Below are 226,872 nucleotides of genomic sequence, written 5' to 3' on the forward strand. Positions count from 1 at the left end.
CGACCGATTCCGGATCAAGGGCCAGTGGCTGGAAATGCCCGTCATGGGCGTGTTCGAATTGCAGGATGGGCGGATCACGCATTGGCGCGATTATTTCGACTCGGTCCAGTTTCAGACGGCGATGGCGGCCATAAGCTGAGCTTTCTTTCGCTCAGGACCGCCGGGGTAATCTCGGCCATTGCAAAATAGCTCTAATGCATATAGTACGCATACTGATTAGATGATAGTTGACCATTTGGGGAGCCGGGATGACGATTGGTGTAGGCATCATAGGCGTGGCGCCGGGGCGCAGTTGGGCAGCGTTGGCGCACATCCCTGCGCTTCATGCCCTGCCCGCCTATGACATCGTGGCATTGAGCACCACGCGGCAGGAAACCGCTTCCGCCGCCGCAGCCGAATTCGGCGTGGCTGCCGCCTATGACAATCATCATGCCTTGGTGAACGATCCCGCCGTCGATCTGGTCGTCGTCACAGTGAAGGTTCCCCATCATCTCGAACTGGTGACGGCGGCATTGAACGCGGGCAAACATGTCTATTGTGAATGGCCGCTCGGCAACGGCCTGGCCGAAGCCGATCAAATGGCGAGGCTGGCGCACGAGAAGAAAGTGATCGGCGCCGTCGGCCTGCAGGCACGCTCCGCACCCAGCTTCAACTATGTCCGCGACCTGATAGCCGACGGTTATGTCGGTACTGTGCTTTCCACCACGCTGGTGGGTTCCGGCATGAACTGGGGCGCCTTCATCGACCAGCCCAATGCCTATACCGCCGACAATGCGAATGGCGCGACTTTGCTCACCATTCCCTTCGGCCACACCGTCGATGCCGTGACCATGTGCCTGGGTGAATTTTCCAGCGTGAACGCCTTGCTCGCCAATCGCCGCAAGAGCTTCACGCTTGTCCCCGACGGCATCGAACGGCCGATGACGGCGCATGATCAGGTGATCGTCACAGGCGAACTCGAAAATGGTGCGACGGCAGCGGTGCATTATCGCGGCGGCGTATCGCGGGGAACCAATTTCCGTTGGGAAATCAACGGGACCGAAGGCGACATCGTCGCGACGGCGGACGCCGGCCATGCCCAGATGTTCCCGCTGACATTGTTCGGCGCGCGGGGAGAGGCGCAGTCGCTGGCCCCCTTGCCGGTTCCCGAAAAATATCGGTGGGTGTCCGACGCGCCGCCCTTCGCGGAAAATGTCGCCCAGGCCTATGCCCGGCTGGCCGACGATCTGCGCGACGGCACGTCGACCTGCCCGACATTCGACGATGCGGTGCGGCGGCACCGGCTGATCGACGCGATCGAGCGGTCGGCGGCCTCCGGCACGCGCATCATTCTTTAATTGGATCGACTATTTGTAAAAGTGAGGGACAATCATGAGTTTGCTTGAAGGGAGGGTGGCGATCGTCACCGGCGGGGGACGCGGCGTCGGCCGTACCTATGCGCTGAAACTGGCTGAACATGGCGCCAGGGTGGTGGTCAACGATCTGGGCGGCGACGCTGCGGGCGGCGGGGCCGACACGACCCCGGCGCAGGACGTCGTCAACGAGATCAAGGCGCTGGGCGGCGAAGCCATCGTCAACGGCGGCGACGTGTCCGACTTCAACAATGCGAAGGACATGGTGCAACAAGCCATCGACACCTTCGGCCGACTCGACATCCTCGTCAACAATGCGGGCATTTTGCGCGACCGCATGCTGGTCAATATGACCGAGGAAGAATGGGACATCGTCGTCAGGGTTCACCTTAAAGGTACTTTCGCGCCGACCCATCACGCCGCCAATTACTGGCGCATGGAAAGCAAGGCGGGACGTCAGCCGGACGCGCGCGTGATCAACACTACCTCGCACTCGGCGCTGTTCGCCAATATCGGCCAGGCCAATTATGCGGCGGCCAAGGGCGGCATCGCCAGCTTCAGCCAGGTGGCCGCGCGTGAGCTGCAGCGCATCGGCGTCACCGTCAACGCCCTCGCCCCGCGCGCCGAAACGCGCATGACCGCGGGTTTGCGCGAATGGACGCCCGAACAGCTGGAACGCCGTGATCCCGAATGGATCGCGGGCTTCGTTGCCTGGCTCGCCAGCCCGGAATCGAGCCATGTCAGCGGCCGCGTGTTCGAAGTGTGGGGCTATGGCATCACGGTCGCGGAAAGCTGGCAGCACGGGCCGAGCTGCGAAGCGTCCAAGGATCCCACCGTTCTGGGCGAGCGCGTTTCGAAGATCCTGAAGTTCGCGCGGCACAATGCCGGGATCAACCCCGGCGAATGGCTCGATCCCTGATCGATCCGTGAGAGGGGGTGGATGTGCGTCCACCCCTTCTGCCATTCATATCCCTCAATTCCTGTCAGAGGTTCCGATGTCCGTCGACGCCCTGTTCCGGCCGCTGCGGGTCGGCACGCTCGATCTTCCCAACCGTGTCATCATGGCGCCGCTCACCCGCGCCCGCGCGACGGAGCAGCATGTCCCGACCCCGGTTCAAGCGCTCTATTATGCGCAGCGGGCGGATGCCGGACTGATCATATCGGAAGCGACGGCGGTTCACCCCATGGGCATGGGCTGGTATCGCGCGCCGGGCATATGGAATGCGGACATGGTGACGGGATGGCGCGCCGTGACCGATGCGGTTCATGCGGCGGGCGGGCGCATTTATTCGCAGCTTTGGCATATGGGGCGACTTGTCCTGCCCGACTATATTGACGGTCAGCAGCCGATCGGCCCCTCCCCGATCGCGGGCGAAGGCGAAACATTCGCGCCGCGTCCCGACGGCGACACCAGCCATTTCCTGCCGATGAAGCCCTATGTGGTGCCGCGCGAGATGACCCAAGCGGACATAGACGAGGTCGTCAGCGCTTACGGTCTGGGCGCTCGCAACGCCATGGCCGCCGGTTTCGACGGCGTCGAGATCCACGGCGCGAACGGCTATATCATCGACCAGTTCCTGCAATCGAAGACTAACCGCCGCATCGACGGCTATGGCGGCAGCGTCGGCAATCGGGTCCGGCTGCTCAGCGAAATCATCGAAGCGGTCGCCCGCGAGGTCGATCCCGGCCGCATCGGCCTGCGCGTCAGCCCCACCAGCGAGCGCAAGGGCATGGGTGACGATAATCCTGCCGCCCTCACCGAAGCGATCGGCGCCTTGGCACAGGATCATGGGCTTGCCTATATCCATCTGATCGAACCGATCGCATCGGGTTTCATGGAAAAGCCCGACTATCCGGTCATGGACCATCTGCGCGCCGTGTTTGGCGGCACCATCATCCAGAATGGCAGCTTCGACGCGGAGACAGCAGCGGAATATATCGCGTCCGGCAAGGCCGATGCGATTTCCTTCGGTCGGCCCTATATCGCCAATCCGGATCTGGTGAGCCGCCTGCGTCATGGCTGGCCGCTGGCGCAGGCCGATTTCGACTATGCCTATGTGGGGGAAGACAAGGGCTATACCGACTATCCCCGCTACGCCTGACGCGGATCAGGACAGCGCCAGTTCCGACGGGAAACCGGCATAGACCCCTTTCCCCAGTGCAAGGCGCGCACACGCCTCGGCCAATCGTCCCTCGGCAGAGGGGTTGCGGACTTCCTCCGCAGTCAGGCGCGGTATCAAGGGAGAATAGCAGGCGACCCGCGCCACATGATCGCCGGGACAAGGCGGCGCGTTCCCCCATGCGGCGAGCGTCGCTTGCCGATCCTGCGTACGATAGAGGCCGATAAAGCCGCTATCCTCATGCGGCTGGAGCATCTGATGATCGGCCGCCGCGCAGAAGGTGCCAGCAACCACGCCGGGCAGCGCCATGAGCGCGGGCATCCGCTCCCGATCATACCAGGCGGACAATCCGTCACCCGCCGCGCCGGCTATCCGTTCGATGACATAATCGCCCGCGTGCAGCAGCACGCCCTTCTTTTGGCGGTGGACATGGGGCCGGTAATAGGCTTCCCGCATCACGAAATCGAAACTGTCGCTGATCAGCATCATAGGCGAGAAGACCGCCCCATGCCCGGCACTCACCTGCTCGATATCATAGCATTCATAAACGGCGAGATAGTCGAACTGCCGGTCAGCCATCACCCCCAGCCCCGGTGCGATGCTTTCCGGCGTCAACCGCAACCGTTGTACCGCGGACGACCCGGGCAGCCGCATCACATCGCGAATATGGACGTTCGTGTACCAATCGTTGAACGCGTCATGCCGCCCGTCTCGCGGGTTCGACATGACGATCAGCAGGTCGTCCATATATCCTCGCTTATTTGCGGAACAGGTCGCGCCCGATAATCTGCTTCATCACCTCGGCCGCGCCGCCCGCGATCCGCACGATGCGCGCATCGACATAAGCGCGCGCGATCGGATATTCGGTCATATAACCATAGCCGCCGAAGAATTGGAGGCACTGGTCCACCACCTTCACATGCAGGTTGGTGACGACCAGCTTCACCTTGGCCGCTTCCACGCCGGTCAGTTCCCCGGCCATGAAGCGCTTGATGCACCAGTCGGTAAAGACACGGGCCGACAGCACCTCTGCCGACAATTCAGCCAACACGAACTGGGTATTCTGAAAATCCGCCAGCGTCTGACCGAACATCTTGCGTTCGGCCGTATAGTCGACCGTCCACTGGATCGCAGCTTCCGCCACGCAGATGCTACGCACCGCCTGGGTCAGCCGTTCTTGCGCCAGCTTGCCCATCATGATGCCGAAGCCGCCGCCTTCCTCGCCCAACAGGCGATAGGCGGGCGCACGGACATCCTCCAGGAAGATTTCCGACGTATCCTGCGCCTTGAGGCCGATCTTCTCCAGATTCCGGCCGCGCTTGAAGCCGGGCTGATGCGTGTCCACAGCGATCAGGCTGACGCCTTTGGCGCCGGCTGCCGGATCGGTCTTGCAGGCGCAGACCATGATGTCGGCCAACTGTCCGTTGGAAATATAGACTTTCTGCCCGTTGAGGACATAGTCGTCGCCCTCCCGCACCGCGCGGGTGCGGATTTCCTTGACGTCCGATCCCGCGCCCGGCTCCGTCAGGCCAAGGGCGCCGATATACTCGCCCGACACCATCTTGGGCAGGACTTCGCGCTTCAGCTCCTCGGTGCCGGCAGCCAAAATATAGGGCGCGACCATTTCGGAATGCACCATGAAGCCGGGTCCGGTAATGCCTTTCTTCGCCAGCTCCTCGATGATGACCACATTGTACAGCCAGTCGGCGCCAAAGCCGCCATAGGCTTCGGGAATATTGGGGCATAATATGCCGACCTCGCCCGCCCGCTTCCAAATTTCGCGGGGAACGACCTCATCCTTCTCCCACTGACCATGGTTGGGCACCAGCTCGTCATCGACGAAGCGCTCCACCGTCTCGCGGAACTGTTCATGCTCGGCGGAGAAAATCCCCCGGCCGCCATCATTATCAGCCATTGCGCGCCTCATGCATCGCCAGCGTCTTTTGCGCCTGTTTGAGATGGGGAATGTCGAGCATCTTGCCGTCCAGCCCCAGGGTTCCGGAATCCGGATTGGCGGCGAACAACTCCACCACCCTGCGGGCGAATGCCACTTCCTCTTCCGACGGAGAAAAGCATTCGTTGATGATATCGACCTGAGCCGGATGGATCGCAACGCGGCCGGAAAAGCCCTCTGCGCGCGACGTCTTGCACGATGCGCGCAACCCTTCGGGATCGCGGAAATCGACGAACAGCGTATCGACCGCCTCGCCACCTGCGGCATGGGCGCCCAGCAGGCAGAGGGAGCGCACCATCTTGTAGGTGTGCGTCCATTCGCCCGAGGCATCGGTATTGCCGCTGGCGCCGATCGCGGAACTCAAATCCTCCGCGCCCCAGGTCAGGCCGTACAGCCGGTTCAGACCTGCCCCAGCATAATCGCCCAGCCGGAACGGCGAAATCGCCGTCTCGGTCGCGACCGGAAGAATCTTGATCGACCCCTCCTCGATACCGGATGCGACTTCCAGCGCGCTCAGATAATGGCTGACCTGCGCCACATCCTGCGGCCCATTCACCTTGGGCAGCATGATGCCGTCGGGCGCCGCCGGCACGATGGCGGCCAGATCCTCCAGTGTGTAAGGCGTGTCGAGCGGATTGACGCGCACCCAAAATTGGGATTTGCGCCTGTCGCGGGGCCGATCCTTGAGGAAGGCCGGCACCATCTCGCGGGCGATCGGCTTGCGCGCGACCGCCACCGCATCTTCCAGATCGAAGATGAAGGCATCGGCATGGACCCCATCCACCTTGCCCAGCTTCTTTTCACTGTCCCCCGGAATGAACAGGAAGGATCGCAGCGGCAATGTCATGCCTCAGGCCTCTTGAGCTGAAGTCCTGAACGCTTGCAGGACGCGACCAGTTCATCCTTCTGATTATACGCTTTGTGCAGAAAGGTGACGATGCCCGCTTCGGGCCGCGATTTGGACTCGCGCAGCTCAAGAACCTCGGTCACGACATGGATGGTGTCGCCGGCGAACAGGGGATTGGGGAAGCGCACCTCATCCCAGCCGAGATTGGCGACCGCCGTACCCAGCGTCGTGTCGCCGACCGAGATGCCCACCATCAGGCCGAGGGTGAACGCCGAATTCATGAGCGGACGGCCAAAGGGCGTATTCTTCATATATTCGGCGTCGATGTGAAGCTGCGCCGGATTGTGCGTCAGCGTGGACATCAGCAGATTGTCGGTTTCGGTGAGGGTCCGGCGGATCGGGTGATGGAAGATCTGCCCGACTTCCAGTTCGTCAAACCATACTCCAGCCATTATGCGAGCCCCAGAACAGAGATGGCCGCGATGCCCTGATAGGGAACGCCGCCCAGATTGTGCGTCAAGCCGATGGACGGATTGGACAACTGACGCTCCCCGGCCCGGCCCAACAACTGGTTGTAGACTTCATAGGCCATGCGCAGGCCCGAAGCGCCGATGGGATGGCCGAAGCATTTAAGGCCGCCGTCGATCTGGCAGGGCATGGCGCCGTCACGGTCGTAACGGCCGTCCAATATGTCGAACACCGCCCGACCATCGTCGGAAAAGCCCAGATCCTCCATCGTCACCAGTTCGGTGATGGAGAAGCAGTCATGCACTTCGCTCAAATCGACCTGCGTCTTGGGATCGGTGATCCCCGCTTCCTTATAGGCCCGCGCCGCGGCATTGCGGGTGGTGGCGACATAGCTGCCGTCCCATTCGTTGGTCTGCGTCTCACGGCCCGAACTGGTGGACAGCTGCAACGCCTTGACGGTGACCAGATCCTTCTTGCCCAGCGCCCGCGCGATTTCCGGCGTGGTGACGATGGCGCAGGCCGAACCGTCGGACACGCCCGAACAGTCGAACAGGCCGAGCGGATCGGATATCATCGGCGCGTTCATGATGGTTTCCATCGGCACCGCCTTCTGGAAATGCGCCTTGGGGCTATGCACGCCATTCTGGTGGCTCTTCCACGAGACATGACTGATGGCGCGCTTCAAATCATCCTTGGAGGTGCCATATTTGGCGCGATAATAAGGCGCGAGTTGGGCGAAGCCGGCAGGGGCCGAACCCATCGGCATCCAGAGGTCGTTGAACGTACCCTTGAACGGCGGCGGCAGGCCGCCGAAGCCGGTATCCTTCAGCTTTTCAGCACCGATCGCCAAGGCAATATCGACCGCGCCGGACGCGACCGCATAAACCGCTCCGCGCAGCGCTTCCGTGCCGGTGGCGCACATATTCTCGACCCGGCTGACCGGAATCCCCTCCAGCCGCAGCGCCATCGCCGCCGGGATCGATGAATTGCCGACATTGATGCCGTCACCCCAACAGCCGAACCATGCCGCCTCGATCTGCCCGCGCTCGATGCCTGCATCGGCCAGCGCCTCCTCGAACGCCTCCTTCATCAGGTCGGGCGAACCGGCGTCCCAGCGCTCCCCGAATTTGGAGCAGCCCATGCCGAGAATGGCGACCTTGTCCTTGATACCTGTTGCCATGTTGCGCCCTCCTCAAGCCGCGCCGAGCGGCGTTGCTTTCCAGAAATATCGGTTGTAGCCGCGCTGCCGGTCCTTTTCCTTGATGCGATAGACCATGCGCAGCTTCGCCCCCGTATCGATGCCGTCCTTGCCGATGTCGACCATCTCCATCAGCACGCGGGCGCCGGAATCGAACCGCACGAACCCGACCCAGAGCGGCGGGGAGGGATGGTAGGACAGCCAGTCCGCGGTCGACGTCAGCACTTCGGCCTGCTCGTCGCGCAAGGGGACGTTGATGAACCCTTCACCGGGCGCATGACAGGTCACGCAATATTGCAACTGCGGAAACTGCACAGTGCCGCAACTGCCGCATTTGCCGGCGTTGAACCCCTCCATCTGGTTGGCGGAGCGATATTGCTCGGTCAGCGGTGTCTTGCCGCTCTTTTCCGAGCGCATGCCCCATTCCGCCTCGATGCCGTTATAGAAGGACAGCATCCGCAAATAGCTGTCGGTCGGCAAGGCGTCGGCAATGGCGCCCGCCACGCCGCGAACCGGTTGCGCCGCCTTGATGGCATCGGTCGCCTGGAAGATTAGCACGTCCGCGCCCTGACCGAAGCCGACAAGCATGATGCGCTCGCCCGGCTGCGCCTTCTCCAAAGTCGCCGCCAGCATGAGCAGAGCTTGAGCAGCGCCCGCATAGCCAACGCCATCTTCCAGTCCCGAAGCGACCGTGCCAGCGAATTTGAGCTTCCTGGCGACCGCGTCGGCCGCGCCCTTGAGATAGGAGGGCATGACGAAATGCTGGACATCGCCAATGGAAATCTGCGCGTCGGCCAGAGCGGCGTTTACCGCAGCGGGAACAATCTTCGCATAGCCCTCGTCCCGGACCCAGCGTTCCTCCCAGTTATAGTCGCTATCCGCAGCGGAAAAGCGGAAATGGTCGACGAACACATCCACCACCGTTGCCGATCCGATGAGCCGGGCAGCGATATTTTCATCCGACACCAGAAAGGCCGCCGCACCCGCGCCAAAGCCCAGTTCCTGGACGCTGGCGGGTTTGGCGAAGGGATTGTCCGAACCGATGACCAGACTCACCTCTCCACCCTTGAGCGCCTGAAGCAGCGCGGACGTCCCCGCACGCTGGGAACCGGTGACATCCGACGTCGCAACCGTACCGGCTACGCCGATCGCGCGCGCCACGATGGCGGCATTTTGAAGGTCCGCATAAGGCAAATGAGTCGAAGCGAGACGTACCGCCTGAACCCCGGCCGCGTCACCCTGCCCCAGCGCGTCGCGGGCCGCTTCGACGCCCATGGTGATGGCGTCCTCATCCCAGCTGGTGAACGCTCGGCTACCCTTCGCCTGCCCCTTGAGACCCGGCGCCATCCACGCATGAGCCGCGGCGATGACCGAACGGTCGAGCCGAAGCCGTGGAACATATGCGCCGAACCGTGAAATACCCAATTCCGTCATGCACATCACCTGCTGAAGGCAAGAAGCCTCGTAATGTATCGAATGCCAACGACTGCTGCCGCTGATCGGCGCGACGGACTGGCCGTCGCATGGGGTTTGTTCAAAGGCCGTTGATCAAGCCCCGAAGCTGATGTAGTACGCTTTCGTACGTTACGCAAGTTGCTTAATTGGCAGCACGCGGCCATCAGATATGAGAGGATCTTCGCTTGGCCAGAATCCCCCTTTCCGACCTGCCGGAAACCGGCTCCCGGATTGTCGAACTGGACGGCCAACGAATCCTGATATGCCGTAGCGCCGTGGGCATCCGTGCCATGAACGAGATATGCCCGCATCAGCATCTGTCGCTGGAGGGCGGCCGCGTGCGCAGCAATTTCATCATGTGTCCGCATCACGGCGCCCGTTTCAGCCTGGAGGATGGCAAATCGCTGTCGCCCCTGACGCCCAACAGCCTGACGCTCTACGAAACGCGTGAAGTCGATGATGAACTGGAAATCGACCTCTGACCGACCGTGCGCACTCGCACCCTATCATAATCTATAAGATGGAGTGGATTTCATGACCAAGAAACTCTTGTCGCCACAGTTTCAGATCGACCTGACCGGACAGGTCGCCGTCGTACTGGGCGCATCCGCTGAGGGCGGGACTGGATGGGACATAGCGGAAAAACTCGCCGCCAACGGCGCGAAGGTCGTTGTCGCCGCGCGGACCATGGCCCCACTCGAAAGGCTGGCCGCCAAGATCGAGGGCAAGGCTGTCCGCTGCGACGCGGGCAGCGAAGAGGACATCAAGGCGCTCGCCAAAGCCGCCATCGATACATTCGGCCGACTCGACATCGCGGTCAATTCCGCCGGCCAGCCCGTCATGAGCCTGATATCGGACATGAGTCAGGACTTGCTCGAAACAGCCGCGCGCGTGAATTTCTTCGGCACGACTTTCTTCATCAAATATATGGCAGAGGCGATCGGCAACGACGGTTCGATCATCTTCATTTCATCGATGTCGACCACGCACCCGGTTTTTCCGCACGCTGCCTATGCCGCCGCCAAGTCGGCCGCCGATTGCATGATCCGCTATGCCGCGCTGGAATATGCGGCGCGCAATATCCGCATCAACTCGATCCTGCCCGGCGCCATCAATTCGGATATGGCGAAGGAAGCGTTTGCCGATCCCGCCTTCGCCGCTACGTTCGAGAGGGAAATCCCGTTAGGGCGCGTAGGCGTGCCCGCCGATTTCGCCAATGCGGTGCTATGGCTCGCCGGGCCGTCCTATGTCACCGGGCTCAACCTTCAGGTTAATGGCGGCAATCAACTGACCCGCATGCCGCGGCTCGACGAGATGCCGGGCGGCGCTGCATCCTTCGGTTCTGGGAAGCCGTTGGGGGACCGCTAACAGCGCATGCCCCAGGCGATCAGGCGCCGGATGAGGCCGATATAGGCCTCATCCGCCCAAGGGCCGGGTTGTTCGGGCACCTCGTCAATGAAAGGGCGCAGATCATAGCGGCCACAGGCATGGCCGGGGGCCAAATACATGACTTCGCCCGCGCCATGACGATGATGAACGAGCTGCGGCCGCGGCTCGTCATCCAGCCATGGTCCCGCGACATAGCCGGGCGCTTCCCCAGTATAGCGTGACTCCAGCAGCACATCGCCCTCGCCTCGGAGTTCCAATATATAGGGCTCATCCACAATCTCGAAGGGCATCAGACCTTCCGTGACCGGATGGGCGGCCGGGCCGCGCCGCACCACGATAGGCTGTTGCGTCAGATGCGACACGAAACGCACGCCCAAAAGCGCCATATATTCGGGCGCGAGATCAGGCGTGTCGGTCAGTCCCGGTAGCGATATGCCGCCAATATCGACGGGCGGTGGCTGGAAGCAGGTCAAGGCGGCGGCGCCATGGATCGCCAGCCAGCGGCCGCCACGGTCGAGGAAGCCCTCCAATGCCTTCAACGCTGCGCCTTCGGGAATGACATTGTTCGTATAGGTTATGAGAAAGTCGGCATCGGCAAGCGCAGAGCCGTTTCCAAAGTCAGAATGGCATCCGACCCGCGCCAGTTCATACTCATCGAGCAATGTCAGCAAGTGCAGCCGCACCGCGTTCATATCGTGATGCAGGCCGCCAACGATCAGTTCTACCTGCGGACGTTCATTGATCATCTATTCCGCCGCAAAAGCAATGCTAACCCTTTCGCCCCTCAAGGTAGAGGTCCAGTTCAGCGAGAAACTGCTGGATGCGGCGCTCCTGCTCGGAATAGACGATCCTCTCATTGAGACCGTGCGAATGCATGCCACGTTGAAGCGTGATCATATTGGCGATGTCCTGCTCCACGACTTCACCGCCCTGCGGATTGTCATGGGTGGTCCGGCGAATGGCCGGGCGCACCTTGCCCGAAACATCGACATCGTCCTCGACCCCCATATAGGCCGGAGGACGCCTCCCCTCTGCCAGTTTTGCCGAAAGCACGAACACATCCTGATAGCCACGCTCCGGGTCGGTGGGATGCGGCCGGAAACGCTGCATCAATACGCCCTCGGGATGCATGTTCAGCGTCACGTTGGGGAAGAGCGACGGGTTCCAGTCGTCGGTGAGCTGATTGTCGGTGAATTCGGAATAATCGAGACCAAATGGATTGGATTCATGCCGCTTGGCATCCTGCAAGGCGCGCCGGACATGACGGGCATCGCCCTTGAAACCGGCCGGACGAACACCCGCCTCCTGAAGGAAATAGGCCAGACCGACATTGACGAAGCGCCCATCGGGCCAGCGCGGGCTCACCGTTCCAACCGCGAACAGGTTTCGATTATGGCCATTGGGATAGAAATCATATTGGACGAAATGATCATCCACATAGGGCTTGATCTGGGGATGGGTCGCGTGCGCGTGATAGGTTTCGTTGAAAACCGAATACATGGTTTTCCAATTGGCCGGCACGTCGATCGTCAGATGTTTGACGACGAACATATCCTCCATGCGGTAGGAAGCCAGCATGGGCAGAAGTTCGCCATAATATTCCTCGAACGGCATGGGATCTTCGGCCATGCTGACGAAGACGAGACCGGCAAAGACCTTCACATGAACCGGCGTCAGGTCGAGATTATGGCACAGCGCCTCTGGCTGGAAGGTGTCGCGATCGGTGACGCGCACATTCTTGCCCTTCAGACTGAACCGCCAACTATGCACGATGCAGGTGAAGGAGGAAGCGCCATGGCCAAAATCGTCCTGCACCAGCTCATTACCGCGATGCTTGCAGGCATTGTAGAAGGCGTTGATTTCGTCTTCCTTGGACCGCACGACGATGATCGATTGCGTCCCGATATCGAAACGGAACCAATCGCCCGGCGTGGCGATATCGCTGGCGACACCGGCGAGCAGCCACACCTTGCTCCACATCTTCTCTTCCTCGATCGCCTTGTCGGCGGCATCGATGAAGCGGCGCGTGGATACGGCCCGATAATCGGCAATATTGGGATAGAGCTCGTCAAGGCGATAGGACGACCTGGCTTCATAGTCCGCCGTCTTCGCGCCCGGTTCGAGCGTGAAGGTTTCGGGGTCAGCCAACTGATCCTTGATGGGCCGGTCGTTGAACCGGATTTCAGCATAGCGGGTGGGCGTCGCCATATCGCTTTCCTCTATAACGATTACCAGGCGATCCGATTTGATCGCCGCTCAGGAAATCGCGGCAAAATAAGCAGCTCGATCAGAACTGGACGCGCTTGGTGAAGCCGCCATCGATGACAAGATTCGCGCCGGTGACGTAGGACGCCGCGGGGCTGGCGAGGAACACTATCGATTTGGCCACCTCTTCCGGTGTCCCCATGCGCCCAGCCGGAATCTGGCCGACAATGCCGGTGTAAAGATCGGGCATCAACGCCTTGACCCCTTCCCAATTGCCGCCGGAATAGCTGACCGGGCCGGGGGAAACCATATTGACCCGAATGTTCTTGGCCGCCCAGGCCTGGCTCAACTGCTTGCCATAAGTGATGACCGCGGCCTTGATCGCGTTGAAAGCCTGCGGAACCAGGAATGTCTCGAATGCGGCCGTGCTCGACATCAGGATGACAGAGCCGGTGCCGGATTTTTCAAGATGCGGCTCCAATGTCTCACAGGCATCGACCGCGCCCAGCATGTCGAGCTGATAGCTGGCGTCCCAATCCTGCGAACCCTGCGCGCCGGATGAACTGATCGAATGAATGAAAATATCGCAGCCGCCCAGTTCTTCGGCCAGGCTCGACAGCATGGCCTTGTAATCGTCGCGGTTTTCCCAGACGAATTCGCGCGTGACGACCTTGCCGCCCAGCTCTTCCTTCAGATCGTCGAGCGCGTCGCCATTGCGTGAAAACAGACCCAGTTTCGCTCCTTCGGCAGCGAACAGCTTTGCCGTGGCGCGGCTGATGCCCCGCGTCGCGCCGCCGATGATGACCTTCTTGCCCGTCAGTTCCAGATCCATGATATCTCTCCGCATTCAAAGCGTAATGATTGAAGACCCTCAGGCCGCCGGCCAGTAGACGTCACCCATGCTATCTCCCGCGTCGAAGCGGGCCTGGATGGTCTTCATGTTAGCCAGGCTATCGGGATGCGCGAACAGCGTCTGGCTGATCGCCTGATCGTTGGCGATGCCGTCAGTCTGGTTGAGATCCTCGGCTTCCCCCAGCATCTTCTTCATTCCCGCGACCGATTGCGGCGGCAGTGCAGCGATCTCTCGCGCCATAGCCAGCGCTTCCTCGACCGCCCTGCCCTTCGGCACGACCCGGTTGACGCCGCCAAGCTCATAAAGACGCCGCGCAGTCAGAGGCCGTCCCGTCAGCACGACCTCTGCCGTCATCGTGCGGCCGATCAGCCGCATCAATCGAGAGGTGCCGCCAATGCCCGTTCCCGCGCCGATAATGACTTCGGGCTGGCTGAAGCGCGCCTGCTCCTCTGCCACGCGCAGATCGCAGGCCCAGCCCAACTCGCATCCCCCGCCCGACGTATCGCCGTTGATCGCCGCGATGGTAACCGCCTTGCCGCGATTGAGCGCCTGGAGGCTGCGAAACCATCCCATCGGATCGCCACTCGCCGGCTGACCGGCCATCAGCTTGACAAGGTCGTCAAGCGAGGCATGTTCGAGCCAGTGGCCATCAACCGAAGAGGCCAGCACAATGATGCGAGCACCCTCTTCGACCGCCTGATCCAGAACGTCCGCCAGCGCGGAAACGGTGGCGCAGGTCGTCACATGATTCGACGCCTCGCCGTCCCCCACGGTGACAAGAGCCACCCCTTCACGATCCCATGCGAGTGATACATTGCCAGCCATGCGTTGCTCTCCTGCCGGCGCCGGCTTTTTCATCCCGCCATGCGCTTCGTTTCGCCACGCAGCCTAGCAAATGCCGGGCGCGAGTCAATATCGTATGTTAGCACATTATTTGGTCGCATCCTGATCCATGGCAAGTAGGTTCGCGCGGATTTCGGCCAGCACGGCTTGCGCTACAGCCAATTCATGGTCCGTCGCACCCCTCATTGCCTGGCGGTTGAAAGCCTGCGTCAGCGCCGTCGAATGATGCAGCGCGTTATAGCCCTCGTCAGTCAGGCGCACTTTATTCTGGCGCCGATCCGTAGCACTGCGGACACGTATCACATAGCCCTGCGCTTCCAGCAGGCTGAGCTTCTCGCCAAGCGACACCACGCCAGCCTGCATCGCCCGCGCCAGTTCCGTCTGGCTCACCCCCTCCTCTCCGAACTGTGACAATTGAATGAGCATCCAGCGCTGCGCACGCGTCAGGCCGGTCGGCCGCAGCGCCTCATCCAGCAGCTTGCGCCGCAGGCGCGCGACGTCGTGGATCAGCGCACTAAGGCTGGGCCGCATCGGATAGGGGGATCGGTCGGCAGGCAGGGCGAACATACAACCTCTTTTCAGCATGAGATCGACTCAACGGATTTGACATTTAATAATGTACCGTATTAAATGCCAACATACCATCATCGGAGGAACCAATGTCGAACCTGTTCGACCTGAGCGGCAAGGTTGCGCTTGTGACGGGCGGCAGCCGCGGTCTTGGCAGGGCGATTGCCATCGGCCTTGCGGATCATGGCGCCGATGTGATCATCGTCAGCCGGAATCTCGGCAATTGCGAAGCCGTCGCGCGCGAGGTCGAAGCAAAAGGCAGGAAGGCGCTGGCTCTTTCAGGCCATATGGGCCGATGGGAGGAGATCGAGGCAGTCGTGGACCGCGCCTATGCCCATTTCGGCCGCATCGACATATTGGTGAACAATGCGGGCATGTCTCCCGCCGCACCGTCCTCGGTTGAAACCTCCGAAAAGCTGTTGGACGCCGTACTCGCCCTCAATTTCAAGGGGCCTTTCCGGATGAGCGCGCTGGTCGGAACCCGGATGACCGGCATGGGCGGCGGCTGCATCATCAATATCGGCAGCATCGGCGCAGTCCGGCCTACGCCGGAAATCATTCCCTATGCGGGCGCCAAGGCGGCCCTGAACGCCATGACGATCGCCCATGCACAGGAATTTGCGCCGACCGTGCGCGTCAACGCCGTCCTTCCGGGATCATTTCGAACCGATGTCGCGCAGCATTGGCCCGCCGACAAGGAGGCTTCGACTCCGGCCATACTCAAGCGTTTCGGCGAGCCGGAAGAAATCGTCACCACCATCCTGTACCTCGCCAGCGACCATAGCCGCTTCACTACCGGCACATTGATCCGCGTTGATGGCGGGCGCCCCTGACAGCGGAGAAAGCTGCATGATACCCGATCAGAGCGAAAAATCCCGGACCATGGCCCTCCGGGTCCAGGCCTTCATGGATGACCATATCTATCCCAATGAAGCGCTTTACGAACGCCAGTTGCAGGAGGGCGAAACGCTGTTCACTCTCCCTCCGATACTAGAGGAACTGAAGGCAAAGGCGCGGCAGGCTGGATTGTGGAATCTCTTCCTGCCGGATTCGGACCATGGCGCAGGCCTTACCAATCTCGACTATGCACCCATCGCGGAGATTATGGGGCGGGTTCATTATGCGTCGGAAGTCTTCAACTGTTCGGCGCCCGACACTGGCAATATGGAAGTTCTCGACCGCTACGGTTCCCACACGCAGAAGCAAAAATGGCTGAAGCCGCTGCTGGAGGGAAGCATGCGTTCTTCTTACTGCATGACCGAACCCGATGTCGCCTCGTCCGACGCCACCAATGTACAGACCCGGATCGAACGCGACGGCGACCATTATATCATCAACGGCCGGAAATGGTGGATCACCAACGCCTATCATCCCTTGTGCCGCATTTACATCGTGATGGGCAAAACCAATCCCGACGCGCCATCCCATCTGCAACAGTCGCAGATACTGGTCCCCGCCGACACGCCGGGCATCACCCTCGTCAGGCATCTGTCCGTCCTTGGCTATGCCGACCAGCCCAAGGGCCATGCTGAAATCATCTTCGACAATGTACGGGTTCCCGCCGAAAATCTGATCCTGGGCGAAGGACGCGGGTTCGAAATCTCGCAGGGGCGGCTGGGTCCGGGACGCATCCATCATTGCATGCGCATCATCGGCCAGTGCGAAAGACTGTTGGAGCAGACATGCCGTCGGCTGCTGGACCGTGTCGCCTTCGGCAAGCCGCTCGCCCAGCAATCCATCTGGCAGGAACGCATTGCCGAAGCGCGGATACAGATCAACATGGCCCGCCTTCTCACCCAAAGGGCGGCGCATCTGATGGACACGGTCGGCAACAAGGTTGCACGCAGCGAAATCTCCCAGATCAAGGTCGCGGCGACCCGCATCGGCCGGATGGTCGTCGAACTGGCGGTACAGGCGCATGGCGCGGCGGGTCTGTGCGATGATTTCGGCCTCGGTTTCTCCTATGCCCGTATGCAGATGCTGCGCATGGGCGATGGCCCGGATGAGGTGCATAATCGGGTCATCGCCCGGATGGAGCTGGACAAATATCGCCCCGCCCGCACCCCGGAGCAAAAGGCATGACCAGCCGGCAGGAGCAGTTCGGCGGCGAGGAAGCGCCACCCGCGCATCTCCAGTTGGACCTGGACAAGCTCGCCCTATGGCTCGGCCCACGCCTGTCGGGGATGGGCGGCAATCTTAGCGCAACCAAGTTCAAGGGCGGGCAATCCAATCCGACCTACAGGTTGACCGGGCCTGCCGGTTCCTATGTGCTGCGGCGCAAGCCGCCCGGAAAGCTCGTCGCCTCGGCGCATCGCATCGACCGGGAATATCGCATCCTCTCAGGCCTCGCGACCTCCGACATCCCGGTGCCGACGCCGCGGCTTTATTGCGATGATAGGGAGGTCATCGGTTCGGAATTCTATATTGTCGACCATGTTCCCGGCCGCATATTCTGGGAAGCCGACATGCAGGGCGTGCCGCCTGCCGATCGTGCCGCGATCTACGACGATATGAACCGCATTCTCGCCCGTCTGCACGATCTTGATCCAGCAGCGATCGGTCTTGGCGATCTTGCGCGGGAGGGCGGATATGCAGCGCGCAATCTCAGGCAATGGTCGACCCTCTATGCCGAAGCGGAAATCGCCCCCATTGCCGACATGCGCTGGCTGATGGAGATGCTGTCCCGGCACATCCCGCAAGGCGCAGGAGAGCGTTTCATTCACGGCGACTACGGCCTCTACAACCTCATCATCCATCCCGTCGAACCGCGGGTCGTTGCCGTGCTGGACTGGGAAATGGCGACGGTCGGAGATCCACTGGTCGATCTTGCCCACCACCTGCGGGCCTGGTGGGATCTGCCGGATTCGGGACTGGCCGCGACAAGCCTTGTCGGCCTTGATCTGCCGTCGCTGGGCATTCCTGCCATGGACGACTATGTGCAGCGTTACTGCGCTCGACGCAGGATCGCTGTTCCAGACATGGGCTGGTATCTCGCCTATGCGCAGTTCCGTTATGCCGCGATGGTGCAGGGCATTTTGAAGCGCGCCCAGGACGGCAGTGCCTCTTCCCGGGTGATGGTGCATAGTCAGGACCGCGTCATCCGCATCGCCGCCATGGCGCGGCGCTCACTCGAAACGCTGATCCATTGAAAAGTGCGGGGGCGATCCTCGCAAGAATCGCCCCCCAATCGTCAAGCGCCCGGAGCGCCCGGAAGGAACGGCGTGTACACGCCCACCGTCATGCCGCCGTCGACGGCAAGCTCTGCGCCGCAGATATAGGAGGCGTCATCGCTCGCCAGGAACAGGCTGGTGCGCGCAACCTCTTCGGGTTCGCCAATGCGCTGGATCGGCTGGCCGACATAATATTTCGCCAGTTCCGACACTTCTTCATTGGTGACATTGCCCATGGACGTGTTGATCCCGCCGGGGAAGACCGCGTTCACCCGCACGCCCTTAGGCCCCAATTCCATGGCCGCCGTCTTCGTGATACCACGCAGCGCCCATTTGCTAGACGAATAGGCGGCAAGGCCGTTCATTCCCCAAAGACCGGACGACGACACGATATTGACGATCGAGCCCTTGCCCTTGGCGATCATACCCGGAGCCAGCGCCTTGATGCCCAGCCACGCGCCGATCAGGTTGATCCGCAACACCCGTTCGAAATCCGCCTTGGTGAGGTCAAGGATCGAAGCGGGATGCACGACGCCGGCATTATTCACCAATATGTCCGCAGCCTCGCCCCACCGCGCCTTCACGGCCGCATCCAGTGCCGACCATTGATCCTCGTCCGAAACGTCCAGCTTCGCGAACATACCGGCCTCGCCAAGACTATCCGCGACCGCCTGCCCTTCCTTCTCCAGCATGTCGGCAATAACAACCCGAGCACCTTCGGAAGCGAACAGACGCGCCGTCGCTTCGCCCTGCCCGCGTGAGCCACCCGTCACCACCGCAATGCGGCCGGTCAATTTTCCCGCCATTTTCCCACTCTCCTTAAGTTCGATTTAAAAGGCGTCGAGCGCGCCATAGTCGTCGATCGCGGCACCCATCCGCCGCAGGAATTCGAACGTCGTATGCTCGGGCTGCATGGCCGGCATGTCTTCGGTCGGCCGCATGGTGATGGTCCAGAAAGCGAAGGCCGTGAACATCTGCTGACGGATATTGCGCAATGCTTCATCGAAGCTGATGACCGGCACGCCCTTCGCCGCCATGAGGTCCAAATAGAGGCGCAGCAGATCCTCCAGCCACTCCCGGCGCTGCTCGACGGTCAGCGCGGTCATGGTGGAGAAGATGAAGTCACGGCTCCAATGACCGATGGTGGTCAATTGCCAGTCCGCCAGGCCCATGCGGTCGTCCGGCGTGATGTACCAGTTCTTGAAATGCACGTCGCTATGGATCAGCGTCCGGGGCAGCTCCAGATGGCGCGCAACGGACTTTTCCGTCGCTTCCCAAATCTCGCTCCGGCGGCGCAGCAGCCCGTCCGGCAGGACCGAGGATGCTGCCTCGAACCCCTTGTCGCAGCAATCGGGAAAGTCCGGCGCGCCGGTCATCATGTCGCGCCACCAGCGTGGCCAATGCTTGAACGGCAGCGTCTCCGTTCCCAGTTCCGGGCTGTCGTAAAAGCGCGAATGCAGGTTCGACAATGTCGTCACCAACCCCTCTGCCTGCTGGCGCGTCAGGGTGGTCCGCTCATCGGGGAAATGCACCTTGCCCGCCATATCATCCATCATGATGAAATAAGCGTAGCTGCTCGGATCGAAGCGAGCGAAGCGCGGATTGGGCGCTTCGAAATTTATGCGCGGCCGGACGAGATTGTAGAAGTCCGCTTCCGCCTGCGCCGTGTCGGACACGCCCAGCACGATCCGGTTTTCCAGCGTCTCGGCCGCCTTGCAGAACACCGTCGCCGGCATACCCGCCGCCTGCGCCGCGTCATTATAGCTCAGGAAGATGCGGCGGCGATTGGACGACCCGTCATCGCGTTCATCGAAACGGAAATCCGTAACTGTGCCCCCCGGCACGTCCTTGCACAACACGGCCGTCAGCCATTCGCCCGTGATGGCCTTGTAGGATGTCGGCACTTCATGGGCAACGGTCACTGGCCGGTCATGATCCCTCTCCGCTTCAAAGGCGGTTCTAATGGCTTCGATGGACGCGCCCATATGATCCTCTCTTTTGGTAATATGGCATATCATATCTAAGCATATCAGATGGAGCAAGCGCCATCTGGATGCTAGAGGCCCAGCAGACCGTAGGAATCATGGTCCAACGCCGCCGTCGCCGCGCGCACGGCATTGGCGGTGTTGATCGCTTCCGGCTGCCAGACGGCGCTGTTGTTGAGCCAGGTCATCACAGGATAGAAAGCGGCACAACGATAGAAGAACCAGGCTTCCTCGAAGGCGGGAACGCCATTCGCGCCATAATGACGCAGCCGCGTGAGATAGTGGGACAGCAAAGCCCGCTCCCAATTGCGCCGATCCGCAATATCGAGCGCGCAGAGCATGAAATAGGACAGGCCGATCGGCCAATGTTCGGGCCGGGCCACCCAATCGATCAGGCCCGGCTCGCCTTTCCCGGTGACATAGAGATTGCCCAGATGTTCGTCGCCATGGATCACGACCATGGCGCTTTGCGGCATCAGCGCCCACATCCGGTCCCACGCATCCTTTGCCCGGTCGAGATCCTGAAAACGGCTTGGCAAAGCCCTGCCGCGCGGCAGTTCGACATAGGATCGCCAGTTTTCCGGCGTGAAGAAGGTCGGGAAATAGACATCATTGACCAGCCGCCGATTTTCATGGGCCAACGTACCCGGCCCCATCGCGCCGCCGGGCGCAAAGATGGGACTGTCCCATGCGCTGGCATGCATCCGCGCAAAGGCATCCATAAACGCCATCGCCTGTCCCAGATTCAGCGTGTGAAACGCATGGAAGAAGGTGGCGCCCGTGGGCGTCAGATCCTCCATGATGATGGCGGAGGCCTCCTCCGTCACCGCGATATGATGCCATTGCGGGCCTGCGGGCGCGGCGACCAGCGGCGCCACATCGCGGATCGACCGCAATTCATTGGCCATGGCCCAGGCCGATCCTGTCGAGGGATCATTCTCGCCTGGGAAGTTGCCCTTGACGATGAAGGTGCGCGGCCTGCTGTCCCCACCCTTGGCATAATCGACGCTTATGCGAAACTTGTTCTGCTTATAGCCGAAGACTGGGCCACGCTCGACGCGCGACACGGTCACATCGGGCCAGGCATCGCGCAAGGCCGACGTGACCCAAGCGGCATTCACATCCGCATAGCTGAGGGGTACGCGATGAGCTTCGGACACGCTTCTCTCCTTGTCAGCCGCCTATAGGCAGCGTAGCATATTGTACGTTACCATACTTTATGACGGCAAGAGGATTCGGGAAAGGATGAAAAGCGCAATTTTTGTCGGCGCGGGCCTGCCCCTGTCAATCAAGGACCGCCCCATCCCGCAGCCCGGACCCCATCGGGCGCTCATCCGGGTGCATCGGTGCGGCATCTGCGGGTCGGATCTGCACATGACCAGCGGCAGCGCCTTCGACGTGCCTTGCGGCACGGCGCTAGGCCATGAATATGCGGGTGAAGTCGTCGAAATCGGCCCCGGCGTGAGCGAAGTGAAGGTCGGTGACCGGGTAACGGCCCTGCCCATGGCCGGATGCGGCGAATGCGCGGCCTGCCTGGCCGACATCCCGCTCCATTGCGTTGCGCTGGAATCACTCGCGGGCGGCTATGGCGAATATACGTTGATTGACACCCGGAAAGCTATCCGATTGCCCGATGCGCTCAGCTTCGAGGATGGCGCGCTGGTGGAACCCCTGGCGTCCGCCCTGCGCGGCGTACGGCGTCTTCCCGGCCTTGGCGCCGACCTGCGCGTCGCCATATTGGGGGCGGGTGCGATCGGGGCATCCGCCGCTTATTGGGCAAGGCGGCTGGGCGCGGGACCAATCGCCATGATCGCCCGCACGCGCCGCAATGAAGGCCTGGCCGCGGCTATGGGTGCGGATGCGTTTCTGACCGTGGGCGACGACCTGCCCGATCAATTGAACCGCGCCCTGGGCGGCTTGCCCGACGTGGTGATCGAGGGCGCCGGATCAAGCGGCGCGATCCAGCAGTCGATCATGCTCGTCCGCAATGGCGGCACGGTGCTAACGCTGGGCGGTTGCATCCGCCCCGACACCATCATGCCGGCCGTGGCGATGTTCAAGGACATCACGCTGCGTTTCAGCGTCGCCTATGGCTATGCGGACTTCCTGCAATGCGTGCAAACGCTGGATGCCGGAGCCGTCGAACCGCGCGCGCTGGTGGGTGAGACCATCCCGCTGTCCGCGCTGCCCGAACGGTTCGAAGCCCTGCGCAGCGGCTCCCATGCGGCAAAGATCATGGTCGATCCCTGGCGGGACTGAATTATTCAGCCCGCCATCATGTCGCGGATCGGCCGCAGAAAGCCGGCCATCATCGAATGCCCAACATGGCCAAGCTTCAATTCGGTCAACCGGCCCGTCTCGAAACAGTTGGTGGTAAGCTGGCTGGCGGTCAGGTTGCGGACATGCCCCCAGATCTGGAAGAACCGCACCCGCTCCTCATCCAGATCCGGGCCGCCCGCCGCGCAATAGGCAGCCATGAATGCGCTCCAGTCCAGCGACGCGCCAGCCGTGTTGCGCACATAGCCCACATCGTCAGCTGGATCGCCGATATGGGAGAATTCCCAGTCGACCACGGCGCTGAGCCGACCGTCATCGACGATGAAATTGTGAAAACCGATGTCGCCGTGCAGCAGCACCGGACGGCCAGGCGCATCCGGCACATTGTCGAGCAACCATCCGTAGAGCGCCAATACCGCAGGCGACGGCATCGCCATTTCGCTGAGGTAGAGATCACGGATCGACTCGATATAGCGCCGCGTCACTTCGCCAATCGGCAAATCCCACAAATCCGTTGCTATCCCATTGGTGAGATCGCCCAATTCCCGCATGGGCGGCAGTTGATGCAGCCGCGCGACGCTGCCCGCGAGCAATGTGACAAGCGCCTGATCGACCGTGCCGCTCGCGCCATGAACATTGCCGCCGCTCGTCCCCGGCGCGCGCGTCATCACCAGAAAATCACCGCCCGGCAGCAGCTTGTGATCCGTGTCGACCCACAAAGCTTCGGGCGCGGGAAAGCCATGGTCATAGGCGGTACGAATGACCGGATATTCCTTCACCACGCGATGGCAGTCATTGTCCATGGTCGGCTCGTCCCGGTCCCGCCGCATGACAAATGCGCCGGAAAGCGCATCGCCCTCCACCGCGAACAGGATCGTCTCCTTGCCATAGCCGCCCGGCAGCGGCCGGAAATCGACCACGCGCAGGTTGTCATCGGTGAACCGATCCACCAGATAGCGTTGCAACCGTTCGGGCGTGACGGCCGTGTCCTCCTGCTGCGCATCAGGCAGCAGCCCGCCGCATAGCTCATCGATGCGCGTCAGTTCCGCATCCGCCGTTTCGAACACGATCTTCACACGCTCCCCGGCGGGAATGCGCGCGTCGGACGTCAGCGCTTCCACCAGCCGAGACCAGTCGCGCATGACCGCCTGCTGCAACGCCTCCCGCCGACCCGGATCGTCCGGTACGGAGGAGAGGCTGGCCCTGACCGCTTCCAGCCGCGCGAACAGCTCGGGCGCTGAGGCAGCCAGATTCAGCCGCTCCGCCAACCCCGCCAACTGGCCAAGCAGCCGATCGCGCCAACCGCCAAAGAGATGGTCGGCATGGACCTCCCGCACCTCCAATATCTTCAGGGACGCGAGCATCGCCTCCTCATCGGATGCATAGGCGACATCCGGGCCATAAATATTGGCCGCCGTCTGATTCAGGGATCGCAGCAACCGCGCCGAAATCGACATTCTTCCTCTCCATCCTATTGTCCGGGCGATCCGGCCTATATTCTCAAGCGTTTGCGCGAACGGCCTTTGCCGCTTCCTCGCCCGCCAGCCGTCCGAAGGTCAGCGCGTTGCCGACCCCCATGCCGCCGCCCGAATAGCGCTTGCCCTGAACGCAGCCCAATATTTCTCCAGCCGCGAACAGGCCCGGTATCGCCACGCCATTGCAGTCGCGCACCCGCCCATGAACATCAATATCAAGGCCCGCGCTGGTCTGGCCGATCACCGACGCACGTACTTCCACGGCGAAGAAGGGCGCTTCGTCGATAGGGAAATATTTGGGGGCTTTCTTGTCCCATTCGCTATCGACGCCAGCATGGGCGTCCGCATTATAACGCGCAGCGGTTGCGCCAAGCGCCAGACGATTAATGCCCAGCCGGTCGGCCAGATCGGTCAGCGTCCCGGCCGTGCGAATCCGGCCGTTCCGCACATGTTTGCGGATCAGATCCTCATCCCAGGTCTGGGACACTTCGCCGGTGTGGTAGGGGTCGGAAAAGCGCTTGTCGGCACTGCCTTCCACCAATGTCTTTTCATCGAAGATCGCCCAGGCATGGGCGCCCGTCTGTTCGTTGATGAGATAGCCGGAAACGGCATAGGGCGCATTTTCCGGCATGAAGCGACAGCCTTCGTCATTGACCAGCATGCACCAGGGCGGAAGGAAGGCCTCCACGCTATTGGGCACCAGTCCCGCCGACGGCAGGACCAGTCCGGTATCCTGACCCGTGATCCGGGCGCCTATCAATTCGCCCAGTTTGATGCCGTCGCCCAGGATGAAGGGCGCATCGCTATGCACCGAATAGACGATGTCGCCATGCTGCGCCGCCGAAGGGAAATATTTGGCGCGCATGCCGGGGCTGTTGCCAAAGCCGCCGGTGGTGATGATCACCGCCCTGGCGCGCAGGTCCATGCCCGATGCATGGACGCCTACGACGCGACCGTCCTCCATCAACAACCGTTCGACCCGCGTCTTGAGCGCGGTTTCGATGCCTCTCGCGCCGACTTCATTGACCAGCAAGCGGCCGATCGTGTCCCCGGCGCCCACTGTGCAATGCCCGCGCGGCACGGTATCCACGCCAGACTTCACCACCCATTGATATTCCGCGCCCAGACTGACCAGCCATTCGACCGTGGCAGCGCTGCGTTCCGCGAACAGGCGGATAATATCGGGTCGTGTCTGCCAGCCGTTCAGCGTCATGATGTAATCGAACATCGCCTGCGCGCTGTCCTCGATCCCCATCGCCTTCTGCACGCTGGTCCCGGCGGCATAGACGACGCCGCCCGACAGGCGGGTCGCCCCGCCCAGCTTGTCGTCCGCTTCCAGGATTATCACCGATGCACCCGCGGCCTGAGCGAACAGCGCCGCCGTCATTCCAGCGCCGCCGCCGCCCACCACGATGATATCATAGTCTATCGTCATATAAGTTTCCCTGGCCGGTTCGGCTTATCGTTGCTTGCGGGTGATTTTCACCGGAAGATTGCTGAGCGCATGGAAGCCGAAAATCGGATCATACCGCACCTGATCCGCCGGAACGGCCAACGACACGCCCTCAAATTCCTCCGTCCACCGCTTGATCGCAGCGATCAGTTCGGCACGCGCCAGGAAGCTGCCAATGCAATGATGCACGCCCATGCCGAAGGTGATGTGCGCCCGCTTGTTCTTGCGATCCATGTCAAAGGTCATCGGCGCATCGAATGTGCTTTCGTCCTGCCCGCCCGACGCCCACATCAGGAAGATGGTCGATCCTTTCGGCAATTCGACGCCATGAAGAACCGTGTCCTTCATCACCGTGCGCGGCGTCGTCACGGCGGGAGCGTGGATGCGCAGCACTTCCTCGACGAAATCGGCTATCCTGTCCGGCTCCGTCTGAATCGTCGCCCAGATGTCGGGCCGGGTCGCCAGCACGAACATGGCCGACGACAGTGCATTGCGCGTGGTTTCATTGCCCGCGATGATGAGGACATGGACCATGGAGAGCCGTTCCTCCATGGTCAGCGGCTTTCCATCCACTTCCGCATTGGCGATGGCGCTGGTCAGATTGTCTTCGGGCATGCGTTGCAGCCGCTCGATCATTTCGGCGAAATAGCGATAGCCCTTGACGATGGTCCGCGTCGCCTCGATCGCGCGGGGCAGCGGATGGACCGGATCCACCAGATGGGTGAATTCGTCCGAATAATATTTGAGGAACGCGGCATCCTTGTACGGCATTCCCAGGATCAGGCAGATCACTTCCAGCGGCAGCGGCACGGAAAAGGCATCGACGAAATTGACCGGCTCGTTATCGGGGATGGCCGCCATCAGCCGGTCGATGATCCGGTCGATCTCCGGCGCCAGATCCGTCACCTTCTTGCGGTTGAGCGCCTGTTCCGCAATCTTGCGATAGACGAGCGACTGGGGCGGATCGGACGCCTGCAAGGTTTGCACGACCTTATAGCCCGACTCCGCGAAAATCTCGGCAATCTCGGGATCGAATTCGCCCCAGCGCCACACGGATGGGACCGGATTGCTGGAAAATGTTTCGGTATCGCGCGCAATCGCTTCGATATCGGCCTTGCGCGTGGCGATGAAGACGGGCGCCGGGCTGGGAAGGTCGAGGCGGAAGAGCGGCGCGTCCCGCCGCATCAGCGCATAGCCTTCCGCCGGAGCGGAAAGATGTTCAGGATCGAACGGATTGAAACGGCTGATGTCATCCATCCGCATGCGGCTCTCCCAATGAATCGTTATTAGAATGCTATGATATGATATGCTTAATTACGATATAGGGCAAGCCCTCTCCGCCGATGCAAAAGAGGCATTCGCACCTTGACTGTTCCGGTCGCATTCCGCTTATTAGGATGGTAGCATACGATATATATGAGAATCACATCCATGGCGGAGAGGAAGCGACGATGAGGCTGAAAGACAAGGTTGCATTGGTCCTGGGCGCCGCCGGCAAGGACAATATGGCGCAGGTGATCGCCCGCCGCCTGGCGGCGGAAGGATGCAAGGTCGTCGTCGCCGGGCGCCATGAAGAGGTGCTGAAGCAATTGGCGGAGGAGCTTGGCGGCGCCTATGCGCTCGCTGACATCACATCCAAGGCGGATGTGGATGCCGCCGCCGATCTCGCCGTTGCACGCTTCGGAAAACTCGACATCGGCGTCAACGCCACCGGGTGGGGCCTGCTCAAGCCGACCCATGACACTACCGAGGCCGATCTCGACCGGATGCTCGGCATCCAGTTCAAGGGGCCGTTCTTCTTCATCCAGGCGATGCTGCGCGCGATGAAGAACGGCGGTTCGATCATCCAGATTTCTTCCGCAACCGCCACGATCATGCTCGACCAGCATGCCGCCTATATGGGCAGTAAGGCGGGCATCGATCATGTCATCCGGACCGTCGCCAATGAATATGGTGCGCAGGGAATCCGCGCCAATTCCATTTCACCCGGCCTGACGGAAACCCCGATGGCGGGCAGCACCTTCGAGATACCCGAACTGCTGCACGCCTTCGAACGCGAATATCCCCTCGGCCGGGTCGGGACGAAGGAGGATATCGCCGCCGCGGTCGTCTGGCTGGCGTCGGATGAGTGCTTCATGACCGGTCAGAATTTGCAGGTGAATGGCGGCCTGACCCTGCGCCGCAACCCCAGCCTTTCCGAACTGGGCGAAATAGCGGCAAAGGCCACGGCCCATTTGCGGAGTTGAAGGCGGCTGAGGGCTGGTATTTGGCGGGGGCAACCGCTACTCTTTTTGCGTAATTGAATGCATGTAACAGATGGGGCTTGATCAGTGGGCGTTTCAAAATCGGATCTTCGTGCGGAGACCATCTCATCGACGACCGAAGAGGAAGCGCCTTTTCCTCTGTTCAAGGAAAGCCTTGCCTATCAGGCTCAATTGTTCGCTCGCCTCGCCCAGAATGACTATATGGCGCGGATCAGCGGCACCGGCATAGCCCCGGCTCAGGCCTATGTGCTGGGCGAACTCTGGTTCAACGAACCGCTGTCCCAGGTCGATCTCGCCCGCCGTCTCGACATCGGCAAGGCGACGGTCGGACAGACGCTTGCACGGCTGGAGCGCGCAGGCGTTGTGGAGCGCCGACGGATCAAGTCGGACCGGCGCGTCGTCATGGTCCATTTGACGGAAAAAGGCCGGGCGCTGCGCGAACCATTGCGGCTGGCCACGATCGAGCAGGCTGACATGCTGGAAGACCGGCTCGGCAAGGAGCGGGTCGCCCAACTGACCGAATTGTTGCGGCACGCGAATGAAATGCTCGTCAATGCCTTCCCGCAAGCCGTCGAAGACTGACGGGAGCGGGCCTCAGGTCACCGTGAAATGGCGTATCGGATCGGCGCCGTCGAAATCCCTGGCTGAAGAACGGACGATGTCATAGACCGCCAATAGCGGGGGCGTGGGCTCGTACAGCTCCACGAAATGACCCAGCGTGTCGACGCAATCCATCATGGCAAAGCCGACCCCCGGCGCGACTTCGGCGTAGAGCGCCATCTCATGCCCTGCTTCCTCGAAGCGCTGCACGGCGGCCTTGATATCGTCCACGATCAGGGCGACATGGTGCATGCCCTGCCTGCCTTCCGGATAGAGATCCCGGAACACCGACGGGCCATCGTTATTCTGTTGGACGAATTCCACCATCACCTCGCCCCATTGGCCATAGGCGGAGCTGTGGTCCAGCTCGGCCGGCTGCCCGCGATGCAGGCTGAGCGTGAGCGGAATATGGTCGGCAATGTAAAAGGGGCCGGAACCGAAGGCGGCCATGTGCGCCTTGGCGGCCGCAACGATGTCGGGAACGAAATAGGCGATCTGGCGGACAGGCCTTTGTTCCAGCAAAGCGCTCAACATTCTCTCCTATTGTTGCACAGACTATCATATGTATGCATACTATCATGAAAGGATGGCCGTCAACCGGCACCGCAACATAGGCAGCAGAGAGGATCGACATGGCAACAACCACGCCATTTGCCGGCTGGCGCATGGTGGCAATATGCTTCCTGATCATGAATTGCACGCTGGGCGTCAATTTCTCCGCTTATGGTGCCATGGTCGAAACGATCCAGCATGAATTCGGAACCAGCCGGGCACTCGCCGCCATGGGCATCAGCATGTCCACGCTCACGCTCGGCCTGATCGGCCCTCTGGTCGGCGGCCTGCTCCGCAGAATGTCCATCCGAACGTTGATCATGATCGGCCTCACGCTCAATGCGAGCGGCTATTTCCTGCTCAGCCAGGTGCATGACATCCGGCTGTTCCTTGCCATCTTTGCGCTGATGGTGGGGCCGGGCCTCGCGCTGGCCGGCGTCGTGCCATGCACGGCGATCATCTCCAACTGGTTCGTCGTCGGACGCGGCAGGGCGATAGGCATCATCAACATACCGCTGGGCAACGCCCTGCTGCCGCTGATGAGCGCCGGGTTGCTGATCGGCTTCGGGTTGAAGGGCGCGCTGTGGGGCAATGGCATCGTGCTTGCCGCTCTGCTGCCGCTGGCCTGGTTTCTTGTCGACCGCCCCGCACAGATCGGCCAGCAGCCCGCGGGTGGCATCGCGCAAGACAGAGTCGCGGCGGAGCCCGCCCTGTCCGCGGCGCAGATCGTCCGGTTGCCGCGCTTCCTGATCCTCACGCTCGGCGTCGGTCTGCTCAGCGCCGCGGGACTCGCTATGGTCACGCATCTGGTGGCGCTGGCCTCCGATCGCGGCGTCCCGCTGGGTTCGGCCTCGCTGCTCCTGTCGGTTTTCGGGCTTGCGGGGCTAGTCGGCGCGCCCCTTTTCGGCTGGCTTTCGGACCGGATCGGTGGCGGCACCAGCTTTGCCCTTCTGTCCCTGATCCAGATAGCGCCATGGCTCGGCCTGATCGTGGCAGGTGCGAACCTGCCCCTTCTGCTGGTGCTGGCCTTCACGATCGGGCTGTTCAGCAACGGCATCATCACCTTGTTCGGCGTGACCATGGGCGAATGGCTGGGCCAGGCCAATATCGGCCTGGGCATGGGGCTATGTTATCTGTTCAAGATTCCGTTCCTGTTCGCCGCCGGGCCGTTGGCGGGCGCGATGTTCGACCGTTTCGGCAATTACACGCCGACCATATTGATGCATGTCGCGACCTTCGTCGCCGTCGGCCTGACCTTCCTGCTTTACCGTCCGAAACAGCCCCGCGACCTTGTCAGCTCAACTCGACCATCAACCGTGTGATCCGCAGGTCCGCAATATGCCATCGACCGTCGATCCGGCTGTAGCGTTCATGATAATGGCCGTGGCCCCGGAACAGAGTGAAGGGGCCGCCCGTCGGCGGACGCAATATGTCGTCAAGCGCCCAGATGCCCGTCGCACTATCCTCCGAAATGATCTCGATCTCGGGCATATGGCCATAATGGGCGCTGGTTAGGACCGAAATGCCGCTGCGGACATAATCGACGATCGCCGCCCTGCCCCGGATCGGGTCGCCCAATGTGGACAGGTCCGGATTTTCCTCCAGCGCGCCTCGGACGTCGAAAACCGCATCCTGCGTGAAAAGACTGGCGAAACCCTCCCAGTCGCCGGTATCCATGAACCGGAAATAGCGTGCCTTCAGCCGCTTGATGTCCTCAATCGCCAGCAAGATTGCCACGGGGTCTTTCATCTTCATCCTCCCGGATTGCATAGTATGCTAGCTTGCGATATGCCTGCATCCTTCATCAACACATCATATTATCGTGAGACTGGCAATGACGAAGCAGCAAGAGTTGGGTAGCCTCGCATCGGCGGAGGTGCAGGTCTGTCCTTTCCCCTTCCTGGATCGCCTGCTCGCCGAAGCGCCCGTCTACAAGGATCCGCTGACGGGCATGTATGTCGTCACGCGTTATGAAGATATCGGCCATGTTTCGGCACATCCGGAAATCTATTCCAACAAGACCACGGTGGTCGTCGGCCGCCATGATTCGCCGGTCGCCGAAGAAGTCGCGCGACGCTTTGCCGAGCGCGGTTTCCCGGAAATGCATACGCTAGTCACCAATGACCCGCCGGAGCACACATCCTACCGGGCCTTGGTCGAAAAGGCCTTCACCCCCAGCTATGTCAAATCGCTGGAACCCTATATCGAGGCGCTGGTCGACGAACTGATCGACGGCATACTGCCCAATGGCAGAGCCAATCTGCTGCCCGAATTCGCCATCAAAGTGCCGATGTACATCATCGCCGACCAGTTGGGCGTCGATCGCGCCGACTATGCCCGCTTCAAGCTCTGGTCGGACGTTACAGTCGAGCGCAACAATCCACTGCTCGACCCTAAGCGCGAACTGGAGATCACCGATCATCTGATCGACATGCAAAATTATCTCCATGAGCGGGCGCTTCGTTACCGCGCCGAGCCGACCGACAATCTGCTCAGCCGTCTGGTCCATGCCGAAATCGATGGCGAGAAGCTGAGCGATCCCGCCCTGATCGCGGTAGCGCACCAGCTTCTGGTCGCGGGCAATGAAACCACGACCACGGGCATCGTCACCGCCCTTTGGCTGCTGCTGACCAAGCCCGAACTGCGCAGCGCCATAGAGGAAGATCATAGTCGCATCCCTGGTTTCGTGGAGGAAGTGCTGCGTTCCCATTCGCCCGTGCCGCATATGTGGCGCCTCGCGACCCAGGATAGCCGGATTGGAGATGTCGACGTCCCCAAGGGCGCAGTGTTGATGCTGAGCTATCTCGCAGGCAATCGCGATCCCGCTCAATGGAGCTGCCCGCAAGAGGTCCAGCTCGGGCGCCAGGGTGTCCGCAATCACCTCGCATTCGGGCGCGGCATTCACTTCTGCATCGGCAACCAGTTGGCACGCGGCGAAATGCGGATCGCCATCCGCCGCATATTGGAACGGCTCCCCACCCTGCGCCTGTCGTCCGATCATCCCGAGCCGCAATTCATTCCGCATTTTGCGATTCACGCACTCGATCATCTTCACGTAGAGTATTAAGCTGCCAGCCTATCGTTGTGGGAAAGCCATCATGAACTTCGATCATTATAAATTGCTCGACTTTTCCCGCGACGGCCGGGTGCTGACCATCATCATGAACCGGCCCGAACTGTTGAACGCGGTCAATCATGAACTGCATGACGAAATGGCGCGCGTCTTCTTCGACGCGGCCGATGATCGCGAAAGCGACATCATCATCCTGACGGGCGCTGGCCGCGCCTTTTCGGCAGGCGGCGACTTTGAATGGCTGGACAAACAGGTGAAGGGTGACCGCATCCCCTTCGTGCACGAAGCCAAGACCATGCGCCGCATCGTCATGGGCCTGCTCGACTGCCCCAAGCCCGTCATCGCCAAAGTGAATGGCGACGCCATGGGTTTTGGCGCTTCGGTCGCGCTGCTGTGCGACGTGGTGATCGCCGCAAACGAGGCGCGCTTTGCCGATCCGCATGTTAAGCTGGGGCTGGTCGCGGGCGACGGCGGCGCGATGATCTGGCCGCAGCTCATCGGTTTTGCCAAGGCCAAACATTATCTGCTGACCGGCGACGCCATTAATGCCGTCGATGCCGAGCGGTGCAATCTCATCAGCTTCGCGGTCGCCGCCGAGGAACTGGACGGCTTCGTCGCCCAATATGCCGCGAAGCTGGCCCGCGGCGCGCAATCCGCCATCCGCTACACCAAATCGGTGACGAACATCGCCCTGCGACAGTTGTTCAGTTCGGTGTTCGAGGCGGGCGTGGCCTATGAAGGCCTGACCACCTACACCGCCGATTTCGGTGAAGCCGTTCATGCCGTGCAGGAAAAGCGCCGACCGCAATTTACGGGCAAATAAGCGCTTCGATGCGTTGACTTGCCCCGCCTCTCCGGCCAATATAGTATTCTTACATACCATAAGCCATAATAATCATCGAGTCGGTCGGAGAGGACCACAATGGACGACACTCTGGAAGCCCGTCTGCGCCTGGCCCTCGACCGGCAGGAAATCGAGCATGTCCTCAAACTCTATTGCCGCGCGATCGATCGCTGCGACATCGAATTGCTGCGCACCATCTATCATCCCGACGGAACGGACGATCACGGTTCCTTCTCGGGCAATGCGATGGAATTTGCCGAAACCATCATCCCCGCCCTACGCGAGGGGATATTGGACGGCATGCACACCGTCACCCATTGTACCATCGACGTGGACGGCGATTTCGCGACCTCCGAGTCCTATTATTGGGCCTATCAGCGCGCGCCGGGCGGCGAGGAAGCCGTGACCGGCTTTTTCGGTTCCGACTATGCCGCCCGCGCCAGAGCCGACGGCACGATCGACCAGTGCCATGATTATTATTGCGGCGGCCGCTACATTGACCTCTTCGAGCGCCGGAACGGCCAGTGGAAAATCCTGCGCCGCAAGATCACCAACGAATGGAACGACATTCGTCCCAGCACACGGATCACCGATCAGGGTCATGTCGCCCACTATAATCTGCCGGGCAGGCGCGACCGGCAGGATCCGGTCTATCTGAACCGCATCCCGGTTCCGGCCTGATCGAACCGTTTCAACGGAGCAAAAATCCATGTCCACTGATTATGACGTCATCGTGATCGGATCGGGTGCCGCAGGCATGTCCGCGGCGATCGAAGCGCGGCTGGCCGGCGCCAGTGTCATGGTGTTGGAGGCCGACGATCATCTGGGCGGCGCCACGCGCAATTCCACCGGCGTCGTCTATGCCTGCAACAGCAGCACCCAGAAGGAAAAGGGGATCGAGGACAGCGCCGACGCCGTCTACGACTATATCATGACGCTGAATCAGCATGCGGTCCGGCCCGACCTGATCCGCACTTATGCCGATGAATGCGGACCGATGCTGGAATGGCTGAAGGAAAAGGGCGTCGAGTTTCCGGCCAATATGCTCGTCCATTCGGATGTGACCGACGTCCAGCGCGGGCATACGTCCAAGACCTTCGGCCTCGGCATCGCCGATGCGCTGATCAACCGCGCCGGTGCGCTGGGCGTGGAAACGGCGCTTGGAACGCGGGTGGACGGGCTCCTCGTCGAGCAGGGCAAGGTCGTCGGCATCACCGCCGATGGCACCGACCTGCGCGCGCCGAGTGTCATCATCGCGACCGGCGGCTTCGGCAACAGCCCGGAGATGCTCGCCAAATATTATCCGACCGCCGCCTATCATGGCGATCGAACCTGGGCGGTGCATCGCGATGCACCCTTCATCCTGGGCGACGGCATCACGCTCGGCCAATCGGTCGGCGCGGAGATCACCGGCTATGACACCGGCCTGCTGAACCCCAGCCCCTGTTTCGACAGCCGCTATGTCGAAGCCTTCCTGCCGCCCTGGCTGATCGCCGTGAACAAGCATGGCAAACGCTTCATGGCGGAGTGGGAGAGCTATGCCGTGTGCGGCTATCTCATCAGCGAGCAGCCGGACAAGAGATGCTGGGCGATTTTCGACCATCCCACCATGGTGGAAAATGGCGACGATCTGTCCTACGCCGATCCCTATAATAGCGGTCTGGCCATTTCGAGCTGGGAAGAAATCACCATCACCCGAGAGGTGGAGAAGGGCGTCGCCCATCGGGCCGACAGCATCGCGGAAGTGGCCCGCATGGCAGGTCTCGACCCGGAAGCGGTGGAAGAAACCGTCCGCCGCTATAATGAGGATGTCGAGGTCCATGGCGAGGATCGCCAGTTCCGCAAGGACGGCAACGGCCACAAGCTGACCCCGATCAAGACCGCACCCTTCTATGCGGTGGAGGTCCGCGCCGCGATCATCGGCTTCACCGCCGCCGGGCTGGACATCACCGCCGATTGCGAAGTGCGCGACACGCGGAGCAAGGTGATCGAGGGGCTCTATGCCGCTGGCGAAGTGCTCGGCTGTTTCCATGGCAAGCGCTATGCTGGTGGCGGAACCAGCATCGGCAGCGGCGTCGTCTTCGGCCGCCGGGCCGGCACGGTCGCGGCGCACCACGCCCTGGCCGCCCCGGTTCCGGCCTGATCGCGGCCATGCCGGATGACGCCGCCCTCGACGCACTGATCGCAAAAGAGGCGCTGCGCGATCTCGCCACCCGCTATGCCCGCGCCATCGACCGGCGCGATCAGGATCTGCTCCGTTCCGTCTATCATGACGATGCGATCGACGATCATGGCGTGGTCTTTTGCGACAGCGCCGCGCTGTTCATCGCCCAGCAGCCGGAGATCATGGCGCCCTTTGCCATCACCGCCCATTATCTCTGCAACCAATCCTATCGGATCGACGGCGACAAAGCGGACGGGGAGCTTTATTTCATCGCCTATCACCGGACGGACGCGCCCGGCAGCAGCCACAGCATCGTGTCGGGGCGCTATCTGGACAATTATGAAAAGCGCGAGGGCAATTGGAAAATCACGCATCGCCGTCTGGTCTGGGACAGCTTCATCACCCTCCCCGCCGCGCCGGAGGACATGGCGCAGCTTGCGGCGCTCGGCGTCATGGGCAGCGCCGCCGATGATCGATCCTATGACGCCTTGCCGCTGATGAGGCGCGGACAATGACGCGCGTCTAGGACATCACGCTTCTTCAACCGAATATTGCAACGCTTCTTGCGCGAGAGAGGCGACCAGTTCCCCTGCCCGGTTATAGACCAGCCCCCGCGCCATATTGACCCCATTCTCCGCATTGGAGCCTTCGGTCTCGAACAACAGCCAGTCGTCGCACCGCATGTCGCGATGGAACCAGATGCAATGGTCAAGGCTGGCGACGAACAGATGCGGCCCCGGCAAGGCGACCGTATGCCGGGAAAGCGGCGCACCGGCGAACATGAAGTCGGATAGAAAGGCGAAAATCTGCCGATGTATCGCCGGATCATCGACACGCTCCGCACCGGGCGCGCGCAGCCAATAATGCCGTTTCGCTTCCGCCACCGGGTCGAGATAGCCCGATCGCCCCGGCAAACGCACCTCGATCGGGTATCGCCCCTTGAACAGCGCGGCATAGCGTTGATTGGCGGCCCCGAGCAATTGATCGAAGGCCCGCTCATCCAGTCCCTTTTCCGGTTCGAACGGCACGGACATCGGCCGATAATGGCTGAACCCGGCAATGGCTGTGCGATAGGAACATTCCATCGTGAAGATGACCTGCCCCGCCTGCCGGGCGACGACCCGGCGCGTGGAAAAACGGCCTCCGTCCCGCGTCCGCTCCACCGCATAGTCGATGGAACTGCTGGCGACACCAGCGCGCAGGAAATAGCAGTGAAGCGAATGGACGATGCGCCCCTCCGCAGTGCGATCGGCCGCCCGCAATGCCTGCGCCACGATCTGCCCGCCGAACAGGGCGCGATAGGCATTGGGCTGATTATCGCGATTGCGGAACAGGTCGGGCGCGATTTCGTCCATCTCCAGCAGGGTGACGATATCCTTCGTCCATTTCTGGTCCAGCATCCCCTCGTCGAAGCTGCGCATCCTTCTGTCCCTTCCTGTTCGCTTCTCCTATAGAAAATATCATTATGATATGCTAGCGAACTAGAAAATATTGTATCGAGAGACGAGATGGACCCAGCATATAGCGCGCAGGATGAGGCATTCCGTCAGGAAATCCGGGCGTTCGCGCAGGCCAGCCTGCCCGATGAGCTGAAGCGGCGCGGCCGTTACGACTATCATCCCCGCCGCGACGATCAGCTGCAATGGACGCGCATATTGGCGGACAAGGGATGGTCGGTTCCCCATTGGCCCGTCGCCTATGGCGGCACCGGCTGGAACGGCCTGCAACGCTTCATTTTCGAGGAGGAAATGCGGCTGGCCCATGCGCCGACGATCGATCGCATCGGCACCGAACTGGTCGCCCCCGTCCTCTACACCTTCGGATCGGAAGAACAGCGCCAGACCTGGCTGCCCGGCATCCGTACCGGCGAAACCTATTGGTCGCAGGGTTTTTCCGAACCGGGCGCCGGGTCCGACCTGTCATCGCTACGCACGCGCGCCGTTCGCGACGGCGATGACTATATCGTCACTGGCCAGAAGACCTGGACGACCGAGGGACATCATGCCGACATGATGTTTTTGCTGGCCCGCACCGACGCCGATGTGAAGCCGCAGGCGGGCCTTTCCGCCATCCTGGTAGACCTGAAGTCTCCCGGCATCACCCGCCGCCCGATCTGGACGATCGAGGAAGGGCTGACCGTCAACGAATTCTTCTTCGACGAGGTACGGGTTCCCGCCGCCAATCTGGTGGGCGAGGAAGGCGCCGGATGGTCCTATGCCAAATTCCTGCTCGCCAATGAACGGACGAACAGCGCCGAAGTGCCGCATACGAAACGCGATATCGCCCAACTCCGCTACATCGCCCGGATCGAGCGGAAAAATGGCCGCCCGCTGATTGAAGACCCGCCTTTTCGCGCCCGGCTCGCCCGGATCGAGATCGACACCATGGCGCTTGAAACCGCAGTCCTCCGCGCCCTGAGCGCAGGCGATCATGGCGGCGGCGCCATCGCCTCGCTTGTGAAGGTGCGCGGATCGGAGCTGCGGCAGCGCATTGCCGATCTGGCGGTGGACGCGCTGGGCGACCGGGGCGTTGCCCTGTGCCTCAACCCGGAAGGCGAGGATCGCATGTTCGAGGACGGTCTGACCTTCCCCACGCCCGATCACGGCATCGGCATCACGGCCAAGGCGCTGTTTCGGCGCGCGACGACCATTTACGGCGGCGCCAACGAGATCCAGCGCACGCTGATCGCCAAGACCGTTCTGGAGCTTTGACATCATGGATTTCGATTACTCCTCCGAACAGGAAGCGTTGCGCGACAGCGTCAGGCGCTTTGTCGAGCGCGAATATGACTGGGAACGGCGCTTTGCCCTGATCCGTTCACCCGTGGGCGTCGATCCCGCCCATTGGGCAGTCTTCGCCGAACTGGGCTGGCTGGGCGCGGGCCTGTCCGAAGAGGCGGGCGGCTTTGGCGGCGGCGCGACGGAGAACGCCCTGATCGCAGAAGAATTGGGGCGCGGCCTGGTCACGGAGCCGTTCATCGCGCATGTGATCGCAGCCCAGCTATTGGCAGCCGTGCAAAGCGATACCGTGACCGATCTGGTGATGGGCGAAAAGCGGATCGTTCCCGCCTTGCAGGAAGCGGTGGGGCGCGGCGATTGGCGGATCGTTGAAAGCGAGGCTTCCGGGGCTTTCAGCATTACGGGCGTCAAGACACTGGTGGAAGGCGCCGCCACCGCGGACCGGCTGATCGTGTCGGCACGGTCAACGCAGGGCATCGGTCTCTATCTGGTCGATGCGCAAGGACCGGGCGTCACCCAAAAAGCCTATCGGACGGTCGACAACCGGCGCGTCGCTGACATTGATTTCAACACCGCGCCCGCCATCCAACTGGCTGTTGGCGCCGCCGCGGAAACGGCCATGGATCAGGCCGTTGACCACGGCATCGTCGCGCTTTGTGGCGAAGCCCTGGGGCTGATGGACGCCGCCTTGTGGGCCACCCGCGATTATCTCAAGGTCCGCAAGCAGTTCGGCACCGCCATCGGCAATTTCCAGGCGCTCCAGCATCGCATGGCCGACATGCTGATCGAAACGGAGATGGTCCGGTCCCTGCTCTACCATGCGCTGGGCGCCATCAACGGCAACGATTCCGCTGCACGCGCCGCCGCCATTTCAGCCGTCAAGGCAACGGTCTCGACAGCGGGTCTGTTCGTCGGCGGGCAGGCGATCCAGCTCCACGGCGGCATCGGCGTGACCGAAGAACTCAACATCAGCCATTATTACCGGCGCCTGTTCGTCATCGCCCGTCAGTTCGGCGATGACGATCTGCACCTGGACCGCTTTGCCGCAGCCGTGGACAGCGCGGCATGACAAGCCGGATTGAACGCATCAGGGCACGCTTTCTGGAGGATCAGCGCAATGACCCACCTGCGATCCAGCCCGGCGACATTCCCTGGCGCTACGAGGCGATCACGCCCGAATGGATGAGCCACATCCTGTGCCGCGACCATCCCGATGCGAGGGTGGTCGGCGTGACGCTCGACACGGAGGATAGCGGCACATCCAATCGCCGCCGCATTTTCATCGACTATAATGATGCGGGGAAAGCGCTCGGCCTTCCGCCTTCCGTTTTCTGCAAGGCGACGGCGGATCTTCTCAACCGCATCCTACTCTCGACCTCGGCGCTGATGAGCGAGACGAGCTTCTATAACCAGATCCGGCCCCAGCTCGCCATCGAGGCGCCGGAAGCCTATCTGGCAACCTATGATGCTGAATCCTTCGCCTCGATCGTGATGCTGAAGGATCTGGGCGACAGCGCGACCTTCTGCAATCACCATATGCGGATGATGAAGGAGCAGGTCGAGGATCAGCTAACCCTGCTCGCAACGCTGCACGGCCATTTCTATCGCTCGCCCCAGCTGGACGCGGAACTGGGGCATCTGTTCCGCTATGATGACCGCTTTGCCGCGCTCGACCGCGACCATGATTTCAAGGGCATGTGCGAGGCGGGTTTCCGCGCCGCCGCCGCCGTCCTGCCCAAGCGGCTGGCAAAGCGGGAAGCGGAGATATGGCCCGCCACGCTGCGCGCATCCGCCCGTCATGGCGCACTGCCGCTGACGATCATCCACGGCGATGTGCATCTGAAAAACTGGTACATCACCCGCGAAGGCCGCATGGGCCTTGGCGACTGGCAGGTGACGTCGAAGGGGCATTGGTCGCGCGATGTCGTTTACACCATCACGACCGCCCTCACCGTCGAGCAGCGCCGGGCCTGGGAAAAGGATCTGCTCGCCTTTTATCTGCGCGCTTTCGCGGCGGCGGGCGGCGAGAGCGTCCCGTTCGAGGAGGCATGGCTCAACTATCGCCAGCAATTGCTGACGACGCTCGCCTGGTGGACCATGACGCTGACGCCGGCGCGGGATGTGCCGGACATGTAGCCCCGCGACATCACGCTGGAATTCATCCAGCGGATCGCGACGGCCATGGACGACATCGATACTTTGGACAGCCTGTCCTGAGCGGTTTTTCATTGTCCCACCGCCGCGATAATATTAGTATGCTACCATATTAAATTCCCGCAACCAGAAGCGACGGACGATTCGGAGAAGATGAATGGCAAGTGCGACCAAGGTGAGAGGCTATGGTTCGACCGAGCGCCCGCTGGCCACCGAAATGTGGAAGCGCGAAGCGCACCGTCCCGATCATCCCGCTCTGTCCGCCCATGGCAATTTCGAGCCGGACAATCACCATGTCGACCATGCACGCTATTTCGATCCGGCGCGGGCGCAGGATGAAGTTGATCATGTGTGGACCAGGAACTGGCTGCTCGCCTGCCGGGAAGAGGATATCCCCGAAATTGGCGACCGCGTGCCGCTGCAAGTGGGTTCCCACAGCTATTTCATCATCCGTTCCGGCGAAGATCACTTCAAAGCCTTCCACAACAGTTGCCTGCATCGCGGAACCTTGCTTTGTTCGAAGAAGGAATCGGCCGAAACGATCCGTTGCCCCTATCATGCCTGGGAATGGAACGCGGATGGTCGGCTGAAGAAGATCCCAAGCCATTGGGATTTCCCCGAAATTACGCGAAACAACGGTTCCTTGCCGGAAATCAGGCTGGAACGTTGGGGCGGTTTCATCTTCGTCAATGCCGACAAGGACGCAGCACCGCTCAGCGAGGCTCTGCATGTCGTGCCGGAACATTTCAGGGAATTCGCGCCCGAACGACGCTATACGGCGGCGCGCTTCCGCAAGCTGGTCCGCGCCAACTGGAAAATCACGCAGGAGGCGTTTCAGGAAGCCTATCACCTCTACGCCACCCACCCGGAAGCCGTCCCCTTCACCGGCGATGCGCAGGGCCAATATGAGATATGGAGCGGCGACCATGGCCATGTCGGCCGCAACCTGACCTGTTCGGCCATCCCCAGCATGCACGCGCCCAACGAGGATACGGCGCTGAAAGCAGGCATGATGTTCGCGCAGGGCATGTGCGACTGGCACTACCCGCAGGAAAAGCCCCCCGTGCTGGACGAAAGCGGCGACATTCGCGCGCAACTGGGCGCCTGGCACCGGGAGGTCGCATCGCGCGTCTATGGCCGCGCCATCGACCTGCCCGATGCGGTGATGCTCGATAGCCCGCTCTATTTCGTCTATCCGCACGCCTGCTTCTGGCTGTCCGAAGCGGTCCCCTTCGTCTATCAATTCCTGCCGCATGAGAGCGACCCGGAAATGAGCTATTTCGACGTGCGCGTGCTCTTGCCCGGCCCCGACGAAGGACCATTACCGCCAGCCGCGCCAGCCATCGAACTGGATGCCGATCAGAGCGTCTTCGCCCATTGTCCGGACTTCGGGTTCCTGGGCTATATTTTCGATCAGGACATGTCGAACATGCCGCTGATCCAGAAGGGTGCGCATTCCGCTGACCCGGAAAAGCCCCATACACGCCTCAGCGCCTATCAGGAGATGATCATCCAGCACTGGAACAAGGTGATGGACGAACAGATCGCCAAGGGCAAAACCGCCAAGACTTGAGTTCCAGCGAGCCGAAAGGACAGAAATGGAAAACTGGTTCGACGGAAAAGCCGTGCTGGTGACCGGCGCCGGGGATGGGATTGGGCGCGCCAGTGCGCTGCTGTTCGCCCGGCGCGGCGCGCGGCTGGTCGTAACCGATGTCCGTCGCACGGCGGCTGAGGAAACGGCCGGGATGATCCGGGCCGAGGGTGGCGAGGCGATCAGCCTTGACGGCGACGTCACCGATGAGGCGCATGTGATCGCCTTCGTGAAGGGCACGGTCGATCATTATGGGCGGATCGATTGCGCGTTCAACAATGCCGGCGTCACGCTGCCGGGCGACGGCGAATGGGATGCCGCCGTCGCCAGGCGAACCTTCGATGTGAACCTGTTCGGCGTGATGGCGTGCATGCGGCATGAAATCCCGGCGATGATCGCGGGCGGCGGCGGCACGATCGTGAACACCGCCTCACTGGCGGGCTTCGTATCCTCTCGCACGGTCACGCAGCCCGCCTATACTGCGAGCAAACATGCCGTGATCGGGCTGACCAAGGCCGCCGCCCTGCAATATGCCCGGCAGAATATTCGCGTGAATACACTCTGTCCCGGCGTCACCATGACCGCCATGGTCCGTCAGGTGATGGAGGCAGGCCCGGAGGCGAAGGCAACGCTTGAAAATCTCTCCCCTCTCGGCCGCATCGCGCTGCCGGAGGAGATGGCCGAAGCCGCTGTCTGGCTCGCTTCAAGCAAGTCGAGTTTCGTCAACGCCCACGCACTGGTCGTGGATGGAGGAAGCCTGGCCGAATAGGTGTGGTGGGCTGGAGCGTCCGCTCCGCCCACCGCCTGCGGTTTAAGGCAGGCGTTCGACCTCTTTCTTGGTCAGGCTCGTCTTGACGATCTCACCGTCCAGCGACAGCTTGTCGGCGCCGACCGTAACGGACCGGCTGCCGATGATGACGCGGATGCCGGTGACATCCTCGCCACTCGTCAGGACACGGTTGACGAGGCCGATTTCCCGGCCATCCGCGGAAACGACCTTCGCATTGCGCGGAATATTGAGCGCTGCGGCCTGCCCGGCGGTAGCTCCCGCCAGTGCGAAAAGCCCAAGTGCCAGCGTCAATATTTTCATCCCACATCTCCCTGTAGCGATGCCGAGTCAGCATCTTGCAAATTTGATATGTTAACACACCATTTTTCGCAGCGCAGCGCAAGCCCTCTCAGGGGAGAAATCGATCTTGCATTATGGGAGGTGCGAAACTTCGTTGAAGCTCCTTAATTGCCAGCTTCCATCCGCCCGGACGATCAGCCGTGACAGGGACGCATTTTCCACCCCCATGAAGGCAAAGGCGCGGCTGCCCGTCGCCTGCCGGCAGATTTCCGCGATGGTCCCGGCATGGCTGAAGAGGACGGCCGTCTCCCCGCCCCCACAGGCGTCCAGCACCTGCCGGATGCCGCGTTGGACGCGGTCCGCGAAATGGGTCGCGGATTCGGCATTGGGGATCACTTCCCATGTCTCTTCCACGAACATCCGGTCGATGATCGGATGTCGCGCTGCTGCATGTTCGTAGAAGCTGTGCTCGAAATCGCCCATATGCACCTCGCGCAGGTCATCGACCACTATGGGCGCTATGCCGACCGCTTGTACCAGGGGATCGGCCGTCTGCCGGGTGCGCTGCAAAGGCGTCACGAAAATCGCCGCAATGTCCGTATCGGCCAAAGCCCGGCCGACCGCTTCCGCCTGCGCATGTCCATCCTCCGCCAGCGGCGGGTTGGTGATGGTCAGCGTCCCCAACTCGACCGTTTCCAACGTGGGACCGACGCTGGAGCCGTGACGCACCAATATGATCTGCCGCGCGCCCTGGGGGAGCGCAAAACGCTTTTGCGCGTTCGCCACCTGCCGATGGCCATGGGTATCGCTCTCCACTGTCATGGCTCCTGCCCTTCCTGTTTTTAATACGCAAACATATTATATTGCAGCAGACTATCGTCAAGGTTAAGCTGCCCCCCTGTACGCCGAGTCCTCAGAGGCGAACGGCGAAACGCAGGAGAGACAATGATGGAAGTTGCGGGCGCGCACCCCTTCTATGGGCGGGACAATCTCGCCAATCCCTTTCCGCTGATGGCGCGGTTGCGGGCCGAAGAGCCGGTCGCCCGCACCGTCGATCCGGTCGGCCGGGAAATTTACGTCGTCACCGACATCCGCCTGATCGAGGAAGCGGCCAAGCGCACGGCCGACTTCTCCAACCGCTTTGGCCATTTGCTGATGGCGGGCGGCGGCGCCGATCCGGAGGTCGCGGCCATTCTCGCGTCCGAACCGCTGGAAGCGACGCTGTTGCTGACCACCGACGATCCCGAGCATCAGCGCTATCGCGCACTGGTGAACGCCGCCTTCGCCACCGGGCGCGTCGCGCATATGGAAGACCGGATCGGCGCGTTGATCGATGAACTGATCGACGATTTCGTCGAGGCTGGCTCGGTCGATTTCGTCAACCGCTTCGCCGTCCTGCTGCCCACTTACATCATTGCCGATATATTGGGGCTTCCCCGCGATAAATATGACAAGGTCAAGCTCTGGTCGGATGCCGTCATCACCGTCGTCGGCCGGATGGGCACGCGGGAACAGGAACTGGACGCGGCCCGGCTGATGGTCGAATTCCGCCGCTATGTGAAGGACACGGTCAAGGCGCGCCGCGCGGAACCGCGCGATGACCTGATCTCCAACCTTGTGAGCGCGAGTGTGGACGGCGTGTCCCCACTGACCGACGACGAGGCTGCTGCCCTCGCCTTCGAAACCGGCGTCGCGGGAAATGAGACGACCCGCAACACGCTGATGAGCGGCATGGTGCAGTTGCTGCGCCACCCCGACCAGATGCAGGCGCTCATCGACGATCCGAGCCTCATCAACAACGCGGTCGAGGAAATATTGCGCTACGAAACGCCCGCATCGTCCATGTGGCGGATCGCCCGGCACGACACGATGCTGGGCGATGTGGCGATCCCGGCCGGGGCCACGCTGCTGCTGCGTTATGATGGCGGCAACCGCGATCCGCAACGCTTTGAGGAGCCGGACCGGTTCGACATCAGGCGAAAAAATGCCCGGACGCACATCGCCTTCGGCGCACCCAGCATGCATCGCTGCCTGGGCCAGATGCTGGCGCGCAAAGAACTGAGCATGGCTTTCCCGCGCCTGCTGGAGCGGTTGCGCAACATCCGCATCGGCGCGGGCAGCGACACCGATTATCTGCCCAGCCTGCTGTTCCACTGCATCGGCAGCCTCAAGCTGGATTTCGATCCCGGTCCGCGCATTGGTGAGCCCGCTACAGCCACCGAGCCTGCATAACAGAGATAATAAGGAAGGGTACGCCATGGCGCAAAGCTATGACTATATCATCGTCGGCGCGGGATCGGCGGGATGCGTCCTTGCCAACCGGCTGTCGCAAAATCCGGCGTATCGCGTGCTGCTGCTGGAGGCGGGGGGCGAGAATAAGGCGTTTCTGGTCGACATGCCCAAGGGCATCGGCAAGCTGGTGACCGACCCCACCCATGCCTGGTCCTACCCGGTCGGCCCCGCCGATCAACCCACGGAGACCTGGCAGCGCGGGCGAGGTCTGGGCGGATCGTCGGCGATCAACGGCATGATCTATGTTCGTGGCCAACCGCAGGATTTCGACATCTGGGAACAGGAAGCCGGGTCCGACTGGTCCTGGGCGCAGATGAAGCAGGCCTATCGCTCGATCGAGGATCATGAGCTGGGCGACGACGGCGTGCGGGGGGTCGGCGGGCCGGTTCATATTTGCACCAACAAATTCCGCTATCCGCTGGCCGAACGCGCGATCGAGGCGGGCGTGCAGATGGGCCTGCCGCGCCATTATGAGGATCTCAATCGCGAGGATCAGGAAGGCGTCGGCTATTTTTGCTACAATATCAAAAATGGCCGCCGCCAAAGTTCGGCGCTCGCCTTTCTGGAACCGGTGCGCCACCGGCCCAACCTCGACGTCGTCACTCAGGTCTATGCCGACCGCATCCGATTCGAGGGCAAGCGCGCCGTCGGCGTCGATTGCCGGGTAAACGGACGCCCGACCAGCTTCGCCTGCCATGGTGAGATCATCATCAGCGCGGGGACGATCGCCTCGCCCAAGCTGCTCCAACTGTCCGGCATCGGTCCGGCCGAACTGCTGAAACGGCAGGGTATCGACGTCATCCATGACAGCCCCGATGTCGGCCGCCGCATCCTGGAACATCTGGGCATGATCGCCAGCTATCGGCTGAAGGGCGGTGAAAAGGGCGTGAACCATCGCCTGCGGGGGCTGGGCCTCGCCGCCAGCGTCGCCCAATATATGCTGCTCAAATCCGGCCCGCTGGCGAACGGCGCCATGGAGGTCGGAGCGTTCATCAAGACCAATCCGGCGCAGCCGCGCCCCAATGCGCAACTTTACATCAGCGGCTGGACGCTGGACATCCCCAAGGAGCGCGACAAGGATACGGTCGCACCGATGCAGTCGGTGGAACGGGAACCGGGCGTGAGTTTCACCGCGCAGTTGATCGGGCTGGACAGCGAAGGCGCACTGGAAATCACCTCCGCCGACCCGGACGCGCGGCTCGCCATCACGCCCAACTGGTTGGCGACCGAGCATGATCGCCGCGCGGCGATCGAAGTGGTGCGCTATATTCGCGAATATGTGCGGCAACCGGCGCTGGCTCCCTATATCGGGGCGGAGGTCTCACCGGGCGCAAACCATGTCAGTGATGAGGAGATATTGGCGATCGTGCGCGAAATCGCCCTGTGCGGCACGCACGCCGTACGCAGCTGCCGCATGGGCCGCGATCCCGGATCGGTGGTCGATGAACGGGCGCGCGTACGCGGGGTGCATGGGCTGCGGGTGGTCGATTGCTCGATCATGCCGGGCCTCATCTCCGGCAACACCAACGGCCCGGCCATGGCGACCGGCTGGCGCGCGGCGGACCTGATCATGGAGGATGCGCGCCTTCGCAATGCGGCCTGAAAGTTGATGGCCAGCGCTCTCGCGCGCCAGTTCGCTGGAGAAGCGGTTCAGGCGGAAAACTGCCTGACCGCCTCTCCAATGTTCTTGCGGCGCCATTCCGACAGGAAGACATTGAGCAATTGCAACTGCGCGCGCGGCAGGAACAGGACGCGCAGGCGTGGATCGGTGCGGTCGGTGAGGTTGCCATAATCGGGCAGTTCCGCCTCCAGCAGCGCAGGCGCATCCAGCATCCAGGCGGTGCCGATAACGGCAATGGCCAGCTTCAGATCCGCGTCGAACTCCGCCGCATTCAACTGCGGCCCGCCCAGGCGCGCATATTCGGACAGCAGCAGCGCCTGAAGATCCGCATCATGCCGGGCCAGAAAGTCCGCCTCCCCCGCGCAGACCATGCCATAATAGGATTGGGCCAGATTGGCCTGCGCAACACCGCCCCAATCGAGCTGTCCCGACTGCATCACCCCCTGCTCATCACGCCAGAACCAGCCATTATCGGGGTTCATGTTCCAGTGAACCAACGCAATCGCATCGCGGCGGCCATGCAGGTGCCGCCAGATCGCCCGCTCCTTGGCCAGCACCTGCATCACCCCTTGGGCAAAATCCTCCAGAAAGGCGGGATCGGCAAGTCCGCCCGGCAGCAATTGCGGCGCGCGCGCCGCAAAATCCCTGAGCTTGACGAGCTTGGCTTGCAACTCGTCCAGATCAAAGGGAATAAGCTTTAACAAGGCTTCGTCATCGGGATTAAAGGGGAATTCCCGCTCTATCTCACCCCCGAAATGCCCGGCACGATGATAGGCGGCGAGTGCCGCAATGGCCCGCGTCTGCGCCTCATAATAAGGCAGCGGGTCGGCCAGTTCATAATCGACGCATTTTTCCAGTGGAGGCTCGATCCCCTCCGATCCATAGGGGATGCGTTCCGTGATCAGCAGGCCGGTCTTATATTCGGCATTATAGTCGCCGAACATGCAGCGCGGCACCTTCAGCGGAAAGCCCGTCCGCCGGGACAGTAGGGCAAAGCGCACCTCCGGGTCCATGACCGGCGAAAACAGCTCGCGCAACGGATCGCCAAATTCCCGCGTGAACTTGGCGAACAGACGGGTCGGCGCGCCTTCGTCCCGCCCATAGGCCACGTCGATCGCAATCTTGCGCCCCATGCCGCCGCCGAAAAACTCCTTCCAGTGGAGAATCTCGCTGACCGCATTATCGGGGCCGATCACCCCCATCTGCCGAAAGAGAGCTGTCAGCCCCGAAGTGCCGCCCGCCTCCAGCACGCCATAGCTGACAGGAAATGCAATGCCGGTGTGATCTCCGGTCACATGCGTTGGATGCCTCATCCACTTCGCTCTCCCAGGCGCGAAAACGCGCCACCTTTTCGTTCGCAGGCTTACCTTTAAGACTTTCAGCACCGCGATCAAGCGGCAACAGGCTATGCAGGCCGTATCTCAGCGATACGGCCTGCATCACTCTTGCGTTTTATTTTCCGCCGAATTTGTAGCTGAGGCGGATCATCAATTCGCGGCCGCGACCAACCGAGGCGGCCGTGTCACCCAACACACCGTTCAGCGATGCACCCGGCGAAGTGCCGGTGAAGGGCGTATCGCTGCTGCGCACGAAAAAATATTCGTTGGTCAGATTGCGCCCGATCAGCGCCACTTCCCAACCCTGCTGCTCCTGCCCGAAACGAAGCGATGCATCGACCAGTTCATAGCCCTTCTGCACGCCTCCGGGAGTGTTGGTCGTGTCCGTATAATAGGAATCGCTGTGGCTGATATTGCCCGACAGGCCAAGATGATAGCCGTTACCGACCGTCCGTTCATAGGTAAAGCCGGCATTGCCGGTCCAGCGCGGCGCGCGGACCAGCGGTTGACCGCTCAGATCCTGAAGAAGCGCGACCTTGTGCGTCACCCGACTGACCTGATTGAAGCAGGTCGCGGATGACTGACCCCGATAGCAACTCGCCTGATAATCGATGTAGAAGCCGTCATTATAGTTGACCGCGCCGTTCAGTGTCAGACCCTCGACCGGCGGACGATAGGTGAAGTCGAAATCCACGCCCCGCGTGCGGACGCTCCCCGCATTGCGCAGTTCCTGCTGCACGCCCTGGGTCGTCACGCCGACCTGAAGCCCCGCCGTCTTGTAATCATAGACGGCAAGGTTCACGCGCAGGCTGCGATGAAACAGGGAAGCCTTGATCCCGCCTTCAAAACCCGTCGTGATCTGCTGGTCATAATTGACCTGCTGGGTTCCGGCGATCACGCCCGCCGTCGGCGCCAATGCGCTGAATCCTCCGGACAGAAAGCCTTCCTTGCGCGAGACGTAAAAATTGAAATCCTGCGTGGGACGGTAGGACAGGGTCACTTCGGGAGACAGATTGTTGAAGCTGATGTCGCGGGTCAGTCCTGATGCAGTAATCGGCACCAGCGTTCTGGGCGCGGCCGCTGTCGCCGTAAGCAGGCCCGGCAGCGATTTATTTTCAAACGATGCCCGTGCTCCGCCTGAAAGCTGTAATTGCCGGGTGAAGTCTACCGTTACCTGACCGAATACCGAATAAGCGTTTCCTTCCTGCGCATAGATATATTTATTCACGAATATCGGCGCGATGGAATAGCGCGCGGTCGTCGATCCATTTCTACCCCGCGTGTCCTGATACAGACCGCCAAGCATGAAATTGACCGGCCCCTCGAAATCGCTGGCCAGCCGCAATTCCGTGGAAATTTCACGCAGATTCAGCCTGTTGCGACTGATAAGAAGTTGCGCTGGCAGGGTCGGGGAGTCATAATAATTTTGCGTGAAATTTCCAAGATTGCTCAGATTCATTTTATACAGACCCGTCACGGACGTCAGGGTCAGATGGTCGGACGGACGATAGGTAAATTCGGCAGACGCCAGCCACTGCGACTGTTTGAGATTACCATGGCCGTCGGCGGGATATTCGTCCGGATCCAATGCAGCCAGATTGGGACTGAAATCGCCATGCCCGACAAGATTGTCGGCTCGACAATCGTCCCGCGGCAAGCCGGTGGACAAGGGCGGCGAGCCTTGCGGATAGCCAAGCGGACAGGAAACGAACTGGGTATTGGCGGATGAACCGGTCCCCGATACGCGCGCATAGGCAAGCTTCAGCCGCGCCGTGAACGGGCCGCCATCGTCGAATTTCAGCGTGCCGCGCAGCGCCCAGTCCTGCTTGTGCGGCGCCCGGTCATGGCTGGGCGGGAAAACCCCCGTCGTTGCGGTGTTGACGAAATTGGTCGGGACATAGGATTTCGCCCATCCCTGCATATCGGAATAAATACCCGCGATGCGGAAACCAAGGCTGTCACTGATCGGCCCGGAGGCATAGGCTTCCGTCCGCCATTCACGAGCGTTTATTTCATAGGCCTGCGATATCTTCGCTTCCATATTGGGGGTGGGGTCTGCGGTTCGAACGGAAATGATCCCGCCAGGACTGTTCTTGCCGAAATACAGTGCCTGGGGACCTTTGAGAACTTCGACCTGTTCAATATCCATATCGGACATGCGTCGTACCGATGCACGCCCCACGCTCACGCCATCGATGTTGAACGAAACCGCCTGATCGTTGAGCGGATTATTGTCCGCGCCGGAAATGCCGCGGATCGCGATGATGCCGCCCTGCACCGTACCGCCGCCTTCGCCGGTGATCATCGATGGCACCAGCCGGGCAACGGCATCGATCGAATTGATCCCCCTGTTCTGAAGATCCTGTCCCCCGATCGCGGCAATGGTTACGGGAACTTGCAGCGATGTTTCACTGCGCTTGCGTGCCGTGACGATGATGTCCTGAAGTTGATTTTGAACGGGATCAGGAAGCACATTTGTTTGCGCCATTGCTGAAGACAGCATGATCTCCGTTATGGCTGCCGTCGCAAGAAAGCCGAAATGTATCGCGCGTCGAAACCGCATTGTACCTCTCCCCATATACGCCGATTTTTTCGGCTATATTGATATTACGCATCAAAGGTGGAGACGACGGGACTGGATTTGCTGTTCAAACGGGCCTCGAGAATGAGATGGCCCTATCTTAGAAACGCATCCACTTCTATACGAGCGCCCCCACTATCAAATCAGCCTTGGCCATTGTCCTATGACTGCAAAGCATGAGGAGCCTAAGAAATAGGAAGCTTGTATACTATTACCCAAACACCACAAAGCGATACAATTCGTCCAGCCCGCCCAAGGCACATCGAATCCCGGATCGACCATGAAATCGACCGGTCCTGGCCATCGGTGACGGGACGGCGTTTCGGCATAATATCGAAGACGCTCGGCATGATTCCGCACCTTGGCGAGCCCGGACTGTCATGGATATGATTTCCAGCACGGCACATATGCCTCTTTAAAGACAATCAAAGGACAGGATGATGGCGAGCGAGTTCGACCAGCAATATCTTTTCGACCGTGCCGGTGCGCGCATGCGGACGCTGATCGCCCAGGATCCCGAGATTGGCGCGCGGATGCCGGATGAAAAGGTGACGCGCGCGATCAACGCGCCGGGCGTCAGCTATCGCGAGATCATCGGCACCGTCCTGACCGGCTATGCCGATCGCCCGGCGTTGGGAACGCGTCATCATGAAGTTGTGACCGACGCCGACGGCCGAACAGCACGCAAATATGAAGCCCATTTCGACACGATCAGCTATGACGAACTACGCCACCGGATCGAGGCGCTATCCAATTTCTGGAAACATCATCCCGAACATCACGCCGCGCCGGGCAGTCATATTGCCTTCATTTCCTTTACCGGCGCTGAAATGGCGACGCTCGATCTGGCCTGCAACTATGCGCTGACTGTATCCATTCCGCTCCAGGCCAATCTTCCTGCACCCGACATGCAAGGGATATTGACCGATACGGCGCCCGTCACAATGGCGGCGACAGTTGATAATCTGGACCTTGCCGTCGGCTATGCGCTGGAAACGGACAGTATCCGCAGCCTGATCATACTCGACCTTGACGAACGCATATCCGAAGAAAGCGAGGCCGTTGCCACGGCCCGCCAACGCCTTTCCGCCAGCGGCGGCAGGATAGCCCTCATATCGTTCGCCGAAGCGATCGAATATGGCCGGGGCTTTGCCTATGAACCGCTGCCCGAACCGGCGGCCGGCCCCGATCATGTCTCCATGATCATGTACACGTCCGGCAGCACGGGAACGCCCAAGGGCGCCATCATCCATGACGCCATCAGCGCGCAATTCTGGACCGAAACGATCAGCACCTATCTACCGGCGGTGGCGGTAGCCTATGCGCCGATGAACCATTTCATGGGGCGCAACATGGTGCATGGGGCGCTGGCGCAGGGCGGCACCGCCTATTTCACGCTGAAGAGCGACATGTCGACGCTGTTCGACGATTTCCGCATCGTGCGGCCGACGTCGATCCTCTTCATCCCGCGCGTCTGCGAAATCGTCTATCAGCATTATCAGTCGGAGCTGCAACGCCGCATCGCGACGGGCGAACAGCCCGAAACCGCCGATGCCGCCGTCCGCGCGGAAATGCGCGCGGGTTATCTGGGCGATCGCCTGTGCGGCGGTGGCGTCGGCAGCTCACCGACCGCGCCGGAAGTGCGCCGCTTCATCGCCGAATGCTGGGACATGCCGCTGATCGAAGGCTATGGCTGCACGGAGGCAGGCGCGGCGGCGATGACCTTCGCCAACCGGCTGACCCCGCATATGATCACCGAGTTCAAGCTGCTCGACGTGCCGGAACTGGGCTATTACACCACCGACAAGCCGTTCCCGCGCGGCGAACTGCTCGTCAAGACGACCAAGATGTTTCAGGGCTATTATAAGCGCCCGGAGGCGACCGCATCGGTCTTCACCGAGGACGGCTTCCTGAAAACCGGCGATATCATGGAACAGCGCGGCCCGGATCATCTGGTCTGGGTCGACCGGCGCGGCAATGTCATCAAGCTGAGCCAGGCCGAGTTCGTGGCCGTCGGCCCGCTCGAAACCGCCTATCTCGGCAATAGCGCCCTGATCGACCAGATCTTCGTCTATGGCAGTAGCTATCGCTCCTATCTGCTGGCCGTGGTCGTTCCCGACACGGGCGTCGCGCAGACCCAACTGGGCCGCCCTGCGACCGAGGCGGAACTGCGCACCCTCATCCTCAACGAGTTCAAGGAAGTCGCCCGCAAGGCGCAGCTCAAGAATTTCGAGATCCCGCGCGACGTGATCGTGGAGACCGAACCCTTCTCCCTGGAAAACGGCCTCCTCTCCAGCGCACGCAAGCCGCTGCGCCCCAATCTCAAGCGGCGCTACATGGACCAGCTGGAGGCCATGTATGAGGATATGGACAAGCAGCAGCAGACGGAGCTGGCCCGGCTGCGCGAAAGCGCGACCGGCACATTGGCCGAGCGCATCGCCGGCGCCTTCAAGGCGAACCTCGGCCTGCCGGAAATCGATCCGGCCGATCCCCGCAGCTATGGCGACCTGGGCGGGGACTCGCTGGGCGCCGTCGGCCTGTCGCTGCTGTTCGAGGAGATGTTCCAGATCTCGGTCGCGGTCAGCGCGATCCTGCATCCGGCGGCGAGCGTGCTATGGCTGGCCGACCATATAGAGGGGCTGCAATCCGGTCAGGGCGTGCAATTTGCCGATGTTCATCCGGATGACGGCGTCCTGCACGCGTCCGACCTCAAGCTGTACAAATTCCTCGATGAAGACGTGCTGACCGCGGCGTCCTATGCCAAGCCGCCAGTCGACCAGGCACGCAATATCCTGCTGACCGGCGCCAATGGCTTTCTGGGCCGCTTCCTCTGCCTCGAATGGCTGGAATATGCCGCGCGCACCGACGGCAAACTCTATTGCCTGGGGCGCGGCAAGGATAGCAAGGCAGCCTATGCGCGGCTCGAAGCGGTGTTCGACACGGGCGACGCCGCCCTGCTCGACCGCTTCCGGACTCTCGCTTCCAAACATATGGAAATGATCTGCGGCGATCTGGCGCTGCCGCAGCTCGGCCTTGGCAAGGTGCAGTTCGACCGTCTTGCGGAGCAGATCGACCAGATCGTCCACCCCGCCGCGCTGGTGAACCACCGGCTGTCCTATCAGAATCTGTTCGAACCCAATGTCGCCGGGACCGCCGAGCTGATCCGTCTGGCCTTGACCGGCCGCCTCAAGCGGTTTGACTATGTGTCGACCGTCGCCGTACCCTATATGCTGCCGGAACTGACCAGCGCGCCCGAAGCGACGGATGTGCGCACGGTGTCCGATACGATCCCCCTCACGGACATCTACGCGTCGGGCTATGGCGCCAGCAAATGGGCGGGCGAGGTTCTGCTGCGGGAGGCTCATGCCCTGTTCGGCTTACCCGTCAATGTCTTCCGCCCGAACATGATCATGCCGCATGCACGTTATGTGGGGCAATATAATGATACCGACATGATGACGCGGCTGCTCTACAGCATCGTGCAGACCGGGCTGGCTCCCCAGTCCTTCTACACGCTGACGCCCGATGGCCAGCCGCCCCGCACCCATTATGACGGCCTTCCGGTCGATTTCCTGGCGGCGGTCATGGCTGAGATCGGCGCGCAGCCCTATGACGGGTTCAGCAGCTTCAACATGGTCAACCCCCATGATGACGGCGTGTCGCTGGACAGTTTCGCCGACTGGATCGCATCGAAAGGCTATCAGGTCGCACGGATCAGTCCGCATGCCGAATGGACGCGGCGGTTCGAGGACAAGCTGCGCAACCTGCCCGATGAGGAGCGCCACCATAGCTCCATCAACATCCTCGGCCATTTTGCGGAGCCGCATTCCCCGGCGGCCAGTCCCTTGACCAGCACGGACTTTGCCGCGCGCGTCCGCACGCTCAAGGTGGGGCCGGATATCCCGCACCTTAGCGAAGCCTATATCCACAAATATCTGGACGACCTGCACGCCCGCGGCCTGATCGCCCTCCCCAAGATGGTGGCTGCCTGATCGATGCAGGATGGGAGGAGGCTGCGGTTTAGCGCCCCGTCGCCCCCTCCCCTTTTTCCGCGCTCTCCCCTTCCGCCCCATCCCCTTCCACCTTGTCGGAGAAGCTGCGGGGCGGAACGCCCCAATGTCTTTTGAACGCGCGCGCGAAGCTGCTCTCGATCGGATAACCCACCCGTTGCGCAATCTCATACATGCTGAGGGAATCGGTGCGCAGCAAGGTCGCGGCCCGCTCCATCCGGCTGCGGGTCAGAAAGGCGATGGGCGATTCTCCGATCACCTCATGAAAGGCGGCCGCAAAGGCCGAACGGGACAGGCCGACATGCCGCGCAAGGTGCGCCACGGTCCACGGCCGGTCGGGATGCGCGCGAATCTCTCGAACGACCGTCGCCACCCGCCGCATATTGGGGCAGCGAACATCGTGCACATTTTCGCCCCACAGCCGGGCCGACCATTGTTTGAGCGCATAGCATAGCTGCATATTGGCAAAGACGCTCACCAGAGCCAGAGAACCGGGGCCGTCCATATCCCGCGCAAGCTGCCGCCCCGAATAGGGAAAGGATTTAAACGGTATCTCCGCATCCCCGTCCTTCGGCGCGCGCAATATGAGCAGGTCGGGCGCAGCACGGCTGACATGCGCATTCTTGCGAACATAGGTCAGCTCCAGCAATGATTGCAGAACCACCGCCTGGGTAGTGCCACGACCGACCTGCCGCCGCTCGATCAATTCGGGCATCTGCGTCTGAACGACCGGGGCAATCCCATTTTCCACGGCCGCCCCGCGTCCCAATTGGTGGGCGTCGCCGTAAAAGAGGAGCGCATTGTCCCCCGGTCCAAGGTCCACTGGATCCTCACCCGGCATGTGCAGCCTGATCGTGCCTTCCAATATGCTGTAAAGGATCGGCAAGTGGATCGCCGGCATCCGCCATTGCACATCCTGTCCGATGGTCAGTATCTGCGCATGTGTCCGTTCGACGCGCAAATCCTGCAACAGCACTTCGGACAGCGAGACAGGCCCGGCGATCTGGGCAGCGCTTCCCGGTACAATCGCGATCTGATCCGAAACCTGTCGATCCGAATTTATGCCTTCCTCGAACCGCGCCATCTGATCCATCCTCTCTATTGTCGGTGCCATCGAAAACCACTCAATAGGATTTCGGCAGATCCAATACTTTCTCTGCGATGAAGTTGAGGATCATCTGCTCCGTAATGGGCGTGAACCGCGGAAGGATGGATTCGCGAAACAGCCGCTCGACCTGATATTCCTTGGCATAGCCCATGCCGCCATGCGTCATCACCGCTTGCGTGCAGGCATCGAAACAGGCCTTGGCGCCCAGATATTTGGCCGCGTTCGCCTCCGCGCCGCAGGGCTTGCCGGCGTCATAAAGATGGGCGGCGCGCATTCCCATCCAGAAGGCGCTTTCCAGTTCGATCCAGTTCTTCGCCAGGGGATGCTGTATACCCTGATTTTGACCGATGGGCCGCCCGAACACCTGGCGCTCGCGGGCATATTGCGCCGCGCGGGATAGCGCATTCTGCCCGAAGCCGACCGCTTCCATCCCGACGAGGATGCGCTCGGGATTGAGGCTGTGCAGGATATAGTGGAAGCCCTTACCCTCCTCCCCGATGCGATCTTCTTCAGGAACGAAATAATCGTCGATGAAGGTGGCGTTGGAATCGACGGCGTTGCGGCCCATTTTCGGGATGCGCCGTACCTCGATCTGCGATTTGTCGAGATCGGTGTAGAACAGCGTCATGCCGTCGGTCGGCTTCTTGCACTGGTCCTTGGGCGTGGTGCGGGTGAGCAGCAGGATCTTGTTGGCGACCTGTCCCGAAGACGTCCAGATCTTGCGGCCAGTGACGCGATAGCCGCCATCCACCTTGGTCGCGAAGGTCTTGATGCTCGTGGTATCTAGTCCCGCATCGGGTTCGGTGACGCCGAAGCAGGCGCGGTCCGTGCCAGCGATCAGGGGCTTCAGCATTCTCTCCTTCTGCTCCGGCGTGCCGTGGACCACCACCGCATGCGGGCCGAAGATATTGAGATGCAATGTACTGGCCGAATTATAACCACCACAGCCCGACGTCACGGTATGCATCATGATGGCGGCTTCGGTAACGCCCAGATTGGCGCCGCCCAACTCCTCCGGCATGGTGATGCCCAGCCAGCCCCCGTCCGCCATCGCCTTGTGAAATTCGAAGGGAAATTTCTTCTCCTCTTCGCAGGCCGACCAATATTCGTCGTCGAACCGATCGACGATCTTCTTCACGCCTTCGCGGATCGCCAGATGTTCGGGCGAAAGATCCATTTCCATCCTCCCTCTTATTCTTATGTCTCGATGTCGACGATCAGGCGCGTCAGCCGAAGCCGCGCGATCTTCCATTCACCATCGACCCGCCGATAATGTTCATGATAATGGCCGTAACCGCGCACCGTCCGAAACGGCGCGCCTTCACCCGCACGCAGCACATCGGTCATCGCCCAGATGCCGGTTGCGCTATCGTTGCCCGTCAGGACGATTTCCGGCATGAAGCCCTGATGCGCGCTCACCAGATGCTCAAGGCCGCTGCGGATGAAGTCGACCGCTGCATCCGCCCCTATGATCGGCGGCTCGGCATAGTCGGCATCGGGCGGCGTTGGGGCCATGCCGCCGCGCACGTCGAACAGCACGTCATCGGTAAAGACGGTCCGGTACGCAGCCCAGTCCTTGCCGTCCATCGTCCGGAAATAGCGCGCCTTGAGCTGCTTTATGCGTTCAATATCGTCCATTATTATCCTCCAACGACGGGAGCATCCCCCCCTCGCCCCCGCCACGCTCAGCTTGCTTTGGTGCTGACCGGCGGCCGGATGAGAATTTCCTGAAAGTTGATGTCGATCGGCTGTTCCAGCACATAGCGGACGATATTGGCGATATGCTGCGGATCGGACACCAGCCGATGCGCGCCGTCGCCGCCAAAGGCCACGCCCCTGCTCTCGAAGGATGATGCCACATGCGCCAGTTCCTCCTGCCGGAAACCACGGGCAAGCTGGGTCTCGAAACCACCCGGAATGATGGTGCAGACGCGGATATCGTCCTGTTCCAGTTCCTCGCGCAGCGAAACGCCGATCGCCTCGACCGCCTGCTTGGAAATGCCATAGACGCCGGGAACCTCGAAACGCGCCTGAACCGAACCCACATTGATCAGATGGCCCGGTTTGGCATGGGCGCGCATGGCCTCGACCGCGGATTTGCATCCTTCGAGCATCGCCATCACATTGATGTCCAGCATGGCCTGCCAGCGGTCGACCGAGCCGCTCAAGATCGGCTCCGGATACATCACGCCCGCATTGTTGATGAGCGCGAAGAGATGCGGATGCTGCCCGGCTACTTTTTCGACCAGCGCGGCAAGCGGCCCCCGTTCGCGAAGATCCATCGGAGCGGTGTGGGCATCCGGACCACCCGCATCGCCAATCATCTGCGCCGTCGCATCCAATTCGGATTGATTTCGACCGACCAGCCACAGCTCAGCCCCGGCCTTACCCAGCTCCACGGCAATGGCACGGCCAATACCGCTTGATGCGCCAGTCACAATGACAGCTTTTCCTTCTAGAGATCCAGTCATCCTATTCTCCTATTTTATTGATCCAAGTAATTTTCAAATCATAATATGTAATTCAGAAACCAGAAAAATTGGGCGGGGCGGCGGGATGAATATCTGGAAAAGCCCGGCGGAGACGCCGTTCAGGATCTCATATGCCGCCATCGTCTCCCTCTCCATCCTTATTAGTGAGCCTTAATATCATATGCTATGATATGATTTAAACCTCTTTTTCAATGGAGGATTTCCGGCATCGGCAGGGCCAATAAAAAGCGCCGTCCTTCCGCAGATGGCCCGCTTCGGCCCTGATCCACGGTCCTGACATCAAAGGGCTGGCGGCCCCTGCATTCCCGGTGTAGGATGACGCTATTGGCCATGAGGCGCTCCCTCATGCCGAGAGATGTTCGCCCCGAAAAGGCGCGCATGTCCCGACAGAGGACCAAAGCAGAGCAAAGCGCATTATGGCGTTCGGTCAGGAGGGCGAACCATGGCAATTGCTCACCCGTCCCAGGCGGCGTCCGCGGGGCAAGATATTTCCATCCGCACTATCGGTTTCGACGATCTGCGTATCGCCCTGCGTCAGGGCTGGGACGATTTCCTCGCCAAGAGGGGCGATCTGGTGTTCATCGGCTTCATCTATCCGGTCATCGTCGCGCTGGCGATCATGTCGGCCGGCCAGATGTCGATCCTGCCGCTGATCTTTCCCCTGGTGGCCGGTGCGATCCTGCTGGGACCGGCTTTCGCCAGTGGTTTCTACGAACTGGCCCGGCGACGCGAGGCGGGACTGGATGCCCGCTGGCGCCATTTCCTGGACGTGATCCGCAAACCGGGCGGCTCTGCCCTGTTCGACCTGACCTGCGTGCTGGCGCTGCTGTTCATGGCATGGATGGCGACGGCTTGGTTCATCTATCATGTGACGCTGGAAAATATACCCGGGTCGACCGCCTCCGTGGGCGCTTTCTTCTCCGCGGTGCTCGGCACGTCCGAAGGCTTGCAGATGATCGTGCTCGGCAATCTGGCGGGCTTCTGCTTCGCCCTGCTGACGCTGGCAGTCAGCGTCGTCTCCTTCCCCATGGCGGTCGACAAGCCGGTCAGTTGGGGCGTCGCGCTGCGGACATCCTGTCGTGTGGCATGGCATAATCCGGTGACGGTCGCGGCCTGGGGTCTGATCGTCGTGGCGTTGCTGGTGCTGGGCTCGCTCCCCGCGCTGGTGGGTCTTGCGGTGGTGCTGCCGGTGCTGGGATATGCGACCTGGCATTTGTACACGCGGGCCGTGGTGCGCTGACATCCATAGCTTGCCTGTAAAGGCCGGGCACCAAGCTGCGCCTAAGGCAATCCATCCCCTGAGCGCTCCACCCGGAGCGACTTAGGGGAGTTGGATTTCCGCCTGCGCAGGATCACGCTTTCAAGGCGATCCGTAAAAGCGCGCGCAGCGTCGGCTCCTCATCCGCGCGGCGCCAGGCAAGCCCGGTTTCCAGAACCGGCGCGGCGTCGGCCAGCGGCAGGTAACGCACGCCGGTCCGCGCCAAATTCTGGAGCGAGGCCGGCACCAGCGCCATGCCCATTTCCGCCGAAACCAGGCTGATGATGGTTTGCATCTGGATCGCCCGCTGGCGGATATGCGGTGTCCGCCCCTTGGCCCGATAATGGTCGAGAACCAGGTCGTGAAAAGTCGGAGATACATGGCGCGGAAAGAGCAGCAGGGGTTGGTCCAGCCAGCTTTCGCCCGCCAGCCTGCCCTGTTCCATGTGGAGGACACCCTCCGCGACCCAGGCTTCCGGCACGGCCGCCACCAAAGGCTCCCGGAGCAGCGGCCGGTAATCGATCACCGACGGCAGGCCCGAAGCCGGGGGGATCAGGATACCGGCATCGATCCGCCCTTCGACCAGCGCCTCGATCTGAACATCGCTGGTGGCCTCGGCCAATGTCATCTCGACATCGGGAAAGGCGATGGAATAGCGCCGGACCAGCGACGGCAGGATGCTGTAATCGGCGGAACTGACGAAAGACAGCGCCAGCCGTCCCGCCGTCCCTTCCCGCAAGCGCCGCGCCATGGGGGCGAGGTCCGCGATCGCACCCACCGCCGGGCGGACATGCGCCAACCATTGCTCGCCAAAGGAGGTGAGCGCGACATGGCGCTTGGTCCGTGTGAACAGCGGCGCGCCCAGTTCCCGCTCCAGCGCCATGATCGACTGGCTGAGCGGCGGCTGCGTCATGCCCAGCCGTTCCGCAGCCCGGCCGAAATGCAATTCCTCCGCGACGGCGAGGAAGTGATTGAGTTGCCGCAGGTCCATCACTTATTCGTAATACGACCTTATTGAGCGCTTTCAATATATTTCACAACCTGCGCGCAAAAGCGTAGAGAATGTCCGAGAAGAACCCGAGGAAATATCATGCCCCATTATCGTTCACGCACCAGCACGCATGGCCGCAACATGGCGGGCGCGCGCGGCCTGTGGCGCGCCACCGGCATGAAGGACGAGGATTTCGGCAAGCCGATCATCGCCATCGCCAACAGCTTCACCCAATTCGTGCCGGGGCATGTGCACCTGAAAGATCTCGGCCAGCTCGTCGCTCGCGAGATCGAGGCGGCAGGCGGCGTCGCCAAGGAATTCAACACCATCGCGGTCGATGACGGCATCGCCATGGGCCATGACGGCATGCTCTATTCGCTGCCCAGCCGGGATCTGATCGCGGACAGCGTCGAATATATGGTCAATGCCCATTGCGCCGACGCGCTGCTGTGCATTTCCAACTGCGACAAGATCACGCCCGGCATGTTGATGGCATCGATGCGCCTCAACATCCCGACCATCTTCGTGTCCGGCGGGCCGATGGAAGCGGGCAAGACCGTGCTGCGCGGCAAGACGGTTGCGCTCGATCTGGTCGACGCCATGGTCGTCGCGGCGGACGAAAATTACACCGACGAGGAAGTGAAGACGATCGAGCAGGCCGCCTGCCCGACTTGCGGGTCCTGTTCGGGCATGTTCACCGCGAACTCGATGAACTGCCTGACCGAAGCTTTGGGCCTGTCGCTGCCGGGCAATGGCTCGACGCTCGCCACCCATGCCGATCGCAAGAAGCTGTTCCTGGAGGCGGGCCGCACCATCGTCGACCTCGCCAAACGCTGGTATGAACAGGAAGACGCCTCCGCCCTCCCCCGCAACATCGCCAGCTTTGCGGCCTTCGAAAACGCCATGAGCCTCGACATCGCCATGGGCGGTTCGACCAACACGGTGCTGCACCTGCTGGCCGCCGCCTATGAAGGCGGGGTGGACTTCACCATGGCGGACATCGACCGGCTGTCGCGCCGCGTCCCCTGCCTCTGCAAGGTCGCACCCGCCAAGCAGGACGTGCATATGGAGGATGTCCACCGCGCCGGCGGCATCATGTCGATCCTGGGCGAGCTGGAGCGCGCCGACCTGATCGACGCCAGCCTGCCGACCGTTCATGCGCCGACGCTGGGCGACGCGCTCAACCGCTGGGACATTGGCCGCACCAATAGCGAAGAGGTCCGCAATTTCTTCCGCGCGGCCCCCGGCGGCGTCCGCACCACCCAGGCGTTCAGCCAGAATGCCCGTTGGGAGGAACTGGACACCGACCGCGAAAACGGCGTCATCCGCAGCGCGGAGCACCCCTTCTCCAAGGATGGCGGCCTCGCGGTTCTGTACGGCAATATCGCGCCCGAAGGCTGCATCGTGAAGACGGCTGGCGTGGACGAATCGATCCTGACCTTCCACGGCACGGCCCGCGTCTATGAAAGCCAGGACGCGGCGGTCGCGGGCATATTGGGCAATGAGGTGAAGGCGGGCGACGTCGTCGTCATCCGCTATGAAGGACCGAAGGGCGGCCCCGGCATGCAGGAAATGCTCTACCCGACCAGTTATCTCAAGTCGAAGGGGCTGGGCAAAGCCTGCGCGCTGATCACCGACGGGCGCTTTTCGGGCGGCACGTCGGGCCTTTCCATCGGCCATGTCTCGCCCGAAGCGGCGGAAGGCGGGCTGATCGCGCTGGTTGCGACCGGCGACCCGATCGTCATCGACATCCCCAACCGCGTCATCAAGCTGGACCTGGACGACGCGGTCATCGCGACGCGCAAGGCGGAGATGGAAGCACGCGGCGCCAAGGCCTGGAAGCCGCTCGGCCGCAAGCGCAACGTCTCCCCCGCGCTGCGCGCCTATGCGGCGCTCACGACCAATGCCGCGCGCGGTGCGGTGCGCGATGTGAGCCAGATCGAAAAGGATTGATTCTTACAGGGCGTGCCGCGTTCAACAGACGCGGCGCGCCCATTCGGACGCTCGTGGCAAGAGCGAATCAGTCGAGCAGGATGTAAAGCGTGCCGGTCAACGCCAAGGCCGACGCGCTGCACAAGGTCAGCAGCCCGATGCTGCATTGACACATGCTGTAATGCATACGCTCCATCACACACTCCCCTGCCGCCGGGCTTATGCCGGTCGACTGGGCGATAATAACAGAGAAAATGGCGCGAATCAAAAGGTCAGCCGTTCGCCATCCTCTCCAGTAATTTTTGCAGCGCAGCATGAAAATGCTCCCGCTCGGACGCGTTCAAGGCGCCCAATGCCTTTGCCCCGAGCTGACGGCGCAGGGGTTCAGTCACGGCCACCGCGGCCTCCCCTGCGGGGGTGATGGTCAGCCGCTTGACCCGCCGATCTTCCCTATCCGGCATCCGCTGAATCATCCCATCGCGCTCCAGCCCGTCCAGCGCCTCCGTCACCGTTCGCGGCGCAATCCCCATTATTTCGGCAATATCCGCCGCCCGCGCCGTTCCCGGCTGCGCCTTTATGCACATCAGAACCTTTGTCTGCGCCAGCGAAGCCCCCTGCTCCGTCATCGCCCGGTCGAAGGAACGGCGCATCAGCGTGATGACGCGAAACAGGTCCGTCAGTAGCTGCTCGTCGGAGATATTCATGAGGTGCCTCAATAAATGGTATTGCGCCATAGTGCAAGAGCGAGCATAGGAAGCGGGATTGAGATCAGCGGTTTTTTCATGAGTTCAGACGATATGGCCTCTTCCTCCGCATATGCCGACGACTCAGGCCAGCGCCGTTCCTCCCCGCTCAAAAACCCGCGCGTCCGCCTGATCTTGCTGCTGGGGGCTCTAGCGCTGATCATCGGCGGCGTGCTGTGGTTCATCCGCTTCGAAAGCTTCGGCAAATTTCAGGAATCGACCAACGACGCCTATATCCAGACCGATTCGATCACCGTCGCGCCGAAGGTTTCGGGCTATGTCGACCGCGTCTTCGTCGATGAGAATCAGGATGTGAAGGCCGGTCAGCCACTGGTGCAGATCGACCCGCGCGATTATCGAGCGCAGGCGGCCCAGTCCGTGGCGCAGGTCGACGTGGCCAAGGCCAATGTCGCTGGGGTGACAGCCCAGATCGCTGAGCAGCGCGCCGCCATCGACCAGGCGGAGGCAGAGTTGAGCGCCGCCAAGGCCAACGCCGCCTTCGCCGCGAGCGAAGTGGAGCGCTATCGCCCGCTGGCGGCCAGCGGCGCGGAAACCCGCGAGCGTTTGTCGGAGCTTCAAAATCAGGCGGTGCAGGCCAGAGCCAGGGCCGCCGCCGCCCAGGCGACACTGGCCAGCGCGCAGAAGCGGGTCACCACATTGGAAGCGCAGATCAGGCAAGCGCAGGCGCAGGGAGAGGCCGCGCGCGCCCAACTGTCCGCCGCCAATACCGACGTGGAGGCCACCATATTGCGCGCCTCCGTCGACGGGCGGATCGGTGACAGGAGCGTGCGGCAGGGTCAGTTTGTGCAGGCGGCGGCCCGCCTGATGACGCTGGTTCCCAAGGCCAGCCTCTATGTCGAAGCGAATTTCAAGGAAACGCAGTTGGGCCTGATGCGCGTCGGCCAGCCCGTGAAGATCGAGGTGGACGCGCTGCCCGGTGTCGAGCTACCCGGCCAGGTGGCGAGCATCGCGCCCGGCACCGGCGCGCAATTTTCGGTCCTGCCGCCGCAGAACGCGACAGGCAATTTCACCAAGATCGTCCAGCGCATCCCCGTTCGCATCGCCGTCAGCGCCGGCCCTGAAACCCGCAAGCTGCTGGTCCCCGGCATGTCGGTCGAAGTGTCGGTCGACACCCGATCGGCCAAGGACGCTGCGGCGCAAATCCGCCGGGAGCAGGAGCGGCATAACGCGCGGATCGGCCAATGACCGCCGCTTCGGCCGCGACATCCATGCCGGAACGCGCCGACGCCGCCGCCTGGCTGGCGGTCGCGGCGGGCAGCCTGGGCGCGATGATGGCGACGCTGGACATTTCCATCGTCAATTCCGCCCTGCCTACCATTCAGGGCGAAATCGGCGCCAGCGGCACGGAGGGCACCTGGATCGCGACATCCTATCTGGTCGCGGAAATCATCATCATCCCGCTGGCGGCGTGGCTGGAACGGCTGCTGGGGCTGCGTACCCTGCTGCTGGCCGCGGCTTTTCTGTTCACCGGCTTTTCGATGCTGTGCGGCGTAGCCGACAATCTGACCACCATGATCATCGGCCGCGTTGGTCAGGGCTTTACCGGGGGCGCGCTGATCCCGACGGCAATGACGATCATCGCCACGCGCCTGCCCCGTTCGCAGCAGCCGATCGGCAATGCGCTGTTCGGCGTCACCGCGATCCTGGGCCCGGTCCTGGGCCCGCTGGTCGGCGGGTGGCTGACAGAGAATATAAGCTGGCACTATGCCTTCTTCCTGAATCTTCCGGTGGGCATCGTCCTGATCACCCTGCTGCTGGTGACGATGCCGCATCAAAAGCCGTTGCTGAGCGAATTCTGGCAGGCCGACTGGCTGGGCATTGCAGGCATGGCGCTGGGGCTGGGCGGCCTCACCATCGTGCTGGAGGAAGGGCAGCGCGAACAATGGTTCCAGAGCCGGGAAATCGTCCTGATGTCGATCGTCTCGGGCATTGGCTTCATCCTGCTGTTCGCCGGCCAATATTTCGCGAAAAGGCCGGTCATCCGGCTCAAGCTTCTGCTCGACCGCCAGTTCGGCGCGGTCGCGATGATGGGGCTGGTGATCGGCATGATGCTCTATGGCACCGCCTTCGTCATTCCGCAGTTCCTGGCCGCGATCGCCGGTTATGACGCGTTGCAATCGGGCCGGATCGTCCTGCTGTCGGGCATTCCCAGCCTGATGCTGATGCCGCTGACGCCGTTGCTGATCCGGCATCTGGACATCCGCATCGCGGTTGGCGCCGGGCTGACCATCATGGCGGCGAGTTGCTGGATCGACACAGTGCTGACGAATCAGGCGGTCGGCCATGATTTCATCGAATCGCAATTGCTGCGCGGCGTTGGCAGCGTGTTCGGCTTCCTCTTCCTCAATCAGGCCGCCATCGCTTCCGTCCCGCGCGAAGATGCGGGCGACGCCGCTGGACTGTTCAACGCGGTTCGCAATCTGGGCGGATCGCTGGCGCTGGCGAGCATCGCCACCATTCAGGACCAGCGAACCTGGTTCCATAGCCGGCGCATGGAAGAAAGCCTGAACGCCAATAGCGGCCAGGTGCAGGACTATATCGGCGGGCTCAGCCAGTCGCTGGGCGGTCATGAAGCCGCCCTCCGGTCGTTGGCGGGCACGATCCAGAAAGAGGCGCTGGTGATGACCTATAACGACATTTTCACGATGCTGGCGGTCGGCATCATCGCCGTGCTGCCGCTGGTCCTGTTCCTGCGTCCCTTGCCCCATGGGCAAGCCGTCGCGATGCATTGAGGCTGGTTTCCATGCGTTTCCCCTTGATTGCCCTCCCCCTGCTTGGCCTGGCCGCCTGCACCGCCGGGCCGGATTATCGCGGGCCGGAAACGGCCAAGCCGGTCAGCCCCGGCGCGCAATTCGTGCGGGCACCCGACGACACCCGCGCCCAAGCGCCAGCCGCCGCCGCATGGTGGACGGCCTTGGGCGATCCGGTGCTGGATGCGCTGGAAACCCGCGCGCTCGCGGCCAATCCGGGCGTGGCGGTGGCGGAAGCGCGGGTGAGGCAGGCCCGCGCCTCGCTGCGTTCGGAACGCGCCAATGCTCTGCCCAGCGCCAATGCCTCCGCCCTCTTTGTCCACGCGACTCTGCCCGGTGTCGACCTCGGCAATTCCGATGAGAGCGACCAGTCCGGCGGCGGCAGCCAGTCGCTCAACTTCTACAATCTGGGCTTCGACGCCAGTTGGGAGGTCGACCTGTGGGGCGGCAAGCGGCGCGGGGTCGAGGCGGCGCGGTCCCAGTTCGAGGCGGCGCAAGCCAATGTCGCGGACGCGCAGGTCAGCCTGACGGCCGAAATCGCGCAGGCCTATGTCAATCTGCGCGACCGCCAGCAGCGCATCGTCTTGGCGCAGGAGGCGCTCACCCGCCAGCGCGAGATGCTGCGCCTGACCGAACAGCGCCACGCCAGAGGCACCGCCTCCGCACTGGAGCTGGAACAGCAGCGCAACCTGGCGGAGCAAGGCGAAGCCGCCCTGCTGCCGCTCAGCGCCGAGCGCGACGCCTATCTGAACGCGCTGGCGACACTCGCCGGGGAAGCGCCCGGCGCGCTCGACGCGATGCTGACGGCGCCCGCTGCCGTACCGCTGCCGCCGGCGGAGGTCGCAGTGGGCGATCCCGCCGCGCTGCTCAAACGCCGCCCCGATGTCCGCGCGGCGGAGCGCCAGTTAGCCGCCGCCACCGCCAAGATCGGCGTGGCGGAGGCGGCGCGCTTCCCCAGCCTCAGCTTCATGGGCCTGATCGGCATCGGCGGCACCAACCCCGGCGATCTGGTCGATCTCGACCAACTGGCAGCCATCGCCATGCCCCGCCTGAGCTGGAGCTTCCTCGATTTCGGCCGCAACGCCGCCCGCGTCGAGCAGGCGAAGGGCGCGCAGGACGAAGCCGCAGCCCAATATCGCCAGGCCGTCCTCACCGCCCTGCGCGACAGCGAGGACGCCCTGTCCCGCTTCGGCGCCCGGCGGCTAAGCGTCGCCAGCGCGGCCCGGTCCAAGACTTCGGCCGACCGCACCGCCGCGCTGATGCGCCAGCGCTTCGAGGCGGGCGCCGCCACGCGCATCCAGCTTCTCGACGCGGAACGGCAGAGCCTGTCGGCGGCGCAGGCGCTGTCGCAGGGGACGGCGGCCATGACGGCGGACTATATCGCCTTGCAAAAGGCGCTTGGCCTGGGCTGGCGATAAGGACCGCCACGATCCCGTTTTAACCTTTTTGCAAGGCTTTGGGGGCGAGATGCAGCCTCTATTCGGGGCCGCAAAATGTTGAAAAGAATCCGTACCCAGGACGTCGAGCTGGGCATGTTCCTGCACAAGATGGAAGGGTCATGGTTTTCCCATCCCTTCTGGAAAAGCAAGATGTTGCTGGAGGATGCCGATCAGTTGGAGACGCTGAAGGCCAGCAAGGTCGAATGGGTCCAGATCGACACGTCCCGCGGCGTCGATCTGAAGCCGAAGGAAGAGCCTGCTCCTTCCCGCGCTACGGACCCGCGTGATCGTCCGTTCGGCCGGGCCGGAGCCACGATCGCCCGGCGCGCGGCGCCCGCCCCCGTCAGCCGTCCGTTCGACCCGCTGTCGAAGGACAGGCTGCCAGCCAAGGCCGAGATGGTCCATGCGAACCGCCTGGCCCGCAAATCCGTGCGCGCGATGCAGAAGATCTTCGACGATTCCCGCCTGGGCAATGCGATCAAGCTCAAGAAGCTGGAACCGATGATCGAGGAGATTTCCAGCTCCATCCAGCGCAATCCCCATGCCTTCATGGCGGTGACGCGGCTTAAGAATACGAATGAATATCTCTATCTCCACGCCCTGTCGGTTTGCGCGCTGATGATCAGCCTGGCCCAGCAGCTCCGCCTCTCCTCGGAGGAGGTGCAGCAAGCCGGGCTCGCCGGGTTGCTGATGGACGTCGGCATGGGCCATGTGCCGCAGGAAACCTGGGACAAGGACAGCCCTTTGACGCCTGAGGAGTGGGAAGTGGTGAAGAGCCACACCACGCTGGCGCATGAATTTCTGGCGCTGGGCGGCGAAATGCCCGAAGCGGTGCTGGACGTCTGCCTGCATCATCATGAGCGGCTGGACGGCAGCGGCTATCCCCATGGGTTGAAGGGCGAGGAGATCGGCCTGTTCGCGCGCATGGCGGCGATCTGCGACACTTATGACGCAATGACCTCCAACCGCATCCACCGCCATGGCGAAGACCCGTCCCGCGCCCTGCTGATGCTGGACGAGGCGCAGACGCTCTACGACCCGGAGATTTTCCAGGCGTTCCAGCGGGCCGTCGGCATCTATCCGATCGGATCGCTGGTGCGGCTACGCTCGCATCGGCTGGCGATCGTGGTCGAGCAGAACAGGGACGATCTGACCCTGCCCGTGGTCCGCCCCTTTTATTCGCTGGCCGACCGCACCTTCGAAAAGGGCGAGGATATCGACCTTTCCAACTGTTTCGGCGCGGATCAGATCATGACCCGCGAAACCCCCGAAGGCTGGGACATGGCGGAGTGGCCCACGCTCAGCGCGAGGTTGCTGGCGGCAGCGGGTTGAGAGCCGATACTCCTGCACAGGACAAGTTTCGCTCAAATCATTTGCACCTGCCCATCTTGCGACCGATAAAGCCGCATGATCGTGCCGAAGGTTCCCTCGACCGCGGCGGACGTTGCGGTTCATTATGACGAACTGGACCTTGCCTATCGGCGGATCTGGGGCGAGCATGTGCATCATGGCTATTGGCGGACCGGCCGGGAAAGCCCGGCGGAGGCGGCCGATGCCCTTGTCGCGGAAGTCGAAGCGCGGCTGGCGCTGGAACCGGGACAGACGCTGTGCGACATAGGCTGCGGCTATGGCGCGACCGCCGCACGGATTGCGGCGCGGCATGATGTCGACATCATCGGCCTCACCCTTTCCGCCGCGCAGGAAAAAATCGCCAATGCCCGCCCCTCGCCACGCTTCACCTGCCTGCGCCGGGACTGGCTCCACAACGACCTGCCCGACGCCAGCTGCGATCGCGCCTATGCCATTGAAAGCTCGGAACATATGGTCGACAAGGCGCGCTTCTTCGCGCAAGCGGCGCGCGTGCTGCGCCCCGGCGGGCGGCTGGTGGTCTGCGCCTGGCTGGAGGGAGAGGGTGCGCGCGCCTGGGAAATCCGCCATCTGCTCGAACCCATTTGCCGCGAGGGGCGGCTGCCCGGCATGGGCAGCCGGGCGGATTATGTGAACATGGCCGCCGATGCCGGCTTTTCCCTGCGCGACTATGAGGATGCCAGCGCCCGCGTCCGCCGCACCTGGACGATCTGCCTGCAACGCTTTGCCGGATCCATGATCAGCGATCCCGCCCTGCGCCGGCTGGCGCTCAGCCCCAGGACGCAGAACCGCAGCTTCATCCTCAGCTTGCCGCGCCTGATCCTTGCGCTTCGCACCGGCGCGATGCGCTATGGGATTTTCCTGTGGGAGAAGGCCGGTCCACCTATTGCACCCGCGTCCAACGCTGCGACTGGCAGATGAACAGCACACACCCCGTCACCTTGAGCGACCCGTCCGGGTTCAATCCCAATGTCGCCCGATAACTTCGCCCCGATTTGGGATCATAGGCCCGCCCGCCCTTCCATGCCGCGCCAGCCCGGTTGAAACCCCATAGGGTCAGCAAACCCAGGATCGGCTGCCCACGCAATTTCGGATCGGGATTGTTGATGTCGGTCGTCGGCACGTCAGGCCCCTTATTGAGTACCCGCACGATCCGCCCGCACATCTGCCCTGCGCAGGGCGCGATCCGCACCACGCCCTTCCGGTCGTCCGTCAGCCAATAGCCCTCTACACCCGCCGATGGCGCACCGGCCGCCAGCAACAGGAGCGCGGAAAAATATCCCATGGCGTCACCTCTTTGGGCGCGAGAATAACAAGCCTGCCATGCTATGAGGATAGGAAAGGAGGGAGTGCATCATGGCCGACCTTTCAATCCGATCGCGGCAGGAAGAACAGATGGACGCACCGGGGCTGGACCCGGCCATCTATGAGCGCGTGCTGCACGACCTCGCCCGGGTCAATCGCTGGACCTTCACCGCCTGGCCCGCCATCGCCTTCCTCAACCGCGCCATCGGCTCGGCCCGGCATTTCAGGCTGCTCGACGTGGGCTTCGGAGACGGCGACATTTTGCGCGCCATCGCCCGCTGGGCCAGGAAACGCGGGATCGAGGTCGAACTGATCGGCGTCGACCTCAACGAGAAAAGCCTTGCGGCGGCCCGCCATGCCACCCCGCCGGACCTCCGCATCGACTATCGCGCCGGGGATTATCTCGACCAGCCGGAACGGTTCGACTTCATCATTTCCAGTCAGGTGACGCATCATATGACCGACGCGCAACTGATGACCTTCCTGCGCCATATGGAGGCGAATGCGCGCATGGGCTGGCTGATCTGCGACCTGCATCGTCATGGCTTTGCCTATTGGGGCTTTCCCCTGCTCGCCCGTCTGCTGCGCGTCCACCGCATCGTGCGGGAGGATGGCCAGCTCTCCATCGCTCGCGCCTTCCGGCCCGGCGACTGGGAGGCGCTGTTGCCGCAGGCGGGCATCAACCCGAATGACGTGCGGATCGTGCGCCGCTTTTCCTTCCGCCTGTGTGTCGAGCGGATATGCGGGTAAGCAGCGCGGCCTGCGCGCCAAGCCCCGGCATCCAGCGCAGCAATTGCATCAGCAACCCTCGCCCCACCGGCCCCGCCGCGCCATGGCGCAGCGCCTCGGCCACGCCCAGCGGGCGGCGGCTCCGGCGGCGCATGTCCCTTTGCCAGTCTATCGCCGCGTCGGGGCCGCCGTTGAGATAGGCTTGCGCCGCGCTCATCCCGCTGCTGAGCGCGATGGCGATGCCATCCCCCGCCAAAGAGGCGATCACCGCCCCCTGATCGCCCATGCGGAAGATGCCGGGCGACGTGCTGTCCGCCCGCCAACCATAGGGCACACCGGCAACCGCCTCGAAATTTACGGGGATGTCACCCTCCATCCGCTCAGCGAGACGTGGCGCCTCCGCCATGATCTGCGCTATCAGCGGCGCCACGCCTTGCCCCAACCGCTCCCGGTCGACGGACAGGCAGAGATTCGCGGTTCCATCCTCCTGCAACAGCAGGCCCGCATATCCCCCATCGAACAGATGCAGCTCGATCATTCCAGCCAGATCGCGCGAGCGGGCCGCACTGGCAGGCAACACCGCCCGCAACCCGGCCGAAGGCGCCTCCTTCCGCCCGCCAAGATCACGCGCAAGCCCCCGCAACTCATGCTTGCCGGTCGCGAGGAACAAGGCCTCGCCCGCCCATTGCTCGCCATCGTCGAAGCGAATGGACCGGCCCGCCGGATCGGCGGCCCGCACCGCCCGCCCCCGCATGAGAACCGCGCCGGCATCCTCCGCCAGCCCCATCAGCGCTTCATCCAGCACCCGCCGCGACAGTCCCGCGGCCCGATGCGGCAGCGCCAGTTCGACACGATGCTCACCCGCCACCAGTCGCAGCCGCTCGATCGGCCGCGCTCCCAAAGCCGCCACGTCAACACCCAGAACATCCAGTTCCGCCAGCGCATCCCAGCCCAGAAAGCCGCCGCAGACGCTATCATGCGGCCCGGCATGCCGATCGACCAGATGCGCCGTCACGCCCGCCCGCCCGAGCATGATCGCCGCCGCCGCACCGGCTGGCCCGCCGCCGACGATCAGCGCCGGTACGCTGCGCATCATGCGATCCCTTCGAACCGGAATCCTTCCGCCGCCAGCCCCGGCCCGAACGCCAGCGCCACCCCGCGCCGCGCCTGGCTCAGCATGTCGCCCAATATGAACATCAGCGTGGACGAGGACATGTTGCCGAAACGGGCCAGCACGCGCCGCGAGGGCGCCAGCGCGGTTTCGTCCAGCCCAAGCCCATGCTCCACCGCATCCAGGATCGACCGACCGCCCGCATGCACGGCCCAATCATCGATCAGGCCGGGATCGTCACTCCCCCACATACGCTGCCTGATCTGCGGATCGCCCAGCGCCGCCTGGATACGCCCAGGCACCTCGCCCGAAAGATGCATCACGAAACCGCTGTCGCCAATGTCCCAGCGGATCAGCTCCGCCGAATCCGTCAGGTTGAACGAAAAGGGCCGGTCGATCGCCACCCCGCTCCCCTCCGCCGTCACCAAAGCCGCCGCCGCGCCGTCCGCGAACTGGAGCATCATCAACAGGCGTTCGATCTGCCGCTCCGGCTGAAAATGGAGGGAGGACAGCTCGACCGTCACCACCAGCACCCGCGCCTCCGGCTCCGACCGCACGATATGCCGCGCCGTGCGCAGGGCCGCGACCGCCGCATAACAGCCCATGAAGCCGACCAATGTCCGCTCGACATTCTCCAGCCCCAGCCGCTCGGCAATGATCTGGTCGATTCCCGGCGCGACGAAGCCGGTGCAGCTCGCCACCACCAGATGGCTGATCCGGTCGAGCGCGACCTGCTCCTTCAGCCGCGCGATCGCCTCCAGCGCCAAAGCCGGGGCATAATCGGCATAGCGCCGCATCCTGAGCGAAGTCGGCGGCATCTCCCCCGCATAAAAGCCGCCCGGATCGACCGGCGATCCGCCTTCGACAGTCGATGGCAGCACGCACCAGCGATGGTCGATGCCCGACCGTTCGGCCATGCGCAGGAAAAGCTGGCGGTGGCGTGGATCGTCCAGTTGCCGGGCCGCCCATTGAATGAAGGGAGCGTGCATGTCCTGCTCGGGAACGGCGCAGCCGATGGCGTTGATGCGAGCGCGCGTATCGGTCATCGGGTTCCTTATCTCATCGGCCTTATGAAACGTCCCAATCATGGGAAATGATCCTGAACCCAGGCTTGCAGTTTCAGTGCCTTAACAAATGCAAATGGTTCAAGGGGTGGACGCCAAAATCTCTCTTCCCAATTCATACGCAAATACTATGACTTACCAATCCCCCTTCTCTCGCATTCAAACGCGCCGCTGCCCTAATTGACGAGCGGCAGACGAATCGTCCCGCACCCCGCGCGACATCCTCGCCTGCGGGAGTTTTCATATGCAGGACATCTTCTGGATCGGCCTGATCCTCATCCTGTTGACGGCCAGCCTCGGTTATGCCGCGCTTTGCGACCGGGCATGAGGGGGCTGTCATGACCATCGATCTCTGGCTCGCCGCGCTGACCATGCTTGGCCTTCTCCTCTATCTGATCGCCGTGCTCGCGCGGCCTGAACGCTTTTAGAAAGGGCTGTCCATGACCTTTCAGGGATGGCTGCTGATTGCCGCCTTCACCGGCATCCTGTTGGCCCTCGTCAAGCCGGCCGGCCTCTGGCTGTTCGCGCTCTATGAAGGACGCCGCACGCCGCTTCATTCCATATTCGGACCCATCGAGCGCGGCTTCTACCGCCTCTCCGGCATCGATCCCGAAGAGGAGCAAGGCTGGCGCCGCTATGCGGTGCATATGCTGATCTTCAACACGGCGCTGCTGCTTTTCACCTATGCCCTGCTGCGGATGCAGGCCGCGCTGCCGTTCAATCCCCTGGGCGATGGCGCGGTCAGCGCGCATCTCGCCTTCAACACGGCGGTCAGCTTCACCACCAACACCAATTGGCAAAGCTATGCCGGGGAATCGACCCTGTCGAACCTCAGCCAGATGCTGGCGCTGACGATCCATAATTTCCTCTCGGCGGCGACCGGCATCGCGCTTGCCTTCGCGCTGTTCCGGGGCTTTGCCCGGCGCAGCACGACCGGCATCGGCAATTTCTGGGCCGACATGACGCGGGTGACGCTCTATCTGCTGCTGCCGCTCTGCATCGTCTATGCGCTGTTCCTGATCGCCAGCGGCGTGCCGCAGACGCTGGCGGGATCGGTCGACCTCACAACTCTGGAGGGAGCAAAGCAGACCCTCGCCCTCGGCCCGGTCGCCTCGCAGGAAGCGATCAAGATGCTGGGCACCAATGGCGGCGGTTTCTTCAACGCCAACAGCGCCCACCCGTTCGAAAATCCGACCGGGCTCACCAATTTCGTGCAGATGCTGTCGATCTTCCTGATCGGCTTCGGCCTGACATATTGTTTCGGCAAGGCGGTCGGCAACGTCCGCCAGGGCTGGGCCATCCTGGCGGCGATGCTCACCATCTTCCTGATCGGCGTCACCGTGACCTACTGGCAGGAAGCGGCGGGCAATCCCATCCTCCACCATCTGGGCGTTGCCGGCGGCAATATGGAGGGGAAGGAAGTCCGCTTCGGAATCGCCGCCTCCGCCCTTTTCGCGGTCGTTACCACGGCGGCGAGCTGCGGCGCGGTCAATGCCATGCATGACAGCTTCACCGCGCTGGGCGGCATGATCCCGCTCATCAACATCCAGCTGGGCGAAGTCGTGGTCGGCGGCGTGGGCGCTGGCATATACGGCTTCCTGCTGTTCGCCATCCTCGCCGTGTTCGTCGCGGGGCTGATGGTCGGCCGCACGCCCGAATATGTCGGCAAGAAGATCGAGAGCCGCGAAGTCAAGCTCGCCGTCCTCGCCATCGCCGTACTGCCGCTCATCATATTGGGCTTCACCGCCATCGCCTCGGTGCTGCCCGCAGGGCTTGCCGGGCCGCTCAACAAGGGGCCGCATGGGTTCAGCGAAATCCTCTACGCCTTCACCTCCGGCGTCGGCAATAACGGCTCGGCCTTTGCGGGCCTGACCGCCAACACCCCCTTCTACAACGGCATGCTGGGCGTCGCGATGTGGATCGGTCGCTTCTTCATCATCATTCCGATGCTGGCCATAGCGGGCAGTCTGGCGGCGAAGAAATACACGCCGGAAACCGTGGGAAGCTTTCCCACGACGGGGCCGCTCTGGACGGGCCTGCTGGTCGGCATCGTGCTGATTATCGGCGGCCTCACCTTCCTGCCCAGCCTCGCCCTTGGCCCCATTGCCGATCATCTCGCGATGATCCGTGGCCAGCTTTTCTAAGGATCACGACATATGGCTCGATCCGCCCAGAAATCCCTCTTCACCGCCGATCTGATCGTTCCCGCGATTGGCGATGCCTTTCGCAAGCTCAACCCCAGGGAACTGATCCGCAATCCGGTGATGTTCACCACCGCCGTCGTCGCGACATTGCTGACGGTCCTGCTGGCAGTCGGACAGGACCAACTTGGCATGGGGTTCAAGCTGCAACTGGTGATCTGGCTCTGGCTGACCGTTATCTTCGGCACCTTTGCAGAGGCGCTGGCTGAAGGGCGCGGCAAGGCGCAGGCCGCCTCGCTGCGCGCCACGAAGGCGGAACTGACCGCCAAGCGGCTGAAGGGCGACAGTTTCGAAACCGTTCCCGCCAGCGCGCTCAAACTGGGTGACGTGGTGCTGGTCGAAACCGGCGATCTCATCCCTTCGGACGGGGATGTCGTCTTCGGCGTCGCCTCCGTTAACGAAGCCGCCATCACCGGCGAATCCGCCCCGGTAATCCGCGAAGCGGGCGGCGACCGTTCGGCGGTGACGGCGGGCACTCGCGTCATATCCGACCAGATCAGGGTGCGGGTGACGGTCAATCCGGGTCAGGGTTTCCTCGACCGCATGATCGCGCTGGTCGAGGGCGCGGAGCGGCAGAAGACGCCGAATGAAATCGCGCTGACCCTGCTGCTGGTCGGCCTCACCATCATCTTCCTGATCGCGGTCGGGACCATTCCGGGCTTTGCCAGCTACGCAGGCGGCGGCGTGCCGGTGGCGATCCTCGCCGCCCTGCTGGTCACGCTGATCCCGACGACCATCGCCGCGCTGCTGTCGGCCATCGGCATTGCGGGCATGGACCGGCTGGTGCGCTTCAACGTCCTCGCCAAGTCGGGCCGAGCGGTGGAGGCGGCGGGCGATATCGACACGCTGCTGCTCGACAAGACCGGGACCATCACCGTAGGCGACCGGCAAGCGACGGAGTTCCGTCCCGTCGGCGGCGCGAGCCAGGCCGACCTCGCCGAAGCCGCCCTGCTCGCCAGCCTGGCCGACGAGACGCCGGAGGGGCGCTCCATCGTCCTGCTCGCCCGCGAGAAATTCGGCCAGACTGCGACCGCTTTGCCGGAAGGTGCGCAGGTCATCCCCTTCACCGCCCAGACCCGCATTTCCGGCGTGCAATGGAACGGCGGCATCATCCAGAAGGGCGCGGTGGACAGCATATTGCGCGCCAATCCCGGCCTAGACAGGGAGGCGCCGACGCAGGAATTGCGCCGCATCACCGACGAGATCGGGCGCGCAGGCGGAACCCCGCTGGCGGTGGCGAAGGACGGCAGACTGCTCGGCGCGATCTTCCTCAAGGATATTGTGAAAGCGGGCATCCGGGAACGCTTCGGGGAACTACGCCAGATGGGCATCCGCACGGTGATGATCACCGGCGACAATCCGCTGACCGCCGCCTCCATCGCCGCAGAGGCCGGGGTGGACGATTTCCTGGCGCAAGCCACGCCGGAGGACAAGCTGGCCCTGATCCGCAAGGAGCAGCAGGGCGGACGGCTGGTCGCCATGTGCGGGGACGGAACCAATGACGCGCCTGCCCTTGCCCAAGCCGATGTCGGGGTGGCGATGAACACCGGCACGCAGGCGGCGCGCGAAGCAGGCAATATGGTGGACCTCGACAGCGATCCGACCAAGCTGATCGAGGTGGTGGGTCTGGGCAAGCAATTGCTCATGACCCGCGGGGCGCTCACCACCTTTTCGGTCGCCAATGACGTCGCCAAATATTTCGCGATCATCCCGGCCATGTTCGTGGCGCTTTATCCGGGGCTGGGCGTGCTCAACATCATGGGCCTCGCCAGCCCGCAAAGCGCGATCCTGTCCGCGATCATCTTCAACGCGCTGATCATTCCCTGCCTTGTGCCGCTGGCGCTGAGGGGCGTGACCTATCGGCCGATCGGCGCCGGACCGCTGCTGGCGCGGAATCTGGCCATTTACGGGCTGGGCGGGCTGGTCGCTCCGTTCGTGGGGATCAAGATCATAGACCTCGCAGTCATCGGGCTTGGCCTCGCCTGACCTGCCAACGGAAGGAACAGTCATGTTCACCGACCTCAAAAGCTCGCTGCGTCCAGCGCTGGTCATGACGCTGCTCTTCGCGCTGCTGCTGGGCATCGCCTATCCGCTGGCGCTCACCGGCATCGGGCAGGCGATCTTCCCGTCCCAGGCCAATGGCAGCCTGATCGAGCAGGACGGCAAGCCCATCGGCTCCGCCCTCATCGGCCAGAGCTTCGCCAGCGCCCGCTATTTCCATTCCCGCCCCTCGGCGGCGGGCAAGGGCTATGACGGGCTCGCCTCCTCCGGGTCCAACCTTGGCCCCACCAGCAAGGCACTGGCCGACCGCGTGACCAAGGACATTCAGTCTCTGCATTCACCCGGTCGCCCCGTTCCGTCCGATCTGGTGACAGCCTCCGCATCGGGGCTCGATCCCCATATCAGCCCCGATGCGGCCTTTTATCAAGTCGACCGGATCGCCAGGGCACGCGGTCTCTCCCCAAACCGGGTCCACGCGCTGGTCGAACGGAGCATCGAACAACCGATCCTCGGCTTTCTGGGCGAACCGCGCGTCAACGTCCTCGAAATCAATCGACGGCTGGATGGGATCAGCGCTAATCAAAGCCGATGAACGAGCCGGACCGCCGCGATCCCGAAGCCTTTCTGCGTCAGGCGGCGCAGGAAGGCCGCGGCCGTCTGAAAATCTTCCTCGGCGCGGCACCAGGGGTCGGCAAAACCTATGAAATGCTGACCGACGGCATGCAGCGGCTGAAATCGGGCGTCGACGTGGCGGTCGGAGTGGTCGAGACCCATGGCCGCCACGAAACGGATGCTTTGCTCTCCGGTCATGAAGTCATTCCCCGCCGCGAAATCGACCATCAGGGCCACAAGCTGGCCGAAATGGATATAGACGCCATATTGGCCCGCCATCCCCAACTGGTTCTGGTGGACGAGCTCGCCCACACGAACGCGCCGGGCAGCCGCCATCCCAAGCGCTATCAGGACATAGAGGAGCTGCTGAACGCCGGGATCGACGTCTATTCGACCGTCAACATCCAGCATGTCGAGAGCCTCAACGACATCGTCGCCTCCTTCACCCGCGTCCGGGTGCGCGAGACGGTGCCGGACTCCGTGCTCGAAATGGCGGAGATCGAGGTCGTCGACATCCCCCCCGACGAGCTGATCGAGCGGTTGAAGGAGGGCAAGGTCTACATCCCGGCCGAAGCCAGCCGGGCGCTCAACCATTTCTTCTCCAAGTCGAACCTGACAGCGCTCCGCGAAATGGCGCTGCGCCGCGCAGCGCAGGCGGTCGACGCGCAGATGCTGGACTATGTCCGTGCCCATGCGCTGGCCGGGAGCTTTGCGGCGGGCGAGCGCATCGTCGTGGCGATCAGCGAACTGCCGAGCGTACAGGGGCTTGTCCGCGCCGCCAAGCGGCTGGCCGACGCGTTGAAGGCGCCCTGGACCGCCGTGCATATCGAAACCCGGCGCAGCCTTCAGTTCACGGCGGAGGAGCGCGCCCATCTGGCCGACACCATGGCGCTGGCGTCCCGGCTGGGCGCGACCACCGCGACGATCCCCGCGCCCGGCGTGGTCGAAGGGTTGCGCCAATATGCGACCGACGCCCGCGCTACCCAGATCGTGATCGGCAAGGCGGCCCGGAGTTGGTGGTTCGAGCTGCGTCACGGGTCGGTGGTGGACCGGCTGGTCCGGGACATGGGGGACGTGGCGATCCATGTCCTGCCCGGCGACGATGGAGGGCATCTCCGCCGCGCCGCCCTTGTGACGGCCGGACCATGGGGGACGCCCACCGACTATCTCTGGTCGACGCTGATGATCGCGCTGATGACCACGATCGGCAAGCTGCTGGTCCAGACCATCGCGCTCGGCAATATCGCCCTGCTCTATCTGGTGCCGGTAATGTTCGCCGCCGCCTCCTTCGGCCTGCGCGCAGGATTGTTCGCGGGCCTGCTCTCCAGCCTTGCCTATAATTTCTTCTTCCTGCCGCCGACCGGCACGCTGACCGTCGCCAATCCGGAAAATGTTATCAGCATCCTCGTCCTGCTGGGCGTCGCCATCGTCACCAGCCAGTTCGCGGCCCGCGTCCGCGCCCAGGCCGACCTCGCCCATGGCAGCGCCCGCCAGAACGCCGCGCTCGCCGGTTTCTCCCGCCAGCTCACCGCCGCCGCCAGCCAGGACGAGCTGATGCATGCGATTTGTGCGGAAGTCGGCCGCCTGTTCGATGTGCGTACCGTGCTCCTGCTCCCCTCGCCCGACGGCCCGCAATTGCGCGCCGCCGTGCCGCCGGAGGATCGCCTCGAACAGATCGAAAAGGCCGCCGCCCAATGGGCGATGGACAATGAGCAGCCCGCCGGACGCGGTTCCTCCACCCTCACCGCGTCGGACTGGCTGTTCCATCCGCTGCGAACGACACGCGGAGTGCTGGGCGTGCTGGGCCTGGCGCGGGAGGATGCGGGGGAGCCGTTGCGCTCCGATCAGGTGCCGTTGCTGATGAGCCTGCTCGATCAGGCATCCATCGCCTTCGACCGCATGGCGCTGGAGGAGGAAATGCTCGACGCCCGCCAGATCCGCGAGCGCGACCGGCTGCGCTCGGCATTGCTCTCCTCTGTTGGCCATGATTTGCGCACGCCGCTCACCACCATCATCTCCGCCGTGCATGAACTCAAGCAGCAACACCCCTCCGAGCTTGCCGACACGGTCGAGGCGGAGGCGCAGCGTCTCACCCGCTTCGTCGCCAACCTGCTCGATATGGCGCGGGTGGAGGCAGGCGCGCTTCCCCTGAAAGTGGAGCCCATCGACCTGTTCGATGCGGTCGCGGGCGCCGTCCACGACACCCGCCAGTCGCTGGCCGGGCATGAGGTCAGCGTCGACATATTGCCCGACATTCCGCTGGTGCGCGTCGATCCGACGCTGCTACACCATATCCTCATCAACCTGCTCGACAATGCGGGGCGCTATGCCGATCCCGGCACGCCCGTCACCATAAGGGGCCAGCGGCTACCCGATGCCATAACCCTGTCGGTGGTCGATCAAGGCCCGGGCATCCCGCCGGGCGGTGAAAGCCGCGTGTTCGACACCTTCACCCGCCTGGAGGGATCGGATCGGGCCAAGCATGGCACCGGCCTCGGCCTCGCCATCGTCAAGGGCTTTGCCGAGGCGATGGGCCTTGGCGTATCCGCCGCCAACCGTGACGATCCTCCTGGCGCCTGCTTTACTTTGACCTTTCCGCAGACGCTGATCCTATCCCCTCTGCCCGATGAGGACATCATATGAGGAACTGGGCATGACCACCCGTTCATCCGGCCGCCACAAGGTTCTGATCATCGACGATGAACCACAGATCCGCCGCCTGATCCACGTGGCGCTTACCCGCGCCGACTATGCAACGGTGGAGGCCGCCAATGCGCGTGAGGCATTGGAGAAACTCCGCGAGGAACGGCCAGACATCAGCCTGCTCGATCTTGGCCTGCCCGATCGCGATGGGCTGGAACTGGTGCCGCTCATCAAACAGCATTCGGACACCAGCCTGATCGTCATATCGGCGCGTGACGCCACCGAGCAGAAGGTGGCGGCGCTGGATCTGGGCGCCGACGATTATCTGACCAAACCCTTCGATACCGACGAACTGCTCGCCCGGGTGCGCGTGGCGCTGCGCAACCGGATGACCAAGGATGGCGGCATGTCAGCGATTCGCGCAGGCGACGTGACGATCGACCTGATGACGCGGATGGTCACCAAAGCAGGGCAGGAAGTCCACCTGACCCCCAAGGAATATGGCGTGCTGGCGCAACTGGCGAAATATCCGGGGCGGGTCATCACGCACCGGCAGATCATGGCGCAGGTCTGGCCCAGGGAGCATGAGCATCATGTCGAATATCTGCGCGTGCTGGTGCGTACGCTAAGGCAGAAGCTGGAGGATGATCCGCAGCGGCCAAGGATCATCGCGAATGAATTGGGGATCGGTTATCGGTTGAAGGAGGGAGGTGGCGGTTAAACTGCTAAATCTCCACCTGCGATCCCAACTCGACCACCCGGTTCGTCGGCAGCTTGAAGAAGTCCATCGGCGTCACCGCATTGCGCATCATCCAGGCGAACAGCTTCTCGCGCCAGATCGCCATGCCGGGCTTCTCGGACGGGATCAGTGTCTGGCGGCTGAGGAAATAGCTGGTCTGGCTGACATTGATCGGCCCGCCGCAGCCATCCACCGCCTTCATCGCGGCGGGAATGTCGACCTCCTCCATGAAACCATGGCGCAGCACCACGCGGTAGAAGCCCGCGCCCAGATCGCTCACCTCGGACCGTCCGATCAGCGGCAGATGCGGCACCCCCTCCGTCCGCACGGTCAGGATGATGACGCGCTCATGCAGAACCTTGTTATGCTTCACATTGTGCAGCAGCGCCGGAGGCACCCCCTCGACGCGGGAGTTGAGAAAAATCGCCGTCCCCGGCACGCGTTTCAGGGAACCGGAGACGGACTGGATGAACAGCTCCACCTCCATCGCGCCTTCCATCAGATAGAAATTCATGATCTTCCGACCCGTCGACCAGGTCGTGAGGATGATGAATACAACCGCCGCCACCAGCAGCGGGAACCAGCCGCCATCGGGTATCTTGGTCGCGTTGGACAGGAAATAGGCGCCGTCTACGGCCAGGAACAGCCCCGTCACCGCGCCCGCCAAGAGCCGGTTCCAGCGCCACACGCTGAAGGTCAGCACCGCCATCATGCAAGTGGTGATGACCATGGTGCCCGTAACGGCAATGCCATAGGCCGCCGCCAGATTGCTCGAAGATTGGAAGCCCAGCACCAGCAGCACGACCAGAAACAGCAGCGCCCAATTGACCATCGGCACATAGATCTGCCCCGCCGCCGAGGCGCTGGTATGGGAGATTTTGAGCCGCGGCAGGAAGCCAAGCTGCACCGCCTGCTGCGTCACCGAGAAAGCGCCCGAAATCACTGCCTGGCTGGCAATGACCGTCGCCAGCGTCGCCAATATCACCAGCGGCAGCCGCGCCCATTCCGGCGCGAGCAGGAAGAAGGGATTTTCCGCTGCTTCAGGAAGGTCCAGCAGCAGCGCGCCCTGCCCCATATAGTTGAGCAGCAGGCAAGGAAAGGCGGCATAGAGCCAGGCGATGCTGATCGCCTTGCGCCCGAAATGCCCCATATCCGCGTAGAGCGCCTCCGCCCCCGTCACCGCCAGCACGACCGACCCCAAGGCCAGAAAGGCGAGTTTCGCGTCCAGCGCGAAGAAATGCACCGCCCACATCGGATTGATGATGCCGATAATTCCCGGATGCCGCACGATGTTGAGGATGCCCAGCGCCGCCAGCACCAGGAAATAGACCATCATCACCGGCCCGAACAGCGCGCCCACTCGCGCCGTGCCATGTTTCTGGATCAGGAACAGACCGATCAGGATGACGATGGCGATCGGCAGGATGAAGGGCGCGAAACCGTCATTCACCGTCTCCAGCCCCTCGACCGCCGACAGCACGGACACGGCCGGGGTGATGATGGCGTCGCCATAGAAAAGCGCCGCCGCCAGCACACCCAATATGGCGATAGTCGGCGTCCACCGGCTCTTGCCCAGCTTGCGGGAGATCAGCGCGAGAAGCGCCATGCTGCCGCCCTCGCCATGATTGTCGGCGCGCATGATGATGAACACATATTTGACCGTGACGATCAGCGTCATCGTCCAGAAGACCAGCGAGAGCACGCCGTAGATATGCGCCGGATCGACCGCCAGCGGATGATGGCCGACAAAGCTTTCCTTCAACGCATAGAGCGGCGAGGTGCCGATGTCGCCGAACACCACGCCCAACGCACCCAGCGCCAGAACGGGCAACTTCCCTTGCGGATGGCTATGACTCACCCCCTCACCCGCTTGATCCGTCATCCGCACCGTTACTCGCTGTTACCAGGCCGCCCATTGCACAGAGCCCCATTATATTTCCAGTGGAGCTTTATGCGATCGGCATAGGATTCGCATAGGAATGCCGGAAAGCTCCGGCAAATCCTATGCATTTTCAAATTCCTCGCCAGACGGGAACGCTATTATCTCTCAGTCACGACCTACTCCGCAACCGGCGCAAGAGGGATTTCGGATCGCGGGTGCCACGCGACGCCAGCATGAGATGAGGCGGTTGCAGCACGACCGCATCGCGATAGCGGTAGGTGGTGAGGTGGCGTATGCGAGGCTGCATGATGCCTTAACGCATCAACCCGGCGGCGCGCAGCGCATCCTCGATCACCTTGCGCACGCCCGTCACGACTGTGAGTCGAACCGTAACGCGCTCCTCATGGCTGCGCGGGGATGACGAAGCCTGCAGCGATGCGATCGACGGGACAAGCGCCCGCTTTGCAGGCGGTGTCTCGATCTCATGGGCCCGCTCAACGGCGTCCCCGGTCAGGCTCCAGAATTGACAGATGCGGTGGGTCGAGGAAATGCCGGTTTCCAGCATATAGGCACCACTTCGTCCGCAGCCATCTTCGCCTGCGGTGTCGAGTGGCGTGCCATGGCCCATTCCCGCGATACTATATTCCTCGATCACGTCACGGCCCTTTGCATCCGACCAGGTGCGCCGGACATAATCATCCCTCCGCTCGATCCGGCTCGGATCGGCTTCAACATCGTGCAAGGCGCGCCATTGGGCAGCGATCGCCCCGGCATTGGACGGATGCACGGTTGCGTCCGCGCTTCCGTGCCAGATGGAAAGGGTAGGCCAGGGACCGGCATGGTCGGAGGCGCCCCGGACCAGCGCGGCAAGCTTGGCTTCGGGAGGAACGCCATGGCCGCGCATAAGGTCGAAGGCTGCTGGAATGGTGCGGGCACAGCCATAGGGCACCCCGGCGATGATCGCGCCGCCCGCAAACAGCTCGGGATAGGTCGCCAGCATGACAGCCGTCATGGCGCCACCTGCCGACAGGCCGGTCACGAATATCCGCGTGGGGTCGATCCGATGGCGTACGGCCATCGCCGCGATCATCTGCCGGATCGAAAGAGCTTCGCCCGAACCTCGCCGGCTGTCCTCCGGGGAGAACCAGTTGAAACAGAGATTGGGATTGTTCTGCCGCTGTTGCTCAGGAAAAAGAAGCGCAAAACCATGGCGATCAGCGACCTCCGACCAACCCGATCCGGTATCATATCCTCCCGCCGTCTGCGTACAGCCATGCAGAACGACCACCAGCGCGGCGCCGGCATCGAACTTTTCGGGAATATATGTCCGCGCCTGAAGAGCGCCTGGGTTAGATCCGAAATCCGTCAGCGCACTCAAGCGTCCGGGGTCGTCGGACATATGGCCGGGAGCGAGGCGAAGCGCCGCGAGACGGGAAATCGTGTCCGAGAGGGTCCGCATTGCCGTATCCTTTGGTGGAGTGAGCCTGCACAGGCGTGGCCATGACCATTTTGCTGCACCGCACAATAAGTAGGTTTTGATTCTCCATTGGCAAGGCCGGCTTTCTCCATTCATCGGCAAGCATGGATGATGTCCCGCCATAATCATATTGAGCGAAGTTAATTACGCGCTTTGTTGGGGATCTCCGGCCGACGATCGCGAGTTCCATGATACGCGTCTTCGCGCTTCCCCTTCTCAGGAGAATGAATATGGCTTCACCGCAAACCGCGACGAAATCCCGTCAAACCAAGCCCGGCTCTAAGCCGGCCCGCAAATCGGCACGCGCTGCGTCGCGATCCCCCGACGCCATCAGCCTCCTGAAAGCCGATCACAAGGAAGTGAAAAGCTATTTCAAGCAATATGAAGGTCTGGAGGATGTGGCCGAGAAGCAGGCGCTGGCCGACAAGATCTGCCGGGCGCTGACGGTTCATGCCCAGATCGAGGAGGAAATCTACTATCCGGCCGCCCGCGCCGCGATCGATGACGATGATCTGCTCGATGAGGCGGAGGTGGAACATGGCAGCGCCAAGCAATTGATCGCCGAAATTCAGGCCATGACGGCCGCCGACCGGCTGTTCGACGCCAAGGTGACGGTGCTTGGTGAATATATCGACCATCATGTCAAGGAAGAGGAGAAGGAGATGTTTCCGGAAAGCCGCGCCAGCGATCTCGACCTCAAGGCGCTGGGCGCCCAGCTTGCCGAGCGCAAGGCCGAATTGATGGCGAAGGCCCACTGAATATCCTGGACTGTCTTGTTATCGGCGGTGGCCCGGCGGGTCTCACCGCCGCCATCTATCTCGCACGATTCCCCCTTTCGGTCTCCGTGATCGATGCCGGTGACAGTCGTGCGGGCCTGATTGCGCTGCCCGCTATGGTGCCAGCCTGCGGTACGGCAGGGTCGACCGGCTTGGGCGCGTGGATGGCGGGTTCATGACGCAGCTTGCCGAACCGGAAATCCATGCTCATATGATTATGCTTGCCATGAGCGGCGAAAGCTGATGACCGGCGTCGCCGTGGCGCGTGAAGGAAAAATCCACAACATCGCCAACTGAAATTTCGAGTCCTTGATTGAGATAAATCAAGATGCAGGCGCAACCGGTCGCATATATTCCTCTCGACGCTTATGGCCGATGCCGGCTCCTAGCGGTAGGGATATCTCAGCCGGAGCAATTCAGCATGTTTATCGCAATTTTTATCGCGAATTCTCTTGAGTTGGCTAATCGGCAAGCTCCAAAAAGCCACGGAAATCCGTGGCTTTTGGCTGGTCATCCAGTGTCGGCCTGAGTCAGGATGATGTGGACCTTTCATCCCGACCTGCTCGACCGGCCCGTGCCGCGCTACACCAGCTATCCCACCGCCGCGCAGTTCAGCGGCGATGTCGGCGCGGCGGAGCTTGCCGCCCGGCTGGACGGGGTGGAAAGGGACAGCGCGCTCTCGCTCTATGTCCATATCCCCTATTGCCACGACATCTGCTGGTATTGCGGCTGCAACACGGGCGCAGCGAACCGCGTCCAGCGCCTCACCGCCTATGTCGAGTCGCTGGAGCGGGAAATCGCGACGGTCGCCGGGCGGCTGAACGGCAAAGGGCGGGTGCAGCGCATCGCCTTTGGCGGCGGTAGCCCCAACAGCCTGCCGCTGGTCGATTTCGTCCGGCTGCTTCAGCAACTGCTGCTCTGTTTCGATGCGCATCATGCCGAATTATCGGTCGAACTCGATCCCCGGCGCCTGGACGCGCAATGGATTTCGACCATGGCGGCCATGGGCGTCGACCGGGTCAATCTGGGCGTGCAGACCTTCACCCCGCATGTCCAGGCGCGGATCGGCCGCATCCAGCCGCTCGACATGGTGGAGCGGGCCGTCGACCAGCTCCGCGCAGCCGGAATCGCGACGGGTTTCGACCTGATGTACGGCCTGCCCGGCCAGACGGCGGACGATCTCGCCGCCACGCTGGAGGCCGCCATTGCGATGCAACCCGCCCGCATCGCCCTGTTCGGCTATGCCCATATGCCCCGGCTGCTGCCCCGCCAGCGCCGCATCGACGCCAGCGACCTGCCCGATCTCGCCACCCGCTTCGCCATGGCGGCGCAGGGATATGAAATGCTGACCCGCGCGGGCTATGCGGCGATCGGCTTCGACCATTTCGCCCTGCCTGAAGACGGTATGGCCCGCGCCGCCCGCGAAGGCCGGCTGCGCCGCAATTTTCAGGGCTTCACGGACGATCCGGCGGAGATATTGCTGGGCCTGGGCGCCAGCGCGATCAGCCAGTTCCCCGACCTCATCGTCCAGAATGAGAAACAAGCCGGCCCCTGGCGCGAACGGATGGACGCAGGGCAATTATCCGCCACCCGCGGCACTTTCCGCTCAGCCGAGGACCGCCGCCGCGGCCGCATCATCGAAGCCCTGCTCTGCCAAGGCGAGGCGCATGTCGGCACGGCCCTTCCCATGCCCGACCTCAGCCGCTTCGAGCGGCTGGGCCTCGTTCGCCTGAGCGAAGGCCGCATCGCGCTCACGCGGGATGCGCTGCCTTATGCGCGCAGCATCGCCGCCTGTTTCGATGCCTATCTGGAACCGGCGGAAAAGCGGTTCAGCCATGCGGTCTAGCGCGCTGGCGTTCCTTGCCGTCATCCCATTGACGGCCGTCCACGCGCCCGCCTCCGCCACGCAAAGCCCCTGGTTCTGCGGTTCGGCGCCGCCGGGCTGGACTCCGCCCTGGCAGCGCAAGCCCGCTGCGCCGGACGACAAGAACGCGCCCTGCCATTTCATCCCCTGCGACAGGAAGAAGGTCCGAACCTGCTCCACCGCCGCGGATTGACGCTCCCCTTCAGGCGAGCGCCAACACGCTGGTCAGGATGTTGCGCACCAGTTCCGCCTGCCCCCGCGCCCCGGTCTTGGCGTAGATCTTCTTCGAATAGTTGCGCGCAGTCTCCAGCGTCAGCCCCAGATCGTCCGCCGCTTCGCTGATCGACATGCCCTGCGCGATCGCCCAGGCCAGCCGCGCCTCGCTAGGCAGCAGGCCGAACAGGTCGACCAACTGGTCGCAACGGTCCGCCTGCGACCAACGATCGCCGCTGATATAGGCGATGGCGACCGGCGGCGACTGGGCGGACAGGGAACGGTCCCGCATCGGACGCACCAGCATGTCGAGCAGCGGATCGCGGCTGAGATTGATCGCCTTTGGCCGCCCCTCCGCATCCTCCGCAAAGCTTTTGACCAGGGCGGTCAATTCCCGGTCCACGGCGGGAGATGCGGGCATCAGCCGGTCGTAGCGGCCCCGCCGCAGCACGCTCGATCGCTGGAAAAGCTGCTCCAGATGCGGGGTCATGTCGACGATGCGGCAGCGCGCATCCAGCATCAGCCAGCCGAAATTGAGCCGCCCGAACGCCTCCGAAGTCACGGACGAGCGAAATTTTTCCCGTTCGTACGCAACGAAGCTGCGCAGCGCGATGCGTAGATGCGGCACCAGCGCGGTCAACAGGGCGCTGACGGCCGGTCCCACCTCGCGTCCGCCCGCGCAACTCAGCCAGGCGTCCATGCCGCTCGGCTCCGCGACACGGACCAAGCGGATATTGGTGATGCCTCGCGGCTCCAGAAATTCCGCGCAATAGCTTTGCTGCACCGCATCGCCGGGGTCGAGCAGTTCGTCCAGCGTATAGACCCGCGCTTCGCGCATCCGCCGATAAGGCAAGGGGTCGCGCACATATTTTTCGTTGAACAGCCTATCAAGGTGCAGCGGCGTGGGCGGCCCGGCATAAAGTTCGACGATCCGCTCCTCGTCCACCGGGCGGAACGCCAGGCTGACATAGGCGGCCCCGGAGCGGGCGCGCAGCTTTTCAAGGAACCCATGCCAAAGGGGTTGCTCGAACATACCCTCATGGAGAGCCGCCAATAATCCACCGTCGTCCAGTCGCATGGCTAATATGTATATCCTCCCATATGGGAGGTCCAGTCTTTCCCCGCTTCTGTCATGTGACCGTCACGAAACAAGGCGGTGAACGATGATCGATTCGAAAAGGCTGACGCATTTGGAGCGATTGGAGGCGGAGAGCATCCATATATTGCGGGAGGTTGTTGCGGAGGCTGAGAAGCCTGTGATGCTATACAGCGTCGGCAAGGATTCGGCGGTGATGCTGCATCTGGCGCGCAAGGCTTTCTATCCCTCGCCGCCGCCCTTCCCGCTGCTGCATGTGGACACGACCTGGAAGTTCAAGGCGATGTACGAGCTGCGCGACCGCATGGCGCGCGAGAGCGGCATGGAACTGCTCGTCTATCACAACCCCGAAGCGCAGGAACGTGGCATCAACCCGTTCGACCACGGCCCGCTGCACACCGACATGTGGAAGACGGAGGGGTTGAAGCAGGCGCTCAACCTCTACGGCTTCGACGCGGCCTTCGGCGGCGCGCGCCGCGACGAGGAAAAGAGCCGGGCGAAGGAGCGCATCTTCTCCTTCCGCACCGCCAGCCATGGCTGGGATCCCAAGAACCAGCGGCCCGAACTGTGGAACCTCTACAACGCCCGCAAGAACAAGGGCGAGAGCATCCGCGTCTTCCCGATCAGCAACTGGACCGAGCTGGACATCTGGCAATATATCCACCTCAACGACGTGCCGATCGTGCCGCTCTATTTTGCCGAGGAGCGCCCGACCGTGGAGCGCGACGGCATGCTGCTGATGGTCGATGACGAACGCTTCCCCTTGAAGCCGGGCGAGGAGCCTGTGATGCGCTCGATCCGCTTCCGGACGCTGGGCTGCTATCCGCTGACCGGCGCGGTGGAGAGCCAGGCGAAGACGCTGCCTGATGTCATCCAGGAAACGCTGCTCACCACCACATCGGAACGACAGGGCCGCGCCATCGACAAGGATGCCGGCGGCGCCGGCATGGAGAAGAAGAAGCAGGAGGGGTATTTTTGACGCGCCACGGAATGCGCAGCGTTCCGAAGCGTCAACCCCAGCGAAAGCTGGGGTCTCAGGCCTCCAGGCCGACCCCTTCGACCCAGATCAACGAGATCCCAGCCTGCGCTGGGATGACGAGGTAGCGACATGACCGATACGCTCACCAAGACCGACGAACCCATCTACAAGACCGACGCCCTCATTGCCGAGGACATCGACCAGTATCTGGAGGTGCACCAGCACAAGACGATGCTGCGCTTCATCACCTGCGGCTCGGTGGACGACGGCAAGTCGACGCTGATCGGCCGCCTGCTCTACGACAGCAAGATGATCTTCGAGGATCAGCTCGAAGCGTTGCAGGCCGACTCCAAGCGCGTGGGCACCCAGGGGCAGGAGATCGACTTCGCCCTCCTCGTCGACGGCCTCGCCGCCGAGCGCGAACAGGGCATCACCATCGACGTCGCCTATCGCTTCTTCGCCACCGAAAAGCGCAAGTTCATCGTCGCCGACACGCCGGGCCATGAGCAATATACCCGCAACATGGTGACCGGCGCGTCCACCGCCGACCTTGCCGTCATCCTGATCGACGCGCGCAAGGGCGTGCTGACGCAGACGCGGCGCCACAGCTACCTCGCCCATCTGATCGGCATCAGGAACATTGTCCTGGCCATCAACAAGATGGACCTGATCGACTATGACCAGGCGGTCTATGACGGCATATTGAAGGATTATACCGAGTTCGCCCACTCGATCGGCATCAAGGCCTTCACCCCGATCCCGATCTCCGGCTTCAAGGGCGACAATATCACCGGCCCGTCGGACAACACCCCCTGGTACAAGGGACCGGCGCTGATCGAGCATCTGGAGACGGTCGAGGTCGACCAGGTCTCCGACCAGCTCAAGCCCTTCCGCATGGCGGTGCAGTGGGTCAACCGCCCGAACCTCGACTTTCGCGGCTTTTCCGGCCAGATCGCGACCGGCACGGTGCGCAAGGGCGATGCGATCCGCGTCCTGCCCTCGGGCAAGACCAGCACGGTCAGCCGCATCGTGACGCTGGGTGGCGATCTGGACATCGCCGTCGCGGGCCAGTCGGTCACGCTCTGCTTTGCCGATGAGGTCGACTGCTCGCGCGGCGACGTGATCGCGGCGTCGGACAATCCGCCCCAGGCCGCCGACCAGTTCGAAGCCACCATCGTCTGGATGGCGGATGAGGAGATGCTGCCCGGCCGCCCCTATTGGCTCAAGATCGGCACGCAAACGGTCACGGCAACGATCCAGCAGCCCAAATATCAGATCAACGTCAACACGATGGAGCATCTGGCGGCCAAGACGCTGGACCTCAACGCCATCGGCATCGCCAACCTGTCGACCGACAAGCAGATCGTGTTCGAACCCTATGAGACGAACCGCACGCTGGGCGGCTTCATCCTGATCGACAAGATCACCAACGCCACGGTGGCGGCGGGGATGCTGCACTTCTCGCTGCGGCGGGCGCAAAATGTCCACTGGCAGGCGACCGATGTCAGCCGCGACTTCCATGCGGGCCTCAAGAACCAGAAGCCGGCCGTGCTGTGGTTCACGGGGCTGTCGGGCGCGGGCAAGTCGACCATCGCCAATCTGGTCGAGAAGAAACTCGCCAGAATGAACCGGCACACCTTCCTGCTCGACGGCGACAATGTGCGTCATGGGCTGAACAAGGATCTGGGCTTCACCGATGCCGACCGGGTGGAGAATATCCGCCGCGTGGGCGAGGTCGCCAAGCTGATGACCGATGCGGGGCTGATCGTGATCACCGCCTTCATCTCCCCCTTCCGGGCAGAGCGCGACATGGTGCGCCAGATGATGCAGCCCGGCGAGTTCATCGAGGTGCATATCGACACCCCGCTGGCCGATGCCGAGGCGCGCGACGTCAAGGGTCTCTACAAGAAGGCGCGGGCCGGCGATCTCAAGAACTTCACCGGCATCGACAGCCCCTATGAGGCGCCCGAAGACCCCGAGATCCGCGTCGACACCACCGCCATGAGCGCCGAGGAAGCGGCCGACGCCATCATCGCGAGGTTGATCCCATGAGCGCGCCGCTTGACCCCAAGACCATGAGCGACGCCGACCTCGCGTCGCATCTGGCCGAGGTCGCCGGGCGCATATTGGTCAATGTGCGCGAAAGCGGGCTGTTCAGCGCCAAGGCGCTGGGCAAGGCGGGCGATCAGACCGCCAACCAGTTCCTCTGCCACGCCCTGCGCGAGGTACGGCCGCAGGACGGCCTGCTGTCGGAGGAGGAGAAGGACAATCCCGACCGGCTCGCCATGAGCCGGGTGTGGATCGTCGACCCGGTCGACGGCACCCGCGAATATGGCGAGGAACGCGCCGACTGGGCGGTGCATGTCGGGCTTGCCATCGACGGCCAGCCCGCCATCGGCGCGGTCGCGCTGCCGGGTCTGGACGGCGGCACGCTGCTGCGCTCCGACGAGCCCCGCGCCCTGCCCCCGGCGCCGGACAAGCTGCGCATGGTGATCAGCCGCACCCGCCCGGCCAGGGAAGCGGTCGCGATCGCGGAAAGGCTGGGTGCCGAGCTGGTGCCCATGGGGTCCGCCGGGGCCAAGGCCATGGCCGTGATATTGGGTCAGGCCGACATCTATCTCCACTCGGGCGGTCAATATGAATGGGACTCCATGGCCCCGGTCGCGGTCGCGCTCGCCCATGGCCTCCATTGCTCGCGCATCGACGGATCGCCCCTCGTCTACAACCAGAGCGACGTCTACCTCCCCGACCTCCTCATCTGCCGGAAGGAACAGGCCAGCCAAATGCTCGCCCTGATCGCGGAACTGGCCCAGGCCGACGGTTGATGCGTTGATGCGATGCGTCCCTTCCTCAGAGGGGACGCGACGCCCAATAGAGATGGCAGGGCGGCAGGTTACGCCATTCAAAGCCCGTCGCGACCTGCGCGAAACGACCCTCCAGCAGCGGCCCGACGGCCTGGCGCATCTGATAGGCGAGGAAAAGCCCCTCAGGCGCCAAGGCCCGCACGCTCACCCCCATCAACCCCTCCCCCCGATCCCGAGACAGCGTCGAAAAAGGTAGGCCGGAAAGGATGCAATCCGCCTCGTCCAGTCCATGATCGGCCATGATGTCCAGGACAGCGTCGGCTGAACCGCTCACGGCGATCAGGCGCCTGTCCGGGGTCGCCTCCCGCAAATGATCGATGAACGCCGCGCTGGTGTCGATAGCCAGCAACCGCGCGTGAGCCGGCAGGCGATCCAGCAGGGCGCGAGTGAATATGCCGGTGCCCGGCCCATATTCGACGACGCAATTCAACCGGCTCCAGTCGACGGGCGAAAGCATGGTGTCGACCAGGAAACGCGAAGCTGGAAAGGCGGAACCCACGGCCAGAGGATTTTTGAAGAACTCCCGAAAGGCGAGAGCCAGGAATTCCGGACCGCGACTTTCATTCAGCCGGTCTTGAACCACCCTGTTTTCGAACGATGCCGCCACGATTGCTCATTCTCCCATCACCCCTGCGCACGAGAGGCTTTTCGGGGAAACCCGTGGAGTCTGCACCAGGTTCCTGGAAAATCGTCTGACATGGATCAAGACATGCTCGCGGATCGGCGCAAGAAAGGTGACAGCCACCGATATTCAGCTATCCAATGGATCGGCCTTCCGGATTCGAACTGGAAGCAACGGAGAACATCGAAATGCGGCAGATCAATCCGATGACGGTTGCACTGGGCTATTGGAGCCTCGGCCTGGAAGCCGCCATGGTGATCGGCCTGCGCATGCCGAAGCTGCTGGCCGGCAATCCGGCGGCCGCAATCGAGGCGCAAAGGATGGTCTCAGAGAAAATCGAAGCCGTGGCCCAGTTGCAATGGAAGGCAATGACCGGCGCCCTGGGCACGACGCCGCTTTCCGTCATGCAGGCATCCACCGCGCATTACCGCAAGGCGGTGGGGAAGAACCGCCGCCGCCTCGCCCGGCAGTAGCTTACCTTCAGGCAAGAAAGTCCATCACCGCCAGCCGAGAGCCGCTCATCAGCTTGACGAGCGCTTCGCTGTGCGGCGGCGGCGCGGCCGTTTCGGGGTGGAAGGCAGGGCTGCCGACAATCTTCCGCATGAAAAGCCTCCTCCTCAAGCCACAGCGCGAGCCCGTGCCGAAAAAGCTTCTTCGCTGGAAGCATCGGCCTTCTGGAGTTCGAAATCGAAGGCGATGGTGGCGGTGTCGCCCTGCCGGTTGGGGACGGGCAGCAGGCCTTCCCGTGTGCCGAAGGCGAAATCGTCCGCCGCGAACGGATCGTCGCCAAAGTTGATCTGCGTCGTCAGCATGCGATAGCCGGGCGCCTCGATGAAGAAATGGACATGGGCCGGACGGTTGCCGTGGCGGCCCAGCGCCTGCATCAGCCGGTCGGTCGCGCCGCCCGGAGGCACGCTATAGCCGTTCGGCATCTTCGAATGGAAGGCATAGCGCCCGTCGCCGCCGATCCTGATGCGGCGGCGGTTGTTGAAAGGGGTCTGCTCGCCGGTCGGGTCGAAATGGGAATACCAGCCTTGGGAATTGGCGTGCCAGACATGCAGGATCGCGCCGTTGACCGGCTCGCCGTCCGGCCCCTTGATCACGCCGCTCATATAGAGCGTGCCGGTGTCGTCGGCATCGTCGGACAAATTGACGTCGCCCTCCACCAATGGCGCGCCCGCGACATAGAGCGGCCCTTCGATGGTGCGCGGCGTGCCCCCGGTCCTACCCGCTTCGGTATCCTTGGCGTCCATGAAAAGGTCGATGAAATGTTCCAGGCCGACGCCCGGCACGATCAGGCCGAATTCGGCCGCGCCATTCTGGAAATATTGGATCGCGGCCCAGAATTCGCTCTCCGTCACGTCATGGCGCACGATGGTCTTCATCACCGCTTCCACCAGATCGCGGGTGATGGCCTTCAACCGTTTGTCGCCACCCTCTGCATCAAGGCCGCTGGCACGATCCAGCAGGGTCTGGACCGCCGGGGAATTCACGAAATCTTCGGTCATCATGCCTCTCCAAATGGTTGAATATCAGCGATCATCGTCATGAATGAATGGAGGATGGCGGCAGAGCGCCGTCACCCAGCGGCGGCGTCATGGGTTTTCCGCTCAGCTCCGATTTCATGCCGAAAAGCTATCGGGCGCGCCCGGATCGATGCTTTCGACGCGCTGTATCAGCCGGGCGGCCATGGACGAGCGGACCGGGCGGCCCGCGATGACCTTGCGCCAGCTATTATAGCTGATGCCGAAACGCGCGTTCAGCGCCTCATCGGTCCTGCCGGTTTCCAGATGCAGCATGCGATCCACCACATCCTTGCCGATGACGATCAGGCCGGACCTCTTCGCCTCATTCATGTGGATCACGCCTGCGGGCCATATTGCTGGCGCACCAGTTCGGCCACGCCCATGCGCTCCAGGATCGGCGTCGGGCAAAGGAAAGTGACCCGGACGACGCCCGGCAGGCGGCTGATCTCGATCGATCCCGCGATCGTCGCCCGGTTCAGGATTTCGTCATAGGGCAATCCCGTCACCTCGGCGGCGCGGGCGAGGCCGTTTTTGGTCGCGTCGTTCAGCGTCGGTCCCGAACCGATGAAGGTGATCGGCCCATTATCCTCGATCCTTTTCTGGCCGTAGCGTTCGGCCAGACGCCCCACCGCCGCGCTTTCCTCCCGGCTCATCGGCTGCGCCAGGAAGGGCAGGTCGTCGCGATGCTGCAACAGGATCGGGCCGTCCAGTTTCAGCCCCTTGATCACCTTCACTTCCAGTTCGACCACGCCCGACACGTCGGTGGCGTGCCCCGCAATCTCGCCATTGCCCTGCTGCGCATGCATGTCGCCCATATAGACGCCACCGCCCGGCACCTTGACCGGGCAGATGAGAATCGCGCCCTCCCGCACCGAATTGGTGTCCATATGGCCGTCGGTCTTGTGCCGGTCGAGTTCCTCCTGCGTGAAGCTGTAGCCGTGCGGCGCGTCGATCAGGAAGGAGCCGAAATCCCCCGCATTGTGCGAATCCGGCAGGTCACGTGACGGCACCGTGCCGATATTGCCGAGGAAGGGTCGCATGCGGCTGGCGAGACCGGCGATATCCGCCCGCGCCAAAGCGAGGATCGAATGCTGGTGCGACTGGTCCGGCATGGCCGCGACGTTGCGGGCGTCCCCAGCGATCCGTTCCGCAACATCCTTGCCGACGGTCAGGGACACGTTGTTCTCCCGGTCCAGCACGATGACATAGCCGTTGGAAAAGCGGAACGCATTGACTTCCGCGCCGCAATTGTCGCACCGGACCGCCTCTTCCCCGATCCCTTCTATATGGCTGGACGGCGCGGTCGTGCCGCAGCTTGGGCAGAGCTTCGCGACGAAGGGATCGCCCACATAGCGCCCCTCGACAAATTCCATGACGCCCGAGGAGGTGGCGAGCGAGGTGACGCGCACCGTCTTCAACTTGATGGCGATGGCGTCTCCCACCTCCGCGCCCTCGACCAGCACCGGGCGGGTGACTTCATGGCCGCCCTGGAATTTCGGGGTGATCATCGGGCCCCAGCAGCCCGGCGGCGTGCCGGTGCGGATCGTGCCGCCATCGCGAACCGTCCCGGCCGGTTCGATGCCCGGCCCGACGATCCCGCCGCTATAGTCGTAAACCTCGATATGCGATCGTGCGTCAGACATTGGAATTACCCTTGCTTTCTGTGGGAACGCTCAGAGCGCGGCATCGCCATCCATGCGCACGAACCGCCTGGCGTCGAAGCTGAAGGGAACGGCGCTGCTGCCGCTATAAAGCTCATGATGGGGCGAGGCTTCGGCAAAGGCGCAGGCCAGCAGGAAGAGATTATGGACATCCTCCGGCATGCCGGTGGCGGGATGGTCCGACAGCAGGCGCAATATCTCATCGAGGCGCGGCATCATCGCGTCGTACAGCGCCTTGAAATCGGCGGCGGTGGTGGTCCAGCGGATTTCGCTGCGTTCATTCTCGCTCGGGCGCGCCCAATGGGCGGCAAGCGGCGCCAGATCGGCAAAGGGCGCGGGAAGGATGGGGTTCGTCATGCTATGGTTCCTCAGGCCGCGAGATAGGTGTCGAGGGTGCGCGCCGCGTGGCGGATCAGGAATTCCTGGTCCATCAACTGCATCTCGTCGATCGATCCGGACATGATGCCGGCGAAAGTGTCTTCCATGGTGGCGGTGTCTTCAAGCCAGGCGTTGCGGTGCAGCGCGTTCACATGCTGCTGCGCCACCTGTTCCGCCGCGCTCTGGGCTGGCCGGAAATAGTTGATGCCTTCCCAGAGCGTCCGCCCATGATCGAGCGGCCAGAACTGGTGGGTGAAGAAGGACATGCCCGGATAGCCGCAGCCCGACGCCAGATGGATGATGAAATTGGGGAACAGATTGGGCAGCTCGAACTGGAAATCCGCCCGCCGTTCCGGGTTGATCGCGGGCGGCAACTGATCGGGGCGCGGACGGTGGCGCTCGGTCGTGCTCAGCATCGACGCGAAGGCCAGCGTCGAGGGCGCGGTGTCCATGCCCGCCCCATAGATGGTGGAGGAGGCGTGCGGGCCCATCAGCTTGAAATCGCTATGCTCCACCCCCTTGAAGCCCGGCAGCGACCCCGCATGGATGGTCGGCACATGATAGCCCTCGCTGAAGGCATAATGCGCGACCTTCCAGTTGCAGTTCAGCACGGTCGAATAGCGGAAGGCAGTGGTCGATTCCGCATAGGGATAACCGCCGAACAGCTTGCCGAAATCGCCCAGATATTCGGTCAGCGTCTGAGCCGGTTCGGCGTCGAAATTGATGAAGACGAAGCCTTCCCAACTATCGCAATGGATTTCGCGCAGGCCAAGGCATGCCGTGTCGAGCTTGCCGAATTTTTCCTTCATCGGCACCGACCGCAGCGGTCCATCGGTCGAGAAGACCCAGCCATGGAACCGGCAGGTCACCACATTGGCGCGCGACCGGCCGAAGGTTTCGAAGCCACTGGTCGGAACCACCTTGTTCCCGCGATGGGTGCAGACATTGTGGAAGGCCCGGATCTGGCCGTCCTTGCCGCGCACGATCAGCACGGACGCATCGGCCACGGGCAGTTCCTTGACCTTATAATCGCCTATGTTCGGAATCTCCCAACTTGTCGCGACCTTCAGCCAAGTCTTCCGGAAGATCTTTTCGCGTTCTAGCTCGTAAATGGCCGGATCGCTGATCGCCCGCACCGAAACCGGATCGATGCCGAGTTCGTCGCGAATGTCATCGACGCTGCGATTAATATGGCGCAGATCTCCCGCCGTGCATGTCCTAGTCATGATTCTCTCCGAAAATTCCAGTGAAGTCTGCCGCTTCTTATCGAGCAGGCGCTAGGACCAGAGGGCAGCCATCATCCCCTGGCCGCAATCAAACGCATGGCGGATCATGCATCGGCCAAAGCGGCGGGTTTCTCACGCCAGCCATCGGGATAATGGGATATGAGATCGGCCCGCAATTCCAGCGCGCTGAAGCGCCAATTTCCCTCCCTCTTCCGCGCTTCCGCGACATAACGCCCGCCAATCCAATAGGCCCGCCCGCTTGCCGAAGTGGCGACTTCCCACAGCATGAATTCGACGGCGGCCCTGTCATGGCCAGTATCAAGCGTCACCTTGGGCGAGACCAGATAATGCAGGGTCCATTTAAAGCCCTGATCGGCATTGCCAGCGACCCCGTGCGCGATCGTCTCGCCGCCCGACAAACTGCCATATCGGTCGATCTGGAAGACCGCATCCTCCGTGAACAACGGCCGCAGCATCTGAGCCGATGGCCCCGCATCGAAGGCCCGCGAAAGATCGACGATCAACGTGTCGATGTCGCGCAGCGCCTCCAGACGTTCGACCTTGCGTTCCAATGTTTCCGGCATGGCATCCTCGCCCGGTAAAGGGGCGCCGGAACCCGGCGCCGCCATGATTTCAGAAGGTCCGGCGCGCGCTCAGGAACCATTCGCGGGGACGTCCGAACGCGCCCTCGGTGATCCCGCCGAAGGAATCCACGAAGCCGGAGCCGAGATAGACCTCCTTGGTCAGATTCTTGACGCCCAGGGTGATCAGCCAGCTTTCGGGCTCATCGCTATAGCCGATCGAGGCGTTCACCAGATGATAGCCCTTCTGGATCAGCAGCGGGCTGTTCACCGCGTCATTATAGACCTTCGAACGATAGGACCAGTCGACCCGCGGCGTGAACTTGCCCACGCCATCCACCCGGATGTCGTAGGACACGCCGGCGCTCAGCGTCCACTTCGGCGCATTTTGCAGATGGGAATCCTTGGTCACGCCGCTGTTGAGGGCGCGGATGTCCACCTGACGATATTTGGCGTCGAGATAGCCGAGCCCCGCCTCCAGCCTGAGCGCCTCGGTCGGGCGCGCCTGCAATTCGAGTTCCAGACCCTTGATCCGCGCCTTCGCGGCGTTCTGGATGATCGGCGCGAAGCCCAGGCGCGGATCGTTCACCGTGATCTGCAGATCGTCATAATCGTTGATGAACGCCGCGCCGTTCAGCCGCAGCCGCCGGTCGAGCAGGTCGGACTTGAAGCCGACTTCATAGGTCGTGCTCGTCTCCGGCCGGAAGGACGGGATATTGGCGAAGGGCGGGAAGACGCGCTGGGTGAAGCCGCCGCCCTTGAACCCTTGCGAATAGGATGCGTAGGTCAGGAATTCGGGCGACCAGCGATAGGAAAGGCTGGCCATCGGCGTCCAGGCGCGATCCTTGATCGTCGTGCGTCCGGGCGGGCCCATCAGCGGATCGCCGTCCTGAAGGCCCGAACCGTCAGGATTGAAGGGCTGGCCGGTCAGGAAGCCCGCCGCCACGACATATTGGTTGCCATTGTCGAAAGTCTTCCTGTCCTCGGTCCAGCGTATGCCGCCCGTCAGGCTGAGATTGTCAACGATCTCGAACGTCGCCTGACCGAAGGCGGCAAGGCTTCGTCCATCGAGGATCGCACCGCTCATGAAGACGGCATCGATGAGGTTGACGAGATCCTGATGGTTTCCGCTTTCCTTGGAATAATAGCCGCCGACCACCCAGTTCAGGCGGTTGTCGAACGCATCGCCGGTCAGTTGCAACTCTTCCGAAAACTGGTCCTGCTTCCAGTCGCTCTTGGTCTGGACGATGCTGGCGGGGCTATGGTCGGAATCGCGGGTCCAGAAACCCGTCACCTTGCGATAGGCGGTGATGGACTTGGCCGTCACATTCTCGCCCAGCCGCCATTCCACCGTGCCGGAAACGCCCCAGATGTTGAGGTCGGACGCGGATTGATAGCGGCGCTTCCCGAAATTGTCGAAGGTGCTGGAAATCGCCCGGAACGTTCCGCCATGGCGATAGGGCGCCTGCGCCCACTGGCTGTTGTAGCAGCGCGTGTCGGAAAGCCGGGCCGGATTGGAAAGATCGGTGCAGATGCTGGCCGCGCCGGAATAGAGGCCGTTCCAGACCTGCGCCGCCGGTGCGTTCTCATCGACCGCCAGCATGACGTTGGGCGCGGTTTCCTCCCGCGAACGCGTGCCGTCGACGGCGATGTTGATGGAAAGGTTGCTCGTCGGTTCAAGCCGAACCGCAAAGCGGCCCGCCATCGTGTTGGTGTCGCCCAGGTCCGGCGCCAGCGGCACCGTGCCCTTCACATAGCCTTCGCGCAGATGATAGAAGCCGGAGAAGCTGGTATAGACCCCCTCCGCCAACGGCACGTCGATCGATCCCTTGATCTGCACCCGGTTGTAGCTTCCCGTGGTCAGTTCCAGGCTGGCGCCCAGATCGTCGGCGGGCTTCTTCGTCACCACGCTCACCGCGCCGCCGATGGTGTTGCGGCCGAACAGCGTACCTTGCGGACCGCGCAGCACCTCGATGCGCTCGACATTGAGCACGTCGAGGACGTTGCCGACGCCGCGCGAAATATAAACGCCGTCGAGATATAGTCCTACGCCCGGATCGGCAGAGAGCTGATAGTCATTCTGCCCGATGCCGCGAATGAAGATCGCCGCCGTGGCGTTACTGGCGGAAACGGGAACCGAGCTGTTGAACTTCACATTCGGCGTGAAGTCACCGATCTGGGTGACATTGTCGATCCCGCGCTGTGCCAGACCTTCCGACGTCACGGCCGAGATGGAGATCGGCGTGTCCTGGAGCGATTCCGCCCGGCGGCGGGCGGTGACCGTGATTTCCTCGATACCGGCGCTCTGGTTCGCTGCCGGATCTTCCGGCGCTTGCTGCGCCAGAACGGGCGTTCCGGAGGCCAGCGCCAGGCCAGCCATCAGCGCGCGAAACGAACCGGACTGCAAGCACTGGGCAGCACGGCCGGATGATATGGGTTTGCAGGTTTCAGCTTCCATTTTTTTGACTCCCCGTCTCGATTGGCATTTTGTTTTTCTGATACCGCCCAGTCCCCGAAAGGTGCGGTCACCGCCCTTGCTGGACGCCCGCATCTAATCGAACCCAGATCGGCCAGGCGCGCTAGCCTGATCCTGCGACGTTCGACATCTGAGCGCGACGGAGTGCAAAGCGACGAAAAAGGCGTTTCTTCCCACTCCCGACCCATCGCGCCTTTGATGCGCCCCCAGGCTAAGGTGCACCGGAACGGGCTAGCGGGGCAAGGCGCGCGCCGACATCATCCATGCCGAATTCACGCATTCGGGAAGCGGCGGACGCGGCGACCGATCACAACAGCAAGGACAGGATGATGAACGAAGCGCATCGCTGGTTACACGAACATCCCGAACTGGGATCGGGTCCGATCTCCATCGAACCCTATATCGACCCGGACTGGTACGAACTGGAGCGGGAGAAGATATTCAGGAAGGTCTGGCTGTGCGTCGGGCGCGTCGATGAAATCCCCAACAAGGGCGATTATAAGGTCAAGCGCTTGGCCGCCGCCGACACGTCGATCATCCTGATGCGCGGCAAGGATGATGTCGTGCGCGCCCACCACAATGTCTGCGCGCATCGCGGCAACACCGTCGTCACCGAAACCGGCCCGGAAACCTTCGGCCGCAGCAGGGCGGCCATCGTCACCTGCCGCTTCCACGGCTGGGTCTATGGCGCGGACGGCGCGTTGAAGCATGTGCCGAGCGAGGAACGCTTCTACCAATGTTTCGACAAGCGGAAGAACGGCCTGTCCCCGATCCACACCGACTTCTGGGAAGGGTTCATCTTCGTCAATCTGGCCGAAACGCCGGACAACAGCCTGGCGGAATATCTGGGCGATTATGCCGCGCATTTCGCCGGATTCCCCTTTGCCGAACTCAGCTATCAATTCACCTATCACACCGAACTGGAATGCAACTGGAAGGTCGCGCATGACGCCTTTGCAGAGGCCTATCATGTCGACACCATCCATGCCGGGTCGTTCCCCAACACTTTCTCGACCGGGCTGCAAAATGTGAAGCTGATGGGGCCGCACCGGAGCTGCGCCGTCTGCCTCACCCTGGGCGCGAAGCCGACGCCGGTGGCGGGCATCGCCAATAGCATCGCGGGCGCATCGCTCGTCACGCAGCGCGCCGAAACGATGCTGCCGCCCGCCATCAACCCCGACAAGAGGGACGATTTCGCGTTCGAACTGAGCGTGCTCTTCCCCAACACGCTGATCCATGTGTCGGAAGGCATCTGGTTCACCCACCAATTCTGGCCGATCGCCCATAACCGGACATTGTGGGAGGGGCGCTATTATGTCCGCCCTCCCAAGACCAATGCCGAACGCTGGGCCATCGAACATGCGATGACGCTTCAGCGCAACGCCTGGCTGGAGGACACCGCCACCATGGAGGACACGCAACGGGCGATGCAGTCGCGCGCCAAGCTGGTCCAGAACCTTCAGGACGACGAAATCCTCATCCGCCACAGCGCCGCCGTGGTCGATCAATATGTCAATGCGTGAGGGGGAAGTGACCATGACGCAATCCATACTGCCTGCGGGCTTCGAAGACCTCTCCCCTTGCCTCGACTGGAACCTGCCGACCGCCGACGAGCGGCAGCGCAAGCGGCAGGGGTCGAGCGCGGCGGAACTGCGCACCTTTTACGACCGGATGCTGCCGCGCCTTTCCGACGCGTTGGCGGAGGTCGACCGTTTCCCGCTGGGCGCGCTGCCGGAGAGCCATCACGCGCTCTACAATCTGGCGCTGTCGCTTGCCGAGGTGGCGCCGCATATCGAGCTTTATTCCGGCTCGCCCGGCGTGCCCTATGCGTTCGAGGAGGCGCGGTTCATCGCCGTCCATGGCGGGCAGGAGACGTGGCGCGGTCTCAGCCCGATGGCGACCGCCTGACCATGGCGAGGACGGCCCATCTCTCCGTCGAGGAACGGCTGTTCCGGATCGAGGCGCGCCAGGAGATAGAGGATCTCGTGGCGCGTTACGGCCATGGCGCGGACCGGAAGAACGATCCGGCGATCATGCAGCCGCTGTTCCATGCCGACGCCATCTGGTCGGCGGAGGGCTTCGCCACTTTCCACGGCTCCGACGCGATTGCCGAAGGGCTCGCCCGCATCGCCGCCGAGGCCGTGCTGTGGTCGATCCACTATATGGTCGCCCCCTATGTCGAATTTGCGGAGGACGGCCGGTCGGCGCGCTGCCGATGGTATCTGTGGGAATTGTCCACCATGGCCGGGGACTCCGGCCCGGAAGATCGCTGGCTGGGCGGCTGGTACGACAGCGTTGCAAGATATGAGGAAGAAGAATGGAAATTCGCGTCTGTGAAGCTGGACCTCAGGATCCAGGGGGTGGCCACGCCGCCCTGGATGGTCAAGAAGGCGTTCGATCAATGATCCGGCTGTGCGCGGTGGAGGATCTGAGCGAAGACGAGGTTCATCGGGTCGAACTGGACGGCGACCATGGGATCGCCGTCTACCTGCTGGACGGCGAAGTATTCGCGACCGACGACCTGTGCACCCATGGCGAAGCGTCGCTGGCGGAGGGAGAGATCGAGGACGGCAAGATCGTCTGCCCCTTCCACCTCGGCAGTTTCGACATAAGGACCGGCGCGGCCTGCGCCGCCCCCTGCTCGATCGCGCTCAAAACCTACACTGTGGAGATTATCGACGGCGCGGTGCATATCGCGGGCTGAGAGAGTCTGTTTGGAAATGCGCCGTCCGGCGCATAGCCGTACCAGCCCTCTCCCCCACCCGGTCAGCCCTTCAGTTGCCGCAAGGTGGCCGAAGGCCGCTCCCCAAAGCGCTCCGCATAGTCGCGGGCGAATTTGCTGAGGTGGCTGAAACCGCAGGTAAGGGCCACATCGGTGACGCTATGCCCCTCCTCGACGCCGCCCAGCAACATCTTGCGCGCCAGGTCGAGCCGCACATTTTTGAGATAGACCATCGGCGTGACCCCGCGAAAACGGCGGAAACCGGCGTGCAGGGACCGCGCGCTGACGCCCGAAATCTCGATCATGTCGATCAGCGAAATCGCCTCGCACGCATGGCCCCGGACGAAATCCTCGACGCGCCGGACATAATAGGGCGCAGGGCCGGAGGGGGCGGAATCGAACAGGTCGGAATGGTTGTGCGGGACCGCGGCGAGCAGCAGGCGCTTGAGCGCATCCTCCACCGCTCCGCTGGCGCGGGGATGGGTATAGCCGGTCAGGCCATAGTCGATGTCGTCGCATATGGTGCGGACGAGATGGGCGAACGCCTGGGCGGCGCCGACCAGCGGCACGGGCCGGGTCGAAAAGACCAGATCGTCCGGCCGGAAGCCCAGCTCGTTCGCCAGCACCTGTTCCAGGTCGGCCTTCGGGATCTTGATGGTGAAATGCTTGTAACCCGCGTCGAACGTCTGCCGGAAATGCGAATTGGGGGCGAGCACGCACATCTGGCCGGGCGCCAGGCTGAAACTGTCCTTGTCATGGGTGATGAAGGAGGTGCCGGTCAGCGAAAATTGCACCAGATAGCTCTCGCCCATCTGGGGCACGTCGATGGAGATGCGGCCGAAGGGATTGCCATAATCCTGCGCGTTGAACGTCAGCGCCTTGAGCTGGGCCTGATTGTGGCGAAAGTCGATCGGCGGGCGCCCGCCCTGGACATCCAGCCGATGGGGGCAGAACATCCGGCTCATATGCGCTTCGACATCGCCGGCGTCGGTGCTGCTGAACCTGTTCCACTGCACGAGCGGAAGCGCCTCTCCATTCCAGAAGCGGTTCGGCGTGGCCATTTGAGTCAGCATGCTCGTCCCTCCCGGCGCGTTTCCGGCGCAGATGCGGACATATTCCCCCTGATGCGACGGATCATTGACGCAGCCCTCCCTTCGCCTTTTCATGATGACACTCCGATTACAAGGCCGGGTCAAGCCTGGCGCGCCAAAAGGCCGCATTATGGGGGCAGCGCCTGCGGTAACGGGATAGTTGCCGGACAGATTATCGCCCAGATTCCCCGAAACGCCATGAAAGACGGCGCGGCGTGTCCCCCGGTCACGCATTTGGGAGAATCGAGTTGAACGATCAAATCGCCGTGGACGTCCTCATCATCGGCGGCGGCCATGCGGGCGCGCATCTGGCCATTTCGCTGCGGCAGAAGGGCTTTGCCGGAAGCATCGCGATCGTCAGCGACGAACACAGCTTGCCCTATGACCGCCCTCCCCTGTCCAAAGCCTATCTGATCGGCAGCATGCAGATCGACCGGCTGCTGCTGCGGGACAGCGATTATTGGGCCGAGCAACAGGTGCGCTTCGAACTGGGGTGCAGGGTGAGGTCGCTCGATCCCGCCGGCAAGCGGGTCGAACTGGACGATGGCCGGGTCGTCCGGTTCGGGTGGTGCGCGCTGGCGACCGGCGGGAAAGTGCGGCACCTTCGCTGCCCCGGTTCGGATCTTGCGGGCCTCTATTATCTGCGCACCGTCGCGGATGTGGATGCGATCCGCGAGGGGCTCCGCAATGGCGGGCGCATCGGCATCATCGGGGCGGGATATGTGGGGCTGGAGGTCGCGGCGGCGGCGCGCGAGATGGGGCATGAGGTCGTCGTCATCGAAGCGCAACCCCGCGTCCTCCAGCGCGTCACCTCACCTGCAGTGTCCGACTTTTTCGAACGCCAGCATCGCAACCGGGGCGTCGAGCTGCGCCTGGGCGAGCAAGTCGCGGGCTTTTCCGGCGAGGATCGCGTGTCAGCCGTCAGATTGGGATCGGGCGAGGAAATTCCCGTCGATCTGGCGATCATCGGCATCGGCATCGATGCCGACACGGCGCTGGCGGAAGAGGCGGGCATCGCTTGCGACGGCGGCGTGCTGGTGGATGAATATTGCCGGACGTCGGCGGAGGGCGTTCTGGCCATAGGCGACTGCGCCCGGCATCCCAATCCGTTCGCCGGGGGCTTGTGGCGGCTGGAATCCGTGCAGCATGCGATGGACTCCGCGGCCATCGCCGCCGACACCATCATGGAGGCGCCGACCGAATATCGGGCGCTGCCGACATTCTGGTCCGATCAGTTCGACCTCAAGCTGCAATCCGCCGGGCTCAACAAGGATGCCGACGACATCGTCCTGCGCGGCGACCGGGAAAATGGCTCGTTCACTGTCATCTACTTGCGGCAAGGCCGCGTGGTGGCGGTCGATGCGATCAACAATGCAAAGGATTTCATGGGCGCCCGCGCACTGATCCTGAAGGGGATTGCGGTCGACCGGGCGAAGCTGGCGGATATTTCCGTCCCCCTGAAGATGGCGGCGCAGACGGATCGGGTCGCGTCATGAACGCCCTCTGGAACGCAGCAGCCACCAGAGAATAGCTGCCCAGAAGGACCAGCATTCGCAGTCGGCCCGATATCGCAGGCCGCAAGCATGGGGTTGGCCTACCTCCTTCGCCCGCTCGCCGGTGCGGGGCTGTGGCCTCTCGCTGGCGGCTGGTCCGGATCGGCGCATCAGGGGCAAGGACCGTCTAAGCAGCATGACGGCGGCCCGGTGCGAGGCGCTGATAGGCGGAAAACAGCCTGCCGAAATGATCGTCCATGGTCATGACCGACGGCGCCAGGGCAGAGGCGTGGCGGCGCTGTTCGGCGGGGCCGCCATTCACGAAATCGACGATGGCGGCGGCCAGGCTGTCGGCCTGAGCGGCGCGATAGAGCAGGCCACCACCGCTGCGGGCCTGGTCCGAAGCGCCCCCTTCGTCGGGCACGATGACCGGCAGGCCGCTGGCCCGCGCTTCCGCCGCGACCATGCAGAAAGTCTCCGCCTCGCAGCCATGGACGAGCGCGTCGGCGCTGGCGAGCAGTTCGGCCAGCGCGGGCCGGTCGTGCATCGGCGCCAGAAGCTGGATATGCGGATTATTGGCGGCAGCGCGGCGGACCCGCGCCCGTTCCCGCCCGTCACCCACCAGCACCAGCCCGACCGGCGTGGCAAAGCCCGCCGACGTGACCGCCTCTATCACCATCGGCCAGCGCTTTTCGGGCGCATGGCGGCCGACCCCCAGCAGCAGCGTCGCATCGGGACCGAGGCCGCAGCGCTCCAGCAGCCGGGCGCGCAGCCGTTCGTTGCGCCGCGTGGGGCTGAAATGGCCGGGCTCCACGCCCATGGGCAGGGTCACGACGCGCTTCAGGCGCCCCGCCTCCAGCCGTTGGGACAGGCTGTTGCTGGCGCTGACGACCATGTCGAAACTCTCGTCCAGCCGCCGCAAATGCCGCCAGAACCAGTCGAAGCCCCGGTCGATCCGCTCCCGGCTCAGCACCTGGCCGAACCAGCGATAGGCATAGGCGGACAGCGGATCGGCATGCATGATGAGGGCGCGGGGCGCATCCCCCCGCCAACGCGCCACCATCGCGGCGCTGCCCCAGGGCGATGACGCTTCGACCAGATCGGGTTGCAGCCGGTCGAGCATGGCGTGGAGCGACTGTTCATCATCGAAATAGGAATAGCGCCGGTCCAGCGGGAAACGCCGCGCGGGCAGCATGACGATCTTGCCGCCGCCCGCCTCCACCACCCGGTCGCTGTCGGACGGGGCCAGGATGATGATCTCATGCCCCGCCTGCGCCCCGGCGCGCAGCTTGCGTTCCACATAGGTCTTCACCCCGCCGCCGCTGGGCGCGTAGAAGGCGCAGACATCGACGATGCGCATCGGATTATTTCTCCGCTGGGCCGAAGGAAAAAAGTCCCCGGCGATAATTGACGGTGATTGTGATGCGCGTGGGGCCGCTGCCCACGGGCGCGCTGGCAGCGGCGGCATGGGGCTTGGACCAGCCGATCTTCGGATTGCCCGCAAAGCCGATGCCGTCGATCGACAGGGAAAAGCGGCGATTGGCGTCGCGGTCATGCAGCAGGCTGAGCGCATAGCTGCCGGGGCCGGGCGCGCGAATGCACAGCTCCACCGGGCCGGATGGCGGCACCGGCTCCTCGACCCGGCGGAACGGCTTGCCCGCGGCGATCAGAATATTGTCGTCCGCCAGGAAATCCGCGTCGTTCGCGGGATAAAGTTCCAGCTTCAACCGCCCCTTGCGGTCCTTGAGGCCCGCCACCTCGACCAGATAGGCGGAGCCTTTTTCGTCCGGGCGGCATTGCCCCTCGGCCTTGCCCAGATCGGGCGTGGAGGGAATCGCCGCGCTGGCGAGGAAGAGGGTCGCGATCATTGCGCCCGGCTTTCCCGCAGCAATCCGGTCGCCCCCAGCGTGATGCCGACCAGCAGATGCGCCGCCAGGATCAGCGACGCCATCAGCGCCATGGCCGACACGATCTCGCTGTCGCGCCCGATCAGGAAGGCGGCCATGCCTGCGAACACCACATCCTTGTTCGGCAGGAAGGGCAGGCGCGAGACCAACTGCCGCAGCGTACCGAGCAATATCCACCAGCTAAGCGCGATGTCGGGCAGCAGCATGTGCCACATCATCGCCGCCAGCACCGTCGTCGCGACGATGCGCAGCAGATGGATCGCCGCGACCATCCACAGCGCCTTTCGCGGCAGGGTGAACAGCCGCTTGCGCAGCAGCATGGCGACCAGCGACGTCGCCAGCACGAAGAGTATCGACCCGCCCACTTCCCATGTGTTGAGCCGCGCATCGACCGCGCCCAGCAGCGGCACGGCGAAGGCCACCATCACCAATGTCACGCCATTGCCCACCAGCGCGGACAGGATCGTCACATCCTTGATCGCGCCGAAGGGGGCGGTGGTGATCTTCGCATGGCGCCGGGCCCAGGCGTAGAAATAGACCTCCCCCAGATAGCCGAGCAGGATTTCATTGCTGACCAGCTTGCGCAGCAGCGCGGCGAAGCCGTCCGGCGGGATCGACCAGAGGCGGCGGAAGATCACCCATTCGGACAGCGGCCCGGCCAGATAATAAAGCGCGAAGGCGGCCCAGAAGGCGATGCCGCCCGGCACCAGCGCCCAGAGGCTGGCGGGATCCAGCCCACGGAACTGGTGCAGCGCGACCACGAGGATCAGCACCGAAACCAGCGGCCCGGCCCAGCGGGTCCAGTTGCGGCCCGACTGGATCAGCGGCCGGGGATCGAGCAGGGCCGGGTCGATCGGTGCGGCAGGCGGCGGCATGAGGCCTGTGGAACTGTTGCCGGTCATGAAAGGCTCGTCATCATTGGCGGGATGGGGTCGCGGCGCGGCTGACCAAGCGCCCCGGTCGGGCATGAGGCGCTTTTGGCGCTTGTCATCGCCGCGAAGCTGTCGAGATAGGCGGCGGAGGCGGCCTCCAGCGTGAAGCGGCGCGCTTGGGCGAGGCTGGCGGCGCTGTCCTGCGGCAAGGGCGCATCGGCCAGAGCGGCGGCAAAGACGTGGACGTCGCCCACCGGGACGAGGCGGCCGAGCGCGCCGTCGCCAAGCAGCGACCGCATCGCCGCGCTGCATTGCGTGGCGATGACGGGAAGGCCGACGGCCAGCGCCTCCAGCAGCGCGGCAGGCACGCCTTCATAATCGGAGGACAGCAGGAAGGCGTCCGCCTGCCCGATCTGCAGGGCCGGATCAGGAACATGACCCATGAAACGGACCCGATCAGCGATGCCGAGGCGTTGCGCCCGGCTTTGCAGCGCCTTGCGTTCCGGGCCGTCTCCGAAGACCAGCAGGCGGTCATCGGACCGTGCCGCCTGGGCGAAGGCTTCGAGCATCAGCGGAAAATTCTTCTGCCGCGCCAGACGGCCGATGGCGACGAACAGACGTCCTTTGCGCCCCTCATCCGGCTGCCGGGCGGCGCGCAGCCGGTCGATCTGCGCCCGCGACAGGGCGGGATCGGGGACGATGCTGATCGCCCGTTTCACCGGGCGCGCAAGTTCGGCTATTTCGCGCTCCAGACCCGGCGCCATGGCGACGAAATGATCGATGAACCGGCCCTGGACGCGCAGCCATAGCCGGTAGGCCATGCGCGCCGGCCAGATCATGTCGCGCCGTTCGAGATCGTTGCTGATCTTGGCCAGGACCGGCGGGCAGGCGCGGCCCAACAGCAGCTTCATCGCCACGGCGACCACGGCATAGCTGTTGCCCGCGCAGAACAGGGCGTCGGGCCGCGTCCGGCGGATGAAGGCGGGCAGCGTCGCGATCATCCAGAGCGTTTCGAAGCCCGCGACGGAGAAAGACGGCTGGCGCGGGACATGATGGTCGAGGCTGTCGCCCAGCTCCGCCCGCATGGCGCCGTCGATGCGGCCCAGGAACAGCGGCGCGTCGACGCCCTGCTCCCGCCAGCGCCGCACCAGCCGCAGCGCCACGCGCTCGACCCCGCCCGGCTCGAAACTGTGGAGGAAGGTGAGAATGCGCATGGATCAGTTCGCCAACAGGTCGCCATAGCGGGCGGGCAGATGGGTGCGCCCCAGCCGCCACAGCACGCGATCGATGCTGGCGAGCAGCGCGGGGACATGCGCGTCGCCCGGATGCACGGCGACCCGCGCCACCGGCGCATGGCGCAGCACCGGCGGCAACACCCGCGCCGCCAGCAGAGAAGATGCGATGCGCGCCCGGCTGCGGCTGGCCCAGGTGATGACCGGGCCACGCGCCAGCACCTTGCCCGATGGCGGATGCCAGACCTTCATATGATCCTCCGCCAGCGCGAAACCGCATTGCCCCAGCGCATCGAGCGCGGGCGCGCCATAAAGCCAGGCGGGTGCGACGAACCCCGCCACCGGACGGCCAGTGATCTGTTCGATAAGGTCGCGTCCATCGGTCATGCGCCGCGCCGCGGTCGCGCCGTCCAGACCCAGAAATTCGCCCTCTCCGGCGGTCATGTGGCGCGCCTTGAACCGCGCGACGGGCTGATCGTGAACGGTCCTGTCCTGGTGGAACCAACCATGGGCGAACATGCTGATCCCCGCATCCGCCCATGCGCGCAGCCGCGCCGCGAAAGGGGAACCCACCGCCAGAGGATGCCGTCCCCAATGGTCGGGCACGACCAGCATCGCCAGGTCTGCCGGGCCGACATGGCGCATCATCCGATCCAGCAGCAGGTCCACTTCCGTTTCGAAACGGGGACCAACATCATGAATGGAAAGAAGAAGCCGCTTCATGACAGGTCAACGCCCCCCGAAACCCTATGCATTACCAGCGGCCCTATGATTGTCGGGGATGACGGCATTATTACAAAGTCGATCACAAGCGCTCTTTCACTCTCGCAATGGAGACGCCATGGCCGGAAAGTAACGCAGTTCCTTGCCCGAATATTTTTTTCGACTTGCGACAACTGAGGTAAGATCCCCACTCTGTCGTCTTCCTGCCATCGCGGCAGGAGAAGAGGCGTGCGCATTTTCGGATATGCCCTGCGGACGCTCGCGGTCGCGGCGCTGATCGCGGCGGCGCCGTCGGCCGATACCCGCGATCCACCGTCCCCCGCCGGCCCGGCCCGCTTCGACGGCGACCTGTCGGTGATGACCTATAATATCCACGGCCTGCCCTGGCCGATGGCTTGGGACCGTCCCGCCGATTTCGCCCGGATCGCCGCGACATTGCGGACGCTGCGTTCAGAGGGGCGCAACCCGCAGATCGTGCTGCTGCAGGAGGCCTTCACCAGCCATGCCCAGGCGATCGGCCGCGCGGCGGGCTATCGCTACATCGTCGATGGTCCGGGGGAGGACGCCGCCAGCCCGCAACCGCCCGCCCCTGCCGACCTGCGATTCGCGGCGGCGCAAAGCTGGTCCCATGGCGAGGGCATCGGCAAATGGGTCGGCAGCGGCCTTCAGATCCTGTCCGATTTCCCCATCTCCGGCGTGCATGCGATGGTCTATCCCGGCTATGCCTGCGCGGGGTTCGACTGTCTGGCAAACAAGGGCGCGCTGCTGGTGCAGATCAGGCTGCCCGGCGGGGGCGATCCGGTGGACATCGTCACCACCCATCTCAACAGCCGGCGCGCTTCCGATGTGCCGGACGAACGGTCGAACCATGCCCATGACCGGCAACTCGCCTGCCTGACCGCCTTCATCCGCCGCTTTCACGACCCCCGCGATGCGCTGATCGTGGCGGGCGATTTCAATGCCGGGCAGACCCAGGCGCGGCGCAGCGACCTGATCGAACAGGCAAGAGGCTGGAGCAGGAGCACGCCCGTGAATAATGCCTATGCGGCGGCGGAAAGGCTTCGCCTGCCGCTGTCCGCCGATGCGCGGCTGTCGGAACGGCGCGGCCGCGACTGGGAATTTTTCGCGCCGGGCCGGAGCACAAATGTCGCGCTGCGCCGGATCGAGGTGCCCTTCGGCCATGCCGCCGACGGCAGCATGCTGTCGGACCATGTCGGCTATGCCGCCGTCTTCGCGCTCCAGCGGCGGCCTGTCACCACGACCTTGTGAAACCCACCGTCCATTGCCGGGGGCGCAACGGCGTATATTGCGGCCCCTTTCCGAGCGAAAAGGGATTGCCGAAGGCGAAGCTGTCCGCCCTGCAATCGAACAGGTTGCTGCCCGCCATGCGGATGCCCCATGCCCCCTTGCGCAGCAGCAGATCGGCATCGGCCAGCGCATAATCGCCCATCTGGCGGTCCAGCCCCGGATCGAAGCTGAGCCGGGAGCGGCTGAGATAGTTGAGGCGCACCCCCGCGCTGCCGTTCCAGCCCCCAAGCTCGAAGGACCGGCTCAATCCCCATCTTGCCGTCCAGCGCGGAATGACGGGAAGATGCCGGTCCTCAATCTCCGTCCCGTCGCTCGTCTTTGTCAGCAGGGCGCTTTGCACCACCAGCCCGGCGCTGAGCGCCCAGTCGCGCGCGGGCGCCCAGTCGACCGACAATTCCGCCCCATGGATGCGCGCATCCCCGACATTGCGGGTGCCGATCAGCCCGTCCGACAGCAGATAGTCGGATTGCAAATGCGACCATGTCGTCAGGAAAGCGTCGGCATTGATCGTCAGTCCCGCTGGATTGCTGTGACGCCAGCCCGCTTCGAAGGTCTGCAATTCGTCGGAATCGAAACGCTCCGCCGATCCCGTGCCGGTTTGCGAAAGCCCGCCCGGACGCAGCGCTCCGGCATAGCGCAGATAGAGGAAATCCCTGCCCCCCGCCTGCCACGACAAGGCGAGCGATGGGGTAAATCCGCTGCGCGACACCGAAACCTCGACCCGCGCCCTTTTCGCGCCCCGTTCCTCCTCGGTCCGCGAATGGAACAGGCGGCCGCCGATATCGAGCGACAATGTGCGGGACAGCGGCACGCGAATGTCACCGAAGGCCGACAGTTCGCGCACCCCCTGAGTGCCCGTCGCGACCGTGACGTCGCCCGCCTCGTTGCTGATCGTGCCCAGCAGATGGTTGCGCACGTCCATGAAGGACAGGCCCGCCAACCATGACAGGCCGCCGCGGCCGGTATGGGACAGGCGGATTTCCTGATCGAACAGGCGGTTCCGTCGCTGCTCAACATAAAGCGCCGGAGCCGGAACGCCGAAGGCCGACGCCGACAGCGCGCTCGCATCCAGCGTGCTCGACACGTCATGGTCGACCCAGTTGCCCGCATAGACAAAATCCGCATCGCCCAGCTTCCCCGCCACGCGCAGGGCGGCCATGGCGAAGTCATTATCATGCGGCTCGGCAGGCTGCGCGGGCCGCTCCAGCCGGTGCCGGGCATAAACATATTGGCTGTCCGCGACATCCTGCATCTGCACCATGCCGTTCAGGTCGACGGTCCAGTCCCCCGGCAGCGCGCGCAGGGCGAGGCGAAGGCCGCTGACCTCTCCCCGGTTCGCATCGCCGCGCCCGGCGGTGTCGATCCAGCCCGGCTCGCGCGCCGCATAGGCAACGCCGCGCAGCGCCAGCCGGTCCGCGACCAGCGGCAGGTTGACCATCGCCTCCACATCGCCGCCGGCATCGCCATGCGCCGCGATGGAGCCGCCCCCGCCCGCCATGGCCGCGAACCGCCCGGCATCGGGCGGACGGGTCACGATATGGAACACCCCGCCCAATGTGCCCGTGCCGTACAGCGACCCCTGCGGCCCCTTGAGCAGTTCCACCCGCTCGACATCGACCAGCCGCAGGTCGGGATCGGGCGCATTATAGGTGGCGCGGGCGTCGTTCACCAATATGGCGACGGTCGACTGGCTGCTGCCGTTGAACGGGCTGTCCGCCACGCCCCGGATGAACTGCCGGTTGCGCCCCGGCCCCAAATTGGTGAGCGTCAGCCCGTCGAGCTGCCGCGCCACATCGGCGGTGCCGGGCAGCGGCGTTCCGGTCCGCTCACCCGGCGCCTCCGCGATGGCGACCGATATGGGCAGGCTTGAAAGCGGCTCATCCCGCTTGGTGCCGGTGACGATGATGTCCACATTGCCGCCAGGCTGCGGCGGAAGCCGATCCGCCGGACGCCGGGGCAGCGGCCGTTCGGCGCGGACCAGACGAAATGTCGTCGGCGTCAGGCGCTGCGCTTTCAGCCCCGTGCCCTCCAGCATCGTCGCCAGCGCCTGCCGCGCCGTCAGCCGTCCGCTGACCGGCCGGGACCGGACGTCCGGCAATCGCCCTTCGAAACCGACCGCTATGCCCGTTTGCCGCGACAATTCCGCCAGCGCGGCGGGCAGCGGCGCGGCGTCGATGCTGATCTGCCGGGACTGCGCCCAGGCGCTGCCCGGCGCGGCGAGTTCAGCCGCCGCCAGCGCGCAGCAGGACAGCGCCGTCCTGCCGCCCAGCTTCGCGCACGATCCGAAGGTCCATAAGCTGCGCCACTTCACCGACAAGACCAGATCCGTCCCCCACGATCAACACGCCGGAAAAGCGCCGGCCGGCGACGTCCGCCCCAGCCCTGACAAGCACCCCTGCATAGCGGCTGATGTCGGACGCGACCAGAGACAGCGGCACGCCTTCATAAACCAGCCGTCCCTGCCGCCAACTGCCGATGGCGGCGGGCGCGACCGCGCTGATTTCGCCTTGGTGCGTGGTCCGGTCGATGACCATCTGCCGTCCGGCGGAGAGGCGGACCGCATTGTCCGCGCCCGCCGGCTTGAGCGCGATCACGCCCTCCGCCACCGCGACGCGCATCGTCCGGGTGTCGGCCAAAATGTCGAACCGCGTGCCGATGTCGCTGATTTCCTGCCCGCCCGCCCGGATCGTCATCGTCCGGTCGGGACGATGGGGAATGTCGAACAGCGCGCCGCCCTCCAGCGCCAGCTTGTCCTGCCCCTCGCCCTCCACCCGCAAATGGCTGGAGGCGGCAAGGGTGATCCGCGATCCATCCTTCAGCGCGATGGTGCGGCTCTGCCCGGCGCCGGTGCGATAGTCGGCCGCCGACGGCGCAGGCGACAGGGACAGGAAAGTCGGAACGGCGACCGCCAACGCCATGGCCGCCGCGATCCCGCCACCGGCCCAGAGGCTCCAGCGGCGGGGCGACGCGACCGGGTCTTCCATGGCGGGAAATGCCACCGGCACAACCTCAATGGGCGGCAACAGCGCGGCCAGGGTAGGACGATGATCGGCAATCCGGTCATCCAGCAGCGCGATCTCATCGAAGGCAAGGCGATGCGCGGGATCGGCCTCCAGCCACAGCGTAAAGCCGTCCCAGTCGAAATCCGCATCGTCCTGCGCACTGTGCCAGGCAATCGCCCGGTCGATGATCGTCTCCGTCATGGTTCCGTCCCGTTACGGTCCCTTGGCCGGGCATAGCCGCCCGTCCACGCCGTTCTGTCTCCCCTGTGACGTTACCATTACAGCATTGCCTCAGTCCTCGCTCAACGCGCGGCGCAAATATTTCATCGCGACCGCCATATGCTTTTCGACGCCGCTTTTGCTGATGCCCAGGCGGGCCGCGACCTCGCCATGGGGCAACCCCTCGACCTTGTGCAATTGAAAGGCGCGCCGCGCGCCCGGCGGCAGATTGGCGATGGCGGAGGCAAGCCGGGCCGCCTCCTCCCGCGCCGTCATCTGCTCCAGCGCATCGGCATGGGGATCGACGGGATCGGCGTGCCGCATGTCAGCGCCGGATGCCAGTTCCATCCAGGCCCGGTCGCGCACTTCGCGCCGTTTCGTCTCGCGCAGTCGGTCGAGCACCAGATTCTGCGCGATGCGATAAAGATAGGCCCGGGGATTGGCGATGGGACCGCTGCCCCCCTCCCCGATGCGCAGCCACATGTCGTGCAGCACATCCTCCGCTTCGGCGGCATTGCCGGTGCGCGCGATCAGGAACCGCAACAGCTCGCCGCGAAGCGCGTGATAGACAGTTTCCAGCCCGCCTTCCATTCTGGCGCCCTTCCGATCGACACACCCTCATTCTCCCAACCGGCGGGCTTTGCAATTTAATTGCCTGTAATGTTGCGGTAAGAAGCCAATATGCTCCTGCAAAGGCAGGAGCATGCGGCACTTTACATAAACAATCCTACAGCCGCTCCCGCACCGTCCGCGTCACTTCCTCCAGGAAATCGGCTGCCGCCCGCACCCGCGGCAGCCTTTGCAGATCGGCATGCATGACCAGCCAATAGCTGCGCCATACCTCCATCGACTCGGGGAAAAGCTGGACCAGCCGGTCATCCTCCGCCGCCGCGAAGACGTGCAGCACGCCCAGGCCCATGCCCGCCGCCACTGCCGCATGCTGCGCCGCGCTGGAACTCGCCCGGAAGACGATGGCCGCGCCGGGCAGCAACTGGTCAAGGGCGATCATCTCCGCAAATCCGGCCAGTTCCTCGATATAGGAGACGAAGACATGGCGGCTGAGGTCGGTCCGCGCCGCCGGTTCACCCTGCCGTTCCAGATAGGCCTTGGAGGCATAGAGGCCGAGGCGATAATCGGTCAGCTTGCGCGTCACGAACCGGCCCTTGGGCGGGGGTTTCAGCATCACGGCGATCTCCGCCTCCCGCCGGGACAGGCTGGCCGCCTTGCTTTCGGATGCCAGTTCCAGCGTCAGGCGCGGATGCCGCTCGCGCAACTCCGCCACACGCGGCGCGATCAGATGGCTGGCAAAGGCCTCCGGCGTGGCGAGGCGCACCGTCCCCTCCACCTCCCGGTCGCGTCCGGCGACGCTGCTCATCGCGGCGAGCAATTCGCTCTCGATCCGCTCGGCATGGGGCACCAGCGCGAAGGCGGCGGGCGTCGGCGTGACACCACGCGGGCTGCGGTCGAACAGGCGGGCGCCCAGCGTCGCCTCCATATTGGTCAGGCGCCGGGCGACCGTGCTATGATCCACGCCCACCCGGCGCGCAGCGGCCAGCATATTGCCCTCCCGCATCACGGCCAGGAACAGGCGCAGTTCGTCGGAATTCAGCATGGGCAAATCCGCACAACTAATGTGTCCACATACCCGTATATCTGCAAAGCTGACCCGTCTATACCAAAGCCATCCCACCGGCAGGAGAGGAACCGGAAAAATGCGTTCAATTACTCATTTCATTCATGGGCAATCCGCCCCGCTGGCGGGCGCGCGTCTGGCCGACGTGCTTAACCCCTCGACCGGCGCGGTGCAGGCGCAGGTTGAACTGGCCACCGCCGCCCATCTCCAGAAGGCGGTCGACTCCGCCCTTGCCGCCCAGCCCGAATGGGCCGCGACCAACCCGCAGCGCCGCGCCCGCGTGATGTTCCGCTTCAAGGAACTGATCGAGCAGAATATGGACGAACTCGCCGTCCTGCTCTCCTCCGAACATGGCAAGGTGGTGGCCGACGCCAAGGGCGACATTCAGCGCGGCCTGGAAGTCGTGGAATTCGCCTGCGGCATCCCCCATCTGCTGAAGGGCGAATATACCCAGGGCGCAGGTCCGGGCATCGACGTCTATTCGATGCGCCAGCCGCTGGGCATCGCAGCGGGCATCACGCCCTTCAACTTCCCCGCGATGATCCCGCTGTGGATGAGCGCGATGGCGATCGCCTGCGGCAATGCCTTCATCCTCAAGCCCTCGGAGCGTGACCCGTCCGTGCCGGTGCGCCTGGCTGAACTGGCGATCGAAGCGGGCATGCCGGCGGGCATCCTGAACGTCGTCCATGGCGACAAGGAAATGGTCGACGCCATCCTCGACCATCCGGCCATCAAGGCGGTCAGCTTCGTCGGATCGTCCGACATCGCCAACTATGTCTATGCCCGCGGCGCCCAGAACGGCAAGCGCGTGCAGGCGATGGGCGGCGCGAAGAATCACGGCATCATCCTGCCCGACGCCGACATGGACCAGGCGGTGGCCGATATCGTCGGCGCGGCCTATGGCTCGGCGGGCGAGCGCTGCATGGCGCTGCCGGTGGTCGTGCCGGTGGGCGAGGCGACGGCGGACGCCTTCCGCACCAAGCTGATAAGCGCCATCGAGACGCTGCGCCCCGGCATCCCGACCGATCCCGACGCGCAATATGGCCCGCTCGTCACCGCCGTGCACAAGGCGCGGGTGGAAAGCTATATCCAGATGGCCGCCGATGAAGGCGCGGAAATCGTGGTCGACGGGCGCGGCTTCTCGCTCCAGGGCTATGAGGAGGGCTTCTACCTCGCCCCGACGCTGATCGACCGGGTGACGCCGGAAATGAAGAGCTATCAGGACGAGATTTTCGGTCCGGTGCTCCAGATCCTGCGCGCCCAGACCTTCGAGGAGGCGCTGAGCTATCCGTCGAAGCATCAATATGGCAATGGCGTCGCCATCTTCACCCGCAATGGCGACTATGCCCGCAAGTTCGCCGCCGATGTCGAAGTCGGCATGGTCGGCATCAACGTGCCGATCCCGGTGCCGGTCGCCTATCACAGCTTCGGCGGCTGGAAGCGTTCGGGCTTCGGTGATCTCGACCAATATGGCATGGACGGCGTGCGCTTCTACACCCGCACCAAGAAGATCACGCAGCGCTGGCCCGACGGCGGCGCGGTGATCGACCAGAGCTTCGTCATCCCGACGATGAAATAAGCGTGCAGGGGAAGGGCGTGCGCGCCCTTCCCGTCGCCTCACGTCATGGCGGGGCGGACCGGCGGCTTCCGGACGGCCATTGCGGAGCGCCTGAACCAGAAGGTCCAGACCGTCAGCGTCCCGAGCAGCGTCATCGCCAATCCGGACAGGGTCATGACCAGCTTGAACGCCAAGCCACCGACCTTCGCCGTGTGAAGCGGGTAGAGCAGATTATAGCCCTGCACCGCCATCGGCAGCGCGGCCGCATCGCGCGCGGCGACCAGCGCGCCGCTGTCGGCCGCGAACCATAAAGTGGTGCGGCCATTGGGCAACCATTCCTGCGGCCGCCGCATGCGGATGGTGATCAGCCCGCTATTCTTGCGCGGCAGGGTCAGGCTGCGCAGCTCCGCGTCGGGAAAGCGCGCCTTCGCCGCCATGACCATCCCCGCCCAATCCAGTTGCGCGGCCAGCTTGGCGTCACGCGGCGGCGGCGGCGGTGCCAGAGCCTTTTCGATCTGGGCAGGCGCCCCCGGTCCGAACAGCAGCGCCGCCATCGGGCGAAACACCTGCACCGCCCCCGTCACCAGCGACAGCAGCAGCAGCGGCGCGACGATCACGCCCAGATCGCGATGATGCCGCACGATCGCCGGCCGGCTCATCCGCGCAGGCCATAACCGCCACTCAAAGGTCCGCCGCGTACGCCACCAGAGGATGAGGCCGGTCACGACGAAAAACAGCCCACAAAGCCCGGCTATGCCGATCGCCCAATCGCCCGCCTCGCCGGAGAAAAGATGGTGGTGGAAATCAAACAGCCACAGTTCGGGCCGTTCCCACTGGCTGCCCCACCGCGTCACAACGGCGCCGCGCTGATCCGCATAGGCGCCGCCACCACCCTCGAACAGCAGCTTCAGCAGCCCGAAATCGTCGGACGCATAGCTGATCGACAAAGGCCGCGCGGTGGGATCAGCCATGATGCGCTGCGTCACCTGTGCCAGTTGGCGGACATCCTCCACCCGCGGATCACCCGCATGGGGCGCCAGCGTCCAGGCATTTTTATGCACCAGCAGCGCGCCGGTGAGGCCCAGCAGGGCCAGCAGCAGCCCGATCAGTCCGCCGGTCCAGCGGTGCAGAGTGTCAATCAGCTTCACTTGAATCGATAGTCCCAGGAGAGGGTGAAATTGCGTCCGCGCCCCGCGAAATAATGGGCATTGTCGTTGGGCCGGACGGTCCGGCTGTAATAGTCGATATGAAAACTGTCGAAGATATTTTGCGCGGCCAGCGTCAGTGCCCCGAACCGGGTCTGATAACGCAGCGACAGGCCGGTCACGTCAGAGCCGTCGAGCCGGTAGAGCGGCGATAAGCGTCTCGAAACCCGGCATGGCGCGCCCATGGCTGATCTTGCAGCCATATTTGCGGTGCGGTTCTATGAGATCGCTGTCAGTCATATGTGTGGAGGCGATGCTTAGCCTGCCTAGCTTGACCAACAAAGAGAGATCGGCCACCACTCAAGCGTCTCGTTGATGATATGAAATCCTAATTCCCGCCGCGCAACCTGGTGCAACATGATTATGTGCGACCGATGAATTGTTGCCTTGCCCGGCGCGCCATCACCGCGCGAGCATGCAGGCACGACAAGGAATGAAAATGACGGCTCACCTGAATTACCCTGCGCTTGAACTGCCGGCGATCGGTAACGGCAGCGCGACTGTAATTGCAGACGGAGTCTTTTGGCTGCGGATGCCGATGGGCGGCAGCTTGGAAGCGATTAATCTTTGGGCGCTGGCTGACGGCGATGGCTGGACCATCGTCGACACGGGCCTGCGAACCACCGAAACCACTGCGGCATGGCGCCAGGCATTCGCTTCGACCTTGGCGGACCGGCCGGTGCGGCGCATCATCGTCACCCATCTCCATCCCGACCATAGCGGCATGGCAGGCTGGCTGGCGCAGAAACAGCCCGCTCGGCTCTGGATGACGCGGCTGGAATATCTGACTCTTCGCGTTCTTGCCTCCTATACGGGTCAAGAAGCGCCTGAGGAGGCGATCCGATTCTACCAGACCGTTGGCTGGGAAGAAGATGCTCTCGATCACTATCGGGCGCGGTTCGGAGATTTCGGTAAGATGCTCTATCCCTTGCCCGACAGTTTCCGTGCGCTGGAGGATGGCCAACGGCTCATCATCGGGGGCCGTGAATGGGTGATCGTCGTCGGCAAAGGACATTCGCCCGAACATGCCATGCTCCATTGCCCCGAGATGAAGTTGCTGATTTCGGGAGATCAGGTGCTGCCTGAAATCTCATCCAATGTTTCGGTTCAGCCTTTGGAACCGGAAGCCGATCCCCTCACCGACTGGCTGGAGACGCTCAAGGCGATCCGTCAAAGAGTGCCGGATGACGTGCTCGTCCTTCCGGCTCACGGCAAGCCGTTCCATGGACTGCACGCCCGCATCGGCGCCTTGATCGACGGGCATGAAGCGGGCCTTGCTCGTCTGCTCACACTGGTTGAAACGCCGAAACGGGCAATCGACGTCTTTCCGGCTTTGTTCAAACGCCAGATCGATCGGTCTGTTCTGGGCCTTGCCACAGGTGAAAGCCTGGCCCATCTCGCCTGCCTTCGAAGCCGAGGGCTTGTAACGGAAGAGGTCGATGCTGCCGGTATCAGATGGTGGCGCGCCCTGGGCACAATCTAATGGGATCGCAGTCGATCCTTATCGACAACTGGTCGCCTTTTCGAACAAGTTCGACTTGAAGCGAAGGAACAGCCGGTTCCCCCCTTAGGCGACGCCTCGCTTGTGCCCCGCTCAAATAGCCATAGAGGTAGAGCTTGAGCAGCATGGGAATGAGGCGCAGTTTTCCCGGCGCTTCAGGTATGAGTTCCCTTTAACTCAGCGCTTACCCGTGCAATCTCATGGCTGAACTGGTCGGGGCCGTGCCCCGGCACGAATGCGTCAAGTCGATCGTCAATCTCCGGCCAGCGGGCCAGGATCGCATCGGCAGCATCGGCTCCGTCCACCACCAGCCCTTGCGTCAACAATATCCTCGCGCTCTCATAGCTGCCTGCGCCGGCGCACAGGATAGCGCCATTGGGCGCATCGGCCGCCGAGAGAGCTACGACGGCGGGCGCGACCAGCGCCGGGTCGAGCTGCAGCAGCTCGCTTGCCTCATATAATCCATCGGTCATGCGCGTTGCCGCGGATGGCGAAAGGCAATTGACGCGGATGCCATATTTCTCACCTTCCAGGCGAAGGGTTTGCATGAGGCCTACCAGCGCCATCTTCGCGGCGGCATAATTGGCCTGACCGAAATTGCCGAACAGGCCCGATGAGGAGGTGGTGAAGATGATCCGTCCATGCCGGCGCTCGCGCATGCCGTCCCAGACCGCCTTGGTGCAATGGACCGATCCCATCAGGTGGACCTCGATCACCGCGCGGAAATCCTCCATCTCCATCTTGGCAAAACTTCTATCGCGCAGGATCCCGGCATTGTTGACGAGGATATCCACGCCTCCCCATTGATGCTCCACATTGGCCACCATCGCGCGCACGGCAGCAAGATCGGTGATGTCCGTTCCATCGACGATCGCCTCGCCACCGCGCGCAGCGATCTCGTCGGCCACCGCGCGTGCGCCTCCAACATGGCCGCCAAGGTCATTCACCACCACCCTTGCACCATGTGCCGCCAGCGCCATTGCGTGGGCACGGCCAAGCCCGCCTCCTGCGCCGGTCACGATCGCGATCCTGCCCGTAAGGTCGATCATCGCCATGTCTGTCCCATCCTGCTTCGTCATTGCCTAACAGCGCTTACCCACGCAGAACCGGAGCCGGAAATCGCTTCGCCCTATGTCGATCATAAGTCCAAAAGATAGGCAATCCTTCGCCGGATTTGCCATGTAGGATGAAGGAAAGCGGCAGTTGCATTGAAATGATCCAGCAGAGGATGGACTTGAGGCACAATGGCTAATCTCAACCGTTTCGACTTCAATCTGCTTCTCGCGCTCGACACGCTCCTGTCTGAGCGAAGCGTCACGCGGGCGGCCGATCGGCTGTGCGTGACCCAGCCGGCGCTCAGCGGTTCGCTGCAACGGCTGCGCCAGCATTTTGACGACCCGCTCCTCCTGCGCGTCGGGCGCGAGATGGAACTGACGCCCAAGGCGCGCGCCCTCATCGAGCCGGTTCGCACCGCCCTGCTGCATATCAACGCCGCCCTTGAAACGCAGGCGATCTTTGATCCCGGAACATCGGAACGGACCTTTCGCGTCGCGATGTCAGACTATTGCGTCCACGTTTACCTGCCAAAGGTCGTGCGCATCCTCGCGGCCCGCGCGCCGCAACTCAGGCTCATGATCGAGAATGTGTTCGGGCCAAGCTTTTCGAGACTCGAGGGCGGGGATATCGACATGGTGATCACCCATGGCGACCGCAGCCTGTTCGGTCGCGAGGGACGCGACGTCGACCTTCTGACCGCTGACCTGTTCACAGACAGCTTCGTATGCGTCGTCGCGCGCGATCATCCCATTGGGGAGACGATGACGAAGGACGACTATCTGTCCTATCCGCACGCCCTTGCCTTTTTCGGCGCCAATGTGCGCACGGTCGAGGAAGCCGAGATCGAGCGGCGCGGGATTGTGATCAAGGAACTGCTGCACGTCCCGACTTTTGCAGGATTATTGCAGATGCTGCCCGGCACAGAGATGATTGCCACGGTGCAGAGCAAGCTGGCGGAGCAGTTGGCCGACACGGATAAGGTCCGCCTATTGCGGCCGCCGATCAACCTTGGCACCCTTCAGGAGACACTCATCTGGCATAATCGCAGCGATGATGATCCAGGTCATATCTGGCTTCGCGAAGTGTTGAAGGAGGCAGCGGCGGAACTGGGCTGAACCATTGGCGCCGCGCCTCCTTTCCTCGATCAGAGGAAGACCGCCAGGTTCGGGGTCTGGAGAATCGTCTCAGCCAGAATGATCGTGCGCCGCACCAGACGGCATTTTCCCTCGGCATCGATGCGGATGCGATCGATCCGGCGTGCGGGAATCCATTCATAGGCCCGGTCGATGGCGCGCTGGCGATAGAGGGAGAGCGCGCTGTGGACCCGATAGAGACCATTGCCCTCCTCCTCCTCGACGAAGATCGATCCCACCGTCCGCACAGTCCGCGAGGCAGGGTCTTCCGCCCAGTTCTCGCTCGTGCCCATGCGTTCCAGGCGCTTGCGGATCATCGCCATATCCTCATGCATGCGGAAGGCGCCCTTGGGGAACTCGTCCTCCCGCTTGCGTGCGCTGATGCGCAAGGGGATCTCGTAAAGTATCTCCTCGGCGAGGAGGCCGACCCAGTCCTCGAGCCGGCCATTGTCGAGGAGCATGGCCTCATGGCCCAGGAACTGGCGGATGGCGAATTCCACATCAGGCGTGATCGCGCTCATTTGCCGGTCTCCACCATCTGGCTCAGCCAATGCTGGTAAAAGGCGCGCTGGCTCGGCTCGCCGGGCCCCGGACGCCAGGCTTCTCCCGGTCCTTCCCAGCTCTCGTCCAGCGTCTGCTGCCCCATGCCCTCCATGCCCATCTGCATGTTGAACGATATGTTCTCCTTGCGCGCCCAGACACTGCGGGCTGCTTCGGGGGCGCCTTCCCATACTACAGTATCGTCCTGTTCGAAGATACCTGCCGAACTGAAACCGAACTGGCCCGCGGCATAGCTGTCGGCGGCCTGCTGCTCGTCCATGAAGTTCCACTTGATCTGCCAGGACCACAGTTCCATTTCCCCCGGCCCCGAGGGCTGCCACTGACGCCAGGATGTGTAGACCGCAGGCGGCTTGCCCGGCGAGGGCGGGCCGAAGAAGCGCAGGAAGGACAGGTTCGGGAAGATGGTGCCCACGATCGGCGGGTTCTTCTTCACCACGTCCTGCAGCAGGGGATCGATGCGATCGAGATCGAAGTGCTGCTGGATGTCGGGCGGATAGTACCAGACATGGCCATCCGGACCGAACATGCTGTCGAAATCATGCCCAAGGAAGCTGTGTCCGCCCGGGATCACATAGTGCGTCGAATAATTATTGAGGACGTCGAACCCTTGCGCGAGCTGGATCGTCTGGACCGAACCATGTGCGACGCCGACATGATAGCCGTCGCCGCCGAAATTTTCCGAGCCAGTCTTCCAGTCGCCGCGTACCTTGTAGCGGTCCGGCGGCCCCATCGGACTCATGCCGCCCGGATGCAGGTCCATCAACCCGCGCATGAACCATGCGGCGCCACCCAGATAGTCCATGAGCGTAGGGGCATCGGGATCGAGCGAGGCGAAGATCATCCCGAGGAAGCTCTCGACATGGGGAGCCTTGAGCAGCCCCCAATCCTTTGGGTCGAGTCCCTTATAGGCCTTGCTCTTGTCGGGCGCGCCGATCCAGTCGCCATTATTCTTGAAGACCCAGCCGTGATAGGGGCAGCGGAAATGGCTCTGGTTGCCGACATCGGTCTGACAGAGTTTGGTCCCGCGATGGCGGCAGAAATTCGCCAAGACGTGGATTTCATTCTTTGCGTCGCGCGTCACGATCACGCTGTCGCGCCCGATCCGGCGCTGCATGAAATCGCCCTTGTCGGGGATTTCGGACTCGAAGCCGAGGAACACCCAGCTTTTCGCGAAGATGCGTTCCATCTCGGCGTCGAAGATGTCGGCATTGGCAAAGATGTTGACGGGGACCAGACCCCGATCCAGTTCGCCGCGGGTCCGGGCGAGGATGTCGTCCAGACGCTCGCTGATACCGGGGCGCGATTGCGCTGCGTGCATGACCATGATCGCGTCCTTCCTCAGCGGGCAGAGATGATCGGGCGATTGGCGAGACCCTGATCGGCCATGATGATCTCGCCCGTCAGGATGCGTTGCATGGGATCGGCGAGGAGCGCGTAGGCCGGGCCATATTCCGCGCCGGTGGGCAAGTGATCGAGCAGCGTGACCTTGCGGATCATCGCCATGAAACTGTCCTTGGGGATGTCGTTCTGGCTTTCGCCCTCCAACCCCAGAGCGCCGGGGCCGCGCAGGTCGGAGTCCGCGATGCCGCAGGGCGAAACCGCATTGACCCGGATGTCGGGCGCAAATTCGAAGGCCAATTGGCGCACGACGCCCAGCACCGAATGTTTGGACGCGGTATAGAGCAGTCCGCCGCCGTCTGCGCAGTAGGAGGCATTGGAAGAGGCCGTCAGCGTGATCGATCCGTTGCGCCTTGCCAGTTCTTCGCGGAACACCACGGCGGACAGGATATAGCCCAATACATTGATCCGCATCACTTCGTCGAAGGCGGCGGGAATCTTCTCCAAAGGCAGCTCCGAAATCGGCCGATTGCCGTCGAAGATACCCTGGGCGCCGACGAGGCAGTCGACCCCGCCGAACCTGGCGACTGTGGCGTCACGAAACCTCTTCAGAGCCTCAATGTCACGCACGTCGCCTTCCATGACGAGCGTATCGTCGCCAAAGGCCTGCTGGAGCGCGGCAACCTTCTCGGACGAGATATCCAGCAGGGCCAGCTTCGCGCCCAAGGTCCGGAAATGTTGGGCCAGCCCGAGCCCTAGGCCAGAGCCGCTGCCGGTCAGCGCAACGACGGCGCCTGTAAGATCGGTCATGTTGTTCCCTACTCCCATTATATTCTCACGCGACTGTCGCGTAATCAGATCATTTCGGCAAATCTGTCATGGATCCAGTCCGCGATATAGCTGCGGACAGGTTCCATATTGTCGGCGCTGCAATGCTCGACGCCGCCTTCGCGGGCCGTGAAGACCTTGAGGTCCGCACGCGGGCTGCGCATGGCCTGATCGTGCGAGCGATAGGCATATTCGACCGGGATCTGCCGGTCATTCTCCCCATGCACGATCAGGAAGGGCACATCGATATGCTCGACCACGCCAGTAAGCGTGATCCGCTCCGACATCGTCATGAAGTCGTCGAGGCGTTGCTGGCCCCAGACCCACATCACATGCGCCCAGTAATGCGGCACGGGATTCTCGCCTTCATTGCGCCGGCGGCGCTGCTGCACCAGACCCCATTCATGGTTGGCGCCCCAGGCGACACACAGTTTGAACCGTTTCTCGAAGGCCGCGGCACGCGGGGCATAATAGCCACCCAGCGACCAGCCCATCATCCCGATCCTGTCGGAAGCGACATCCTTGCGTGTCTCCAACCAGTCGACCGCCCTGCCGGCCCAGACTTCGGTCTCGACAATTGCGGGCAGCTTGTTGCGGCGGAGCGCACCGCCGACGCCAGGCTGGTCGACGACGAGGCAGGAGATGCCGCGCGCGCGCAAAGCCGCGGGCAACCCCACCAGGAACACCATCTCCTTCACGCTATCGAGGCCGTTGCAGAAGACCATGCAGGGCGGCGTGGGATTGTCCTGGGTGGCCGCCGAACAGAAGAGCGCGGGATAGTGGCTGCCGGCATAGGGAATCTCGACCATCTCGCAGGGCTCGCCGCTGCATTCGACATAGCGCGCGAAGGTCGAAAGCATGTCGGCATAGGCCTGCTGGCGCGGCGGATAGTCGCTCGCCTGCATGCGTTCGGCCGTGATGAGATAGGCACAGGCGCGACGATATTTCGCCGCTGCGCTCTCCAGATGCCCGGCAGCGTAATCCGCATCCGCCATGTCCTTCACCCGCGCCGCCATGGCAAGCCACGTATCGAAGAAGGCGTCGACCCCCTTGTCGCCAGCCGTCGCGGCCTGAGCGGTCGCGCGATTGGCGCTATCGATCTCACCGACCGATCCCCCCATTTCCAGCGCGAGATTGATGGACAGGTTCCAGACATAGTTGGTGGGAAAGGGCTCAAACATGATCGATCCCTTCGGCGACCTGCGCCTCGGTCAGATATTTGAAGCTCCATTCCGGCTCCGTCTCAAGGAAGGGCGGAACATTGTGGGTGAAGTGGCTATATCCAAAGAGCGGCACATCGAATTCACGCGGCACCCAATTGTCGTCCACATAGTCCGCGTCGGTGCCATATTCGGCTTCTCCGCCGGCAGGACAGGGAAGATAGTAGAAAAGCGCGGAGTCGATGCGATGCCGGCCAAGCCCGATGTCGGACGGCTGCCAGCCGCGGCGCACCATGTAGTTGGCCCCGACCATCAGCTCGTCAATATCCTCGACACCATAGTTGGCGTGATCGAAACGCAACTGGCCATCGCAGCCGGGAAAATGGGCGTTAGCGTTGAGGAAGAGCAGGTTGTGATGGTTGTTGCTGCCGCTTGCGCGCAGATAGTGGCCAAAGCCGGTCTGCACGTCGCTCAGCCGGAAGCCAAGCCGCGCGCGCATGAAGCGCCCCGCCTCGATATAGTCGGGAAGCCGAAACACGACATGGTTGATCACCTTGGGCCGCGCGCGGCGACGCCACTTGCGATGGGTATTGAGACGTCGCACCACGCCGGGCGCATTGACCGGGTCGGGCGCATTAGCGAACTGGCGGGGCGTCCACAGGACGAATGAGAATGGCACGCCGAACAGCAGGGCGCGAAACCCGCCCTCAATCGATTCCAAGGCATGGTCGCGGCCCAGATTGTCGGCAAGGGCACCAAGCGATACCTCCTCATCGATGCCCCAGGAGACTTCATGGACCCCATCGCCAGCGATCTGCGAGGATGGCAGTGCCGGGTCGCCGGAAGGCAGGATTTCGACCTCCGATCCATTGGCGAGAGTGTAAAGGCCCGGCGCATCGCCGCCTGCCGGACTCAAACCGAAATCAGCGAAAAAGCGCCGCGCAACCTCTGTGTCAGACACAGAGTAACGCAGCCGCTTGATCCCGATAATAGCCATTGCTCGATCCCTCCCGTGCCCGTCCCGGGCTGCTCGAGGCTGTCCGTCAGACCGGCCATGCCTTGTTGAGACCCGGGGTTAATATGCTCTGGCCGTCCGCAAAAATCGTTTGTCGGTATGCGTGGCATAATCGCTGCCTATCCACGCCTCATGCCGATCAGACCGGCTTATCCGTCATATAGGGTAAAGTGATTTCCCGTGCGCTCGACGATCTGGAAGCTTGGCCATCAAACAAGTCGATGGAAGGGATGACGGATGCGCAAGGTGATCGTGACATGTGCGGTAACGGGCGGGGTCCATACGCCCTCTATGTCGCCGCATCTGCCGGTAACGCCCGAGGAGATCGCCGGCTCTGCGATCGAGGCGGCCCGCGCCGGCGCGACGATCGTACATCTGCATGCCCGGGATCCCGAAAATGGCAGGCCGACGCAGGATCCGGCTATCTATGCCCGCTTCCTCCCGGTGATCGCGGATCGCTGCGACGCGATCATCAACATCACCACCGGAGGATCACCGGTCCTGACGCTGGAGGAGCGACTGGCGCCCGCCCTGTTCTTTCAGCCCGAAATTGCTTCGCTCAACATGGGCTCGATGAACTTCGCCTTCTATGAGATGCTACAGCGCTTCACCTGCTTTGAACATGCATGGGAAGAGCCCTATGTGCGCGGCAGCGACGACTATATCTTTCGCAACACTTTCCGCGACATCGCCTACATTCTCGAAAGCTGCTCGGCGCAGGGCACGCGGTTCGAGGTCGAATGCTATGATGTAGGGCATCTCTACTCGGCAGCCCATTTCGCCGATCGCGGCTTGTTGAAGCCGCCGTTCTTCATCCAGTCTGTGTTCGGCATTCGTGGCGGCATCGGCGTTCATCCCGAAGATGTCGCCATGATGCGCCGCACGGCGGACCGCCTGTTCGGTGACGATTATGTCTGGTCGGTGCTGGGCGCGGGGCGGCACCAGATGCCGATCGCAACCATGTCGGCGGCGATGGGCGGAAATGTGCGCGTTGGTCTGGAGGATTCGCTGTGGGGCGAACCGGGACGCCTTGCCAAGTCCAATGCCGAGCAAATCGAGCGCATCATCACGGTCCTCCACGGCCTGTCGCTGGAGGTGGCGACCCCGCAGGACGCTCGCGAGATATTGCAGCTCAAGGGCGCCTCCGAAACGAGGATCGCGGCGTGACCCTTATCCTGCAGGGACGTGGACCCAACCCCCTCAAGGGCTTTCGCGTGGAAGACCAGATGCTGCGCTTTATCGGTCGGGATTTGCAGCGCCCGGAATGCATATTGGCCGATCGCGAGGGCACCTTATGGTCAGCCGATGCGCGCGGCGGCGTAATGCGGATCGCGCCGGACGGCACCCAGAAGCTGATATGCCAGAACGCCGACGCTCATTTCGACCTCTCGGGCGATGCGGAGCAAAGCCTCGTGTCCGGCACGCTCCCCAACGGCCTTGCTTTCGGGCCGGACAACTCGATCCTGATCTCCAACTTCGGTACCGACCGGCTGGAGATCATGGATCGCGAAACCGGCGCAACCCGCGTGCTGCACGACCGGATCGACGGCAAGCCGATGGGCAAGGTCAATTTCGTGCTGCGCGACAGCAAGGGGCGTTTGTGGCTCACCATATCCACCATGGTCAATCCTTGGACCGACGCGATCACGCCCTCGATCCGAGACGGCTATGTCGCGCTGGTCGATGATCGCGGTATTCGCGTGGTGGCGGACGGTTTTGCCTTCACCAATGAAGTCCGCCTCGATGCCGCCGAGGAATGGCTCTACGTCGCCGAAACCACCGGCAAATGCGTAACCCGCCTGCGCGTCGGTGCGGATGGATCGCTCAGCGACCGCGAGGTCTATGGCCCCTCGACCCTGGGGCGCGGCGTGATCGACGGCATCTGCTTCGACGCCTATGGCAATTTATGGGCGACGATGATCTTCGCCGACCGGCTGGTCGCCATCACCCCCGATGGCGATTGCCTTGAACTGGCCGAATTCGGCAACAGCCAGGCGACCGATCGGTTCGAGGAGGAGTTTGGGAGCGGCGCGCCGGTTTCCTTCGAGACCTTGGCGGCCTGCGGCGGGACGATCGCCCCCTGGCTGGCGAGCGTGACCTTTGCCGGGCCGGACCTGCGCACGGCCTCCCTGGGCTCGCTGCGGGGCACCAACATCCCCGCCTTCACCTCCCCTGTTCCGGGCTTGCCGATGGCGCACTGGTAGGAAGCGCGCCGCCGATATCCCGCCCTTATATTTCACATCAGCAAGGACAATTGGATACGCCGGGCAGAGCGAAATAGGGATGAAGGCAAGGAAGGGCGCGATGAAACGACGCCTTCCAGACATGCAGAGGAGAAGGCATTGTCTACACGGGTTCACCATCGCAGCTACCCGCTTAATGCCTGGTACATGGCCTGTTGGGCCGATGACCTTGCAAGCGATCGCCTGTTGGCGCGAACCCTGCTCGATCGACCGGTCGTCCTCTTCCGCGAGGCGAACGGCGCCCCTGCCGCGCTGGACGACATGTGTCCGCACCGTTTCGCTCCCCTCTCCAGGGGCCGCGTTCAGGACGGTATAGTCCAGTGCGGATATCATGGCCTGCGGTTCGACGCATCAGGCGCATGCCTGGGCAATGCCTCCGCCTACAGCAGCTTTCCGCCAGGCACGTGCGTGCAATCCCATCCCGTGGTCGAGCGGCACCGTGCGATCTGGATATGGCTGGGCGATGTCGAACGAGCCAATCCGGAGCTGATCCCCCTGCTTTTGCGGATGCCCGAGCCTGGAGGCCAAGAGAATATCGGCAACTATCTGCACGTCCATGGCAATTGGCTGCTGGAAACCGACAATATCATGGACCTGACGCACGTCCATTATCTGCACGACGGTTCGCTCGGCAATGAAAGCATGCGCACAGGTGAAATGACCGTGAGCGAGAAAGACGGCGTGATCCGCGCCGAATTATGGATGCCAGGTACGACCTGCCCCTTCGGACCGCTGGAAGGCAAGCTCTGCGACCAGTGGAACAATGTCGAATGGCACGCGCCTTCAGCCATGATCCTCGACTTTGGGGCAGTGCTTCCGGGCGAAGCTGCCGTGCAGGACGAGGGTGGTTATGCCTTCCACATCTTCACGCCCGAGACCGAGCGGACCACCCATTATTTCTTCGGCAGTTCCGGCTCTTATGCTGAAGAGGACGCCTCGCTGCCGCGCATGATCGGCGCTCTGCAGAACCGCATCTTCCTCGAAGAGGACAATCCGATGATCGAAGCGATCCAGGAAAGGATGGCCGGTCGCGACTTCTGGGAGATGCGCCCGGCGATCCTGTCGAGCGATGCCGCCGCAATCAGGGTGCGGCGCAAGATCGCCAAGCTTTGCAGGGAAGAGGTCAACGCCGCGGACTGAACCACGGTACTGGCTCCTCAAGAAACAATGAAAATGCGACAATTGGGAGGAAATATGACTTATCGACACTTGCGCAGCGCGACTCTCTCGAGCGTAGCGGCAATCGCGGTCGCCGCATCTCCGGCTCTCGCCCAGGCGAATGCTCCACAGGGTGACGAAGGCACCGCTACTGCCGCCACCGAAACAACCGGCATCGCCGACATTGTCGTGACCGCGCAAAAGCGTGCGGAATCCGTTCAGGATACCCCGATCGCGGTGTCCGCCATTGGCGGCGCGGCGCTGGCCCAGCGCGGGGCGACCGACCTGACAGCGATCGCCTCCACCGTCCCCGGGCTCAACGTCTCCGAACAGGTCGGACAGGCGCGGCTGACCCTGCGCGGGATCGGCGTCGACAATATTTCGACTGGCGCGGAAAGCAGCGTTGCCTTCAATCAGGACGGTGTGTTCTTCTCCCGCTCGGCAGCGGCCCTGGCGTCCTTCTATGATGTCGAACGGGTCGAAGTGCTGCGCGGACCACAGGGAACCCTCTATGGCCGCAACGCCACGGGCGGCAGCGTCAACATCATCACCAACCGCCCCACTTTCAACACCAAGGCGGGCGTCAGCCTGACATATGGCAATTATGACACAATCAATGCAGAGGCCCACTATTCGACCGGCCTGAGCGACAAGGTGGCCATGCGGCTGGCGGGCCAGATCCAAAGTCATTCCGGCTATGGCGAAAATCGCGTCACGGGCACCGACGTCGACAACAAGCATTCGCAAGCCGTCCGCGGACAGTTGCTGTTCCAGCCGACCGAACGCCTGACGATCCTGCTGGGTGCCGATTATTATCACCAGAAGGACAGGTCGAACATCTACCACTATTTCGGTCCGGCGGGTTTCACGGCATCGGGCGATCCGGTCACGCCGACCGGCCTGCTGCTCGGCGGTTTCGACCCTGGCCCGCGCAATGTGGCAAGTGTGCGTGATCCGTCCAATAAAGCGGAATTCTGGGGGGCGCGCGCAGACATTTCCTATGAACTTAGCGATACGCTCTCGCTGCGTTCGCTCACCGCTTATCGCAGCAGTTCGTTTCTGGTGAAATCGGACCTCAATCCGCTTGGTCTTGATCTTTTCCAGATCGATTTTGGCGAGACATCGGACGAATATACGCAGGAACTACAGCTCAACCTCGACACCGACCGAAACAAGCTGGTCGTCGGCGCCTTCTACATGCACGAGAAGATCGACGGGTTCATCAAGGGGCCGTTCAATCTCCTTGCCGTGGGCGGTCCGGACTTGTTCGTCCAGGGCTTTTACTCGGGCGGACGCCTGAAGACCAATGCCGCCGCCATCTTCGCGCAGGACAGCTATTCACTCACCGACGCCTTGCGCCTGACACTGGGCGCCCGCTACAGTTGGGAAAAGAAGAAGGTCGCCGACCAATCCGACTTCAACTTCGATGATCTTTACGATCCAGCAGCCGGTCCCCGCTTTCCGGCAAACAGGGACAGCAAGACCTTCAAATCCTTCACGCCCAAGATCGGCCTTGATTTCGACATTGCACGCGACGTGATGGTCTATGCCTCCTATTCCAAAGGCTTCAAGGCGGGCACTTTCAACCTGGGTTCGACCGGTCCCGCGCTCGATCCGGAGAAAGTCGACGCCTATGAAATCGGCCTGAAATCGACGGTGCTCGACGGACATCTCCGGGCGAACCTGTCCGGCTTCTACTATGACTATTCCGACCTTCAGGTGGGCAAGGTCCAAGGGCAGCTTCTGGTTCTGGAAAACGCGGCGGCTGCCGAAATCTACGGCCTGGAGGGGGAGTTCACCCTCGAGCCGGTGCGCGACCTCATCATCACGCTCAACGCCAGTTGGCTGCATTCGCGGTTCAAAAATTACGTGACGGCGGATCAGGCCCGGCCCGCCGGGGACGGCACGACGCTGGACGAGAACGGCGTGCCCGCCTTCGACCTTTCAGGCAACAGGTTGCCGCAGGCTCCCAGATATACGATCGACCTGTCGGCCCAATATAGCTTCGACGTGCCCGGGGGCTCGCTGACGGTCCGAGGGGAGAGCAACTGGTCGGATAGGATCTATTTCTCGCCCTTCAACCTCAATCATGTCTCGCAGCCCGCGTTCAACACGCAGAACGCCTTCGTCACCTACCGCACGGACAATGGGCTGCGGCTGACGGGTTTTGTGCGCAATATCGGCAATGAAACCATTCGCGCATCCGGGCAGGTCGCAACAACACTTCTTGGCTCGCCGGTCATCGGCTTTGTGAAACCGCCGCGCACTTATGGACTGACAATCGCCTTCGATTATTGAGCCGATCTCGAACGGCAAGGCATAGCGGTGACCTTGGAGTCCGCATAGGTCACGTTCACCTCGAAGGTGAGGCCGGGTGCAGGAGCTTCGAGAATCTGCAGCTCGGCACACAAGGCAGCGCTTTGCCTTTGCGTATGGTCGGCGTGTCGGAGGAAGAGGCCAACCGTCTTGCCGCGCCTTCGATGACGGCGCTGCGCAAAGAGGCGAGAACTACGGGCGGGAAGGATAGCCAATCAAAGGAAGAAGGCTCGCTGATTATCTTCTTGGTCACATCGGCTGGTGGGGTTCCTGTCCGCGATGCTATCGAGCGACGCCAAGGAGGTCCCCGCCGGGGTCGCCGTCAGCCGCGCTTCGTCGCTCCTTGCGGGTCGGCATCGGGCTGGACGGACGGATGCGCCGCTGTAAAGGCATCCAGCGCTCGCGCTTTTCCCCCCGCCGCGACCAGAGCGGGAAAGGGCGAAAGGTCGACCTTGAACCGCTCCGCCGAATAAAGCTGCGGCACCAGATAGCAGTCCGCCAGCCCAGGCCGGTCGCCAAAGGCAAAGCCCCGGCCATGCCGCGCCACCAATATTTCCAGCGCGGCGAAACCATCCTCGATCCAGCGAGCTATCCATTTGTCCAGCGCAGCCTGATCCGCGCCGAAATCACCTTTCAGCGCCTGCAACACGCGCAGATTGTTGAGCGGATGGATGTCGCAGCCGATCAGCGCGGCCATCGAGCGTGCAATCGCCCGCCCTTCCGCATCCGGCGGCAACAGTGGCGGTTGCGGCCAGCGTTCCTCGATCCACTCCAGGATCGCCGGGCTTTGCGTGAGCGCAAAATCGTCCGTCTCCACTGCCGGAACCAACCCTTGCGGCGCCAAGGCACGATAGCCCGCCTCGCGTTGCGCGCCGGTGCGTAGATCATGCGTCACCTGTTCATAGGCCACGCCCTTCAGGTTCAGCGCGATCCGCACGCGATAGGCGGCGCTCGACCGCCAATAGCCATGGAGTGTCAGCGCGCTCATCGGGCCGGCTCGATCACGGCTCGGCATTCCCCGAAGCCGATGGACACATAGCCGTCCGCCCGCGCCACCGCCTTCAGCGCCAGTTCGTCGCCATCCTCCAGAAAGGCCCGTTCCTCGCCGGTCGGCAGGACGATCTTCGTCTTGCCGCCCTGGGTCAGTTCCATGAGGCTGCCATAGCTGTCCGGCGTCGGCCCGGAGAGCGTACCCGTCCCCAGCAGGTCGCCGGAATTGAGGTTGCAGCCATTGGACGCATGATGGGTGACGATCTGCTGCGCGGTCCAGTACATGGACGAAGCTGGCCCGCGGGAAAGCCGCATAGGCGCCAGCCCCTGCGCTCGCATGCGCGCGCTCGACAGATGGACCTCCAGTTCGATAGCCAGCGCTCCATGAGCCTGATCCCCCTCATCCCACAAATAGGGCAAGGGCTGGGGATCGCCCTCAGGCCGCTCTGGCTGGGCGATGCGGAAGGGCGCCATGGCCTCCGCCGTCACCACCCAGGGCGAGATGGTCGACTGGAAATTCTTGGCGAGAAACGGTCCCAAAGGCACATATTCCCACGCCTGAAAATCCCGCGCCGACCAGTCGTTGAGCAGGCAGAAGCCCGCAATATGATCCGCCGCTTCGGCAATCGGCACGCGTTCGGCCAGCGCATTGCCCGCGCCGATCCAGATGCCCAGCTCCAGTTCATAATCCAGCCTCTGGCTTGGCCCCACCATGGGCACATCGGCATCGGGCGCCTTGCGCTGCCCCTGCGGCCGCACCACCGGCACGCCTGAAGGACGGATGGAGGACGCCCGTCCATGATAGCCGATCGGCACATATTTATAATTGGGCAGTAATGGATTGTCGGGCCGGAACAGCTTGCCGATATTGGTCGCATGGTGAATGCCGACATAGAAATCGGTATAATCGCCAATCGCGGCGGGCAGATGCAGCGCGCAATCCGCCGTCCGGTGCAGCAGGGGTTCGACCGCGTCCCGCTGCCCCGCATCGCTGAACAGCGCGCTCAACCAGCGGCGCAGCGCCACCCGGTCAGCAGCCGGGAGCGCCATCAGCGTGTTCAGCGTCGTTCCGCCCAATGCGGACACCCCGCCAGCGGGCAGCAATCCGGCCTCCGCAGCGGCGTGCAGATCGAATATCCGATCCCCGATCGCCACGCCGGCCCGCGCATCCCCGCCGGGCGGCGAGAAAATCCCGTAGGGCAAGTTCTGCACCGGAAAGTCGGGATGCCCATCGGCACCTTCCACCCAACTCGACCGGGCCGGATCATGGGTTTCGTCGATCTGCGGAAAACTCATGCCTCCTCCTCGTCTCTTGAACCGGCCCCTTGCGGCAGTTGCGCCTTTGTGAAGCCCGACCAGCAATCGTCATAGTCCAACTGGCAAAGCGGCGTTTCCATCGCGAACCGGGTCGGATGGAAAGCGAAGCGGCTTTCGAACATGAAGGCCATGGTGTCGCTGATCCGGTGCGGCCTCAACTCGGCGGCCACCGCGCCCTCGTAGCTCGCCCGGTCCGGCCCATGTCCCGCCATGCAATTGTGGAGCGAAGCGCCACCCGGCGCGAAGCCGCCCGCCTTGGCATCATAGACGCCGTGGATCAGTCCCATGAACTCGCTCATCACATTGCGGTGAAACCATGGCGGGCGGAATGTATCCTCCGCCACCATCCAGCGCGGCGGAAAGATCACGAAGTCGCAATTGGCCGTTCCGGCGCGGTCGCTGGGGGATGTCAGCACGGTGAAGATAGACGGATCGGGATGGTCGTAACTGACCGTGTTCATCGTGTTGAACCGCCGCAGATCATAGCGGCAAGGCGCCAGATTGCCATGCCATGCCACCACGTCGAAGGGCGAATGGTCCTGCGTCGTCACCCATAGCCGCCCGGCGAATTTCTGGACGATCTCATGGGGCGTATCGTCATCCTCATACCAGGCGACGGGCGTTTCGAAATCGCGGGCATTGGCGAGCCCATTGGCGCCGATCGGTCCGAGTTCAGGCAGGCGGAACAAGGCTCCGTAATTTTCGCAGACATAGCCCCGCGCCGTTCCGTCGGGCAGGTCCACCTTGAAACGCAGCCCGCGTGGAATGAGCGCGATCTGTTCCGGCGCGACATCCATCACGCCCATTTCGGTGACGATGCGCAGCATGCCCTGCTGCGGCACGATCAGCATCTCGCCATCGGCATTATAAAAGGCCCGCTTTTCCATCGAGCGGTTCGCGACATAGAGATGGACGGCCAGGCCTTCACCGCCCGCTGCATCGCCCGCGCCGCAATAGCTGGTCAGCCCGTCGACGAAATCCAATGGCCGCTCGGGCAACGGCAGCGGGTTCCAGCGCAGGCGGTTGGGCGTCGGCGGGACTTCATCAAACGGCCCGCTGCGCAACAGGCTCTCATATTCATAAGGGCGATAGGGCGGATGATTGGCCGCCGGGCGCAAGCGATAGAGCCAGCTCCGCCGATTCTCGCCGCGCGGCGCGGTGAAGGCGGTGCCGGATAATTGTTCGGCATACAGCCCATAGGGCGCATGTTGCGGCGAATTGCGACCGACCGGCAGCGCGCCCGCCACCGCCTCCGTCGCGAAATGATTGCCGAAGCCCGCCATCATGGCGGCGCTGGAGCGCTCGTTCTCCTCCATCCGTCCCGACTCCTATGGTATCAATTGTTACCATCATAGCGCTTTGCCGATAAAGTATCAAATGTTACCATTTGAGCATGACCGCCAAGACGCTGCGCCTCGACCAATTCCTTCCCTACCGCCTCTCCTTCACGGCGGCGCTGCTGAGCGACACGATCGCGCAAAGCTATGAAACGCTGTTCGGCATCACCATTGCCGAATGGCGCGTCATCGCCTGGGTCGCGGAAAGGGGCAGCATCACCCAGCAACAAATTTGCGCCCAAAGCCGCATGGACAAGGTGACGGTCAGCCGCGCCGCCATAGCGCTGACGGAGCGAGACCTGCTCCATCGGCTGCCCAATCCGGAGGACCGCCGATCCCATCTGTTGGCGCTCACGGCGGAGGGGCAGCGACTTCACGCAGCCATCGCCCCCAAGGCGCTGGAACTGGAAAGCGGAGTCTTCTCCCATTTCAGCGCGGAAGAAATCGACGCCTTTACCACCATGCTCCGCCGAATCGATGCTATCGTGCTTGGCGAGCCGCATGAAGGATGATTGGGGATTTATCCCTCGCTCCGTCCTGAAATATCCCGCGCCACGGTCAACACCGCCTGCGCCAGCGGGCCCAGCGGCGCCCGATCGGAGACGATCACGCCGATCCGGCTCCCTTCCTCCGCATCGGGCAGCGCGAAGGTCCGCACCCAATCCAGCCCGTCCAGCAGCATCGCATGGCTATCCGGCACGATCGAACAGAGCCGCCCCTGGCGCACCAATGCAAACAGCGCGACATAGCTGTCCGCCGTCACCACCGGCCGCAACGCCAGCCCGCGCTCCCCCAGCCGCGCATCCAATATCCGCCGGTTCTGCATCCCCTGATGCAGCAGGCACAGCGGCAATCCAGCCACATCCTCCCAGTCCAACACCCGCTTTTCATCCAGCACGCCCTGCGCCGCCGCCAGCATGTAACGCTCGACATAAAGCGGCACCGCGAGCATGTGCGACGGCGGCTCGAAATCCAGATAAGTGAGGCCCGCATCCAGTTCGAATGCGGTCAGTTCACGCTCGATCTGGCGCGACGTCAGCGCCCGTACGGATATGTTCAGCCCCGGATGCCGCTCCAGCAGCGCCCCTACCAGCGGGCCGACGGCCGGCATCGCCGCCGGGATCGCCCCCAGTCGCAATTCGCCCTGCAACGGCCCCTTGGCGACCGCCGCCGCCTGCATCAGATTGTCCGCCGCCGCAACCAGTTGCTGCGCCCAGGGCAGGATCGCCAGCCCCTCCTCGGTAAGCCCGGCATAGCGGCGGTTGCGCAGGATCAACCGCTTGCCAAGCTGCGCCTCCAGCGCGGAGATGCCCGCCGACAGCGTCGGCTGCGACACATGGCACGCCGCCGCCGCCCGCGCGAAATGCCCTTCCCTCTCCAGGGCCAGGAAATATTGAAGAAGACGGGTCTGCATGCGCTTCGCTCTCTTTTCCCGGCTGATAGGATAAAGTGATGCCCCATGTAAGCCGGCTCTGGACGCTGGGCGCAAGCTTCACTATATACCGCTCGGTATGGAAACACAGACGCAGACCGCAAGGGGACGCCCGCGGGAGTTCGATCCCGAAGAAGCGCTCAGCGCCGCGCTCACCGTCTTCTGGCGGCGTGGCTATGAAGGCGCGTCCATGGCCGAGCTGACCGAGGCGATGGGAATCACCAAGCCCAGCCTCTACGCCTGTTTCGGCAACAAGGAATCGCTGTTCCGCAAGGCGCTCGACCTCTATGAGCGCGACAAGCTGTGCTACATGAAATCCGCGCTGGACGCGCCGACCGCAAAGGGCGTGGCCGAGCGGCTGCTGCGCGGTTCGCTGGCGATCCAGACCGGCACGACCGATCCCCATGGCTGTCTGGGCGTCATCAGCGCCGTGGCCTGCACCACCCATGCGGATTCGATCCGCGACGATGTCATCGCCCGCCGTGCCTCTTCGGACGCCGCGCTTCTGGCACGGATGGAGCGCGCACGGGATGAGGGCGACTTTCCCGACACGATCGAGCCGCAGGCTCTGGCCACCTATCTGACGACGGTGATGCAGGGCATGGCCGTGCATGCGAGCGCCGGAATGCCGCGGGAACGGCTGGAGCAACTGGTGGAGACCACGCTGGCCGTCTGGCCGGGCAAGTGACGGAAATCAGACATTTCCTGTATTAAATACCAAAAAATTACCAATCGGTACAAAAAGATTCTTGACCCCACTGCTGCACCGCATTATATACCATTCAGTATTGAATAGACCTGCTATCCAAAAGGGGTCATATGATGCGGACATTTCTTAAACTCTGTCGTCACTGACGACCTGAAGCGGCCAGCCCAACAGGGCGCCGCGACCTGACCATCATCCTATCGCTTGACGCGCGGCCATGGGTTGCGCGGCGGAGAGGTTTTTTCACGTTCGGCCGGGATGGCTCGCGGCGGACGGCATCATGTCGGCCCGAACCCCCGGCTGTGCATCGTTGACAGGGGAATAGCCATGGCATTTCTGCAACTTGCCACGCTTGCCGAAGATGGCGGGGCGATTGGCGCCACAAGGGCAGCAAGCTCCAGCTTCGCGCCCATCGAATGGCAGATCATCCAGTTGGCGCGCCGGGACGGACTGTCGTCCTTGCGCGCGCCGGACCGCTGGGACCGGCTGAAAAGCTGGATATTCGGAGAACGCGCCAATCCGCGCCTCGCCAACAAGCGGCTGGAAAGCCTGCGCCGTCTGGCGGTCGACGCCTGGCATCGCGGATACACCGTCCGTCCCTCCTTCCTGAAGGCCTTCCTCCAGGCCGGTTTCAATGAAGGCCAGCTTGAAACCCTGCTGGCCAGCATCAGCGCGCAAAGGCGCTTTCAAGGTTCCCGGAGCTGACACTCATGAACATGCATACACCCATCGACGTCGACACCCGGTCGGCCACGCCCCTCGCCCGCTGGCGCAAGCGCCATGTTTCGCTGGGCGTGATCGCGCTTGCCATCGTCGGCGGCGTCACCTGGAAGATCGTCGACAGGCCCGAAGCGCAAGCCGCCGCCACCCCGCTGGTGACCGTGGGCGTCTCCGCCCCGCTGACCCGCGCGGTGACGCAGTGGGACGATTATGTCGGCCGCTTCGCCCCCAGCCAGACGGTCGAAATCCGCCCCCGCGTGTCGGGTTCGGTGACCGCGATCCACTTCAGGGACGGCGATTATGTGCGGCAGGGGCAGTTGCTCTTCACCATCGACCAGCGGCCCTTCCTGGCAGCCCTGGCCGAAGCCCGCGCCAGTACCGCCAGCGCCCGCAGCGCATTGCTGCTGGCGCAGAACGATTATAGCCGCGTCCAGCGCCTGACCGGCGACGAAGCCGTTTCCGCGAGCGAGGTGGACTCGCTCCGGTCGCGCCTGCAAGCGGCGCAGGCCGCTCTGGCGGGCGCGCAGGCTCGCGAGAGGCAGCGCGCGCTTGACATGGAGTTCACGCAGGTCCGCGCACCGATTTCGGGCCGCGTTTCCGACCGTCGCATCGATATCGGCAATCTCGTCTCCGCAGGCGAGGGTGCGGGCGCGACGCTGCTCACCACGGTCAACAAGCTCGACCCCATTTATTTCAACTTCGATGCGTCCGAAGCGCTGTACCTGAAATCGCAGCGCGACAAGGACAATGGCGGCACCGTCGAGGTTCGCCTTCAGGACGAAGCCGATTACCGGCACAAGGGCCATCTCGACTTCACCGACAACGGGCTCGACCCGCGTTCCGGCACGATCCGCATCCGCGCCGTCTTCGACAATCCGGACATGTTCCTGACGCCGGGCCTGTTCGGAAACATGCGCCTCGCCAATGGCGGCAAGGTCAACGCCTTGCTGGTCCCGGACGAGGCCATCCAGTCCGACCAGGCGCGCAAGACCGTGCTGGTGGTCGGAAAGGACGACAGCGTTACGGCAAAGCCGGTCGAACTGGGGCCGGTGGTGGACGGGCTGCGCATCATCCGCGCGGGGCTGGCGCCCGGCGACCGGGTGATCGTGTCGAACATCCAGGCCGCCATGCCCGGCGCCAAGGTCGCGACCCGGCCAGCGGCGATCGAGGCGAGCCCGGCGCCGCTCAAGCCGACGGATGCGGCGGCGCCGATGGCGGCGCAGGCGACCTTCGCTCGCTGACCCAACCCCTTGGGACAGCACGGAGAATTATCCTGCGATCCGGCACCCCCACCGGATCGCGTACCCCTTTTCACGCCATCGAGGAATTCGTCCGATGCGCCTCTCCCGTTTCTTCATCGACCGGCCGATCTTCGCCGCCGTGATCGCGGTGATCATCACCGTGGTCGGCGCCATCGCCTTCGTCGGGCTGCCCGTATCGCAATATCCCGACATCGTGCCGCCCACGGTCACGGTCTCCGCCCAATATCCCGGCGCGTCCGCTGAAACCGTCGCGTCCACCGTCGCCGCGCCGATTGAGCAGGAAATCAACGGCGTCGACGACATGCTCTATCAGAGCAGCCAGTCGACCGGCGACGGCAAAGTGACGATCACCGTCACCTTCAAGGTCGGCACCGACCTCGACGCCGCGCAGGTGCTGGTTCAGAACCGCGTCGCCGTGGCCATTCCGCGCCTGCCCGAAGAGGTGCAGCGCCTGGGCGTCGTCACGCGCAAGACGACCCCGGAATTCCTGATGGTCGTCAACCTCCAGTCGCCCGACGGCACGTTCGACCGCAATTATATCTCCAACTATGCCCTCACCCAGGTCCGCGACCGGCTCGCCCGTCTCGACGGCGTGGGCGACGTGCAGCTTTTCGGCGCACGCGACTATGCGATGCGCATCTGGATCGACCCCGACCGCGCCGCCGCGCTCAACCTGACGGCGGGCGAGATCGTGCAGGCTCTGCGCGCCCAGAATGTGCAGGTGTCCGCCGGTTCCATCGGCCAGCCGCCTTATGATAGAGGCGAAGCCTTCCAGCTCGGCGTCGAGATGCAGGGCCGCCTGACCGAGCCCCAGCAATTCGCAGACGTCGTCATCCGCACCGACGCCGATGGCCGCCAGGTGCGTGTGGGCGACGTCGCCCGCGTCGAGCTGGGCGCGCAGGATTATGGCGTCAACACCTATCTATCGAACAAGCCCACCGTCGTCATCGCAACGATGCAGCGCCCCGGCTCCAACGCGCTCGACGCGGCGGAGAAGGTGAAGGCGGAGATGGAACAACTGTCCAGGCGCTTCCCCAAGGGGCTGGAATATAGCGTCATCTACAATCCAACCGAATTCATCAGCCAGTCGATCGACGCCGTCTATCACACGCTGTTCGAAGCGGTGATCCTCGTCGTCCTTGTCATTCTCGTCTTCCTCCAGAACTGGCGCGCCGCCGTTATCCCGATCATCGCCATCCCGGTCTCCCTGATCGGCACGGCGGCGATCCTGGCGGGGCTTGGCTATTCGCTCAACAATCTTTCACTGTTCGGGCTGGTGCTGGCCATCGGCATCGTCGTCGACGACGCCATCGTCGTGGTCGAGAATGTCGAGCGCAATATCGAACATGGCATGTCCCCGCTTGAGGCCGCCCGCGTCTCCATGGATGAAGTCTCCACCGCCCTTATCGCCATCGTTCTTGTCCTGTGCGCGGTGTTCGTGCCGACGCTGTTCATCACCGGCATTTCGGGCGCCTTCTACCAGCAGTTCGCCGTCACCATCTCGACTGCGACGATCATTTCGCTGATCCTCTCGCTCACTCTGTCTCCGGCTGCGGCGGCTTTGCTGCTGAAGTCGAAGCATGGCGCGCATGATCTCGACAATGCGCCCCGGTGGCGTCGGATCGCGGCGCAGGCGGCCGACCGCTTCAATCGCGGTTTCGACCGGCTGAGCGCTGGCTATGCCCGCCTCACCCGCTTCCTCGTCGCGCGGCCCAGGAAGATGCTGCTGACCTATTCGGGCCTGATCGCCGCCACCATCGCCCTGTTCTGGGTGACGCCCGGCGGCTTCATTCCCGCGCAGGACCAGGGCTATTTCCTGGCCGTGGTGCAACTGCCCTCCGGCGCTTCGCTCGAACGCACCGACAAGGTGACGCGGGAGGTCGCGGCGAAGATCCTGCCCATCAAGGGTCTGCGCGGCGCAGTGATGTTCGCCGGTTTCCACGGCCCCTCGCAGACGCAGGCGCCCAACAGCGCCGCCATCTACTTCCCGTTCAAGACCTTCGCTGAACGGAAAGAGGAGGGCGTCACCTATGCCGGGATCATGGATCAGGCGCACAAGGCCGTCGCGGGCTATGACAAGGCGCGCATCCTGCTCATTCCGCCGCCGCTCATTCAGGGCATCGGTTCGGCGGGCGGCTATCGCCTGATGGTGCAGGACCGCGAGGATCATGGTTATGCCGAACTAAACAAAGTCGCGCAGGATTTCATCGCCAAGGCCAACCAGACGCCCGGCCTCAACATGGTCTACACCCTGTTTGACGTCGGTACTCCCCGCATTTACGCGGATGTGGACCGCCGCAAGGCCGACCTGCTCGGCGTGCCGCCGGAGCGCGTGTTCGAAGCGATGCAGGTCTATCTCGGCTCCGCCTTCGTCAACGACTTCAACCTGCTCGGCCGCACTTATCGCGTGACCGCTCAGGCCGATGCCGACCATCGCGGCACGGTTGCCGACATCGCTAACCTCAAGACCCGTTCGAACAGCGGGCAGATGGTCCCGATCGGCTCCGTCTCGACCTTCAAGGACAAGACCGGCCCCTATCGCGTGGTGCGCTACAATCTGCTCCCGGCGGTGGAGATCGACGGCGACACGGCGCCGGGCTACAGTTCCGGCCAGTCGCTGACGACCATGGAAAAGCTGGCCGACTCCACCGTCCCCGACGGCTATGGCAAGGAATGGACCGGCGTCGCCTATCAACAGGTGATGGCGGGCAATACCGCCGGCATCGTCTTCGCCATGGCGGTCTTCTTCGTCTTCCTGGTGCTGGCGGCGCAATATGAAAGCCTGACGCTGCCACTCTCGATCATCCTGATCGTGCCGATGTGCCTGTTCGCGGCCATGCTGGGCGTGAACCTGCGGGGGATGGACAACAACATCCTCACGCAGATCGGGCTGGTCGTGCTGATCGCGCTGGCGGCGAAGAATGCCATCCTCGTGGTCGAATTCGCCAAGCAGGCCGAGGAAGAACAAGGTCTCTCGCCGGTCGACGCCGCCGTTCAGGCTGCCCAGACCCGCTTGCGTCCGATCCTGATGACCAGCTTCGCCTTCATCCTGGGCGCGGTGCCTCTGGTGATCGCGAGCGGTGCGGGCGCCGAACTACGGCAGGCGCTGGGTACTGCGGTCTTCTTCGGGATGACCGGCGTGACGGCCTTCGGCCTGCTCTTCACCCCCACCTTCTATGTCGTGTGCCGCGCATTGGGCGACCGCTTTTCCCGCAAGGGGAAGGGTCAAGCTCCCGCCGCGCTGCAACCCGCCGAATAAGGAACGGCAAGATGATAAAAACCCTCCTTCCCCTTCTGCTGGGCGCATCGGCTTTGACCGCCTGCGCCGCAGGGCCGGACTATAAGGCTCCGGCCACTCCCACCACTGCTGCCGGAGCCTTCATCGGCGCCGCCAGCCCTGCGGTCAGCACCGCTGAGGCCGACGATCATTGGTGGCGGCTCTATAACGACCCGGTGCTGGACGGGCTGGTGCAGGATGCGTTGAAGGCCAATACCGACATCCGCGTGGCTGTCGCCCGGCTCGAAAAGGCCCGCGCCCAGTTGCGCGGCGCCCGTTCCGACAAGCTGCCGCAGACGACGTTGAGCGGTTCGCCCAGCTATGGCCGGGCCTCCGCAGCCCAAACCCTGCCGGGAGCCGACCGCGAGAACTGGACCGTCGATGCGGGCCTGAACGTCGCCTATGAGATCGACCTGTTCGGCCGCGTCAAGCGCAGCATCGAAGCCGCCAAGGGCGACCTCAGCGCGGCGGCGGGCGATGCGGACGCGGTGCGCGTGGCGGTGGTGGCGGACACGGTGCGCGCCTATGTCGACGCGACCAGCTCGGCCGAACGCCTCGCGGTGGCGCAGCAGACGGTGGCCCTGCTCGACAACAGCATCCGCATCACCAATGCCCGGTTCGAGGTCGGCCGTTCCGACCGCCTGGACGTGATCCGCGTGACGGCGCTGCGCGACCAGCAGGCGGCGATCATCCCCAGTCTGATCGCGGACCGGGATGGCGCGCTCCTCCGCCTTGCGACCCTCACCGGCCGCACGCCGCAGGAGCTGCCCGCCACCATCCGCAACCAGAAGACGACGCCCGGCCTTAGCCAGCCCATTCCGGTGGGGGACGGGCGCGCGCTGCTCGCCCGCCGTCCGGACGTGCGCGCCGCCGAGCAGCGGCTCGCTGCCGATACCGCGCGGATCGGCGTGGCGACGGCGGACCTCTATCCGCGCATCACGCTGGGCGGATCGATCGGCACAACGGCAATCGGCGGCGGCGATATATTCGGCGGCGGCCCGTTCCGCTGGCTGCTGGGGCCGCTCATCAACTGGGCCTTCCCCAATCAAGAAGCCAATCGCGCCCGTATCGCCGCCGCCAGGGCCGATGCGGACGGCTCGCTCGCGACCTTCGACGGCACGGTGCTGCGGGCGCTGGAGGAAACGGAGACGGCGCTGTCGGTCTATGCCCATGCGCTGGAACGCCGCGATACGCTCAAGGCAGCCCGCGAAGCCGCCGACCGGGCGGCGCGCATCAGCCTTGCCCGCCAGCGCGAAGGGCAGATCGACTTCCTGACGGTGCTGGATGCGCAGCGGACGCTGGCGGCGGCGGAGAGCGATCTGGCGACGGCGAACCGCGCAGTCGCCTTCGCTCAGGTCGATCTGTTCAAGGCGCTTGGGGGTGGGTGGACGACAAGCTAGGCCGTAAACTCATAAATGGCGCGTTCGAGGTTTGAGGCAAAAAGGCCCAGCACAAGGAGAGAGGGCGCAGGAATATGTCGATATTTCAAGCCCTCTCGACGCCGGGATGGGCCTTTTTGGTCAAATCCGCAGGACGCCAAAATGGCTTCCATCTCGAACCGAAATGCGCTTGCAAAGGTGTCCAACCTTCGCCGCGCGCATTTCGGCCCGATATGTTCGCCATTTTGGCGCCTCGAGCGCGCCATTTATGAGTTTACGGCCTAGAAACGTGCCGACACCCGTCCATAATAGAAACCGCCGCTGAGCCCGAACGGCGCGAAATTACCGTACGCGCCCGAACCGTCATAAGCGATCACGCCGTTGCGATCCGGATAGGTGTCGAACAGGTTGTTGGCGCCGACCGACAATGTCAGCCGATCGCTGATGTCATAGCCGACGTCCAGATCCGTGATCCACTTCGCGCCGAATTTACGGTCGCCGCTCGCGACATTGCTCGATTCCACATAGCCGCCAAAGCGGGTCAACCGCGCCAACGCATGCAGCGGCCCCAGCGACCAGTCGTTCGTCAGCACCAGCTTCCTGCGCGGCGTCGCGGCGACCAGATCGCGCTGCGCCTGCCGCCCGAACAGGGTGACGTTGAGCGACGCGATTTCCGGCGGCGTGTCGATGACATGGGTAATCTTCGTGCGATTATAGCTATAGGCGGCGTTCAGGCGGAAATTGCCGAGGCCGCCGGTGCGCAGCGTATATTCGGCCACGACGTCGACGCCGCGCGTCCGGGTGTCGATGGCGTTGGCGAAGAATTGCGCGCTGTCGACATCATCGATGCCGTTGGCGACCAGGATCGCGCGGATGGCCGATCCGCCATTGGACGCCGTGCCAAGGAATTCGGTCTTCACGATGCGGTCGTCCACCTTGATCTGATAGGCGTCGACCGTCAGGCGGAACGGTCCGCGTTCGAAGGATAGACCCGCCGTGTAGTTGAGCGACTTTTCGGGCTTGAGCGGGCTGGCGCCCAGCGCCTGGGCGGCGACGCTGCCGACCGGCAGGAATTTCGAGGTGGTGCTGACCCGCTCATTGCCGATGATCGTCGCCGTGTTCTGCGTGGTCGAAAAGCCGCCCTGTGCCAGCGAGGGCGCGCGGAAGCCTGTGTTGACGCCGCCACGAAGGGCCAGGCCGGGCGCAAATTCATAGCGGGTGGAGAATTTGCCGGATACCGTGTCGCCCGCGCTGTCGTCATAATGTTCGAAGCGCCCGGCGACGCCCACGAACCAGCCCGGCGTCACATCCGCCGACAGATCGACATAGGCGGCAAGGTTGTTGCGGCTGAGCGTCGCCTCGTCTGCGGGGGAGGTTCCGGTGAAGGATACCAGCCCCGGCGAAGGCGACCGGCCGCCATAGGCGTTGCCGAACGGCGTTCCATCGGCGGGGATCACATAGCCGCCGTCGCGATAGCTGTCCGGCTCCCCGGCGCGGTTGCGGAATTTTTCCCAGCGATGCTCGAACCCGATCGCCACGTCCAGCGGCTGAGCGGTGCCGATGTCGTAGCTGCGGGTGAATTCCAGATTGTTGACCCACAGATCCTGTATCTGCTTGCCCATGAAGAAGCTTGTCGGGCTGGCAGGGCCGAGCGAGGGATTGAGCGTGCCTACCGCCCCCAGCTTCACATGGTCGCGCCCATAGCTGGTGGAAAGATCGAACGACCATCCCGCCGTCAGATCGCCGCGCAGGCCGACGGCTGACTGCCAATCCCATTCCCGGATGCGCCGCCGCGCCTGAAAGCCCGAAGGGTAAATGCCCGGCAGGGACGTCTGTCCCTGACCATTGGTCTGTCCCCCATAGCCGGTCTTTGCCGGGACAATGGCCCCGCGCTTGTCGTCGATGTCGCGGTAGCTGAGGGTGGAGAAGCTGTAGGCGGTCAGCGCCGCGCCCACGGGCAGTTCTGCATTCAACGATCCGTTGACGATCTTGTCGCGGTTGGAGCGGCCATAACCGCCCGCGATCAGATGATCGGCATTGGCCTCGCGCGGGTCGGGCGCGCCGTTCACCAAGGGATAGACATAGGGCACAGGTTCGGCCGAACTGTCGGCACGGTCATGATATTTCCCCTCCACCGCAAGGCGGATGAAGCCGTCGCCGCCGATGCGCGTGCCATAGCTCAACCCCTGCTGCACCAGCGCGCCGCCCTTTTCATAAAGCTGCCCGGCGGTGGCGGAGAAGGAACCGCCCTCCGGCGCGTCGTCCAACAGGATGTTGATGACGCCGGAAATCGCGTCCGACCCATATTGGGCGGCGGCGCCGTCGCGCAGCACCTCGATCCGGCCCACGGCGTTGGTGGGGATCAGGTCGATGTCGACCGGCGTCGAGCCGCCCGATATGCGCGAAAGGTTATTGATAAGCGCGGTCGTGTGCCGCCGCTTGCCGTTGACCAGTACCAGCAGATAGTCGCCCGACAGACCTCGAATGGAAATGGGGCGCACGCTGGCCGATGTGCCGCCGCCGCCCAGCGCCGGCATGGTGAGCGAGGGGATGATGTTGCCCAGCACTTCCTTAAGGCCGGTGCGGCCGGTCGCCTGCAATTCCTGGGGGCTGATGACGTCGATCGGCACCGGGCTGTCCGCCACCGTCCGTCCCCCGCCCCGGCGCGTGCCGGTGACGACGATCGCTGATCCCGCCTCCGCATCGTCGGCAGCGGCGGGCGGCACCGCGCCAGGCTCCTGCGCGAAGGCATAGGACGGAAGGGCGGCGCCGGACAGGGCGGCACCCGCGAGCAGCAGGCTTTTCATCGGGATTCCTTCGAAATGGGAAAAGGGTGTCAGTCCCGCCGGGCCAGAGTCGTGGCGTTGAAGGACGGATCATAGGCGCCGCGAATGTCGGGCAGCGCGGGGATGATGCCGGCGCGGCGGTAGCGGGCGAAGATTTCGGCCTGTTCGCGGACCAGCGCATCGTCGATCGGCTCTGCCGTGCCGATATAGGCGGAGATGGAAAAGCGGGCGACCTTGAAGGGGAGGCCCGTCTCCTGCGCCAGCGTCCGGGCAAAGGCATCGGGATGCGCCGCGGCCCAGCGCCGCGCCCGATTGAGCCGCGCGAGGAAATCGCCCAGCACTGCCCTCTTACCCTGGATCGCTGCATCCGATGCCGCGAAGAAACCAGCCTGGGCGGGCAGGCTGCTGGCGTCGCCCAGCACCCGGTCGCCATTTTCCATGACCGCGATGCCGACATAGCTGCCCCAGGTCGCCCATGCGTCGATCGCGCCGCTTTCCAGCGCAGCCTTGGCGGCGCCGTTGTCGAGATAGGTCCAGCGGATATCGGACGGCGCGAGTCCCGCCTTCTCGATCAGGCGAAGCGCCAGATCCTGCCCGACGGACCCCCGGACGGTGGCAAGCCGACGCCCCTTGAGCTGCGCCAGGGACCGGATCGGAGAGTCCTTCGGCACGACGATGGCGGAAGCGCGACCGACATTGGCGCCCTGGGGGCGATAGGCGAAGACCGCCTTGATCTTCGCGCCGCCCGCATAGGCGAAGGCGAAGGCCGGCCCGCCGACGCCGCCGACATCGATCGCCCCCGCCCCCAGCGCCTCCAGCAAAGGAGAGGCGGCCGGAAACTGCGCCCATTCGATCCGATAGGGCACATCGTCCAGTTCCCCGGCCGCGCGCATCAGCGCCTGCGCGCCGCCGCGCTGGTCTCCGATCTTCAGGACCGGCCGGATCTGATCGGCCCCGCCCTGCTGACGAAACGAGACAAGGCCGATCGCCACCGCGGCGATCAGGGCGGCTAGGGCGATCCAGGGCAGAACCCTGCGCCGGGAGGAGGGATTGCGAGTCATGGCGTCTCCGCGACCGGCCAGTCAGGGATCAGAGGTTCGCGTAGAGCGGCTCGTCCGCAATCAGGATGCGTTCAAGAACACGCGGGAAATCGCCATAGTTGCGCACAGCATAATGGACCGCAGCGCGATTGTCCCAGAAGGCGACCGAATTGGGACGCCAGGAGAAGCGCACCTGATATTCGGGCCGCTTATACTGGCGGATGATCTCCTCCAGCAATTCGCGGCTCTCGGCAAGCTCCACGCCCAATATCTGGGGCCGCTGGGTATAGTTGACCCAGAGGATTTTCTGGCCGGTTTCGCGATGGGTGCGCACGACAGGATGCGCGACGATCGGATAGTCGTGACCCGCGCCGGTCAATGCTTCCCGGAAGTCATGGGTGACATGCAGCCCTTCCAGCCGGGCCTTCACATCGTCGGACAGGCCTTCATAGGCGAGATGGGCGTCGACCCAGATGGTGTCCCCGCCAACCTCAGGCAATGTGACGGCGCGCAACACCGCGCCCCAGGTCGGCACCAGCCGCCAGCTCGTGTCGCTATGATAGCCGTCGCCCGGCTTCACATAGCGATGGATGCGCTTTTCATATTTGGCCGCATCGACTGCCGCAATCTTGTGGATCGGCGCGATCTTGGGATCGGCGGTGTTGCTGGGATGGGTATAGAGCGGGCCGAAAGCACCCGCGAAGGCGGCATGCTGATCGTTGGTGAGCGGCTGGTCGCGGAAGAATATCACCTTGTAGCGCAACAGCGCGGCGCGGATGGCGTCGCGCTGTTCCGGGGCAAGCGGCTTGCTGAGATCGACGCCGTCGATTTCCGCACCGATGGTCGGTTGCAGGGGGCGGATGCCGATGATCCCGTCGGCACGGTCCAGAATATCTGCTGCTGCTGAGGACATATCATCACCTCTCAAGTCGCCGGACAATTCCGCGACGGACTATTGCTAAGGGAGGATTGCGCCGCGCGGTTATGACGATTGGGCGGCGATGCTTTGAATATCCGAATATTATTGGCAATGCTCATCCATGGAGAAGATTGGATCACCCGGTAGCAATCCATGTTCAGGATCGATTTTCATTCTTCCTATTCCAATCCTTCATAATCCTCACAGTAGAGACAATAATTATTCGGTGGCCAGACCATGTACATAGACCAAGAGGGGTGTCGCCGCGCATCGATCGGGAGCGCGAGAACTGCCGGAAAACCGGAGAGTGGAGATGGCGCTGATGAATTATGTCACGATCGATTTCGAAGTGAGCTGCCTGCCGCATCACGGCCGGTCCTTTCCCATCGAAGTGGGAATTGCCGACTCGCAAGGATCGCGAGCCTGGCTGATCCGACCCGCGATTTACGCTCGATGGTTTTGCAAAATCCATAAATGACCGATCATTACGCATTGGTCGGTGCGCATCCCGGCGCTTAAATCCCGCTTTGCAACTCATTCAGCGAGACATCGATCATGCCCCAACAGCGTCATATCAAGCTCGGCTTCATCCTGCACGGCGTCGGCCGCACCTGGAACGACTGGCGGCATCCCGGCCGCGACGTGAACGCCAGCACCAGCCTGGCTTATTATCAGAAGCAGGCCGCCACGGCCGAACGCGGCAAGTTCGATTTCCTCTTCGTCGCGGACAGCCTGTCGATCACGGAGAAGTCCAGCCCGCATTATCTCAATCGCTTCGAGCCGATCACCATCCTCTCGGCGCTGGCGGCGACGACATCGCGCATCGGGCTGGTGGGGACACTAACCGTCAGCTATTCCGAGCCGTTCAACGTCGCGCGCCAGTTCGCCTCGCTCGACCATCTCAGCGGCGGCCGGGCGGGATGGAACATCGTGACGTCCTGGCTGGGCGACACGGCGGCCAATTTCAGCAAGACCGAACATCCGCCCCATGCCGTGCGCTATCGCATCGCCGGGGAATATCTCGACGTGGTCCAGGGCTTGTGGGATAGCTGGGAAGAAGACGCCCATGTCGCGGACAAGGAAAGCGGCCAGTTCGTCGATCCCGACCGGCTACACCGGCTGGATCATAAGGGCGAGTTCTTCCAGGTGCGCGGCCCGCTCAACATCAAGCGGACACCGCAGGGCCAGCCGGTCATCTTCCAGGCGGGCGCGTCGGACGACGGGCGCAATTTCGCGGCGAAGCGGGCGGAGGTCATCTTCACCCATGCCGAAGACGAGGAAGCCGGCCAGGCCTATTATGCCGACGTGAAAGCGCGGGCCAAGGGCTTCGGCCGCGATCCGCACCAGCTTTTCATCCTGCCGGGCATCGCCCCGATCGTCGGGGAAACGGATGAGGATGCGGAGGCGCGCTATCGCGAGCTGGCGGCGCTGGAATCGATCGACACGGGGCTCGGTTTCCTGTCGCGGACCTTCAACGATCATGATTTCCGCCAATATGATCTGGATACGCCCTTTCCCGATGTCGAACATATCGGGCTCAACAGCCAGCAGAGCGCGACGCTACGCATATTGGCGTTGGTGCGCGCCGAAAATCTGACCCTGCGGCAAGTGGCGGAGCGGCTGGCGACCCCGCGCGGTGTCTTCGTCGGCTCGCCAGAAACCGTGGCGGATCGCTTGCAGCAATGGTTCGAAAGCGGCGCCGCCGACGGTTTCGTGGTATTCGAGCCGCTTCCCGGGCAGCTCGACCTGTTCGTCGACAAGGTGATCCCGATCCTTCAGGCGCGTGGCTTGTTCCGTGACGATTATGAGGGCGCCACCTTCCGCGAGCATCTGGGACTCGCCCAGCCGGACAATCGCTACAGCAGCAAAGCCGCCGAAAAGAGCGCGGCGTAATTAGTGGACAAAGCCGGTGGGATATATTCCGCACAGGCCCATTCATGACGAAACTGGATCGTCACAATAATCTACCGATTTTAGCAGATAAAATGGCCACCGGAGTGGGATAGAGCCATATCCCGCTCCGGTAGACCTGCGACAATCATAAACGGCGGATTTCGGTACTGAACGACGGCGAAGGGTCGAACTCAGCAGACTACGCCTCTGCGAGCGTTTCCATTACTGCTTTGAGGTCGCCCTTGACGACGATGTAATGTCCCTTTTCGAAATTAATGGCGCTGGCTTGATCAGTTCCCCTGTAACGCCGAATGAAGCTGACACGGTCCGCATTGATGGCGAGGACATCGCCATCGGGCGTCTCGAATTTCACATACCCGTTCATGGAATTTTCGCCTGGGAGCCGGATGGGTCAGATGCGGCGCCTTTCTTGGCTTTATGCTTCGCAAGCAATTCGTCCAATTCCGCTATTCGGATGCGCTCCGGAGTATCCTTTGCCAGACCTTTCAGCCTGCATTCGGCCCATAGGCTTCGGCGTTCCGATTCCAATGCTTTCTGATACAAATCGGCCATGCGTTCTCCAGAATTGGGATGCTCAAAGGTTCGGCTGTGGATCAGCAGCCGACTTGGCAATGCGCTTTTACGTCGCTGGGCATGTCGATCACAATAAAGCCGTTCGGCACGCCAGCTAGCTATTTATTTGCGAGCTTTGCGCGCAGCGTAGCGAGCATCCCGCGCAGCCTTCATTTCAGCGGCGCTGGCGGGGGTCAGCCTGGCGGCCTTGAGTGCCGCCGCCGCGGCGGCGGCGGCCTGTTTTTCGGCTTCCGCCGCCTGCTCGGCCGCTTTGCGTTCCGCCTTTTGAGCCTTGGCCAAAGCAACCGCCTCAGCCTTGGCCGCTCGCTCGATCGCAATTGCCTGATCCCGCGCTTCGCGCGCCTGGCGTCGTTCCGCCATAAGAGCCTCGTCGACGGGTGGCTTGGCTCTTAGTGCATCCAGAGCCTTCTGTTTGGCCAATCCTGCAGCGGCAATACGGTCTTGGAATGAGGGAGCTTTATAGGAAGGCAATGTTTATCCTTGAACGTTCAATATCGATGACGCGGTGTGGTGCAACTGCAACGCTCATTTAGCGTTGAGGCCGCAGCCATTAACAAAGAATCTTTCTGATCTCAAGGTCGCCCGATTGCGCGGTACGAACGTCATCCTTGCGGTCAGTCCGCACGGGCGCTTCATGACCTCCCATCCTCCACCGTCTCAGGTCCGCGAATAGCGGTCGATTATTCACCACATCCATTGCTTTTGCGCAGCTTCGCCCGGTTGGGAGAAGGTGAGGCTCCGGTCGCGCATGTAAAAGATCATGCGCTGTCCGACGGATCGGCGGCCGGAATGCCTTTCGGAATTTCGTTAGGCGCGGATCATAAAATGCGCGCGAAACTGGCGACGCCCTGTCGTTTTCTCGACGGGAAAGACGATGTCTCAACAGGCATCGGCTGCGGAGTTCCCATCCCTGCGAAAATGGCTTCGATATTGCGGACGCACAAAGCGACGCTTTCATCGGCCAGCATATACCAGACCTGCTTGGCTTCCTTGCGGGTCTGAACAAGCCCGGAACGGCGCAGTTCTCCCAGTTGCTGACTGAGCGCGGGCTGCACAAGTCCGGTGATCTCTGCAATCTCGCCGACATTGCGTTCACCGCGCAGCAGGCAGGACAGGATCATCAGCCGTTGCGGTTGCGCAAAGACCTTGATCTTTTCCGCCGCGACTCCCGCAGCATCGCGATCCTCGTAGAGCGCCTTCATGCGCGATCCTCGAAACGGCAGAACCAATCCCGATCGCCGTCCGCCTGCTCCGCCACGGGAAGCAGCAACCGCTGGCCATCGTCCCAGCCTTCCGGCGTCAGCACATCTGCGCCGTCGACGCACTGCAACGCGCGCAGCAGACGCAGCATCTCCTCGACGGAGCGGCCGACATTGTGCGGATAGCAGGTCGTCGCGCGAATGATTCCTTGGGGATCGATGAAGAAGGTGGAGCGCATGGTCATGCTGTCGAAAGCAGCATCATCGATCATGCCATAGGCGCGGCCCACCACCATGCTCGGATCCTCGATGATCGGGAAGCCGATGTCGACGCCGAACAGATCCTTGAGGGCACGCACCCAGGCGAGATGGGCATAGAGGCTATCCACCGAGAGGCCCACCAGCTTGCAGTTCAACGAATCGAAAGCCGCCTGACGGCGGGCCAGTTCGGCAAATTCCGTACTGCACACCGGCGTGAAATCCGCCGGATGGGAAAAGAAGATCACCCATTGTCCGCGCAAGGTCGAAAGCCGGAAATCCCCCTTCGTGGAACGGGCCTGAAAATCGGGCGCATGATTGCCGATCCGCACCGAACCGGCTGTCTTCATCATCTCAACGTCCATGCCGCATTCCCTGCGATCGCCCGCCGCATATGGCAAGCCCTTGACGATTTCAAAATATATAAATACATAATTTTGTAAATATGAAATTGAAAGAGAGTCGCATGTCCGACGACGCACTCGCCAAGGCTGCTGTGCAAATTGCTGCCGCACGGAAGGGCGTACCCATCATCAAGGCGTTCTTCGATGTGCCGACCTTCACGATCACCTATGTCGTGCATGATCCGGAAACACGCCGTGCGGCGGTCATCGACAGCGTGCTGAGCTATGATCCAGCGTCCGGCCGGACGACATTCGAGGCCGCCGATCCGATCATCGCCTATGTCGCCGCGCAGGGATTGGCCGTCGACTGGCATCTGGAAACCCATGCCCACGCCGATCATCTGTCGGCCGCGCCCTATCTCGAGCAGAAGCTGGGCGGCAAGATTGCGATCGGCGCGCACATCTGCGAAGTCCAGCACACTTTCGGGAAGCTTTTCAACGCGGGCACCGAATTTGCGCGGGACGGCTCCGACTTTGACCATCTCTGGGCCGATGGCGACAGTTTCCAGATCGGCAACCTGTCGGTCACCGTGCTGCATGTGCCGGGCCACACTCCGGCCTGCGTCGCCTATGTGATCGGCGATGCCGTCTTCGTGGGCGATACCATGTTCATGCCGGACTACGGCACCGCCCGGGCCGACTTCCCCGGCGGCGATGCCCGCACGCTGTTCCGGTCGCTGCGCCGTCTTCTCGACCTGCCGCCCCACACGCGCCTGTTCATGTGCCACGACTATCTACCCGAAGGTCGCGATCATTATGCCTGGGAGACGACCGTGGCCGAGCAGCGCCGGGCGAATGTTCACGCTCATGACGGGATCAGCGAGGACGAATTCGTGGCCATGCGCGAAGGCCGCGACCGCACGCTGGCCATGCCGCGGCTCATCCTCCCTTCCGTGCAGGTCAACATGCGCGCCGGCCATCTGCCGCCCGCGGAGGACAACGGCGTCGTTTATCTCAAGATCCCGGTGAACCAGCTATGATCGCCGCCGCCTTTCCTTATGCGCAGCCCGGCGCCGGCTTGGTTGGTGGGCTCATGATCGGCCTGGCCGCCGCGATCATGCTGCTGGGCCTGGGCCGGATCGCCGGGGTGAGTGGCCTCGCCGCGCGCGCGACCGGCATTGCAAACAGTGGGACTCCACGCGGAATCGCGATCGTCTTCATCCTGGGCTTGCCTCTTGGTGCGTTCATCGTCGCATCCCTGACCGGCGGCGTCCCGGCGACCTTTCCCGCGCCGGCCCTGCTCATCATCGCCGGGCTGATCGTCGGGTTCGGCACGAGACTGGGCTCCGGTTGCACCAGCGGTCACGGCGTATGCGGACTGTCGCGCCTGTCGCGCCGCTCGATGCTGGCGACCGGGCTGTTCATGGCCAGCGGCTTCGCGACCGTGGCGGTGATGCGCCTTGCGGGAGCGCTGTGATGCGGATCGTCATTGCCCTGCTGTCGGGCATGCTGTTCGGAGCCGGGCTGGCCATTTCCGGCATGGCCGATCCGGCGCGGGTTCGCGCCTTCCTCGATCTCTTCGGTCGCTGGGATCCCACTCTGGCTTTCGTCATGGGGGGCGCGATCGTGCCGATGGCACTTGCCTGGCTCGTCCAGAAGCGGCTCGAGCAGCCGCTTGCGGACACGGCCTTCAACCTGCCTGAAACGCGCAGCCTCGATGGCAGACTGGCGCTCGGCGCGGTGTTGTTCGGCATCGGATGGGGCATCGGCGGGCTGTGCCCCGGCCCGGCCATAGCCAGTCTCGCCCTCGCCCCCGCAGCGGTCGCCCCCTTCGTTCTGGCCATGCTCGCCGGCATGGTTCTGCACCGTCTCACGACACGATAATCACGCGATGCCGACAAGGAGCATCCCCATGGACATCAAGCCGCTGACACCCCGCCTTTCCGTGTCTCCCCAACGGCTTCCGCAGGATATGCAGGAGATAGCGCGGGCTGGCTTCCGTTCGGGACTTGCCGCTGCCGCGAGCAACGCCCTGGCCGCGCTCGACGGCAAGGCGCCGGTGGCCGCCTATGACGGCTATGGCAGTTGTCCGCTGACCGTCGAGGCAGGCCAGCCGTCATGATGGAGCCGATCCAATATGCCCTCGGCGCCTTGTCCGGCGGCCTTGTCGGCTTCGTGCTGGGTCTGGTCGGCGGTGGCGGCTCCATCCTAGCCGTGCCGCTCATGGTCTATCTTGTCGGCGTCCCCAATGCCCATGTCGCGATCGGGACGAGCGCCCTTGCCGTCGCCGCCAATGCGGCTGCCGGACTTGCCGGCCATGCGCGCGCCCATCATGTCAAATGGCGCTGCGGCGGCATCTACGCCGCCGCCGGTATCGTCGGCGCGCTCGCCGGCTCGACCTTCGGCAAGATGGTCGATGGCGAAAAGCTGCTGTTCCTCTTCGCGCTGGTCATGCTGCTGGTTGGCGCCCTGATGCTCAAGGGGCGCGGCAATCCGGGCGATCCCGGCGCGGAATGCAACCGGGAGAAGGCGCCCAAGGTGGTCGCCTACGGCCTCGGGTCGGGCGTGTTCTCGGGCTTTTTCGGCATAGGCGGCGGCTTTTTGATCGTTCCGGGGCTCGTCGCATCGACGGGCATGCCGATGTTGATGGCAGTCGGCACCTCGCTGGTCGCGGTCACGGCCTTCGGGCTGACGACGGCCGCCAACTACGCCTTTTCCGGGCTGGTCGACTGGCCGCTCGCGCTGGTCTTCGTGCTGGGCGGCGTGGCGGGCAGCATCGGCGGCACATGGCTTGCGGAACGACTGGGTGGAAAGACCGGGCGACTGACCATGGTCTTTGCCGGCCTGATCTTCATCGTCGCCCTTTACATGCTCTGGCGCAGTGCAGCCGCATTTCTGCCGGGCATGACAAACTGACCCATCACGCTGATCGCGCTTGCCTGCTAAAAGGCGGGTGAAAGGACGTGACCATGTTCGATGCCGTTGACGCCCTGTTGCTGGCCCGCGCGCAATTTGCCTTCACCGTCAGCTTTCATTTCCTGTTCCCCGCCTTTTCGATCGGGCTGGCCAGCTATCTCATGGTGCTGGAGGGATTGTGGCTGGCGACAGGCAAGGGCGTCTATGCCAATCTCTATCGCTACTGGCTCAAGATCTTCGCCATCGTCTTCGCCATGGGCGTCGTTTCGGGCATCGTCATGTCGTACCAGTTCGGCACCAACTGGTCGGTCTTCTCTGACAAGGCCGGTCCCGTCATCGGGCCACTCATGGCTTACGAGGTGCTGACCGCCTTCTTCCTGGAAGCAGGATTTCTTGGCGTGATGCTGTTCGGCATCAACAAGGTCGGCCGCAAGCTGCACTTCGCGGCCACCTGCGGATGCCGTCCGCCACCAAAAAAACCGGCCGGGACCAAAAAAATCCGTCCGCCAACTGAGGAAGAAGATTCGGCCTGCCGTCTCATCCGCAAATGCCGAGGTATTGCTGATGATCGAGACGAATTCGAGCAATCTGATACGACGCAGATATTCGAGTGTTCACGGCGCACGGGCGCAACCCTGCTTTTCCAACATGCTCGACGTTGCGCGAGCCGGGGCGCCAAGGGCAGTGCTGGGATACCGCCGCGCAAGCAACGAACCGCTGTTTCTGGAATGTTATCTTGATGCGCCGGTGGAGGACTGTCTGACGACCGCATTGGGCCGCCTCATCGTGCGCAAGAGCGTGATCGAGATCGGCAGCCTGGCCGCCGACGATGCCTTTGCGATGGTCTCGCTCTGGGCAATGGCCGCAAACGATCTTGGAGGCGAATGCGAAATTGCCGTCGCGACCCTGACCGCGCCCTTGCGGCAGATGTTCAGGCGCATGGGCGTGCCATTGCATACGCTCGCCCCAGCCAGGGCGGACCGGGTCGGCGATCCGGAAATCTGGGGGCGTTATTATGATAGCGATCCCTTGGTCTGCGCCGGACTCATAGCCGAGGGGCAGCGCGCGATCGGCGCCTATCTTTCCGCGCGCCGGAATATTGCGGCATGACCCGCCTGCTTCCGAGCATCCGCAGGCATGCTTCCGCGCAACCGGGCGGCATCGCGCTCGATCCCGTGGTCGGGCCGCCCGTGACATGGGCCGAGCTTGCGGAACGGGTCGCGTCCGAGGCCGTTCGCTATCGCGCGCAGCGGCACGGCGTTCCTGCGGTCCTCAGCCTCGACCATGGGGTCGAAGCCGCGGTGCGCGAACTGGCCCTGCTGGAAGCTGGCGTCCCCGTGCTGTCTCTGCCGACATTCTTCACGTCCGATCAAGCGAACCATGCCTGCTCCGCCTGTGGTGCGACAGGCGAACCCGCGGCGCCACCAAAGCCTGGGCCGTCCCTGCTGCCCGAGGGAACGGCCCGGATCACCTTCACTTCCGGATCGACCGGCGCGCCCAAGGGCGTATGCCTCTCAGCCAGCCACATGCTGAACGTTGCAGGCGCGGTGGTGGAAAGCGTCGGGTCAACCCATGCGAACCGGCACTGCGCGCTGCTGCCGCCGGGCATCCTGCTGGAGACGGTGGCCGGCTTCTTCGCGACCATGCTGGCCGGCGGCACCTATGTCTGCCCGCCGCAGCAGGCGCTGGGGCTGGCCGATCCGTTCCGCCCCGATTTCGGCCGCATGGCGCGCATGATTGCCCAATGGCGCATCACTTCGCTGATCCTCGTGCCCGAATATCTGACCGGCATTGTCGTTGTGCTCGAGCGAACCGAGCTCCGCCTGCCGGACCTGACACTCGTGGCGGTGGGCGGCGCGCGCGTTGCGCCCGAACTGCTTGCGCGCGCCCGGCGAGTCGGGCTTCCAGTGCGCCAGGGCTATGGACTGACCGAATGCGGTTCGGTGGTTTCGCTTGAATCCGGTGCAGACGCGGCCAGCGGGTCCGTCGGGCGGCCACTGGGCCACATGCAGGCCTGGGTCGCGGAGGATGGCGAGATCATGCTGGAAGGCGAGATGTTCCTCGGCACCATCGGCGAACCGCGCCTGCCCGGTCCCTTCGCCACCGGCGACATCGGACGGTTGGACGAGGCGGGGCGGCTGTGGATCGAGGGGCGCAAGTCCGCCCTGATCGTCACCAGCTTTGGCCGCAATATCTCGCCCGAATGGGTCGAGACGCAGCTGATGGCACAACCGGCAATCCTGCAGGCGATGGTCCATGGCGACGGGCTGCCAGCGCCAGAAGCGCTACTGGTTCCAGCGTCGCCCGAAGCGGACCTTGCCGCCGCGATCGAGGCCGCGAATGCGGCGCTGCCGGCCTATGCCCGCGTGGCGCGATGGCGCGAGGTTTCCCCCTTCACGACCGACAACCGCATGCTGACGGGTAACGGCCGCCTGCGCCGCAAGGCGATTGCCGAGGCATGGCTGGAATGCGATCCACCCTTCTTCGACGAACTGGAGGCGGCGACCTTTCGCGACCGGCTGCGTTTCCTGACGATCCCGCAGGTCCGGGCGGGGCTGGCGGGCGCCATCGGGCGCCGCGCCTATATCGACTATCTGGGACAGGCCTATCATCATGTGCGCCACACCGTCCCGCTGATGCAGGCCACCCGCGCCCGCTTGCTGGACCGCCCCGAACTTGTCGCCGCGCTCGACGACTATATCGAGGAAGAGACGGGCCATGAGGAATGGATCCTGTCCGACATCGCCGCCGCCGGTGGCGACGCCGATGCCGCCCGTAACAGCGAACCCCATCCGGCGACCCGCGCCATGGTGGAACATGCCTATGCCCGTATCGCATCGGGCAACGCGGCCGCCTTCTTCGGCATGGTCTATGTGTTGGAAAGCGTCAGCGTGGCGCTGGCCCAGCGCGGCGCGAACGCGGTGGCGGAGCGGCTTGGCCTGCCCCCGGAGGCCTTCACCTATCTCACTTCTCACGGTGCGCTGGATCAGCATCATATGACGTTCTTCGCCGGGTTGGTGAACGGGCTGCCAAACGAGGACCGGGATGCGATCCTGTCCATGGCGCGCGAGATGTTCGGCCTGTTCGGCGCCGTTTTCGCCAGCATTGAACTGGAGGATGCACAGCATGTCGCGGCATGAAGCCTCAAGGCTCGACGGTCTGCGCGTCATGATGACGGGTGCGGCAGGCGGGATCGGCACGCCGGTCGCCCGGATGCTGGCCGAGGCGGGCGCGCATATTACCGGCATCGACCGCAGCGAGTGTGCCGCGTGCCATGCCAGCATCGTCACCGACCTGTCCGACGATAGCGCCCTGACGGCACTGGCGCAGCGGCTGGAAGATGAATGTCCGGACATTCTGGTCAATGTCGCGGGCGTGATGCGGTTCGGACTGCATGAAAGCCAGCCGATCGAGGCGCTGGCCCTGTGCTACCGGGTCAACCTGCTGGTGCCCGCGGTGCTGGCCCGCGCAGTCGCGGCGCCGATGCGGGCGCGCGGATCAGGGCAGATCGTCAATGTCGGCTCCGTGCTGGGGGCGATCCCCTATCCCTGGTTTGCCGCCTATTCGAGCAGCAAGGCGGGCCTTGCCGCGCTGAGCCAGGGGCTGCGCCGCGAATTGATCGGCAGCGGCGTCACTGTCACGCACGTCAACCCGCGCGCGGCGCGCACACCCTTCAACAATGGCGAGGTGAACCGCTTCCTCGCGCTTACCGGCATGAAGGCGGACGAGCCGGAATGGGTCGCACGACGCATTGCCTCTGCCATCGTCGAACGACGCGAGACCGTGAGCATCGGTGTGATGGAACGGGTCTACGCGGCCCTGAACGCCATCGCGCCAAGGATCGTCGACAATGGCCTTGCCGGGCAGATCCGCAAGGCCCGCGCCGAATTCAGCTAATCGTCCGGGCATGAACCCGACACCATCGTGAAGGAGAGAAGTCCATGAAAATCCGCACCGCCCTTACGGCTCTGGTCCCGCTGCTCGCCATGCTCGCGCCCACCGCCGCCTTCGCCGACATGGCAAGCGACGTGAAGGCCGTGAACGACGGCTGGGCACATATCGCTTACGAGGTGCAGGGATCGAGCACCCAGACCAAGGCGCTCGATCAACTGGCCAAGCAGGCCAACACGCTCGTCGCACGCTATCCGGGCAAGGCCGAGCCGCTGCTGTGGGCCGGAATCGTCACCAGCGAACAGGCCAACCGCGCCAACTTCTTCCACAAGCTTGGCCTTGCCACGCGGGCGCGCGACCTGATCGCCAAGGCCTATGCCATCGATCCGCGCGCGGCCGACGGCGGCGCGGCGCTAAGCTTGGGCGTCCTTTATTACAAGGTGCCCGGCTCGCCGCTCGCCTGGGGTGATGGCGACCGGGCGGTCAAGCTGCTGAGGCAAGCGCTGGCGATCGATCCGGACGGCCTCGATTCCAACTATTTTTACGGCGACTATCTGCTCGATCGGGGCGACAAGGCCAGCGCGCGCGCCTATCTGCAAAAGGCGTTGCGCGCGCCGCATGACGCCAGCCGCCCGGTCTGGGATGCAGGCCGTCGCCGCGAAGTGCGCAACCTGCTCGCCAAGGCAGCCTGAGCGGAAGGCGGCCCCTCATGAGCTTCGCTGGAAGCCTGGCCCGGCAACTCGCCCATCCGAGGGGCAGTTCAGGACGCCTGCTCGGCAGCGCAATGGATGTGCTCAACCGCCGGCCGATGCGCCTTGCCATCGATATGCTGGCGATCCGGCCCGGCGAGGACGTGCTTGATGCCGGATGCGGCACGGGCGCGGCTCTGGCCGAGCTGCGTTGGGCCGGTCCGGCATCGCTAACGGGCATCGACCGATCCGATGTCATGCTGAATATGGCGCAACGATCGCTCGGCGACACAGCCACGCTGATAGCGGGCGATCTGGGGTCGCTGCCGCTGGAGGACCGCTGCATGGACGCGGCGCTGGCGCTGAACATACTGTATTTCGATGGAAGCGACCACGGCTTCGTGCGCGAATTGCATCGCGTGCTGCGGCCCGGGGGCCGGATGGTCGCCTACGTCACACATCGCGGCACGATGGAGGGCTGGGCCTTCGCCCGGGAGGGGCTTCATCGCCTGTACGACGCCGGTGATCTGCGCGCGGCACTCATCGCGGGCGGGTTTGCGGAAACAGAGGTGGAGGTGCATGAAGTGGCGGTGACTCGCTCGGTCCGGGGACTTATTGGCCGGGCCCGACGCGGATCGTGATCGCCGCGGAGAAACGGATGGGGGCAGATCAGGACGAACCGCAGGGCGCGGGTCTTGCCAGGCTGCTCGAAGTGCACCGGGCCGAACTGCTGCGCTTCCTTTGCGGGCGATGCGGATCGCGGGACGAGGCGCAGGACGTCATGCAGGATCTGTGGATCAAGGCGCGCGCACAACCGGCTGGGCCGATCGGCAATCCACGCGCCTATCTGTTTCGCATGGCCAACAACATCGTGCTCGACCGCCTGCGGGCCGCGCAGAGGGCGATGCGGCGCGAACGGGCCTGGCTTGAAGAGGATCATGGGGGCGTGGCCGAAGCACCGGAGGTGCGGATCGACGCCACCGAGCCTGTCGATGAAGCGATTGCCCGTCGGCAGGAAGCGGAAATCCTGCGATCGGCCATCGCCGGCTTGCCCGAAGGCGCGGCGCGCGCCCTGCGTCTCTATCGGTTCGAGGGGATGGGTCAGAGTGAAATCGCGCAAGTTCTTGGAATTTCTCGCAGTGGCGTGGAAAAGCATCTGGCGCTGGCGATGAAGCATTTGCGGACGGCTCTGGCGAACTGCGGATCATTTGCAGCGGCGGCGTCGCAGGATCATGGGGCTGACGACGGCGCAAAGCCGCGAATGGAACAGGGACGATGAACCGCGAGAACCAAGCCAATCTGCCCGATGCGATGCTGTCCGAAGCCGCGGAGTGGCACCTGCGCTGCGAGGACCAGCAGGCGGACGCGATCAACTGGGACGCCTTCACCGCCTGGCTTGAAGCGGACCCGCGCCACCGGGTCGCGCTCGACCAGATGGCGCTGACGGCCGACGCCCTCGACCGCCATGGAGATGCCCTCAGCGTCGCCGACGGTGGCGAAGCAGCTCCCAGGCCGCGTCGGCGCCGGACCTATTGGCGCTGGGGCGGGCTGGCGGTTGCCGCCTCGCTCGCCATGGTCATCGCCGTACCGCAATTCATGACGCCTGCACCAAGCGTCTACGTGACGGACGCCGGCAGCCGGCGCATCGCCCTGGCGGATGGATCGTCCGTCCTGCTGGCGCCCCACAGCCGCCTGGCCGTGGATGGGCGCACGCAGGATCGCATCGCCATGACCGGCGGCGCCACGTTCGACATCCGCCACGATCCCTCACGCACGCTGACGATTTCCACCGGAGACGTCAGCATCAGCGATATCGGCACCCGGTTCGACGTGCAGCAACAAGACCATGTGGTGCGCGTCGCCGTGGCCGAGGGCAAGGTTCGGGTCCACGCCGAAACGATGGCGCAGCCCGTCTCGCTCAGTGCCGGGAACGAGCTGACCTTCGATATGGATGGCGGGATCGCGGTCGTTGCTCCGGTAAAGGCGGCCAATGTTGGATCCTGGCAAGATGGGCGGCTATCCTATGATAACGCCGCGCTCCCTCTGGTCGCGGCCGATCTGCGCCGTTATGCCGGGGTCAGGGTGGAGGTGCCGGCTGCATTGCGCTACCGGCGGTTTTCGGGGACTCTGATTGTCGACGATGGCGACAAGGCGTTGCGCGATCTGGTCGAGCTCATGGATCTGCGTCTGAGCGGCCATGTTGGCGCCTGGCGCCTGGAACAGCGCTGAGGCTCGCGAGGCAGGCACGCTGGCGAAAAAGAGATCGGGCGGCGGTCTTTCCGATGCGTTGAGCGAGCTTGACCGCAAGATGTTGAGCGGCCGCTATCAACGCGGTCGAAGGGATGGCAAGCGTAAGTCGGGTTCCAGCCATCTGCCGCGCTTCGGCAATGATTGCCTCTTTCTCCCTATCGTTCAGGCTGCTCCAATCGGGTGACATCCCAAATAAGGTGCCGGGATCGCCAAGGGCCGACAGTAGCGATCAGCGCGTTGCAGCGCCCTCCTTTCGCCAGGAAAGCGGCATCATTTCGTCAGTCGCGATTCTGGTCGACATGGCGCAGGACCGTGTCCGCTTCCGGGCGATCCAGCCAGTCGGGACTGACCTGCAACCAGCGCACGATGCGTCCGGCGCCAACGAGCAGGAAAGCGGGCTGGGGCAATTCCCAACTGCCCGTGCCAGTCACTTCACCGATCCAACCGGACGGCGGCGGCGACGGGCGGTGATCGGGCTGGAAATTGATATGCAGCAGCCGCGCCAGGCCATTGTCGGCATCGGTCGCGACATGGAAGGGCAGATCATGCCGCGCCTTGATTTCGCGCAGGAGAAGGGGCGGCTGCGGACTCAATGCCACGAGTGGGACGCCCCATTGTCTCAAGGCAGGAAACAGCGCTTCCGCATAATGGGGCAAAGCGATGTTGCAGGCCGGGCAACCCGCATAGCGAAAGAAGACGAACAACGCAGCACCATCAGCGGTGAGCTCGTCCAGGCTCAGCGTGTCGCCGTCCACCTCCACGAAGGACAAGGGTGGCAACACCGTACCGGGCTGGGCCACGGCGGCGGGATCGAAACGTTCCAGCAACTGGTTGCGTTGCCGCGCATTGCCCTCAAGCTGAGCGGGGGGCCAGCTCCTCTCGCGCTCCGCCTGCAGGGCGGCATAGCGGGACTTGAGCGTTTCGTTGACTGTGGTGGCCATGATGATCTCCTTCGCCGTGCAAGCCCTTTTTGGCGATGGCTGCGGAGCGCCGCCAATGAGACTTGGCCCGTCAATCACGAAGAATGTTCATAGATCCATTTTTCGAACCCAGATAAGCGTCTGGGTTTTCTGTCGAATCCTAAAATTTTGGTCTTATACCAGTGTCTTAAGCGATTCGTCGAAAAGAAGGAGCTGGACCCGGCTGGCCCTAGCTAGATCGGGTGTGTCACCTCTTTTATCGCGATTATGGCTCGCCGGTAGACCGACAGGAATGCCGCATGAAGAATAGGAACGCCTTCCCTCGATACCGACGGTATCTCAAGGAATTGGTCGAGGAGAGACAAAAGGCAGAGTACCGTAGACCCAACCCGACCGATATGCTGACCTAAACAAATCGCGCCCCTAATTTCTGGAGATACCCCGAGCCGGCAAGATCACGTGTGGAGATTGCCCAATTATTTTCGAGGTAGCGCCCACCGAAATGAACTCCGGTGACAACCCCGGTTGCGAGATCCACGAGACAGCTTCCACTGTTTCCCCCGAGCGTCGAACAATCGTGCAGATAGGCCTGCATCGATGCTGACCAGTCATTAAGCAATCCGGGCTGAAGGCGTTTCACGTCGTAGACATTGCCGAAGATGCTTTGCATCACCGCGGGGTCATTTCGGCGGGAATCGAGTGCGGGATAGCCGATCACATAGCTGGTGCGACCCGGACCGAGGGGCACGCCGCCGCCATCAAGCGGAAGGGCCGGAGCCACGCTGCTTGCAACCTCGAGCAGCGCGACATCAAGACTGTTGTGGACCGCGATGATTCCACCGACCGGCGATTCGCGCGGCACAATTGTGCCTATCTCTTCCGCGAAATCGACCCGGGCGCTGATTCCCGGATCCATGATCCAATGGCCGGGCGACCGCTGCTGGGCGAATTCCTGGATGACATGGCGGTTCGTGGCAAGCACGCCCGGCGCCACCATGAAGCCTGTCCCCACCCAGGACAGCGAGGGATGGCCAGCCAGTTCGATCCGGCCGACAGAAGCAAAATTCGCCTGGATCGCGTCACGATAAGCCTCCAGCACTTGCCAGGTCGGGGGAGGCAGATCAAACCGATCGGAACGGATCAACAGCGCGGGCCGACCGACTGTCACCACGATCGATTCCAGACCTTGAAGTTCGTCCGGTCCCCACGCCTCCGGCATTTCCTTGTCGAGGTTCGTCAACAACCTTTGGCCGATCGCGATCGATCGCCGAACGGGATCGATATCCTCCGGCAGGGAGCCCCCGACAATGGCCTTGGTGGCCACCTCATGTGTGTTCTGGAGGGAAGCTTGAACGCGGTCGATCCCCACCGAACGGATCAGTTGCAGTGCCCGTTGGGCGCGTTGGGCGATGACAGTGGGGTCAGTGGGTATCGACATGGACATCACTCATCTCCCATTGGAGGGATATAGCGCTTGCGGGCGGTCGGCGTGATGAGCACCTCGCCGTCATCAGGCGCGGGCTCCAGCGACCCTACGGGCACGTCCGGCTCATCCGGGTAGGGCGGGCGCCGGGCGAAGGAAGCGACAAATCGTTCGCTTGCAAGCGCGGCGAGGCGCTCCGTGCCGAAGACGCGCAGCCAGGCGACGATTTGATCAACCGCCGCCTCCGCGCCGCGCCGCAAAGTTTCGGGGTCGTAGATGCCCCCGGTGGGAATGGCCTGCCGCAAAGGTTCGAGAAAATAGAGTTCGCTGGCGAGCGGCTCGATCAACGCCGCCCAACTCTGGGCAAGCACGCCGATAGTCAAATGGAGCGAGAAATCTTCGCCCGCGACCGCGCAATGCGGTACGCCGCGCGGCAGATAAAGGAGATCGCCGGGCATCAACGCAACGTCTCGCACTGGCCGAGCCCTTGCCACCTGCGCGGGCGAAAGGTCGATGCGTGGCACCGGCTGGGCGACGATGGGCTCGAACAGACGAAAGCGTTTCAGCCCCTCGATCTGCAGGACGAGCACGTCATGGGTATCGTGATGGATATCCAGCCCCTGCGCGCTGGGCGGTGACAGATAGGCAGAGCACTGCACCGGATGACCGAAACGGGCGGAGAGCGCGGCGGCAACGCGCGCGAGCGCGGGGAGGCGGCGGTCGAGTTGCTGGAAGACGATCGTGGTGCCCTGATCGAACAACCGATGGACACGGGCCGGATCGGTCGTCCGGATCGGTCGGCTGGCACGATCGCCCGGTATGGTCCAGACCTCGGGCGGGATCACCCTAAGTCCGCCCGGACCGGAAACGACAAGGCGTATCTCGTCCTCGTCGAAGGACAGCTCTCCTGCGCTGACCAGCGACCAGAGACTGGCGGCCGAAGGCGCTTTCGCTAACGTCGCGCCATGGAAAAGCCGCGCGCGCCCCTCCCTCTCAAGATCAGCGAAACGATCGCCCCCGAGCAGTCCGAGTTCGATGCTCCGGCCCAGTTCCACAAGGTCAGGATCGGCAAAGGCACGGGGCGGGCGGGCGACAGTGCGCTGGTGCTGTTTCAGTTGTTGCATAGCTCCTCGAGCATCGGCAGATAGAATGGCAAGGGCATAACGGGCGCCTCTGGAACGAAGGCATAGCGATCCCATTCCCCGGCGAACCTGCAGGCCAGCGGGAACCATGGCTCACCTGCATAGTCGGCGGCTCGTGAAACCGGCCCGTTGGCATCGGCCAGCTCAAGCAGCCGGATATCGTCATGCATACGCACGGTCCAATAGGTTTCGTGGCTTACGAAGGGTGCGATCAGTTCGGCCGAAGCACAACCATGCGCCGCGGGTTGGGATAGCCGGCCGACATCATGCATCAGCGCGCCGAAGACGAGATCCGATGCGGCACCGGCGCGACGGGCCAGCGCGGCGGTTTGCAATGCGTGCTCCAGTTGGTTGACGCCGGGATTGATCGACAGTGTTTCGGAACGCAAGAGCAGGCCGACAAGCTCATTCATACGCCGCCTTTTCGTCTCTCGCAATTTCACCGCAAGCTCCTGCTAAAAGGGCGTCGGGGCAGGATTGCCGCCAATTCGGCTGACGCCGCGCACCGGTTCGGACCCATGGCAACCCGGGATGATCACACGCACCACGGTAACCCCAAGAGCGGCGACATCGGGGGTGGTGATATCCACCACGACCGCATCGGGGATGCGCAGCACCAACTGATCCCATTCGGCAGGGATGGGCGGTCCCCGGAATCGGCCGGATCCCGCACACCAATGGTCGCGCACGGCACGCAGGTTCGGATCGCATGCATGGCCGTGCCGGGCTTCCACGCTTTCCGAGCTGGATCGACCGACCAGCCGATCGAGCGCCCTGGCCCCAAGAGCCTCCAACGCCGCGACGCGCGCCGCGTCCTGAACGGTCCAGCGAGCGGCAATTCCCGCGGTGCATAGCGGAACAGTCGGCGATTCCAGGAACGCACTGACGACCGGAATGCCATGGCGGTTATCGATCTGGACGAGCCGAAGGGCCGCCGATCCGGTGAACGGACTCGGCAGCGATCGCCGTGCGCCACCGAAGCGCCATGCGCGGATGAAGGCGTCACGCTCCAGCACCTCATGCGTGGCATGAACGATCGCGGACTTCCGGTCGGATCCTGCCGCCAAACCCTCCGAACCGCCCCAACTGCGACCTGGCTCATCATCGTGACAGGGATAAGGAAAGAAGGTGGCGCTGGCCTGCACCCAGCAAAGGGCGTCGTCGATGAGCCGCCGTCCTCTCACCCAGCGTAATCGCTGGTCGGCGCCGATGGGTTCGCCAGCAAAGCTCACATAGCTGGGAATGATATGGTCTTCCCCCAAATCCCGTGCGGCGCAAATCGGGAGGTCACTCGGAATGAAGCTGGCGCAATAGCGTTCCAGCACTTCACCGATAGCCGCTTGCCGAGCCCGTTCGGGCTGGCCGAAGCCTGCTCCGTCGATGATAGAGGGAAGCCCGCCGAGCGGCGGCAACCGGCAGGGATGGGCAAGGGCAAGGATGCAGGCTTCCCCGTCCGGTCCCTCTTCGGGCTGGCTTTCCACACGCCCGACGATTCCCACCAGCGGATCGACCGCGTGGTCGAGCGACAGTCCGGCAGGCGGCCACCAACCACGCATGCAGATGCAGCCTGGAACCGGCAGGAGCAGATGCGACCGCCAGCCCTTGTCACCATGGGACAGCATCGTGCCGCAGGCCGTGCCGGCGGCGCGCAGCGTCTCGGTCGCCTCCCTGAAAAGCGCTGGCGCGCAGGCATCGATCGCAGCGGTGCTCCAGGCATGACCCTGGCTCGCGAGCCGGGCATCGACGCACCGCTGGCATGGTTGCCCGGCGCCCTGCAACGGCCCGAAGAGCATGGTCCCCTGGGTCAGCCGCCGCAACGGGATGTCGCCGCTCGCGTTGTCGGTCGCCGGGATCGGGGATCGGTCAGCCAGTAACATGGTTCGGCTCCGCTCCGGCCATGACCGCGTCCAGCCCCTCGAACAGCGGCGAAAGGCCGCAGCAGCGTCCATCGCCATGGAGACCCTTCGCCACATAATCCTCATGGGGGCACCAGCCGCGGCAATGCTGCCACCAGGCACAGTCGCGCTTTGCCTGGCTGGCCGCATGGGTCTTTGCCATCAACCGGCGTGCGGGCTCGCCTCTCGCGACAGTCTCAAACCGGTCCCATATCGTGCCCAACCGATAGTCGGCATCGCCAAGAAACTTGTCGCAATGGCTGATCGAGCCGTCCGGCTCGATCGAGAAATAATGCCCCACGCAAAAGCCCTGCAATTCACATGTGGGCGCTTCATCCCCCGCCAATGCAGCCTGAGCGGCATCGATCTCGCGGACCGAGAGCGTCGAGAAATATCGCCGGCGCGCCACTTCGACATCCAGGAGGAAACGGCAGAAGGTTTCGGTCGGCAGCGTGTCTTCGGCGCTGGGCACCTGACCTGCCGCAGGCCGCATTGGTAGCAGCGCGATCGCACTGATCCCTTCGTTCTGCAGCCATTGGACCAATCGAACGGCGCCTGCCTTTACCAGTGCGGGCGAAACCACCATCAGCACGCCATTGAGCACGCCGGCGGCCCGCAAGCGCGCAATCGCCTCGCGCACGATCTGACTCGACCCCATGCCCCCCACCGTCAGCCGGGTCTTGTCGTGGACTTCGGGCGGACCGTCGAGGCTGACCGAGCTTACAATGCCATATCGGACCAGCACATCGACCAATGCGGGCTTCAGGCGCAGACCATTGGTCTGCATCCGCGTCAGCACGGTAACGCCCGGCCCGCGGTAGCGCGCTTGCAGAGCGAGCAGCTTGATCAAGCCGGTAGGGCCGAGCAGCGATGGCTCCCCGCCATGCAGCACCACATGGATGCGCCGGGCATTAGCGTCGGCCGTCAGCCAGCGCATCGTCCGTGCCAACACCGCAAAAGGCATGGCTGCTTCGCGGCCGGTACGCCAGTCGTGGCAATAGGTGCAGCGCAGGTTGCAGTGCCTGGTCACCTTGACGATCCCCGTCACCGCGCCACGGAGTTGTGACGGGGGGAACTGCGGTTCCGCTTCCATTTCGGCCAGGGCGGCAAGTTCCAGCGGCGAGAACAAGACGGACTCGGGATAAGTCGCCAGCCCCGCCAGGGGATCGAGCGCGCGATCCATCACGACCTGCATAGCCGCGCGCAGCGGACCGGCTTCGGCAACGGCCTGCCATAGCGCCTCCACTACCCTTGGATCGCTGCCCGGCAGCGTCGTGCGAAGCGTCGCGATGCCTTCGCCACCAGTCAGTAGCGTCCGGTCGATGGCAAGTTGCGCGCCCAGCCGGTCGTGCAGATGGCCGAGCGGTCGGCTGGCTTCGGCCAGTCCAGCTCCCACCGGACCCAGCCCGCCAAATCGCGCGCGGGCGGCTTCCAGTGCTTCCTCGCCGATTGGCAGAACGGTCATGCCCGTCTTCCCTCGCGGCGATAGGGCAAGGCCAGGGCGAGCAACTGCTCACCGTCGCGCATCGCCAGGCCCAGCGCGCAAAATTCGTCGATAATGATGTCCATGCGATCGGACGGAGCCTTACTGTCGGCAAGCAATTGCTCCACGGTTCGCGGGATGCGTGTCATTGCGCGATAAATTTCGGCGGCATCCCCCTCATAGGTGAAAACACCTTCCCTACTCGGATCGCGCAGATCATCGATCTGAAGGAATCCGGGCGAATAGTGAAAGTCTAGACGCGGAAGGCGGGACGAGCTCCATTGCTCCTTCCATTCGCCAGAAACCTCCGAAAGCGCGGCGTAGCTTTCCGACGACACATCCGTCTCCAGATCATATTCGAAGAAATAGGCGGCACGGGACAGATCGACCGCATTGGGATAGACGCCCGCCAGACTGGCTTCGGGTATCGGTGGACTGACGTCTTCGCCTCGCCTCTGGAAAAGCGGACTGAATCGCTCGAGCCAGATACGGCTCACGCCGATTGGCGGCTGGAGATGCCAGAGATTCCTCGCCAGCTTCGCCTGATCGAGATAATCCTGGTCATGTTCGCCAGGGAAACCCCAAAGCAGGTTCCAGGAAACGTCCATGCCCAGGATAGCGCTCCAACGCAGCAGATTGACGTTGGCGATGGCGCGCACGCCCTTGTCCATGAGCCCCAGCACATGCGTGCTCAATGACTCGATGCCAGGTTGGATCCGGCTGACCCCGGCGGCCTTGAGGCGCTCGAGATGATCCGGCAGCAAGCCTGATTTGACCTCGTAGAAGATGTCATAGGAAGTTCCCTGCTCTGCGAGATCGGGGAACAAGGATTTATGAAACTTCATGTCGGCAATATTGTCGACGGCAAAGAGTCGGTAGCTGCGATAACGCCGCGTAAGGGCCGCGAATTCATCGCGCACCCGGTCGGATGACTTGGAACGGAATGCCATCGACTGCCCGTTCAGGCCACAGAAGGTACAGTGTCGTCGCTCTCCCCACCAGCAGCCGCGCGACGTTTCGACCGGCAAGTCGACATCCAGACGCGCGCCGGACGTCAACAGACCCAACCGATGCGCGCGCTCGAAATATTCGTCATAGTCGGGCAAAGGCAGCGAATCGAGGTCGCGCAGGACTGGCAGGCGTGCCGTGCGGTGAGGCTGTCCATCCTTCAGGAAGATGAGGTTGGGAACTTTATCAAGAGGCTCGGCGCAGCCTATCGCGTCCAGCAGACGGGGGAAGGCGACATCACCCTCTCCGCTGACGATGATATCAATCTGCGGCGCCGCCTTTACCCATTCCTCCCCCATCTCTCCGTCGAAATTGGCGCCGCCGGCCACGATCGTCGCCTGCGGAAAATGCTGCTTTAGCAGCCGGGCCATGGCGAAGCAGGCCGTATTCTGCTGGAACGTCGAAGTTAGTCCGAAAAGCTGTACATCCTGCCAATCCTGTGCGGCAATCTGCTCGCGCAAAAAGCGCTCGGCCCCACCCTCGCGGAAGGCGAGTAACGCGGTAAGGCTTGGGCCATCCACACGTTGCAGAACATCACCCAGAATCTTCCGATATCGTTCGATAAATGGCGCTCCATCCGGCGCGGTGTCGGGAAAGGCGGCGCGCGCAAACAACCAGTCGCCCAGAGAGGTCGACCTGTGTTCGGCTATCGCATCATAGAGAGGCTTGCCCAGTCGCGCCGCAAGTTCAAGATTGAGATGCGCGAGCGTGACGTGGTGCCCGCCCTGACGCGCAATGGCCCCAAGCAGGCCGAGTTGGATCGACGGACGACGAAATGAAGCCCAGGGAAGGTTGATGAGCGCCACATTCAAGGCGGACGCTGCTTTTCCGCTTCCCCGGCCTTCATCTGCCGCGTCCGTTCCGGCCGAGACCGATGGATCGCAAAGCATCGGCTTGACTCGTCAGCCGAATCCGCCAGCGCCAGTGGAAACGCCAAATCCACCCTTAGCGGTGGCGCCGAGGTCGGCGACGCTGCCAAGCGCATTCCAGCGTCCCCGGATCATGGCGTCATCAAAGGCCGCACCCTTGCCCAGATCCTTGCTCCAGTCACCGTGAACGCAAGTAAAGTCTCCACCCACTCCGATGCTGTCGGATACTGGTCCGGCTCCGCCGCCAAAACTGCCTACCTGTGTATTCGTGAAGCTGCCAATGCTCTTGAGACCATCGCTGAGACGGACCTGGCTGAGCGAGCCGCTGATCTTGATCGTCGAATTCACGCCACCCAGCGCCGGAGATTCTCGTAGCCCCGCGCGGTCATAAGTTGCCGCAGCTGCTCCGAGCACCATCAAAAGGACGGCCTTTTCCTTTTCTCCGAGCGTTTTCTCGAATTCGTCGAGTTTCGTTCCGAGGCTATCCCAGTCGGCCTGCGAAATATTGGCGCTCTGTTCGGGCACTGTGCTAGAGGAAATGCCACCGCGCCCCTCCAAGATGCTCACTATCCTAGCCAGCGATGTTTCGACCGCAGACAGTCTCTCTAAAACGGATGCATTGGATCCAGATGAACTTTTGTCAGTCTTCTCGGCCATGTGGGCTCTCCTCGCCAAATAAGAACTGCGCGCAAAATTATTTCGAAAAGCGCATAGCGCGTTCCGATAATAGTTTACTGCTATCTCAAACAGAAGTTCGACAATACCGTTATCCAATATTGCTTATTGGCGACCCTAACTGTCTCTAGTTTTTATTGTAGATATCGATCTCAATCAATATTAATATAAGTTTCATTAATTATTTTTTATTTTGCAAAATATTATTGGTTAATATATTAACTTTAATTATTATTACCATCTTGGGCGACGAAAGATTGATGGCGCTCAACATTCTTTTTCTGGTCCCCGGGGTAGTCCTAATAAGGGTCAACATCCCCGGCCTCCAGCCCTGTGTTGCCGACATGTTACCCCTTGCGCTTGTCCTCATTATTCCTTATTTTGTGGACAGAAAGGTGGCCTTATGTCCAAGTCCATGACTTTAAATGTGCGCGTCAGCGGTTCTCTCAGCGACTTTGTATCCGCTAATGTCGGAGATGCGGGTGCCTATGAAAATGTGAGCGAATATGTTCGCGATTTGATTCGTCGTGACAAGGAACGGGTCGAGAGCGAACGGTTGGCGCTCCTAAAGGCCGAGTTGACCGTCGCCTTTGCCGTGCCGGAAAGCGAATATGTGTCGATTGATGCCGACGCGATCATTGCGCGTAATGCTCGCAACTGAGCCTCATGGGAAATTATCGCGTACAGCATGCCGCCGGCCGCCGGATAGATGACATCTACATCTATACACGCGAGAGATGGGGACAGGATCAGGCCGAACATTATATTCGCGGCCTTTTTGCTCGCTTTGAAGACATTGCCGCACGCCGCATTGCGTGGCGGGATGTCCCTCGGGAACTCGGCGTCGAAGGCTTCTATTGCCGATATGAGCGCCATTATGTCTATTGGCGTGCCTTGTCCGACGGTGCCGTCGGTATCGTAACCGTTTTGCATGAGCGCATGCATCAGATCGAGCGTTTCCGGGAGGATGCACCGAATTGATCCATCCGCCGTCTCGGGTTGGATTTTCCGTGATCATCCGATGAGCCACAGCCCAAACCGTCGATCCACGATCAGGAGCGCAATTTCGCCGCTAGAGCGTCGCCTTTGGGTCGGCTTACCCGACTGGCGAGGTGCGCTTAGGCCTGCGCCATGCCGCTCGATGGCCAGCTTCACCCGCACATGAGCGGCCAGCACTGACGCTCTGACATCGCCGGCGGCCTGGCGCTCGCCGGCTGGCTCAGCTCGTTCTTGAGTTGGCGCATGGTATTCATCATCTGTGGCCTTCCGGGCGTGCTGTGGGCTCTCCTCATTCTCGTGACGGTGAAAGAACCCTCCCGTGGCGCCGCCGCCGTCCAACCAGCCGACAACGGCCGCTCCTCAGATCGATGGCCGAACTCTGGAAGCTCAAAAGCATGCGTATCCTGCTGCTGATGGCGATGTTCGGCTCCTTTAACGGCTATGCGATCCTGACCTGGTCCCCGGCATTCTTCATCCGCCTGCATGGACTCACGGCGGCGGAGCTGGCTCCGCGCATCGGCGTAGCTACGGCAACAGGTCTGTTTCTGGGCAATATCATGGCGGGGCGCATTTCCGATGTGCTCGGCGCGCGCGATCTGCGCTGGTACATGCGCGTCTCCGGCTTTGGCTCGATCCTGGCCGTACCTTTCCTGTTTGTCTTCTTGTTCTCGAACAACGTCTACGCCGCGCTCGCCGGCCTTGGGGCGACCCAGTTGCTGCTGACGACCTTCATGCCGCCGCTCTTTACCATATCGCTGACGCTGGCTCCGGTCAGATTACGGGCCACGACTTCCATGATGATGGGCATGGCGCTCTACGTGGTCGGCCTGTCCTTTGGCCCGCTGATCATCGGGATGCTCAACGACTGGCTGACCCCGGCGGAAGGCATAACCGCTGTGCGACATTCCCTGCTGATTGTGGCCGCCACCCTGACGCTGTGCGGGCTGCTATCATTGTTGGCGAACCGCTGGATCGTCGCGGATGCGCAAGCCGCGACGGCCACGCGACAAATGACATGAGTTCATCCTGAGCGGCTTCCAACGGATTTGTTCCGAAGCTATTCACAAGGCGCAAAAACTCTTTCCGCCTCGGTTGCGCGAGGGGGCATTAGACCAGTGCGGACGCTTCCTCGCCGCCGTCGATCGTCGCATCCTCCGGGCCAAACAACATGTCAATATGCGAAGCGCCTCGATGCTCGCCTTCAGTTCGTCGGGATGCGCCATCTGGGCACCGATGGCAGCGGGCAACCCATAGCAATGACAAGGTGGGCACGGTTCATGGCCATATTGGCTTCATAAGTCCCGTGCAGCCCCCGGTGCCGGACGCGGCACCGCGCAAGCTATCGCAAGCAGGCTTGCGTAGCGAGGGACAGTGGATCATCGCTGTCCCGGGGCTGCGTGGATGATCCCGCTCGGAAGCCGCCGGTCATCCCGCAACAACGGCCGGATCAGACCCGCTCGACCGCCAGCGCCAAACCCATTCCCACGCCGATGCACAGCGTCGCGATGCCGCGCCTGCCGCCCGTTTTCTCCAACTGGTGGACCAGCGTCATCGCCAGCCGCGCGCCGGACATGCCGAGCGGATGACCCAGGGCGATGGCGCCGCCATTGGCGTTCACGTGCGGCGCATCGTCGGGCAGGCCCAGGCCGCGCATCCCCGCCAGACTTTGACTGGCGAAGGCTTCGTTGAGTTCGATCGCGTCGAAATCCCCGATGCCGAGGCGGAGGCGCGTCAGCAGCTTCTGCGTGGCGGGAAGCGGGCCGATCCCCATGACCCGCGGCTCCACGCCGGCCGACGCCATGCCCAATATGCGGGCGCGGGGCGTCAGCCCATGGGTTCTGGCCGCAGCTTCGCTTGCCACGATCATGGCAGCGGCGCCGTCGTTGATACCCGATGCATTGCCCGCCGTGACGGTGCCATGGGGGCCGAAAAGCGGCTTCAGCTTCTGAAGCGCGTCGATGCCGGTGTCGGCACGGGGATGCTCGTCGACCGCGAACTCCATTGTCTCGCCGCCTTTCCTGCCCGGCACGGAAACCGGCATGATTTCTTCGGCAAGAAAGCCGCTCGCCTGCGCAGCACCGGCGCGTTGCTGGCTGCGCAGGGCGAAGGCGTCCTGATCCTCGCGGCTGATGCCATGATCCTGCGCCACATTCTCGCCCGTGCGCGGCATCGTCTCCGTGCCGTAGAGCGCATCGAGCGCCGGGTTGACGAAGCGCCAGCCCATCGTCGTATCCTCCAGCTTCTGGGCGCGGCCGAAGGCGCTGTCCGACTTGCCCATGACGAAGGGCGCGCGCGACATGCTCTCGACGCCGCCCGCGACGGCAAGGGCCATTTCGTCGCTACGGATCGCCCGCGCCGCCGCACCCACCGCTTCAAGGCCGGACGCGCACAGGCGATTGAGCGTAACGCCCGGCACCGTATGAGGCAGGCCTGCCAGCAGCAGGCTCATGCGGGCGACGTTGCGATTATCCTCGCCGGACTGGTTGGCGCAGCCATAGAAGACTTCCTCGATGGCCGAGGCGTCGAGACCGGGATTGCGCTCCAGCAGCGCCTTCATCGGCATCGCCCCCAGATCATCGGCGCGAATCCTGGCCAGGCCACCGCCATAGCGGCCGATGGGGGTGCGGACGGCGTCGCAGATGAAGGCTTGCGTCATCCGAAAATCCTTTCAGGCGGCGAGATCGAGCGACAGGCCGGTGAGACGGCGCAGCTCTTCAAGGGTGAGACCATCGACCAGTTCGGTCGCGCGCGCACCCTGCGGACCTACGTCGAAGACGGCAAGGTCGGTGTAGACACGCGACACGCAGGCAAGGCCGGTGAGGGGGTAGGTACAGCGTTCGACCAGCTTGGGTTCGCCCTGTTTGGTCAGCAGTTCCATCATGACGAAGGTCTGCTTGGCGCCGATGGCAAGGTCCATCGCCCCACCGACCGCGGGAATCGCGTCCGGCTCTCCGGTGTGCCAGTTGGCAAGGTCGCCGTTGACGGAAACCTGGAACGCCCCCAGCACGCAAATGTCGATATGGCCGCCGCGCATCATCGCGAAGCTGTCGGCATGATGGAAGAAGGCGCCGCCGGTCAGCAGGGTCACGGCCTGCTTACCCGCGTTGATCAGTTCCCAATCCTCTTCGCCGGCGGCGGGTGCCGGCCCCATGCCGAGCAGGCCATTCTCGCTCTGCAGGAATATCTCGCGTTCCTGCGGCAGATAATTGGCAACCTTGGTGGGGAGACCGATGCCAAGGTTCACATAGGCGCCCTCTGGAATGTCGCGCGCAACGCGCTGCGCCATCTGGTCACGATTGAGACGGTTCATGGAATATCTCTCCGGTTCAGGCTGCGTCGGCATGGACGGTGACGGAATCGATCTGGACGACGCGCTGGACGAAGATGCCCGGCGTCACGATCACTTCCGGGTCGAGCGCGCCCAGCGGCACGATCTCGCTGACCTGCGCGATGGATGTTCTGGCGGCCATCGCCATGATCGGGCCGAAATTACGGGCCGTCTTGCGATAGATAAGATTGCCCCAGCGGTCGCCCCGCTGCGCCTTGATCAGCGCGAAATCGGCGTGGATGGGATATTCCAGCACATGGTTGACCCCGTTGATCTCCCGGGTCTCCTTGCCCTCCGCCAGCAGCGTGCCGTAGCCGGTCGGGGTGAAGATCGCGCCCAGCCCCGCACCCGCGGCCTGAATACGCGCGGCCAGATTGCCCTGTGGCACCAGTTCCAGCTCGATCCTGCCTGCGCGATAGGCCGCGTCGAAATGGTGCGAGTCAGACTGGCGGGGGAAGGAGCAGATGATCTTCCTCACCCGGCCTTCACGGATCAGCGCAGCGACACCCTGCTCGCCATTGCCCGCATTGTTGTTGATGATCGTCAGATCGCCCACGCCGCGCGCGATCAGCGCGTCGATCAATTGGTCGGGCATCCCCGCCGTGCCAAAACCGCCGATCATCACGGATGCGCCGTCGAAAATGTCGGCGACCGCCGCCTGTGCCGACTCGATGCTTTTGTCGATCATGATCCTCACTCCTGATGGCGGGGATGTGCGACTGGACAGGAAGATCGTCAACCGATAAACGACCATATAACCGATAATCGGTCAATATATGGAGGACGGACCATGGGCGAATTCGGCGAACTGGATCGATCCGGAGACCCGGAATTCATGGCATCGCTGGCCCGTGGCCTGGCGGTCATGCGCTGCGTCGCGGAGGCGCAGCGGCCAGTCACCATCGCCGATGTCGCGCGGCGCACGCAGCTCAGCCGGGCGTCGGTGCGCCGCTGCCTCTATACGCTCGCGATGCTCGGCTATGTGGGACAGGACGAGCATGGCTATGCCGTCCGGCGCAAGGCGCTGGTGCTGGGCCATCCCTATCTTTCCCTGAACGCACTCGCCGCGCGGGCGCAGCCGTTGCTGGATGCATTGCGCGACGAACTGGGCGAGTCCTGCTCGCTCGGCATCATGGAAGAGGATCAGCTTTATTATGTGGCGCGCGGCGAAGCGATGCGGATCATGTCGGTCGGCCTGCGGGTAGGCAGCCGCCTGCCGCTTTATTGCACCTCCATGGGCCGCGTGCTGCTGAGCGGCCGGTCGGACGAGGAGCAGGAGGCCTATCTGGCCCGCACGGACATCAAGGCGCTGACACCGCGCACCGTCACCGATCGCGCGCGGCTGCTGATCCTGTTCCGCAGCGTGGGTCGGGAAGGTTATGCGCTGGTCGATGAGGAGCTGGAAATGGGTCTTCGTTCGATCGCGGTGCCGGTGACGGATCGCGGCAAGGTGGTCGCCGCGCTGAATATCGGCACTTCAGCGCAGCGCATTTCGGTCGAGGAGATGCGGCAGCGCTTTCTCCCGGCATTGCAGGCGACCGCTGAACGATTGAGGTTGTGAACGACGCTTCGCAAACCCCATTCCGCCTTCTGCGGCGGCCACACCTTTTGCCCGCTTGTTTCCCTCAGGCATCGAAGCCGGGCGATTGGCGCTGCGCCTTTCGAAGCGCCGCTTCCCAGACGAGGTCATAGTGCGGCTTGGCACCCTCGGCGGGCTTGCGTTCGCGGTTCATCTGGCGGCGGACTTCCTCCTGAGCGGCTTTCGGGGCGATCAGCACCTTGTCGCGACCGATAGCGAGGCTGCGGACCTGCGCCTTGCAGGCTTCCTCCAGATGATAGATGCCGCTGAACGCCTCGCCCGGCGTCGATCCCAGCGCCAGCGTGCCGTGATTGCGCAGCAGCATGACCTTGGTATTGCCCAGATCAGCGACCAGCCGTTCCCGCTCATCCAGGTTCAGCGCGACGCCCTCATAGTCGTGATAGGACAGACCGGGGATCAGCGCGAGCGCGCGCTGGTTGAGCGGCAGCAGCCCTTCGGCATGGGCCGACACCGCCATGCCGTCGGCGCTGTGGAAATGGGCGATATAATGCGCATCTTCCCGTGCGCCGTGGATCGCGCTGTGGATCACATAGCCCGCATAGTTGATGCCGTAATCGCTCTCCCCGATGACATTGCCGTCGAGGTCGACCTTGACCAGGCTGGACGCCGTGATCTCATCGAACATCAGGCCGAAGGGATTGATCAGGAAATGATGTTCCGGTCCCGGCACGCGGGCGGAGATATGGGTGTAGATGAAATCGTCCCAGCCATAGAGGTCGGAAAGGCGATAGAAAGCAGCAAGATCGACGCGGACCTTCCATTCCGCTTCGCTGATGCCCGACTGGCGGAAACGGTCGTCCTTCAAGACTGTAGCCATGGCGATGCTCCTTTGCGCGGGATATTAGGGAAGCGGCGGAACGCCGCCCAATGAGGATCTCTGATGAATGAATTGGCGCTGCTCATGCCGGGAATATGCCCGCATCGACAATCGAGGTGACATCGATATGGGCGGGCAGTTCGCCATCGGCATGGAAGCGGTCGACCACCCGTTGCAGCGGCTTCACCACCGCTGCATCGGGTGGGATGAGCAACGGGTTCTGCCGCTCTACGATCAAGGCGGCGAGCTTCGGGTCAACCTTCGTCTGCCGCGCGAAAAGGCGGGCATAGTCGGTGGGATGCGCCCGCGACCATAGGCTCGCCTTGCGGAGGCGGCCAAGGACGTCGCGCAGGGCTTCGCGCTTCGCCGGGTTGTCGAGCGCGGTCTGGGAGGCGGCGATCAGGGTCAGGCCGCTATTGATACCCTCCCCGTCGCGCAGCACCCGAGCGCCGCGTTGTTCCGCGGCAAGCTGGTAGGTGCCGAAGGTCGCCCAGGCTTCGATCCGCCCGGCGGCAAAGGCGGCGGCGGCGTCATTGGGCAGCATGAAGCCGATATCGACCTTTCGCCGGTCGAGCTTCGCTTCCTTGAGCGCTTCGAGCAGCAGATAATGGGATATGCTGCCCCGCGCGCTCGATACGATTACGCGCTTGCCCGCCAGCCCGGCAACCGACCGGATCGGAGAGTCGCCGGGCACGATGATGGCGATGTCCTTGGTCGACGAAATCGAGCCCGCAATGATCTTCAGCGGCACGCCTGCCGAGGCCGCCAGCACTACCGGCAGGTCGCCTGCCGGAGCGGTATCCACAGCTCCCGCGTTGAGCGCCTCCAGCAGCGGCGCGGCGCCAACGAAATTCGCCCACTCGACATCATAGGACAGGCCGTTCAAAGCGCCTGCCGCCTCCGCCTTCGACTGGAGGAGGTGGACCTGATCGCCCAGCACCAGCTTGGTGCGCCCGCCCTGCCCCGCGCAGGCGGTCAAGCTAAGCACAGCGGCTCCAGCAAGGAAAGTCCGGCGATCAGAAAGCAAGCGCGATCCGTCCATAATAATAGCCTCCCGCCGGATTGAAGGGTGACGGACCATAATAGCCCTGGCCCGTCTGGGGATTGCCCGGCCCGTTGGTTTCGGGGCGGACGTCGAACAGGTTGGTGGCACCGGCCGAAAGCGTGGCGAACTTCGTCACCTTGGCGCTGATGCTGGCGTCGGTGATGATCTTCGCGCCGAAATGCCGGTCGTCGCCCGCCGCCGTGCGCTGCGTATATTTGCCATAGCGGGTGGCGGTTAGGCTGAGGCCGAAAATGCCCTTGCTCCAGTTGAGCGTACTGACCAGCTTGCTATGCGGCTGGAGCACTTCCAGTTCACCGATCTTGTCGCCGCCGAAGAAGACCGATCCCGCGCCCAGCAACGAAGCGCCGGTGGGGCCGAACAATTGGGACGGGGTGGCGACGACATCCGTCACCTTCGTCTTCGAATAGTTGAAAGCGAAGGTCAGGCCCAGCTTGCCCAGATCGCCAAGGCTCTTCGAATAATCGGCGACCAGATCAAAACCCTTGGTCGTGGTGTCGGCGGCGTTGATGAAATATTCCGCCTGCTCAATGTCCGACAGGCCGTTGGCGGCAAGGATGGCGGAAATGCCCGTGCCGAACAGGCGGCCGGTACGCTCGATCCGGTTCTTGATGCGGATATAATAGCCGTCGAGCGTCACCGACAAGGACGGCGCGGGCGTGAAGACGAAACCCAGCCCTGCATTCCAGGTCTTTTCCGCCTTCAGCGGCTTGGCGCCGAGCAATTGGCCGACGGTGGAATCCGCCGTCACCAGCTTTGCTACGGTGGGCCGCAATTCCGTCTGGCCAGTCGCCGCGTTGAAGAAGGAAGAGGTGCGCCCATCGGTCTGGGCATAGCCGATCTGCGTCAGCGACGGCGCGCGGAAGCCGGTGCCGACCGTGCCGCGAATGGCGAAGGCGGGGCTAACCTCATAACGGCTGTTGAGCTTCAGGCCGACCGGGCTGCCGGAGCCGTCGCTATAATGTTCGGCGCGGATCGCGGCGCCGATATACCAGGCGTCGAGCGGATAAATGCCAAGGTCGACATAGCCCGCATAGACTTTGCGGCCGATATCAGCCTCATCAGCGGGCGACAGCACGATCGCCCCCTGCACCACCGGCGAGGCGGTGACGCCGACATTCCAGTCATATTGCTGGTCGCCGGGCTGGAAACGATAGGTCGCCGGTTGATAAGCCAGCGGATCGCCCGCGAAGGTCCGGAAGCGATCGAGCCGATATTCGCCGCCGACGGAGATTTGCAGCGGCTTGGCCAGACCGATTTCGACTTCCCGGTGAAGATCGACATTGTGGGTCCATTGCCGGGATACTAAATTTCGACGCACATGGTTGAAGATTAAAGATTTGCAAAATTCCAAAATTTGCAGATCCAACAAGATTACCAACAACCTTATGGAACCTACTTCGACTTCTATAAATCCCTTGGTTCTTTGGGTCAATACCAACAAATTTTCGTTCTTGTCGAGGTGATGGACGAATCCCGAATTTAGACCTAACTTCCAAGCCGGGGGACTTGATGCCGAAGATCTAAATCTCGGAAGGCTACGCCCAACAGACCAGCTAGACCGCTTTGAATGAAACGCAGCTGGCGCAACGATACTCGCCCGTCGCGATCTCGATTGGACTTTCCCGGGCCGGGCCACATCGTCAACCCGATGGAGCGCTAAGTGCCTCATGCACTTGGTCGGCTGATGATCAGTACGCTCATCGATCCGATCTGGCGCGGAACATAGACATCGTCGACATAGACGGCCAGCACCGGTTCCTGGATAGGGTCGCTTTCGCCCACGCTGGTGAGATTGCGCTGCTCCAGCAAGTCGGGCGTGAAGGCCGAAATGGCGATAGCTGTCTTTTGCAGATCAGTCGCCCGGCGTTCAGCGGTGACGATGATTTCACCCCTGGCATGAGCATTGTCTGTGGGCTGTAGCTGGGCTTGGGAGGTTTCAAGGACCATAGGAAACAAGACACATAGGGTGCCCGCCAGAAGAAGCTGATCGGAAAATTTCATACTTTGCCCTGCCAAAGCTGCCCCGCGCAGCACAAATTATCTACTATATTAATAGACAATTTGGTCAATTGATTCGTGGCGGTTCACCCATAAGCTACGCTCAAGGTTGCGCGGGTTAGCCGATGCCTTCGCCATTCTTGGATTTAATGTAATTTTGGTCCCTAGCAAGCGACCGATGATGTTTTTCGCGTGAGCGCAAGTTTCTAGGAGTGGCGGTCAGCTTAGGCTTCCCTCGCGCGCAAGCGGAGGTCGCGCTCGTTCGTGATAAACGGTCAGTCATAGGTGGAACGCAAGACCGCAGCCGAAATCGCGAAATTCACTAAATCTTAGAGACGAATTTCCGCTACTGGCTGGGAACGCAAAGTCTTCCGCACAATCGCAGGACGGCGAGACCGTATGCCAGCGACTGGGCAGCGATGTGGCTGAAACAACAGTATTAGACTTCCTGAAACGTCTTGAGACGGAGGCAGTATTCAAAAACGCACGTACATCGCTGCATATTCAAAATAAGTTAATAACATTAGATGTCGAGACCAACAAAATATCCAAGAACTATATTGTACTCTTAACGAGCTAATGAAGCCACATGATACCGAAGTCAATATTTTCTCGCTCCACGTTTTTCACGAATGGATTTTTGATATCCACCGATACTCAAAATCCGTCTCCCAATTTCTTTGATCGATTGCAAACCTCTGGATCGCAACGGCGCCCGGTTTGGAGATTTCAAGAGATCGCCTCGCCGGCACCCGCATGATCAGATGGCGTCCCACGACCCCCAGTTCGCCGCGATCCACACGCTACAATGTATCAAACCACGAAATCTCGCCATGGCTCATCTCCACCACCGTCATAAGCGCGTCCTCACTGCCAAATCGTTGCCCTAGTGAAGAGCCCCTCCGCTTCAATAGCAATGGCATTGTGCCTAAACGAATGATCGCCCGCTCTCCATCGATCCGCAGCAGAAAGCGTCGCTGCTGAGCGCATTCGACCTGCAAAGCCACCGCCGATCTTGCTGCGACTGGGTGAAACGGGAATAAGAGCAGTGCAGCCATAACGGAGCAGAGAAATTGCCTGGAACCGACCACTACTCGCACCTTTCATGGCTTCGAAATAGCGTGTCGCCTTAATCCCCAGACGTTTCAGGGGTGCCATTCGCCAATGCATCCGTAATCATGGCTGCCAAGGTTTCTTCTGCTCGACTGCGTACGCCGACGTCCTTGGAAAGCAGGTCGCTGCGCACCCATTGTGGCGCACGCTCGACCACGCGCAATATTATCGCCTGTGTCTGATCGCCCATTTCCTACGCCTATGGCCGCATGGCGTGCTTGACGCAACAAGGCATTACTATTCAAACCAAAAGACATCCGCAAATCTGCGATCGCCTCGGCCCTTATCGCCGAAAGCTGCTGACCACAGGCTCCCACTCATTTTATCCAGCGCGCCCGCAAGGACCGCGTCTGTCGAGATATTATAGCCCATAAGAACGAATCAGTGGCCCGTGCGAGAGTTAGCTCGATGCCAAGCTGCGCCGTACAGAGGATAACATCCATGACGAGCTTTACGCTGTGACCACTCCAACCGGTAGCCAGCTTTTTTGGCGCTTTCGAGACAGCCTGTCATGCTGAAATATATTGTCGCGATTTACGGCTTATCGGGCACAATCTATGATCTGCGTGAGGCAGCAACGACGTTTCCCAGTTTGCATTGCCCACTTTGTCTCGTGAGAGATACTGAGGCAAAGGTGACATTGGAGAAAATGGTACCGTTAGCTCTATATTGAAAATAATCTGATGAAATAATATATATTCAGTTATAATCAAAGAGGTAAATTCAATGTCAAATTGCGACTATGATCTCATTCCTCCCCATGTCGCCGAAGAAGCGGCAATATCCCTTCGACTATTCGATCGTGTCACAATTTCGGAATGTCCGCAGGAAACCCTTATTCCCCAAATACATGAAACTTTAGGTCCTATTACTTGGGTAACCAATATCTTTATGGCTCATCAAGGGGGCTGGCTGCTGACCCGCATGGAGGACATACAGACAATTTTGCGGGATGGAGAGAATTTCACAAAGCGTGGGATGGGCAAGTTCGCGCAATCCATTGGCGAAGACTGGCTGGTCATCCCTACCGAGACAGACCCGCCCGCTCACGGGCAGTATCGCGAAGCGCTCAATCCCTATTTCGCGCCCCAACGCATGGCCGCGATGCGCGACAATCTGCACGAGCGTGCCATCACGCTGATCAACAGCTTCAAGGATCGCGGCCATTGCGATTTCGTGCATGAATTTTCCGAAAAATTTCCGATTTACATCGTGCTCGATTTACTCGGCTTGCCTCAAGAAAGATTGGAGGAGTTCCTTCAATGGGAGAAGGAGATTCTGCACACCAAAACGCTGGAAGCCCGTGCGAGCGGCGTGCGTAAGGTAAAGGCCTATCTTGAAGAACAAATCGCCGACCGGCGCGCTAATCCGCGCGATGATTATATCAGTCGCATTTTCGACTATGAGATAGACGGCCGGAAATGGAATGATGCCGAAATTTTCGGCCATTGTTTCAACCTTTTTATCGGTGGACTCGACACGGTTACCTCGATGCTCGGCAATATCTTCACCTTTCTTGCCCGTTATCCGGACCGGCAGGAAGAACTGCGTGAAAATCCAGGCAAGATCGTGCTCGCCGTCGAGGAGTTTTTCCGCGCCTTCGCACCGGTCAGCGTTTTCCGGATCGCGGCGCGCGAAATGGAAATCCACGGGCAAAAGATCATGCCGGGCGATTATGTGGCGGTTTCTACGCCCGTCGCGGGACGCGATCCAAACTTCTACGACAATCCCAATGAAATCCGCTTCGATCGCCGTGGTCAGCATATTTCATTGGGCTATGGCATCCACAAATGCCTGGGCATGCACCTCGCACGACTGGAGCTTCAAACCGCCCTTGAGGAATTTCTCAAGGCGATCCCACCATTCCGTATCAAGGACGGCTTCGAGGTCGGCTATTTCGTCGGAAACATTCTTCATGTCCCCGAGCTTCATCTTCAGTGGGACTGAAAGTGAGATAGCGATCATTCAAAATGAATAAAACGCTGCCGGCTTCATGGCCGGCAGCGTTTTATTCATTGAACGAAAACTCTCTAAATTCGCGGCCGATTTTGGTAAAATCTAGCTCTCGCAGATTGCAAGCAGCGTCTTCTTGAGCAGCGTCTTGGTATGGCTGGTGATCGGCGATACCGCATCGGCGCCCGCCGCCAGTTCTTCAGCCAGCGCGAGGTCCTTTTCGCCGATGCCGGCTTGGCTGGCGAAGAAGGCACGCCGGGCTGCATCCCCCGGATTATTGCGGAAGTCGACGAAACCCGCCATCGGCGGGGTGAGATTGCCGTTGCGCTTCATCACGGTGAGCAGCTTGTCCATCGGCACGCCCGACGCCTCCGCCACATTGGCAACCTCTATACCCAACATGATGCCGCACCAGGAAACGAGGTTGTTGCAGATCTTGAGGGCCATTGCCGATCCGAGCGGACCGATATGCATCGTGTTCGTCGAAAAGGCGTTGAGCACCACCTGGACGCGGGCGGCGACGGACTCCTCGCCACCAGTCATGCAGAAGACGAAGGGACCGTCCTTGCTCATTTCGGTGCGCGTAACCGGAGCATCGATGACGTCGATACCCAGGGGGGCAGCGCGCTCGGCGATATGCTGCGCGGTCTTCGGCTTGATCGTGCTGTGGATGAGCAGGATCGCTCCCCGCTTCATCGCGGGCAGCAGTGCATCGACGCATTCCAGTACCTGCGTGTCGTCCCGCACGCAGATGCCGACGGCGTCGGCATCCTCGCCGACCTCCGCCATGGAAGCGGCGAGCTTCGCGCGGCCCTCGAATTTCGCCAGTGCCTCGGGAAACACGTCGTAAACGGTAAGGTCAAGCGGCAGTTTGGCAAGTTCCCGCGCCTGATCGCCGCCCATGCTGCCCAGACCGATGAAACCAATTTTCCTGATAGTATCTGTCATGAAATATCCCTCAGGCCTTCTCCAAGTTCGCGAATGAGGTAACCACTCCGAACGACCTTCGTAAATCCCAAACGGGGGCTGCATGAATGCCAAACCATTGCGGAAGCGCCAAAGCCGGTCGCTCCGGGACTAGCTTTTCGGTCCGAAACGAAAGGTCGCGCCGATACCCCACGTAAAGGGATCGCCGATATAATCGATCGCCGTGCCCAGTGTCGGCAACTGATCGGCGAAGGCACGGGTTACATATTTCTTTCCGCCAATATTGCGGCCAAAGATCGACAGCTCAAGATTGGGATCTTCGATCTGCAAGGCGATGCGCCCACTCAAAAGCCCATATCCCGGAATGCTATTGATCCGGTTGGCAATGGCAACCGCATCACGATAGGCTTGCGGACGCCGCGGATCGGCGGTGAACAGACCGAAATTCTGTTTGCCGATATAGGCGTAGTTTGCGTAGATCGAGAGTTCGCCAAATGGGGTCGGCACCTTCTGCGTGGCCGATATGCCGAACTGCTTCTTGGGCATTTGCGGCAGAGCCTCGCCGCTGCGATCGACCGAACAGCGGACCGAACCTGCGGCGGTGCCGGCGACGCAATCCGACACGTTGGCGCCGGCGACGGGAACGAACTGCTGCTGTTCGACGAAAGTGCCGGAGACATATTTGCCGTCGAGCAGGGCGAGATTGCCGGAGAGCAGCATCCCTTCCCAGGGAACGGCGCTTATTTCAAGTTCGCCGCCATAGACACGCGCATCGCCCGAGTTGCGGAGGAATTGCGTGGTTGCACAGGCAAGCGCGCCCGGTGGGGTGATGCAGTCGGAAGCATTGCGCTGAACGTCCGACTGCCAGGAATGGAAAGCGGCGGCATTGATGCGCAACCGGTTATCCAATGTGCTGAACTTGACGCCGAGTTCAACGTCCCTGACCTTCTCCGGCTTGAACGGCGGTGTCGCGGCCGAACCATTGCGCATATTGAAGCCGCCGGCCTTGGATGCGGCGCTCGTCTTCACATAAGCAAAAAGGCTGTCGGTGATTTCCACATCGATACCCGCCGTCCAGGCGGGGTAATTATATTTGACCGAACGTGGCAGGCTGCAAGGCGCAACGAAGTCGGGATTCGAGACCAGTTCGGGCGCGCAGGTGTTGGCGGCAAGGTTCGTTCTGTTCATCAGAACAACCTCCCGCTTATCCCATGTCCAGCGGACGCCGCCGGTGAGACGGATCTTGTCGGTCAGACGGTAATAGCCCTGGCTGAACAGGCCGACCGAGACATTCTTCACTGTGCCGTAATTCAGGCCGAAACCGAAATTGGGTGCGGGGGCTGCGGGTGCAAACGACCCGAAGGTCTGCGATACGGACGATTCACGGCCGCTTTCCGTCGAATAATAGCCGCCGAGAATATAGCTGAAGCGGTCGCCCAATTCCCCGGAGAACTGAAGTTCCTGCGAATATTGATCGGACTTGTAGGCGCTTTCGGCCGCCAGAATCTGGGCAGGAGTGCCATCGAGTTCGTTCAGGCCGATCGCGTTGCTGTAACGATAGGCAGAGATCGATTTCACGGTGACGGAACCGATTTCGCCATCGATCGTGAGATTGCCGCCATAGGCTTCCAGCCTGTTATAGGCGTTTCGGCCGCCTGCGGTCAGAAAACCGTAATTGGACCCGACCGGCGGATTGGTGCTGAATGGAATGCCATAGGCATCGTACCAATGGGCTTTGCTGTGCAGATAGGGCGCGAGGGGGGTTGCGGCGTTGATGGCGCTGATCGCCGCGCTCGCGCCCGGATTGACCGCTGCAAGACCGACGAACTGGCCATGATCCTTGATGATATTATAATCGCCGCTAAGCGTGGCGGACCAGTTGTTGCCGGCGGGCGCCCAACGTAATTTGGCGCGGGCATAATGGCTGTTGCGGTCCTTAAGTTCGCTGTTCGAGGTCAAATTCCGGGCATAGCCGTCGTGATCCACGAAATCATAGACGAAGCGCGCCGCCAACTCCTCGCCCATCAATGGCACGTTGAGAACCGCGTCGACATTGCGATAATCATAGTTGCCGCCCTGAATGCGGAACTGCCCTCCGAAATCGCCCGTAGGATTGGCCGTGACGATGTTGAGCGCGCCGCCGGTGGTGTTGCGACCGAACAACGTGCCCTGGGGGCCACGCAGAACCTCGACCCGCTGCAGGTCGATGAGATCGGCCGAACCCTGCGAGGGGCGCGGAATATAAACGCCGTCGACATAGGTTGCGACGGAAGGATCGTTGGCGACGCCCGGATTCAATGCCGGCATGCCGCGGATGGAGATATAGACGAAGCCCGAACCGCCCGGGGCGCCGGTCGCGATCGACAGGCTCGGCGCGGTGCGCTGCAGGCCCGCCACATCGCCGACCTGCGCCTGTTTGATCATTTCGGTCGACAGTGCGGTGACGGCGACCGGCGTGGTCTGGATATTTTCTTCGGTCCGCCTGGCGGTGACCACAATGTCCTCGATTCCCACAGGTCCGGTCTGGTCCGCCGCCATTGCCGGCACGCTAGCCGCGAAAACCGACAAGCTCGCCAATGCGGTCGTCTGGAACCATTTACCTGAAGCCATTTCATCCCCTCCCTGAGCGTTGAATTCGGGCAGGATGCTTTTTCACCTCATGCCCATGCGACAGAGCGCTAACATCAGGAACCGGCGCGGAGAACCGGCTTGAGCGCCATGTCATGCCGGCGATCAAACTAATGTCCTCTTCGCGATGCTTTGGAGATTTTCCGACCAGTCGGCCATGAACGCAATGACGGTTTCGCGATGGGATGTCCGGTTTGCGCGATATGATTGCGAGTCGACGTGCTGCGGACAAGGCCCCATAATGTCCGCTCATGACCGGGTCCAATGACCAGCATGGAAGGCAAGCTCTGAACGCAGGCGCGACACACATGGATCGGGTGCAGTCGCCTTTGCATGCTCCGCGTTCGAACCTGCCGATTTTGTCATATCCTGCTTTGCGGCGCAAACAGGCGCGAATGGAAAGGGACGGAAGGAGCAATGGCAGGCGGGCGACCTATGATGCAGTCAACGGGCACCATCCTTCCATGCCAGCCGCTCACCGTCTCCTATTTCCATGTCGAGAACAGCATCATCGCGAACGGCATTCGTGCCGATATCCGGCATTTTGCGTGGGAACGCAGCTGTGACGCCAGGTTCGAGCCGAACAGTCACTATCTCGACTATTCGCTCGGCCCGCGCGCGCGCGGGGCGCGTCTGCTGCCCGACGGCAAGCGCCATGCGCCACCCTTTGGCGAGGTTTCCTACCTGCCAAAGGGGAGCCAGTTTGAAGCGCGCTGCGAACCCAGCGAATATCGCATATTCTGTTTGACCTTCGAAAGCCTGACAGCCGATCAGCTCTTTCAGAATGAGGTAATGCCTTCGTCATTGCCCCCCTGTTTCGACGTCAAGGCGCCGTGGGTCCGTCAGGGCCTCGCCCGCCTCGCCCAGGAAGTGCGCAATCCCGGTTTCGCGCCCGACATCATGGTCGAAACCATTGCGTTGTCGCTGGTCATCGACCTGTCTCGTCACCTTCAGATCGCTCACAAATGCGATGACACCGCCGATCCACGAATGGCGGGCTGGCGCCTGCGCCGCCTTCAGGAGCGTATCGAGGCGGGACTGGCGGGGCCATTGTCGATCGTCGATCTGGCCGAAGAATGCGGCGTCAGTTCACGGCATCTGATGCGGACCTTCAAGAACACGGTCGGGAAGACCCTGGGCAGTTACATTGCCGATGCGCGGATTGCGCAGGCCAAGCGAGAACTGGTTCAGGATGGCGCCCTTATCAAGGTCGTCGCGGGCAATTGCGGTTTCCAAAGCGTCGCGGCCTTCAGTGCCGCCTTCCGCAAGGCGACCGGCCTCAGCCCCCGGGGTTTCCGGCACGAGATGCTGCGCGGTTGACGCTGGAGCGGTTATCCGATGCAATCAGATAACCGCTCCAGAACCAATTTGACCGGTCAGACCTCATGCGCCCACAGATCACAGTCCCGGGCCATGGGAATATTCAGTCCCATTGCAGGTGGAGATCCGGCACATGCAGAATATTGCCCACGAAATACGGCACTTTGAAGCCGTCCTTGATCCGAAATTCCGGCAAAGTCGTGACGAATTCCTCGACCGCGATTTGCAGTTCCAGCCGCGCGAGATGCATCCCCAGACATTTGTGAATACCGCTGCCCAGCGACATATGCGGCGCCTTACGGTCGAAGCGAATGGCCTGAGGATCATCGTAGAAGGCCGGATCGCGACCAACCACGGGTGAGCTGAAGGCCACATAATCCCCAGGCATAATCTTCTGCCCCTGAATTTCGATGACCTTCGTCGCGATGCGGAAGGCCGTGACCGGCGCGAAGGCGCGGAGGAATTCTTCGACCGCGAGGACGATCAGCGACGGATCAGCGCGCAGTTCGTTCTGCTTATCCGGGTGAGACGCCAGATAGTTGAAGATATTGCCGAGCAGCGACGTAACCGTGTCCAGTCCACCGATATACAGGTTGAAACAGTGCCCCAGAACCTCGTCATCATTCCACAGGCGGTCATCCACCTCAAAGGTCAGGACCTTGCTGATATAGTCATCGCGCGGCTGCTGGCGGCGGGCCTCAATCTCCTCCAGCAGATAGTCTTTCACACAGCGCACGGCGTTGCCGCGGACTTCCCAGTCATTGGAGTGGAGCATTTCCTTTTCCCATTTGAGGAATTGCGCCATTCTTTCCTGTGGTAGCCCAAGCAGATCGAGGACGATGAAGATAGGGAATTTCTCCGAAAATTCCTCGATGAAATCGCACTGACCCCGATCCTTGAAGGCATGGATCAAGGTCCGCGCACGCTCGCGCACCTGTTCCTTCATCGCGAACATCTTCTGCGGCGCGAAATGACTGTTCAGCGCCTTGCGGTAACCGGTGTGAATGGGCGGGTCGGCTTCGGTCGGAATGACCAGCCAGTTCTCGCCGATATTCTGCGCCCATTTGCCCATGCCGTTCTTGGTGAAATTGTCGGCGTCGCGCAGCATCGCCTGCACATCCTCGGCATTTTTGAGCAGCCAGCCGGGTTGGTCACCGGGAAAGATGTTGGTGACATAGGTGACCGGCGGCAGGTCCGCATGCATGGCCGGGATCAGCACCTCCTGCGGATTGTCGTAGATCACCTGCCGGGAAAAGAGCGGCAGCGCCATCGCCAGTTCGGGTGGCACATGATCCGGAAGGGGCTGTTGCGCAGGTTTGGTCATCATATTCTCCGAAGCAAAAAGAGATAATTTCCACCCTTGCCAAAGACAGGTGCGGTCCTGGTCATCCGATCGAGACTGGCGGCCATGCGGATGATCCGCAATGACAGGAGGCGATGCGCATGAGCGAGGTAGAAGTGCCGGATCTGGAACAGGCGATCCGCGACAATTACCGGCTGTGGAACGAGGGAAAGCGTGACGAACTCGACCGGCTTTTCCGGGCGCTGGGCCCCCAAGGCTTTACGATCGAATATGTCGGATCGCCTGCCGTCGACGGTAGCACCGCTATGGCGGAGATGTGGGCGGAATATGGCGGAAAATGCACGACCGAGCCGCTGGAGGTGATTGTCAACGGATCGGAGGGCGCGGCCTATGTAGCCAATCGCCTGCAAACCAAGGATGGCATTGTGACGCTGCCGAGCCTCGAAACCTACAAGGTCGCCGATGGCCGGCTGACGATCCGCTATTTTCATCGGACCGCTCATTAACCCCCTGAGAACCGAAGTGCAGGCGTTGGACACAGCTAGTCCTTCGCCTGCATGAAGGCCAGCAAATCGGCATAATGGGGCTGGTGGACAAGGCCGCCGCCAGAAATGGATATATTCTCACCCGTGATGTAGCGCGCCTCGTCCGAAGCAAGAAAGGCGACCAACGCGGCGATATCATCGGGCGTACCGAATTCGGGCGTCAATATATGCCGCTGAATAATCTCCTTCAGGCCCGGCACGGTTTTTTCGAGGGCTTCAGTCAGCACCACGCCCGGCGCGATGCTGTTGCAGCGGATATTCTGCCGCCCATGCTGGGTCGCCACATATTTGGTGAGGCCGATGATCGCCGCCTTGGACGAACCATAGGCAATGCGCGCAAGATCCCCGGCGGTGCCCGAATTGGACGCAGTATTGATGATCGAACCGCCACCACCGGCGACCATATGCGGGATCGCATATTTGCATCCCAGCAAATAGCCGGTGAGATTGACGTCGAGAATCTCGCGCCAGATCCCGATCGGAATGTCGACGGCGGTGGTGTCCTGCGGACTTTTGTCCGGATCGGTCATCGCCGCATTATTATGTAATATGTCGAGCCTCCCGAAATGGTCGACGGTGCGATCAACCATCGCCTTTACCGACTGCGGATCGGCGGCATCAAACTGAACCGCCAGCGCCTTGTCCCCCAACGGGGCGGTCGCACGGACGGCCGCCTCCTCGAACAGATCGGCGATCACGACGCGAGCCCCCTCCGCAACGAGGCGCCGCGCGACGGCGGCACCGATACCACCGCCGCCGCCGGTGACGATCGCCACCCTGTCTACCAACCTCATCATCTTTCAAGTTCCCCGGTCATGGGCTGGCGGGAAAAAGCCGTACTGGCCATAGCTTCTCCCGCCATCCGCTTTATCCGATCAGAATTTAAACGTCGTTTCCACGCCATAGGTGGCTGGCTGACCAACATAGGCGGCTGTGATGCCCAATGTCCGATAGAGATCGGGGAAACGCCGCAGCAGATACTTCTTGTTCGTGATGTTGCGACCATAGACGGCGATTTCGACATTGGGATTTTCAAGTTGGAAGGCGATACGTCCGTTGAAAATGCCATAGCCGGGCACACGACCAAAGCGGTTTTCCGTGTCATAGGCGGCCTTTGTCGCAGCCGACGCCTGATCCGCCGCCCTGACGGCATCGAAATGCTGAGCGCCGACATAGGAATAGGCGCCGGTGACAGCAAGCGTGCCCGCTCCCAATGGAATTTTCTGCGTGGCGCTGATATTGAGCTGCTTCTTGGGCAATTGCAGCAGCGGCAAACCACTCAGGTCGACGACGCAGCCATTGACGACCCCAGCGCCGTTCGTGCAGCCGCTGCCAGCCACCACCTGAATTTCGCTGAAGCTACCCTTCACATATTTACCGTTTTGCAGCGAACCGTTGACGCTGAGCGTCATGCCTTCCCACGGCACAGCCGTGATTTCATTTTCCATGCCCCAGATACGGACCTTGCCGTTATTCTGAATATATTGGGTGACGCCGATGCCGGTGACGAAGCTGTTGACGATCGCCTGATTGTCATCCTTCCACGTGTGGAAGACCGCGGTGTTGAAACGCAGCCGGCGGTCGAAGAGATCGACCTTGAGGCCGGCTTCGACGTCTTTCACCTTTTCGGGGGCGAAGGCGGGCAGCCCCCCTGCCCGCAGGTTCCAGCCACCGGCCTTGGCCGCGCCACGGGTCGCGAGATAGAGGAAGAGATTGTCGCTGGCCTGCCAGTCGAGACCCAGATTCCAGGCCGGATAATTGAACTTGGCATTCTGCGCCTGATTACAGGTGGTGGCCGTAACCGGTTCCGTCGGGGTCACCGTACAGTTGATGCCGGTCGGCGTCCCCGCCACGGCGACATTATAGGGTCGGCCATATATCTGCGCATTATGCAGCAGGCTGTCGCGGGTGTCCCAGGTATAGCGGAAACCGCCCACCGCGCGCAGCTTCGGCGTCAATTCATAATAGGCCTGGGCAAACAGGCCGAAGGTCTTGTTGGTGACATCGGCGTTCGAATCACGGATGAGTCCGCCGAAAATCTGCGACCGACTGAATTCGTAGCCGCTCTCCTTGCCCGCATAGGCGCCCGTGATGAAGCTCAGGCTGTCGGTGATATTGCCGGAAAGCTGAAATTCCTGAGAAATATAATAGGAACCAGACCCCGCGAACGTCGCCAGCAACGGGACAGCAGTGCCATCCGTGTCGTTCTGACCATAGTTCATCGAGTGGCGATAGCCGGTGATGGACTTGAAGTTCAGGCCGCCCAATTCAACATTCAGGGTGCCGGAAAAACCGTATACTTCGAGCGTATTAAATGGCCGCACGCCATAGAGTGCCTGCGCCTCTGGAGTCAGCGTACCGATGGTGGCCGGGATCGACGTGCCGGTCGTTGTATTGCCCCACCAGTTTTCCTTGGTCAGCAGGCCCGCGGTGAGCCCCGGCTGGAAGGCCGCAGGAACGATCGCCGGATTGAAGGCCCAGAGCGCGATCTGCTGACCATGGTTGGACTGGCGGTTCCAGTCGCCCGACAGGGTCAGATCCCAGCCATTGCCCTCATATTTGAGCTTGCCGCGAACGAACTTGCTGTTGTTGTCGGAAAAGTCGCGCTTGGTGAGAAGATTGTCGCCATAGCCGTCCCGGTCGTTGATCGCCCCGCTCAGACGAATCGCCAAGCCTTCCGCAAGCGGCACATTGATATTGGCCTGCGCGCCCAGCGTACTGTAATTGCCAAATTCTGCCTTGAATGCACCGCTGAGCTGGTCGTTCGGATCGTTGGTAACGATGTTGATGGCACCACCAGTCGTGTTGCGGCCGAACAAGGTACCCTGCGGTCCGCGCAGCACTTCCAGCCGCTTGACGTCCTGAATGTCGGTCATGCCCGTCGATGGACGGGGAATGTAGATACCGTCAATGTACGTGGCGACGGCAGGATCGTTGGCGAGGATCGGCTGGAGATTGCCCTGACCGCGAATGGCGACGAAGACGATACCGTCGCCGCCTGCCGAACCACGGCCGATGACAAGGCCCGGAGCGGTGCGCTGAAGATCGACGACGTTTTCGACCTTGGCGGTCGTCAGCGCTTCGGGCGTAAGCGCGGTGACAGCGATAGGCGTGGTCTGAAGACTTTCCTCGGTACGGCGCGCGGTGACCACGATATCCTGAATGCCTTCGCTGGCACCCGATTGCGGCTGCTGCGCATAGGCAGGCTGTCCCATTGCGGCAATCAGCGCGCCTGTGGCGATCGCACCTAAAGCAGCGGCCTTGCTCATTTTTTCCCTCCCCATCATTTTATCCGACTTCGATTTGTAAACGCAGAGTGCGTCTAGCTTGGAGATAATGCGCTCCATAGTGGTAGGCTCCTGTTTGACTGTGCGGCGACAGAATTTGGCCGCCGATCGATAGTTTCCTGTTTGCCGGGTCAATGGACCTGCGGCGGCTGGCAGCGGAAATCCTTAGGCGTCTGGCCCGTCGCGGCGCGAAAGGCAGCAGAAAAGGCCGAGGTGCTGCTAAAGCCGCAGCGCCAGCTGATTTCCTTGATCCGCGCGCCGTCGTTCCGCAGCAGTTCCTTGGCCAAAGCGATGCGGCTGCGCGCGACAAATTCACCCAGACTGACGCCGGTTCCGTCCCTGAACACGCGGGCGACATGGCGCACGCTCATGTTGCAGTCGCGCGCAATATCCGCGATGCCAAGGGGGCCGGACAGATTGTCCATCACATAGTCGATGATATTGCGTACCTGCCGCGCACCGCGTGATGTCGTGCTGCCCAATTCCCGTGGACACATGTGCCGGACGAGTTCGACTGCCAGCCCCATGAGCATCGATTCGACAAGAGTCTGGCTCGCGAAGCCGGGCGCCCGCAATTCCGCCGCCAGTCCGGCAAAAAGGCGGCGCATGGAAACATTCTGGACATCAGCGCAGGGGTCCACCCGCTTTAGCGGCTGCTCGCCGTCGAACAGTTCTTCCAGAAATTCGTCCCCCAGCGCGACACACACCAGATGCCGTTCCTGAAGCGCGGGTTCGCCGACATATTGGCGATGCGGCGGCATGTAGAGGATGTCACCCGAAGCGACACGCCGATCGGGTCGGCCCATGCTGACCATGCTGCGTCGCGGTTGACCGTCGAGCGAATAATCCAGATAATGTTTCTCAGGGCTGAAGACGCCACTGCTGGGCAAAACCCAATCGAAATGACGCAAATCCACACGAGCATCGCGAACGGTCGCCACCGCTTCGATGTAGAAATTCTTGACCCCGAACCTGTCCTGGCCGGTCCAATCGCTCTCCGGACGAAACATCGCCACCTCTGCCTGTTTCTCTTCTCTCTGTGCATCAGATAGGCGCAGCACCCACTTTTACTTCTATCTTCGGATAGGTGGTCAAGACACCCAAGGGCGGCACATCCATAAACCATACTCGACACAATCTGGCCGAGGGCGGCATGGGGAACATATGCTATGCGTTTCTCACGCACCTCAGCCTGATATCCAAAAACAGGAGGCGCTCAATGTCCATCGCACCGCTCTTGCAGCAGCGGGCGCCATGAGAGCGCTGCCGGAAAAACCCGCCGCCGTCAGCCATTATCCCTGGTATGTGCTGGGCATATTGACGCTGGCGCAGACCTGCCATGGCATCGATCGTGCCATCATCGGGCTGGTGCTGGCGCCGGTCGGGCATGAATTTGCCCTGTCGGATGGACAACTCGGGATATTGGCGGGCTTTGCCTATGGCATATTTTTCGCGCTCGCCGCCCTGCCCTTCGGCGTAGCGGTCGACAACTGGAACCGTCGCAACCTGATGGCTGCGGCACTCACGCTGTGGAGCGGCGCGACCGCTTTGTGCAGCCTGGCGACCGGATTCTGGACATTGCTTGTAGGCCGTGCCGCGGTAGGGACGGCCGAAGCGGGCGGTTCACCGACCGGCATGTCATTGCTGAGCGACTATTTCGGGGAGGACCGACGCGCAACCGCTATCGGCATCTGGTATCTGAGTTCGGGTATCGGCCTTGCCATCGCCTTCATTGTGGGCGGTGCGATCGTGCAGAACGCCGGATGGCGCTGGGCATTTGTGGCCGCCGGCGTACCGGGACTGGTGCTGGCGCCCCTGCTGCTGCTCACCGTCCGGGAACCTTTGCGCGGCGCGCATGACGGGCCGGCCCCGCTGCAAGGAGAGACGCTGAGGCTGGTGCAGCGTATCCGCCTGCTCGCGGCGCGACCGGGACTGCTTTACTGCATCTTCGCCATCGTCCTGATCGCGGCGGGGATTTACGGCATGAGCACATGGCTCACCACTTTCCTGATCCGGGTCCACGGCATGCCCATTGCGCGGGCGGGTTTCCTCATCGCCATTGCCTATGGCGGCCTCGGCTCCCTGGGCGGATTCCTCGCGGGCTGGGTAATCGACCTCATCAACCGGCGCCGTGGCGGCTTCGATCCGGCGCGCACATCCCTGTTTGGCGCGGTGATCCCCTTGCTGACGGCAGTGACCGGCGTCGGCACCGTGCTGTTCCGGGACCTTGATCTGATGCTGGCGCTGCTGATGGCCTGCGGTTTCCTCAGCGCTTCCTATAACGGCCCGATCTACGCCGTCATCGTGACCATCGCCGGGCCGCGCCTGCGGGGCCTTGCGGTATCTCTGGTGCAATTGGGGGCAAACCTGATCGGCGTGGGCGCCGGCACTTATCTGATCGGCGCCGTCAGTGACTTTGTCGGGGGGACGGCGGGTGTCGCCTGGGGGATCGGCACCGCCATGCTGTTCACCTTTGCCGGGGGATTATTGCTGCTGCTGGCGTCCCGCGCGATCCGCCGTGCCCACAATAGCGGCGAAGCATAAGAAAAGGGCGGCCTGGTTCTTCGACCAGACCGCCCTTTGTCATGCACGCCCTGTCATTTGGATGCGGCGTCGCGCTCCTTGCGCCGCGCCTTGGCGGCTTCGATCCCCCGGAACACGGTGGTCGTGTTGCCCGCCCCGGCATAGAACAGTATGAAGAGCGGCAGGAAGTCCAACTCCTCATCGGTGAATTCGTTATTGATGAGGGCGCCGTTCATCTGGATCTCAACCAGATCGGCGCGTCCCAGCATGGCGGTCGCGCCCAGCACCAGCAGGCGCTTCTCCCGCATCGAGAAGATATCGCTCGCCCACAGATTGGCGAACTGGTTGCCGACGATTTCCTGATTGAAGGAAGAGTCGCGATACGGACGGGTCATGTCCGACGATCCCGGTCCGTAGACCTTGTCGAACACTTCAAGTCCCTTCTGCCACTGCGCTTCGTCGATGCTCATGCCTTTTCTCCCATTACATTTTCAAGGCCGACGACCGCCTGATCGGTCCGGCGTGTCAGTTCGACCAAGGGCAACGCGATGCCATAGCTGCGCGCCAGATCGATGGCCGCATCCAGATCCTTGACCATCAGCCCGCGCGTATATTCGCGCACCGCCGCTTCCTGCTCGCTGGACGACGGATCGTCACGTACCGCCAGCATCAACGGTCCGCCCACGCTGTCGGAGCTGGCGTCGATCACTTGCGCAAGTTGGCGGACATCCACCCCGGCATTGCGACACAATACGGAGGCCTCATAGCCGGCGCGCAGGCAGCCAAAGACGATGACGTTGCGCGCGATCTTCGCCGCCATGCCCGCGCCGGGGCCGCCCATATGCGCCACCAGCTTGGCAAAGCCGTCCAGCACCGGGCGCACATTCGCAATGGTCTCATCCGTGCCGCCGACCAGGCAGACGAGGCCGTGTTCGCGGGATTTGGGGCCACCGGTCACGCCGCAATCGACCAGTTCCACGCCCGCCGCGTCGGTCAGGGCGCGAACGGCGTTCAGATCCTCGATCGAGACGGTCGCCACCAACACCACGACCATGCCCGGCCGCGCGCGCGACAAAACGCCGTCGGGGCCTGACAGTACGTCAATCGTCTGCTTTGCGTTGACGACGGCGATGATGACGACGTCGGCCTGCGCGGCCAGTTCCGCCGGACTGGCGACGACGGGCGGCACCCCTTCCAACGTGTCGGCAGCATCGGCACGAATGTCATAGACCGCCGCCAATTGATTTGTCCGCGCAAGGCATATGGCGACGCCCGCGCCGATCTGCCCCAACCCGATAACTCCTGCTCTTCCCATCCTCATTATCCTTTCCGCCGCCTGTACGCGGTCCTGTAATCGACAGGCCGGGAGGGTGGCATAGCCAAGACCGACGCGTCATCCCGTTCAGGGCCGCTTGGCCGAACCTCGACAGCTTTCCCGTCCTTCACGACGCATTTGCCTCCAGCGGTAGATTTTTTGCGGCGAGAAGATAGTGGAGAACCGCGATCAAAAGCACGGATGCGGATAGCTGCATGCTCAGTTGCAGACCGCTTGCCGCAGCCGAGAGACAGGCCGCCGGCGGTGGGCCCCTCCCCGCAGCGAGACAGTCGGCGGCATAATTCCCCTCGTAGAGAAACACGGCCAAACGATCGCTGAGATAGCCCAGCACCACCGATCCCAATCCCAGCCCGGCCACGGTCTGGCCGAAGGAGTGGAGCGCGGCGGCGGATGCCCGCATGCGCGGTTCGACCAGCGATTGTGTAATGGTCATGATGGCGGGGGTGAAGGCGTAGAGTAAGGTGGTGGCGACGAAGAGAAAGGCGACCAGCCATCGCCAGTCCGACTGATGAATCGCGAGCAGATAGAAGGGCAGCGCCAGCCCCACCGCGATCGCGGGCGCCCATCCGCCCCAGCGTATATCACGCCGGATCAGGCGTCCGATCAGATAGCCGCCGCTGACCTGCCCGACCATTGTCGCCAGACTGAACGAAAGCGCAAACACAAGACCTGCGTGGGCAAGCGGCAGATCGAAGCGGCGGACCAGCAAAGGGATCAGGAACAGGTTGGTCCCGAACCCGACCAGCCCTACAAAACCGCTGCCGAAGGTCAGGTGCAGGAAAGCGGGGGAATGGGCGAGCCGCCGCAACACCATGGCGAAGGGCGGCGTATCCACGCTTTGCCCCGCATCTTTCCGCTCGGGCTCGGGAATCGTCGCGATCAGCAGAAGCGCCAGCAGCAGACCGGGTGCGCCGACCGCCACGAGCGCGAGCCGCCAACCGAATGTCTGCGCGATCGCGCCACCAGCGATCGCCGCTATGGCGCCGCCCAGCGGTACCCCTATCGCTATCAGCGAAAAGACGACCGCGCGGCGACCGGCATCGAACCGGTCGGAAATCATCGAGACGAGCGCCGGTGTGAAGCCCGCTTCTCCGATGCCTACGCCCATGCGGCACAGCAAGAGCTGGACATAACTCCCCGCTGCGCCGGAGAGCGCTGTCATCAGCGACCAGAGCATGGTTACCACGGCAATGATCCGCACCCGGCTGTAGCGTTCGGCCAGCCGCGCGAGCGGAATCCCCAGCACGGCATAGAAAAGCGAGAAAGCCAGCCCGCCGAGCATGCCGAGTTGAAGATCGCTCAGCCGCAGATCGTGGCGAATCGCCTCGCCGACCACGGCGATGATCGTGCGATCGATGAAGTTGAACATGTAGATCGCACCCAGAAGCAGCAGAAACCATTGGTCGCGTGCGCCTGACCCGCCCCTGCCCTTCATCGCCTCTCCGATTGCCATCCGGCTGCTTTTTTCATGCATGTAAGACAGATAGAACAGATTCTTTTCGATGTGTATTGGTTTTCTCTTGAAACCATCCTTGGACTGCGCCAACAGGTCGCCATCTTCGACAAAGGATTTCAGCATATGAAGACCATCATCATCGCGCTCACGGCTCTGGGCCTGGCCGCGCCCGCCTTTGCCCAAGCGCCTGCGGTGGATCGCAACGAGGCGGTCTACTCCGCCGATGGAACCAAGATCGGCAAGGTCGATCGGGTGCTGACCGCCGGCGACGGCGCCGTGAGCGCGGTGCGGGTCATCTATCGCGGAAAGTTCATCACCATCCCCGCAACCACGCTGAGCGCGGGTGAGAAGGGCGTGACGACCAGTCTGTCGAATGCCGAGCTGAAGAAACTGTGATTCTTTGCCCCACGGTCTTACAGGACCGTGGGGCATGGACCCGTGCCGCGCCTCGGCTTAAAGCGAAGGCATGAGGGCAGACCAAAAACCGCTCGCACGGATCCCCCGGCGCGGCCGACCGCCACAATCCGAAGGGCCTGCGCTCGACCGCAGCCGGCTGGTCGCGACCTTGCTGGACATGGCCCGGTCGGGCGGAATCGAATCGCTCAATATCCGTCCGGTGGCGCAGCGTCTGGGCGTGTCGCCACGTCTGCTCTACCACCATGTCCGCGACAAGGAGGAGATGCTCGGCCTGCTGACCGACGAGATTCTGCGCGGCCGGATGCCCGACCTGTCGGCGCCGGACTGGGAAAGCCGCCTCCGCAGCATCGCCCGCGCGGTCCATCTGGCCTATCGCGATTTTCCGGGGTCCGCCGCCTTCATCCTGTCACGCAGCGCCAACCGGCTGGAGCAACCCAATGCGCTGGCGATCCGCCGCGCCATCTTCGAGGGGCTGGCCGAGGCAGGGCTGACACGGCCGCAAAGCGAAGAGATGCTGGTGATTTTCTCCGTCATCGTGCTGGGCAATGTCGTCGTGGCGGAAAGCCTGACCGACAATGACGAACGGCTGGCGATGCAGCGCGATGTGGTGGAAGCCGCCTTCACCCGCGCGACCGACATGCTGCTGACCGCGATCCGTGCCGTCGCGGGCACGGCCTGAGCCTCAGTCGAGGTCGGCGATGGATCGGACGGGGCGGCTGATCCCGTCCCACGCGCGATGGGCGGCGTGCATCCGGTCGAGCGACGCTTCCATCGCAGGCGAAAGCTCCATCAGTTCGACATAGCCGCCATTGCCTGCGCGGGTATCGAACAGCGCGAACCTTTCGCCCGACGGCATCATGCCGCTGAACGCCATAGCATAGCCTTCGCCGGACAGCCGCTCCACCCCCTCGTCATAGGGAATGCGCAGCATGACATGATGATAGCCGTCACCATGACGGTCGAGCATTTCGGTGAAGACCGAAGGCCCCTCATTCGTCTGCTGGAGCAGTTCGATCAGCAGTCCGCCGGAAAAGCCGAACGCGACCTTCATCGCCACCTGCGTCGGCGCGCCACGATAGATCTGGCCCGGCAGCACGGGCACGTCGAAAACGAAAAACGGTCCCGCCCCCATGACCCGCGTCCAGTGAGCCAATGCGCGCTCCATGTCGCGCACCACCTGACACAGTTCCAGTATCGAGCCCTTGGGCTGCATCATGCGTCTCCCCAGATCGCGGCATGGGTTCGCAGGCCATGCTGGCGCGCGCGATCGCGCAACTGCTGTTCTCGCAGGGCGAGATCGACCCGGGGAACACCTGCGTCCACTTCGCGGTCGATGGCCGCCAGATCGACGACACGCACGTCGCGAATGAAGCGGGCGGGGTCGGCGCCTTCGGACACGCCCTGCCAGCGCAGCAGCACCCAGCCTTCTTCGAGGCCCGTTGTATCGATCCAGTTGGCGATGCCCGGATCGACGCCCGCCACCACATAGCTGACCGTGCAGTCTACGGCGGGCGTGACCTGCCCACTGTTGAGGCTGACCATGCGAAGCATCGGATCTGGCGAGATCGTCCACGGGTCGGCGATCTGGATGCCGGTATAATAGCTGCCCGCCGGATCGATGGTCACTAGCAACCCCTGCCCTTCCCCCAGTGCAAAGCGCCCACCGGCCAGATAGCCCCAACCCCCGTCACGGCCATTGGGTCCGATCAGCCGATTGGGTTCGGGATGGCCGAGAAAATCATTTTTGAAACCCGACCAGAAGGCGACCCAGGCAGGCAGGTCGGCGATGATGGTCCGGGCAATCTCGCTCTCGCTGCGCGGGCGCCGGTCCGATGGCGGGTCGAGGCGACGGACGCTGACCTGTGCCGGCACCTGCCGCCAGTCGCGCTGACTGTCACGGGTATAGACCTGAATCCGCGCGCCCGGCTCGGTCCGCAAATGGGTCGCACCGCCTTCCTGCGGGCCGACGGTCACCGTCACCTGCCCATCGGCATCGCAGAAGGGCAGAAGTTGCTGAAGCGTCAGCGCGCCCAGATTACGGCCAAGTCCCGCATGATGCTCCGGCTCGACCTCGGCAACGATGCTGAACTGCGGCGGATCGGCGGAAAAGCGGATGTCGACGGCATAGTGCCCATCGCCATCGACCGGAATTTCGCGATTGAAATTGTCGGGATTGTCGATCGCCACCGCCGCACCCGGATAGATGTGGCCGAACCAGCGCCGCGGGGCGTTGCTGATATTCCAGACGACCTTGGGATCGGCGGGATCACCATTGGCTTCGCGCATGGCGAGCCCCAGCACCCACTGATCGAGCGCACGATCCAGCCCCAGCCGTCCGTCGAGCGTAGCCGCCAGCGGATCGGCCAATAAGAGGAGGCGCGCCTCCTCGCGCGCGGCGCGGATGTCGGCCCGTTCGATCAGGCGTAGCGCCAGCCGTTCCGCCGCCGCCTGATCTTCGGTCCAGAGGGGGTTGGCGGTCATGAAATGGTCCCCACCCGGCCGCCATCGGTGAAGATGGTGCTGCCGGTCGTGTAGCTGGAGCCGTCCCCCGCCAGCAATATGGCTGCGCCTACCGCCTCGTCCGCCGCGCCGAAGCGCTTGATCGCGTTGCGCTCGGCCAGGCCCAGCCCCTTGTGAATATCGGCCTCTTGTCCGTCCGGACTCATCGATCCGACGCACAGGCAGTTGATCCGCGTGTGCGGCGCCTGCGTCTTGGCCAGCTCGCGCACCAGAAAGAGCAGCGCCGCCTTAGACACGCCATAGGCGACGGCGGGCGGGATTGGCGTGAAGCCGCCGCAGCTCTGGACTGAAATGATGCTGCCCTTGCCATGCGCCTTCATATCGGCCTCGGTCAGTTCGGTCAGACGCCAGGTCGCCATGACATTGACGTCCATCGCCGTTTTCCAGACGTCGTCCGTGTTCGCCCAAAGCCCGCCATCAGCGGCATAGACCACGCCGGCCGCGGCATTGTTGAAAACGATATGGATCGGCCCAAAAGCCTCACGGGCGCCCGCCACCAGCCGTTCAAGATCGGCCTTCTCGCCCGCATCGGCGGCGATGGCGATCGCCCTGCCGCCGTCGGCCGCGTTGATCTCTGCGGCAATCCGGTCGAGCCGGCCCTGCGAGCGGGCGGAGAGGACCACATTGGCGCCCAATTCGGCATAGGCCTTGGCGACATGTTCTCCCACGCCCGGCCCTACGCCGGTCATGATGGCGGTGCGCCCGTCGAGGCGGAAACGGTCGAGAACGCTCATGCTCATACTCCAGACATCAGGGTCGCGCCCGGTCGAACAGATGGCCGTAGCGCGCATAATAGCCGGCAAGCCGTTCATGCACCTCGCCCGGATCAATGCCGAACTGTTCCGGACTGTGTTTGTGCTTGCCAAGGCGGCTGGCGGCAGGATTGTCTGCCAGAAAAGCGGTGATGCGCGCGCGATGCTTGTCGGTGAAGGGCAGAGCGAAACGGTCGTAGATGCGCTGCATCGCCGCCATCGGATCGGCAACGATATCGCGATGGGCGAGGTCGAGAATGCGGCCCTCGATCGCCGGATCATTCGCCCGCGCTTCGGTCGCGCGGGCCATCGCCGCGCACCAGGTGTCGACCACCGACCGGCCGATCGCCTTCAGGTCGTCTGCGCCGCCCACGGCAGCGAGGAACCCCGCGATCATGCTCGACAACGAAGAGAAGGTCAGCACCGGATCGCGATGGGTCCACACCAACATCGCGCCGGGATAGGCCTCCACCAGACCGGGCAGGTCCATCAGATGCTGCGGTGATTTCAGCGTCCAGCGGCCCTTGGGTCCTTTCCACTGATATTGCTGGAGCATCCGCTTATGGGTGCGATATTGCCCTTCCGGCACGGTATCCTGCAACCAGCGGGCGAAATCGGGTACGCCCAGTTCGGCCGGAAAATTGGTGCTGGCGAAATGCAGCATCATGCCATGATTGCACTCGCCCGGCTGAGTGCAGTCCATCCGCTGGATATCGGCCAGTTGCGGCGCGTGTTTCAGCCAGTTTTCATAGATGGCCTGCACCTGCGCGATGCGCGGATCGCTGTCGAAACTTGCTTCTTCCGGGGCAGGCCAGGGGATATACCATTCCCATTCGCGGGGCGCGCGAGCGGCCGGATCAAGGCAGAGCAGGTCATAGGTGATCGTCGTCCCGGTGCGCGGCAGGCCGCAGACGATCAGCGGGTCCCCCACGTCCTGCGCGACAATGTCCGGATGCTGCCTTTCGTCTTCGGCGAAGCGCAACCGGGTCGCGAGCAAACCGACAATCTTGTGATGCGCGGTCTCGCGCAGCTGGGCTGGCGGGTCCATCGCCTCGACCGCTTCGACCAGCCGACGAAAGCCCGTCATGAAGGACAGGTCCGGTCCGAAATCCGACAGTCCGGTCGCGGCGCGCGCCTCCGCGATCAGCGCATCGGCGTCGAGAGGCGAACGCTCCAGGACAGAGCTGTTCATGGATACCCCTCGACCGACCGCTGCCTCATGACTCACCCTCTCCACTTTATTATTCCACGATGTGTATTTAATAGAAGAGGCCGTGGTCAAGCAGACAATTCACTTTTGCCCGCAGCGAGCCGCGTCAGGCTGCCTTGTCTTCCACCGGCGTCAGATTCTTCATGAAGGCCACGAAATCCGGTCCCAGTTCGGGGATGGGCAGCCCCAGCTTTTCGGCCAGATAAAGGGTCATGAAATTGTCGTTGAGCGATTTGTTCGTCGCAGGGATGTTGCCGATGCCGACCTGCCGGTCGAAGGCGCCCACGGCGACCAGCGCCATGCGGAGCGCCGCGACGATGTCATAATAATCGAGATGCCCGGCCTTCTGTTCGCTTGCCGCTTCCCAGATGGCGATCGTCTCCTCCTTGCTCGGCAGGCCTTCCAGCCGGGTGATACCGAAGCGGCGGCCGAACAGATCGTCGAAATAGAGCCACCAGGCGAGGTCAAGCTCCGCCGGCCCCAGTGCCGCGAGTTCCCAGTCGATCAGCGCGTTGACGCTGCCGTCGGCCGCGAACATGACGTTCGACGGCGTGGGATCGCCCCACAGCACATTCACCCCCGCATCGGCAGGCATGTTGGCGCGCACATAGGCCATGGCGGCATCGACGATGGGCATCGTCCGGCCGCGCCCCGCAGCCTTGTGCCACGCCTCCAGCGCACCGACATATTGATCGAGACCCGGCCGCCCATTTTCCGGCTGGGCGAGAAATTCAAAGCCGTCGCGCCAGTCGATCGTCGCCAGGCTGGCAAAGGCGTTGATGGCATTGGCGAATGTTTGCCGCCGCTGCTCCGGGGTCATTTCGACCAGCCAGCCTTCCAGATTGTAATTGGGCTTTTGCTTGGCGCATTCCCCTTCCACCTTGCCCATCACGAGAAAAGGCAGGCCGAGAATATCGGGGTCGAGATGCATGCCGATCCACGGCGGCACGGGCAGATCGCCGCGCGCATCGAGCGCCGCCATCATCTTGCCCTGAAGCGCGAGGCTGCTGCCGAACACCACTTCCAGATCCATCGGCTGACGGCGGACCACAAGCGTCTGGCTCTGGGAACCAGCCGGATCGACATAGTCGACGTCGACAAAGAAAATGTCCGCCGAAAAGCCCGCGCCCAGCGTCACATTGAGCGGACGAACGCGGATGTCGCGCCACTCGGGCTTTTCGCTCGCCAGCCAGTCCTGCAACTGGACGGTGATACGATCGGGAGTCAGCAATTCCATGATTACAGCCCCTTCGCCGCCAGCGCGCGCTTCAGTTCGGTGGTGAGCGGCCCCATATCCTTGGGCGACGAGCCGTGGAGCAGAATTTCATCGGCGCCAGCATCCAGGAACCCCATGAGCTGATCGGCGCATTGGGCCGCGGTCCCCACCGCAGCGCCCTCGTCCAGCCATTGCTGCGGAATGAGCCGACTGACATCGACCAGCTCCTGCCGCGTATAGGCCTGATCCGCCGGCTTGCCGTTGAGGCCTGCAATCTTGGGATGGGCGCGGATATCCTCCAGCACCTTTTTGTCCCAGCCGTTGATGTCGACGATCAGGTCGCCAAAGCCGGGCAGTTCGAAATAGGTGATGGCGCGGCCGCCGACGACGGCCTCCTCCTCGTCCTTGGGCAGGTCCGGGGCGACGATGATATTGTGATAGATGCGCACGGACATGGGATCGCGGCCGGCCTTCTCCGCCGCGTCGCGGACGATCTTGGCGCTGTTCTTCACCCCCTGCGCCGACACAAAGGGATGCAGCAGCACGCCGTCGCAATGTTCGCCAGCGAATTCCAGGCTTTTGGGCCCGATCGCAGTGAAGATGATCGGCGGGGGCGTGCCGCCATGGCGATCGGTCAGATTGATGGCGGGGAATTTGCCCAGCACACCCTCATAATCGATCTTCTCACCCGCCCAGAGGCGCCGGCAGATCGAGATCAGATCGGCCAGCCGCTCCATGGTGATCGGCGGCGAACCCAACATCTTCATATAGGCCGGAACCGCCCGCGCGAACATCAGGCGGAACCGCTCCCCGCTCATCGCCTGCATCATGTCGGCGACGCTGGCGGTGACGAGCGGATGGCGCATCGTCGCATACATGGTGCCGGTGATGCGGATCTTCGAGGTGGCCTCGGCCACCGCGCCCGCCAGCACCGCCGGTTCCTTCAGCGCATAGCGTTCGGAAATCCACACGCAGCCAAGACCGATACGTTCCGCCTCTTTCGCTTCGTCAATCCCGCGACGCGGATCATTGACCCGCCCGGGGAGGATATAGGTGCCGAACTTGTCGAAAAGTGCCTGTACGCCCGGTTCCACCGCTTCCGTCATTCCCATGTCCTCTCAAATATATGCCACTGCATTGCCGTTGGGAGGAGCATAGGCAACCTGTCAAACGGCAGGTTCGGGATGCACCTCGACATAGAGGCGCGTGAGCTTGAGCGCAGCGATTTTCCACTGTCCGTCCTGACGCACATAGCGTTCGGTATAATGGCCGAAACCGGTGATCGACTGACCGCCGGGGATCGGACATTTGCCCGGCGCCCAGACCACCCGGTCCTGCATCGCCGTGATCATGTCCGCCTCATCGCCGCGCAGGTCGATTTCCGACGAGTGGATCTGATGCGCCGAGCATGCGTCGATGACCGCGGAACGTACCTGCTCCAATATGGCGGCGTGCCCGCTCATTGGGGGATTGCCGGTGTCCTCCTCCACATCCAACACCGCATCGGGCGTGAACAGAGAGAGGAAGCCATCCCAGTCCTTGGTGTCGAGAAAGCGGCAATAGCGCGCCTTCACATTGCGGAGCGCCTCATAGTCGAGAAGTCTGGCCAGTTCGTCGCTCATTGGTTCCCCCCTCACCAGATGATGCGCGTGTGCGCGCGGAGCGTGCGTTCGCGGATAGCTTCGGCGCGCGCGTCCGGTGTCACCAGAACGGTGTCGACTGGCAGATGGCTGCGCACGTCGGCCAGTTTGACTTTCTTCATCGTCGGCGTGGGCCGCTCGTCGGTGTTGAACCAGCGCCCCTGCACAGCGCCGCTGGCATAGCCCGACGTGTCGAGCCAGTTGTGAACGCCCGGATCGCGCGCGGAAATGACCGCGCGGAAATAGCCGTCGCCATCGACCACGGCCTGAGCCGCATTGAGGCTGGACTGATTATGATACCAGTCGGTCGTCTCATAGAGTTCGTTGGTCAGGATCAGCGACCAATAATCGACTTCCCTGGGAATCCGGACCTCGGTTATCAGCGCCTCGTCATCGGCCAGATCATAGGCACCCTCATAATAGGATTGCCGGGCAAGACCGGTCATCTGGGAGAAGTCGACGACTTTCAGCGTGTTGATCAGCCCCTCGTCACGCAGCTTCTGCACCTTGTCGGGGAAGGCCAGCGCACAGACCGTCGCCGTGGCGGGAATCTCGGCAAAGCGGTGCGCCAGTTGGGCCAGCGTAGGGCGTCCCTTAGCGGCGTGATCGGCATCCAGACGCACGATGCCGAAGCGCGGCTCGCGCTCGACACCCCAGTCGCAGGCGACGATCCGCACCATCAGCTTCTCGGTCGCGGGTTTCAGTTCCCACCAGTCGCCTTCATAACCGGTCGGACGGGTCGGCGAGAGGATGACATCGAAGGCTCCATCAGCACCGACATGCAGATCGTTAAAATCATTCGCGTCCTGCGCGGGATGATGCTGCCCCGTGCGCAGCGTGTCCGGGCCGAGCTGGGCCAGGATCATCATTCGCGTCGTGCCGCGATCGCCCCGGATGCGATAGGTGCCGCCCTTTTCGATCAGCGCCGCCTTGTAAATGGTGTCCGCATTGGGCTGGAAGATATTCTGGCAAATGTTGAGTTCGGGCACGAAGATCGGGTGACTGCGATCATGCATGATCGCGTCGTTGGTCGCCCGCAGCACGCCCGACAGCAGCAGCCGCATCGATTCCTGCATGACGCGGGGATCGCTGCGCAGCCTTTCCGGGATACGATCGCGCATCAACTGGCCCAGGGGGCGAAGCTGGTCGAGCAGATCTTCCCATTCGAAAATGCCGTTATCGCTCATCTCATTCTCCACCATATTCTTCCGGTTGACGGCGGAGGCCCCGGCTATCCCGCCCGGCAGCAGAAGCCCGGCCAGGGTGGCGGACACGCCCGCGCAGATTTCCCGCCTAGTCTGTGGCAAGCAATTGCTTCAGCGCAGCACGCCGTTCCGCGTCGACGCCTGCCGCCTCGAAATACCCTTCAATCCCGCCCCAGCGCGTCGCGACCATATTGAGCGCGCTCAGGAGGAAATCATCCTGCACGCCGATCAGGATGGCCACCATGTCGTCGGGCGGCACGAAGCCGAAGGTCTTTTGCAGATCGCGCTTGAGATGACCCGACACGCGCAGATTCTGGCCGAATATGTCGGACTTGCGATAATCCTCCATGATCGCGGGACGCGGCACGGCGAGCAGGTCGAGGAACAGGGCGACGACGACGCCGGTCCGGTCCTTGCCGGCGGTGCAATGAACCAGCATCGGCGTGTCCTGCGCCAGCAGCGCATCGACCATCCGCGACAGATGCGGCAGAAATGCCTGCGGCATCAGGCCGTAATTATGCGCCATCACCTCGACGGCGCGCGCGGCGGTCGGCTCGCGACCGAGCGACATCCACATATCTTCCCCCTGCGCGCGCAGGTCCGTATTCATGTCAAGGTCGAGCATCCGGCAATCCGGCCCGCACCAGTCATGAGGCGCCGCATCCCTCTCGATCGTCGATCGGAGATCCGCCACCGAGCGAAAGCCCAGATCCGACAATTCCGTATGATGATCCTCGATAAAACTGGCTGGGCCTTCTGACCTGAAAAGGATGCCGGGCCGGACCTGACCTCCCCCCGCGGTCGGCAGGCCGCCAATGTCGCGGAAATTGAGGCGGGACAGAGCGATGGTCATGCAGTCAGTCCTTTACTGGCGGATAGGTGGGGACGACGGCGCGCATCTGCGCCAGAAGGTCGGGCGCCATCCAGACATGCTCGACATAATGGCCCAGCGTCGCGCGCTCGTCGGTGTAGATATATCGCAGCACATCGCCCAGCGCGCCCTCGAACACAACCGGGTGCCGCGCCAGGTCGAGCGAGGCGACATGCGCCTCCCAGTGGGCAAGCGGTCCATCGATCCGGGTCGCGACATGATGAAAGCGAATGGCTAGGTCATCGCCCTCGGGCAGAAAATCGCTGAACAAGGGGGCCGTATCGCCCACCGGTTCGATCAGTTCGACCTCCACGCCGCCGACCACCGCCAGCGCGATCTTCAGCACCGGCTTGCCGGTCGGGTCTTCGCCGGGCTGGATGTTCGACAACTCGAAGAAGCCGGGCGTGCCATAAGCGTCCTTGAGCGCGGCCATCGCCGCGTCGAGATCGTTGGTGACATAGGCGACCTGGCAATGCTGGCTGTTGGGCCGGGCGAACATGCGTATCTCCTGCTATTATCGACAGTCCGTCGGTCAGTTGGCGGACATCTTCCCCCCGTCCACGACCAGCGTGTCGCCAGTGTGATAGGCTGACATGTCGCTCGCCAGATAGACGACCGCACCTTCCAGATCGGCCGGCTTGCCCGCCCGCCCGAGCGGCGCCTTCGCGGCCACCAAGTCCGCGATCATCTTGCCGACTTCCGGGTCTGCAAATGTCATCTCGGTTTCGATGAAACCCGGCGCGATGACATTGCAGCGCACGCCGATCGGACCGAGTTCGGCCGCCAGCGCCTTGGCGAGGGCATTGAGCGCGCCCTTGGCAATGCCATAATGGGCCATGGTCGGCACGCCCTGGAAGATCGAACCGCTGCCGCAGATGATCAGCGAGCCCCCCGGATCACCCGCCTCGGCGCGCGCCTTCATATGCCGCGCACCCTCCCGCAGGGTGAAGACCGCGCCATCGAGATTGACGTCGATCAGCTTGCGATAGGTCGCAACGTCCATCTCCGTGAACGGCACCCGGCTGGCGATACCGGCATTGGCGACCATCGTGTCGACCCGGCCCATGGCATCGAGCGCGCGGGCGAAGCCGGCGACGATCGCAGGTTCGCTGGCGACATCGACCACGTCAGCGAACACCCGCACCCCATGCGCGCGCAACGCCGCTGCCGCCTCCTCATTCCTGTCGGCGCGCCGCCCCCAGAGGATGACGTCACTGCCCGCGCGGGCAAGGCCGCGGGCAAAGCCGAACCCCAGCCCCGAATTGGCGCCCGTGATCAGCGCCACCTTGCCGCTCAGATCGAACAGGTTTTCCGGCACGTCCATTCTCCCCATGGCCGCTCGAACAACGGCGGCGCTTTGGCGCAACATTGCTGGCGACCGCGCCGATGAACAAGGGGGGCCAGTTTCGCGATCGTGCCAATGCCATCGCGAAACGGCCCTGCTTTCAATGCATCATGCCTTCGCGAAACTGCCGGGGCGTCAGTCCAGTCGCCTTGCGGAAGGCGGCTGAAAAGGCGGCCGCACTGTCAAAACCGCAATCCCAGGCGATGACCTTGATCGCCGGGCCGGCCTGGCGCAACAATTGCTTTGCCCTGTCGATCTTGCGGTCGGCGACATAGCGGGTGAGCGTCTGCCCCGTGGCAGCCTTGAACTGGCGGAAGAAATGACGGGTGGAAAGGCCGCATTCCGCCGCCAGCTCGGCTACGGATGGGGGCTTGCCCGGCTGCTCGATGCGATCGCCGATGCGTTGAAGCTGGGCCCGGGACATGCCACTCCCCCGTATTTCGGTATCGCCGCCCGAAACGCGCAGATAGCGCTGTAACTCGATCGCGGCCTGAAGCCATATCGCCTGTGTCAGCATCTCGCTGCAAAAGCCAGGCTGCGCAATCTCACCCGCAATGCGCCGCAGCGCCTCACGCACAGCGGGGCTGCGAACGTCGAGCGATGCCTGCAAGGCGTCGTTCGACAGATCCGGCTCATCATGATCGAATCCCATCCCGTCGAAGCCGCAGCATATCGATGTCTGCTCACCCTCGCCCCACTCGGTATGAAGTTCGCTTCGGGCCGGGACGAACAGCACGTCGCCCAGAGCGCTGGCCCTGCCCTCTCCGATCCCGCCATAGCCGCCACAGGGACGACCGGGGCGCGGGGACAGCGCGAGATCCAGAAAGCTGCGGGGTGACGAAAATATCCCGCCCTGTTGGCCGCGGAAGCGATAATGGTGCAATTCCATCACCACACCGGGCAGCGCTATCCGCCCCCGAACCGTGCACTCCATGGCCGGTGTGACGGGCAGATCATAGACCTGGGAAACAGCGTTCATCCAACCTCTCCGAACAGTTTCGCGTGCCGCGATGCCATCCCTGCGCAGCATGGCGCTTTTGCGGAGCATTTGGCGCAGTGGCGATGGCTGCGCACCTTGCGGAAGAAAGGGTCCGTGCTTTTAGATGGCGCATCGATAAAAGGAGAGCGACATGGGCAGTCCCGCGCAGGAAGAGGCCGCGCGCCGTAACATCATTGACATTACCGACCTGCATCACCCCGTGCTGACCGATGTTCAGAAGCAGGTGATGGCCGGAGCCGAAGCGGCGGCGGATCAGATCGTCCTCCAGCCGGAGGTCATTTTGACTGCGGCGCAGGCGCAGACCGGGCTGTCGGATTTCGGCGCGGAGGATTTTCGCGAACGGCTGGCCGTCTGGTGCCAGGCCGTGGACGAGGATGCCAACGCCTCGGCGGTCACGCGCGCCAATCTGTTCCAGATGATGATCCGCTTTGCCGCGACCCGCCTGCGGATCGAGGACATAGTGAAGCGCCACCCGGAGATATTGGACATCCAGATCGACCGGCCGATCATCGTCGCGGGCCTTCCCCGATCGGGCACGACGCATCTGCTCGGTCTGCTGTCGGCCGACCGCCGGTTCCGCTCCCTGCCCTGGTGGGAAGCGATCGCGCCGGTTCCCGCCCCTGACGAAACCCCGACACCTGAGGATAGCAATCCCCGCTGGACCAAGGCGGAACAGGGCTGGCGGATGATGGAATCCATCCTGCCCCATATGGCGATCATGCACGAATTTTCGCCCGATCATATCAGCGAGGATATCGAGCTTCAGGCAGTCGACTTCTCCTCCTATCTGATCGAGTGGCTCGCGCATGTGCCGCGCTGGCGCGATTATTATCTGAGCCACGACCAGTCGGGCACCTATGCCTATCTGAAAAAGGGCCTTCAGGTCCTGACATATCTGAACGGACCCAACCGCTGGGTCATCAAATGCCCGCAGCATATGGAGCAACTCCCCGCCCTCTATAAGGCCTTTCCCGACGCCACCTTCGTCCTGACCCATCGCGATCCGGTCGGATCGATCCGGTCGCAGCTCACCATGTATAGCTATGCGGCGCGCATGTTCCGCAAGACGGTCGATATTCAGGAACCGCTCGCCTACTGGCCCGACCGCTATGAGAAGCTGCTCCGCGCCTGCGTGCGGGATCGCGACATCCTGCCCCCCGACCAGACGATCGACGTCTATTTCCACGACTGGATCAGAAATCCCGACCCGATCCTGAAGGAAATCTATCGCATTGCCGACATCCCCCTGACCGATCAGGCGCTGGCCGATCTGCACAGCTATCTGGCCGAGCATGGCGAGCAGGCCAAGGGCAAGATCGTCTATGATCTGGAACGCGATTTTCATGTGACCGGCGAGGAATTGCGCCGCCCCTTCGCTTTCTATTTCGATCGTTTCCCGGTCGAGGTCGAGGTGAAATAGCCAATCTCACAACCTGCCTTTCGACAGGAGGGAAATCAATACGCCCTGATTAGGAGGGGGCATCGATTCCGATTCCAGCAGAGGAATGCCATGCCCGAATTGAATGTCATTACCCGTGACGGCGCCCAGCAGACGATCAAGGCATCCGCCGATACGTCAGTGATGGAAGCCATACGTGATTCCGGTTTCGATGAGTTGCTGGCGCTGTGTGGCGGCTGCTGTTCCTGCGCGACATGCCATGTCTATGTCGACCCGGCCTTCGCTCAGTCCCTGCCCCCCGTATCGGACGATGAAAGCGATCTGCTGGATGGCTCGCCGCATCGCAACGACTATTCGCGCCTGTCCTGTCAGGTCATGATGTCGGAAGCGCTTTCGGGCCTTACGATCACCATCGCGCCTGAAGACTGAGCATAACGCACCACCCCTGAATGAATGAGAGAGGATTATCGTGGCCTGGAAAGAAGATATTCGTGAACAGCTCGACGTGTCGGATTCGACCGTACTGACCGACAAGCAGAAGCAGATGGTCAAGCATTGGACCGACCTGCAGGAAACCCTGAATGCCGGCGACTTTGACGGAATGGATCGATTTTTCCATCCCGAGTTTCGCTACGGCAACCCCAACCGGCCGGATCTGGGCACCTATGAGCAGTGGAAGACCTCGCCGGTCGCGCTCTACAAGACCTTCTTCCCCGCCGCCTACAAAACCATCGACGCGGTCGGCAAGGGCGACGATGAAATCTGGATCTACGCGACCCATTATTGCAAGCATGTCGGCGGCCCCTATATGGGCGTGCAGCCGACCGGCAACGAGTTTCAGGTCAACTGGTTCTCGATCGTCAAGTTCAAGGACGACAAGATTATCAGCATCTTCAGCATTTCCGACGTGCTGACCATGCTGAAGGACATCGGCGTGGTGGAAGTCCCCCAGCCTGTCGATCCCTACAAGTAAGCAGATATGCCGCTGCCCTTCTTCCGCTTTGGTCAGGCGACCGACGGAAGGAGGGCAGCGAGCAGAAAAGCGGCCAGCCTATCTGCATGTTCGGCCGCATGCACATCATCCACTTCCTGCCCGGCCCCCAGCCGCTGCTGCATCGGCACGGCACAGAAATAATAGCCGACCCCCTGCACCAGCAGCGCCATCAACGCCGCCGTCGACAGGTCGTGAACCGGCCGCTGCAACCGCACCGCGTCGAGCAGGCCATCGAGCCGCCGCTGGAACGGCAGCACAAAATGTTCGACGATATGGTCAAGCCGCCAGGTCGAACGGCAGCCTTCCACATTGGTCAGCGACACGATGTCGCCATTGCTCGTCGCCCACAGGCAGAAACGCTGGATCAGATGGCGCAGCCGCACTTCCGGATCGGCCGGTTCGTCAAAAGCCGCTTCGACGAAGGGCGATGCCTGCGCCATGCGCCAGTCGACCGCACGTATCCACAGATCCTCCTTCCGGCCGAACCGGACATTCAGCAGATTGTGGCTGACCCCAAGCCGCTTCGACAGATCGCGCAGCGTCGTGCCCTCATAGCCGCGCTCCGCGAAGGTCGCAAAGGCCAGGCCCAGCAGTTTGTCCTCATCCACGGCCTGGGCGGCATTGAGGGCAGGACGGCCGCGGGTGCGCTGGGGACGATCGAGCATCAGCAGATCCATAGTGAAAAGACGTTGACATATAAATTGTCATCCGTCAATTTAATCGAAAGGAGAGTGGATAGCGCTATGAGTCTCGATTCTGATCTTTGGTGGGCTGTCGCACGGTCCGAGGAAGTGACCTCCGAAAAGCCGCTGTCCGTCGATATCGGCGATCAGCCGGTCGTGCTGTGGCGCGACAATCACGGTATCGCCCGCGCGCTGGAGGATCGCTGCCCGCATCGTCGCGCACCGCTGTCGCTGGGCTGCATCCGCGACAATGGCTGGATTCAGTGCGGCTATCATGGCTGGAGCTATGACGGCGAGTCGGGACGCCTGAAGGAAATCCCGAACATGAAGGATCAGCAGAAATTCCCGCCAATCTACAAGGCCAATGCCTTTGGCGTCAGCGAGCAGGCGGGTTTCGTGCGGGTCTGCCTCAATCCCAAGGCGGAAGCGCCGCTCAGCGCAGACCCCAAATACAGCTATATCGGCACGGTCAACGTCAGTTGCAGCCATCAGGAATATCTAAATGCGCTCTATGACGATCCGAGCCTCGTCATCGCGATCCGCGGTGTCCGCTTCAGCCCCTATCTGATGTCGGAACTGCATGAGGAAGGCGGGATGCTGGTGATGGAGCGCAATTGCCAGTGGCATCCGCTGCACTGGCCGTCGCATTTCGTGGCCGAATTTCCGCTCACCCTGCTGACGCGCACCCATCCGCTGACCGGCGAGACACAGTTGACGCTGCGCGACGACCAATTCAACGATCTGCTCCACGCCGTTCTTTCGCCCGTCCCCTCGGCGCGGGGGGTGACAGCCGTCCGCTGGCGGGCCGAACTGGGCGTTCGCCATCCGGGCGTGCGCGGCGCGGTGCTGCGCGGGATCAACCCGCTGTCGGTGCTCGCATCGGTCGACGGATCGAAACTGCGTGCCACCAAGCCCACCGTCTCGCTGCATGGCGAGGATCTGCGCAAGGCAATGCTGGAAAGCGCCCCCGCGACCCATGATCAGACCGTAGCGGCCTGAAGGAGGATTTGAAGATGCTCGAAACCGCCGATCGTCCCGTTTCGCACGACGACAATTCCGCCGCGCCATCAGGTGGCAACCCGATCGCCCTGAACGCCATCAACCGCTGGGTGCCGCATAATCTCGTGATGCGCGACAGCTGGTTTCCGGTGGCGCATGATTATTCCGTGACGGGGAAGCCCGTCCGCCGCGCCATCTATTCGCACCCCATCTTCCTGTGGCGCGACAATGGCGTCGCCGTCGCCAGCGAATTCCATCCCAATGAGCGGATCGCACGCGACAAGAGCGAATTTAGCGACGCACGCGGCCGGTATCCGGTGATGGAACATTATGGCGTGGTCTGGGTGTGGTTCGGCAACCCGCTGGCGGCAGACCCGGCCCATCTCCCCAGCCTGCCCTTCCTCCCTCCCAAGGGTGGCCTGCCGCGGCACATGACCGCGACCGTCCGCTTTGAGAGCGCCGCGCCGATCAGCCTGGAAAATCTGATCGACCTTACCCATGCCGACTTCCTGCATGCCGACGTCGTCGGCGACGAACGGTCGGACAGCGAAACCGTGGAAACCTTCTACGACAGCGAGACCGTCACCATGGTCCGCACCTGCGTCAACAAGTCGGTCGCCCCGGTGATGAAATTCTTCAGCGGCATCAAGCAGCCGACCCAGAATGTGCGGCAGGTGATCCGCATCTATCTGCGCTCTCACTGCGCCATCGCCTATGGCCGGTTCAGCCCCGGTGACGATGTGCCGCTGTTCCACCCCTGCACGCCCGAAACGCGGGACCGCACGCGGATGGAAATGGTCATGAACACCTCCAACGCGGGCCTGATGTTCCGCCATGTCATGCCCAAGGCGGGTTACAAGGTGTCGCGGCAGGACAGCTACATGACCTCGCCGCAAAGCCCGCGCTATATGCGCCATACCGACCGCAAGGACCTGCACAGCAAGTTCGACCAGGCCGGGCAGCGCTATCGCATGGCGATGATGGACCTTGCCGACCGGCAGGCGAAGGGCGACTTCGCCTATCGCGACAATGTCAGCGCCGATTGCAGCGACATCATCGGCCTACGCAAGGAACTGTTCCAGTTCTGATCTGATCTCTCCCCATGGGCGGACGGCAGCGTCCGCTCCTTTTTTTCTTTTCCGGAGTCGCCATGTCCAAGCTCGTCAATGCCGTCGGCGGTGAACGCCGCTGGTGGGCCGTCATGCCCACCCTGCCTGCCCCCGCCATGGCAGGTATCGGCCAGCAGATGGAACAGGCGGGTTTCGAGGGCTGCTTTTCGCTGCAGATTTACGGGCCGCCCTTCGTTCCGATGGCTGCGACCGCCGCGCTGACGAACAGCCTGAAGGTCGGCACCGGCGTCGCTATTGCAGGAACGCGCAGTCCGGTGGAAACCGCCTATGCAGCGATGGACATCGATCGCATTTCCAATGGCCGCTTCGTGCTGGGGCTGGGCTCCAGCATCAAGAGCTGCGTCACGGGCATGTATGGCGAACCCGAACGCAAGCTGCTGTCCCACCTGCGCGAAAGCGTCAAGGTGATCCGCTATGTCATCGCCAACGCGCATAAGGGGCTCGATCCGATCGAGGGGGAATATTTCTCCGCCGATTTTGAGGAAATGATGCTGACCGCGCCCCCGGTGCGGGAAGAGATTCCGATCTGGATCGCGGCGCTACAGGACAAAATGACTGCGCTTGCGCTGGAAATCGGCGACGGTCTGATGGTCCATGCCCTCTGGTCCGCGGCCTATACCAGGAGCCGACTGCCTTTCATCAACGAGAAGCTGGCCCAATATGGCCGCAGGCGCGAAGATATCGAAATCAACGCCTGGCCTTGGATCGCGGTCAATGATGACAAGCAGAAGGCGATCGACGACAGCCGCGCCACCGTCGCGGCCTATTCCGGATACAAGGAATATGAGCCCTTCTTCGAGGCGATCGGCTTTGGCGATCAGGCGCGCGCCTGCCAGTTGAGCCTGGGTGAGCATGGCGACATCGCCAAGGTCATCGGCAATGTGTCCGATGCGATGGTCGAAGCCTTCGTGACCTGCGGGCCGGTGGACGAAGTTCTCGAAAAGATCGAGCCGTTCTGGGATGTGGTGGACTCGCTCTGCCCGATGACGCCCTATCGGGATCTGACCATGGACCAGCTGACCGACTATAATGCGGGTCTTTTCAAGCTGGTGGCGACGGCTCGGGCGCGGGCCGGCATGGTTGCCGAACCGGCGTACAGCTAGAGCGCGCTGCGTTAAATTCGACGCAGGTCGCGCGCTCTAAGTTTCTGTTGTCGCATCGTTTATGCGGAAAACCGGTTTCCACTTTTCCGCACGATGCTTTTAAGGTTGATCTCAGTAGTTGCTACGGCAGGAGCCGGGGCCAAGGATAACCCTTGATCCCGGCTCCTGCCGTCCCCCCCCAAAGAATCAGGCCGGCACCAGTGACTCGGCCATGGCTTTGCCGGCGATGAACCCTGTCACCATGGCCGGGCCGACATTGCAGCCATGCGCCGGCGATTTGCCGCGCCAGATGGAATTGGCATCAAGCCCAGCCGCGAACAGTCCTTCGACCGGCGCGCCATCTGTTCCGATCACGCGGCATTGCGCGTCGATCTTGAGGCCCACCGTCGTGGACCCGTCACCCGGATAGATTTGGATGGCATAGAAGGGTGCCTTTTCCACCCGACCAAGACACGGATTGGGCTGATGCCTGGGATCGCCGATCTCGATATCGATCTGCGTGTCGCCCTTGCCGAAATCCAGATCCTTGCCGATCTCGGCATAGCGGTTCATCTTCGCGACCGTCGCCACCAGCCCGTCGGCGTCCACACCGATCTTGTCCGCCAGTTCGCGCAGGCTGGGCGCCTCTGTGACATAGCCCGCCGCGATCAGTTTCTTGAGACCGCCGCCGCCGGGATACACCATGCCCATGCCATATTTCTTGATGAACGCGGCATCCCCGATGATGTGGGCGGGCACGGTGCCGCTCTTGTGCATGGCCTCGACAAAGTGGACGGACGCCTCATTCCCGAAACGCTCGCCCTTGGCATCGACCGCGATGCAGCCGGGCTTCGACATGTCAATCAGATGCGCGTAGCGCGCGACATAGCCGTCCGGCCGCGTCATCTTGGAAACCACGGCCCAGACGGCATTGACCAGATTGTCGCCATCCAGCGAAGCCCCGGCATCCAGCCCCATATTCATCCCGTCGCCGGTATTTTCATAAGGCAGGATCGAGACATGCTCCTCGGCATAGGGGATATAGGCCTTGCGCAACTGCTCACTGGCCGAAAAACCGCCGGACGCCAGCAGGACACCAACCCTTGCTTCGATGTCCTCGGCGCCGACGCGCACGCCGGTCACGCGGCCGGCCTTCACCAGCAGCCGATCGACAGCGGCGTCCTTGCGGAGCGTGACACCGGCATCGATCGCCGACCGGATCAGCCGCGCCGCCAGCGCATTGCCCATGGTCAGCCGCGTGCCGCGCGGATAGCGGCGCACCTTGTCCAGGCCAAATTTCGCGGCCAGCTTGCCGAAATGGAACAGCGACCTGGGCGACGGCATCTCGGCCAGATAAGGAAGGTCGAACAGATCGATCATGAAGCCGCCCGGCGCGTTGAACTCCTCGCGTGCCGGACGAAGCTCGGCGAAGTGATCGCCCAGTTTCTTGCCGTCATATTCCTGTGGCGAAAGCAGTCGGCCATGATCGGCGGCGCCGCCGACTTCAGGGTACCAGTCGCTGCTGGGCGGCGAGAGAAGGAAATGAACCTCGCTGTTCTTGTCCAGCCATTCCACCATTTCCGGACCTGCGTCGAGATAGGCGTCGATCAACGCGGGATTGGCCGTCGGTCCGATCACGTCCAGCACATATTGGCGCGCCACGGCGCGGCTGTCCTCGACACCGGCGGCCTTGGCCTGCGGGCTGCCGGGAATCCAGATGCCGCCGCCCGAAACCGATGTCGTGCCGCCGAAATGTTCGGCCTTTTCAAGCACAAGGACCGACAGCCCGGCGGACGCGGCCCTGATCGCCGCGGTCATGCCCGCAGCACCCGATCCTACCACCACAACATCATATTGGGCCATCAAGTCCTCCCGATCAGTCTTTCGATGTCCATGAGGAAAAGCGCGCCAGCCCGCGCCTTTCCCCCGGCAGGTTTCAGATTTTGGGCATGATTTCCTCGGCCACCCACTGGAGCCGCTCAAGATATTCGGTCAGCCCGGATATGCCCGGCGGCAGCGGAACGATGGTTTCATTGACCCCCAGTTCCTTCAGCCAGCCCACCTGATCGATGACCTTTTGCGCGTCCCGCGTTCCGGGCGCGCGCGGGTCATCCATGATCTCGTGATGCGCGCCGACATTGAGCATTTCGAGCGCAAAGAACATGTCGATCGGCCGTCCGTCATATTCAGGCTGCGAACGGATGAAGTCGAGGCATTCGGGGAATTTTTCCGGCGGGGTGCGGAAGGGCGACCAGCCGTCGCCGAATTTCGCCACGCGCCTGAGCACCGGTTCGGCATCGCCCCCGAACCAGATCGGCAGACGCGGTTGCTGCACCGGCTTGGGCGCGAACCCGACATTCCTGAACCGGACGAACTCTCCCTCGAATTCGGGCTTTTCCGATGTCCACAGTTCAATGATCGCGGCGACATATTCATCGGCCATGCGCCCGCGCTGGTGGAAGTCCACACCCAGCATGTCGAACTCTTCCTTCAGCCAACCGACCCCGAACAAGGCCGTGGCCCGGCCGCCGCTCAGCCAGTCGAGCGTAGACCAGGCCTTGGCATGAACGATCGGGCTTTGCAGAGGCAGGATCGACACCGAGGAACTGAGCTTCATATTCCTGGTACGACCGGCGAGGAAGGCGAGTGCAACCGTCCCATGAACATAATGGTCGCCCGACAGCGCTATATGTTCCTGTGGGATGATGAAATGTTCGCCCAGCATGCATTTGTGGAAACCAAGTCGATCGGCCGTCGCCACCGCCTGTCCGATGTCATCTCCGGTCAAAGCATATTCCCAGGGCTGCGTCATCGCGGCGACGTGCATGCTGTTGGGAACGCCGATGTTGAGCTTCATGATGATCCTCCCATATTCTCCGGGCGAAAGGATAGACGGGGCGGGGTGAGCGGCACCTTCCCGCCGGAAGGGGAAGCCGCCCTGAAATCTGTGCCCGACGATTTTCGGCACGGCAAAATGCCCTTCCCCCATCCTCACCATCAGTCGTGCCCTGTCCGAAGAGAGGGTCAGGGCTTTCGATGGGCGGATTCCTTCGAACCCGTCAAGGCAGCGTCACGCCTTCAGCGGCACGAGTTCGCCCGTGATGCGAATGCCCGCCCCGTCGACCTTATAAGTCTTGTTCATGAAGATCAGGATCGACGTCAGCGCTTCGGCAGCGGCGGAATTGACGAGCGCACCACCATGCAGCCCCCGCAACCCCATGGCATCAGCCAGTGCCACAACGCGCGCCCGGGCATACTTGTCATCGCCAAATACCAGCACGTCGCACCCGACATCGACATCCTTCGCCAGCTTGTGCGCGGCGACATTGTGGAAAGCGGAGACCAGCGTGACATCCTGTCCCAGCACGTCCTGCGCCTTCTGGGCGGCGGAGCCTTCATCCGGCAACTGGACGCGCATCACCTTGGGCGGAACGAGCGGGACAGTCGTGTCCACGACCAGCTTGCCCGCGACATGGGGGGCAATGTCGCGAAGCGTCGCCTCCTGTGCGGCAAAGGGCACCGTCACGATGACAATGTCCGCTTCCGCCGCGACATCCGCATTGGCGCCCCCGCGCAGACCGTGCCCCAGTTCCGAGGCTGCCTTTTCCGCACTTTCGGCTTTTCGCGATCCGATCGTCACGGGATAACCGGCACGCGCCAGCCGCCAGGCAATCGCAGCGCCCAGATTGCCGGTGCCGCCGACGACGGCAATGGCAGGAAATGTCATAAAATGTCCTTCGATTGGTTGGCGGTAAAGCGCATCATGTCTGCAAATACCGCGGAATGAGACGTGAACCCGCCGTCGGCGACAATCGAAGCGCCGGTAATGTAGCGGGATTGATCGGACGCCAGAAACGCGACTACCTCTGCAATATCCTCCGGCCGACCGAGATAGTCGACCATATTATGCTCCCGCATCAGCGCCTGTGCCTCCGGCGGCATGTTGCGGTCCAGAGCCTCCGTCATCACCAGCCCGACAACGACGACATTGGACCGGATGCCCTGCTTGCCATATTGCGTGGCGATATAGCGGGACAGGCTGAGCAGGCCGGCCTTGGTCGTGCCATAAGCGGGAAAGTCGAGATCCCCGGCGAGGCCCTTGCCCGATCCGGTAAAGACGACCGAACCGCCGCCCGCAGCGATCATGCGCGGGATGGCATGTTTTGCGGTGAGCATCGCCCCGCGAAGGTTGACCGCAAAGGCACGGTCCCAGAAGTCGGCATCCATATCCGCGATCAGCCCATCACCGGCCAACATACCGGTCTGCGCCGCATTGGCGTGCAGGATGTCAAGCCTGCCGAAACGATCCACGACCTGGGCGATGCCGTTCGCCACCGTCTCCTCGTTGGTGACATCCATGATGAGGGCGATCGCCTCTCCGCCAGTTGCCTCGACCCGCGCGACGGCTTCATCGAGCGGCGCAGCCTCCGGGCCTGCCACGGCGATCTTCGCCCCACGGCCCGCCAGCATGAGCGCGGTGGCCAGACCGATGCCGGTTCCTCCGCCGGTGACAATCGCAACCTTGTCCTTCACCGGATATTGCAGGTCGGTCATAGCATCTCCGATAAGGCAAGGGGCCGTGGCGGCACCGGTTGATAAAGTGTCGTGCGCTGGCGGACAGGCCGTCCCACCGAGGCCGCCAGAGCCTGCATTTCCTTAGGCCCGAATTCCTGCCCATTGACGCCACCGGCAGCCCGGGTAATCGATTCATCCATCAGCGTGCCACCCATGTCATTGGCGCCTGCATTCAGGATCGCCGCGGCCCCTTCCGGCCCCATCTTCACCCAGGACACCTGGATATTGGGGATCACCGGATGCAGCACGATGCGCGCCACCGCGTGCATCAACACGGCCTCCCGATAGCTTGGCCCGGACCGTGCCAGCCCCTTGCGCCAGATCGGTGATTCCATATGCACGAACGGCAGCGGCACGAATTCGGTGAAGCCGCCCGTCTCCTCCTGCAACCCGCGGATGCGGAGCAGATGGCGCGCCCAATGGCGATATTCCTCGACATGACCGAACATGATCGTCGCCGTGCTACGCAGACCGACCCCATGCGCCACGCGCATCACCTCGATCCACTCATCCGCCGTCACCTTGTCAGGGCAGATGATGGCGCGAACTTCGGGATCCAGTATCTCCGCCGCCGTGCCGGGTAGCGTGGACAGCCCCGCTTCCTTCAGCCGTGCCAGATAATCCTCCAGCGGCAGGCCGAGCGTGCGCGCGCCATGCGTCACCTCCAGCGGCGAAAAGGCATGGATATGAATATCGGGCGCGGCCTCACGCACTGCCTTCAGGACATCAAGATAGGTGTGACCGTCATAATCGGGATGAATCCCGCCCTGAAGGCAGACTTCGGTCGCGCCGCGATCCCAGGCTTCGGCCGCACGGCGTCCGATCTCCTCCATGTCGAGCCTGTAGGCCGGACCGCGCATGGCTTTGGTGCTGCCCTTGGAAAAGGCGCAGAAGCCGCATTTATAGAGGCAGATATTGGTATAGTTGATGTTGCGGTTGACCGCATAGGTCAGCATGTCGCCCACGGCCTGCCGCCTCAATCTGTCGGCCTGGTTGACGATGGCGGTGAAATCATCCTGCCCGGCATCGAACAGGGTGACGATGTCCGCTTCGCTCAGCCGCTCCCCCTCTCCCGCCGCAGCAAGGATGGAGAGGATCGATCGGGAGGCGAGAAC

212 protein-coding genes and 4 pseudogenes (2 of these 216 cut by a window edge) are annotated in these 226,872 nt (G+C 62.8%); 97 read left to right on the forward strand and 119 right to left on the reverse strand.

All coding sequences use genetic code 11. From position 1 onward, the window contains the following. The 4 genes from VVT58_RS19145 to VVT58_RS19160 all read left to right on the forward strand — a co-directional run. Positions 1-139, forward strand: the final stretch of a protein-coding gene (locus VVT58_RS19145) for a limonene-1,2-epoxide hydrolase family protein (RefSeq protein WP_327753843.1). The gene continues 242 nt to the left of window position 1, outside the view; the window shows 139 of its 381 coding nt (coding positions 243-381); the start codon falls outside the window, past its left edge; it ends in the stop codon at positions 137-139. Between the two features lie 109 nt (positions 140-248). After that, positions 249-1,337 (forward strand): Gfo/Idh/MocA family oxidoreductase, encoded by a 1,089-nt coding sequence (locus VVT58_RS19150; protein WP_327753844.1) that lies wholly within the window; start codon positions 249-251, stop codon positions 1,335-1,337. 34 nt (positions 1,338-1,371) lie between these two features. Beyond that, complete coding sequence (locus tag VVT58_RS19155) at positions 1,372-2,271, forward strand: SDR family NAD(P)-dependent oxidoreductase (protein WP_327753845.1); 900 nt, start codon at positions 1,372-1,374, stop codon at positions 2,269-2,271. A 76-nt stretch (positions 2,272-2,347) separates the two neighbouring features. Beyond that, positions 2,348-3,454 (forward strand): alkene reductase, encoded by a 1,107-nt coding sequence (locus tag VVT58_RS19160; RefSeq protein WP_327753846.1) that lies wholly within the window; start codon positions 2,348-2,350, stop codon positions 3,452-3,454. 6 nt (positions 3,455-3,460) lie between these two features. Here VVT58_RS19160 and VVT58_RS19165 read toward each other — a convergent pair whose 3' ends face one another. The 6 genes from VVT58_RS19165 to VVT58_RS19190 are packed head-to-tail and all read right to left on the reverse strand — an operon-like array spanning position 3,461 to position 9,373. Continuing rightward, entirely contained in the window at positions 3,461-4,219 is a 759-nt protein-coding gene (locus VVT58_RS19165; protein WP_327753847.1) for a hypothetical protein, read from the reverse strand. A 10-nt stretch (positions 4,220-4,229) separates the two neighbouring features. Further along, positions 4,230-5,387, reverse strand: coding sequence for an acyl-CoA dehydrogenase family protein (locus VVT58_RS19170; RefSeq protein ID WP_327753848.1), 1,158 nt, complete (start codon positions 5,385-5,387; stop codon positions 4,230-4,232). Then, complete coding sequence (locus tag VVT58_RS19175; RefSeq protein ID WP_327753849.1) at positions 5,380-6,273, reverse strand: CoA ester lyase; 894 nt, start codon at positions 6,271-6,273, stop codon at positions 5,380-5,382. The genes VVT58_RS19170 and VVT58_RS19175 overlap by 8 nt, the downstream gene beginning before the upstream one ends. Then, the gene (locus tag VVT58_RS19180) at positions 6,270-6,725 is read right to left on the reverse strand and encodes a MaoC family dehydratase (protein WP_327753850.1); all 456 of its coding nucleotides are present in this window, start codon (positions 6,723-6,725) and stop codon (positions 6,270-6,272) included. Before VVT58_RS19180 ends, VVT58_RS19175 begins: the two co-directional genes overlap by 4 nt. Then, positions 6,725-7,921 (reverse strand): acetyl-CoA acetyltransferase, encoded by a 1,197-nt coding sequence (locus VVT58_RS19185; RefSeq protein ID WP_327753851.1) that lies wholly within the window; start codon positions 7,919-7,921, stop codon positions 6,725-6,727. Before VVT58_RS19185 ends, VVT58_RS19180 begins: the two co-directional genes overlap by 1 nt. A gap of 12 nt (positions 7,922-7,933) precedes the next feature. Next, positions 7,934-9,373: a 3-oxoacyl-[acyl-carrier-protein] synthase III C-terminal domain-containing protein gene (locus VVT58_RS19190; RefSeq protein WP_327753852.1), complete on the reverse strand. Its 1,440-nt coding sequence runs from the start codon at positions 9,371-9,373 to the stop codon at positions 7,934-7,936. Between the two features lie 206 nt (positions 9,374-9,579). On the opposite strand from VVT58_RS19190, the gene VVT58_RS19195 reads away from it, so the two are divergent. Both VVT58_RS19195 and VVT58_RS19200 read left to right on the forward strand, forming a co-directional pair. Next, complete coding sequence (locus tag VVT58_RS19195; RefSeq protein WP_327753853.1) at positions 9,580-9,876, forward strand: Rieske (2Fe-2S) protein; 297 nt, start codon at positions 9,580-9,582, stop codon at positions 9,874-9,876. A 52-nt stretch (positions 9,877-9,928) separates the two neighbouring features. Next, positions 9,929-10,762 (forward strand): SDR family oxidoreductase, encoded by an 834-nt coding sequence (locus tag VVT58_RS19200; RefSeq protein ID WP_327753854.1) that lies wholly within the window; start codon positions 9,929-9,931, stop codon positions 10,760-10,762. Here the strand turns inward: VVT58_RS19200 and VVT58_RS19205 are convergent. The 5 genes from VVT58_RS19205 to VVT58_RS19225 all read right to left on the reverse strand — a co-directional run bounded on the left by VVT58_RS19205 (position 10,759) and on the right by VVT58_RS19225 (position 15,251). Then, positions 10,759-11,529 (reverse strand): ThuA domain-containing protein, encoded by a 771-nt coding sequence (locus VVT58_RS19205; protein ID WP_327753855.1) that lies wholly within the window; start codon positions 11,527-11,529, stop codon positions 10,759-10,761. The two genes, VVT58_RS19200 and VVT58_RS19205, sit on opposite strands and share 4 nt — an antisense overlap. A gap of 22 nt (positions 11,530-11,551) precedes the next feature. Further along, entirely contained in the window at positions 11,552-12,991 is a 1,440-nt protein-coding gene (locus tag VVT58_RS19210; RefSeq protein ID WP_327753856.1) for an aromatic ring-hydroxylating dioxygenase subunit alpha, read from the reverse strand. A 79-nt stretch (positions 12,992-13,070) separates the two neighbouring features. Next, positions 13,071-13,820, reverse strand: a complete 750-nt coding sequence (locus VVT58_RS19215; protein ID WP_327753857.1) for an SDR family oxidoreductase — start codon at positions 13,818-13,820, stop codon at positions 13,071-13,073. 39 nt (positions 13,821-13,859) lie between these two features. Next, positions 13,860-14,666, reverse strand: coding sequence for an enoyl-CoA hydratase/isomerase family protein (locus VVT58_RS19220; RefSeq protein ID WP_327753858.1), 807 nt, complete (start codon positions 14,664-14,666; stop codon positions 13,860-13,862). A 105-nt stretch (positions 14,667-14,771) separates the two neighbouring features. Next, the gene (locus tag VVT58_RS19225) at positions 14,772-15,251 is read right to left on the reverse strand and encodes a MarR family transcriptional regulator (RefSeq protein WP_327753859.1); all 480 of its coding nucleotides are present in this window, start codon (positions 15,249-15,251) and stop codon (positions 14,772-14,774) included. A gap of 92 nt (positions 15,252-15,343) precedes the next feature. Between VVT58_RS19225 and VVT58_RS19230 the strand changes: the two genes are divergently transcribed. Genes VVT58_RS19230 through VVT58_RS19240 form a run of 3 tightly spaced genes read left to right on the forward strand, consistent with a single transcriptional unit; the run spans position 15,344 to position 18,403 of the window. Further along, a complete protein-coding gene (locus VVT58_RS19230; RefSeq protein ID WP_327753860.1) occupies positions 15,344-16,087 on the forward strand; it encodes a glucose 1-dehydrogenase in 744 nt (247 codons plus the stop codon). Between the two features lie 16 nt (positions 16,088-16,103). After that, the gene (locus VVT58_RS19235) at positions 16,104-17,336 is read left to right on the forward strand and encodes an acyl-CoA dehydrogenase family protein (protein WP_327753861.1); all 1,233 of its coding nucleotides are present in this window, start codon (positions 16,104-16,106) and stop codon (positions 17,334-17,336) included. Beyond that, entirely contained in the window at positions 17,333-18,403 is a 1,071-nt protein-coding gene (locus VVT58_RS19240; protein ID WP_327753862.1) for a phosphotransferase family protein, read from the forward strand. Before VVT58_RS19235 ends, VVT58_RS19240 begins: the two co-directional genes overlap by 4 nt. 41 nt (positions 18,404-18,444) lie before the next feature. Here the strand turns inward: VVT58_RS19240 and VVT58_RS19245 are convergent, their stop codons facing one another. From VVT58_RS19245 to VVT58_RS19255, 3 genes are all read right to left on the reverse strand, one after another. Beyond that, positions 18,445-19,230, reverse strand: coding sequence for an SDR family NAD(P)-dependent oxidoreductase (locus tag VVT58_RS19245; RefSeq protein WP_327753863.1), 786 nt, complete (start codon positions 19,228-19,230; stop codon positions 18,445-18,447). A gap of 24 nt (positions 19,231-19,254) precedes the next feature. Continuing rightward, the gene (locus VVT58_RS19250; protein ID WP_327753864.1) at positions 19,255-20,409 is read right to left on the reverse strand and encodes an aminoglycoside phosphotransferase family protein; all 1,155 of its coding nucleotides are present in this window, start codon (positions 20,407-20,409) and stop codon (positions 19,255-19,257) included. A gap of 71 nt (positions 20,410-20,480) precedes the next feature. Beyond that, the gene (locus VVT58_RS19255) at positions 20,481-21,569 is read right to left on the reverse strand and encodes a phosphotransferase (RefSeq protein ID WP_327753865.1); all 1,089 of its coding nucleotides are present in this window, start codon (positions 21,567-21,569) and stop codon (positions 20,481-20,483) included. A gap of 85 nt (positions 21,570-21,654) precedes the next feature. Between VVT58_RS19255 and VVT58_RS19260 the strand changes: the two genes are divergently transcribed. Then, on the forward strand, positions 21,655-22,668 hold the full coding sequence (locus VVT58_RS19260; protein ID WP_327753866.1) for an alcohol dehydrogenase catalytic domain-containing protein: 1,014 nt from the start codon (positions 21,655-21,657) through the stop codon (positions 22,666-22,668). A 5-nt stretch (positions 22,669-22,673) separates the two neighbouring features. Here VVT58_RS19260 and VVT58_RS19265 read toward each other — a convergent pair whose 3' ends face one another. From VVT58_RS19265 to VVT58_RS19275, 3 genes are read right to left on the reverse strand one after another with little or no spacing between them, the layout of a single operon-like run. Continuing rightward, a complete protein-coding gene (locus VVT58_RS19265) occupies positions 22,674-24,143 on the reverse strand; it encodes a phosphotransferase family protein (RefSeq protein WP_327753867.1) in 1,470 nt (489 codons plus the stop codon). Positions 24,144-24,186: 43 nt separating this feature from the next. After that, complete coding sequence (locus VVT58_RS19270; protein WP_327753868.1) at positions 24,187-25,596, reverse strand: FAD-dependent oxidoreductase; 1,410 nt, start codon at positions 25,594-25,596, stop codon at positions 24,187-24,189. Positions 25,597-25,620: 24 nt separating this feature from the next. After that, positions 25,621-26,877, reverse strand: coding sequence for a cytochrome P450 (locus VVT58_RS19275; RefSeq protein ID WP_327753869.1), 1,257 nt, complete (start codon positions 26,875-26,877; stop codon positions 25,621-25,623). Between the two features lie 188 nt (positions 26,878-27,065). On the opposite strand from VVT58_RS19275, the gene VVT58_RS19280 reads away from it, so the two are divergent. Then, positions 27,066-27,860, forward strand: coding sequence for an SDR family oxidoreductase (locus tag VVT58_RS19280; RefSeq protein ID WP_327753870.1), 795 nt, complete (start codon positions 27,066-27,068; stop codon positions 27,858-27,860). Between the two features lie 84 nt (positions 27,861-27,944). Then, entirely contained in the window at positions 27,945-28,460 is a 516-nt protein-coding gene (locus VVT58_RS19285; RefSeq protein ID WP_327753871.1) for a MarR family transcriptional regulator, read from the forward strand. Between the two features lie 12 nt (positions 28,461-28,472). On the opposite strand, the gene VVT58_RS19290 is transcribed toward VVT58_RS19285, so the two are convergent. Continuing rightward, entirely contained in the window at positions 28,473-29,012 is a 540-nt protein-coding gene (locus tag VVT58_RS19290) for a VOC family protein (protein ID WP_327753872.1), read from the reverse strand. A 98-nt stretch (positions 29,013-29,110) separates the two neighbouring features. Between VVT58_RS19290 and VVT58_RS19295 the strand changes: the two genes are divergently transcribed. Beyond that, positions 29,111-30,352, forward strand: coding sequence for an MFS transporter (locus tag VVT58_RS19295; RefSeq protein ID WP_327753873.1), 1,242 nt, complete (start codon positions 29,111-29,113; stop codon positions 30,350-30,352). On the opposite strand, the gene VVT58_RS19300 is transcribed toward VVT58_RS19295, so the two are convergent. Continuing rightward, the gene (locus tag VVT58_RS19300) at positions 30,324-30,767 is read right to left on the reverse strand and encodes a nuclear transport factor 2 family protein (RefSeq protein WP_352000100.1); all 444 of its coding nucleotides are present in this window, start codon (positions 30,765-30,767) and stop codon (positions 30,324-30,326) included. The genes VVT58_RS19295 and VVT58_RS19300 overlap by 29 nt on opposite strands. A gap of 97 nt (positions 30,768-30,864) precedes the next feature. Here VVT58_RS19300 and VVT58_RS19305 point away from each other — a divergent pair, with 97 nt between their 5' ends. The 5 genes from VVT58_RS19305 (at position 30,865) to VVT58_RS19325 (ending at position 35,626) form a co-directional block, all read left to right on the forward strand. Next, positions 30,865-32,097, forward strand: a complete 1,233-nt coding sequence (locus VVT58_RS19305) for a cytochrome P450 (RefSeq protein ID WP_327753875.1) — start codon at positions 30,865-30,867, stop codon at positions 32,095-32,097. Positions 32,098-32,128: 31 nt separating this feature from the next. Continuing rightward, positions 32,129-32,926 (forward strand): enoyl-CoA hydratase-related protein, encoded by a 798-nt coding sequence (locus VVT58_RS19310; protein WP_327753876.1) that lies wholly within the window; start codon positions 32,129-32,131, stop codon positions 32,924-32,926. 99 nt (positions 32,927-33,025) lie between these two features. Continuing rightward, positions 33,026-33,628: a nuclear transport factor 2 family protein gene (locus tag VVT58_RS19315; protein WP_327753877.1), complete on the forward strand. Its 603-nt coding sequence runs from the start codon at positions 33,026-33,028 to the stop codon at positions 33,626-33,628. 28 nt (positions 33,629-33,656) lie between these two features. Next, entirely contained in the window at positions 33,657-35,090 is a 1,434-nt protein-coding gene (locus VVT58_RS19320; protein WP_327753878.1) for an FAD-dependent oxidoreductase, read from the forward strand. An 8-nt stretch (positions 35,091-35,098) separates the two neighbouring features. After that, positions 35,099-35,626 (forward strand): nuclear transport factor 2 family protein, encoded by a 528-nt coding sequence (locus VVT58_RS19325; protein ID WP_327753879.1) that lies wholly within the window; start codon positions 35,099-35,101, stop codon positions 35,624-35,626. Between the two features lie 15 nt (positions 35,627-35,641). Here VVT58_RS19325 and VVT58_RS19330 read toward each other — a convergent pair whose 3' ends face one another. Further along, on the reverse strand, positions 35,642-36,532 hold the full coding sequence (locus VVT58_RS19330; protein ID WP_327753880.1) for an acyl-CoA thioesterase domain-containing protein: 891 nt from the start codon (positions 36,530-36,532) through the stop codon (positions 35,642-35,644). A gap of 87 nt (positions 36,533-36,619) precedes the next feature. On the opposite strand from VVT58_RS19330, the gene VVT58_RS19335 reads away from it, so the two are divergent. The 5 genes from VVT58_RS19335 to VVT58_RS19355 all read left to right on the forward strand — a co-directional run bounded on the left by VVT58_RS19335 (position 36,620) and on the right by VVT58_RS19355 (position 42,363). Further along, positions 36,620-37,822 carry an acyl-CoA dehydrogenase family protein gene (locus tag VVT58_RS19335; RefSeq protein WP_327753881.1) on the forward strand — a complete coding sequence of 401 codons (1,203 nt, stop codon included), beginning with the start codon at positions 36,620-36,622 and terminating at the stop codon, positions 37,820-37,822. A gap of 4 nt (positions 37,823-37,826) precedes the next feature. Further along, positions 37,827-38,918, forward strand: coding sequence for an acyl-CoA dehydrogenase (locus VVT58_RS19340; RefSeq protein ID WP_327753882.1), 1,092 nt, complete (start codon positions 37,827-37,829; stop codon positions 38,916-38,918). Further along, entirely contained in the window at positions 38,915-39,985 is a 1,071-nt protein-coding gene (locus VVT58_RS19345; RefSeq protein WP_327753883.1) for a phosphotransferase, read from the forward strand. The genes VVT58_RS19340 and VVT58_RS19345 overlap by 4 nt, the downstream gene beginning before the upstream one ends. 175 nt (positions 39,986-40,160) lie before the next feature. Beyond that, positions 40,161-41,576 (forward strand): aromatic ring-hydroxylating dioxygenase subunit alpha, encoded by a 1,416-nt coding sequence (locus VVT58_RS19350; protein ID WP_327753884.1) that lies wholly within the window; start codon positions 40,161-40,163, stop codon positions 41,574-41,576. Between the two features lie 25 nt (positions 41,577-41,601). Further along, positions 41,602-42,363, forward strand: coding sequence for a glucose 1-dehydrogenase (locus tag VVT58_RS19355; protein ID WP_327753885.1), 762 nt, complete (start codon positions 41,602-41,604; stop codon positions 42,361-42,363). 42 nt (positions 42,364-42,405) lie between these two features. Here VVT58_RS19355 and VVT58_RS19360 read toward each other — a convergent pair whose 3' ends face one another. After that, the gene (locus VVT58_RS19360) at positions 42,406-42,684 is read right to left on the reverse strand and encodes a hypothetical protein (RefSeq protein ID WP_327753886.1); all 279 of its coding nucleotides are present in this window, start codon (positions 42,682-42,684) and stop codon (positions 42,406-42,408) included. A 111-nt stretch (positions 42,685-42,795) separates the two neighbouring features. After that, positions 42,796-43,485 carry a histidine phosphatase family protein gene (locus VVT58_RS19365; RefSeq protein ID WP_327753887.1) on the reverse strand — a complete coding sequence of 230 codons (690 nt, stop codon included), beginning with the start codon at positions 43,483-43,485 and terminating at the stop codon, positions 42,796-42,798. A 123-nt stretch (positions 43,486-43,608) separates the two neighbouring features. Between VVT58_RS19365 and VVT58_RS19370 the strand changes: the two genes are divergently transcribed. Together VVT58_RS19370 and VVT58_RS19375 are read left to right on the forward strand one after the other, a co-directional pair. Continuing rightward, a complete protein-coding gene (locus tag VVT58_RS19370; protein ID WP_327753888.1) occupies positions 43,609-44,895 on the forward strand; it encodes a cytochrome P450 in 1,287 nt (428 codons plus the stop codon). 25 nt (positions 44,896-44,920) lie between these two features. After that, positions 44,921-46,558 carry a GMC family oxidoreductase N-terminal domain-containing protein gene (locus tag VVT58_RS19375; RefSeq protein WP_327753889.1) on the forward strand — a complete coding sequence of 546 codons (1,638 nt, stop codon included), beginning with the start codon at positions 44,921-44,923 and terminating at the stop codon, positions 46,556-46,558. A gap of 47 nt (positions 46,559-46,605) precedes the next feature. Here the strand turns inward: VVT58_RS19375 and VVT58_RS19380 are convergent, their stop codons facing one another. After that, positions 46,606-47,889 carry a hypothetical protein gene (locus VVT58_RS19380; protein ID WP_327753890.1) on the reverse strand — a complete coding sequence of 428 codons (1,284 nt, stop codon included), beginning with the start codon at positions 47,887-47,889 and terminating at the stop codon, positions 46,606-46,608. Between the two features lie 139 nt (positions 47,890-48,028). Beyond that, the gene (locus VVT58_RS19385) at positions 48,029-50,416 is read right to left on the reverse strand and encodes a TonB-dependent receptor (protein WP_327753891.1); all 2,388 of its coding nucleotides are present in this window, start codon (positions 50,414-50,416) and stop codon (positions 48,029-48,031) included. Between the two features lie 515 nt (positions 50,417-50,931). On the opposite strand from VVT58_RS19385, the gene car reads away from it, so the two are divergent. After that, positions 50,932-54,486 (forward strand): carboxylic acid reductase, encoded by a 3,555-nt coding sequence (gene car / locus VVT58_RS19390; RefSeq protein WP_327753892.1) that lies wholly within the window; start codon positions 50,932-50,934, stop codon positions 54,484-54,486. 28 nt (positions 54,487-54,514) lie between these two features. Here the strand turns inward: car and VVT58_RS19395 are convergent, their stop codons facing one another. Genes VVT58_RS19395 through VVT58_RS19410 form a run of 4 tightly spaced genes read right to left on the reverse strand, consistent with a single transcriptional unit; the run spans position 54,515 to position 58,083 of the window. Then, positions 54,515-55,588, reverse strand: a complete 1,074-nt coding sequence (locus VVT58_RS19395; protein ID WP_327753893.1) for an AraC family transcriptional regulator — start codon at positions 55,586-55,588, stop codon at positions 54,515-54,517. Positions 55,589-55,628: 40 nt separating this feature from the next. Next, a complete protein-coding gene (locus VVT58_RS19400; RefSeq protein ID WP_327753894.1) occupies positions 55,629-56,795 on the reverse strand; it encodes an acyl-CoA dehydrogenase family protein in 1,167 nt (388 codons plus the stop codon). Between the two features lie 14 nt (positions 56,796-56,809). Next, the gene (locus VVT58_RS19405) at positions 56,810-57,250 is read right to left on the reverse strand and encodes a nuclear transport factor 2 family protein (RefSeq protein ID WP_327753895.1); all 441 of its coding nucleotides are present in this window, start codon (positions 57,248-57,250) and stop codon (positions 56,810-56,812) included. A 47-nt stretch (positions 57,251-57,297) separates the two neighbouring features. Further along, positions 57,298-58,083 carry an SDR family oxidoreductase gene (locus VVT58_RS19410; protein ID WP_327753896.1) on the reverse strand — a complete coding sequence of 262 codons (786 nt, stop codon included), beginning with the start codon at positions 58,081-58,083 and terminating at the stop codon, positions 57,298-57,300. A gap of 463 nt (positions 58,084-58,546) precedes the next feature. On the opposite strand from VVT58_RS19410, the gene VVT58_RS19415 reads away from it, so the two are divergent. Next, entirely contained in the window at positions 58,547-59,344 is a 798-nt protein-coding gene (locus VVT58_RS19415; protein WP_327753897.1) for a DUF2189 domain-containing protein, read from the forward strand. Between the two features lie 112 nt (positions 59,345-59,456). Here the strand turns inward: VVT58_RS19415 and VVT58_RS19420 are convergent, their stop codons facing one another. Then, complete coding sequence (locus tag VVT58_RS19420; protein WP_327753898.1) at positions 59,457-60,353, reverse strand: LysR family transcriptional regulator; 897 nt, start codon at positions 60,351-60,353, stop codon at positions 59,457-59,459. Between the two features lie 99 nt (positions 60,354-60,452). Here VVT58_RS19420 and ilvD point away from each other — a divergent pair, with 99 nt between their 5' ends. Further along, entirely contained in the window at positions 60,453-62,306 is a 1,854-nt protein-coding gene (ilvD, locus tag VVT58_RS19425; RefSeq protein WP_327753899.1) for a dihydroxy-acid dehydratase, read from the forward strand. A gap of 251 nt (positions 62,307-62,557) precedes the next feature. Here ilvD and VVT58_RS19430 read toward each other — a convergent pair whose 3' ends face one another. Next, a complete protein-coding gene (locus VVT58_RS19430; RefSeq protein WP_327753901.1) occupies positions 62,558-62,989 on the reverse strand; it encodes a MarR family transcriptional regulator in 432 nt (143 codons plus the stop codon). 93 nt (positions 62,990-63,082) lie between these two features. Here VVT58_RS19430 and VVT58_RS19435 point away from each other — a divergent pair, with 93 nt between their 5' ends. The 5 genes from VVT58_RS19435 (at position 63,083) to VVT58_RS19455 (ending at position 69,527) form a co-directional block, all read left to right on the forward strand. Then, positions 63,083-64,234, forward strand: coding sequence for an HlyD family secretion protein (locus tag VVT58_RS19435; protein WP_327754030.1), 1,152 nt, complete (start codon positions 63,083-63,085; stop codon positions 64,232-64,234). Continuing rightward, positions 64,231-65,781, forward strand: coding sequence for a DHA2 family efflux MFS transporter permease subunit (locus VVT58_RS19440; RefSeq protein WP_327753902.1), 1,551 nt, complete (start codon positions 64,231-64,233; stop codon positions 65,779-65,781). Before VVT58_RS19435 ends, VVT58_RS19440 begins: the two co-directional genes overlap by 4 nt. An 11-nt stretch (positions 65,782-65,792) precedes the next feature. After that, entirely contained in the window at positions 65,793-67,217 is a 1,425-nt protein-coding gene (locus tag VVT58_RS19445; protein WP_327753903.1) for an efflux transporter outer membrane subunit, read from the forward strand. A gap of 75 nt (positions 67,218-67,292) precedes the next feature. Further along, positions 67,293-68,570, forward strand: coding sequence for an HD-GYP domain-containing protein (locus VVT58_RS19450; protein WP_327753904.1), 1,278 nt, complete (start codon positions 67,293-67,295; stop codon positions 68,568-68,570). 75 nt (positions 68,571-68,645) lie between these two features. Next, positions 68,646-69,527 carry a class I SAM-dependent methyltransferase gene (locus VVT58_RS19455; protein WP_327753905.1) on the forward strand — a complete coding sequence of 294 codons (882 nt, stop codon included), beginning with the start codon at positions 68,646-68,648 and terminating at the stop codon, positions 69,525-69,527. Here the strand turns inward: VVT58_RS19455 and VVT58_RS19460 are convergent. Beyond that, entirely contained in the window at positions 69,490-69,891 is a 402-nt protein-coding gene (locus VVT58_RS19460; protein ID WP_066562447.1) for a DUF2147 domain-containing protein, read from the reverse strand. The genes VVT58_RS19455 and VVT58_RS19460 overlap by 38 nt on opposite strands. Before the next feature lie 71 nt (positions 69,892-69,962). Here VVT58_RS19460 and VVT58_RS19465 point away from each other — a divergent pair, with 71 nt between their 5' ends. Beyond that, a complete protein-coding gene (locus VVT58_RS19465) occupies positions 69,963-70,661 on the forward strand; it encodes a methyltransferase domain-containing protein (RefSeq protein WP_327753906.1) in 699 nt (232 codons plus the stop codon). Here the strand turns inward: VVT58_RS19465 and VVT58_RS19470 are convergent. Beyond that, a complete protein-coding gene (locus VVT58_RS19470) occupies positions 70,591-71,736 on the reverse strand; it encodes an FAD-dependent monooxygenase (protein WP_327753907.1) in 1,146 nt (381 codons plus the stop codon). The genes VVT58_RS19465 and VVT58_RS19470 overlap by 71 nt on opposite strands. Next, positions 71,733-72,797 carry a type III polyketide synthase gene (locus VVT58_RS19475; protein WP_327753908.1) on the reverse strand — a complete coding sequence of 355 codons (1,065 nt, stop codon included), beginning with the start codon at positions 72,795-72,797 and terminating at the stop codon, positions 71,733-71,735. The genes VVT58_RS19470 and VVT58_RS19475 overlap by 4 nt, the downstream gene beginning before the upstream one ends. A gap of 356 nt (positions 72,798-73,153) precedes the next feature. Here VVT58_RS19475 and VVT58_RS19480 point away from each other — a divergent pair, with 356 nt between their 5' ends. From VVT58_RS19480 to VVT58_RS19505, 6 genes are read left to right on the forward strand one after another with little or no spacing between them, the layout of a single operon-like run. Next, positions 73,154-73,243 carry a potassium-transporting ATPase subunit F gene (locus VVT58_RS19480; protein WP_066562443.1) on the forward strand — a complete coding sequence of 30 codons (90 nt, stop codon included), beginning with the start codon at positions 73,154-73,156 and terminating at the stop codon, positions 73,241-73,243. A 12-nt stretch (positions 73,244-73,255) separates the two neighbouring features. Next, complete coding sequence (gene kdpA, locus VVT58_RS19485) at positions 73,256-74,959, forward strand: potassium-transporting ATPase subunit KdpA (RefSeq protein ID WP_327753909.1); 1,704 nt, start codon at positions 73,256-73,258, stop codon at positions 74,957-74,959. A 12-nt stretch (positions 74,960-74,971) separates the two neighbouring features. Continuing rightward, positions 74,972-77,002: a potassium-transporting ATPase subunit KdpB gene (kdpB, locus tag VVT58_RS19490; RefSeq protein WP_087575223.1), complete on the forward strand. Its 2,031-nt coding sequence runs from the start codon at positions 74,972-74,974 to the stop codon at positions 77,000-77,002. A gap of 22 nt (positions 77,003-77,024) precedes the next feature. Beyond that, a complete protein-coding gene (kdpC, locus tag VVT58_RS19495; protein WP_327753910.1) occupies positions 77,025-77,609 on the forward strand; it encodes a potassium-transporting ATPase subunit KdpC in 585 nt (194 codons plus the stop codon). Next, positions 77,606-80,272: a sensor histidine kinase KdpD gene (locus VVT58_RS19500; protein ID WP_327753912.1), complete on the forward strand. Its 2,667-nt coding sequence runs from the start codon at positions 77,606-77,608 to the stop codon at positions 80,270-80,272. The genes kdpC and VVT58_RS19500 overlap by 4 nt, the downstream gene beginning before the upstream one ends. 10 nt (positions 80,273-80,282) lie before the next feature. Further along, positions 80,283-80,993, forward strand: a complete 711-nt coding sequence (locus VVT58_RS19505) for a response regulator transcription factor (protein WP_327753913.1) — start codon at positions 80,283-80,285, stop codon at positions 80,991-80,993. Between the two features lie 4 nt (positions 80,994-80,997). Here the strand turns inward: VVT58_RS19505 and VVT58_RS19510 are convergent, their stop codons facing one another. The 3 genes from VVT58_RS19510 to VVT58_RS19520 all read right to left on the reverse strand — a co-directional run bounded on the left by VVT58_RS19510 (position 80,998) and on the right by VVT58_RS19520 (position 84,352). Next, positions 80,998-82,893 (reverse strand): potassium transporter Kup, encoded by a 1,896-nt coding sequence (locus VVT58_RS19510; protein ID WP_327753915.1) that lies wholly within the window; start codon positions 82,891-82,893, stop codon positions 80,998-81,000. 169 nt (positions 82,894-83,062) lie between these two features. Beyond that, entirely contained in the window at positions 83,063-83,200 is a 138-nt protein-coding gene (locus tag VVT58_RS19515) for a hypothetical protein (RefSeq protein ID WP_327753916.1), read from the reverse strand. 6 nt (positions 83,201-83,206) lie between these two features. After that, positions 83,207-84,352 (reverse strand): PHB depolymerase family esterase, encoded by a 1,146-nt coding sequence (locus tag VVT58_RS19520; protein ID WP_327753917.1) that lies wholly within the window; start codon positions 84,350-84,352, stop codon positions 83,207-83,209. Between the two features lie 248 nt (positions 84,353-84,600). Here VVT58_RS19520 and VVT58_RS19525 point away from each other — a divergent pair, with 248 nt between their 5' ends. The 4 genes and pseudogenes from VVT58_RS19525 to VVT58_RS19540 all read left to right on the forward strand — a co-directional run bounded on the left by VVT58_RS19525 (position 84,601) and on the right by VVT58_RS19540 (position 87,203). Next, positions 84,601-85,128: a hemerythrin domain-containing protein gene (locus VVT58_RS19525; RefSeq protein WP_327753918.1), complete on the forward strand. Its 528-nt coding sequence runs from the start codon at positions 84,601-84,603 to the stop codon at positions 85,126-85,128. Further along, positions 85,125-85,250: pseudogene (locus tag VVT58_RS19530) on the forward strand (FAD-dependent oxidoreductase); the annotation flags it as partial. The gene VVT58_RS19525 and the pseudogene VVT58_RS19530, both read left to right, overlap by 4 nt. Positions 85,251-85,684: 434 nt before the next feature. Further along, positions 85,685-86,992 (forward strand): oxygen-independent coproporphyrinogen III oxidase, encoded by a 1,308-nt coding sequence (gene hemN, locus VVT58_RS19535; protein ID WP_327754031.1) that lies wholly within the window; start codon positions 85,685-85,687, stop codon positions 86,990-86,992. Further along, positions 86,982-87,203, forward strand: coding sequence for a hypothetical protein (locus VVT58_RS19540; RefSeq protein ID WP_066562426.1), 222 nt, complete (start codon positions 86,982-86,984; stop codon positions 87,201-87,203). Before hemN ends, VVT58_RS19540 begins: the two co-directional genes overlap by 11 nt. Before the next feature lie 9 nt (positions 87,204-87,212). On the opposite strand, the gene VVT58_RS19545 is transcribed toward VVT58_RS19540, so the two are convergent. Beyond that, entirely contained in the window at positions 87,213-88,301 is a 1,089-nt protein-coding gene (locus tag VVT58_RS19545) for a helix-turn-helix transcriptional regulator (protein WP_327753919.1), read from the reverse strand. Positions 88,302-88,386: 85 nt separating this feature from the next. Between VVT58_RS19545 and cysD the strand changes: the two genes are divergently transcribed. The 3 genes from cysD to VVT58_RS19560 all read left to right on the forward strand — a co-directional run bounded on the left by cysD (position 88,387) and on the right by VVT58_RS19560 (position 92,123). Continuing rightward, positions 88,387-89,298, forward strand: coding sequence for a sulfate adenylyltransferase subunit CysD (gene cysD / locus VVT58_RS19550; RefSeq protein WP_066562423.1), 912 nt, complete (start codon positions 88,387-88,389; stop codon positions 89,296-89,298). A 129-nt stretch (positions 89,299-89,427) separates the two neighbouring features. Further along, positions 89,428-91,350, forward strand: coding sequence for a sulfate adenylyltransferase subunit CysN (gene cysN / locus VVT58_RS19555; protein ID WP_327753920.1), 1,923 nt, complete (start codon positions 89,428-89,430; stop codon positions 91,348-91,350). Continuing rightward, complete coding sequence (locus VVT58_RS19560) at positions 91,347-92,123, forward strand: 3'(2'),5'-bisphosphate nucleotidase CysQ (protein ID WP_327753921.1); 777 nt, start codon at positions 91,347-91,349, stop codon at positions 92,121-92,123. Before cysN ends, VVT58_RS19560 begins: the two co-directional genes overlap by 4 nt. Before the next feature lie 25 nt (positions 92,124-92,148). Here the strand turns inward: VVT58_RS19560 and VVT58_RS19565 are convergent, their stop codons facing one another. Then, positions 92,149-92,769, reverse strand: a complete 621-nt coding sequence (locus VVT58_RS19565) for a methyltransferase domain-containing protein (protein ID WP_327753922.1) — start codon at positions 92,767-92,769, stop codon at positions 92,149-92,151. A 203-nt stretch (positions 92,770-92,972) separates the two neighbouring features. Between VVT58_RS19565 and VVT58_RS19570 the strand changes: the two genes are divergently transcribed. After that, the gene (locus VVT58_RS19570; RefSeq protein ID WP_087575235.1) at positions 92,973-93,257 is read left to right on the forward strand and encodes a hypothetical protein; all 285 of its coding nucleotides are present in this window, start codon (positions 92,973-92,975) and stop codon (positions 93,255-93,257) included. Positions 93,258-93,264: 7 nt separating this feature from the next. On the opposite strand, the gene VVT58_RS19575 is transcribed toward VVT58_RS19570, so the two are convergent. From VVT58_RS19575 to VVT58_RS19610, 8 genes are all read right to left on the reverse strand, one after another. Then, entirely contained in the window at positions 93,265-93,387 is a 123-nt protein-coding gene (locus tag VVT58_RS19575; RefSeq protein ID WP_257721825.1) for a hypothetical protein, read from the reverse strand. A gap of 14 nt (positions 93,388-93,401) precedes the next feature. Beyond that, positions 93,402-94,292 (reverse strand): dioxygenase, encoded by an 891-nt coding sequence (locus VVT58_RS19580; RefSeq protein ID WP_327754032.1) that lies wholly within the window; start codon positions 94,290-94,292, stop codon positions 93,402-93,404. A 114-nt stretch (positions 94,293-94,406) separates the two neighbouring features. Continuing rightward, complete coding sequence (locus VVT58_RS19585) at positions 94,407-94,640, reverse strand: hypothetical protein (RefSeq protein ID WP_327753923.1); 234 nt, start codon at positions 94,638-94,640, stop codon at positions 94,407-94,409. 5 nt (positions 94,641-94,645) lie between these two features. Continuing rightward, the gene (locus VVT58_RS19590; protein WP_087573108.1) at positions 94,646-95,953 is read right to left on the reverse strand and encodes an acetamidase/formamidase family protein; all 1,308 of its coding nucleotides are present in this window, start codon (positions 95,951-95,953) and stop codon (positions 94,646-94,648) included. A 30-nt stretch (positions 95,954-95,983) separates the two neighbouring features. Continuing rightward, the gene (locus VVT58_RS19595) at positions 95,984-96,328 is read right to left on the reverse strand and encodes a hypothetical protein (protein ID WP_327753924.1); all 345 of its coding nucleotides are present in this window, start codon (positions 96,326-96,328) and stop codon (positions 95,984-95,986) included. Between the two features lie 11 nt (positions 96,329-96,339). Next, positions 96,340-97,575 carry an SRPBCC family protein gene (locus VVT58_RS19600; protein ID WP_327753925.1) on the reverse strand — a complete coding sequence of 412 codons (1,236 nt, stop codon included), beginning with the start codon at positions 97,573-97,575 and terminating at the stop codon, positions 96,340-96,342. A 104-nt stretch (positions 97,576-97,679) separates the two neighbouring features. Then, complete coding sequence (locus VVT58_RS19605) at positions 97,680-98,204, reverse strand: nuclear transport factor 2 family protein (RefSeq protein ID WP_327753926.1); 525 nt, start codon at positions 98,202-98,204, stop codon at positions 97,680-97,682. 4 nt (positions 98,205-98,208) lie between these two features. After that, positions 98,209-100,614 carry a TonB-dependent receptor gene (locus tag VVT58_RS19610; RefSeq protein WP_087573105.1) on the reverse strand — a complete coding sequence of 802 codons (2,406 nt, stop codon included), beginning with the start codon at positions 100,612-100,614 and terminating at the stop codon, positions 98,209-98,211. A gap of 281 nt (positions 100,615-100,895) precedes the next feature. Here VVT58_RS19610 and VVT58_RS19615 point away from each other — a divergent pair, with 281 nt between their 5' ends. From VVT58_RS19615 to VVT58_RS19630, 4 genes are read left to right on the forward strand one after another with little or no spacing between them, the layout of a single operon-like run. Then, on the forward strand, positions 100,896-102,155 hold the full coding sequence (locus tag VVT58_RS19615; protein WP_327753927.1) for an aromatic ring-hydroxylating dioxygenase subunit alpha: 1,260 nt from the start codon (positions 100,896-100,898) through the stop codon (positions 102,153-102,155). 13 nt (positions 102,156-102,168) lie between these two features. Continuing rightward, on the forward strand, positions 102,169-102,540 hold the full coding sequence (locus VVT58_RS19620; RefSeq protein ID WP_327753928.1) for a hypothetical protein: 372 nt from the start codon (positions 102,169-102,171) through the stop codon (positions 102,538-102,540). After that, on the forward strand, positions 102,507-103,037 hold the full coding sequence (locus VVT58_RS19625) for a nuclear transport factor 2 family protein (protein WP_327753929.1): 531 nt from the start codon (positions 102,507-102,509) through the stop codon (positions 103,035-103,037). The genes VVT58_RS19620 and VVT58_RS19625 overlap by 34 nt, the downstream gene beginning before the upstream one ends. Further along, the gene (locus VVT58_RS19630) at positions 103,034-103,336 is read left to right on the forward strand and encodes a non-heme iron oxygenase ferredoxin subunit (RefSeq protein WP_066562408.1); all 303 of its coding nucleotides are present in this window, start codon (positions 103,034-103,036) and stop codon (positions 103,334-103,336) included. Before VVT58_RS19625 ends, VVT58_RS19630 begins: the two co-directional genes overlap by 4 nt. 62 nt (positions 103,337-103,398) lie before the next feature. Here VVT58_RS19630 and VVT58_RS19635 read toward each other — a convergent pair whose 3' ends face one another. Further along, positions 103,399-104,427, reverse strand: a complete 1,029-nt coding sequence (locus VVT58_RS19635) for an AraC family transcriptional regulator (protein WP_087573103.1) — start codon at positions 104,425-104,427, stop codon at positions 103,399-103,401. A 266-nt stretch (positions 104,428-104,693) separates the two neighbouring features. Here VVT58_RS19635 and VVT58_RS19640 point away from each other — a divergent pair, with 266 nt between their 5' ends. Then, positions 104,694-105,941: an FAD-dependent oxidoreductase gene (locus VVT58_RS19640; RefSeq protein ID WP_327753930.1), complete on the forward strand. Its 1,248-nt coding sequence runs from the start codon at positions 104,694-104,696 to the stop codon at positions 105,939-105,941. 184 nt (positions 105,942-106,125) lie between these two features. On the opposite strand, the gene VVT58_RS19645 is transcribed toward VVT58_RS19640, so the two are convergent. From VVT58_RS19645 to VVT58_RS19665, 5 genes are read right to left on the reverse strand one after another with little or no spacing between them, the layout of a single operon-like run. Then, positions 106,126-107,298 (reverse strand): glycosyltransferase, encoded by a 1,173-nt coding sequence (locus VVT58_RS19645; RefSeq protein ID WP_327753932.1) that lies wholly within the window; start codon positions 107,296-107,298, stop codon positions 106,126-106,128. A 4-nt stretch (positions 107,299-107,302) separates the two neighbouring features. After that, on the reverse strand, positions 107,303-107,806 hold the full coding sequence (locus tag VVT58_RS19650; protein WP_327753933.1) for a DUF2141 domain-containing protein: 504 nt from the start codon (positions 107,804-107,806) through the stop codon (positions 107,303-107,305). Further along, entirely contained in the window at positions 107,803-108,747 is a 945-nt protein-coding gene (locus VVT58_RS19655) for a hypothetical protein (RefSeq protein ID WP_327753934.1), read from the reverse strand. Before VVT58_RS19655 ends, VVT58_RS19650 begins: the two co-directional genes overlap by 4 nt. Then, positions 108,744-109,931: a glycosyltransferase gene (locus VVT58_RS19660; protein ID WP_327753935.1), complete on the reverse strand. Its 1,188-nt coding sequence runs from the start codon at positions 109,929-109,931 to the stop codon at positions 108,744-108,746. Before VVT58_RS19660 ends, VVT58_RS19655 begins: the two co-directional genes overlap by 4 nt. A gap of 3 nt (positions 109,932-109,934) precedes the next feature. Further along, positions 109,935-110,672, reverse strand: a complete 738-nt coding sequence (locus tag VVT58_RS19665) for a polysaccharide deacetylase family protein (protein WP_327753936.1) — start codon at positions 110,670-110,672, stop codon at positions 109,935-109,937. A gap of 228 nt (positions 110,673-110,900) precedes the next feature. Between VVT58_RS19665 and VVT58_RS19670 the strand changes: the two genes are divergently transcribed. After that, on the forward strand, positions 110,901-111,941 hold the full coding sequence (locus VVT58_RS19670) for an endonuclease/exonuclease/phosphatase family protein (protein ID WP_327753937.1): 1,041 nt from the start codon (positions 110,901-110,903) through the stop codon (positions 111,939-111,941). Here the strand turns inward: VVT58_RS19670 and VVT58_RS19675 are convergent. The 4 genes from VVT58_RS19675 to VVT58_RS19690 form a co-directional block, all read right to left on the reverse strand. Then, a complete protein-coding gene (locus VVT58_RS19675) occupies positions 111,925-114,291 on the reverse strand; it encodes a TonB-dependent receptor (RefSeq protein ID WP_327754033.1) in 2,367 nt (788 codons plus the stop codon). The two genes, VVT58_RS19670 and VVT58_RS19675, sit on opposite strands and share 17 nt — an antisense overlap. Beyond that, positions 114,203-115,183: a FecR domain-containing protein gene (locus VVT58_RS19680; RefSeq protein ID WP_327753938.1), complete on the reverse strand. Its 981-nt coding sequence runs from the start codon at positions 115,181-115,183 to the stop codon at positions 114,203-114,205. Before VVT58_RS19680 ends, VVT58_RS19675 begins: the two co-directional genes overlap by 89 nt. Positions 115,184-115,273: 90 nt before the next feature. Beyond that, positions 115,274-115,792 (reverse strand): RNA polymerase sigma factor, encoded by a 519-nt coding sequence (locus VVT58_RS19685; protein WP_066562390.1) that lies wholly within the window; start codon positions 115,790-115,792, stop codon positions 115,274-115,276. Positions 115,793-115,928: 136 nt separating this feature from the next. Next, a complete protein-coding gene (locus VVT58_RS19690) occupies positions 115,929-116,813 on the reverse strand; it encodes a LysR family transcriptional regulator (protein WP_327753939.1) in 885 nt (294 codons plus the stop codon). Positions 116,814-116,913: 100 nt separating this feature from the next. On the opposite strand from VVT58_RS19690, the gene VVT58_RS19695 reads away from it, so the two are divergent. Continuing rightward, the gene (locus tag VVT58_RS19695) at positions 116,914-118,413 is read left to right on the forward strand and encodes a CoA-acylating methylmalonate-semialdehyde dehydrogenase (RefSeq protein ID WP_087573093.1); all 1,500 of its coding nucleotides are present in this window, start codon (positions 116,914-116,916) and stop codon (positions 118,411-118,413) included. A 38-nt stretch (positions 118,414-118,451) separates the two neighbouring features. On the opposite strand, the gene VVT58_RS19700 is transcribed toward VVT58_RS19695, so the two are convergent. Then, positions 118,452-119,540 (reverse strand): PepSY-associated TM helix domain-containing protein, encoded by a 1,089-nt coding sequence (locus VVT58_RS19700; RefSeq protein WP_327753940.1) that lies wholly within the window; start codon positions 119,538-119,540, stop codon positions 118,452-118,454. Continuing rightward, a pseudogene (locus tag VVT58_RS19705) lies at positions 119,537-119,743 on the reverse strand (hypothetical protein); the annotation flags it as partial. The gene VVT58_RS19700 and the pseudogene VVT58_RS19705, both read right to left, overlap by 4 nt. A gap of 293 nt (positions 119,744-120,036) precedes the next feature. Between VVT58_RS19705 and VVT58_RS19710 the strand changes: the two are divergent. Then, positions 120,037-121,080, forward strand: coding sequence for an MBL fold metallo-hydrolase (locus VVT58_RS19710; protein WP_327753941.1), 1,044 nt, complete (start codon positions 120,037-120,039; stop codon positions 121,078-121,080). Positions 121,081-121,253: 173 nt separating this feature from the next. Here VVT58_RS19710 and VVT58_RS19715 read toward each other — a convergent pair whose 3' ends face one another. Further along, positions 121,254-122,177 (reverse strand): SDR family NAD(P)-dependent oxidoreductase, encoded by a 924-nt coding sequence (locus tag VVT58_RS19715; RefSeq protein WP_327753942.1) that lies wholly within the window; start codon positions 122,175-122,177, stop codon positions 121,254-121,256. Positions 122,178-122,342: 165 nt separating this feature from the next. Here VVT58_RS19715 and VVT58_RS19720 point away from each other — a divergent pair, with 165 nt between their 5' ends. Further along, entirely contained in the window at positions 122,343-123,269 is a 927-nt protein-coding gene (locus VVT58_RS19720) for a LysR family transcriptional regulator (protein ID WP_327753943.1), read from the forward strand. Between the two features lie 29 nt (positions 123,270-123,298). Here the strand turns inward: VVT58_RS19720 and VVT58_RS19725 are convergent, their stop codons facing one another. From VVT58_RS19725 to VVT58_RS19745, 5 genes are read right to left on the reverse strand one after another with little or no spacing between them, the layout of a single operon-like run. After that, complete coding sequence (locus tag VVT58_RS19725; protein ID WP_327753944.1) at positions 123,299-123,808, reverse strand: aromatic-ring-hydroxylating dioxygenase subunit beta; 510 nt, start codon at positions 123,806-123,808, stop codon at positions 123,299-123,301. Further along, entirely contained in the window at positions 123,805-125,172 is a 1,368-nt protein-coding gene (locus VVT58_RS19730) for a Rieske 2Fe-2S domain-containing protein (RefSeq protein ID WP_327753946.1), read from the reverse strand. The genes VVT58_RS19725 and VVT58_RS19730 overlap by 4 nt, the downstream gene beginning before the upstream one ends. A gap of 14 nt (positions 125,173-125,186) precedes the next feature. Beyond that, a complete protein-coding gene (locus VVT58_RS19735) occupies positions 125,187-125,996 on the reverse strand; it encodes an SDR family oxidoreductase (protein WP_327753947.1) in 810 nt (269 codons plus the stop codon). Positions 125,997-126,040: 44 nt separating this feature from the next. Then, a complete protein-coding gene (locus VVT58_RS19740; protein WP_327753948.1) occupies positions 126,041-127,195 on the reverse strand; it encodes an alpha/beta fold hydrolase in 1,155 nt (384 codons plus the stop codon). Next, on the reverse strand, positions 127,188-128,171 hold the full coding sequence (locus tag VVT58_RS19745; protein ID WP_327753949.1) for a glyoxalase: 984 nt from the start codon (positions 128,169-128,171) through the stop codon (positions 127,188-127,190). The genes VVT58_RS19740 and VVT58_RS19745 overlap by 8 nt, the downstream gene beginning before the upstream one ends. Before the next feature lie 255 nt (positions 128,172-128,426). Between VVT58_RS19745 and VVT58_RS19750 the strand changes: the two genes are divergently transcribed. The 4 genes from VVT58_RS19750 to VVT58_RS19765 all read left to right on the forward strand — a co-directional run bounded on the left by VVT58_RS19750 (position 128,427) and on the right by VVT58_RS19765 (position 133,888). Then, complete coding sequence (locus VVT58_RS19750; protein WP_327753950.1) at positions 128,427-129,356, forward strand: 3-keto-5-aminohexanoate cleavage protein; 930 nt, start codon at positions 128,427-128,429, stop codon at positions 129,354-129,356. Beyond that, positions 129,353-130,393 carry an SMP-30/gluconolactonase/LRE family protein gene (locus tag VVT58_RS19755; RefSeq protein WP_327753951.1) on the forward strand — a complete coding sequence of 347 codons (1,041 nt, stop codon included), beginning with the start codon at positions 129,353-129,355 and terminating at the stop codon, positions 130,391-130,393. Before VVT58_RS19750 ends, VVT58_RS19755 begins: the two co-directional genes overlap by 4 nt. Positions 130,394-130,531: 138 nt before the next feature. Next, on the forward strand, positions 130,532-131,572 hold the full coding sequence (locus VVT58_RS19760) for an aromatic ring-hydroxylating dioxygenase subunit alpha (RefSeq protein ID WP_327753952.1): 1,041 nt from the start codon (positions 130,532-130,534) through the stop codon (positions 131,570-131,572). A gap of 54 nt (positions 131,573-131,626) precedes the next feature. Further along, complete coding sequence (locus VVT58_RS19765) at positions 131,627-133,888, forward strand: TonB-dependent receptor (RefSeq protein WP_327753954.1); 2,262 nt, start codon at positions 131,627-131,629, stop codon at positions 133,886-133,888. 340 nt (positions 133,889-134,228) lie between these two features. Here the strand turns inward: VVT58_RS19765 and maiA are convergent, their stop codons facing one another. From maiA to hmgA, 3 genes are read right to left on the reverse strand one after another with little or no spacing between them, the layout of a single operon-like run. Continuing rightward, a complete protein-coding gene (gene maiA / locus VVT58_RS19770; protein ID WP_327753955.1) occupies positions 134,229-134,894 on the reverse strand; it encodes a maleylacetoacetate isomerase in 666 nt (221 codons plus the stop codon). Further along, positions 134,891-136,192 (reverse strand): fumarylacetoacetase, encoded by a 1,302-nt coding sequence (gene fahA / locus VVT58_RS19775; protein WP_327753956.1) that lies wholly within the window; start codon positions 136,190-136,192, stop codon positions 134,891-134,893. Before fahA ends, maiA begins: the two co-directional genes overlap by 4 nt. Beyond that, positions 136,189-137,496, reverse strand: coding sequence for a homogentisate 1,2-dioxygenase (gene hmgA, locus VVT58_RS19780; protein ID WP_327754034.1), 1,308 nt, complete (start codon positions 137,494-137,496; stop codon positions 136,189-136,191). The genes fahA and hmgA overlap by 4 nt, the downstream gene beginning before the upstream one ends. Before the next feature lie 110 nt (positions 137,497-137,606). Here hmgA and VVT58_RS19785 point away from each other — a divergent pair, with 110 nt between their 5' ends. Further along, the gene (locus VVT58_RS19785; RefSeq protein ID WP_327753957.1) at positions 137,607-138,062 is read left to right on the forward strand and encodes a MarR family winged helix-turn-helix transcriptional regulator; all 456 of its coding nucleotides are present in this window, start codon (positions 137,607-137,609) and stop codon (positions 138,060-138,062) included. Positions 138,063-138,070: 8 nt separating this feature from the next. On the opposite strand, the gene VVT58_RS19790 is transcribed toward VVT58_RS19785, so the two are convergent. Further along, the gene (locus VVT58_RS19790) at positions 138,071-138,964 is read right to left on the reverse strand and encodes a LysR family transcriptional regulator (protein WP_066562331.1); all 894 of its coding nucleotides are present in this window, start codon (positions 138,962-138,964) and stop codon (positions 138,071-138,073) included. Positions 138,965-139,061: 97 nt separating this feature from the next. Between VVT58_RS19790 and VVT58_RS19795 the strand changes: the two genes are divergently transcribed. The 5 genes from VVT58_RS19795 to VVT58_RS19815 all read left to right on the forward strand — a co-directional run bounded on the left by VVT58_RS19795 (position 139,062) and on the right by VVT58_RS19815 (position 146,347). Next, positions 139,062-139,670, forward strand: coding sequence for a TetR/AcrR family transcriptional regulator (locus VVT58_RS19795; RefSeq protein WP_066562329.1), 609 nt, complete (start codon positions 139,062-139,064; stop codon positions 139,668-139,670). A gap of 345 nt (positions 139,671-140,015) precedes the next feature. Then, the gene (locus tag VVT58_RS19800; protein ID WP_066562327.1) at positions 140,016-140,393 is read left to right on the forward strand and encodes a hypothetical protein; all 378 of its coding nucleotides are present in this window, start codon (positions 140,016-140,018) and stop codon (positions 140,391-140,393) included. A 5-nt stretch (positions 140,394-140,398) separates the two neighbouring features. After that, positions 140,399-141,649 carry an efflux RND transporter periplasmic adaptor subunit gene (locus VVT58_RS19805; RefSeq protein ID WP_327753958.1) on the forward strand — a complete coding sequence of 417 codons (1,251 nt, stop codon included), beginning with the start codon at positions 140,399-140,401 and terminating at the stop codon, positions 141,647-141,649. A gap of 94 nt (positions 141,650-141,743) precedes the next feature. After that, entirely contained in the window at positions 141,744-144,929 is a 3,186-nt protein-coding gene (locus VVT58_RS19810; protein WP_327753959.1) for a multidrug efflux RND transporter permease subunit, read from the forward strand. Between the two features lie 11 nt (positions 144,930-144,940). After that, the gene (locus VVT58_RS19815) at positions 144,941-146,347 is read left to right on the forward strand and encodes a TolC family protein (RefSeq protein ID WP_327753960.1); all 1,407 of its coding nucleotides are present in this window, start codon (positions 144,941-144,943) and stop codon (positions 146,345-146,347) included. A 260-nt stretch (positions 146,348-146,607) separates the two neighbouring features. Here VVT58_RS19815 and VVT58_RS19820 read toward each other — a convergent pair whose 3' ends face one another. From VVT58_RS19820 to VVT58_RS19830, 3 genes are read right to left on the reverse strand one after another with little or no spacing between them, the layout of a single operon-like run. Then, positions 146,608-149,133 carry a TonB-dependent receptor gene (locus VVT58_RS19820; RefSeq protein WP_327753961.1) on the reverse strand — a complete coding sequence of 842 codons (2,526 nt, stop codon included), beginning with the start codon at positions 149,131-149,133 and terminating at the stop codon, positions 146,608-146,610. Positions 149,134-149,162: 29 nt separating this feature from the next. Next, positions 149,163-150,173, reverse strand: coding sequence for an ABC transporter substrate-binding protein (locus VVT58_RS19825; protein ID WP_327753962.1), 1,011 nt, complete (start codon positions 150,171-150,173; stop codon positions 149,163-149,165). A gap of 28 nt (positions 150,174-150,201) precedes the next feature. Beyond that, positions 150,202-151,065: a TauD/TfdA family dioxygenase gene (locus tag VVT58_RS19830; protein ID WP_327753963.1), complete on the reverse strand. Its 864-nt coding sequence runs from the start codon at positions 151,063-151,065 to the stop codon at positions 150,202-150,204. A 561-nt stretch (positions 151,066-151,626) separates the two neighbouring features. Here VVT58_RS19830 and VVT58_RS19835 point away from each other — a divergent pair. Next, positions 151,627-152,964, forward strand: coding sequence for an LLM class flavin-dependent oxidoreductase (locus VVT58_RS19835; RefSeq protein WP_327753964.1), 1,338 nt, complete (start codon positions 151,627-151,629; stop codon positions 152,962-152,964). 199 nt (positions 152,965-153,163) lie between these two features. Here VVT58_RS19835 and VVT58_RS19840 read toward each other — a convergent pair whose 3' ends face one another. The 5 genes from VVT58_RS19840 to VVT58_RS19860 all read right to left on the reverse strand — a co-directional run bounded on the left by VVT58_RS19840 (position 153,164) and on the right by VVT58_RS19860 (position 155,380). Further along, a complete protein-coding gene (locus tag VVT58_RS19840; RefSeq protein WP_327753965.1) occupies positions 153,164-153,349 on the reverse strand; it encodes a hypothetical protein in 186 nt (61 codons plus the stop codon). Next, complete coding sequence (locus VVT58_RS19845) at positions 153,346-153,537, reverse strand: hypothetical protein (RefSeq protein ID WP_066562308.1); 192 nt, start codon at positions 153,535-153,537, stop codon at positions 153,346-153,348. The genes VVT58_RS19840 and VVT58_RS19845 overlap by 4 nt, the downstream gene beginning before the upstream one ends. Positions 153,538-153,660: 123 nt before the next feature. Continuing rightward, positions 153,661-154,029, reverse strand: a complete 369-nt coding sequence (locus tag VVT58_RS19850) for a DUF6481 family protein (RefSeq protein WP_066562307.1) — start codon at positions 154,027-154,029, stop codon at positions 153,661-153,663. A 347-nt stretch (positions 154,030-154,376) separates the two neighbouring features. Further along, positions 154,377-154,760 carry a metalloregulator ArsR/SmtB family transcription factor gene (locus VVT58_RS19855; RefSeq protein WP_327753967.1) on the reverse strand — a complete coding sequence of 128 codons (384 nt, stop codon included), beginning with the start codon at positions 154,758-154,760 and terminating at the stop codon, positions 154,377-154,379. Further along, a complete protein-coding gene (locus VVT58_RS19860; protein ID WP_327753968.1) occupies positions 154,757-155,380 on the reverse strand; it encodes a peroxiredoxin in 624 nt (207 codons plus the stop codon). The genes VVT58_RS19855 and VVT58_RS19860 overlap by 4 nt, the downstream gene beginning before the upstream one ends. 101 nt (positions 155,381-155,481) lie before the next feature. On the opposite strand from VVT58_RS19860, the gene VVT58_RS19865 reads away from it, so the two are divergent. From VVT58_RS19865 to VVT58_RS19925, 13 genes and pseudogenes are all read left to right on the forward strand, one after another. Next, the gene (locus tag VVT58_RS19865) at positions 155,482-156,399 is read left to right on the forward strand and encodes an MBL fold metallo-hydrolase (protein ID WP_327753969.1); all 918 of its coding nucleotides are present in this window, start codon (positions 155,482-155,484) and stop codon (positions 156,397-156,399) included. Next, positions 156,396-156,836: a YeeE/YedE thiosulfate transporter family protein gene (locus tag VVT58_RS19870; RefSeq protein ID WP_327753970.1), complete on the forward strand. Its 441-nt coding sequence runs from the start codon at positions 156,396-156,398 to the stop codon at positions 156,834-156,836. The genes VVT58_RS19865 and VVT58_RS19870 overlap by 4 nt, the downstream gene beginning before the upstream one ends. Continuing rightward, positions 156,836-157,243, forward strand: coding sequence for a DUF6691 family protein (locus tag VVT58_RS19875; RefSeq protein WP_327753971.1), 408 nt, complete (start codon positions 156,836-156,838; stop codon positions 157,241-157,243). The genes VVT58_RS19870 and VVT58_RS19875 overlap by 1 nt, the downstream gene beginning before the upstream one ends. Positions 157,244-157,271: 28 nt before the next feature. After that, a complete protein-coding gene (locus VVT58_RS19880; RefSeq protein ID WP_327754036.1) occupies positions 157,272-157,481 on the forward strand; it encodes a hypothetical protein in 210 nt (69 codons plus the stop codon). Next, the gene (locus tag VVT58_RS19885) at positions 157,478-158,275 is read left to right on the forward strand and encodes a sulfite exporter TauE/SafE family protein (RefSeq protein WP_327753972.1); all 798 of its coding nucleotides are present in this window, start codon (positions 157,478-157,480) and stop codon (positions 158,273-158,275) included. The genes VVT58_RS19880 and VVT58_RS19885 overlap by 4 nt, the downstream gene beginning before the upstream one ends. A gap of 53 nt (positions 158,276-158,328) precedes the next feature. Next, positions 158,329-158,730: pseudogene (locus VVT58_RS19890) on the forward strand (cytochrome ubiquinol oxidase subunit I); the annotation flags it as partial. Positions 158,731-158,839: 109 nt separating this feature from the next. After that, complete coding sequence (locus VVT58_RS19895; RefSeq protein ID WP_087574410.1) at positions 158,840-159,385, forward strand: thermostable hemolysin; 546 nt, start codon at positions 158,840-158,842, stop codon at positions 159,383-159,385. Beyond that, complete coding sequence (locus VVT58_RS19900) at positions 159,382-161,415, forward strand: AMP-binding protein (RefSeq protein WP_327753973.1); 2,034 nt, start codon at positions 159,382-159,384, stop codon at positions 161,413-161,415. The genes VVT58_RS19895 and VVT58_RS19900 overlap by 4 nt, the downstream gene beginning before the upstream one ends. Continuing rightward, the gene (locus VVT58_RS19905; RefSeq protein WP_327753974.1) at positions 161,402-162,172 is read left to right on the forward strand and encodes an SDR family NAD(P)-dependent oxidoreductase; all 771 of its coding nucleotides are present in this window, start codon (positions 161,402-161,404) and stop codon (positions 162,170-162,172) included. The genes VVT58_RS19900 and VVT58_RS19905 overlap by 14 nt, the downstream gene beginning before the upstream one ends. Before the next feature lie 44 nt (positions 162,173-162,216). Continuing rightward, positions 162,217-162,858 carry a tetratricopeptide repeat protein gene (locus VVT58_RS19910; protein WP_066562289.1) on the forward strand — a complete coding sequence of 214 codons (642 nt, stop codon included), beginning with the start codon at positions 162,217-162,219 and terminating at the stop codon, positions 162,856-162,858. A gap of 17 nt (positions 162,859-162,875) precedes the next feature. Beyond that, on the forward strand, positions 162,876-163,496 hold the full coding sequence (locus tag VVT58_RS19915; RefSeq protein WP_327753975.1) for a class I SAM-dependent methyltransferase: 621 nt from the start codon (positions 162,876-162,878) through the stop codon (positions 163,494-163,496). 17 nt (positions 163,497-163,513) lie between these two features. Then, positions 163,514-164,134, forward strand: coding sequence for an RNA polymerase sigma factor (locus tag VVT58_RS19920; protein ID WP_327753976.1), 621 nt, complete (start codon positions 163,514-163,516; stop codon positions 164,132-164,134). Then, positions 164,131-165,084: a FecR domain-containing protein gene (locus VVT58_RS19925; RefSeq protein ID WP_327753977.1), complete on the forward strand. Its 954-nt coding sequence runs from the start codon at positions 164,131-164,133 to the stop codon at positions 165,082-165,084. The genes VVT58_RS19920 and VVT58_RS19925 overlap by 4 nt, the downstream gene beginning before the upstream one ends. 299 nt (positions 165,085-165,383) lie before the next feature. Here VVT58_RS19925 and VVT58_RS19930 read toward each other — a convergent pair whose 3' ends face one another. The 8 genes from VVT58_RS19930 to VVT58_RS19965 form a co-directional block, all read right to left on the reverse strand. After that, on the reverse strand, positions 165,384-166,046 hold the full coding sequence (locus VVT58_RS19930; protein ID WP_327753978.1) for a peroxiredoxin-like family protein: 663 nt from the start codon (positions 166,044-166,046) through the stop codon (positions 165,384-165,386). A 385-nt stretch (positions 166,047-166,431) separates the two neighbouring features. Continuing rightward, the gene (locus tag VVT58_RS19935; protein ID WP_327753979.1) at positions 166,432-167,463 is read right to left on the reverse strand and encodes a serine protease; all 1,032 of its coding nucleotides are present in this window, start codon (positions 167,461-167,463) and stop codon (positions 166,432-166,434) included. Between the two features lie 5 nt (positions 167,464-167,468). After that, complete coding sequence (locus tag VVT58_RS19940) at positions 167,469-168,572, reverse strand: JmjC domain-containing protein (protein ID WP_327753980.1); 1,104 nt, start codon at positions 168,570-168,572, stop codon at positions 167,469-167,471. Next, positions 168,560-169,003, reverse strand: coding sequence for an HD domain-containing protein (locus VVT58_RS19945; RefSeq protein WP_327753981.1), 444 nt, complete (start codon positions 169,001-169,003; stop codon positions 168,560-168,562). The genes VVT58_RS19940 and VVT58_RS19945 overlap by 13 nt, the downstream gene beginning before the upstream one ends. A 42-nt stretch (positions 169,004-169,045) precedes the next feature. After that, on the reverse strand, positions 169,046-170,467 hold the full coding sequence (locus VVT58_RS19950; RefSeq protein ID WP_327753982.1) for a YcaO-like family protein: 1,422 nt from the start codon (positions 170,465-170,467) through the stop codon (positions 169,046-169,048). Next, positions 170,454-171,950 carry a radical SAM/SPASM domain-containing protein gene (locus VVT58_RS19955; protein ID WP_327753983.1) on the reverse strand — a complete coding sequence of 499 codons (1,497 nt, stop codon included), beginning with the start codon at positions 171,948-171,950 and terminating at the stop codon, positions 170,454-170,456. The genes VVT58_RS19950 and VVT58_RS19955 overlap by 14 nt, the downstream gene beginning before the upstream one ends. Beyond that, the gene (locus VVT58_RS19960; protein ID WP_327753984.1) at positions 171,947-173,782 is read right to left on the reverse strand and encodes a RiPP maturation radical SAM C-methyltransferase; all 1,836 of its coding nucleotides are present in this window, start codon (positions 173,780-173,782) and stop codon (positions 171,947-171,949) included. The genes VVT58_RS19955 and VVT58_RS19960 overlap by 4 nt, the downstream gene beginning before the upstream one ends. 96 nt (positions 173,783-173,878) lie before the next feature. After that, positions 173,879-174,502, reverse strand: coding sequence for a hypothetical protein (locus VVT58_RS19965; RefSeq protein WP_327753985.1), 624 nt, complete (start codon positions 174,500-174,502; stop codon positions 173,879-173,881). A 421-nt stretch (positions 174,503-174,923) separates the two neighbouring features. Here VVT58_RS19965 and VVT58_RS19970 point away from each other — a divergent pair, with 421 nt between their 5' ends. The 3 genes from VVT58_RS19970 (at position 174,924) to VVT58_RS19980 (ending at position 176,538) form a co-directional block, all read left to right on the forward strand. After that, a complete protein-coding gene (locus VVT58_RS19970) occupies positions 174,924-175,181 on the forward strand; it encodes an addiction module antitoxin (protein WP_327753986.1) in 258 nt (85 codons plus the stop codon). Between the two features lie 5 nt (positions 175,182-175,186). After that, complete coding sequence (locus VVT58_RS19975; RefSeq protein ID WP_327753988.1) at positions 175,187-175,501, forward strand: type II toxin-antitoxin system RelE/ParE family toxin; 315 nt, start codon at positions 175,187-175,189, stop codon at positions 175,499-175,501. Positions 175,502-175,797: 296 nt separating this feature from the next. Beyond that, positions 175,798-176,538 (forward strand): MFS transporter, encoded by a 741-nt coding sequence (locus VVT58_RS19980; protein ID WP_327753989.1) that lies wholly within the window; start codon positions 175,798-175,800, stop codon positions 176,536-176,538. 428 nt (positions 176,539-176,966) lie between these two features. On the opposite strand, the gene pcaF is transcribed toward VVT58_RS19980, so the two are convergent. From pcaF to VVT58_RS19995, 3 genes are read right to left on the reverse strand one after another with little or no spacing between them, the layout of a single operon-like run. Then, complete coding sequence (gene pcaF, locus VVT58_RS19985) at positions 176,967-178,175, reverse strand: 3-oxoadipyl-CoA thiolase (protein WP_327753990.1); 1,209 nt, start codon at positions 178,173-178,175, stop codon at positions 176,967-176,969. 12 nt (positions 178,176-178,187) lie between these two features. Beyond that, positions 178,188-178,829, reverse strand: coding sequence for a 3-oxoacid CoA-transferase subunit B (locus tag VVT58_RS19990; RefSeq protein WP_327753991.1), 642 nt, complete (start codon positions 178,827-178,829; stop codon positions 178,188-178,190). A 16-nt stretch (positions 178,830-178,845) separates the two neighbouring features. After that, positions 178,846-179,535 carry a 3-oxoacid CoA-transferase subunit A gene (locus tag VVT58_RS19995; RefSeq protein WP_327753992.1) on the reverse strand — a complete coding sequence of 230 codons (690 nt, stop codon included), beginning with the start codon at positions 179,533-179,535 and terminating at the stop codon, positions 178,846-178,848. Positions 179,536-179,637: 102 nt separating this feature from the next. Here VVT58_RS19995 and VVT58_RS20000 point away from each other — a divergent pair, with 102 nt between their 5' ends. Next, entirely contained in the window at positions 179,638-180,408 is a 771-nt protein-coding gene (locus tag VVT58_RS20000) for an IclR family transcriptional regulator C-terminal domain-containing protein (RefSeq protein WP_066562272.1), read from the forward strand. Positions 180,409-180,472: 64 nt separating this feature from the next. Here VVT58_RS20000 and VVT58_RS20005 read toward each other — a convergent pair whose 3' ends face one another. From VVT58_RS20005 to VVT58_RS20025, 5 genes and pseudogenes are all read right to left on the reverse strand, one after another. Continuing rightward, a complete protein-coding gene (locus VVT58_RS20005) occupies positions 180,473-181,264 on the reverse strand; it encodes a class II aldolase/adducin family protein (RefSeq protein WP_327753993.1) in 792 nt (263 codons plus the stop codon). A gap of 82 nt (positions 181,265-181,346) precedes the next feature. Continuing rightward, positions 181,347-182,252 (reverse strand): ABC transporter substrate-binding protein, encoded by a 906-nt coding sequence (locus VVT58_RS20010; protein ID WP_327753994.1) that lies wholly within the window; start codon positions 182,250-182,252, stop codon positions 181,347-181,349. 28 nt (positions 182,253-182,280) lie between these two features. Then, positions 182,281-183,648, reverse strand: coding sequence for a TonB-dependent receptor domain-containing protein (locus VVT58_RS20015; protein WP_327753995.1), 1,368 nt, complete (start codon positions 183,646-183,648; stop codon positions 182,281-182,283). 368 nt (positions 183,649-184,016) lie between these two features. Then, positions 184,017-184,277: pseudogene (locus tag VVT58_RS20020) on the reverse strand (TonB-dependent receptor); the annotation flags it as partial. 1,180 nt (positions 184,278-185,457) lie between these two features. Then, positions 185,458-185,631 carry a DUF6771 family protein gene (locus VVT58_RS20025; protein ID WP_169575794.1) on the reverse strand — a complete coding sequence of 58 codons (174 nt, stop codon included), beginning with the start codon at positions 185,629-185,631 and terminating at the stop codon, positions 185,458-185,460. Between the two features lie 536 nt (positions 185,632-186,167). Here VVT58_RS20025 and VVT58_RS20030 point away from each other — a divergent pair. After that, positions 186,168-187,388: a cytochrome P450 gene (locus VVT58_RS20030; RefSeq protein WP_066562932.1), complete on the forward strand. Its 1,221-nt coding sequence runs from the start codon at positions 186,168-186,170 to the stop codon at positions 187,386-187,388. A gap of 111 nt (positions 187,389-187,499) precedes the next feature. Here the strand turns inward: VVT58_RS20030 and VVT58_RS20035 are convergent, their stop codons facing one another. Then, positions 187,500-188,342 carry an NAD(P)-dependent oxidoreductase gene (locus tag VVT58_RS20035; protein ID WP_066562934.1) on the reverse strand — a complete coding sequence of 281 codons (843 nt, stop codon included), beginning with the start codon at positions 188,340-188,342 and terminating at the stop codon, positions 187,500-187,502. 129 nt (positions 188,343-188,471) lie between these two features. Then, on the reverse strand, positions 188,472-190,931 hold the full coding sequence (locus VVT58_RS20040) for a TonB-dependent receptor (RefSeq protein ID WP_176598274.1): 2,460 nt from the start codon (positions 190,929-190,931) through the stop codon (positions 188,472-188,474). A gap of 453 nt (positions 190,932-191,384) precedes the next feature. Between VVT58_RS20040 and VVT58_RS20045 the strand changes: the two genes are divergently transcribed. After that, entirely contained in the window at positions 191,385-192,269 is an 885-nt protein-coding gene (locus VVT58_RS20045; protein WP_145907668.1) for a helix-turn-helix domain-containing protein, read from the forward strand. Between the two features lie 103 nt (positions 192,270-192,372). Here the strand turns inward: VVT58_RS20045 and VVT58_RS20050 are convergent, their stop codons facing one another. Continuing rightward, positions 192,373-193,596 (reverse strand): cytochrome P450, encoded by a 1,224-nt coding sequence (locus tag VVT58_RS20050; RefSeq protein ID WP_066562938.1) that lies wholly within the window; start codon positions 193,594-193,596, stop codon positions 192,373-192,375. A 116-nt stretch (positions 193,597-193,712) separates the two neighbouring features. Between VVT58_RS20050 and VVT58_RS20055 the strand changes: the two genes are divergently transcribed. Further along, complete coding sequence (locus VVT58_RS20055) at positions 193,713-194,078, forward strand: hypothetical protein (protein ID WP_066563889.1); 366 nt, start codon at positions 193,713-193,715, stop codon at positions 194,076-194,078. 35 nt (positions 194,079-194,113) lie between these two features. On the opposite strand, the gene VVT58_RS20060 is transcribed toward VVT58_RS20055, so the two are convergent. The 3 genes from VVT58_RS20060 to VVT58_RS20070 all read right to left on the reverse strand — a co-directional run bounded on the left by VVT58_RS20060 (position 194,114) and on the right by VVT58_RS20070 (position 198,414). Beyond that, positions 194,114-194,914, reverse strand: coding sequence for an SDR family NAD(P)-dependent oxidoreductase (locus VVT58_RS20060; protein WP_102999876.1), 801 nt, complete (start codon positions 194,912-194,914; stop codon positions 194,114-194,116). A gap of 78 nt (positions 194,915-194,992) precedes the next feature. Continuing rightward, complete coding sequence (locus VVT58_RS20065; protein ID WP_102999875.1) at positions 194,993-197,386, reverse strand: TonB-dependent receptor; 2,394 nt, start codon at positions 197,384-197,386, stop codon at positions 194,993-194,995. 149 nt (positions 197,387-197,535) lie between these two features. Beyond that, on the reverse strand, positions 197,536-198,414 hold the full coding sequence (locus VVT58_RS20070) for an AraC family transcriptional regulator (RefSeq protein WP_102999874.1): 879 nt from the start codon (positions 198,412-198,414) through the stop codon (positions 197,536-197,538). Positions 198,415-198,658: 244 nt separating this feature from the next. Between VVT58_RS20070 and VVT58_RS20075 the strand changes: the two genes are divergently transcribed. Then, the gene (locus VVT58_RS20075; RefSeq protein ID WP_226869698.1) at positions 198,659-199,948 is read left to right on the forward strand and encodes an MFS transporter; all 1,290 of its coding nucleotides are present in this window, start codon (positions 198,659-198,661) and stop codon (positions 199,946-199,948) included. Positions 199,949-200,001: 53 nt separating this feature from the next. On the opposite strand, the gene VVT58_RS20080 is transcribed toward VVT58_RS20075, so the two are convergent. The 3 genes from VVT58_RS20080 to VVT58_RS20090 all read right to left on the reverse strand — a co-directional run bounded on the left by VVT58_RS20080 (position 200,002) and on the right by VVT58_RS20090 (position 202,716). After that, positions 200,002-200,397 carry a carboxymuconolactone decarboxylase family protein gene (locus VVT58_RS20080; RefSeq protein WP_066562944.1) on the reverse strand — a complete coding sequence of 132 codons (396 nt, stop codon included), beginning with the start codon at positions 200,395-200,397 and terminating at the stop codon, positions 200,002-200,004. Continuing rightward, on the reverse strand, positions 200,394-201,242 hold the full coding sequence (locus VVT58_RS20085; protein ID WP_102999873.1) for an NAD(P)-dependent oxidoreductase: 849 nt from the start codon (positions 201,240-201,242) through the stop codon (positions 200,394-200,396). Before VVT58_RS20085 ends, VVT58_RS20080 begins: the two co-directional genes overlap by 4 nt. Before the next feature lie 127 nt (positions 201,243-201,369). Further along, positions 201,370-202,716: an MFS transporter gene (locus VVT58_RS20090; RefSeq protein ID WP_352000103.1), complete on the reverse strand. Its 1,347-nt coding sequence runs from the start codon at positions 202,714-202,716 to the stop codon at positions 201,370-201,372. A 126-nt stretch (positions 202,717-202,842) separates the two neighbouring features. Between VVT58_RS20090 and VVT58_RS20095 the strand changes: the two genes are divergently transcribed. Both VVT58_RS20095 and VVT58_RS20100 read left to right on the forward strand, forming a co-directional pair. Continuing rightward, on the forward strand, positions 202,843-203,115 hold the full coding sequence (locus VVT58_RS20095) for a PRC-barrel domain-containing protein (protein WP_102999872.1): 273 nt from the start codon (positions 202,843-202,845) through the stop codon (positions 203,113-203,115). A 70-nt stretch (positions 203,116-203,185) separates the two neighbouring features. After that, entirely contained in the window at positions 203,186-203,815 is a 630-nt protein-coding gene (locus VVT58_RS20100) for a TetR family transcriptional regulator (protein ID WP_102999871.1), read from the forward strand. A gap of 3 nt (positions 203,816-203,818) precedes the next feature. Here the strand turns inward: VVT58_RS20100 and VVT58_RS20105 are convergent, their stop codons facing one another. The 12 genes from VVT58_RS20105 to VVT58_RS20160 all read right to left on the reverse strand — a co-directional run bounded on the left by VVT58_RS20105 (position 203,819) and on the right by VVT58_RS20160 (position 214,874). Then, a complete protein-coding gene (locus VVT58_RS20105; RefSeq protein WP_102999870.1) occupies positions 203,819-204,352 on the reverse strand; it encodes a VOC family protein in 534 nt (177 codons plus the stop codon). Beyond that, positions 204,349-205,617, reverse strand: coding sequence for a hypothetical protein (locus VVT58_RS20110; RefSeq protein WP_066562952.1), 1,269 nt, complete (start codon positions 205,615-205,617; stop codon positions 204,349-204,351). Before VVT58_RS20110 ends, VVT58_RS20105 begins: the two co-directional genes overlap by 4 nt. Continuing rightward, complete coding sequence (locus tag VVT58_RS20115) at positions 205,614-206,390, reverse strand: SDR family oxidoreductase (protein ID WP_327753999.1); 777 nt, start codon at positions 206,388-206,390, stop codon at positions 205,614-205,616. The genes VVT58_RS20110 and VVT58_RS20115 overlap by 4 nt, the downstream gene beginning before the upstream one ends. 16 nt (positions 206,391-206,406) lie before the next feature. After that, positions 206,407-207,600 carry a sulfotransferase gene (locus tag VVT58_RS20120; protein WP_102999869.1) on the reverse strand — a complete coding sequence of 398 codons (1,194 nt, stop codon included), beginning with the start codon at positions 207,598-207,600 and terminating at the stop codon, positions 206,407-206,409. A gap of 124 nt (positions 207,601-207,724) precedes the next feature. Further along, positions 207,725-208,855 (reverse strand): phosphotransferase family protein, encoded by a 1,131-nt coding sequence (locus VVT58_RS20125; protein ID WP_102999868.1) that lies wholly within the window; start codon positions 208,853-208,855, stop codon positions 207,725-207,727. Between the two features lie 2 nt (positions 208,856-208,857). Next, a complete protein-coding gene (locus VVT58_RS20130; RefSeq protein ID WP_102999867.1) occupies positions 208,858-209,940 on the reverse strand; it encodes a TIGR03857 family LLM class F420-dependent oxidoreductase in 1,083 nt (360 codons plus the stop codon). A gap of 60 nt (positions 209,941-210,000) precedes the next feature. Next, a complete protein-coding gene (locus VVT58_RS20135) occupies positions 210,001-210,456 on the reverse strand; it encodes a nuclear transport factor 2 family protein (protein ID WP_102999866.1) in 456 nt (151 codons plus the stop codon). An 11-nt stretch (positions 210,457-210,467) separates the two neighbouring features. Then, complete coding sequence (locus VVT58_RS20140) at positions 210,468-211,781, reverse strand: DUF1214 domain-containing protein (RefSeq protein ID WP_352000106.1); 1,314 nt, start codon at positions 211,779-211,781, stop codon at positions 210,468-210,470. After that, positions 211,768-212,532, reverse strand: coding sequence for a tyrosine-protein phosphatase (locus tag VVT58_RS20145; protein WP_102999865.1), 765 nt, complete (start codon positions 212,530-212,532; stop codon positions 211,768-211,770). Before VVT58_RS20145 ends, VVT58_RS20140 begins: the two co-directional genes overlap by 14 nt. Before the next feature lie 4 nt (positions 212,533-212,536). After that, complete coding sequence (locus tag VVT58_RS20150) at positions 212,537-213,049, reverse strand: VOC family protein (RefSeq protein ID WP_102999864.1); 513 nt, start codon at positions 213,047-213,049, stop codon at positions 212,537-212,539. A gap of 33 nt (positions 213,050-213,082) precedes the next feature. Beyond that, entirely contained in the window at positions 213,083-213,874 is a 792-nt protein-coding gene (locus VVT58_RS20155) for an SDR family NAD(P)-dependent oxidoreductase (protein WP_102999863.1), read from the reverse strand. A gap of 121 nt (positions 213,875-213,995) precedes the next feature. Beyond that, complete coding sequence (locus VVT58_RS20160) at positions 213,996-214,874, reverse strand: helix-turn-helix domain-containing protein (protein ID WP_102999908.1); 879 nt, start codon at positions 214,872-214,874, stop codon at positions 213,996-213,998. Between the two features lie 151 nt (positions 214,875-215,025). Here VVT58_RS20160 and VVT58_RS20165 point away from each other — a divergent pair, with 151 nt between their 5' ends. The 3 genes from VVT58_RS20165 (at position 215,026) to VVT58_RS20175 (ending at position 217,267) form a co-directional block, all read left to right on the forward strand. After that, positions 215,026-216,315, forward strand: a complete 1,290-nt coding sequence (locus tag VVT58_RS20165; RefSeq protein WP_102999862.1) for a sulfotransferase — start codon at positions 215,026-215,028, stop codon at positions 216,313-216,315. Between the two features lie 90 nt (positions 216,316-216,405). Further along, a complete protein-coding gene (locus VVT58_RS20170; RefSeq protein ID WP_066562971.1) occupies positions 216,406-216,723 on the forward strand; it encodes a 2Fe-2S iron-sulfur cluster-binding protein in 318 nt (105 codons plus the stop codon). A 40-nt stretch (positions 216,724-216,763) separates the two neighbouring features. Continuing rightward, complete coding sequence (locus VVT58_RS20175; protein WP_066562972.1) at positions 216,764-217,267, forward strand: ester cyclase; 504 nt, start codon at positions 216,764-216,766, stop codon at positions 217,265-217,267. A gap of 32 nt (positions 217,268-217,299) precedes the next feature. Here VVT58_RS20175 and VVT58_RS20180 read toward each other — a convergent pair whose 3' ends face one another. After that, positions 217,300-217,953 carry a TetR/AcrR family transcriptional regulator gene (locus VVT58_RS20180; protein WP_226869700.1) on the reverse strand — a complete coding sequence of 218 codons (654 nt, stop codon included), beginning with the start codon at positions 217,951-217,953 and terminating at the stop codon, positions 217,300-217,302. A 78-nt stretch (positions 217,954-218,031) separates the two neighbouring features. On the opposite strand from VVT58_RS20180, the gene VVT58_RS20185 reads away from it, so the two are divergent. The 3 genes from VVT58_RS20185 (at position 218,032) to VVT58_RS20195 (ending at position 221,203) form a co-directional block, all read left to right on the forward strand. After that, on the forward strand, positions 218,032-218,970 hold the full coding sequence (locus VVT58_RS20185) for a Rieske (2Fe-2S) protein (RefSeq protein WP_066562974.1): 939 nt from the start codon (positions 218,032-218,034) through the stop codon (positions 218,968-218,970). A 14-nt stretch (positions 218,971-218,984) separates the two neighbouring features. Then, positions 218,985-220,058 carry an oxygenase gene (locus tag VVT58_RS20190; RefSeq protein WP_327754003.1) on the forward strand — a complete coding sequence of 358 codons (1,074 nt, stop codon included), beginning with the start codon at positions 218,985-218,987 and terminating at the stop codon, positions 220,056-220,058. Positions 220,059-220,120: 62 nt separating this feature from the next. Next, positions 220,121-221,203: an LLM class flavin-dependent oxidoreductase gene (locus VVT58_RS20195; protein WP_222885724.1), complete on the forward strand. Its 1,083-nt coding sequence runs from the start codon at positions 220,121-220,123 to the stop codon at positions 221,201-221,203. Positions 221,204-221,389: 186 nt separating this feature from the next. Here VVT58_RS20195 and VVT58_RS20200 read toward each other — a convergent pair whose 3' ends face one another. From VVT58_RS20200 to cofH, 5 genes are all read right to left on the reverse strand, one after another. Then, positions 221,390-223,045 carry an FAD-dependent oxidoreductase gene (locus VVT58_RS20200; RefSeq protein WP_327754005.1) on the reverse strand — a complete coding sequence of 552 codons (1,656 nt, stop codon included), beginning with the start codon at positions 223,043-223,045 and terminating at the stop codon, positions 221,390-221,392. A gap of 73 nt (positions 223,046-223,118) precedes the next feature. Next, entirely contained in the window at positions 223,119-224,039 is a 921-nt protein-coding gene (locus VVT58_RS20205; protein ID WP_327754007.1) for a TIGR03619 family F420-dependent LLM class oxidoreductase, read from the reverse strand. 213 nt (positions 224,040-224,252) lie between these two features. Then, positions 224,253-224,909, reverse strand: a complete 657-nt coding sequence (gene npdG / locus VVT58_RS20210; protein WP_102999858.1) for an NADPH-dependent F420 reductase — start codon at positions 224,907-224,909, stop codon at positions 224,253-224,255. After that, a complete protein-coding gene (locus VVT58_RS20215) occupies positions 224,906-225,736 on the reverse strand; it encodes an SDR family NAD(P)-dependent oxidoreductase (protein ID WP_102999857.1) in 831 nt (276 codons plus the stop codon). The genes npdG and VVT58_RS20215 overlap by 4 nt, the downstream gene beginning before the upstream one ends. Continuing rightward, a protein-coding gene (gene cofH / locus VVT58_RS20220; RefSeq protein WP_102999856.1) for a 5-amino-6-(D-ribitylamino)uracil--L-tyrosine 4-hydroxyphenyl transferase CofH crosses the window boundary here: on the reverse strand, positions 225,733-226,872 show its final stretch. The gene runs 1,200 nt beyond the window's last position; 1,140 of the gene's 2,340 nt are visible here — the last part of the coding sequence; the start codon falls outside the window, past its right edge; its stop codon occupies positions 225,733-225,735. Before cofH ends, VVT58_RS20215 begins: the two co-directional genes overlap by 4 nt.

Origin of the sequence: Sphingobium sp. SJ10-10, assembly GCF_036038995.2 — a bacterium.
Lineage (GTDB): Bacteria > Pseudomonadota > Alphaproteobacteria > Sphingomonadales > Sphingomonadaceae > Sphingobium.

Bases quoted from the DNA above. Each gene is read 5' to 3' on its own strand.
- VVT58_RS19150 (WP_327753844.1), top strand. From the start codon at position 249: ATGACGATTGGTGTAGGCATCATAGGCGTGGCGCCGGGGCGCAGTTGG.
- VVT58_RS19155 (WP_327753845.1), top strand. From the start codon at position 1,372: ATGAGTTTGCTTGAAGGGAGGGTGGCGATCGTCACCGGCGGGGGACGC.
- VVT58_RS19160 (WP_327753846.1), top strand. From the start codon at position 2,348: ATGTCCGTCGACGCCCTGTTCCGGCCGCTGCGGGTCGGCACGCTCGAT.
- VVT58_RS19165 (WP_327753847.1), bottom strand. From the start codon at position 4,219: ATGGACGACCTGCTGATCGTCATGTCGAACCCGCGAGACGGGCGGCAT.
- VVT58_RS19170 (WP_327753848.1), bottom strand. From the start codon at position 5,387: ATGGCTGATAATGATGGCGGCCGGGGGATTTTCTCCGCCGAGCATGAA.
- VVT58_RS19175 (WP_327753849.1), bottom strand. From the start codon at position 6,273: ATGACATTGCCGCTGCGATCCTTCCTGTTCATTCCGGGGGACAGTGAA.
- VVT58_RS19180 (WP_327753850.1), bottom strand. From the start codon at position 6,725: ATGGCTGGAGTATGGTTTGACGAACTGGAAGTCGGGCAGATCTTCCAT.
- VVT58_RS19185 (WP_327753851.1), bottom strand. From the start codon at position 7,921: ATGGCAACAGGTATCAAGGACAAGGTCGCCATTCTCGGCATGGGCTGC.
- VVT58_RS19190 (WP_327753852.1), bottom strand. From the start codon at position 9,373: ATGACGGAATTGGGTATTTCACGGTTCGGCGCATATGTTCCACGGCTT.
- VVT58_RS19200 (WP_327753854.1), top strand. From the start codon at position 9,929: ATGACCAAGAAACTCTTGTCGCCACAGTTTCAGATCGACCTGACCGGA.
- VVT58_RS19205 (WP_327753855.1), bottom strand. From the start codon at position 11,529: ATGATCAATGAACGTCCGCAGGTAGAACTGATCGTTGGCGGCCTGCAT.
- VVT58_RS19210 (WP_327753856.1), bottom strand. From the start codon at position 12,991: ATGGCGACGCCCACCCGCTATGCTGAAATCCGGTTCAACGACCGGCCC.
- VVT58_RS19215 (WP_327753857.1), bottom strand. From the start codon at position 13,820: ATGGATCTGGAACTGACGGGCAAGAAGGTCATCATCGGCGGCGCGACG.
- VVT58_RS19220 (WP_327753858.1), bottom strand. From the start codon at position 14,666: ATGGCTGGCAATGTATCACTCGCATGGGATCGTGAAGGGGTGGCTCTT.
- VVT58_RS19225 (WP_327753859.1), bottom strand. From the start codon at position 15,251: ATGTTCGCCCTGCCTGCCGACCGATCCCCCTATCCGATGCGGCCCAGC.
- VVT58_RS19230 (WP_327753860.1), top strand. From the start codon at position 15,344: ATGTCGAACCTGTTCGACCTGAGCGGCAAGGTTGCGCTTGTGACGGGC.
- VVT58_RS19235 (WP_327753861.1), top strand. From the start codon at position 16,104: ATGATACCCGATCAGAGCGAAAAATCCCGGACCATGGCCCTCCGGGTC.
- VVT58_RS19240 (WP_327753862.1), top strand. From the start codon at position 17,333: ATGACCAGCCGGCAGGAGCAGTTCGGCGGCGAGGAAGCGCCACCCGCG.
- VVT58_RS19245 (WP_327753863.1), bottom strand. From the start codon at position 19,230: ATGGCGGGAAAATTGACCGGCCGCATTGCGGTGGTGACGGGTGGCTCA.
- VVT58_RS19250 (WP_327753864.1), bottom strand. From the start codon at position 20,409: ATGGGCGCGTCCATCGAAGCCATTAGAACCGCCTTTGAAGCGGAGAGG.
- VVT58_RS19260 (WP_327753866.1), top strand. From the start codon at position 21,655: ATGAAAAGCGCAATTTTTGTCGGCGCGGGCCTGCCCCTGTCAATCAAG.
- VVT58_RS19265 (WP_327753867.1), bottom strand. From the start codon at position 24,143: ATGTCGATTTCGGCGCGGTTGCTGCGATCCCTGAATCAGACGGCGGCC.
- VVT58_RS19270 (WP_327753868.1), bottom strand. From the start codon at position 25,596: ATGACGATAGACTATGATATCATCGTGGTGGGCGGCGGCGGCGCTGGA.
- VVT58_RS19275 (WP_327753869.1), bottom strand. From the start codon at position 26,877: ATGCGGATGGATGACATCAGCCGTTTCAATCCGTTCGATCCTGAACAT.
- VVT58_RS19280 (WP_327753870.1), top strand. From the start codon at position 27,066: ATGAGGCTGAAAGACAAGGTTGCATTGGTCCTGGGCGCCGCCGGCAAG.
- VVT58_RS19290 (WP_327753872.1), bottom strand. From the start codon at position 29,012: ATGTTGAGCGCTTTGCTGGAACAAAGGCCTGTCCGCCAGATCGCCTAT.
- VVT58_RS19295 (WP_327753873.1), top strand. From the start codon at position 29,111: ATGGCAACAACCACGCCATTTGCCGGCTGGCGCATGGTGGCAATATGC.
- VVT58_RS19305 (WP_327753875.1), top strand. From the start codon at position 30,865: ATGACGAAGCAGCAAGAGTTGGGTAGCCTCGCATCGGCGGAGGTGCAG.
- VVT58_RS19310 (WP_327753876.1), top strand. From the start codon at position 32,129: ATGAACTTCGATCATTATAAATTGCTCGACTTTTCCCGCGACGGCCGG.
- VVT58_RS19315 (WP_327753877.1), top strand. From the start codon at position 33,026: ATGGACGACACTCTGGAAGCCCGTCTGCGCCTGGCCCTCGACCGGCAG.
- VVT58_RS19320 (WP_327753878.1), top strand. From the start codon at position 33,657: ATGTCCACTGATTATGACGTCATCGTGATCGGATCGGGTGCCGCAGGC.
- VVT58_RS19325 (WP_327753879.1), top strand. From the start codon at position 35,099: ATGCCGGATGACGCCGCCCTCGACGCACTGATCGCAAAAGAGGCGCTG.
- VVT58_RS19330 (WP_327753880.1), bottom strand. From the start codon at position 36,532: ATGCGCAGCTTCGACGAGGGGATGCTGGACCAGAAATGGACGAAGGAT.
- VVT58_RS19335 (WP_327753881.1), top strand. From the start codon at position 36,620: ATGGACCCAGCATATAGCGCGCAGGATGAGGCATTCCGTCAGGAAATC.
- VVT58_RS19340 (WP_327753882.1), top strand. From the start codon at position 37,827: ATGGATTTCGATTACTCCTCCGAACAGGAAGCGTTGCGCGACAGCGTC.
- VVT58_RS19345 (WP_327753883.1), top strand. From the start codon at position 38,915: ATGACAAGCCGGATTGAACGCATCAGGGCACGCTTTCTGGAGGATCAG.
- VVT58_RS19350 (WP_327753884.1), top strand. From the start codon at position 40,161: ATGGCAAGTGCGACCAAGGTGAGAGGCTATGGTTCGACCGAGCGCCCG.
- VVT58_RS19355 (WP_327753885.1), top strand. From the start codon at position 41,602: ATGGAAAACTGGTTCGACGGAAAAGCCGTGCTGGTGACCGGCGCCGGG.
- VVT58_RS19360 (WP_327753886.1), bottom strand. From the start codon at position 42,684: ATGAAAATATTGACGCTGGCACTTGGGCTTTTCGCACTGGCGGGAGCT.
- VVT58_RS19365 (WP_327753887.1), bottom strand. From the start codon at position 43,485: ATGACAGTGGAGAGCGATACCCATGGCCATCGGCAGGTGGCGAACGCG.
- VVT58_RS19370 (WP_327753888.1), top strand. From the start codon at position 43,609: ATGATGGAAGTTGCGGGCGCGCACCCCTTCTATGGGCGGGACAATCTC.
- VVT58_RS19375 (WP_327753889.1), top strand. From the start codon at position 44,921: ATGGCGCAAAGCTATGACTATATCATCGTCGGCGCGGGATCGGCGGGA.
- VVT58_RS19380 (WP_327753890.1), bottom strand. From the start codon at position 47,889: ATGAGGCATCCAACGCATGTGACCGGAGATCACACCGGCATTGCATTT.
- VVT58_RS19385 (WP_327753891.1), bottom strand. From the start codon at position 50,416: ATGCTGTCTTCAGCAATGGCGCAAACAAATGTGCTTCCTGATCCCGTT.
- car (WP_327753892.1), top strand. From the start codon at position 50,932: ATGATGGCGAGCGAGTTCGACCAGCAATATCTTTTCGACCGTGCCGGT.
- VVT58_RS19395 (WP_327753893.1), bottom strand. From the start codon at position 55,588: ATGGCGCGGTTCGAGGAAGGCATAAATTCGGATCGACAGGTTTCGGAT.
- VVT58_RS19400 (WP_327753894.1), bottom strand. From the start codon at position 56,795: ATGGAAATGGATCTTTCGCCCGAACATCTGGCGATCCGCGAAGGCGTG.
- VVT58_RS19405 (WP_327753895.1), bottom strand. From the start codon at position 57,250: ATGGACGATATTGAACGCATAAAGCAGCTCAAGGCGCGCTATTTCCGG.
- VVT58_RS19410 (WP_327753896.1), bottom strand. From the start codon at position 58,083: ATGACTGGATCTCTAGAAGGAAAAGCTGTCATTGTGACTGGCGCATCA.
- VVT58_RS19415 (WP_327753897.1), top strand. From the start codon at position 58,547: ATGGCAATTGCTCACCCGTCCCAGGCGGCGTCCGCGGGGCAAGATATT.
- VVT58_RS19420 (WP_327753898.1), bottom strand. From the start codon at position 60,353: ATGGACCTGCGGCAACTCAATCACTTCCTCGCCGTCGCGGAGGAATTG.
- ilvD (WP_327753899.1), top strand. From the start codon at position 60,453: ATGCCCCATTATCGTTCACGCACCAGCACGCATGGCCGCAACATGGCG.
- VVT58_RS19430 (WP_327753901.1), bottom strand. From the start codon at position 62,989: ATGAATATCTCCGACGAGCAGCTACTGACGGACCTGTTTCGCGTCATC.
- VVT58_RS19435 (WP_327754030.1), top strand. From the start codon at position 63,083: ATGGCCTCTTCCTCCGCATATGCCGACGACTCAGGCCAGCGCCGTTCC.
- VVT58_RS19440 (WP_327753902.1), top strand. From the start codon at position 64,231: ATGACCGCCGCTTCGGCCGCGACATCCATGCCGGAACGCGCCGACGCC.
- VVT58_RS19445 (WP_327753903.1), top strand. From the start codon at position 65,793: ATGCGTTTCCCCTTGATTGCCCTCCCCCTGCTTGGCCTGGCCGCCTGC.
- VVT58_RS19450 (WP_327753904.1), top strand. From the start codon at position 67,293: ATGTTGAAAAGAATCCGTACCCAGGACGTCGAGCTGGGCATGTTCCTG.
- VVT58_RS19455 (WP_327753905.1), top strand. From the start codon at position 68,646: ATGATCGTGCCGAAGGTTCCCTCGACCGCGGCGGACGTTGCGGTTCAT.
- VVT58_RS19460 (WP_066562447.1), bottom strand. From the start codon at position 69,891: ATGGGATATTTTTCCGCGCTCCTGTTGCTGGCGGCCGGTGCGCCATCG.
- VVT58_RS19465 (WP_327753906.1), top strand. From the start codon at position 69,963: ATGGCCGACCTTTCAATCCGATCGCGGCAGGAAGAACAGATGGACGCA.
- VVT58_RS19470 (WP_327753907.1), bottom strand. From the start codon at position 71,736: ATGATGCGCAGCGTACCGGCGCTGATCGTCGGCGGCGGGCCAGCCGGT.
- VVT58_RS19475 (WP_327753908.1), bottom strand. From the start codon at position 72,797: ATGACCGATACGCGCGCTCGCATCAACGCCATCGGCTGCGCCGTTCCC.
- VVT58_RS19480 (WP_066562443.1), top strand. From the start codon at position 73,154: ATGACCATCGATCTCTGGCTCGCCGCGCTGACCATGCTTGGCCTTCTC.
- kdpA (WP_327753909.1), top strand. From the start codon at position 73,256: ATGACCTTTCAGGGATGGCTGCTGATTGCCGCCTTCACCGGCATCCTG.
- kdpB (WP_087575223.1), top strand. From the start codon at position 74,972: ATGGCTCGATCCGCCCAGAAATCCCTCTTCACCGCCGATCTGATCGTT.
- kdpC (WP_327753910.1), top strand. From the start codon at position 77,025: ATGTTCACCGACCTCAAAAGCTCGCTGCGTCCAGCGCTGGTCATGACG.
- VVT58_RS19500 (WP_327753912.1), top strand. From the start codon at position 77,606: ATGAACGAGCCGGACCGCCGCGATCCCGAAGCCTTTCTGCGTCAGGCG.
- VVT58_RS19505 (WP_327753913.1), top strand. From the start codon at position 80,283: ATGACCACCCGTTCATCCGGCCGCCACAAGGTTCTGATCATCGACGAT.
- VVT58_RS19510 (WP_327753915.1), bottom strand. From the start codon at position 82,893: ATGACGGATCAAGCGGGTGAGGGGGTGAGTCATAGCCATCCGCAAGGG.
- VVT58_RS19515 (WP_327753916.1), bottom strand. From the start codon at position 83,200: ATGCAGCCTCGCATACGCCACCTCACCACCTACCGCTATCGCGATGCG.
- VVT58_RS19520 (WP_327753917.1), bottom strand. From the start codon at position 84,352: ATGCGGACCCTCTCGGACACGATTTCCCGTCTCGCGGCGCTTCGCCTC.
- VVT58_RS19525 (WP_327753918.1), top strand. From the start codon at position 84,601: ATGGCTTCACCGCAAACCGCGACGAAATCCCGTCAAACCAAGCCCGGC.
- hemN (WP_327754031.1), top strand. From the start codon at position 85,685: ATGTGGACCTTTCATCCCGACCTGCTCGACCGGCCCGTGCCGCGCTAC.
- VVT58_RS19540 (WP_066562426.1), top strand. From the start codon at position 86,982: ATGCGGTCTAGCGCGCTGGCGTTCCTTGCCGTCATCCCATTGACGGCC.
- VVT58_RS19545 (WP_327753919.1), bottom strand. From the start codon at position 88,301: ATGCGACTGGACGACGGTGGATTATTGGCGGCTCTCCATGAGGGTATG.
- cysD (WP_066562423.1), top strand. From the start codon at position 88,387: ATGATCGATTCGAAAAGGCTGACGCATTTGGAGCGATTGGAGGCGGAG.
- cysN (WP_327753920.1), top strand. From the start codon at position 89,428: ATGACCGATACGCTCACCAAGACCGACGAACCCATCTACAAGACCGAC.
- VVT58_RS19560 (WP_327753921.1), top strand. From the start codon at position 91,347: ATGAGCGCGCCGCTTGACCCCAAGACCATGAGCGACGCCGACCTCGCG.
- VVT58_RS19570 (WP_087575235.1), top strand. From the start codon at position 92,973: ATGCGGCAGATCAATCCGATGACGGTTGCACTGGGCTATTGGAGCCTC.
- VVT58_RS19575 (WP_257721825.1), bottom strand. From the start codon at position 93,387: ATGCGGAAGATTGTCGGCAGCCCTGCCTTCCACCCCGAAACGGCCGCG.
- VVT58_RS19580 (WP_327754032.1), bottom strand. From the start codon at position 94,292: ATGACCGAAGATTTCGTGAATTCCCCGGCGGTCCAGACCCTGCTGGAT.
- VVT58_RS19585 (WP_327753923.1), bottom strand. From the start codon at position 94,640: ATGAATGAGGCGAAGAGGTCCGGCCTGATCGTCATCGGCAAGGATGTG.
- VVT58_RS19590 (WP_087573108.1), bottom strand. From the start codon at position 95,953: ATGTCTGACGCACGATCGCATATCGAGGTTTACGACTATAGCGGCGGG.
- VVT58_RS19595 (WP_327753924.1), bottom strand. From the start codon at position 96,328: ATGACGAACCCCATCCTTCCCGCGCCCTTTGCCGATCTGGCGCCGCTT.
- VVT58_RS19600 (WP_327753925.1), bottom strand. From the start codon at position 97,575: ATGACTAGGACATGCACGGCGGGAGATCTGCGCCATATTAATCGCAGC.
- VVT58_RS19605 (WP_327753926.1), bottom strand. From the start codon at position 98,204: ATGGCGGCGCCGGGTTCCGGCGCCCCTTTACCGGGCGAGGATGCCATG.
- VVT58_RS19610 (WP_087573105.1), bottom strand. From the start codon at position 100,614: ATGGAAGCTGAAACCTGCAAACCCATATCATCCGGCCGTGCTGCCCAG.
- VVT58_RS19615 (WP_327753927.1), top strand. From the start codon at position 100,896: ATGCCGAATTCACGCATTCGGGAAGCGGCGGACGCGGCGACCGATCAC.
- VVT58_RS19620 (WP_327753928.1), top strand. From the start codon at position 102,169: ATGACGCAATCCATACTGCCTGCGGGCTTCGAAGACCTCTCCCCTTGC.
- VVT58_RS19630 (WP_066562408.1), top strand. From the start codon at position 103,034: ATGATCCGGCTGTGCGCGGTGGAGGATCTGAGCGAAGACGAGGTTCAT.
- VVT58_RS19635 (WP_087573103.1), bottom strand. From the start codon at position 104,427: ATGCTGACTCAAATGGCCACGCCGAACCGCTTCTGGAATGGAGAGGCG.
- VVT58_RS19645 (WP_327753932.1), bottom strand. From the start codon at position 107,298: ATGCGCATCGTCGATGTCTGCGCCTTCTACGCGCCCAGCGGCGGCGGG.
- VVT58_RS19650 (WP_327753933.1), bottom strand. From the start codon at position 107,806: ATGATCGCGACCCTCTTCCTCGCCAGCGCGGCGATTCCCTCCACGCCC.
- VVT58_RS19655 (WP_327753934.1), bottom strand. From the start codon at position 108,747: ATGACCGGCAACAGTTCCACAGGCCTCATGCCGCCGCCTGCCGCACCG.
- VVT58_RS19660 (WP_327753935.1), bottom strand. From the start codon at position 109,931: ATGCGCATTCTCACCTTCCTCCACAGTTTCGAGCCGGGCGGGGTCGAG.
- VVT58_RS19665 (WP_327753936.1), bottom strand. From the start codon at position 110,672: ATGAAGCGGCTTCTTCTTTCCATTCATGATGTTGGTCCCCGTTTCGAA.
- VVT58_RS19680 (WP_327753938.1), bottom strand. From the start codon at position 115,183: ATGACGGAGACGATCATCGACCGGGCGATTGCCTGGCACAGTGCGCAG.
- VVT58_RS19685 (WP_066562390.1), bottom strand. From the start codon at position 115,792: ATGGAAGGCGGGCTGGAAACTGTCTATCACGCGCTTCGCGGCGAGCTG.
- VVT58_RS19690 (WP_327753939.1), bottom strand. From the start codon at position 116,813: ATGCTGAATTCCGACGAACTGCGCCTGTTCCTGGCCGTGATGCGGGAG.
- VVT58_RS19695 (WP_087573093.1), top strand. From the start codon at position 116,914: ATGCGTTCAATTACTCATTTCATTCATGGGCAATCCGCCCCGCTGGCG.
- VVT58_RS19710 (WP_327753941.1), top strand. From the start codon at position 120,037: ATGACGGCTCACCTGAATTACCCTGCGCTTGAACTGCCGGCGATCGGT.
- VVT58_RS19715 (WP_327753942.1), bottom strand. From the start codon at position 122,177: ATGACGAAGCAGGATGGGACAGACATGGCGATGATCGACCTTACGGGC.
- VVT58_RS19720 (WP_327753943.1), top strand. From the start codon at position 122,343: ATGGCTAATCTCAACCGTTTCGACTTCAATCTGCTTCTCGCGCTCGAC.
- VVT58_RS19725 (WP_327753944.1), bottom strand. From the start codon at position 123,808: ATGAGCGCGATCACGCCTGATGTGGAATTCGCCATCCGCCAGTTCCTG.
- VVT58_RS19730 (WP_327753946.1), bottom strand. From the start codon at position 125,172: ATGGTCATGCACGCAGCGCAATCGCGCCCCGGTATCAGCGAGCGTCTG.
- VVT58_RS19735 (WP_327753947.1), bottom strand. From the start codon at position 125,996: ATGACCGATCTTACAGGCGCCGTCGTTGCGCTGACCGGCAGCGGCTCT.
- VVT58_RS19740 (WP_327753948.1), bottom strand. From the start codon at position 127,195: ATGTTTGAGCCCTTTCCCACCAACTATGTCTGGAACCTGTCCATCAAT.
- VVT58_RS19745 (WP_327753949.1), bottom strand. From the start codon at position 128,171: ATGGCTATTATCGGGATCAAGCGGCTGCGTTACTCTGTGTCTGACACA.
- VVT58_RS19750 (WP_327753950.1), top strand. From the start codon at position 128,427: ATGCGCAAGGTGATCGTGACATGTGCGGTAACGGGCGGGGTCCATACG.
- VVT58_RS19765 (WP_327753954.1), top strand. From the start codon at position 131,627: ATGACTTATCGACACTTGCGCAGCGCGACTCTCTCGAGCGTAGCGGCA.
- maiA (WP_327753955.1), bottom strand. From the start codon at position 134,894: ATGAGCGCGCTGACACTCCATGGCTATTGGCGGTCGAGCGCCGCCTAT.
- fahA (WP_327753956.1), bottom strand. From the start codon at position 136,192: ATGAGTTTTCCGCAGATCGACGAAACCCATGATCCGGCCCGGTCGAGT.
- hmgA (WP_327754034.1), bottom strand. From the start codon at position 137,496: ATGGCGGGCTTCGGCAATCATTTCGCGACGGAGGCGGTGGCGGGCGCG.
- VVT58_RS19785 (WP_327753957.1), top strand. From the start codon at position 137,607: ATGACCGCCAAGACGCTGCGCCTCGACCAATTCCTTCCCTACCGCCTC.
- VVT58_RS19790 (WP_066562331.1), bottom strand. From the start codon at position 138,964: ATGCAGACCCGTCTTCTTCAATATTTCCTGGCCCTGGAGAGGGAAGGG.
- VVT58_RS19795 (WP_066562329.1), top strand. From the start codon at position 139,062: ATGGAAACACAGACGCAGACCGCAAGGGGACGCCCGCGGGAGTTCGAT.
- VVT58_RS19800 (WP_066562327.1), top strand. From the start codon at position 140,016: ATGGCATTTCTGCAACTTGCCACGCTTGCCGAAGATGGCGGGGCGATT.
- VVT58_RS19805 (WP_327753958.1), top strand. From the start codon at position 140,399: ATGAACATGCATACACCCATCGACGTCGACACCCGGTCGGCCACGCCC.
- VVT58_RS19810 (WP_327753959.1), top strand. From the start codon at position 141,744: ATGCGCCTCTCCCGTTTCTTCATCGACCGGCCGATCTTCGCCGCCGTG.
- VVT58_RS19815 (WP_327753960.1), top strand. From the start codon at position 144,941: ATGATAAAAACCCTCCTTCCCCTTCTGCTGGGCGCATCGGCTTTGACC.
- VVT58_RS19820 (WP_327753961.1), bottom strand. From the start codon at position 149,133: ATGAAAAGCCTGCTGCTCGCGGGTGCCGCCCTGTCCGGCGCCGCCCTT.
- VVT58_RS19825 (WP_327753962.1), bottom strand. From the start codon at position 150,173: ATGACTCGCAATCCCTCCTCCCGGCGCAGGGTTCTGCCCTGGATCGCC.
- VVT58_RS19830 (WP_327753963.1), bottom strand. From the start codon at position 151,065: ATGTCCTCAGCAGCAGCAGATATTCTGGACCGTGCCGACGGGATCATC.
- VVT58_RS19835 (WP_327753964.1), top strand. From the start codon at position 151,627: ATGCCCCAACAGCGTCATATCAAGCTCGGCTTCATCCTGCACGGCGTC.
- VVT58_RS19840 (WP_327753965.1), bottom strand. From the start codon at position 153,349: ATGAACGGGTATGTGAAATTCGAGACGCCCGATGGCGATGTCCTCGCC.
- VVT58_RS19845 (WP_066562308.1), bottom strand. From the start codon at position 153,537: ATGGCCGATTTGTATCAGAAAGCATTGGAATCGGAACGCCGAAGCCTA.
- VVT58_RS19855 (WP_327753967.1), bottom strand. From the start codon at position 154,760: ATGAAGGCGCTCTACGAGGATCGCGATGCTGCGGGAGTCGCGGCGGAA.
- VVT58_RS19860 (WP_327753968.1), bottom strand. From the start codon at position 155,380: ATGGACGTTGAGATGATGAAGACAGCCGGTTCGGTGCGGATCGGCAAT.
- VVT58_RS19865 (WP_327753969.1), top strand. From the start codon at position 155,482: ATGTCCGACGACGCACTCGCCAAGGCTGCTGTGCAAATTGCTGCCGCA.
- VVT58_RS19870 (WP_327753970.1), top strand. From the start codon at position 156,396: ATGATCGCCGCCGCCTTTCCTTATGCGCAGCCCGGCGCCGGCTTGGTT.
- VVT58_RS19875 (WP_327753971.1), top strand. From the start codon at position 156,836: ATGCGGATCGTCATTGCCCTGCTGTCGGGCATGCTGTTCGGAGCCGGG.
- VVT58_RS19880 (WP_327754036.1), top strand. From the start codon at position 157,272: ATGGACATCAAGCCGCTGACACCCCGCCTTTCCGTGTCTCCCCAACGG.
- VVT58_RS19885 (WP_327753972.1), top strand. From the start codon at position 157,478: ATGATGGAGCCGATCCAATATGCCCTCGGCGCCTTGTCCGGCGGCCTT.
- VVT58_RS19895 (WP_087574410.1), top strand. From the start codon at position 158,840: ATGATCGAGACGAATTCGAGCAATCTGATACGACGCAGATATTCGAGT.
- VVT58_RS19900 (WP_327753973.1), top strand. From the start codon at position 159,382: ATGACCCGCCTGCTTCCGAGCATCCGCAGGCATGCTTCCGCGCAACCG.
- VVT58_RS19905 (WP_327753974.1), top strand. From the start codon at position 161,402: ATGTCGCGGCATGAAGCCTCAAGGCTCGACGGTCTGCGCGTCATGATG.
- VVT58_RS19910 (WP_066562289.1), top strand. From the start codon at position 162,217: ATGAAAATCCGCACCGCCCTTACGGCTCTGGTCCCGCTGCTCGCCATG.
- VVT58_RS19915 (WP_327753975.1), top strand. From the start codon at position 162,876: ATGAGCTTCGCTGGAAGCCTGGCCCGGCAACTCGCCCATCCGAGGGGC.
- VVT58_RS19920 (WP_327753976.1), top strand. From the start codon at position 163,514: ATGGGGGCAGATCAGGACGAACCGCAGGGCGCGGGTCTTGCCAGGCTG.
- VVT58_RS19925 (WP_327753977.1), top strand. From the start codon at position 164,131: ATGAACCGCGAGAACCAAGCCAATCTGCCCGATGCGATGCTGTCCGAA.
- VVT58_RS19930 (WP_327753978.1), bottom strand. From the start codon at position 166,046: ATGGCCACCACAGTCAACGAAACGCTCAAGTCCCGCTATGCCGCCCTG.
- VVT58_RS19935 (WP_327753979.1), bottom strand. From the start codon at position 167,463: ATGTCGATACCCACTGACCCCACTGTCATCGCCCAACGCGCCCAACGG.
- VVT58_RS19940 (WP_327753980.1), bottom strand. From the start codon at position 168,572: ATGCAACAACTGAAACAGCACCAGCGCACTGTCGCCCGCCCGCCCCGT.
- VVT58_RS19945 (WP_327753981.1), bottom strand. From the start codon at position 169,003: ATGAATGAGCTTGTCGGCCTGCTCTTGCGTTCCGAAACACTGTCGATC.
- VVT58_RS19950 (WP_327753982.1), bottom strand. From the start codon at position 170,467: ATGTTACTGGCTGACCGATCCCCGATCCCGGCGACCGACAACGCGAGC.
- VVT58_RS19955 (WP_327753983.1), bottom strand. From the start codon at position 171,950: ATGACCGTTCTGCCAATCGGCGAGGAAGCACTGGAAGCCGCCCGCGCG.
- VVT58_RS19965 (WP_327753985.1), bottom strand. From the start codon at position 174,502: ATGGCCGAGAAGACTGACAAAAGTTCATCTGGATCCAATGCATCCGTT.
- VVT58_RS19970 (WP_327753986.1), top strand. From the start codon at position 174,924: ATGTCCAAGTCCATGACTTTAAATGTGCGCGTCAGCGGTTCTCTCAGC.
- VVT58_RS19975 (WP_327753988.1), top strand. From the start codon at position 175,187: ATGGGAAATTATCGCGTACAGCATGCCGCCGGCCGCCGGATAGATGAC.
- pcaF (WP_327753990.1), bottom strand. From the start codon at position 178,175: ATGACGCAAGCCTTCATCTGCGACGCCGTCCGCACCCCCATCGGCCGC.
- VVT58_RS19990 (WP_327753991.1), bottom strand. From the start codon at position 178,829: ATGAACCGTCTCAATCGTGACCAGATGGCGCAGCGCGTTGCGCGCGAC.
- VVT58_RS19995 (WP_327753992.1), bottom strand. From the start codon at position 179,535: ATGATCGACAAAAGCATCGAGTCGGCACAGGCGGCGGTCGCCGACATT.
- VVT58_RS20000 (WP_066562272.1), top strand. From the start codon at position 179,638: ATGGGCGAATTCGGCGAACTGGATCGATCCGGAGACCCGGAATTCATG.
- VVT58_RS20005 (WP_327753993.1), bottom strand. From the start codon at position 181,264: ATGGCTACAGTCTTGAAGGACGACCGTTTCCGCCAGTCGGGCATCAGC.
- VVT58_RS20025 (WP_169575794.1), bottom strand. From the start codon at position 185,631: ATGGGCGATCAGACACAGGCGATAATATTGCGCGTGGTCGAGCGTGCG.
- VVT58_RS20030 (WP_066562932.1), top strand. From the start codon at position 186,168: ATGTCAAATTGCGACTATGATCTCATTCCTCCCCATGTCGCCGAAGAA.
- VVT58_RS20035 (WP_066562934.1), bottom strand. From the start codon at position 188,342: ATGACAGATACTATCAGGAAAATTGGTTTCATCGGTCTGGGCAGCATG.
- VVT58_RS20040 (WP_176598274.1), bottom strand. From the start codon at position 190,931: ATGGCTTCAGGTAAATGGTTCCAGACGACCGCATTGGCGAGCTTGTCG.
- VVT58_RS20045 (WP_145907668.1), top strand. From the start codon at position 191,385: ATGATGCAGTCAACGGGCACCATCCTTCCATGCCAGCCGCTCACCGTC.
- VVT58_RS20050 (WP_066562938.1), bottom strand. From the start codon at position 193,596: ATGATGACCAAACCTGCGCAACAGCCCCTTCCGGATCATGTGCCACCC.
- VVT58_RS20055 (WP_066563889.1), top strand. From the start codon at position 193,713: ATGAGCGAGGTAGAAGTGCCGGATCTGGAACAGGCGATCCGCGACAAT.
- VVT58_RS20060 (WP_102999876.1), bottom strand. From the start codon at position 194,914: ATGATGAGGTTGGTAGACAGGGTGGCGATCGTCACCGGCGGCGGCGGT.
- VVT58_RS20065 (WP_102999875.1), bottom strand. From the start codon at position 197,386: ATGAGCAAGGCCGCTGCTTTAGGTGCGATCGCCACAGGCGCGCTGATT.
- VVT58_RS20070 (WP_102999874.1), bottom strand. From the start codon at position 198,414: ATGTTTCGTCCGGAGAGCGATTGGACCGGCCAGGACAGGTTCGGGGTC.
- VVT58_RS20075 (WP_226869698.1), top strand. From the start codon at position 198,659: ATGAGAGCGCTGCCGGAAAAACCCGCCGCCGTCAGCCATTATCCCTGG.
- VVT58_RS20080 (WP_066562944.1), bottom strand. From the start codon at position 200,397: ATGAGCATCGACGAAGCGCAGTGGCAGAAGGGACTTGAAGTGTTCGAC.
- VVT58_RS20085 (WP_102999873.1), bottom strand. From the start codon at position 201,242: ATGGGAAGAGCAGGAGTTATCGGGTTGGGGCAGATCGGCGCGGGCGTC.
- VVT58_RS20090 (WP_352000103.1), bottom strand. From the start codon at position 202,716: ATGGCAATCGGAGAGGCGATGAAGGGCAGGGGCGGGTCAGGCGCACGC.
- VVT58_RS20095 (WP_102999872.1), top strand. From the start codon at position 202,843: ATGAAGACCATCATCATCGCGCTCACGGCTCTGGGCCTGGCCGCGCCC.
- VVT58_RS20100 (WP_102999871.1), top strand. From the start codon at position 203,186: ATGAGGGCAGACCAAAAACCGCTCGCACGGATCCCCCGGCGCGGCCGA.
- VVT58_RS20105 (WP_102999870.1), bottom strand. From the start codon at position 204,352: ATGATGCAGCCCAAGGGCTCGATACTGGAACTGTGTCAGGTGGTGCGC.
- VVT58_RS20110 (WP_066562952.1), bottom strand. From the start codon at position 205,617: ATGACCGCCAACCCCCTCTGGACCGAAGATCAGGCGGCGGCGGAACGG.
- VVT58_RS20115 (WP_327753999.1), bottom strand. From the start codon at position 206,390: ATGAGCGTTCTCGACCGTTTCCGCCTCGACGGGCGCACCGCCATCATG.
- VVT58_RS20120 (WP_102999869.1), bottom strand. From the start codon at position 207,600: ATGAACAGCTCTGTCCTGGAGCGTTCGCCTCTCGACGCCGATGCGCTG.
- VVT58_RS20125 (WP_102999868.1), bottom strand. From the start codon at position 208,855: ATGGAATTGCTGACTCCCGATCGTATCACCGTCCAGTTGCAGGACTGG.
- VVT58_RS20130 (WP_102999867.1), bottom strand. From the start codon at position 209,940: ATGACGGAAGCGGTGGAACCGGGCGTACAGGCACTTTTCGACAAGTTC.
- VVT58_RS20135 (WP_102999866.1), bottom strand. From the start codon at position 210,456: ATGAGCGACGAACTGGCCAGACTTCTCGACTATGAGGCGCTCCGCAAT.
- VVT58_RS20145 (WP_102999865.1), bottom strand. From the start codon at position 212,532: ATGACCATCGCTCTGTCCCGCCTCAATTTCCGCGACATTGGCGGCCTG.
- VVT58_RS20150 (WP_102999864.1), bottom strand. From the start codon at position 213,049: ATGTTCGCCCGGCCCAACAGCCAGCATTGCCAGGTCGCCTATGTCACC.
- VVT58_RS20155 (WP_102999863.1), bottom strand. From the start codon at position 213,874: ATGGACGTGCCGGAAAACCTGTTCGATCTGAGCGGCAAGGTGGCGCTG.
- VVT58_RS20160 (WP_102999908.1), bottom strand. From the start codon at position 214,874: ATGAACGCTGTTTCCCAGGTCTATGATCTGCCCGTCACACCGGCCATG.
- VVT58_RS20165 (WP_102999862.1), top strand. From the start codon at position 215,026: ATGGGCAGTCCCGCGCAGGAAGAGGCCGCGCGCCGTAACATCATTGAC.
- VVT58_RS20170 (WP_066562971.1), top strand. From the start codon at position 216,406: ATGCCCGAATTGAATGTCATTACCCGTGACGGCGCCCAGCAGACGATC.
- VVT58_RS20180 (WP_226869700.1), bottom strand. From the start codon at position 217,953: ATGCTCGATCGTCCCCAGCGCACCCGCGGCCGTCCTGCCCTCAATGCC.
- VVT58_RS20185 (WP_066562974.1), top strand. From the start codon at position 218,032: ATGAGTCTCGATTCTGATCTTTGGTGGGCTGTCGCACGGTCCGAGGAA.
- VVT58_RS20190 (WP_327754003.1), top strand. From the start codon at position 218,985: ATGCTCGAAACCGCCGATCGTCCCGTTTCGCACGACGACAATTCCGCC.
- VVT58_RS20195 (WP_222885724.1), top strand. From the start codon at position 220,121: ATGTCCAAGCTCGTCAATGCCGTCGGCGGTGAACGCCGCTGGTGGGCC.
- VVT58_RS20200 (WP_327754005.1), bottom strand. From the start codon at position 223,045: ATGGCCCAATATGATGTTGTGGTGGTAGGATCGGGTGCTGCGGGCATG.
- VVT58_RS20205 (WP_327754007.1), bottom strand. From the start codon at position 224,039: ATGAAGCTCAACATCGGCGTTCCCAACAGCATGCACGTCGCCGCGATG.
- npdG (WP_102999858.1), bottom strand. From the start codon at position 224,909: ATGACATTTCCTGCCATTGCCGTCGTCGGCGGCACCGGCAATCTGGGC.
- VVT58_RS20215 (WP_102999857.1), bottom strand. From the start codon at position 225,736: ATGACCGACCTGCAATATCCGGTGAAGGACAAGGTTGCGATTGTCACC.